Raw genomic sequence first — 205,793 nt, 5'->3', positions numbered from 1 at the left:
TAGCCGGTGCACATCCGATCAAGGCCAAAAAACCCTCCAACCCACAGGGGCAGGCCGGAGAGCAAATCAACCAAACAAAAATTTGGTATCAACAAACTTGGCACACTATTGAGTTCTCAAACAACAGGAGCACTCGGTTTCAGCGGTCTGATTTCTCAGTTCCGTTTCGCTCCGAGGCAACTTCTCTAACTTACTCTCTCGCGTCTTCCCCGTCAAATCGTCCGTTTCCGGTTCGATTTGTCTTTTCGGTTCATCCCGCAAGAGCAACTTTTCAAACTTACCTGCGCCGTCCGTTGGCGTCAAATCCGCGGTTTTCAGCGTCCTCGCGGCGTATGCCGCTGACCTGCACGACCGCCCGGAAGACGGTTTGCCTGAACCCCGCTGACCCAACTTCTTCGACCAGCGCGGGAATAAACTCTACCACTCCTCCGCCCGGGACACAAAGCCGGTTCGGACCCTTTCGGATCCGAACCGGCTCCTGCCTCGGACGAGGATGCCTCAGGCCTTGCGGGGTGCCAGGTATACCGCGCCAAGCGGCGGCAAGGTCAGCACGGCGGATGCCGGCTTTCCGTCCCAGCCTTCAGGCACTGCCTCGACCTCTCCGCCGTTGGTCACCCCTGAGCCGCCGAACTCTTCGTCGTCCGTGTTGAGGACCTCGGTCCACACGCCCTCCCGCGGCATGCCGACGCGGAAGTCGTGGTGCGGGTTGCCCGCGAAGTTGACCACGCAGACCAGCGGGTTGCCGGCGTCGTCCCAGCGGACGAAGGAAAGCACGTTCCGCTCGGCGTCGTTCGCGTTGATCCATTCGAAACCGGCCGGCTCGTTGTCGCGCTTGAAGAGCGCCGGCGTCCGCTGGTAGATCTCGTTGAGCCTGCGGACCATCAGCTGCAGGCCACGGTGCTGCGGCGTCTCGGTCAGCCACCAGTCCAGCCCGTACTGCTCGGACCATTCGGCTTCCTGGCCGAACTCAGTGCCCATGAAGATCAGCTGCTTGCCGGGGTGGGCCCACTGGAACGCCAGGAAGGCACGCAGGTTGGCCAACTGCTGCCAGCGGTCCCCCGGCATCTTGCGCAGCATCGAGCCCTTGCCGTGCACGACCTCGTCGTGGCTGATGGGCAGCAGGAAGTTCTCTGTGAAGGCGTATACCAGCGAGAACGTCGCCTGGTTATGGTGCCAGCCGCGGTTGATCGGGTCCTCGGCAATGTAGCCGAGCGAGTCGTGCATCCAGCCCATGTTCCACTTCAGGCCGAAGCCCAGGCCGCCCGTACTCGTCGGTTTGGTGACACCCGGGAATGCCGTGGATTCCTCGGCGATCGTGACGATGCCGGGATTGCGCTTGTAGGCGGTGGCGCTCATTTCCTGCAGGAAGGAAATTGCCTCAAGGTTTTCCCGGCCGCCGAACCGGTTGGGCGCCCACTGCCCGGCCTCCCGGGAGTAGTCGAGGTAGAGCATCGAGGCGACGGCGTCGACACGCAGCCCGTCGATGTGGAACTCCTCCAGCCAGTACAGGGCGTTCGCAACCAGGAAGTTGCGCACTTCGCGGCGGCCGAAGTCGAAGATCAGCGTTCCCCAGTCGGGGTGCTCCCCCAGTCGCGGATCGGCGTGTTCGTAGAGCGGGTCGCCGTCGAACCGCGCCAGCGCCCAGGAGTCCTTCGGGAAGTGCGCCGGCACCCAGTCCATGATGACGCCGATGCCCGCTTGGTGCAGCGCGTCGACAAGGTGCTTGAACTGGTCCGGGTGCCCGAACCGCGAGGTCGGCGCGTAGTACGAGGTGACCTGGTAGCCCCAGGATCCGCCGAAGGGATGCTCGGCCACGGGCATGAACTCGACGTGGGTGAACCCCATCCACTGCACGTACTCGACGAGTTCCTTGGCCAGCTCCTCGTACCCCAGGCCGAGGCGCCAGGAGCCCAGGTGGACTTCGTAGACGCTCATCGGGCCGTTGTGCGGATCCGAAGCTGCCCGCTTCGCCAGCCAGTCGCCGTCCTTGAAGCTGTAGCTGGACTCGACGACGCGCGAGGCGGTCAGCGGCGGGACCTCGGTCCCGAAGGCCATCGGGTCCGCCTTCTCAATCCAGTTCCCGTGGCGCGTGAGAATCTCGAACTTGTACGCGGAGCCGGCGCCGGCCGCCGGGATGAAAATCTCCCAGACTCCGGAGGAGCCGAGGCTGCGCATCGCGTGGTGCCGACCGTCCCACGAGTTGAAGTCCGCAATCACCCGCACGGCCTTCGCGTTCGGCGCCCACACGGTGAACGAAACACCGTCAATGTCGCCCAGGGCCGAGTGGTAGTGGCGCACATGGGCCCCGAGCACAGTCCAGAGGGTCTCGTGCCGGCCCTCGGCTATCAGGTGCAGGTCCAGCTCGCCCAGCGTCGGCAGGAAGCGGTAGGGCTCGTCCATCGTGTGCACGCTGCCGTCGCCGTACGTGACCTCGAGACGGTAGTCGGGCACGTGCCCTGATTCCTCGGGTTCGACGACGGCGGCCCAGATCCCGCCGTACTCGTGCTCCATCGGGTAGCTGCCGGTCGCGGTGACGACAGACACCTCGGTCGCCAGGTGGCGCAGCGTGCGCACCGTGACCTTGCCATTGTCGTCCAGGTGCGCTCCGAGCACCGCATGCGGGGCGTGGTGCACGCCGTCGGCCACCTGGCGCAGCAGGTCCTCGTCCACGTGAAGGGGCGTCGGCGCCGCGGCCTGTACCGGTTCGGCGGCCTTTCCCGGGAGCTGGGCGGGCACCTGCGCAGGGGCCGTCTCGTCCACCCGGTTCTTCTCGCCCATCATCGAGGCACCTCTTTCTTCAGTCGTCTTGGTCTGCAGCGGCGCAAGTTCGCGGCGGATGCTCTCCACCGGCACTTTCAGCCAGTCGGGCCGGTTGCGCAGCTCGTAAATCACTTCGTACAAGGCCTTGTCCAGCCACAATGCCCGGAACAGCGGCCCGCTGGGATCGGCGGATTGGGGCAGCACCTTGCGGTAACCGGCCAGGAAGGCCTCCTTGCAGGCGTCGGACCACTGGACGGCTGCTTCCTGGCTCAATCCCGCGAGCATCGCCGAGCCGGCGGCGTAGTCGAACGAGCGGATCATGCCGACCACGTCGCGCAGCGCGACATCGTTGGCGTGACGTTCCGCCACCGGGCGCAGGGGCTCTCCCTCGAAGTCGAGGATGCGCCAAGGGTGGTGCTCCGAGTCGGGTACGTACAGCACCTGGCCCAGATGGAAGTCGCCATGGATCCGCTGCAACTCCGGCAGGTCGCCCACCGTGTCGAGGTCCGCCAGGACCTTGTTGATGGCAGTGTCATAGGGGCCAACGGCGGTCCGGACCTCAGCCCACTCCCACGTGATTCGCCGGCTGAGGGCGTCCAGGAAGGTGCGCCGCTGCGCGTCGTCCGGCGCGTTGCTCCCGAACGCCTGGCCCAGGCGCTGATGGACAACGGCGGTCGCCTCGCCCAGCTGGCCGGCTGCTTCCTTGAAGTCCTTCCGGCCGGCAGCGGCGGCGGAAGCGATCCGCCACGCGTCTTCGCTGCGGCTGACGAATTCGTTGGCGACGCCGAGGTGTCCGCTGACTTCCTTGCCGGTGGCGTCCTGCCAGCGGCCGGTGACCCACCCGTGGGTCGCCGGCACTTCGCTGCAGCCGATGTCCGTCAAGGCGGCGCCGACTTCCACCTCCGGGTTGCCGCCGGCGGCGGCGACGCGGAAGAACTTCAGAATCAGGGGGATGTCCCCGTCGGGGACGATGACCGAGGTGTTCGACTGCTCTCCGGTCAGCACCCGGCTGCGGCCCAGACCCCCATGGCCTTTCGCTGCCTTCAGCGCCGCGCTTGCGTGGCCCTCGGCGCCGCCGTCCGCCGTCGTCGTACCCGACCGCATCAAGTCCAGCCATGCGTCGATGAAGACCGGGTCATGCGCGGCGTCGTAGACCCAGCGCGTACCGAGGTCCCCGTAGCCGGTCTGGCCGACAAGGGCCAGTTCGGCGCCGGACAGCTGCTCGGTCCGGAAGCTCAACGGCACGTTCAGGACGACCGTGCGGTCCCCGGCGTCGACGGCGACCAGCTGGATTTCCAGCCCGACGGCGCCCGCAGGATCCTCGAGGCGGATGGCGCCCAAAAGGCGCACGGCTGCCTCCTGTCCCTTGGCCGGGAACCAGCGCTGGGCGGGCAGCCAGGCGCTCAGCAGTTCCGCCAACGGCGGGATCAGGGCAGCCTCCGTGGTCATCCGACTTCGCCTCCTTCTACCGCTTTCGCTCGCGGCAATGGAATTACCGGTATTGCCTGGGTCAGCGGCGACGACGGGTTCGACGCCGCCGAACGCACGCGCAGCCAGTAGAAATCGTGGCTTCCCAGGGTAAGGGTCAGCGTCCCGTCCTCCCCGATCTGCGGGAACGGCACCCCACCAAAGACGTCCCGGAGGCCGCGGCCGGAGAAGTAGGGCATGCGCAGCGTCGCCGCCACGGGGTGCTGGGACAGGTTGAACACGCACAGGATGGACTCCGGCTGCTCCCCCGCCGCGTTCGACTCGGGGAGTTCGCGCAGGTAGGCGAGCACCGACTCGGAGTCCGTCTCCACGTTGCGGTAACCGCCAAGGCCGAAGGCAGGATGCGCGCGCCGGACGTTGAGGATCTGCCGCGTCCAGTGCAGCAGCGACCCGGAGTGCGCGGCCTGGGCCTCCACATTGACGTGGTTGAAGTGGTAGACGAGCGACTGGATCACCGGCAGGTACAGCTTTCCGGGATCGGCGCTGGAGAAGCCGGCGTTGCGGTCCGGGTTCCACTGCATCGGTGTGCGAACCGCGTCGCGGTCCTCGAGCCAGATGTTCTCGCCCATGCCGATCTCGTCCCCGTAGTAGAGGAAGGGGCTGCCCGGCAGCGACAGCAGGAGCGCGTTGATGAGCTCGATTTCGGCCCTCGAGTTGTCCAGCAGCGGCGCCAGGCGGCGGCGGATGCCGATGTTGGCGCGCATCCGCGAGTCGGGTGCGTACCAGCCGAGCATGGCCTCACGCTCGGCGTTGGTGACCATTTCGAGGGTAAGCTCGTCGTGGTTGCGCAGGAAGGTGCCCCACTGGGCGCCCTCGGGGATGTCCGGGGTGTCCTCCATCGTGTCGATGATGGGCGCGGCCTTCTGGTCCCGCAGCGCGTAGTACAGCCGGGGCATGATCGGGAAGTGGAAGGCCATGTGGCATTCCGGCGCTTCCTCCGTGCCGAAGTACTCCACCACCTCGTGCGGGGGCTGGTTGGCCTCCGCGATGATCACGCGGCCCGGGTAGAGCTCGTCCACCATGGCCCGCAGGTTCCGCAGGAATTCGTGCGTGCCGGGCAGGTTCTCGCAGTTCGTTCCCTCTTCCTCGAAGAGGTACGGAATCGCGTCGGCGCGGAAGCCGTCGATGCCCTGGTCGAGCCAGAACTTCACGACGTCGAACACGGCCTCGACGACCTTCGGATTCTCGAAGTTCAGGTCCGGCTGGTGGCTGAAGAACCGGTGCCAGAAAAACTGCCGGCGGACCGGATCGAAGGTCCAGTTGGATTCCTCCGTGTCCACGAAAATGATCCGGGCATCCTGGTACTTCTCGTCGGTGTCGCTCCACACATAGAAGTCCCCGTAGGGACCTTCCGGGTCCTCCCGGGACGCGAGGAACCACGGGTGCTGGTCCGAGGTGTGATTCAGCGGCAGGTCGATGATGACGCGGACGCCGCGGGCGTGGGCCTCGGCGACCAGGCGCTTGAAATCGCTGATGGTGCCGAACTCGTCCAGCACGGAGTAATAGTCGGAGATGTCATAGCCGCCGTCGCGCAGCGGAGACTGGAAGAACGGCGGCAGCCACAGGCAGTCGACGCCGAGCCACTGCAGGTAGTCCAGCCGTTCGATGAGCCCGGAGAAATCGCCGGAGCCGTCCCCGTTGGCATCGGCGAACCCGCGGACCAGCACCTCGTAAAAGACCGCTTTGCGGTACCAGTTCGGGTCGTGCTGCAGGCCGGGGGCACTGAGATTGAATTGTGTTGCCGTGTTTTGCGAACCGAAGCTCACTGAGACCTCCGAATGGAAAGGATGTGCGCCGGCTCAGTGTGTGCATCGAGCCGGACGTAGTTGTATTGCCCCCATTGCCAGCTTTCACCGCTGAGCAGATCATCGACCCGGAACGTGCCGTCCGGGTTGGCTTCGTCCGGATCCAGCTGCAGGGCGGCGAGGTCCAGGTCCACGGCGCCTTCGCGGGCGCTGTGCGGATCGAGGTTCACCACGACGATGACGGTGTCCTTGGCCACGACGTCGCCCTTGGGCCCGCGGATGTTCTTGTGCTTTGAGAACACCAGGGTCGCGTCGTCGGTGCTCGAATGGATGGTCACGTTCTGCAGGTCCATCAGGGCCGGGTGCTCTCGGCGGATCTGGTTCAGGCGGGTCAGGTACGGCGCCAGCGAGCGCCCGGCAGCTTCCGCGCCGGCGAAGTCGCGGGGACGGTACTGGAACTTCTCGTTGTCCAGGTATTCCTCCGCGCCCGGCCGGGCGACGTGCTCGTAGAGCTCGTAACCGGCATAGACCCCCCAGAGCGGGCTGGCCATGGCTGCCAGCACGGCCCGGATCTTGAAGGCGGCCGGACCGCCGTACTGCAGGTATTCGGTCAGGATGTCCGGGGTGTTCACGAAGAAGTTCGGCCGGTAGAACGCCGGGCTCTCGTGGCTGACCTCGGTGAGGTACTCCGCCAGCTCTTCCTTCGTGTTGCGCCAGGTGAAGTAGCTGTAGGACTGCTGGAAGCCGGCGCGGCCCAGCGCATGCATCATCGCCGGACGGGTGAAGGCTTCGGCGAGGAAAACGACGTCGGGGTGGCGGGCGTTGACCTTGCCGATCAGCCACTCCCAGAACCAGACAGGCTTGGTGTGCGGGTTGTCCACACGGAAGATCTTCACGCCGTGCCGGATCCACAGCAGCACGGTGCGCAGGATCTCCTTCGACAGGCCCTGGGGGTCGTTGTCGAAGTTCAGCGGGTAGATGTCCTGGTACTTCTTTGGCGGGTTCTCGGCGTACGCGATGCTGCCGTCCACGCGGGTGGTGAACCATTCCGGGTGTGCCTTCACCCAGGGGTGGTCCGGGGCAGCCTGCAGTGCGAGGTCAAGTGCGACCTCAAGGCCGAGCTCGTTGGCCCTGGCCACGAACGCGTCGAAGTCGCCGAAGCCGCCGAGGTCCGGGTGGATCGCGTCGTGGCCGCCGTCGGCGGAGCCAATCGCCCACGGCGAGCCCGGGTCGTCCGGGCCCGCAACCAGTGAGTTGTTCGGTCCCTTCCGGTGCACGGTGCCGATCGGGTGGATCGGAGGCAGGTAGATAACGTCGAACTCCATGGCTGCGACGGCGTCGAGCCGGTGTGCGGCGGTCGCGAACGTGCCGGAAATCCATTTGCCGGACTCGTGGTCGAAGCGGGCGCCTTCGGAGCGGGGGAAGAACTCGTACCAGGCGCCGCGGCCGGCCCGGTCCCGTTCGACCTTGAGCGGGTAGGCCTCGCTGACGGTGACGAGGTCGCGGATGGGCTGGCGTTCCACGGCCGCGAGGACGTCGGCGCTGATGCCGGCGCGGAGACGCTCGGATACGTCGGTGTCGGGTTCGGCGAGCTTGATGGCGGCCGCGCGCAGGGTCCTGCGGTCGGCGGCACTGCGGAAGGTATCCTGCGCCGCCTTCGCCAGCAGGGCCGAGCCTTCCGCCAGCATGAGTTCGACGTCGACGTCGGCTTCGATCTTCACGACGGCGTTATGGTGCCAGGTGTCGTACAGATCCGACCAGCCCTCGATGACGAAGGACCAGTTGCCCACGGACGTCGGCGTCAGGGTGCCCTTCCACCGGTCCAGGCCCTTGCCGACCTCGCGCAGCCGGACGCGTTCCTTCTCACGCCCGCGCGGGTCAAGCAGGACCGCCGAGACGCCGAGGTGGTCGTGGCCCTCCCGGAAGACCGTCGCGGCCACCTCGATTTCCTCGTTCGGCAGCGCCTTGGCAGCGAAACGGCCGCCCTCGACCACCGGCGACACGGCCGTGATCGGGATCCGGCCGAACCGCAGTCCGTCCGTGAACCCGGGCTTTGCCGTTGCCGCGGATACCGGCGCCGCTTTGTTCTCCATCTTCCCTGCGGAAGCTTCCTCTGCTTGCAACACCTTGGGACTCGTCACACCCTGAACGTTAGCGAGAATCCTGAGGAATTGCTAAGGGTCCTTCCCTTTTAAGGCCCCGCGCCGTGCCGCCGGCTGTCATTTAGCAAAAAGAAATCTGTTGCTGTTCTGGCCGCGAGGTATGTGCGTTAGGGTTGCGCTCGTGAAGGCAATCCGTAGGTTCACCGTCCGCACTGTGCTTCCCGAATCGATCGCGCAATTGGCGAAACTTGCCGTCAATCTGCGCTGGTCCTGGCATCAGCCGACGAGGGAGCTTTTCGCCAGTCTCGATCCGGTTCTCTGGGAGGAGAGCCGGCGGGATCCGGTCACCTTCCTCGGCTCAGTCTCCCGGTCCCAGCTGCAGCGCCTGGCGAATGACAGCAGCGTCGTCGCACGGGTGCAGGAAGCCGCGGCGGACCTCAACGAGTACCTCGACGAACCGCGCTGGTACCAGAGCCTGGGCGAATCCGCTCCCCGGTGCATTGCCTACTTCTCCCCCGAGTTCGGCATCACGGAGGTGCTGCCCCAGTATTCGGGCGGCCTGGGCATCCTCGCCGGCGACCATCTGAAAGCCGCCTCGGACCTCGGGGTGCCGCTGATCGGCGTCGGCCTGCTCTACCAGGCAGGCTATTTCAAGCAGTCACTTTCCAGGGACGCCTGGCAGCAGGAAACCTATCCGGTGGTTGACCCGGACGGCCTGCCGCTGACGCTGCTCCGCGAGCGCGACGGCAGCGCGGCGCAGATCGAGTTGCCGCTGCCTGACGGACGCCGGCTGCTGGCCCACATCTGGCGCGCCGACGTCGGCCGGGTGCCGCTGCTGCTGCTCGACTCGAACGTCCCCGGCAACGACGACGCGGCCCGCGGGGTGACCGACCGGCTCTACGGCGGCGGCGCCCACCACCGCCTTCAGCAGGAACTGCTGCTGGGCATGGGCGGCGTCAAGGCACTGCGGATCTTCCAGCGCATTACCGGAGCACCGGCACCGGAAGTGTTCCACACCAACGAGGGTCACGCAGGATTCCTGGGCATCGAGCGCATTTGCGAGCTGATGGACCCGGAGGTCACCTCCTCCCCGCTGAGCTGGGACGAGGCTCTCGCCGCCGGACGTGCTTCCACTGTGTTCACCACGCACACCCCTGTCCCGGCCGGCATCGACCGTTTCGACGCAGCCCTGATCCGGCATTTCTTCGCGGCGGGCCTGGCACCGGCGGTCCCGCTGGACAACGTCCTGGCGCTCGGCGCCGAGAACTACGACGGCGGCACTCCCGGGGTCTTCAACATGGCGGTCATGGGCCTGCGCCTGGCCCAGCGGGCCAATGGCGTCGCCAAGCTGCACGGCGTCGTCTCCCGGGAAATGTTCGCCGGACTGTGGCCGGGCTTCGACCACCAGGAAGTGCCGATCACCTCGGTCACCAACGGCGTCCACGTCCCCACCTGGGTGGACCCGAAGATCAGCGGACTGGCCCGCGAGCGCTTCGGTGCCGACGCCGAGGCCAACGGCCGCTGGGACCTGGTCTACAACGTGCGTGACGAGGACGTGTGGGCCCTGCGGCGGAAACTGCGGGTGGCCCTGGTCGAGGACGTCCGGCGGCGCCTGCGGGCCTCCTGGAAGAAGCGGGGTGCAGCCGACGCCGAGCTGGCGTGGACGGATTCGGTGCTCGATCCGGACATCCTGACCATCGGCTTCGCGCGTCGCGTGCCCACCTACAAGCGGCTGACCCTGATGCTGCGTGAACCGGAACGGCTGAAGGCGCTGCTGCTGAACGAGGACCACCCCATCCAGCTGGTGGTGGCAGGCAAGTCCCACCCGGCGGACGACTCGGGGAAGCGGATGATCCAGGACCTGGTCCGGTTCACCGACGACCCCGAGGTCCGGCACCGCATCGTGTTCCTGCCCAACTACGACATCGCGATGGCCCGCACCCTCTTCCCGGGTTGCGACGTATGGCTGAACAACCCGCTGCGGCCGCTGGAAGCGTGCGGCACCTCGGGGATGAAGGCTGCCATCAACGGGGCCTTGAACCTCTCCGTGCTCGACGGTTGGTGGGACGAGATGTACGACGGCGACAACGGGTGGGCGATTCCGACCGCCAACAACGGTGCGGACCCGACGTTGCGGGACGACATCGAGGCGTCCGCCCTGTACGAGCTGCTGGAGAACCATGTGGCTCCGCGGTTCTACGGCGACGAGGGCGCAGTCGGAGCCGGCGCCGCCGGTCCGTCGGAGCCCAACCATGAGGGCCTCCCGCATCAGTGGATCGCGATGATCAAGCACACGCTCGCCACCCTCGGCCCCGCCGTCTCCGCGGACCGGATGCTGCGCGACTATGTCTCGCAGCTGTACCAGCCGGCCGCCGTCGCCGGCCGCGCGGCGGGCGCCGAAAGCTTCAAGCAGGCCAAGGAGCTGGCCGCCTGGGTCCAAAAGGTGCGCCGCTCCTGGCCGCAGCTGATGGTCGAGCACGTGGACTCGGTGGGCGTCACCGAGGACCCGCAGATCGGCGACACCCTCACGGTCAACGCTTACGTGGTCCTGCATGATCTCACCCCCGAGGACGTCAGCGTGGAGGTGGCATACGGCCAGGCCCTGGAAAGCGACGAGCTGCAGGACGTGTCGATGATGGAGCTCCCGGCGGCCGAGCATCTGGGGAACGGGCGCTGGTTGTTCAGCGGCAACATCTCCATCGACCGGTCCGGCCCGTTTGGCTACACCGTCCGGGTGCTGCCCAGCCACCCCGCGCTCGCATCAAAGGCGGAGCTGGGGCTCATCGTCAACGCCTGAGGCCGGTGCCGGGCCCCGGACCGGACTCAGTCGTCGACCAGCAGCACCTGCAGCGTCCGGCGCGGCCCTGCGCCGCCTTCAGCTCCGGGTGCTGCTGCCGGGTCCGGACGGCGGGAGTAGTCCTCCGTGTCCGCGAGCAGGCCCTTGATCAGGACGAAGCTGCGCGTGCGCCGGAAGGCCGGGGAGACCCGCCAGACTATCGTCGTGCCGCCCTGCGAGCCGTCCACGACGTCGGCCAGGCAGTCGGCGAGCGCGTCGAGGTTGTGGCCGAAGTGCCTGGGGAAGTCCAGCGACTGCGCGAACTGCTCGAGTACCTGTTCCTTGGTGTCCGCCGGGTCCACCACGAACACCCGGGCGCCGGCGCTGCGGGCCTGCTGCGCGGCGTCGTCGGCCGACGTTCCGGCGCCGTGGAGGTCTTTCACTGGCCCTCCAGGATAAAGAAGAAGCTCACGTAGTGGTCGGCGGTGTAGTACTTGTCGCCGCCAGTGCCGGCGATGATCCTCCGTGCGCCGCGGTCCGGGGAACCCGGAGTGGGGACGGTGTACTCGTGATAGTAGCCGCGGGCTCGGCGGGGCAGCAGCCCCTCGAGGTTCCCGAAGACCACCCCGTCCCTGGCGTACGGGTACGGTCCTCCCTGCCGGATCAGGACCAGCGTCCGCCGTCCCTCCGGCGGCAGCGCGGATTCCTTTACCGGGGGCAACGACGACGGATTCGCCGTCGCCGGCTTTGAGGGGGACGGCGATGGCGCGGCTGTCAGCGACGGGGAGGCCGCCGGAGGCGCCAACGCCGTCCCGCGTGAACCGCCGGGGGCGCCGGGGGCGCCGGGGGCGCCGGGGGCGAAGAAACCCAGCAGCACGGCCAGCAGCGCAACGGCTGCCAGTGCGGCCAGCCCCGCAGCCACTCTTGCTGATTGTCGGCGCACGCCTGCCATTGTGCCAGAGCCCGCCGCGTTGGCTCAGGCGCGGTAGACGTTGATCGAGAACGCCTCGACCAGGTCCCGCTCGCCGGCCGCGACGCGCACGCCCTGGCGCCGCTCGTGAAGCGGGCTTGTGGTGAGCCGCAGCTCGAATTTGGCCGGGCTGGTGCCGGCATCGTTGGTGAAGACCGGGAGCGTCACCTGCAGGTCAGCTCCGCTGCCGTTGACGACCACCAGGCCGTCCAGGTGCCCGTCCTGCGAGCCAAGGACAAGCTGGACCACCCGGTTCCCGGGGTCGTTCCAGCGGTCCATGCCCATCGCTTCGCCGTGTTCGTCGAACCAGAAGAGGTAGGAACTGTCCTTCCGGGCCGGGTAGGAGTACGGCTGCGCAGCCAGGAACTCGCGCCGGACCCGGATCAGCCGTTTTGTGCTGCGCAGCATGTCGTGCGCCCGCTTGTCCAGCGTCCAGTCCATCCAGCTGATCTGGTTGTCCTGGCAGTAGGCGTTGTTGTTGCCGTGCTGAGTCCGGCCGAGCTCGTCGCCCGCGGTGAGCATCGGCACCCCGAGGGAGAGCATCAGCGTGGCCATCATGTTGCGGCTGGTCTGCGCCCGGGCAGCCAGGATCTCCTCGACCTGCGTGGGGCCCTCGACGCCGTGGTTGTAGCTGTGGTTGTCGTTGTGGCCGTCCCGGTTCTCCTCGCCGTTGTCCTCGTTGTGCTTGCGGTCGTAGGACACGAGGTCCGCCAGGGTGAAGCCGTCATGGGCGGTGATCATGTTCAGCGAGGCCAGCTGGCCGCGGCCGGAGGCGGCGAAAAGGGCCGCGGAGCCGGAAAGCCCGTCGGCCAGGCGCGCCACCGATGATCCCAGGCCCCCGCCTTCGAGGGACCCGCGGTCCGAAACCCAGAAGGTGCGCACGTTGTCCCGGAAGTGGTCGTTCCAGTCCACCCATCCGACCGGAAAACGTCCGGTCTGCCACCCGCCGTACCCGACGTCCCACGGCTCGGCGATCAGCTTCGTCCCGGACAGCGCCGGGTCCGCTCCGACGGCGACAAGGAACGGATGATGCGGGTCGAACTCGTTGGCCGCGTTGCGGCACAGCGTCACGGCCAGGTCGAAGCGGAACCCGTCGACGTGGAACTCCTCCACCCAGTAGCGCAGCGAGTCCAGCACCAGCTGGACCACCCGCGGTTCACTGAAATTGAGGCTGTTGCCGCAGCCGGTGGTGTCGATGTACCGGCCGTGCCCGTCCACGCGGTAATAGCGCTGCTCGGCCAGGCCACGCCAGCTCAGCGTCGGCAGGTCCCTGCCCGCCTCGGCCGTGTGGTTGTAGACGACGTCGAGGATCACTTCGAGGCCTGCCTGGTGAAGCAGCTTGATCATGCCCTTGAACTCGTCCTGCACCGCGTGCGGGCCGGCAGCCCGGGCCCTTTCCGTCGCGTAGGACGGGTGCGGGGCGAAGAAGCCGATCGAGTTGTACCCCCAGTAGTTGGTCAGCCCCAGCCCCTTCAGGTGCGGCTCGTCCAGGTGGTAGTGAACAGGGAGCAGCTGGACTGCGGTCACGCCGAGCGAGACCAAGTACTCGATCATGGCCGGATGCGCCATGCCGGCGTAGGTGCCCCGCAGCTCGGCGGGGATGTCCGGGTGCAGCTTGGTCATGCCCTTGACGTGGGCTTCGTAGACGACGGTGTTGCGCCAGGGTGTGCGGGGCGCACGGTCGTTCCCCCAGTCGAAGTCCCTTCCGACCCGCACCGAGGTCAGCTGCCCGGCGCGCTCGTCAATGGCCCGCCCGTAAGGGTCCAGGAGAAGCTGGACCCCTTCGGCGTCGGGGTTGGTGACCTCGGCCCCCGCTGGGAGGAATCCGTACCGCGTGCCCGCGGGCATGATGGGGACCAGTCCGTGGTGCACCCCGTCGCTGTAACCGGGCAGGACCATCTCCCGCCACGGTTCGCCCGGCGCCTGGAACACAACCTTCAGTGCCGCGTGGTCCGGGGCGTAAACGGCGACGTTGGCCGCGTCCGGCAGCCGGAAAGCAGGAACGTGGCGGTGGCCGGCCGGGCTGACCCCCAGCGGATAGGCGAACGAGTGCTCCGCACTGGGCACCTCGCCGTCGCCCGGCTCCAAAGTTTCCGTCATGACCATCTGGTGGAACCTCATTACCACTGCCCCTGGGGCAACCGAGTGTACGGCCGCAGTCTATTGCCGGTAGCTTAGCGCTTCACCGCGACGTTCCTGTAAGCGGTGACCCGCCGGAACGGTCAGTCCTTGCCGGACCTGCGCCGCGAAACCTCGTAGAGGCTGATGCCGACCGCCATGGAGGCGTTGAGCGACTCCATGGCGGAGTCGATCGGGATCGAGACAATCTGGTCGCAGTTCTCGCGCACCAGCCGCGAAAGGCCTTTGCCTTCGGATCCGACGACGATGCAGACCGGCTCCCGGGCCAGCGTCAGGTCCGGCAGCGACACGTCGCCCTCGCCGTCGAGGCCGAGCACGTAGATTCCCATGTCCTTGAAGGTCTTCAGGGTGCTGTTCAGGTTGGCGGCCTTGGCGACCGGGACGCGGACCGCCGCGCCGGCACTGGTCTTCCACGCCGAGGCGGTCATGCCCACAGAGCGGCGTTCCGGCACCACCACGCCGTGCCCGCTGAACGCCGAGGCGGAACGGATGATCGCGCCGAGGTTGCGCGGGTCGGTGATTCCGTCCAGCGCCACGAAGAGGGGCGCGTTGTTGATGTAGCCCTTCTTCCACTTCTCGATGGTCTCCTGGGCCAGGTCCACGGCGTCCGGGTACTCGTAGGGCGGAATCTGCAGGGCCAGGCCCTGGTGCACGGCGTCGCCCGTCAGGCGGTCCAGTTCAGGCTTGTGCACTTCCATGACGGGCACGTTGCGGTCCGCCGCCAGCTGCAGCGACTCCCGGACCCGGTCGTCCATCTCGATCCGGACGGCGACGTACAGCGTCTTCGCGGGCACGTTGGCGCGCAGCGCCTCCACGACGGAGTTGCGCCCGGTGACCATCTCCTCGGTGGGCTTGCCGCGCCGTCCGGCAGCGGCCTGGCGCAGGCCGCGGCTGGGCTGCTTGGCCGCCGAACGCGCCGCCAGTTCCTTGCCGCGGTAGGCCTTGTGGTACGGACGGTCCTCGGCCTTGGGGGTCGGGCCCTTGCCCTCGAGGGCCTTGCGGCCGTGGCCGCCGGTGCCGGTGGTCGGCCCCTTCTTTGCCTTGCGGATTGCTCCCGGACGTTGCTTACCGGCCATCATGTGCTCCCGTTCCAAGGCTCCAGTCGGCCCCGTCTGCTGTGTCTTCGACGCTGATTCCCGCGGCTGCGAGTGCATCGCGGATTCTGTCGGCCCGCGCCCAGTCCTTGTCGGCGCGTGCCTGACGGCGCTCGTCGAGGCGGGACCGCACCAGCGCGTCCAGCGCCCGGTGGGCGGCGCCGTCGCCGCCGGAGTCGCTCCAGTGCTCGTCAAGCGGGTTGATGTTGAGCACCCCGAGCATGGCGGTCAGGTCCGCGAGGGCCTGGCGGACGGCGTCGTCGTCCCCCGCCGCCAACGCGGTGTTGCCGGCGCGCACGCTTTCGTGCACGACGGCGAGCGCGGCCGGGATGTTGAGGTCGTCGTCCATGGCCGCTGCGAAGTATTCGGGGACAGCCCACTCCGCGCGGTCCGGTGCGGTCCAGCCGGAGCCAAGCTTGCGGGTGCCCTTGAGCATGAACCCTTCGATCCGCTCGACGGCGGCGGCCGCCTCGGTGAGCGACTCCGGCCGGTAGTCCAGGACTGAGCGGTACTGCGCCTGGCCGAGGTAGTAGCGGACCACCAGGGGCCGGGCCTGCTCGAAGAGGTCGCGCGGACCCACGGTGTTGCCGATCGACTTGCTCATCTTTTCGCCGGCGTAGGTCACCAGTCCGTTGTGCAGCCAGAAAGTCGCGAAGGCGCGTCCTGATGCCTGCGACTGGGCCATCTCGTTCTCGTGGTGCGGGAAGCGCAGGTCAAGGCCTCCGCCGTGGATGTCGAAGGCGTCGCCGAGGTACTTGCCTGCCATCGCAGAGCACTCCAGGTGCCAGCCGGGCCGGCCCGCTCCCCACGGGCTCGTCCACGCCGCCGACTCTGGTTCGGACTCCTTGTGCCCCTTCCACAGCGCGAAGTCGCGGGGGTCGCGCTTGCCCCGCGGGTCGGCGTCGGGCGCGTCCTGCATTTCCTCCACCGACTGGTGGGTGAGGGATCCGTACCGGCCCCAGGAGCGGACGTCGAAATACACATCCCCCGAGCCGTCCAACGCCGGGTAGGCGTGGCCGCCGTCGATGAGCTCCTGGATCAGGCGGTGCATCTCCGGAATGTGGCCGGTGGCCCGAGGCTCGTAGTCCGGGCGGCCGACGCCGAGCGCGTCGTAGGCGTCCTCGAAGGCCTGCTCGAACCGGTAGGCAAGGGCCCACCAGTTCTCGCCGCCGTCGAGGGCCTTGGCGAGGATCTTGTCGTCAATGTCGGTGACGTTGCGGATCACTGTGGTGCGGTAGCCGCTGTACTCGAGCCAGCGGGTCAGCTGGTCGAAGACCAGGGCCGAGCGGAGGTGCCCGATGTGCGGTTCGCCCTGCACCGTGGCACCGCAGTAGTAGACGGACGCCCTGCCCTCGTGGAGGGGGACGAAGTTACGGACTTCGGCCGTGGCGGTGTCATAGAAGCGCAGGGTCACTGCTCTAGATTAGCCGACTTGGCCTTTCGGCCTCCGAGCGGGGGCGCCGGCACCTTGGCGGAACCTCAGAGCGGAACGACGAGGGCGGTGGCCACCGCGGCGATGCCTTCATCCCGGCCGGCGAAGCCGAGCCGGTCGCTCGTCGTGGCCGAAACACTCACCGGGGCGCCGGCGGCCGCGCTCAACGCCGCTTCCGCCTCGGTGCGCCGGGGAGCGAATTTGGGCCGGTTGCCGACGAACTGCACGGCGATGTTGCCGATGCCGAAACCCGCCTCCCGCACGAGCCGGGCAGCTTCGGCGAGCAGCGTCGCCCCCGAGGCACCCTTGTATTCGGGCCGGTCGGTGCCGAAGTGGGTTCCGAGGTCGCCGATGCCGGCCGCGGAAAAGAGCGCGTCAGCCGCGGCGTGGGCGACGGCGTCCCCGTCCGAGTGCCCGGCCAGGCCGCGCTCACCGTCCCAGAGGAGTCCGGCGAGCCACAACGGCTGCGGGTTCTCTCCGGGGTCAAAGGCGTGGATGTCGAGGCCGATGCCGGTGCGCGGCAGCTTGGTCAGGTCCATTCCGGTACTCCCCTCAGCCTTCGACCCAGCGCGGGGCCCGCGGTCCTGCGAGCAGGGCCTCCGCGATCAGCAGATCGGTGGGCGTGGTGATCTTCAGCGAATGCGCCGAGCCGGGGACGACGTGCACCGGGATGCCGAGCGATTCCACCAGCATGGCGTCATCGGTGACTGCCGCGGCCTGTGCGTCGGTGAACAGCCCGGCGGCGTGATGGGCCTCGCGCAGCGTTGCCAGGTCAAAACCCTGCGGCGTCTGCACGGCGCGCAGCCGCTCCCGCGGGGTGGTCCCGACGACGATTTCCGGAGCGACGGCGGCGTCCGCGCTCTCTGAGCTCGCGACGGTCTTGACCGTGTCCACCACCGGGATAGCCGGGATGACGGCCTTGGCCCCCTGCCGGATGGCGTGGGCGACCCGGTGGAAGACACTGTCGGGAGTGAGGGCACGGGCGGCGTCGTGGACGAGCACGGCGGTGATGCCGGCGTCGAGCTGGCCAAGCACGGAGCGCACCGAGTCCGAGCGGGTGGCGCCGCCGTCGACGCAGCTGACTGTGGGCGAGCCTTCCGGAAGTGCCTCTGCAGCGCCGGCGCAGATCCGGCGCAGTTCCTCGTCCCCGCGCGGTACCGCGACGTAGATCTTGCGGGCCACCCCTGAGGCAGCCGCGACCCGCAGGGCGTGAACGAGCATCGGCTCGCCGCCCAGCGGCACCTTCGCCTTGGGCATGCCGTAGCCCAGCCGCTCGCCCGAGCCGGCTGCGACGATGACGATGGCGAACACGGGACGGGACGAGTCAGGCTCAATGGGCACGTTGCTCATGACCACAGCGTAGCGCCGGGCCGCCCGGACGCGCCTCCCGGACGCTACCCGACCGGCAGCGGGGGCTGCTCCGGACCCCCAAACCGCGGACCGGTGCGCGGACCCTGAACTTCGCGGGAGGAGGACAAAGCTCCGAAAGCGGCAGCTTCGCGCGCGGCACGGGCTTTCCACCTCCCCGCGCCGCGGCCCGGGCGACGACGGCGGCGGGCCCGGCGACGGCGAGGAGGCTCGGGGGACGGCGACCCGTCCCTTAAAACACAATGTCCCAGGCACCTGGGGTGCCCGGGACAGAATGAATAGCTCGGAAACTTAGGACGCGAGAACCTCGTCGAGGACCTCGGCCGCCTTTTCCTCGTCCGTCTTCTCAGCGAGCGCGAGCTCGGAGATCAGAATCTGACGCGCCTTGGCCAGCATGCGCTTTTCGCCTGCTGAAAGCCCGCGGTCGTGGTCGCGGCGCCACAGGTCGCGGACGACCTCCGCAACCTTGATCACATCGCCGGAAGCCAGCTTCTCCAGATTTGCCTTGTACCGGCGCGACCAGTTGGTGGGTTCCTCGGTGAATTCAGCCCGGAGGACGTCGAACACGTGCTCGAGGCCTTCCTTGCCGACCACGTCGCGGACCCCAACCAGGTCAACATTCTCTGCCGGTACTTCGATGGTCAGATCACCTTGGGCCACCTTGAGCTTGAGATACATTTTCTCTTCGCCCTTGATGGTGCGCATCTTGATCTCCTCGATCTTCGCTGCGCCGTGGTGAGGGTAAACAACTGTCTCGCCGACCTCAAATACCATGTGGATTTTCCCCTTTCCCACAGGCAAGTTTATCACGATTCGGATACCTACAGAATGCGTTTGTGCAGGTCAGAGGCCGGGCGGCGGTCCGCCGGACCCAAAATTGACCCTTGACGGGGCGCCGAAAAAGTGCATCGCGCGCGCCTGCACCGGCTCGGATGTGAACGTGCACACCGACACGGAGGCGGGAGTGGACGGCGAATAACGATAGGCTATGCGGTGACAGCCCTGAAGTGTTTTCCCCCTTTTGAGGAGTTACAAACGTGAGATTCGCCGCCATGACCCAAGCCCGGCGAGCCAGCGTGATTGCAGCGATCGGCGTCGGTCTGCTGTCAGTCACCGGCTGCGGCTACATCACGCCCCAGGAAACGACGAAGATCCAGAACGTCACTGACGGCATCAACGCCAACGTCGGGCCGCTGCAGCTGCGCAACATGGTGATCGTCTCCACCGGGGAGAACAAGCCGGGCCGCCTGATCGGCGCCGTGTTCAACTCCTCCTCCCAGAGCGTCACGCTGACGGTCCGCGGCGCGACCGGCTCAGAAACCTCGGTCCCGGTCAAGGCGAACGGCGAGACCCTCCTGACCGAGGCCTCCGATCCCGCGATGCTGAGCACCACCGGCGGCCAGCCCGGTTCCCTGGTGCAGTTGAACTTCTCCGAGAGCGGCACGAACCAGAGCCAGGACGTGAAGATCCCCGTCCTGGACGGGACGCTGAAGGAGTACCAGCAGTACCTGCCCACGCCCTCGCCGTCCGGCTCGGCCAAGCCGTCCAGCACCGAGAAAGCGTCCAGCACCGAGAAGGCAACCCCGGGAGCCTCCGAGTCCGCGACGCCGTCCCCGAGCGCTTCCAGCTAGGCTTCATGGCTTAAACAGGTGAGGGTCCCGCCGGCTGGCGGGACCCTCACCTGTTAAGCGTCAGGCGCGCGGCCGAGGCTTAGGGCTCGAACTTGTAGCCGAGGCCGCGGACCGTCACCAAGTAGCGCGGGTTGGAGGGGTCCGGTTCGATCTTGCTGCGCAGCCGCTTCACGTGCACGTCAAGGGTCTTGGTGTCCCCCACGTAATCCGAGCCCCAGACCCGGTCAATCAGCTGGCCGCGGGTGAGCACCCGGCCCGAGTTGCGCAGGAGCATTTCCAGCAGCTCGAATTCCTTCAGCGGCAGCGAGACCTGTTCGCCGCCCACGGACACCACGTGCCGCTCCACGTCCATTCGGACCGGACCCGCCTGGACGGTCGAGGTCATCAGCTCCTCCGGCTCGCCCTGCCGGCGCAGGACGGCCCGGACCCGCGCCACGAGTTCGCGCGAGGAGTAGGGCTTCGTGACGTAGTCGTCGGCTCCCAGCTCCAGGCCCACCACCTTGTCGATCTCCGAGTCCTTGGCTGTCAGCATGATCACCGGCACGCTGGAGCGCTGCCGCAGCTGACGGCACACCTCGGTGCCCGAGGTGCCCGGAAGCATCAGATCCAGCAGCACCAGGTCGGCGCCGGCCCGGTCGAATTCGAGCAGGGCGTCGGTCCCGTTGTCGACGACGGCGACTTCGAACCCCTCCTTGCCCAACAGGTACGACAGCGGGTCGCTGAAGGACTCTTCGTCCTCCACTATCAAGATCCTGCTCACGCAGTGACTCCTTGTTCGGGGACGCCGGAACCGGCGTCCTGCTTGTTCTCCGTGCCCTGAGCGGCACGCGGCCCGACGGCGGCAGTGGTGCCCGCTTCGCCCCGGTCCATCTCCGGCAGCCGGACGGTGAAAGTGGACCCCTGGCCCGGCTGGGACCAGACGCTCACTTCGCCGCCGTGGTTGGACACCACGTGCTTGACGATGCTCAGGCCGAGTCCGGTGCCGCCGGTGTGCCGGGAACGGGCGGCGTCCACGCGGTAGAACCGTTCGAAGACGCGCTCCTGTTCCTCTTCGGTCATCCCGTCGCCGCGGTCGGTGACGGAGACGGCGACGAGCCCGTCCTTCACCCGCACACCAACCCCCACAGTGGTGTTCTCCGGGGAGTAGCGGATGGCGTTGTCGATCAGGTTCCGGAAGGCAGTGACGAGCAGGTCCGCGTCCCCGAAGACGACGCAGTCGGCTCCGTTGCCGAGCACCACCCGGATGTTCTTTGCCTCCGCGGGGAGCTTGCAGCGGTCCACGGCTTCCGTCAGCACGGCGCCGAGCTGCACCGGATGGCCCTGCTGGACAATGTCGGCGCCCTGCAGCCGGGAGAGTTCGATGATGTCCTGCACCAAGGCCGCCAACCGTGCCGATTCCTTGTGCATCCGCTTCGCGAACCGGCGCACCGCTTCTTCGTCGTCGGGGGAGGCTTCGAGTGCCTCGGCGAGCAGCGAAATGGCGCCCACGGGCGTCTTCAGTTCATGCGAGACGTTGGCGACGAAATCGTTGCGGATCTCCTCGGTGCGCGTGATTTCCGTCCGGTCGTCGGCCAGGAGCAGGATGTACTCCTCCCCCAGCGGCGCCACCCGGACCTGCACAATGATGGCGCCCTGCCCGAAAGGTCCTCGCGGCAACTCCAGCTGGCGTTCCTCGATGACGCCGTCGCGGCGGACCCGGCCGGTCATTTCCAACAGTTGGCGGTGCACCACGGTGTGCCCGCGGACGAGGCCGTAAGCGTATGCGGCGGGGCTGGCCCGGACGACGCCGTCGACCGTGTCCACCACGACGAAGGCCTTGCCGACGACGGAGAGCACCTCCGCCGCGCCGTCCGGCAGGGTCGGCTCGCCGACGTCGACGATTTCCTTGCGCTGCCGCTCGCTGAGGTTGAAGGCGAGTACCCCGAACACGCCGAGCGCCAGGCCGACAATGCCGGCGATGACGCCGATGAGCACAGGATCCACGCCTCTAGCTTATGCTCATGAAAACGCCCGGGATCTGCAGGAATGACAATCCCGGCACGGTTCAACTAACGTTCATTTAACCGTGCCGGTCTGTTCACCTGGCACTGGAATTCTGGCCGGCAGGACTGTGGCAGCTCTGCTGTGGCAGAGGTACATCAGTGAAAGGACTTTTCCGTGCGCAAGGTATTCCAGGCCGAGCTGACCCAGGTTGGCGAAGAGCTGATCGAGATCGGCACCCTCGTCTCCGAGGCAATGGAGAAGGCCGTCACCGCCTTCGAAAGCGCTGACACGGAACTGGCGCAGGATGTGATTGCGGCCGACGCACGGATCGACTTCCTCCAGAACGACCTCGATGAGCGCGCCATCGACATCCTCGCCCTGCAGGGACCCGTCGCCAGCGACCTGCGCATGATCGTCGGCGCGCTGCGAATGAGCGCCTCACTGGAGCGCATGGGAGACCTGGCCCGGCATGTGGCCCAACTCGCCCGCCTGCGCTACCCCGCGAACGTCATTCCTGGCCCGCTGGCCGAGACGTTCCGGGAGCTCGCTCATCTGGACATCGACATCGCCAAGAAGGTCACCCGCCTGCTGGAGACCCGCGAACTGGCCCTGGCCACGGAGATCCAGTCCGCTGACGCCCGCGTGGACGAACTGCACCTGAGCGTGTTCAAAGCCATCGCCGCGGCCGACTGGGCTGAGTCCCCCTCGACGACGGTCGACGTCGCCCTGGCCAGCCGTTACTTCGAACGTTTCGCGGACCACGGGGTCTCGGTCGCCCGCAAGGTCACCTATCTGGTCACCGGCCAGTGGCAGCCCGAGGGCTTCACGCACCAGTAGCCGCAGGACACACCGTGCAGCAACACGAACGGCGGGGCGGATCCGAAAGGATCCGCCCCGCCGTTTGCTCTTACCGCTACTTCTTGCCCTGGTTCTTGACCGCTTCGATCGAGGCTGCGGCTGCTTCCGGGTCCAGGTAGGTCCCGCCGCGCTTGACCGGCTTGAGGTCCTCGTCAAGTTCGTACACCAGCGGGATGCCGGTGGGGATGTTCAGGCCGGCGATGTCCTCGTCGCTGATCCCGTCCAGGTGCTTCACGAGCGCGCGCAGGCTGTTGCCGTGGGCGGCGATCAGCACGGTCTTGCCCGCCTTCACGTCCTTGGAGATGTCCGATTCCCAGTACGGCAGCAGCCGGTTCAGCACGTCCTTGAGGCATTCCGTCCGGGGAATGTCGTTGCCGAGTTCGGCGTACCGCGGGTCCCCTACCTGGGAGAACTCGCTGTCGTCCGGCAGGGGCGGCGGCGGGGTGTCGTAGGACCGGCGCCAGGTCATGAACTGCTCCTCGCCGAATTCGGCCAGGGTCTGCGCCTTGTCCTTGCCCTGCAGCGCACCGTAGTGGCGCTCGTTCAGGCGCCAGCTGCGCTTGACGTCGATCCAGCCGCGGTCGGCGGCCGCGAGGGCCAGATTGGCGGTGTTGATGGCGCGCTTCTGGCGCGAGGTGTAGACAATGTCCGGCAGGAGGTTGTTCTCCACCAGCAGCTCGCCGCCGCGGACGGCCTCGGCGCGGCCCTGGTCGTTGAGGTCCACATCCACCCACCCGGTGAAGAGGTTCTTCGCGTTCCATTCGCTGTGGCCATGTCGCAGCAGAATCAACTTGTAAGTGGTCATGGCATAAGTCTGCCCCATCGGCCGAAGGGCCCGCACATCGCGGCCGAACTGTGAACGGTGGCACACCGTGCAAGGGAGGGGGCTTCCGTCCCGCTACGCTTAACGGCGTGCAGGGAGCGAGAACCAGACGGCCGGGACGGCCCGTCGGCACCGTGACCCGCGGCACCACCAACCCCAACCGCCTGCGCCGGGTGGACCGCTGGCTTGCCGGCCCGCAGGGCTGGCGCCTGAGGCGGCATGGTCGCCCGCTCGTCGTCGATCTTGGCTACGGGGCCTCCCCGACCACCGCCGTCGAACTCCACGAACGCCTCAGCCGCGTCCAGCCCGAGGTGCGGGTGGTCGGCATCGAAATTGAGCCCGAGCGCGTGCGTGCGGCCCTGCCGCTGGAGCGGCCGGGGCTCATGTTCCGGCAGGGCGGTTTCGAGATTCCCACCCGGCGGCAGCCCGTCGTCGTGCGTGCCTTCAACGTGCTGCGCCAGTACGACGAGGCGGAGGTGGCCGAGCACTGGGCGCTGGTGCAATCCAGGCTGGCCCCGGGCGGTCTGTTCGTGGACGGGACGTGCGACGAGATCGGCCGGCGGTCCTCGTGGGCGGCCCTGGATGACCAAGGGCCCGTCTCACTGACGATTTCGCTGCGTTTCGGTGCTTTCGTGCTGCCCTCCGATGTCGCCGAGCGGCTGCCCAAGGCGCTGATCCACCGCAATGTCCCGGGTGAGCGGATCCACGAGTATCTGCAGGCGCTGGACCGCGCGTGGCTGGAAGCTGCCCCGCTGGCATCCTTCGGCAACCGGCAGCGATTCGTCACCGCCTGCCGGACGGTCGCCGACGCCGGGTGGCCGCTGCTGGACGGCCCGGCACGCTGGCGGCTCGGCGAAGTCACCGTGGCCTGGGACGCTGTCGCCCCCGCCTAGAATGTCCTAGCCAGGGCATCCGCCTTGGGCAGCCGCCCTAAGCCGCGCCGGATCACCAGGGGCCGTAGGGACCCTGTGAGCCGCGGCCGCCGCGGCGAGCCTCCTGCACCGCCGGGCGCACGTCCGCGAGATACACGCCGGCCGCCGTCACGGCGGCGAGCTGGAAGAAGAGGGGAAGGACGTCAAGGCCGATCGGCCGCGGGTTGGTGAGGAAACCGGCCACGACGGCGGCTGCGGTCAGGCCGCCCCAGAAGCCCTTGGTCCGCTTGAACGCCCGCTGGAAGTCGAGCGAGCGCGTGCTCAGGCAGTGCACCAGGGCCCACACCTCGATGGCGGAGCACACCAGGGTCAGCAGCAGGTAGACCCAGTACGTCACAAGATTGATGAGCACACCCAAAGCCTAGCGGTTTCTCCCCCGCCGCAGGGCACGTGCCCGACGGCGCTGTCCGGCTACAGCGCGTCCAGCGCCTGGCGCAGGTCCGCCCACAGGTCCTCGACATTCTCGATGCCGACGCTGAGCCGCAGGAAGTTCGCCGGCACGGACGCCGGCTCGTTCGCATGGCGGCGGCGCCGCTCGATCAGCGACTCCACACCGCCGAGGGATGTCGCCGGCACCCAGAGCTGCAGGGCCTCCACGACCTTCTCCGCTGCCACTTGGCCGCCGGCCACCTCGATGCCCAGGATCGAACCGAAGCCGTCCATCTGTGCCTTGGCGCGGTCATGGCCGGGGTCCGTTGCGAGGCCGGGATAGCGCACGCCGTCCACCTGCGGGTGCTGCTGAAGCCGGAGGGCCAGCTCCGCGGCAGATGCCTGAGACCGCTCGATGCGCAGCGCCAGGGTACGCAGCCCACGCAGCGCGAGCCACGCCTCGAACGGCCCGGCGATCCCGCCATGGATGGACCGGTGGTGCAGCAGCTCCGCCCGCAGCTCCGCATTGGAGGTGACAAGGGCGCCGAGCACGACGTCGGAATGCCCGGCCAGGTATTTCGTGACCGAGTGGAGCACGACGTCGGCGCCGGCTTCCAGCGGCCGCTGCACCAGCGGCGTGGAGAAGGTGTTGTCCGCGACGACCAGGGCGCCGGCCGCGCGGGCCGCACCCGCCAAACGCGGCACGTCGGCAATCTCGAGCATCGGGTTGGTCGGACTCTCCAGCCACAGCATGCTGACCTGCCCCTCGGCCAGAACCGCCTCGACCGCCTCGGTGTCGGCGATATCCACGGTCTTCAGAATCAGCGCCCCGCGCTGCGCCAGTTCGGAGGCCATCACCAGCGCACCCTGGTAGCTGTGCCGGGGCATCACCAGCGTCCCGCCGGCCGGCACGAGGGACAGCGCCGAAGAGACGGCGGCCAGGCCGGAGGCGTAGAGCAGCGCCGGCAGTTCGGCGCCCTCGAGCTGGGCCAGGGCCTGCTCAAACGGGTCCCACGACGGGTTGGAGTAGCGCCCGTAGGCCCTGTCACCGTCGACCACGGTGCCCGTGCCGACATAGGTGGAGGACAGGACGATGGGCGGGTTCACCGGCGCGTCATGCTCGCGGGCGGGCCTGCCGGCGGAGACGACGACGGTGTCCGGAGCAAGCAGGAGGCGGGAGTCCTCGGCAGCATTCATGCCCCAAGGCTAGCCGGGGCGCAACGGTCCGGAAAACTAAATGTCGCTAGGCTGTTAACGTGACTCTTCCCAGCCAGCCGTCCGGCCTTCCTTCCGCCGGCTCCGTTCCCCCCAAGGGAGCCTCCGGGCGCGGCCTGTTCATCGCCTTCGAGGGCGGGGACGGGGCCGGAAAGTCCACGCAGACCGGGCTGTTGTGCCAGGAACTGACGCGGCGCGGCCTGACGGTGCTGGCCACCCGGGAGCCGGGCGGGACGCAGATCGGTGAGAAGCTGCGTTCCTTGGTGCTCGACCACGGGCACGGAGCCATTGACGCACGTACCGAGGCGCTGCTCTTCGCGGCCTCCCGCGCCGCCCACGCGGAGCAGGTGATCCGGCCCGCGCTCGAGCGCGGCGAAGTGGTGGTGACCGACCGCTACATCGATTCCTCGGTCGCGTACCAGGGCGCCGGCCGTTCGCTCGGGACCGGCGACGTGAAGGCCCTGAACGGCTGGGCCACCAACGGGCTCTGGCCGGACCTGACGGTGCTCCTTGACGTGCACCCGGCCCACGGACGGCACCGCCGCACCGCCGGCGCTGCGGCGGAGGACCGGCTGGAGTCGGAGCCGGATGAGTTCCACCAGCGGATCCGCAATGCCTTCCTCGACCTCGCTGCGGCCGCTCCCGAAAGCTATCTGGTGCTCGACGCGCACTCCCCCGTCGACCAGCTTGCCGCCGCCATCCTCGAACGGGTGGAGCAGCTGCTTGCCGGCCGCGGAAGCGTCGCGCAATGAGTGTCTGGGAGGACCTCTCAGGCCAGGCGCCCGTCGTCGAACAGCTGCGGGCCGCCGCCGCGGCGCCGGTCCCGAACCACGCCTGGCTCTTCACCGGTCCGCCCGGGTCCGGCCGTTCCAACGCCGCCCGCGCGTTCGCAGCTGGTTTGCTCTGCGAGCAGGACCGGCTTGAGGACCGCGGCTGCGGCCGGTGCCACGCCTGCCACACGGTGATGGCCCGCACGCATGCCGACGTGACCTTCGTGGCCACGGAGAAGTCCATCATCACCATCCAGGAGGCCCGCGAGCTGGTCACCAAGGCCCAGGACAAGCCGTCCTCCGGCCGCTGGCGCGTGGTAATCGTCGAGGACGCAGACCGCATGCCCGAGCGCACCACGAATGTGCTGCTCAAGGCCATCGAAGAGCCTCCAACCCGGACCATCTGGCTGCTCTGCGCCCCCAGCCCCGCCGACGTCCTGGTGACGATCCGCTCGCGGTGCCGGGCCGTGAGCCTGCGGGTCCCGCCGGTGGAGGACGTGGCCGACCTGCTGGTGCGCCGTGACGGCATCGACCCGGAGCTCGCGCGGGCTGCGGCCCGGGCCGCGCAGAGCCACGTGGGCGTGGCCCGAAGGCTGGCCCAGGACGAAGAGTCCCGGCGCCGGCGCGACCGGATCGTCCGCCTCCCGCTCGGACTCGACGGCGTCTCGGCCGCCATGGTGGCCGCCGCCAACCTGGTGGAGCTGGCCACCGCGGAGGCCGCCAGCTCGAACGAACAGCGCGACGCCGAGGAACGGGAAATGCTGCTGCGCTCGCTGGGGGCACCCGAAAAGGGCCCGCTGCCGCCGTCCATGCGCAGCCAGATCCGAGGCCTGGAAGAGGACCAGAAGCGCCGGGCCAAGCGCTCCGTGACCGACTATCTGGACCGGGCCCTGACGGACCTGCTCTCCTTCTACCGCGACGTACTGATGATCCAGCTCGGCAACGCCGTCGAACTGGTCAACGAGCCGCTGCGCGAGGACCTCTCGCGCTACGCGGGCTCCGGAAGGCCGGAAACCACCCTCGCCCGGATGGACGCGGTCAATTCGACCCGCAAACGGGTGACCACGACCAACGTCGCCCCTTTGCTCGCGGTCGAAGCCATGACCGTCAGCCTGTTGTAGACCGGCCGGACCCCAGGAGAACAGTGTGACCCCGCAGCGCCCCCATCGATCCCGCCCCGGACGCCGGTGGCGCGCCCTGGCACTCTCCGCGACCGCGGCAGCGGCCGCCGCCGTGCTCTCGGCCTGCAGCCTGCTCCCGGGCGGCACGCAGGGCGGAGCAACGACGACGCCGCAGGCGACCGCGGTTGCCGGAGCGCCGGAGGACCTCAAGCCGTTCTACTCGCAGTCGGTGGCGTGGAGCCCGTGCGAGAAGACGTTCCAGTGCGCCAAGGTCAAGGTGCCGCTCGACTACGCGAAGCCCGACGGCGGCAGCATCGAGATCGCGGCGATCAAGCTCCCTGCCTCCGGCCAAAAGCTCGGCAGCCTGCTCGTCAACCCGGGCGGCCCCGGCGCCTCCGGCTACGACTTCGTGCTGCAGGGCGCGGCGTCGAAGATCTCGCAGAAGGTGCGCCGGGCCTACGACGTGATCGGCTTCGATCCCCGCGGCGTGAAGCGCTCCGCCCCCGTGCAGTGCCTGGACGACAAGGGCCAGGACGCATACCGCGCGAAGATGTACGACCTGAACTCGGATGCCGACATGGCCCGGGCGAAGGCGGACGCGGACGCCTTCAACGCGCAGTGCAAGGCCAGGACCGGGCCGGTCCTCGGGCAGGTGGACACCATCAGCGCCGCCAAGGACATGGACATCCTGCGCGCCACGGCCAACGACGCGAAGCTGAACTACCTCGGCTTCTCCTACGGAACCTTCCTCGGCGCGACCTACGCGGAGCTGTTCCCGAAGAACACCGGCCGGGTGGTGCTCGACGGTGCGGTGGACCCGGCCCTGGGCAACGAGGAACTCACCCTCGGCCAGGCCGCCGGCTTCGAAAAGGCGCTGCGGAACTGGACCGCCAACTGCCTGAAACAGTCCGGGTGCCCGCTGTCCGGGACGGTCGACAGCAGCATCAAGGATATCCAGAACCTGCTCGACTCAATCCTGAAGCACCCGATGCGCGCCCAGGACGGCCGCGAGGTGACGGCGAACATGTTCGTCAGCGGCCTGATCGTCCCGCTCTACGACACCGCCACCTGGAGCCTGCTGGAACAGGCGCTGGGCGACGCCCTCAAGGGCGACCCCACCGCGATGCTCGCGCTCTCCGACTTCAGCGCCGACCGCGACGAGAACGGCCACTACACCTCGAATTCAAACGAGGCATTCACGGCGATCGGCTGTCTGGACTACCCGAGCGTGAGCGACCTGGCCGTGCTGCGCAAGGACCAAAAGGAGCTGATGAAGGCCTCCCCGACGCTGGGCTACTATCTGGCCGGCAACAACTGCCAGGACTGGCCCTACCCGCCCAAGAGCAAGCCGCACCGGATTACCGCCGCCGGGTCGGCGCCGATCGTCGTGGTCGGGACCAGTGACGATCCGGCCACGCCGTACCCGTGGGCGGTCTCGCTGCGCAACCAGCTCGCCTCGGGCGTGCTGGTCTCGTGGAAGGGCGACGGCCACACAGCCTACGGCCGGTCCAACACCTGCGTGGACAACGCCGTCGACGGCTATCTGGTGGACGGCAAGGTGCCGGCCGACAAGACCCAGTGCTAAGCCGGAGAGCTGGGCTTTCCGCTAGCTGACGGGAGCGGCCGCCCTCACCAAGGCCGGAACTTCGCGGATGGAGGGGACGACGTCGTCGGCGCCGGCCGCGCGCAGGGCATCCTCCCGGTGGGCCCCGGTGAGGACTCCGACGACGGCGCGTGAGCCCGCGCGGCGGCCGGCCAGCATGTCCGCGCTGCTGTCCCCCACGACGAGGACTTCCCGCACGTCCGGCAGGTCGAGGGCAAGGACGGCCGTGAGGATCATGTCCGGGAACGGGCGGCCCCGGCCGGCGTCGTCCGGGCACAGGCTCAGATCCGCCAGGCCCATCCAGCCGAGTGATTCCAGGATCCTGTTCTGAGTGCGACGGGCGAACCCTGTGGTCAGGCAGACCTGCATCCCGGCGTCGCGCAGTTCGCCAATGGCCGTCTCGGCCCCCGCCACGGCAGCAACCCCGGACTCCGCAATGATCCGGTCGTAGGCCGATTCGAACATGCTGTTGGCCCGCGCCGCCTGGTCACGGGGCAGCAGGTCGTTGAAGACGCTGATCCGGGCGGTTCCCATGGTCAGCCGGGCCCGCTCCATCATCGCGTCGTGGGCCGGGCTTCCGGCCGGAACACCCTGGGACGCGAATGCCTCCGCGAAGGCGCGTTCGACCAGACCGTCGTCGGCGATAGTCGTTCCCGCCATGTCCAGTACCGCCAGGCGCAGCGGCTGCTGCCCGCACTTTGTGGCCATTATCGGCGCACCTCCCTCGGCTGCGGCTGCCCTGCTGGCGCCGCGGTTAGGAAGAATGCTCGCCGCCGCCGCGGGCCGGCGGCTGAATCCGGCACGGACGCCGGATGAACAGAACTCAAACGTCCTCGCGGAGAGGGCTGGAGAAATTTCTTCCCGAAACCGCGTCATGGGCCGCGGGAACCGCGCTCTTAACTTCCGGAAGCAGACCAGACCGGGCGTTGACCTGACGCGAGCGGCGTTCCGCGGTGTGACAGTGGTTCTCTAGCCGGCCCCTGAAGGGAACGGATCGAGGACCGCCGCCACGCCGGCACGGGCCGGCCGCCACCGAGCGCAGAGACACTGCCGCGGTCGAACTGCTTCCGCGGGAGCCGCCACCCTGGCACCCGGGGAGGCTTAGCGGGCAGCTGGGGGCCCGCTAATCTTTCATGGTGCAAGCCGTGGCGGAGCCGCCGGGAGCTGTTTTGACCGTGCCCCGCGGCTCTTATACAGTTATCTCTTGCGTGACGGCGCCGGTACACTCCCGGCTCGACCGCAGGCCTCCTTAGCTCAGTCGGTAGAGCGTCTCACTCGTAATGAGAAGGTCGCCGGTTCGATTCCGGCAGGAGGCTCAGTTTTCAGGGGTTTTACATTCTTTGCCCTCACGCACGGCAAGCTTTGACTGCCGTAAGCGCTTGGGGAGGCAACCCGCAGCCCTCACCGCTGCAGTGGCCGGGCCCATTCGAAGTGGTGGTAATCGGGCCGTGCCCAGGACCCGCCCCACTCGAAGCCGAGGCCGGTGAGGAACTTTGTCAGCGGGTGGTCCGCCGTGAAGACCCCGGGGCGGTCTGCGCGCTCGATGTGGGTGGCCTCCGGGTACCAAACCCCGTCATGCGCGAGGTACGGGTTCAGCAACGGGTTGATGTCCACGGCCAGCCCCAGCGAATGCCGGGATACCTGATCGGTGCCGGCAATGGTGCGGTAGTTGAAGCCGGAGGAGTTGTTAGCCGCCATCGAGGCGTTGTCGTCGCCGCGGTAGGCCGGGTCGTCGATCGGCACCGCCTGCTGGATCGGGAAACCCAGCTCCCGCGCGGCGGCCATTCCTTCCAGCAGAGGGGACGCAATTGCCTTGTGGACGATGATCGTGCCCTGGTGGAGTGCTTCATCAAAGCCGAGATGGTCGAAGACAACAGCGCGAAGGTCGGAGACGGCGACGGGGCAGCCTTCGCGGTAGGTGTAAGGCAGCATGTCAGCGGTGATGTGCTGGACGTCGCTCACGTTAAATCCTTCCAGAACATGTTCGTTGACCCGGTCAATGCCCTTAGAGCGTAACCGTTCCGGAGATAGAACAATGTGGCCGGGGCTTTCACCCGTCGGTGCATTACGCCAGGGCCTGCAGCCAGGCCAGAGCGGCAGCGCGGGAGCTGAAGAACCGGTGCGGGTAGCCGGCCTCCTGCTCAACGGCCGCGGCAACGGCCCTGTCGACGTCGTTGGAACCCAGGACCGCGATGGCGCTGACGTGCGTGGCTTGGGCGAAAAGTCGCCGTGCGGCTGCAGTGATCACGACGTCGCTCATCTCCGAAAGCATCGGCATGGGCCGGCCGCCGGCCAATGCAGCGGCGGCATGGATGGCGTCCCGGGCCTCCTCGACGTCGACGGCGGACCCCGGTCGCCATAGCGACTCGATCACCCCGTTCCGCACGATCAAGGTGTTTTTCCCGTTCGCCGCGCGCAGCAGCTGTTCTTCGCCCACCTGTGTCCGATCCTGTCGCTGCTTGGCCCTTCCCCGCCGCGGCGGGTCCTTGCGAATTGTAGCGGCCGCCCACGTCCCCTCATCACTCGGGGAGGGCGCGACCCCGTCCAGGCGGCTCCGGGTTGACCACCTGCCGTGTACCCAGGGAGTGCCAACCTCTGGAATGCTAAGGTTGCTTACCGTTATCTGCAGCGGAGGAGGACAAACGGTGGCCGATCATCAGGATACGGGGCGGAATCCAGGACGCGCTCCGGATGACGGCTCGCGTTCGGGTCGGACGCTGGCCCACCCTGAGGCTCCCAGGCAACGGAGGCCGCGTTTACTGCGGCTGCTGGGTCCCGGACTCATCACCGGAGCGGCCGACGACGACCCCTCGGGCATTGCCACCTACGCCCAAGCCGGGGCCACCTTCTCCAACGGGATGCTCTGGACGGCACCCGTGACCCTGCCGATGATGGCAGTGATCCAGGAAATCTGCGATCGCACGGCCCTGGCCACCGGCGCCAGTCTCGGAACGCTCATACGTCGTAAATTCTCCCGCAAACCCCGGATCCTCATCGGCATCCTCGTCGTGGCCCTCCTGATAGCGAACACCTTCAACATCGCCGCGGACCTTCTGGCGATCGGCCAGGGAATGGAGCTTCTTGGAGCCGGCCCCGACCACATTTGGAGTGCGGTGGCCGGAATTGGCATTGCCATCACCCTGATGACCGGGTCCTTCTCCCTGATCGCCCGACTCTTCAAATGGTTATGCGTGGCCCTTCTGGCCTACGTCGCAGTGCTCTTTGCCGCCCACGTGGACTGGAAAGACGTGGGAGCAGGCCTGCTCGGCCTGCACTTCCAGTGGAGCTGGAAATACCTCGGCCTGTTGGTTGCCGTCCTGGGCACCACGATTTCCCCCTATTTGTTCTTTTGGCAATCCGCCCACCGTGTTGAAGAGATGCGTGCCGAAGACCTCGGCGGCAAAAGCCCCCTTGCTCTGCCGGACCGCGAGGACAGCGAAGCCCGCAGCAAGCTGCGCGCGGCGCGTGCGGACGTGTTCGTGGGCATGTTCTTCTCGGTGCTGGTCATGTTCGCCATCATGACCGCGACAGCGGCCACCCTCGGCAGAAACGGCACGGACATCAACTCCGCCGCCGATGCAGCAAAGGCGCTGGAGCCGGTCGCGGGCCCGGCCGCCAAAATCCTGTTCTCCATCGGCTTCATCGGATCCGGCATCCTGGGGATCCCCGTCCTGGCAGGATCCGCCTCGGTCGGACTCGCCGGACTCACCGGAACCCGGTGGGGCTTCGACCGCAGCCCCCGGAAGGCCAGAACCTTCTACATCCTGCTCGGCGTCGGGACCCTCGGCGGCGTCCTCATCGCGCTGTTCGTTGATAACCCCATCGGACTGTTGGTATTCACCGCAGTCCTCAACGGCATCGCAGCGGCCCCGTTCCTGGTCGTCACCATGCTCATCTCCGGCGACAAGAAGATCATGGGGCGATACGTCAACGGCCGCGTCGCCGCAACAGTCGGCTGGACCACCGCCGCCATCATGGCCGGAGCGGGCGTCGTGGGCATCTGGACAACCCTCAGCGGTTCCTGACGCGAGCAAACCTCACGCCGCCTCTCGCCTACCTTCGCTTACAGGAGGACAGGCGGGAAACTTGAGGCTTTCTTGCCGGTTCCCGGAGTGCCTCCGAAGCTTGGCTTGGAATCATGGCTGGCAGCCGGGACGGGAGGCCCTTTGAGACCGGGCAGTTCGTCCCGCCCCGGTTAGGTGCGGCCGGGACCGAGACTGTCCCGGCCGCACCGCCTGGAGCGAGTTGGCTCAGATCTCAGTGAGCAGTCTCGTGTCCGTGGGCTGTGCCGGTTGCAGCGGCCTCCCCGCGGCTGAAGGGCCCTGCGATGAGGGACTTTCCTAGGCGAACAGCACCGCCCATGCTGCCGCAAGCCCGGCCAGCAGCCACGCGACATAGTCCCCCACGCGACCGGAGTGCACGCCCCTGAGCACGCGGACCACCGGCCGGACCGCCACCTCGACCACGGACGCGGCAAAGCGACGACGGTTGTAGAGGGAGGCCGCGGCGATCCCAGCGGCAGCCGCCGCTGTCAGGAACCCGAGCCCGACGCTCGACGGCTCCCACCACGCGGCCGCCTCAGCGGCCTTGGCCGCGTACGCGCCGGAACCCTCGAGCACCGCAGCCACGTAGCCGCTGCGATCCATGAAGCGGCCGGCTGCTTCCACCGCCGCAGCACCCAGCGCCGGGACAAGCCCGAGCGCCAGGCCTCCGGCGAGCAGCCCGGCTGCCGGAGCCACCATCGACGCCGGGGTACCGTGCTGGCCGATTGGGACCTCGATCTGTTCCTCGTCCCCGCTCATTCCTTCGGCCTCGACGCCGTGGGGCGGGCCGCCGGCGCCGAGGAAGATCCGCGCGCCGACGCGCAGCACGGCGCCTCCGGTCACCGCCGAGACCGCCATCATGAGCACGGGCCCCCATATCCCGCCGTCGCTGGCCAAGGCATGCTCCGCCAGCCCCTTCCCAAGCCCGACGGCGAAGGGCGGAGCTCCGGCGAGCGCGACCCCGGCGGCCAGGAATAAGGTGCCGAGCAGTCGGGCATCCCGCCCCCGCCCGTACAGCGTGTACTCGTCGACACTGCCGTACTTGTTGAGCATGATGCCGCTGAGCAGGAACAGTGCGCCCTTGACCGCGGCGTGGCCCAGGACGTAAACCGCAACGCCGCCGAGCGCTTCGGAGGAGCCGGACCCCAGGACGACCATGAAGACACCCATGTGGCCGATGGTCGAGTAGGCAAGCAACCTCTTGATGTGCCGCTGCAGGAAACACATGATGCTGCCGACGACGGCGGTCGCCACCCCTAGGACGAGGAAGACATGCTGCGCCGAGGACGCGATGCCCGTGCCGCTGAACCCGGCCCAGTACACCCGTGCCACCCCGTACAGTCCGAGCTCGACCATCACCCCCGAAAAGAGGACGCAGACCGGCGACGGCGCGACGGCGTGCGCGTCGTCGAGCCAGAAGTGGAACGGGACGACGGCACCCTTCACCAGGAAGCCCGTGCAGAGCAGGATGAAGGCGACCGCCACCAGCGGGCTGCGGTCCCCGGCCAGCTCCTGCGAGAGCGCGGCCAGGTTCAGGCTTCCGGTCCGGGCATACAGCAGCGCCACGCCCATCAGCGAAATATAGGCGGCCAGCGAATTGATGATGCCGAAGTTGATGGCGCCGTGCACCGCCGAGGGATCCTCGCTCTTGAGGCCGGTGAGGGCATAGGCGGCCACCCCCATCAGCTCGAAGAAGACGAACATGGTGAACACGTCCCCCGCGAGCGCGAAGCCCGTCATCCCGGCCAGGAAGAGCACCATGAGGCCGTGGTAGTGCACAGTGTCGGACTGGAAGTAGCGCCAGGAGAAGACCAGCGAGGCGATCATGAGCACCGCCGCGAGCAGCGCCAGCCCGGTGCCCACCTGGTCACCGACCAGCGCGATCCCCACCGCGCGGCCCCCGTGCGGCTGCCAGCCGCCCATCCAGTACACCAGCCGCTCCGACCCGGACGCCGCGAGCATGACGGCGTCGAGCACGAGCGCCGTGAGCGCAGCGGCCCCGGCGATCACGTCGGCGGCCCGGCGCGGAAGGTAGCGGCCGACGGACAGCAGCGCGCAGGCGGCCAGAATAAGCACGATCACGGCCGTGGGCATGAGCACGGAGGGGGAAACCATCTCTCAACCCTCCAGCCGGCCGAGACGGTCCGGGTCGATATCCCGGTGCCGCTTGGCTATCTGGATCACGAGCGCGAGCAGCATTGACGTCACCGCTGCGGAAACGACGATGTCCGTCAGGGTCAGGGCCTGCACCACCGGGTCAACAACCGGGGTGTTCCGGCCCACCTGGCTGCCGAAAACGGGCGCCAGCCCGCCGTACTGAAAGCCGACGGCCAGCAGCAGGACGTAGGTGCCGGACTGTGCCACCGACAGGCAGACGACGGTGTGGACCAGATTGCGGCTGGTGGCCACGCCAAAGATGCCCAGCAGCATCACCGCCGCGGCGACGGCATATGCGTAGTAAGTCACGTCGCAGCCCCCTCCTCGGGCCCCGGCCCGGTTCGGCCGCCCTGGTCCGCGCGGATGGCGAGCGTCTGGTCAAGGAAACTGGAGAGCAGAATGACGACGCTGCTGCACACGGTCATGCCCACCGCAATGTTGAACAGCGGCACAGTCCCCGCGGACACGAAGTCGGCGAGCTGACCCTGCGGGACGACGTTTGCGAACAGGGCGGACCCGAAGGCCGCACCGGCGATCCCCAAGGCACCGAAGAGCACGACGCCGAGCGCCTCGCCCTGGTGGAACCAGTCGAGCGGCCGCAGCCTGTGCAGGAGCGAGAACCGGCCGCCGACGTAGAGCAGGTGGATGCCGGTGGAGAGCACGACGCCGCCTTGGAACCCGCCGCCGGGGGTGACGGCCCCGTGCGCGACGACGTTCGCCGCGAGCACGATGGTGAGCGGAAACAGGACATAGACCAGCAGGCTCGTCGACTCGAGCACACGCCCGCTGTCCTTGACCTCACGGCGTCGTTCGCCGCGCACCGGCCGCAGCAGCGCCGCGACGCCTACCACTGCGCAGAACAGGATCGTCTCCTCGCCGAAGGTGTCGAAGCCGCGCTGGTCGAAATTGATGCTCGAGACGGCATTCGCCGTGTTGTGCCCGTAGGTCGCAGCAACGGCCGCATCCCGGTAGGGGTGGGTGCTCCCGCCGAACCCGGGCAGGCCGGCGAAGGCCAGGGCCATCATGGCGGCGAACACGGCAAGGCCGGCCCCGAGGACACCGAGGCGCGCGCTGCGCCTCATGGCTGCTCCTCACCGCCCGCGGCCTTCTCGCGCTCACGCCGGATGATGTCGATCTTCCGGATGCTGAGCACCACGATCAGCGGGACCACGGCCGTGCCGATTGCTATCTGGCTGAGCGCGACGTCGGGGGCCTGGAGGACCACGAACATGATGGAGAGCAGAACGCCGTAACAGGAGAGGACGACGGCCTGCCGCGAGGGGATCCGGGTGAAGACGACGGCGGCGGCACCGACGAGCACCAGCGTGAGGCTTACGGCAATCAGTACGTTGCCCAGGACGCCGCCTGTCATTCCGGTGACCGCCCCACGTCCAGGCCCCGCTCCTCGGCGAGCTTGCGCCCGACGGCCACCGTCACCGCCGGCGAACTGAACACCACCACCAACGTGGTCAGGACGATGGTCGCGCTGGCCAGCGAGATTCCAAAGTAGATGACCCCTGCCACTGCCATCAGCGGCACGGCCAAGGTAGTCACCGGGGCGACGAAGTGCAGCCGGGCGAGCGGATCCCTGGCGAATGCGGCACCGAGGCAGCCGAACGCCGCGGCCAGCACCCCCAGCCCGGCGAAAACTGCCTGAAGGACCACCAGGATCACTGCTCACTCACCGCCTGCTCCTCGTCCCGTCCCTCGTCGATTCCGCGCTTGAGGAGCCTCGTGAAGACGAGGGTCCCCGTGGAGGCCAGCACCGCCAGCACCAGGGGCACGATCAAGTAGGAGGACTGGCCGACGGCGGCGGAAAGCCCCGTCAGCACCATGACGCCACAGGCGGAGAGCAACTGCAGTCCGACCAGGCGCTGAATGCTGCTGCCGCGCAGTGCCAGCAGCAGGCCCGGGGCCACGGCCACGACGAGAAGGGCCAGCGTTGCGGCCAGCCAGACGGCGGAGGCTTCCATTCAGCTCTCCCGCCGTGACTCCGCGGCCACCTGGTCATCCAGCCGCGGCCATCCCTCCACCAGCGTGTGCACCTGGACGCGGTGCTGCCGCGGATCGGAATCGAAGACCACCGAGCCCGGCGTCGCGGAAAGCGCGACCATCGCCCCGGCCCGCCAACCGGTGGCGGCGGGGCTGTCACCGGCGGGCATCGGCTTTTCACCAAGGTCCTGCGTCTGAGGCCCCGGCAGCCAGCGGGCGAGCCGAAGCGTGTCCGCGACGGCGGCGGCCGGGACCAGGGCGACCCACCGGAACCAGGCTCCCCTCAGCGCAGCGGTGAAGCCCATCGCGAGCCGGGCCGCCCGGGCCAGCACCGCACCGGCAAGGGCAGCCGCGCCGGCCGTTGCGGCTTCGGGGAGCGTCACCGTGGAGGCAGTCGCCAGCCATGACAAGGTCCCGGCGACCCACCAGAGGGCAAGCTCCGCAAGGGCCCCGGCGACGCCGCGCGCCCCTGGAAGCCCGAAAAACCGCCGTACCGCTCCGGTCCGCTCCATGATGTGCGCCACGCTATGCGCCGCCGCGGCAGAGTTCAAGCCGACGCGACGCTGCCGCACAGTTCAACTGCCGTTAGCCCCTGCGTCGCCGTCGGTTCAGTCCGCATGGTGAGAATCGGGCGGGTGAGTTCACCATGCAAAGCCCATGCGGGCGAAAGTGTTTCCCTGTCCCCCTCGCGCCGCGGTTTCCTGGCCGCCGCGTTGACCGGAGCCGCCCTGACGCTGGCCCCGATGTCCTTCGCCGCGGCTGATACCGGCACCAGCCGGACCAAGACGATCACCGGGCATCTGGACCCCGGCGCCGCGGACTTCGTGTACCTGCCCGTGCAGATCCCGGCCGGCGTCAACAAGATCAGCGTCTCCTACAGCTACAGCAAGCCCGCAGTGGCCTCCGGGCTGCTGACCAACGCCTGCGACATCGGCGTCTTCGACGAAAAGGGCACCGACCTCGCCGGCAAGGGTTTCCGCGGCTGGTCCGGCGGTTTCCGCACCGAATTCTTTATCAGCGCCGCAGAAGCCACCCCCGGCTACCTGCCCGGGCCGGTGGGGAAGGGCACCTGGAACATCGCCCTGGGACCGTACCAGGTGTCCGAGCAGGGAATGGACTACACGGTCAACGTCACCCTCGACTACGGGCCCGACGGCGCAGCGTTCCGCCCGCAGTACCCGGCGCAGCAGATCGCCGGCCGCGGCGCCGGGTGGTACCGCGGGGACGCGCACCTGCACACCGTCTACTCCGACGGCAAGCGCACCCCCGCCGAAGTGGCGGCGGGCGCGCGGGCGGCGAAGCTGGACTTCATGATCAGCACCGACCACAACACTCCTGCCTCCCACGGGGTATGGGGTCCACTCGCCGGCAACGACCTGTTGATCCTCACGGGCGAGGAAGTCACCACCCGCAACGGCCACTACCTGGCGCTCGGCCTCGAACCCGGGGAATGGATCGACTGGCGCTACCGCGCCCGCGACAAGGGCTTCGAGCAGGAAGCCCGGCGCATCCGTTCCTCCGGCGGCATCGTGGTACCGGCCCACCCCTACTGCCCGTACGTCGCCTGCCGCTGGAAGTTCGGCTACGACAACGCCGACGCGGTGGAAGTTTGGACGGGTCCGTGGACCGCCGACGACGAGTACGCCATCAACAGCTGGGACTCCATGCTCGCCCAGTCCGTCCGCACCGGCGACCGCTGGCTGCCGGCCATGGGCAACAGCGATGCCCACAGCGTCCCCCAGGTCATCGGCCTGCCGCACAACGTGGTCAACGCCGCCGCCCTGTCACGGGATGCGCTCCTTGACGGCATCCGCCAGGGCCGCAGCTGGATCGCCGAATCCGCCGACATCTCCCTCGATTTCACCGTCAGCTCAGGCGGCCGCACTGCCGGCGTCGGCGAGCGCCTCAGGGCAGCCGATGACGCCCGGGTGACGGTCACGGCGAAGGTCACCGGCGTCCCGAACGGCGTGGTGCGCTTCATCACCGATGAGGGCCAGACCCAGCAGGTCACCCTCCCGGCAACCGGCGAAGGGACCAGCACCTGGGTCACGACGCCGCAGCTCGCCGCGTACGTGCGCGTCGAAGTCCGCCACCCCATGGCCGATGGCAGCCCCAGCAACGGAACCGCCATGGGCACGACCCTGCTGCTCGGGCCCATGGCCGCCCTGAGCAACCCGATCTTCCTCGGCGTGGCCTAGGAAGACCCGTCGGCGGCTGTGGTTCCGGCACACCCGGAACCACAGCCGCCGTCGACAGTCGCAGGGCACCGGTCTAGGCTGGGAAGACGTTCGAAAACGGAGGAGGAATGATGTCCAGCTCCACCAACGACGGGCCGTCCGAGCTCGACGATGTGATTGAACCTCATGACGACGCGCTGCCCCGCAAGTCCCGCTACGGCCACTCCAAGATGCACGACCACGTCGACGACGACGCGCTGGCACTCGCCACGGAACAGGAGCGGGTGGACGCGGGCCTCGCCGACTATGCCCCCGATGAAGTTCCCGGGGCGACCGACCCGCTGCCGCCTGGCTCATCCGAACGGGCCGACCGGGCCCAGCGCGGGCTGGCAGGCGAGCCGCCGGAGCACGAGGACTAGCCCGGGAGGATCAGTCGTTGCAGGTGCAGCGCTGTTCCTGCGGAACGTCGGCCATCACCAGGTCGACGTGTTCCCCGCACCCGGCCCAGGTGACCTTGCCGCAACGATTGCAGCCAACTGCAGCACACATAATGAACTCCTTCGTCAGATATGTCGTCGGGCGCCTCCGATGCGGCGCCCCTAAAACAATAATACCCCCTAGGGTATGAACGATGGTGTTTGATCGAGTAGCGCCGGCTCAGCGGGAGACAGGAGAAGCGAATGCCGAAGACAGACAAGGGCGGCACGGCACGGCAGAACGAACTGCCCGGTACGCTGCAGCGCTCGGACCGCAAGGCGCAGGAGACATTCGCCAAAGCCCACGATGCCGCGGCTGCGGAGTACTCCGACGAGGAGCGCGCGCACCGGGTGGCGTACAGCGCGCTGAAGCACACGCACGAGAAGGTCGGCGACCGCTGGGAGAAGAAGGACAAACCGGGTCCCTCGGATAGCCGGGCGGCGGGAGGCCGGAACAGCCCGGCTTCGACTGCCGGAGGCGTCGATGCCAACGCCTCGAAGGCCCACCTCTACGAGATCGCCCAGCGCCTCGATGTGCCCGGCCGCTCCTCGATGTCCAAACCCGAACTGGTCGAGGCCATCAGGAAGGCCAACGAGCAGAAGACACGCAAGGCCTCGGAGTAGCGGGCGCGGCGGGGTCAGCGCCGCATCAGGCTTTCGCAGGCGGCGACCTGGTCGAAGACCGCCTGGGCGCGGCGGCGGGGCGTGGACGGATCGGCCACACCCAGCCGAGCCATGGCCGCGGCCTCCGCCGTCGTCGCCAAGGAGTTTCCGGCCCGCGAGAGTTCCCGGTGCACCTCGATCAGGGCCCCGGGTATGTCGAGTTCCTCACTGGGCGCCCGGTAATGCGCCTCGCGGCAGACCGCCCGCACGCGCGGCAGCAAGGCCGCCAGGTCGTTGGCGAGGGCGGCCAGGTCGTTATAGAGGGCGTCGTCGTCCACCCCCTCGAGCACCTGGTGGTAGCGATCCAGGCCGCGGCGGAAGCGGTCGTGGGCGCGCCGCCACACGCCCTTGCCGAGTTCGGCGTCGTCCCGCCGGGCCTGCCGTGCCGCGGCGAAGAAAGCCAACCGCTCCGCCTAGAGGTACTGTCCGGGGCCGGTGGCCTCACCAGGAGGCTGCTTGCCCTCGCGGCCGGGAGCGGCGCGTCGGGGCTGGCCGTTTTCTCCGATGACGATGCCGGGCGCAATCACGGTTCCGGGCGGAAGTTCGCGGAACTGCCGCTGCGCAGCCGCGTGTTGGAGCGAGATTTGCTGGGCCGCCAACGCCGTCTGGATGCCGTGGAACAACCCCTCGAGCCAGCCCACCAGCTGTGCCTGGGCGATCCTCAGCTCGGCGTCGGACGGAATCTGGGCTTCGGTGAACGGCAGGTGGATGCGGTGCAGCTCCTCGACCAGTTCGGGGGCAAGGCCGTCCTCGAGCTCACGGATGGACCGCTCGTGGATTTCGGCCAGCCGGGTGCGGGCGGCCTCGTCGAGCGGGGAATTGCGCACCTCCTCGAGCAGCTGACGGACCATCGTGCCGATGCGCATGACCTTGGCTGGCTGGTCAACGAGCTCCTGGAGCTGCGGGGGTTCACCGCCTTGGTGCTGTTCGATGCGGTGCTCAGGGCCGTCGGCGTGGCCGTCCGTGACACGGCCTTCGGTAACAGTCTCATCCTGTTCACTCATGGGTTCATACTCTCACGTCGGTTCTGCCCCGTCCTTCGGTAGCGCGAAGGCCGCGGCGGGACATTGTGAGTGTCCCGCCGCGGCCTCCATACGGTCGCTGTGCCGTCAGCTGCAGCAGCGCTCCCTAGCAGCAGCGGCCCTGCGGATTGGCGTCCTGGCGGTCCGTCTTGTCGCGCCAGAATTCCTTCGCGGTCATGGCCGGCGCCTCACAGGCGGTGCGTCGGTGGTGGGCGAGGTACTGCTCATACGCGTCCTCGCCCAGTACCGCCTTAAGGTAGGCGCCCAGGCTTTTCAGCCCGCGTCCCAGCCGTGCCGGTGCAGTGCTCAATGCCCGGCTCCGGCAGGCACCGGTTCGCGGCCCGCTTCGGTCCACTCAGCGAGGACCGCCTTCTCCTCCTTTGTGGCCATCATGCCGGCGGGAGCGAAGATGCGGGACGGAACCGCAGGGTCCTCCGTATCCGGGCCCAACGACGCCGGCCCGTTGCGGAATGCGCGCCAGGTGACCCGCAGCGCGGCGAGGATGACGACGATGGACAGGACGACGAAGACGATCGACAGGGTGCCTTGGACGGTGGTGTTGCGCACCACGGCCTCCATGGCGGCGACGGTCTTGGCGGTGCCGAACGATGTCTTGCCCTGCGAGAGGGCGTGCTGGAACGCGTTGTGCTGCGCCCAGTAACCCACGGCGGGAACCGGAGAGAAGATCTTCTGGAACGATGCCGAAATTGTCACCACGGCGGCGAAGGCCAGCGGCAGCGCCACCACCCAGAGGTGCCTGAAACTGCCGCGCTTGGCGACGATCGCGAGGCAGACCGCGAGGGCGATAGCCGCGAGCAGCTGGTTGGCGATGCCGAACAGCGGGAACAGCGTGTTGATGCCGCCGAGCGGGTCGGTCACGCCCATCAGCAGGACGGCGCCCCAGGCGGCGACCATGACCGCCGTCGTCAGCCAGGCACCCGGACGCCAGGAGGTGTCCTTGAAACGGGGCACGAAGTTGCCGATCGAATCCTGCAGCATGAAGCGCGCCACCCTGGTGCCGGCGTCGACCGCCGTGAGGATGAAGAGCGCCTCGAACATGATGGCGAAGTGGTACCAGAAGCTCATCAGGGCCGGCCCGCCGAACAGCTGGTGCATGATGTGGGCCAGGCCGACGGCGAGGGTGGGCGCGCCGCCGGTGCGCGAGACGATGCTCTGCTCGCCCACGTCCTTGGCCGTCTGGGCCAGGGTGCCGGCGTCGAGCTGCACTCCGGTAAGACCCAGCGAGTTCACGAAGGAGACGGCCCCTTCGACGGTCCCGCCGGTCGCAGCCGGGGCGGCGTTCATGGCGAAGTAAATGCCGCGATCAATCGACAGCGCGGCGACCAGCGCCATGATGGCCACGAAGGATTCCATCAGCATGCCGCCGTAGCCGATGAACCGGGTCTGACGCTCCTTCTCGATCAGCTTCGGCGTGGTGCCCGAGGAGATTAGCGCGTGGAAGCCCGAGAGCGCCCCGCAGGCGATGGTCACGAACAGGAACGGGAAGAGCGCTCCGGAGACCACCGGCCCGTTGTCCTTGCCGGCGAACTCGCTGAACGCGGGGACGTTGATCTCGGGGCGGACGACGACGACGGCCACCGCGAGCATGACGATGGTGCCGATCTTCATGAAGGTCGAAAGGTAGTCCCGGGGAGCGAGCAGCAGCCAGACCGGCAGGACCGCGGCGATGAAGCCGTAAATGATGATGCCCCACGCGATGGTGGTGCGGTCCAGGTGGAAGAAGGCGGCGCCCCATTCGGTCTTGGAGACGATGCCGCCGCCGATGATCGCGGCCATCAGCAGGACGAAGCCGATGATGGAGACCTCGGTGACCTTGCCCGGGCGCCAGAAGCGCAGGTACAGACCCATCAGGAGGGCGATCGGGATGGTCATGGAGACAGAGAAGACGCCCCACGGGCTCTCACCCAGGGCGTTGACGACGACCAGCGCCAAGATGGCGACGATGATGATCATGATGAGCAAGGTGGCCACCAGGGCCGCGGTGCCCCCGATGAGCCCGAGCTCCTCGCGCGCCATCTGGCCGAGCGAGCGGCCGCCGCGGCGCATGGAGAAGAACATCACAAGGTAGTCCTGGACGGCGCCGGCGAGGACGACCCCGACGATGATCCAGATGGTCCCCGGCAGGTAGCCCATCTGGGCTGCGAGCACGGGTCCCACCAGGGGGCCGGCTCCGGCGATGGCGGCGAAATGGTGGCCGAAGAGGACGTTGCGGTCCGTGGCGACGAAGTCCTTGCCGTCCGCCTTGTACTCCGCCGGGGTGGCGCGCCGGTCATCCGGCTTGAGCAGGTACTTCTCGATGTACTTCGAATAGAAGCGGTAGCCGATGAGGTAGGTGCAGACGGCGGCGAACACGAACCAGATCGCGTTGACGCTTTCACCGCGGACGACGGCGAGCACCACCCAGGCGACGCCGCCCAGGAGGGAGATCGCAGCCCAGAGGGCGATCCTCGCCGGCGTCCATTTGGCAGTCTTGCGTTCCGCTTCGGGGTCCAGGACCACCGGCGGGAGCGCCGGGTCCTGGGTCAGCACAGCGTGGTCCCCCGCGCCGCCGCGTGCTGAAGTGCGCTGATCGCGCTCAGACATGGATTTCCCCTCGTGATGTTGTGGAGTGGTCTACATCACGAGGCTAACAGTCCCCCTGGGGGTATCCGGGCCCGCGGGCGGGGCGCCACCGCGCCTGATCGGTGAGCGGCGCATCCGGTGCGACGATCGGTCCAGCCGGGTCCCCTTGCCGGCGCTCCCCGGCACGTGCTGCGTTGCGCTCAGGCCAGCAGCAGGACCTTGCCCACATGCTCCCCGGAGTCGAAATACTCATGCGCGGCGGCAGCCTGCGCGAGCGGGAAGGTCCGGCTGACCTGCGGCTGGACGGACCCGTCCTCGATGAGGGGCCACACGTGCTCGCGCACGGCGGCCATGATCGCACCCTTTTCCGCCGCCGGGCGCGCGCGCAGGGTCGTGCCGATGACGGCAGCACGCTTGGCCATGAGCTTGCCAAGGTCCAGCTCCGCCTTGGCGCCGCCCTGCAGCCCGATCACCACAAGCCTTCCGTAGAGTGCCAGCGCATCGAGGTTGCGGTCCAGGTACTTCGCACCGATCACGTCGAGAATGACGTCGGCCCCGCGCCCGTCGGTGTGCTCGCGCACCTCCGCCACGAAGTCGTCCTCGTTGTAGTTGATGCTGACATCGGCCCCGAGGAATCTCGTGGTGCCGAACTTCTCGGCACTTCCCACCGTGGTGATCACCGTCGAGCCGAAGGCCTTGGCCATCTGGATCGCCATCGTGCCAATGCCGCCCGCACCGCCGTGGATGAGCACCGTCTCCCCGGGCTGCAGCTGCGCGGTCATATAGAGATTGGAGTACACAGTGGCGGCCACCTCCGGCAGCGCCGCCGCGCTGACCAGGTCCAGTCCTTTGGGCACCCGCAGGACCTGCTCGGCCGGGACCGCCACCTGCTGGGCGTACCCGCCGCCCGAGAGAAGTGCGACGACGGGGTCCCCTTTGGTGAACGGTTTGGTCACCTCCGGCCCGAAGGCGGCGATGCGCCCGGACACTTCCAGGCCGGGAATCTCGGATGCGCCGGGCGGCGGCGGGTAGAACCCCCGGCGCTGCTGCACGTCGGCGCGGTTGATTCCGGCAGCGACGACGTCGATCAGCACTTCCCCGGGGCCGGGCACAGGGGCGTCGACCTCCTGGACCTGGAGCACCTCGGGACCGCCGGGCTTCGCGATGACAACCGCTTTCATGCCTATCCTCCGCTAGTCTTTCGCGCCCGGCTGCGTTTGTTTCTGCTTTTGTCTGAGCCGAGCCCGCTATGAAACACTACTAGCTAAGGAAGGTTGTCCGAGCGGCCGATGGAGCTGGTCTTGAAAACCAGTGTGCGGTAACCCCGTACCAAGGGTTCGAATCCCTTACCTTCCGCTCCTTCTTTCCCGGAAAAGTTCCCGGACGCGAAGCAATCCGGCCAAGGGGGCAGCCTGGCCGGATTGCCCGGAAAGCCCTCCCCATACGGTTGAGACCGGAGGGACTTCCCATGCTGGGGCCCCAGCGCTCTCGATTTTGTCACCAAAATCCGGCACCGGCTAGGGCGTTCGCGGCTTTCGTCTATTCGGTGTAGGAAGCGTCCGTGACACGCTCAGGGTCACTGTTCTCGCACGCCGGGTTGCTGCAGTGGTGCGGAACGTCGTCCTGGGCGCTCTTTTCGCCGTACTCCATCTCAACGATCCGGTGCATGACGAACGGATGTCCGCACAGCTTGCATTTGAGTTCGCTCATGGAATCTGCTCCCGTCTGCGGTGGTCTGCCTAGCGTGCCACCGCTGCACCTCTCCCGGCTAGGGTGCCAGCATGCCTCCGTCGACGGCAAGTGAAACCGCGGCTGTTGATCCGCTCAGCGGGCTGGCCAGGTATCTTATGGCCGCTCGTGGCCGGCGTCGCCGATCCGCATGAATTTCACTGATCCGCCCCTGCCTTCGTTCCTGTCGTTTCCATTGGTGTTAGGCCCTCCAGCTCCGCCTCCGATTCGGCAATGAGTCCGCGCTGGTGGAGCTCCGCCCAGAGGGAGTCGGGAACGCCTTGCTGCACCAAGGCGAGATTCTGTTCCACCTGGGCTGCGTTCCGCATGCCCACGACGACGCTGAGCACCGACGGCTGCCGGAAGGAGAAGGCGAGCGCCGCTGCGGGAAGGGTTGTGCCGTGCCTTTCGCAGATGTCGGCCAGGAGATTGGTACGCGCGAGCACCCGCTCCGGCGCAGGAGCGTAATTGTAGGTAGCGTCGCTGGCCGGCCGGTTCTTTGAGAGCAGCCCGGAGTTGAAGACCCCCACATTGACGATGCCTACGTTCCTTTGAGCGCAGGCCGGGATAAGGTCACGCAACGCCCCCTGTTCCAGCAGGGTGTAGCGCCCTGCCAGCATGATGACGTTGACGTCGGCTTCGGTGACGAAGCGGTGCAGCATCTCGGACTGGTTCATTCCAACCCCGTACGCGCCGATCACTCCCTGGGACCTGAGCTCCGCGAGCGCGGGCACGGCGCCGTTGATCGCTTCCGTCCAGTAGTCATCAGGGTCATGGATGTAGACGATGTCGATGCGGTCGGTGCCGAGCCTCTCGAGGCTTTCCTCGATCGACCGCTTCACGCCGTCCGCGGAGTAGTCACGCACCCGCATCAGGTCATCCGGAACGTCAAATTCTTCAGTGTCACGGCCGCCCCGCGTCGGGTTGGCCCGCAACAGCCGGCCGATCTTGGTCGAGAGCACGTACTCGTTGCGGGGTCGGTCCCGCAATGCTTGACCGAAGCGGCGCTCCGACAGGCCAAGACCATAGTGGGGTGCCGTGTCGAAGTACCGTATGCCTGCCTCCCAGGAGGCATCGAGGGCGGCGTACGCATCCTCATCTTCAACGCTGCGGTAGAGATTGCCGATGGGCGCCCCTCCGAAACCGAGCGTGGTGAGAGCGAGCGCCGTTCCGGGGATGGTCCGGGTTTGCATTGCTGTCTGCACGTTTAGTCCTTGTCGTCGGATAGATGTTCGTCGAGCCCATAGAAGCGTGCGGCGGTCCGCCAGGCTACCGCCTTCCGGTCTTCGTCCCCGGCGCCCCTGAGCGCCGTGTTGAGCACGAGGTCCACCCATTCGGAGTATCCGGAACGGCCGGCGAAGGAGACCGGCCAGTCGCTGCCGACCATGCACCGTTCCGGACCAAAGATCAGCAGGGTCTCCTCGAGGAAGGGCAGCGCCTGGCCTCGCAAAGGGATGTCGGGCGCAGCCTCGGCGCCCGCTCCGGAAAGCTTCACGCTGACATTCGGCAGGACGGCAAGCCGCCGAAGGTCCGCCGCCCAGGCAGTAGAAGCGGCGGCACCCCACCCGTCCGCTATCGGAGGCTTGCCCATATGGTCCAGCACAATGCTGAGTCCGGGCAGTCGGCTGGCGAATTCGGCCAGCACCGGCAACTGCGAGTGCCGGACACAGGCGTCGAACGTCAATCCGGACCTCGCAACTCTTGCTGCACCAGCAACGGTGTCGGCCGCCAGGATGAAGGAATCATCCTGATCCTGGAAGAGCCGCCGGACTCCCCGGACCAGCGGCCGCTGCAGCAGTTGCTCGACGTTCGCGCTCACCGCGTCGCCGCGCTCGATCGGAGCTAAGGCGACGATGGCGGACAGCTGCGGCCACGTCGGGCCGAGGCTCGTCACCCAATCGACCTCAGCAAGCCACTGCCGATCCGAGCAGGCCGCCTGCACGAAGACGCTCCCCCGCGTGTCGCCGTCCGAATACGGGACATCCGACGGAAGGAACGGACGGTTCAGCCGGGGTTCGTTGTCCAACCAGCCATAGTCGAGCCGTGCCGGGTCCCAGACATGAACATGAGCGTCAAGAACCTTCATCGGCGCCCCGCCGGTCCGTGCCATCGGCCACCACGCCGATGGTGAGCAGAAGGTTCGCATAAGGACGAGTGTCTCCGCTCGCGATAACGACGGCGACGTCCGGGCTGCGGGCGGCGTTGTAGAAATCGAAGCGCTCGTGGGACGTGAACGGCACTTCCGCTCCGAGCGCCCGTTGGTACCCGCGGACCGCCTCGGTCCATCGACCGTCAGGCGGAGCCATGACCGCTGCCGCCTCGATCGGTACGGCGTCGATCAGTACTTCGAGGATGTGGTCCACGGTGAGCAGTCCAGGCCTCAGATTGAGCGCGATGCGCGCGGCCGAAGCCGGGGCCCCGGTGTTGTGCGGGTAGTTGCCGTCGGCGATGAGGATCTGCGACCCATGCCCGGACTCGGCGAGAGCGCGAATCAGGCCGGGATGAGTCAGGCCGTAATTGATCATGCCTGGTCTTCAATCCGTCCGGTGGCGAACGCTGTTCCCAGGGAAGTCTGGGTCGCCCTCCGAGCCTGCTCGGCACGGCCAACGGCCGAGGCTTTCCAGTAGTCGCCGAGGGGAAACGCATACTTCTGCAGTGTGCCTTCGCGGATCTCCGCCGAATATCCCGGCGCATCGGGAAGCACATAGGCCCCCTCGTTGACGATGCACGGCTGGACGAAGTGCTCGTGAAGATGGTCCACGAACTCAGTCACCCGCCCGGTGAGGTCGCCGGAAACCGCCAGGTAATCGAAGATCGACAAATGCTGCACGAGTTCGCACAGGCCCACGCCTCCGGCGTGCGGGCAGACCGGCACCCCGAATTTCGCTGCCATCAACTGGACGGCAAGGACCTCGTTCACGCTCCCCAAGCGGCATGCATCCAGCTGGCAGAAGTCGATGGCGCCCGCCTGGAAGAGTTGTTTGAAGAGCACTCGGTTCATACCGTGCTCCCCGGTTGCAACGCCCACGGGTTGAACCGCCTTGCGGATCTCGGCGTGGCCGAGGATGTCGTCCGGACTGGTGGGTTCCTCAATCCACAGCGGACGGAACTCCGACAGTTGCTTGACCCACTCGATCGCCTCCGGAACGTCCCAGACCTGATTCGCATCGATCATCAGGTTGCCCTCCGGGCCGATCACCTCGCGCGCGATGCCCAGCCGGCGGATGTCGTCCTCCAGCGAGGCACCCACTTTGAGCTTGATGTGCCGGTACCCCTCGTCCACGGCTTCCTGGCAAAGCCGGCGGAGTTTCTCGTCGGAATAGCCGAGCCATCCGGCAGAGGTGGTGTAGCAGGGATAGCCCCGCTGCTGCAGTTCCGCCAGCCGCGCGTCACGGGACGGGACCAGAGCCCTCAGAATGCCGACGGCTTCTTCCTTTGTCAGGACGTCGGAGAGATAGCTCAGGTCGGCCGCCTCAACAACCTGTTCCGGAGTCATGTCCGCCAGCAACTGCCAAAGAGGCTTCCCGGCCCGGCGGGCAGCGAGATCCCACACAGCGTTCATGACCGCGCCCAGGGCGAGATGCTCAACACCTTTGTCCGGCCCAAGCCAACGCAACTGCGAATCGGACTTCAGCCCGCGGTAGGTGGTCCCTAGGGCCTCGCAAATCTCACCCACGTCGCGCCCCAGCAACGGCCGGCTCCTCACCTCGATCCCTGCGGCACAAAGGTCGTTCCCTCGACCGATCGTGAATGTAAAACCGCAGCCGTATAGGGACGGGTCGTCAGTTTTCAGCACGACATAGGCCGCGGAATAGTCCCCGTCCTTGTTCATCGCGTCGGAGCCGTCGGCTGAGAGCGAAGTTGGGAAACGCACGTCGTACACGTCGTATCCGATGATCTGTGTCAAGGGACTACCTCCAGCGGGAGTCTTGGTCCGGGGCATTGCCAACAATAAAAGATCGGATGACTTTGCCGACCTGCGGCTTAGGCTAGCCCAGATACCCCAGAGAGCCAAGAGATACATCTGATGAAAACGGTAGACTGACCAAAGACTTGCCGCCGCGCGATCGAGAAAAGGACCCCTACGATGCCTGAGCCGACCATGTCCCAGACAGACGTCGTCATCTCCGGCGTCAAGAAGATGCTCTCAACCCGAAGGCTGTCTCCCGGGGACCGGCTGCCGGTGGAGAGGGATCTGGCGGCGGAGCTGGGCGTCTCACGCGGGTCGCTTCGCGAAGGCATCCGGGCCTTATCCACGGTGGGGATCCTGGAGACCCGCCAGGGAGCCGGCACCTTCGTCACGAAGCTCGAGCCGGCCGCGCTCCTCTCGGCTATGGAATTCTGGGTGGGCCTGCAGGACGGCGAAAGGGCCAGCCAGGTTCATACGGTACGTCGGGCTCTGGAAACCGAGGCCGCAGCCGCTGCGGCGTCCTGCATCACGGAGGATCAACTCAAAGCGGCCGCCGCCATCCTCGACCGCGCCGGGAAAGCAATCCATGGGCAGCCGACCGACCACAATGCAGCACTTCAATCCGACATGGACTTCCATCACCTCATAGCCAGTGCCTCGGGAAATCACGTGTTGGCAGCCTTGATCGACACCGTATCCACGCGGACCCTTCGCGACCGGCTTTGGCGCTCGCTGCATGACAGCGATGGCCTTCTTGCCACCCACCGGGAGCACTTAGGGATCCTGGAAGCTCTGGAACGACACGATGTCGACCGGGCCCGCACGCGCATGGCCAACCACCTCTACGCCGTGGAGGATTACGTGGGGCTGATCCCCACCGAGGCCCTTGGAGACGAGGCGCCGGAGCACAACGGCCCCACCACACTCACCTGATGTGAAACCCAAACAGGGTCAGCTCGACGAGTCCGGCGCCCAGGAGCGCCAGGGTCCAGGAGCCCCGGGGGTTCAGGACAGGATGTCGCGGGCGACGGCGTCGGCATCCCGGAGCGTCCTGTCCCCGCTGCGGAAACGCGGGTTCGCTTCCGCTGCGATCGCGGTGCCCCACTGCGCGGAGGAAAGCTGCAGCCCCAGGACATAGAGCCCGTCGACGGGATGGCCGTGCGCATCCAGCGGCCGGTACGGGGGCCGGGTGACGTCCAGTCCCGGCGTCTGCACCGGGGTTCCTTCGGCGAGCATCATCAGCCGGGGACGCACCAGCCCGTCCTGCAGGAGCTGTTCCAGCAACGGGGATTCGTTGACCGCCACGCGGTTCGCGGGTGCCAGCGCCTCGATCATGCTGCGGGCCGTGAAGGCGGGAGCGTCCACCCACGCCGATTCCGCGCTGAAACAGCCGGTCTCCGGATCCATGCTGAAGACCGGGTCCGGCCCGACGAAACTGACGATGCCGGCACGGACCAGCGCCGCCAGCTGCTCGGCGCGCAGCGCCGGCGGCCCGCTGGCCAGGCCCTCGACGAAGGGTTCGAACCAGCCGCGGAGCTCCCCCGCCCAAGACTCGTCGGTGATGCCGCCGTCTGCGACGATGTCCTTGATCACGGCGCGCCCCGCATTCAGGGCACCGACCGCCATCTTTACCGGGTCGGCCTCCCCCTCCGCGGAGCGTCGGGCGTCCTGCTCCAGGTAGGACAGCACGGCGTCGTCGAAAGCCGCGTGCGACGGGAAGGACTGGCCGCGGAAGGGCGCCGCCAGCGCTTCCAGGTCGAGGCGCTCGCCGGGAGCAATCCCGCTGTGGACCAGTTCGGAGACGGCCTGCTCCCAGCCGTGGGCGGGGGCCGCTCCGGCGGGACCGAGCAGTTCGTCCAGCCGGCCCAGGAACCCGTCCGGGTCGGAGGTGAAGGCATCCGGCGCTGCCTTGGCGAGGGTGCTGTAGTACGCCCACAGGGCATCCTTGTGCAGCAGCGGCCACAGGTCATGGTTGAATCCGGGCGTGATGTTCGCGGCGGCGAAGCGCCGCACGGCCTGCTCGGTGCAATGGCGCAGCCGGAGCGAGCGCGGGTAGTAGCTCTGCAGCCGCGCCTTGGCACTGTACGGCGCACCCCGGCGGCTCGCCGCGATGATCTTCGGTTCGCGGCCGGACGGCTCGTACCGCAACGCAGCTCCGGGGCCGGCGCCCGTGCCAACGAACCTGCCCCCGCGGCCTTCGGTGAGCTGGCCCATGACGTCGAAGAAATTCAGCCCCATCCCCCGGACGAGGACGGGCTCGGTCCCGGGCACTTCCGCCCAGTCGACGTCGGCGGGGACGGCGGGCGGCCAGTAGCGCAGCCCGGCGGCGCGGGCGCCCTCTGCGAGCCGGCGCTGGTCCGGCCGAAGCCGGGACGGAAGATGCCCGAGCGAGAGCACCACGGCGTCGGCAGCCACGCTGCCCCCGCCGTCGAGCTCGACGGTGAAGCTTGTCCCGGCGCGGCGGACGGCGAGCGCGGACGTGCGGTGGATCTCCACCGACACGGTCTCCGGCGCCGCTGCCCTAAGCTGCTCGAAGGTCCAGCGCAGGTAGCTGCCATACAGTGTCCGGCTGGGGAAGTCCGTGGACTCGAGCTTCCACAGCTCGTCCAGGTCGCCATCCGCCCGCAGCCCGTGATCCGCGCCGTCCGCTCGCATCAGGGTCCGCCATTCGTCGAAGCTGTGCCCCGCAACCGGCCGCGGCCGCATCCCGTGGCCGGGAACCACCGTGGGGAAGAACGACTGCGTGTTCATCAGGAACAGCCGCGACTGGCCCTGGCGCCAGACGTGGCCGGGCCCCGGCGGGAAGGGGTCGATGACGTGGATCCGCAGCCGAGCGCCGTCCGCTGTGCGCGCCGCTGCCCAGTGCGAGATCAGACGTTCGAGCACGGACGTGCCTCGAGGGCCGGCGCCCACCAGGGCCACCGTCGTCGTTCCGTCCGTTGCCATGCTCCGAGCTTATCGGCTGCGCCGCTGCCGGCAGGTGCCCGGAGGCCGCATCCGGCGGGCGCCACATCCGGGTGCCTAGGATGGTCGGATGACCCTTCCTGAACCGAATGCTTCCGTCCCGCAGGACGGCCTCACCCCGCAGGCCAGCCCCACCCCGCAGGCCGGCGAGGAGGACGAGTTCCTCTGGCTGGAAGACATCCACGGCGCCGAGCAGCTCGCGTGGGTGCGGGAACAGAACTCGCGCACGGAAGCGCTGCTGGTGTCCGCCAAGTACCGGCGAATGGAGGCTTCCGTGCTTGAGGTGCTCGATTCCTCGGACCGCATTCCGATGGCGACCAAGCGCGGTGACTGGTACTACAACTTCTGGCGCGACGAGGCCAACCCGCGCGGGCTGTGGCGGCGCACCGGCTGGGACAGCTACCGGCAGGAGACTCCCGAGTGGGATGTGCTGCTTGACCTGGACGAGCTGGGGCGGTCCGAGGGCCGGGACTGGGTGTTCGCGGGGGCGCAGCTGCTGCGGCCCGCCGACGGCGGCCGGGAGTACCGGCGCGCGCTGCTGAGCCTGTCCCCGGACGGCGGCGACGCGAAGGAGGTGCGCGAGTTCGACCTTGATACCCGCAGCTTCGTCGACGGCGGCTTCAGGCTTCCGGCCGCCAAGACCAACGTCTCCTGGCTCGACGAGGACACGCTGCTCGTCGCGACCGACTTCGGCCCCGGATCGATGACCGCCTCGTCCTACCCGCGCACCGTGCGCGTCCTCCGCCGAGGCGGCACGACAGCGGACGCCGAGCCGTTCTTCGAGGTTCCCGCCGAGCATGTGATGGCCTTCGCCGTGCACGATTCCACACCCGGGTTCGAGCGGACCGTCGCCGTGGACATGATCGATTTCTACAACCGCCGCGTCCACCTGCGCCGCGACGGGGGCTGGGACCTGATCGAGGTTCCCACGGACGTGAACGTTGACCTGCACCGGCAGTGGCTGGTGTTGCGGCCGCGGCAGGACTGGGAATGCGGGGGAACGCTGCATCCGGCGGGTTCCCTGCTGGTCGTGGAACTCGAACGGTTCTTGGCCGGCGAGCGCGCCCTGACCACGCTCTTCACCCCCGATGAGCACACCGCCCTGGAGGCGTGGAGCTGGACGAAGGACCACCTGCTGCTGAACCTGCTCCAGGACGTCAGCTCCCGCATTGAGGTGCTCACCCCGCGCGAGGGGTCTTGGGCCAGGTCCGTCGTGACCGGGATGCCGGCGCTGGAATCGGTCAGTGTGTCCGCCGTCGACGACGAGGACGAGAGCTGCGGCAATGACTACTGGCTGGTGGCGACGGGCTTCACGACACCGACGTCGCTGCTCCGCGGCACCGCCGCAGCAGCCGGGGGCGCCGCTGCGGAACCGGTGAAACGGTCGCCGTCGTACTTCAATGACGGTGGCTACCGCGTGGAGCAGCACTTTGCGGTTTCCCGGGACGGGACCCGGGTGCCGTACTTCCAGGTTGCCTCCGCGGACCTGGTGCTCGACGGCGGCAACCCGACCCTGCTGTCCGGGTACGGCGGCTTCGAGATCTCCCGGACCCCGGCCTACAGCGGAGCGGTCGGCCGGAGCTGGCTGGAACGGCGGACGCCCGACGGCCGCGGGGGCGTCTACGTGGTGGCCAACATCCGCGGCGGAGGCGAATACGGTCCGTCCTGGCACCGGGCGGCGCTGCGGGAAAACCGCCACCGCGCCTATGAGGACTTCGCCGCCGTCGCGCAGGACCTGACCCGGCGCGGGGTCACCTCGCGCGGGCATCTGGGTTGCGAGGGGCGGAGCAACGGCGGCCTGCTGGTCGGGAACATGCTCACCCTGTACCCGGAGCTCTTCGGTGCCGTCTCCTGCGGCGTGCCGTTGCTGGATATGCGCCGCTACACCCGTCTTTCCGCAGGCCACTCCTGGATCGCCGAGTACGGGGACCCGGACGATCCGGCGCAGTGGGAGTTCATCCGGACCTTCTCGCCGTACCACAACGTCCGCGCCGGTGCCGAGTACCCGCCGTCGTTCATTTGGACGGCAACGAGCGACGACCGGGTTGGTCCGGTGCAGGCCCGGAAGATGGCCGCCCGGCTGCAGCGCCTCGGCCACGCGAACGCCTGGTTCTACGAGTCGTTGGAGGGCGGCCACACGGGCGCGGCGGACAACAAGCAGGCTGCCCGGCTGCACTGCTACAGCCACGAGTTCCTCTGGCAGCAGCTCGCGTGACCGTTTTTGCTATCGGCGGCCGCTTCCGGCTAATCTTGGGGGGCTAGTAATAGCACTGGAGACGTGCCAGAGCGGCCGAATGGACTTCACTGCTAATGAAGGGTCGGGGTTAAACTCGACCGGGGGTTCAAATCCCCCCGTCTCCGCCACGAAAACCCCCGGATTTTTCCGGGGGTTTTTTGGTGTCCGCGGCAGCCTTCCCGCGCCCGGTCCTGCGCGCGAACGGCCAGTTGTGGCGGGCTCCGGCGCGCGGAAGCCGCCACAACTGGCCGTTCGCGCGCTTAAACCGGGGCGGATCCGGGTGGGTCTGGCAGGGCCACGCTGGGCCGCCCTGGATGTCTGATGTCCGCATAGGCTGGGTCACTGACCAACTGTTCAAGGAAGACCGGAAGGACCACCCTATGGAATACCGCAAGCTTGGCAACAGCGGCGCCGTCGTCTCCTCCTACGCCCTCGGCACGATGACGTTCGGCGCCGAGTCGGACGAGGCCACCTCCCACGCGCTGCTCGACGACTACGTGGCCGCCGGCGGCAACTTCATTGACACCGCCGACGTCTACTCCTCCGGCACCTCCGAGGAGATCATCGGCCGCTGGCTCGCCGCCAACCCGGACAAGCACGACCAGCTCGTCATCGCCACCAAGGGCCGCTTCCCGATGGGCAAGGGGCCGAACGACCTCGGCACCTCCCGGCGCCACCTGCGCAAGGCGCTCGACGACTCGCTGCGCCGCCTCGGCGTGGACCACATTGACCTGTACCAGATGCACGCCTGGGACCCGTACACGCCGCTGGAGGAAACGCTGCACTTCCTCAACGACGCCGTCGCCTCCGGCAAGATCGGTTACTACGGCTTCTCCAACTTCCTCGGCTGGCAGCTGACCAAGGCCGTCTACGAGGCCAAGGCGCACCACTGGAACCCGCCGGTGACGCTGCAGCCGCAGTACTCGCTGCTGGTGCGCGGCATTGAATCCGAGGTCGTGCCCGCGGCGCTCGACGCCGGCATCGGCCTGCTGCCCTGGTCACCGCTGGGCGGCGGCTGGCTCACCGGCAAGTACGAGCGGGACTCCGTTCCCACCGGCGCCACCCGGTTGGGCGAGAACCCCAATCGCGGAATGGAAGCCTACGAGGGCCGCAACGAGAAGAGCACCACCTGGGAGATCATCGACGCCGTCGGAGAGGTTGCCGCCGAGCACGGCGTCTCCTCGTCCCAGATCGCCCTGAGCTGGCTGGCGCACCGGCCGGCGGTCACCTCGGTGATCCTCGGAGCACGGAACCAGGAGCAGCTCGCGGACAACCTCAAGGCCGCCGACCTGCACCTGACCCCCGAGCAAACCGAGAAGCTCGACGCCGTCAGCGCACCGCAGCTGGCAGAGTACCCGTACGGAACCCCGGCGATCGAGCAGCGCAGCCGCAAGATCGAGGGCGGCCGCTAGAACCGGACCTGCCGAACCCGGGAAGTCCGGGGAAGTTCCGGTGCCGCCGCTGACCGCGGCGGCACCGGGGATTCCTCAGCCGCGCAGGGCCAGCGCGAAGGGCAGCACGGCTGAGGCGCCGGCCCGGCGCAGCACGCGGCCGGCTTCGGTCAGTGTCCAGCGGCTGTCCACCAGGTCATCGACGAGCAGGACCGGACCGGGCGTCCCCTGCAGGGCTTCGGTCACGGCGGCTCCTGCGGCGAACTGCTCCCACACTCCGGCGAGCCGGTACGCGCTGTTGCCGCCTGCTCCCCCGGTCGGCCCGTCCCCGGCGAACTGAAGTGACCCCAGATAGGGCAGCCGCCCCACGCCGGCCAGGCCCGCCGCCACGGACTCGACCAGCTGCGGCCGGGAGCGCGACGGGACGCTGACCACCGCGGCGGGGCGCTCGTCCCAGCCCCAGCCGGCGAGGACCTGCACGCAGGCCTTGATGAGCGCCTCGTCGGCAGGGGCGTCGGAAGCGCCGGGACCGAAGAGTTCCCGCAGCCTGCCTCCCCAGCCCAGGTCGGTCAACCGCGCCAGGGCCCTTCCCGGCTGGTTGACTTCGTCGCCGGAGAACCGTCCCTTCACCGGCACGCCCAGCCGGGCCATGCCCGAGGGCCAGGTGCTGCGCGGCTCAATCTCCACTCCCACGCGCTGCAGGCTCGCGCCCGCAGCCGAGGCGGCGGCGTCGTCGACGGCCGCCGGGTACCAGCGCTCGCCTCCCGCGGCCCGCACACAGTTGTCGCAGCGGCCGCAGGCACTGGCAGTGCCGTCGTCGAGCATCCGGGCGAGGAACTCCATCCGGCAACCGTCCGTGCGCTCATATTCGAGCATCGCTTCCTGCTCGGCGTCGCGGCTCTCCGCGATCCGGCGGTACCGCTCCTCGTCGTACCGCCATGGCACCCCGGTCGAGCGCCAGCCCGCCGGAACCCGTTCGACGGCGCCATCCACCGCGAGCACCTTGAGCATGAGTTCCAGCGCGGACCGGCGCAGGTCCACCTGCACCTCGAGGGCCGGCACGGACAGCGGGCTGCCCGCCTCCGCCAGGGCGCTGATCACCTGCAGCGCCTTGTCTTCCGTCGGCATCGAGGCCGTCGCGAAATAGGCCCAAATGTCCTTGTCCTCGCGGCCCGGCAGCAGCAGCACGTCCGCGTTGTCCGTCGCGCGGCCCGCCCGGCCCACCTGCTGGTAGTAGGCGACCGGCGACGACGGCGCCCCCAAGTGGAGCACGAAGCCCAGGTCCGGCTTGTCGAAGCCCATCCCGAGCGCACTCGTGGCGACGAGGGCCTTGACCTCGTTGTCCTTGAGCCGCTGCTCCGCCACCTCGCGGTCCGCCGGGTCCGTCCGGCCCGTGTAAGCCAGCACGTTGTGCCCTGCCTCGCGGAGCAGCCGCGCCGTGTCCTCCGCCGCCGAGACGGTGAGGGTGTAGATGATGCCGCTTCCCGGCAGCTGGCCAAGGTGCGAGAGGAGCCATGCGAGCCGGGTGCGGGCGTCCGGCAGCCGCAGCACGCCCAGCCGCAGCGACCGGCGCGCCAGCGGCCCGCGGATGGTCAGCACCTCCGCCCCAGCCCCGAGCTGCTCCTCGATGTCCGCGACCACCCGGGTGTTCGCCGTCGCCGTCGTCGCGAGCACCGGCACGGAGGCCGGCAGCGCGGCCACCAGCTCCCGGATCCGCCGGTAGTCCGGGCGGAAGTCATGGCCCCAGTCGGAGATGCAGTGCGCTTCGTCAATCACCAGCAGCCCGGTGCGCCGGATCAGTTCGGGCAGCTGCTCCTCGCGGAACCGGGGGTTGTTCAGCCGTTCGGGCGAGACCAGCAGCACGTCGACGTCGTCGTCCGCGAGCCGCTGGCGCACGTCGTCCCACTCCAACTGGTTGGCCGAGTTGACGGCGGCGGCCCGCACGCCGGCGCGCTCAGCGGCGGCGATCTGGTCCCGCATGAGGGCCAGCAGCGGGGAGACGATCAGGGTGGGTCCGGCGCCTCGGCCGCGCAACAGCAGGCTCGAGACGAAGTACACGGCGCTCTTGCCCCAGCCGGTGCGCTGCACCACCAGCGCGCGCCGGCCGCCGTCGACAAGGGCCTCCACCGCCTCGTACTGGCCGTCATGGAACTGCGCGTCGCCCCTCCCCACCAGCGTGCGGAGCACGGCAAGGGCCTGGGCGTGCGTGGACTGAGCGGGTGCTGCTGTCTGCATTCCCCCAGTATCCCAGCCGCCCCCGACAGGCCGGTTCGCGGCCGGATTCCCCTTGCCTTCACCGCTGGCGCGCGGGGGCTGTCGGCTAGGATGTTCGGGTGACCAGCACAGAAAACGCAGAGAACACCTCCGGCTCCGTGGACCTTTCGCCTTCCTTTAAGGCCTATGACGTCCGGGGCATCGTCGGCGAGACGATCACCAACGACATCGTCGAGGCGGTTGGCGCGGCATTTGTCGACGTGCTGGGGCTCGCCGGCCAGACGGTGCTCGCCGGCGGGGACATGCGCCCGTCCTCCCCAGACTTCATCAAGGCCTTCGCGAACGGGGCCGCGGCCCGTGGCGCCGACGTCAAGCTGCTGGACCTGATTTCCACTGACGAGCTCTACTACGCCTGCGGCACGCTCAACGCCGCCGGAGCCACCTTCACGGCGAGCCACAACCCCGCCGAATACAACGGCATCAAAATGGCCAAGGCCGGGGCGGTTCCCGTTTCCTCCGAGACCGGCCTGAAGGAAATCCAGGCCCTGGCCGAACGCTACCTCGCGGAGGGCATCCCGGAGACCGGGACGCGCGGCCGCATCTCGGTCAAGGACGTGCTGAAGGACTACGCCGTCTACCTGCGCAGCCTCGTGGACCTGAGCGGCTCGCGGCCGCTGAAGATCGTCGTCGACGCCGGCAACGGCATGGCGGGCCTGACGACGCCGGCCGTGCTGGGCGACAAGCTGCTGGCCGCCCTGCCGTTCGAGATCATTCCGCTTTACTTCGAGCTCGACGGTTCCTTCCCGAACCACCCGGCCAACCCGCTGGAACCTGAGAACCTGCGCGACCTGCAGAAGGCCGTCGTCCAGCATGGCGCGGACATCGGACTGGCCTTCGACGGCGACGCGGACCGCTGCTTTGTGATCGACGAGAAGGGCGAGCCGGTCTCGCCGTCGGCCGTGACCGGGCTGGTCGCGATGCGCGAGATCGCCCGCGCCAAGGCCGAGGGCATCACCGAACCGGTGGTCATCCACAACCTGATCACGTCCCGCGCCGTGCCGGAACTGGTGCACGCCGCCGGCGGCCGGGCCGTCCGCACCCGCGTGGGCCACTCCTTCATCAAGGACGTGATGGCCAAGGAAGGCGCAGTCTTCGGCGGCGAGCATTCGGCGCACTACTACTTCCGCGACTTCTACAACGCGGACACCGGCATGCTCGCCGCCATGCACGTCCTCGCCGCGCTCGGCGAGCAGGACGGACCGCTCTCGGAGCTGGGCCGCGAGTACGAGCCGTACATGTCCAGCGGCGAGATCAATTCCAAGCTGGAGGACGTCCCTTCGGCCGTGGCCCGCGTGCGCGGCGAGTTCGAACGGCCGGGCGTGAGCATTGACGAGCTTGACGGGCTGACCTTCACCGACGACGCCGGCGACTGGTGGTTCAACCTGCGCGCCTCCAACACCGAACCGTTCCTGCGCCTGAACGCCGAAGCCCGGGACGAGGCGACCATGGCACGCGTCCGGGACCGCGTCCTGGAGCTCGTGCGCCAGTAGCGCCGCAGCCGGCAACGCAAGAGGGAGGGAACGGTACGCCGTGCCCTCCCTCTTTTTCTTGCTGCCGGTCGCGGCGGCTGCCGGACGCTAGGCCCGCTGCCCCAGCCGGGCCTTGAGCCCGTCCAGCTCCGCGGCGAGCTCCTGCGGCAGCGACTCCCCGAAGTTCGCGAACCACTCTTCGATGCTCTCCAGCTCGACAGCCCATTCCTCGGGGTCAACCTTGACCGCCTCGGCCACGTGCTCCGGGGTCAGCTCCAGGCCCTCCAAGTCGAGCGCGTCGGCAGCCGGCACGAATCCGATGGGGGTTTCCACGGCGTCGGCGGCACCCTCGAGGCGCTCGATGGCCCACTTGAGCACGCGGGCGTTGTCCCCGAACCCCGGCCAGGCGAATCCGCCGTCGGCCCGGCGCCGGAACCAGTTGACCAGGAAGATCTGCGGAAGCTTTTCCGGGTCCGCGTTCTTGCTCAGGTTCACCCAGTGGTTGAGGTAGTCCCCGGCGTCGTAGCCGATGAACGGGAGCATCGCCATCGGGTCGCGGCGGACGACGCCGACCTGGCCCGCCGCTGCCGCCGTCGTCTCCGAGGAGAGCGTCGAGCCCATGAAGATGCCGTTGTTCCAGTCACGCGCCTGCGTCACCAAGGGGATGGTGGTCTTGCGCCGGCCGCCGAACAGGATGGCCGAGAGCGGGACGCCGTTGGGCGTGTAGTACTCCTCGGCCAGCATGTCGATCTGGTCGATCGGCGTGCAGAACCGGGAGTTCGGGTGCGCTGCGGGAGTGCCGGACTCGGCGGTCCACCGCTGGCCGGTCCAGTCCGTCAGCTGTTCGGGGACCTCCTCGGTCATGCCCTCCCACCAGACCCCGCCGTCGTCGGTGAGGGCCACGTTGGTGAAGATGCTGTTGCCCTTGGCGATGGCACGCATGGCGTTGGGGTTGGTGCCCCAGCCGGTGCCGGGCGCGACGCCGAAGAGGCCCGCCTCGGGGTTGACCGCCCGCAGTTCGCCGTCCTTGCCGAAGCGCATCCAGGTGATGTCATCGCCCAGGGTCTCGACCTTCCACCCGCTGATGGTCGGATCCAGCAGGGCGAGGTTGGTCTTGCCGCAAGCGGACGGGAAGGCCGCGGAGAGGTAGTAGGTCTTCTCCTGCGGGCTGGTGAGTTTGAGGATGAGCATGTGCTCGGCCAGCCAGCCCTCATCGTGCGCCATCACCGAGGCGATGCGCAGCGCGAAGCACTTCTTGCCCAGCAGCGCGTTGCCGCCGTAGCCGGAGCCGAACGACCAGATGGAACGCTCCTCGGGGAAGTGCACAATCCACTTCTCGTCATTGCACGGCCAGGCGACGTCGGCCTGTCCCTCTTCCAGGGGTGCGCCAAGGGAGTGCAGTGCCGGGACGAAGAACGCGTCGAGCTCGGTGAGCTTGTCCAGCACCTCGGTGCCGATCCGGGCCATGATGCGCATCGAGGCCACCACGTAGGCGCTGTCCGTGATCTCGACGCCGAACTTCGGATCGTCGTCGTCGAGGTGTCCCATGACGAAAGGAATCACGTACATGGTGCGGCCCCGCATAGACCCGCGGAACAGGCCGCGCAGCTTCTGCTTCATCTGCTCCGGGTCCATCCAGTTGTTGGTGAATCCGGCGTCGTGCTCGTTCTGCGAGCAGATGAAGGTCTGCTCCTCGACGCGGGCGACATCCTTCGGGTCCGAAAAGGCCGCGAAAGAGTTGGGGAACTTCTCCTCGTTCAGCCGCACCAGCGTGCCGGCGTCGACGAGCTCATCGGTCAGCCGCTTGTTTTCCTCCGCCGAGCCGTCGACCCAGTGGATGCGGGCAGGTTCGGTCAGCTCCGCGACCTCGTTCACCCAGGACAGCAGTGCTGCGTGGGTGGTCGGAACTTTCTCCAGTACCTGCAGACGCGGTTGATCGCCCATGACTCTTCCCTTCGTTGGGCCAGTGGTGTGTAAAAAGGCTAGGGGCGGCCGGCCGCGCGGAGGAGGGGGTACATGTCTGATGTCCTCGGGCGAAAATCCGCCTTTCCGCGGAATTTCAAGGAGTTACGATTGAGCAACTGAGAGGGTTTGTGATGAATGTCACGTAGACCGGTCTAGTCCATGTGTCGCAACACTGGTCGATTTGGCGTCCCCCGCGCTACACGCTAAAGTTGTATCTGGCCTTGAAGCCAAGCGTGCGTAGCTCAACGGATAGAGCATCTGACTACGGATCAGAAGGTTGGGGGTTCGAATCCCTTCGCGCGCACAGCAGCCCCGAACCGGCAACCCCGGTTCGGGGCTTTTGTGTTTCCTGGGGTTGGGGGCGGGCTAGGGGTCGCTCGCCGGGCGACGTCGTCAGCCTGGCCACCCGCGCCGCCAAGCGCCGGGGTCTCCCACTGCCCGCCCAGCTAATGACGCCTCAGCACCGATTGAGGCGTCATTGCCTCCAAAGTCACGGAGCCCCGGACGCCGGAGCGACTCCGCAGGTGCCGTCCCGCGGTCTAGACCGCCCACCCCGGGGAGGGTTCGCCGGCAGGACCGCGCGTGCAGCCCCGGGCGCGTCGGGTTTCCTTGCCCGGGGGACGGCGGGATGGCAGGCTCAGGTCATGGTTGAGGAGCATGCAACGGATGTGGTGGTGATCGGCGGCGGTGCCGTCGGCGAAAATGTGGCCGAGCGGGTCGTCAAGGGCGGCCTGAAGGTGATCATGGTCGAAGCTGCCCTGGTGGGCGGCGAATGCTCCTACTGGGCCTGCATGCCCTCGAAGGCCCTGCTTCGGCCCGGAACGGCCCTGCTCGGCGCGCAGTCGGTAGCCGGAGCCCGCGAGGCCGTCACCGGCACCCTGGCCGCAGACCCGGTCTTCAAGCGCCGCGACTCGTTCACCTCGCACTGGCAGGACGACAGCCAGATCGAATGGGCGGACAACACCGGCATCGACGTGCTGCGCGGCCGGGCTACGGTCTCCGGTGCCCGCGAGGTGCAGGTGGCCGGCCGCGACGGCAGCCAGCACCTGTTGCGGGCCCGGCAGGCCGTGGTGCTCGCCACCGGTTCCAAACCCGTCGCTCCACCGGTGCCCGGCTTGTCCGACGTGCCGCATTGGGGCACCCGGGAAGCGACCTCCTCCTCCACGGTCCCCGATCACCTCCTCGTCATGGGCGGCGGCGTCGCCGGTGCTGAGCTGGCGCAGGCCTACGCCCGGCTCGGCGCCAACGTGACCCTCGTCGCCCGCGGGGAGCTGCTGGGCAAGTTTCCCGAACCGGCCCGCAAGCTTGTCGCGGCGGGTCTGCGGGCCGACGGCGTTGACCTGCGCACGCACACCGACGTCTCCCGGGTCGGCCGCGCCGCTGACGGGAAGATCGAGCTTGAGCTCGCCGGCGGCCGCCGCGTGAGCGGGGACCAGCTGCTCGTGGCGCTCGGGCGCAAACCGTCCCTGGCGGGCCTTGGCCTGGAGGAACTCGGCCTTGACGTCGCGGCCCTGCACGCGGACCCCACCGGACGGGTCGCCGGCGTCGACGGCGGCTGGCTGTACGCCGTCGGCGACGCGGCCGGCAAGGTGATGCTGACCCACCAGGGCAAGTACGAGGCGCGCGCCACCGGGGACGCCATCAGTGCCCGGGCTGCCGGGAACCTCGACGGCGAGGCACCCGACTGGAGCAAGTACGCCGCCACGGCGGATGTTGCCGCGGTGCCGCAGGTGGTCTTCACCGACCCCGAGGTCGCGATGGTTGGCCGCACGCTGGAACAGGCCCGGGACGCGGGGATCAACGCGAACGAGCTCTCCCTGGAGATCGCCGTCGCCGGCTCCTCGCTGCACGCGGACAACTACAAGGGCTGGGCGCAGCTGGTGGTGGACGAGGACCGGCGCGTGATCGTCGGAGCGACCTTCGCCGGCCCGGATGTCGCCGAGCTGCTGCACGCGGCGACCATCGCCGTCGTCGGGGAGGTCCCGCTGGACCGGCTTTGGCACGCGGTGCCCTCCTATCCGACGATCAGCGAGGTCTGGCTCCGCCTGCTGGAGGCCTGCGGACTCTAGCGATCGCCCCCGCCGGACCAGTCGAGCAGCCGCTCCAGCGGCCAGGTCGTCACAACGCGGTCCGCCGGGACGCCGTTGCGTTCCGCGCGCTCGGCCCCGTAGGGCAGGAAGTCGAGCTGGCCCGGGGCGTGGGCGTCGCTGTCGATGCTGAACAGGCAGCCCGCATCGAGGGCCAGCTGGATCAGCTCGTCCGGCGGGTCCTGGCGCTCCGGACGCGAATTGATCTCGACGGCGACATCGTGCTCCGCGCACGCCGCGAAGACCCGTTTCGCGTCGAAGTCCGACGGCGGGCGGGTGCCGCGGCCGCCCTGGACCAGGCGGCCGGTGCAGTGTCCCAGCACGTTGGTGTGGGGGTCCTCAATTGCGCCGAGCATGCGGCGGGTCATGGTGCGGGAGTCCGAGCGCAGCTTCGAGTGGACGCTGGCGACGACGACGTCGAGCCGGTCCAGGAGCTCCGCCGTCTGGTCCAGCGTCCCGTCTTCGAGGATGTCCACCTCGATCCCGGTCAGCACGCGCACTCCGGGCCGTGCTTTGTTGATGCGGGCCACCAGGTCCAGCTGGTCGCCGAGCCGTTCGGCGCTGAGCCCGTTGGCCACCTTGAGGTTGGGGGAATGGTCGGTCAGGGCGAGGTAATCCCGGCCCAGGGCTGCGGCGGCTGCGACCATCAGCTCCACGGGCGACCCGCCGTCGGACCAGTCACTGTGGCTGTGCAGGTCCCCGCGCAGCTTGCCGAGCAGCGCGCCGCCGTCGGCCAAAGGCGCCGCGCCGCGCTCGCGCAGGTTCTCAAGGTAGTCCGGGACAACTCCGGTGAGGGCCTGGCTGATCACCTCGAAGGTCCTTCCGCCGATGCCCTTCATCCGCTGCAGCCTGCCGTCGGCCGCCCGGGCCGCGAGCTCCTGGCTGTCCAGGTCCCGGATGAGCACGGCGGCCTTGCGGAAGGCCTGCACCTTGAAAGACGGTGCGAGTTCCCGCTCCAGCCAGAAAGCAATCTCGTTGAGTGCGTCGACGGCGTCCATGGCACCATCTTCCACCACGCCCCGCAAGGTCAGCCCGCGGATTCCCGGGCGGGAGGGGTTGACAGGCTTCCTGCTGCGGCCCACGCTGGATCGTATACAATTTCGTACTTCGACGAGGAGGTCGGGTGGGCGACGTCGACGAGGCGGTCCTGGGCCGCGCACGCAAGGTGGTCGCGGTGCACCTCAACTACCCGAGCCGCGCCGCCCAGCGCGGACGCATCCCCGAGCAGCCCTCCTACTTCCTCAAGCCGCCTTCGTCCCTCGCCGTGAGCGGCTCCGACGTGGAGCGTCCCGCAGGCTGCGAGCTGCTCGGCTTTGAAGGCGAGATAGCCCTGGTCATCGGAACCGCAGCCCGGCGGGTCAGTCCCGAAGAGGCATGGACGCACGTCGCCGGGGTGACCGCGGGCAATGACCTCGGCGTCTACGACCTGCGCTACGCGGACAAGGGCTCCAACCTGCGGTCCAAGGGCGGCGACGGTTTCACCCCTGTCGGCCCCGGCCTCATTCCCGCAACCCAGGTGGACCCTGCCGGCCTGCGCATCCGCACCTGGCACAACGGGGAACTGGTCCAGGAGGACTCCAGCGGGGACCTGCTGTTCCCGTTCGCCCGGCTGGTCGCGGACCTGTCCCAGCTGCTGACTCTGGAGGCAGGCGACATCATCCTGACCGGGACTCCGGCCGGGGCGTCGGTGGCCCAGCCCGGGGACCTGCTTGAGGTGGAAGTGGATGCGCCCGGCACCGGCCTGAGCAGCGGGCGGCTGGCGACGAGGGTCCGGGAGGGCAGCATCCCGTTCGCCCCCTACGGCGCCCTGCCGCGGGCCGATGACGTCCAGCGCGAGGAAGCCTACGGCTCCCGGGACGCTGCCGGGCTCCCTTCCGCCGAACCCGTCCTCGCCCCGGCCCTGAAGAAAAAGCTCGAGAGCGTCGCCACTGCCACGCTCTCGTCCCAGCTGCGCAAACGCGGCTTGAACAACGTCAGCATCGACGGGCTGCGGGCCACGCGGCCGGACCGCCGCGTCGTCGGCGTCGCCCGCACGCTGCGCTACGTGCCCAACCGCGAGGACCTGTTCGCCGCGCACGGGGGCGGCTTCAACGCGCAGAAGCGCGCCATCGACTCCGTCAACGAGGGCGAGATCCTCGTCATGGAGGCCCGCGGCGAAACCGGCACCGGCACCATCGGGGACATCCTGGCCCTGCGCGCCCAGGTCCGCGGCGCCGCAGCGATCATCACCGACGGCGGCGTGCGCGACTACACGGCCGTCGCCGGCCTGGACATCCCCACCTACTTCGCCGGCACGCACCCCGCGGTGCTCGGCCGCCGGCACATTCCGTGGGACACCGACATCACCATCGCCTGCGGCGGCACCACCGTGCAGCCCGGGGACATCATCGTCGCCGACGCGGACGGGATCCTGGTGATCCCGCCGGCGCTGGCCGAGGAGGTCGCCGAGGACAGTCTCGCCCAGGAGCGGGAGGAAACGTTCATCGCCGAAATGGTCCGCGAGGGCCACAGCGTCGAGGGACTGTACCCGCTGAACGCCGCCTGGCGGGCCCGCTTCCAGGAGTGGACGGCGCAGCGTGGCAGCTAAGACAACGCTCAGCAAATCGGAGCGGGCCTACGGCACGGTCAAGGCCAGGATCGTCGACGGCGTGTACACCCCCGGCTACCGGCTGGTGCTGGGCCGGATCGCCGAGGAGCTCGGCGTCAGCCCGGTGCCGGTGCGCGAGGCGATCCGCCGGCTCGAAGCCGAGGGCCTGGTGACCTTCGAACGCAACGTCGGAGCCACCGTCTCGGGAATCGATCCCACCGAGTACCTGTACACGATGCAGACGCTGAGCATCATCGAGGGAGCGGCCACCGCTCTCTCGGCGCCGCTGGTGGACGCCGTGGACATCGCCCGCGCCCGCGGCGTGAACGAGCAGATGCGGCGCTGCCTTGAGCATTTCGACCCGGAGCGCTTCACCCAGCTGAACCTGGACTTCCACAGCATCCTCTTCGAGCGCTGCCCCAACCCGCACATCCTGGACCTGGTGCACCGCGGCTGGAACCGGCTGGCCTCGCTGCGCTCCTCCACGTTCCGTTTCGTCCCGGGACGGGCGCACGAATCCGTGGACGAACACGAAGCGCTGCTGAAGCTCATCGAAGACCGCGCCGCCGCCGAGGAGATTGAGCGCGCCGCCCGCCGGCACCGCAGCGCCACCCTCGACGCCTATCTCGCCCACACCCAAGCACCCTGAGTCCGACCACCCCGCCCCCGAGCAGCAAGGACAGACAATGACGTTCACCGCCGCCGCTTCCGCCCACCGCCCCGCGGACCTTCCCACCCACCTGCAGCACTTCATCAACGGCACATTCGTCGACTCGGCCGGCGGCAAGACCTTCGATGTCCTGGATCCGGTGTCCAACGCCAATTACGCCACCGCTGCCGCCGGGCAGGCCGAGGACGTCGACCGCGCCGTCGCCGCAGCACGGGAAGCGTTCCTGCACGGACCGTGGCCGAAGCTGAAGGCCCGCGAGCGCGCCCGCGTGCTGAACCGGATTGCCGACGCCGTCGAGGCCCAGGAAACCCGGCTCGCCGAGCTGGAGACCTTCGACACCGGCCTGCCGATCACCCAGGCCCGGGGGCAGGCTCTGCGGGCGGCGGAGAACTTCCGCTTCTTCGCGGACCTGATCGTGGCCCAGTTCGACGACGCGATGAAGGTCCCCGGGTCCCAGATCAACTACGTGAACCGCAAGCCGATCGGCGTCGCCGGGCTGATCACCCCGTGGAACACGCCTTTCATGCTCGAGTCGTGGAAGCTGGCCCCGGCGCTGGCCACCGGCAACACGGTGGTGCTCAAGCCGGCCGAGTTCACCCCGCTCTCCGCCTCGCTCTGGGCACGGATCTTCCAGGACGCCGGGCTGCCCGACGGCGTGTTCAACCTGGTCAACGGTCTCGGCGAGGAAGCCGGCGACGCGCTGGTGAAGCACCCGGACGTGCCGCTGATCTCCTTCACCGGCGAGACGACCACCGGGCAGACAATCTTCCGCAACGCCGCGGCGAACCTCAAGGGCCTGTCCATGGAGCTCGGCGGCAAATCCCCCTGCGTCGTGTTCGCCGACGCCGACCTCGACGCCGCGATCGATTCGGCCCTCTTCGGCGTGTTCTCGCTCAACGGCGAGCGCTGCACCGCCGGGTCCCGGATCCTGGTCGACCGGGCCATCTACGACGAGTTCTGCGCGAAGTACGCGGCCCGCGCGAAGACCATCGTCGTCGGCGACCCGCACGACCCGAAGACGGAGGTCGGGGCCCTGGTCCACCCGGAGCACTACGCCAAGGTGGCCTCCTACGTCGAGATCGGCAAGTCCGAGGGCCGGCTGCTGGCCGGCGGCGGCCGCCCGGAGCATCTCCCGGAAGGCAACTACATCGCCCCGACCGTCTTCGCCGACGTCGCCCCCGACGCGCGGATCTTCCAGGAGGAAATCTTCGGCCCCGTCGTCGCCATCACCCCGTTCGAGAGCGACGAGGAGGCCCTGGCACTGGCCAACGGCGTGAAGTACGGGCTGGCCGCGTATCTCTGGACCACCGACCTGGCCCGCGCGCACACCTTCGCGGACGGCGTGGAAGCCGGGATGGTCTGGCTGAACAGCCACAACGTGCGGGACCTGCGCACCCCCTTCGGCGGCGTCAAGGCCTCCGGGCTCGGCCACGAGGGCGGCTACCGCTCGATTGATTTCTATACCCACCAGCAGGCCGTGCACATCACGCTCGGAATGGTGCACACGCCCGCATTCGGCCGCATCGACAAGGGAGAACAACGATGAGCACCGAAATCCCCAAGCCCTCCGCCCCCGCGCCGGACATCGTGCGCTGCGCCTACATGGACATCGTGGTCACCGACCTGGCCGCCTCGCGGGCGTTCTACGTGGACGTGCTGGGGCTGCACGTGACGGAGGAGGACGACGACGTCATCTATCTGCGCTCGCTGGAGGAGTTCATCCACCACAACCTCGTCCTGCGGAAGGGCCCGGTGGCCGCGGCGGCCGCGTTCGCCTACCGGGTGCGCACCCCCGGCGACGTCGACGCCGCCGAGGCGTACTACCGGGAACTGGGCTGCCGGACCGAGCGCCGCAGGAGCGGCTTCACCAGGGGCATCGGCGACGCGGTCCGGGTCGAGGACCCGCTGGGCTTCCCGTACGAATTCTTCTACGAGACCGAGCATGTGGAGCGGCTGACCCAGCGCTACGACCTGTACTCCGCCGGGGAGCTGGTCCGGCTGGACCACTTTAACCAGGTCACGCCGGACGTCCCCCGCGGCCGCAAGTACCTGGAGGACCTGGGCTTCCGGGTCTCCGAAGACATCAAGGACTCCGACGGCGTCACCTACGCCGCATGGCTGCACCGCAAGCAGACCGTCCACGACACCGCCCTCACCGGCGGCGACGGGCCCAGGATGCACCACATCGCATTCGCCACCCACGAAAAGCACAACATCATCCAGATCTGCGACAAGATGGGCGCCCTGCGCATCTCCGACCGCATCGAGCGCGGCCCCGGCCGGCACGGGGTCTCGAACGCCTTCTACCTGTACATCCTCGACCCGGACGGCCACCGGGTGGAGATCTACACGCAGGACTACTACACCGGCGACCCGGACAATCCGACGGTCACCTGGGACGTGCATGACAACCAGCGCCGCGACTGGTGGGGCAACCCGGTCGTTCCCTCCTGGTACACCGACGCCTCCCTCGTGCTGGACCTCGACGGCAACCCCCAGCCCGTCGTGCAGCGCACCGACGCGTCGGAGATGGCCGTCACCGTGGGCGCCGACGGGTTCTCCTACACCCGGGAACCGGGCGAGGAACGCGGCTTCAAAATGGGCGCGCAGGTCTGACGCCGTGCTTGGGAGAGCAACGATCGAACAGATCGCCGACGAACTGCTCGAGGCGGCCCTGACGCGCACCCCGGTTCCGCGGCTGAGCCTGCGGCACCCGGAGATGACCGTGGAGGACTCCTACGCGGTGCAGCAGCTGTGGCGGCGGCGCAACGAGGCTGCGGGCCGGCGCCTGGTGGGGCGCAAAATCGGCCTGACCTCCAAGGCGATGCAGACCGCGACCGGCATCACCGAACCGGACTACGGCGCGATCTTCGACGACATGGTGCTGGAGACCGGATGCACGGTGCCGTGGGACCGGTACACCCATCCCCGGGTTGAGGTGGAGCTGGCCTTCGTGCTCGACAGGGACCTCTCCGGACCCGGCTGCACCCTGCTCGACGTGCTGGACGCGACCCGCTACGTCGTTCCCGCCCTGGAGATCCTCGACTCGCGGATCGAAATGGAGGGCCGAACCATCGTGGATACCATCGCCGACAACGCCGCGATGGGCGCAATGGTGACCGGCGGCCGCCCCGCCCGGCCCGACGCCGTTGACCTGCGCTGGGTCGCCGCGATCCTGTACAGGAACCAGACCGTGGAGGAAACCGGGGTCGCCGCCGGGGTCCTGGATCATCCGGCCGCCGGCGTGCACTGGCTGGCCAACAAGCTCGCCGCCCACGGCGACGGCCTGAAGGCAGGCGACACGATCCTCGCCGGCTCCTTCACCCGCCCGCTCTGGGTTTACAAAGGGGACACCGTCCACGCCGACTACGGACCACTGGGAGCCGTCACATGCCGATTCGAATAGCAGCCCGCCCGAGTTTCCGCCAGGCCCTGGCCGCGGCCGACCGTCCGCTCACCGGCATGTGGGTGTGCTCGGCCAGCCCGCTCGTGGCCGAGATCTGCGCCGGGGCGGGGCTGGACTTGATCCTCATCGACGCCGAGCACAGCCCCAACGGCCTGGAATCGGTGCTCGCCCAGCTCCAGGCCGTGCACGGCTTCCCGGTCGACGTCATGGTCCGGCCGCCCGTCAACGACACGGCCCTGATCAAGCAGTACCTGGACCTGGGGGCACAGAACCTGCTGGTGCCCATGGTGGACTCCCGCGCCGAGGCGGAGGCCGCGGCCGCCGCTGTGCGCTACCCGCCGCACGGGGTCCGCGGCGTCGGTTCGGCCCTGGCCCGCGCGTCGCAGTGGAACCGCATCCCGGATTACCTGGCCAGTGCGGGTGACACCGTGAGCCTGACCGTGCAGATCGAGTCCGAGGCGGCGGTCAACGCGGTGGAGGAGATCCTCGCGGTCGACGGCGTCGACGGCATCTTCCTCGGCCCGGCGGACCTCGCCGCCTCGATGGGGCTGCTGGGGCAGCAGGAGCACCCCGACGTGCGCGCCGCCGTCGAACGCTGCCTGGCTGCTGCGAAGACGGCCGGCAAACCGGCCGGAGTGAACGCGTTCAACGAGGACATTGCCCGGGCCTACCTGGCTGCCGGCGCCTCGTTCATCCTGGTCGGTGCCGACGTCCTGCTGCTGGCCCGGGCGAGCGAGTCCCTCGCCGCGAAGTTCATCCCGGGGGGTGCGAGCGGCCGCTAACGGCGGCTTCGCGCCGACGGACCCCGCCGTTGGTGGCCGTTCGGGTGGGCATGGAGCTTATTTGAACTGACTGGTCAGTTTAGTTAGCATGGTGGGTGTTGCCAAGGAAAGGACCCCCGTGCTCAACGCCCGCAGCCTGCACTTCGCCGGCCGCCACGGAGACCTCGTGCCGCCCACCGACCTGGAGGCCGCCGGAGGCGAGGTCCTCCTTGTCGCCGGGGACGGCCAGGAAAGCCGCACTGCGCTGTCCCTGCTGCTCAGCGGCAGAATGAAGCCGACCTCGGGAAGCGCCGGCTGGGGCAACGGGCCGCAGCCGCGGGGCCCGCGCCGGCACAGCGCCCTGATCGACTCGCCCGCGGTGAACGCACCGGAGCGCCATCTGCGCGTCCGGGACCTCGCCGCGGAGGACCTCTCGCTCATTCCGGCCGGCAGCGGGCGGCGTCCGCGCCCCGGCGCCTGGCTAAAGGATGCCGGTTTTGCCGGCCTGGCCAACAGCTGGACGGATGAGCTCGACGGCGGCGACCGTTTCCGCCTGCTCACCGCGCTGGCGCTGGCCGACCCGCGCGTGGACCTGCTCGTGCTGGACAGTCCTGACCGCCACGGAGCCGGCACCGGCTGGCTGGCCCAGGCCCGGGACCTTGCCGCCGCCGAGCGCGCCCTCTGCGTGGTCGCCGTCGTCGCCTCCATCCCCGCCGGCTGGGACGGTCCTTCCGCGCGCCTTGGCAACGGCCCCGCTCCCACCGAGGAAATGACTGCCTGATGACCGTTCTCCGACTCGCCCAATCCGAACTGAAACGGATGACCGGCGGCCTGCTTCCCAAGCTCACAGTGCTGGCCCTGGTCATGGTGCCGCTGCTCTACGGCGCCGTCTATCTCTATGCCAACTGGGACCCGTACGGGCACCTGGACCAGATCAAGGCCGCCCTCGTGAACGAGGACACCGGTGCCGCCGCCGGCGGCAAGCAGCTCGACGTCGGCGGCAGGGTCACCTCCAGCCTCGTCGACGCGAAGACCTTCGATTGGCAGCGGGTCCCCAGCGCCGCGGCGGCCGATGAAGGCGTGCGCAGCGGCAAGTACGCGTTCGCCTTGAAGATCCCCAAGGACTTCTCCCGCAACCTCGCGTCCCCGTCCAGCTTCGACTCGGCGCGCCAGGCCATGCTGAACGTCACCACGAACGACGCCAACAACTACCTGCTTTCCACGATCGTGGACAAGCTCACCGGCTCGGTCCACAACACTGTGGCCAAAGAGGTGGGCCAGGAAACGGCCAACCAGCTGCTCACCGGCCTGGGCACTATCCACACGCAGCTGGTCTCAGCGGCGGACGGCGCCGGCAGGCTCGCCGACGGCGCGGGGCAGCTCAAGGACGGCAGCGCCAAGCTCGCGGACGGCACCGGACGCCTGCTGACCGGCGCCCGGTCCCTGCACAGCGGGCAGCAGCAGCTCACGGCCGGCGCGGACCAGCTCTCCTCGGGCGCCGCCCGGCTCAGCTCGGGCCTGTCGCAGCTGCACGCGAATACCTCCACGCTTCCCGCGGACGCCGCAGCCCTCGCCGACGGCGCCGCCAAGGTGGCCGCCGGCAACGCCAAGCTGAACGCCCAGGTGCAGTCCCTTGGCGGGACGGTGGACGAACTCGAAGCAGCGAACCATGCCCGTGTTGCCGGGACGACTTCGCGCCTTGTGGCTGCCGGCGCCCTCACCCAGGCCCAGGCGGACCAGGTGCTGGCCGGCTTCGACTCGACCGCCGCCGCGGCAACGGCCGGCACGAAGGCGAAGCTCGCCGCGGACACGGCCGGCCTGCAGCAACTGGCGGCCGGCTCGGCAGCGGTCGCAGACGGTGCGGCGAAGCTCTCCGCCGCGGCGCCCGCACTCGACTCGGCCGTCACCCAGGCCAACGCTGGTGCCGCCAGCCTCGCCTCCGGGGCGCAGGACCTCACTGCCGGGCAGCGGTCCGCCCTGGACGGGTCAGCGAAACTGGCCGACGGCGCGGCACAGGTCAACGACGGTGCCGCGTCCGCCCGGACCGGAGCCGCCAAGCTGGCGGACGGTTCCGGGAAACTGGCTGCGGAGCTGGACAAGGGAGCCGGCAAGGTCCCCAACCCGGACGCCGGCCAGAAGCAGAACGTCTCGAATGTCATCGCCGACCCGGTCTCCGTCAACACCCTCTCGCAGGCGAAGGCCGGCACCTACGGGGCCGGACTCGCTCCGTTCTTCCTGACCCTGGCCATGTGGATCGGCATCTTCATGCTCGTGCAGGCAATGCGCCCGGTCACCCAGCGCGCCCTCGCCTCGAATGCGCGGTCATGGAAGATCGCCATGGGCGGCTGGCTGCCGTTCTTCGCGGTCTCGGCCGTCCAGGCGTCGCTGCTCATGCTCGTCGTCCGCTTCGGCCTCGGCCTGGACCCCGCGCACCCGGTGCTCACGTGGCTGTTCCTGCTGCTCGGGGCGATGACCTTCAGCGCGATCATCCAGGGCATCGTCGCCCTGCTGGGCACCCCGGGCAAGTTCGTGGTGCTGATCCTGCTGGTGCTCCAGCTGGTCTCCTCCGGCGGCACGTTCCCGTGGGAGACGACGCCGGGGCCGCTGCACCTGATGCACGATATCCTTCCCATGGGCTACGTCGTCTCCGGCATGCGCCATCTGATCTACGGGTCCGACGTCGCCGCCGTCGCACCGATAGCCGTCGGGCTGCTGCTCTACACGGCGTTCGGCGCAGCCCTGTCCACGCTGGCGGTGCACCGGCACAAGTTCTGGACACTCAAGCGGCTGCAGCCGGAGATCGAGGTTTAGGAAATGAGCATGGCCACGCACGGCGAACCGGCCAAAGCCGCGCCGTCGCGCCGGCCGGCCCGCACCGAGTCCACCCGCCAGAAGCTCTTTGACGCGTCCATGCGCCTGATCGGCGAGCGCGGGCCGGGGAATGTCACCGTGGACGAAATTGCCGCCGCGGCCGGAGTCTCCAAAGGGACCGTGTACTACAACTTCGGCAGCAAATCCGACCTGATCGCCCAGCTCCTCGAACACGGGGTGGAGCTGCTGGAGGAACGGATGCGGACCGAGGACGGGGATCCCCTGCAGGCCCTGGAGCTCACCGTCGCCGCGGCCCTGGACTTCTTCGCCGACTACCCTTCGTTCGCGCAGCTGCTCGTGAGCGAAATGTGGCGGACGCCGAGCGAATGGCGGGGCACGCTGACGCTGCTGCGCGAACGGCTGGTCAGCATCGTCGCGGACGCGGTCCGGCGGGTTGCGGCCGATCAGCCGGTGGACCCGGATGTGCCGGTCGAAGGTGTGGTCGGTGCCGTCTTCGGTGCCACCTTCATCCTTGGCCTGGACCGGCAGGTTTTCCACCCCGAACGCACCCGCTCCGAGGCGGTGGCTGCGGTCATGACCATCATGCGCGGCTACCTAAGGCAGAATTAAGGGCATGCGCCGCCTCTCCCCCCTTGCCTGGTTCACCCTCGTGGCGGCCGTCGTGGGCGTGCTGTTCGCGGCGGCGTTCCTGTTCCTGCCGTACGACGACGCCTGGGGCCTGGGCATGCTGATGGCACTGGGTGCGGTGTTCCTGGCGGCCCTGGTGGCCACGGTGCACGCGCGCCGCCACGTCCTGCTGCTGCTGGCGGGCGTCGCAGCGACGGCGTTCGTCGCCTGCGGGCTCGCCTTCCTTCAGTTGTGGGGCCTGGCCTTCGCACCCATGGAGGCATCCCTGACCTCGGCAGTGGACAGCCACAAGTCCAACCTCTACTTCTACATCGCCGCCGGGTCCTTCGTGGCAATGATGGGGCTGCTGTTCCTCGGCGCCTTCTGGCCTCAGGGACGGCGTCCCGTGTCACGGCCCGCACCGCGCGCAACGGCGCAGCGGACGGCTGCACGTCCGGCTCCGCGGACAGCGGCGCGGCCGGCTGCACCGCGCACGGCGGCCCAGCGCCAGCCGGCTCCCCGCACCTCCGCTCCCCGCCAGACAACCCCGCGTCCCGCGCCTCGTTCGGGGGCGCCCCGCCAGGTTTCGGGCACCCGCCAGGGTGTCTCCGGTACGAGGCCAGTCGATCCGCAGGGCCGGAGCCCGCGCCGCTAGCCGGCCGGGCCCCTACCGTTTGTGGCCGTGGTGGTGCTTGGCCCGCGGCACCGCGAAATGCGTCAGCCGCGCGTCCTGGCCGTCCAGTTCAGCCCAAGGCAGGTCGTGCTCCAGGACGGCGAGGCCCGTCGTCGGGAAGTGTGAGGCGGCGTCCATGTAGGATTCCTCGTCCGAATCCCGGGATGCCAGGCGCAGCACCAGGTCCTGCACGCCGGGCATATGGGCCACCAGCAGCAGAGTCCGGACCGTGTCCGGCACATGGTTGACGACCGAGAGCATCCGCGCGGCGGAGGCGGCATAGAGCCGGCTTTCCAGTTTGGGCGTGGGGGCTTTCTCCCCCAGCTGGTCGCAGACCCAGATGGTGGTCTGCCGGGTGCGCAGCGCCGAGGAGCAGAGGATGAAGTCGGGAATCAGCCCGTGCTTCACCATCCACCGCCCGGCTTCGGGCGCGTCCTGGTGACCCCGCTCCTCCAGCGGCCTCTCGTGGTCGTCGACCCCCATGGGCCAGGCCGCCTTCGAATGGCGCAGAATCAGCAGCCGTTTGAGATGGGAGTTGCTCACAGCCCCATCCTAGCGGCGGCCCCTGCAGGCTAAATCGAGTATTCGGGGGCGGCCCAGACGACAACCTCGGGGTGCTCGTAGAAGCGGTAACCCTGGCCGCGGACCGTCCGCACGGTGTTCGCGAGGCGTCCGAGCTTCGAGCGCAGCCGCCGAATGTGGACGTCGATTGTGCGCTCGTTGGGAACCTCGTCGGCATTCTTCCAGAGGCCGCCGAGCAGCTCATCGCGGCTGACCGTGCGCGAGCCGTTCTCCACGAGGTAGTTCAGCAGTTCGAACTCCTTGAACGTCAGATTCAGAGACTCGCCATCCAGGTGCACTTCACGGCGCGCCAGGTCGATCAGCACACCGGTGGGCCGCGAATCCTGCACGGTCTGCGCCCGGGCGGCATCGGTGCGCTGGCGGGACGCGACCGTCGGGTCCCCGAAGGTGGAACGGACGACGTCGAGCGAGCTGCCCGGGGCGTTGGCGGGAGCAATGGCGACAGCGGCATAGCTCTGCGCGCCGGGGACCAGGGACTGCGCGTACGCCCGGATGTCCTGCGCCAGCTTGGCCAGCGAGGTGCCCGCCGCGGCCGCTGTGTCCTCGTCGACGCCGACGTACAGCACGAAGCCGCGGGCCGCGGTGTCCCCCGAGGCAACCCGCGGTTCGACCGCTTCCGGCTGCGCCGCGGCAGGCAGCGGGCCGGTCGCCGCAGGCTCGGATTCGGGGACCACCGAGCGGAGCGGGGTCGGATTCACCGCGCCGACCGGCTGCGGGTTGTACTGCTGGGGCGCGTACCCCTGGCCCGTGTAGGGCTGCTGGACAGCAGCGAACGGCTGCCGGGCGGACCGGGAAGGGTTCCGGAGGGAGATGTGGACGTATCCGGATGCAACAGACATGGGAGTACCTCAATGTGAATGGCCGTCATCGCGGCTCGAATGCTTGGAACGAGGACCCCGCAATGAAAAGGGGTCGGCCCGGCGCTGGGCGGGAAGAGTGGCTGAGTCTCGGGGGTGTTGAGTCAGGCCTGCATTCGATAACAGCACATGTCCGGACCAGCAGATGTGCTGGCAAGGATCGCTGCGGCTGCAGATGCTGTTGAGATGATGTTCACAGTTGCAGTCTGCAACGTAACATTCTGAACTTGCAAGTAACATTGGGCGCTTTTGTCCGAATGCTGAGATGGAACGTCCCATTGTGATGCAGGACACGCATACGGCGAGGGCCGGCCGATCCCCGCGGTCCCCCTATACATCCCGCCGGCCAGCAGCGACCATTGGAGGGTGAACAGGCAGCCGGAAGCGCTGACAGTGCTGCTGGAGGATGTGGGCTCCACCTCATGGTGGGCGAGGATCCTGACCATTCTGGGATCCCAGTACGGCAGCACCCAGCGGCGCTTCATCGGCCAGGTGGAGGGGAAGACCCGGTACAGGAGTTCGACGTTCCCTGTTGCCGGATCGCTGGGCGAGACCGCGCCGCAAGAGCCGTGGGCGCCGGGCATGACGGCGGCCCTGGAAGAACTGCAGCGGGATTTGGCCCGGGACGGCTGGCAGCAGACGTTCCGCGGCGCACAGCCGTGGTCGCTGAGGTATGAGCGGCCGGGATCCGGCTCCGGCTCGGGCTCCGGCTAGAGGAGGCCTGAATGTGACTGTCCTCGTCGCCTATGCGAGTGCTCTCGGGTCAACCCGGGAGATAGCTCAACGCGTGGCCTCCCGTCTTCGACCGGCACTCGGTGAGGTGCAGTGCCGGTCGGTTGAGGAGATCGGCCCGGTCTCCGGCTATGACGCCGTCATTATCGGAAGCGCCATCCACAACCAGGCGTGGCTGCCGCCGGCCCGGCTCTTCCTCGCCCGCCACGCGTCCGAGCTCGCCGGGCGCCCCGTCTGGGCGTTCAGCGTCGGGATGGCGGAGGCGCTGCCCAAGCCGTTTCGCCGCCGCGGGGCCGCAATCCAGGAGAACCGTCTGGCAAGGACGCTGGTCCGGGAAGTCCCGCTGCGCGGGCACCGGCTCTTCTCCGGTGTCTACCACGCTGCCCAGATGCCGCGACCTTTGCGGCTCCTGTTCCGGCTCACCGGCGGACGCTTCGGGGACTTGCGGGACTGGGCCGCCATCGAAGCCTGGGCGGATCAAATCGCGGCCCGTCTCGGCAAAGGCGGCGCGGCCTAGGCCCCGTATTCCTCGTCAGTGACGTGGCTGAGCCAGGTCACCACTTCCCCGTTCCCATCCGCTTCCTGCATGGCGACATGCGCCATGAATCGGTCCGGCGTAGCCCCGTGCCAGTGCTCTTCTCCGGGTTCGATGTAGACCACGTCGCCGGGACGGATTTCCTGGACTTCTCCTCCTCGACGGGCCACCAGTCCGATGCCGTCGGTGACGTACAGCGTCTGGCCCTTGGGGTGGTGGTGCCATGCGGTGCGGGCACCGGGCGCGAACCGGACCTGTGCGCAGCCGATGGCTGACTGCTCGTCCGGGTTGCGGATGCCGTCGATCTGCACGGTGCCGGTGAACCATTCCTTGGGGCCCGCCCCTGTCCGGCCGCCGCTCTTCGTGTACTTCATGTTGGTGTCCCTCCTGTTTTTTCGTGGAGGTATTTAGTTTGCCCCTCTCCTGGATGAGCACCGTTGGCGGCGAACTTTCCTAATTGGCCGTGGCCGCGGTGGACGTCACCAGGTCCACCGCGGTGGCGGCCGGCGTGCTCCCGCTCTTGGTGGCAGTCACGCGCACCTTGCTGCCCTTGGTGACGTCGCTGATGGAGGCCGAACCGCTCCGGGCGCCCATGCGGCCTCCCATGGCCGGCCGGTTGCTGACCGTGGTCGAGGAGTTGACGGTAAACGTCCGGGTCACGCCGTCGGCGCTCCTGACCGTCAGCGACGTCGCCGACACGGCCGTCACTTCGCCGGTCTGGGTCAGCATGGTGACGTAGGAGCCGTTGCTCTCGACCACGTATTCGCCGTGGACGGCGGACTGCAGGCCTGCCCCCAGCCCGCCCGGGCCCAGGTCGCCGTCGCCGGACCCGCCGGGACCGCCGTCGCCATCCGGACCGCCGATGCTGTTCTGGCCGTCGCCCGCGCTCCCGCTGGTGCCGGCGGCCTGGGCACTGGCTGCGTTGGTGCCCGCGTACACGGCCGCGCCGCCGCCGGCAGCGACCACGACGGCGATGGCGACCGCGGCGACCATCTTCCGGGTGGACCAGCCCTGGGCCGTCCGCGGCTGCGCAGGAGCGCCCCATCCGGCGGACTCCTGGTACGGCACGTCGCGGGCGGGCGCTGCCTCGTCGCTGTCGTTGCCGGCAGCCCCGGGGTCGTACACGGGTTCCGGTCGCGGTGCGGGGCGGCTCTCATCGGCGGACATGGTGATCTCTTTCCTGCGAGGTGTCGGGTCGATACCGAACAGTCTGGAAACGGAATCTGTGCCGGTGCTGTGCGGGCTGAGAGCCGCCGCTGTGACCCTGCAGCCCGTTAAGCTTGAGCTCACAGGGCACACACAGTTTTCCCATAGAGCGCACCAACCTCGTCCACGGAGAGTTGCATCATGGCCGTTTCCGGATCCTCCGCATCCAACAATTTCACCGACAACCTTCCGCGCCTGTCCCATCCGGATGGGAGCCCGATCCGCGCGCTCGTCGTCGACGACGAGCCCAGCCTCGCGGACCTAATGAGCATCGGGCTGCGGATGGCCGGCTGGAGCGTGGAGGTCGCTGGGGACGGGCAGTCCGCCGTGCGCCAGGCCCGGGAGTTCCGGCCGGACGTGCTGGTCCTGGACGTCATGCTGCCCGGCTTCGACGGCGTCGAAGTGCTGGGCAAGATCAGGGCCTTCGACCCCGGGGTGCCCGCGCTGTTCCTGACCGCGAAGGACGCCATCGAGGACCGCATCACCGGTCTCGCTGCCGGCGGGGACGACTATGTCACCAAGCCTTTCAGCATGGAGGAGGTGCTGCTGCGCCTGCACCGGCTGGTGCAGCGTTCCGGCGTCGCGGCGGCGGACTCGGCCGAACTGGTCGTCGGGGACCTGGTGCTGAACCAGGACACCCGCGAGGTGACCCGCGGCGGCGATCCGATCCAGCTCACCGCCACCCAGTTCGAATTGCTGCGCTACCTGATGGAGAATCCGCGACGGGTGGTGAGCAAGGCCCAGATTCTGGACAACGTGTGGAACTACGACTTCGGCGGCCAGGCGAACATCGTGGAACTGTACATTTCCTACCTGCGCAAGAAGGTCGACGCCGAGCGGGAACCAATGATCCACACGGTGCGCGGCGCCGGCTATGTCCTCAAGCCGGCAGGCTAGGCGCTCCGCCGTGTCCACTCTCGCCGGAGCGGCTCCCGGTTCCGGCCGGCGCTGGGCGCAGCCGGAGTCCTGGCATCTGCGCACCAAGCTCGTCCTCGCCACCATGGCGCTGCTCACCGCGATCTGCTGCATCGTCGGCATCGTCAGCTATGCGGTGATGAACGTCTTCCTGACCTCCCAGCTCGACACGCAGCTGGCGCAGGCCGCCCACCGCGCCGTCGAATTCAGCAACCGGTCCGCGCAAGGTTCCCCGACAGAGCGCCAGGACCCGCTGGACGCACCGGGCCAGGGCGCGGGCGTGCTCAATGCCCGCATCGCGAACGGCGTGGTCAGCAGCGCCGGCCTGCTCGCCCTGGACGGTACCCGTGCCGCCCTGAACAGCACCGACGCCGGTCGGCTGGCCGCGCTGCCGCACAACAGCCAACCCAGCGACGTGTCCCTCTCCACCGGCGACTACCGTCTGGTTTCCGTGCAGGAATCCGACGGGGACGTCATCCTCACGGGCCTTCCGCTGGCCGCGAAGGAAAGCACCCTCGCCTCGCTGGTCTGGACGATCGTGCTGGTCTCGCTGGCCGCGCTCGGCCTGACGGGCATCGCCGGAACAGTGATCATCCGCCGCACCATGCGCCCGCTCGAGACGCTCTCCGCCGTCGCTACCAAGGTGGCCCGGCTGCCCCTCGACGCCGGCGAGGTGGCTCTCGCCGTCCGGGTCCCGGCGAACGCCTCCAACCCGCATACCGAAGTGGGCAACGTGGGCCATGCACTGAACCAGATGCTCGAGAATGTGGCGAATGCCCTGCAGGCGAGGCAGAAGAGCGAAACCAAGGTCCGCCAGTTCGTCGCCGACGCCTCACACGAGCTGCGCACCCCGCTGACGGCGATCCGCGGCTACACAGAACTGCTGAAAATGACCGAGAACTTCTCTGCCGGCGGCCAGCAGTCGCTGTCCCGGGTGGAGTCCCAGTCGCGGCGCATGGGAGCGCTGGTGGAGGACCTGCTGCTGTTGGCCCGGCTGGACGAAGGCCATGCGCTCAAGCTGGAGGACGTGGACCTGAGCCAGCTCGTGATCGAGACGGTGACCGACGCGAAGGTGACCGGCCCCGCGCACCGCTGGCAGCTGGAGCTGCCGGACGAGCCGGTTACCGTCCGCGCCGACGCCGGGCAGCTGCGCCAGGTGCTGATGAACCTGCTCAGCAACGCCCGCAAGCACACGGACCCGGGCACCACGGTGGTCACCTCGGTGCAGCGTTCCGGCAACGGCGGCGTGGTGCTCAGCGTGACGGACAACGGCCCCGGCATCGACCCGGCCTTCCAGGAACAGATCTTCTCCCGCTTCGCGCGGGCGGACGCCGCACGCTCCGGCACGGACGGCACCACCGGCCTGGGGCTGGCCATCGTGGAGGCCATTGTGGAGGCGCACGGCGGGACCATCGAGGTGAACAGCCGGCCGGGGCGCACTGAGTTCGCCATCCGGCTGCCCGCCGCGCAGGCGTAACCGGATCCTGGCCCTGGGCGTCCGCGCCGGGAGGTGAAACCGCCTCCAGCGGCGGCCTCGCGCGCAGCCCGGCGGGTTCACCTCCCGGGCCGGAGACAACCGTCCAGGACGCGCGCGGGGCGCGCCGGCCAAGCACGATGTTGAGACCTCTCCGAGACCTTGCCGTTATCCAAATGTGACATTGCCCCGCACCTAGGGTAGATTGGGCTCCGCGCCACGGCTTCTTCATGGCGCGCCGGGGCGGATCGCCGAACTCTGCCACCGCCCGGGCTCCGTTCGCAGCGGGCAGAGGCGGGGGAACCAACGCCGGATTTCGTTTTCGAAATCCTTGGGGTGAAGTCGTGTGTGTGGCAGCGGATCCGTTCCGTTTCGAGCAGGCGACCGGGTGACTCTCATCCGAATCCGACAGCTAACTTCGCAGGCGTGGAGAGGTAATTGTCGTGCGCAAAAACATCGCCCGCCACCGGGCCCCTGTAGTCAAGAAGAAATCGGCGCTGTCCAAGCTCGCCCGCACCGGCACCCGTGTGCAGCGTGTCGCCGCGGTCACCGCCGTGTGCGGCGTGGCCGTCAGCATCGGCGTCGCCGGCCAAAGTTCCGCGATCGACGTGTCGAGCGCCGCGATGACGACTCCGACCGAGAGCCCCTCGGCAGCTCCGTCGGCCGCCGCCACTCCGACGGCGAAGGCTTCGGCTGCAGCCCCGGCGTCCGCGACGCCGACGGCGTCCAAGCCGGCCCCCGCCAAGACCGAGGCACCCGCTGCGGACACCCGTGCGGCGTCGTCGTCGGTGAAGGAGATCCCCGCCCCGGCACCCGCCGTCGCCGTGGACAACCCGGACGCGGCGAAGGCCTACGCCGCCAGCATCCTCGGCAACTACGGCTGGTCCTCGGACCAGATGACCTGCCTCACCCAGCTGTGGACCAAGGAATCGGACTGGCGCACCAGCGCCACCAACCCGTCCAGCCTGGCCTACGGCATCGCCCAGTCGCTGCCCGCGGAGAAAATGGCGAGCACCGGCTCGGACTGGAAGACCAACGCGCAGACCCAGATCAAGTGGGGCCTGCAGTACGTCAAGGACCGCTACGGCTCGCCGTGCGGCGCCTGGGACCACGAAACCTCCTACAACTGGTACTGAGTTCCAGCCACCCTTTGCGCCCGTCGGACCCCGGATTTTCCGGGGTCCGACGCCGTTAACGGCTTAGTGCCGGCCCACCGCCCCGGCTCCACAGCACCGGCACAGGCACAGGACCGGCACGCACCGGCACGCGGCGGGCTAATCCGCACGAGCGGCCAGTTGCGGCGGCTTCCCACGCCTGGAGGCCGCCGCAACTGGCCGTTCGCGGGGTTTGCAGCAGCGATCAGCCCTTGCAGGCGGCGAGCACGCGCGCCATTGCGTCGTGTTCGGCCTGGGTCACCCACAGCCGGTAGGCAGCCTTGACGGAGATCTGCGTGGCCACGTAGGTGCAGCGGAAGGCCTTGTTCGGCGGCAGCCAGGTGGCGGCGTCGCCGTCGCTCTTTTGCTGGTTGGTGGGCCCGTCCGTCGCCTGCAGGTTCCGCGGATCGTTCGCCAGCGCGAGCCGCTGCTGGGCGCTCAGCTGCTGGGCCCCGGTCTGCCACGCGTCGCTGAGCGCCACCACGTGGTCAATCTGCACCTTCTCGCTTGTGCCCTGGCCACGCACGAACGCGATCGAGGTTCCCGTGTAGGGGTCCGCCAGGGTGCCGCGGGCCACCTTGCAGCGGCTGGTGCCAACGAAGGCGACGCCGGTCAGCTGGCTCTTGAGGATGTCGTTGCGGGTGTCGCAGCCGTTGTGGTCGACGTCGGCCCAGGCGGCGCCGAACTGCGCCCGGCTGTACCCGGTCTTCGGTGCGCGGCCCTTCACCGGCAGCCCGGCCAGGGCGGCGAGAGCCTTGCCGGCGGTGGCGGGAGCCGCCTGCCGGGGCAAGGGTGCGGATGACGACGCCGGCGTCGCGCTCCGTCCGGGCGCACCGGGAAGCAGCGAACCCTGGCCGCCGGCCCCGTAGCCGCAGCCCGCCAGCAGCAGGGCCACTGCCGCGGCGGCGGCAGCTCTCCGGCCGGAGGCGGCGGCTCGACGGACGGTACGGAAAAGTGGGGACACGGCTGGCTCCTCCAACGGTCGGGGCAGGACGCCGGGCGCGGCGCCGTCCCACTTTACCGGCGGCCCCTGCTCCGCCCGCGCAGACACGCGTGCAGGCACGCGCCCGGCCGTCCGCCGTACCCCTGCTCAGCTGGCGAGGGCGGCGGCGGGCCGTTCGGGGTGGTTGTAGCGCACCAGGATGTCCGGCTCCTCGTCGAGCTCGGCCTCGTGCTCAAGGACGCCGTCCACCGTGAAGCCCAGCTCCGCCGGGGTGCGTTCGCGCAGCACGCGCTCGTCCACCTGCAGGGCGACGGACAGGTCGAAGTCCAGCCAGCGGCCGAGCAGCATCGGGCCGGCAACCAGCAGCACCAGGTTCTCGGGAGCCGGCTGGCGCTGCGCACGGATCGAGCGGTCGGTCGCCGGGTCCCGCAGCCGCGGCAGCCACTGCGCCGGCCCGGGCCCGGAGAGCGGATCCAGCACCTCCCGGGCCAGCGCGGCGTAGTCGAACCAGCGGTCCCGGTAACTGTCCGGATCCTCGCGTCCCAACTCCAGCCGCTGGGAGGCCGGCAGCAGGAAATCCGCCAGCTCCACCACTTCCGCAGGGCGGCCTACCGAGCGCAGCCGCGCGGCCACCCGTGTTGCGAACTCGCCGGGTGCGGCCGCCTCGGCACCGTCGACCGCTACCCTGGTCCGGCCGGCGCGGGCCAGGCAGCGGTCAGCGACCAGGGACACCAGCGCATCGGGTGTCAGCGGGGCGAAGGAGGGCACCCGTCGATTATCGCCTCAGGAGCCTCAGTCGCGGTGCTGGTGGTGCGGCGCGACGGCGTTCAACAGGTGCTGCGCGGACCGAACCCAGCGTACGGACCGCGCGGACAGGGGTTTGAGCTCGGGCGTCCTGCGGTAGGGAATGAGCGGGCGGGGTGCTGATGCTGGCTGCGGGGCCATCCGGATCATCGCCTTCCTGGACGAAGGTCAACCAAGTGCTGACTGATAATCCAAGTGTGCGCCGCGAGACTGTGCGGCGAATAGGTAGCCGCTGAAACCGAGCTGTGGCCGGTAGACCCTGGGTTGCGAGGCTTAGTTGACGACGCCGTACAGCCGGTCGCCCGCGTCCCCGAGGCCGGGAACGATATAGGCGTTCTCGTTGAGCCGCTCGTCGATCGAGGCCAGCACCACCGTCACGTCGGCGTCGTGCAGTTCTTCCTTCAGCGCCTCCAGGCCTTCAGGGGCCGCCAGCAGGCAGATGCAGGTGATATCGGAGGCGCCGCGCTTGAACAGGAACTTGATCGCCTCGCGCAGAGTGCCGCCGGTGGCAAGCATCGGGTCGAGCACGTAGACCTGGCGGCCGGTCAGATCATCGGGCAGCCGCTCGGCGTACGTGACGGCCTCAAGGGTTTCCTCGTTGCGGGCCATGCCCAGGAAGCCCACCTCGGCGGTCGGCAGCAGCCGGGTCATCCCCTCGAGCATGCCCAGTCCGGCGCGCAGGATGGGCACCACCAGCGGGGTCGGACGCACCAGACCGGTGCCCACCGCCGTCGTCACAGGGGTCTGGATCTGCACCGGCTCGACGCGGACGCCGCGGGTTGCCTCGTACGCCAGCAGCGTCACCAGTTCCTCCGTCAGCTGCCGGAAGACCGGCGACGGGGTGTCCTTGTCCCTCAGCACCGTGAGTTTGTGGGCGACGAGAGGGTGGTCGGCAACTAGAACGCGCATGGGTCCAAGTTATCAGGACCGGACCCTGCCGATAGGGCACGATGGAGTCATGAGCCCCGCGGACCCGCAGCACGAAGCGTGGATGGGCCTTGCCCTGGACGAGGCCCGGGAAGCCCTGGCCACCGAGGACGTGCCGATCGGCGCCGTCGTCGTCGGGCCGGACGGCACCGTGCTGGGCCGCGGCCGGAACGAACGCGAGGCCACGCACGACCCGACGGCGCATGCCGAGGTGGTCGCGATCCGGCAGGCGGCTGCGGCGCTCGGCTCCTGGCGGCTGGACGGCTGCACCCTGGTGGTGACGCTTGAGCCGTGCGCGATGTGCGCCGGCGCCACGGTGCTGGCGCGGATCCCGAGGGTGGTGTTCGGCGCCTGGGACGAGAAGGCGGGCGCGGCCGGCTCCGTGTTCGACATCCTGCGCGAGCGGCGGCTCAACCACTGGGTGGAGGTGTACCCGGAGGTGCGGACCGGCGAATGCTCTGCCCTGCTGCGCAGCTTCTTCGCCGCCCACCGGGAGGAACGGCCGGACAGCGGGCCGCCTGCAGGACCGCCTAGCTGAGCAGTTCGAGCACGGTCCGCGCGGTCGCGTCCCAGCCCGGCAGCCGTGTCCGCGCGGCGAGGGCCGCTTCGCGCCAGGACCGGCGCAGCTCTTCCTCTTCCAACCAGCGGCGGAGGACGGCGGCCAGCGGCGCCGGATGCTCGTCCAGCTCGACGGCGGCGCCCGGCAGGGCGGGTCCGCCGCCCGACCCGAGGGCCTCCACCGCGCCGGTGCCCCCGCGCACCAGCACCGGGATGCCGCGCGCCAAGGATTCGGTTACTGCCAGCCCGAAGGTTTCCGTGCCGGAGACCAGCACGCTCAGGTCTGCTGCCGCCCAGTGGCGCTCCAACTCCTCCCCCGCGAGCTCGCCGGTCAGCCGGACCCGCCCCTCGAGACCGTGGTCCGCGAGCGTGGCGCGGACGGTCCGCACGTAGCCGGGATCCGCCGTCGTCGATCCGACCAGTTCGGCGGTCCACTCCGCGTCCCGCACCGAGGAAAGGGCACGCACCAGCAGGTCCTGGTTCTTGTTGGGCAGCAGTGCAGCCACCGACACGATCCTCGGCGGCCGGGACCCGGTGGCCACGGCGGCGGCCGCCGTGCCGGGAAGCGCCACGCCGATCCGTTCCAGCCCGTACAGGGTGCGCAGCCGTTCGGCCGAGTCCGAGCTGGTGCAGACAACGCCGGTCGCCGCTTCGAGGGCCCGGCGTTCCAAGCCCTCCCCGTCAAGGACGGGCATGTGCACGAGCACCCAGATGCGGCGGCCGGCGAGGACGGCGGCCCGGATTTCGTCCGGTGCGCCGGAGGCGATCAAGCCGTCCACCAGCACCGGTCCGGACCCCTGCAGCAGGATGGTCAGGCGTTCCCTGGCCCTGCTCCCCGCGTCCGGCCAGTCGCCGTCGGCCCGGCGGATCTCGACGTCGGCGCCGGCGCCGCCCAGCGCGTCGGCGAGCCGGGAGTTGTAAAGGTTGCCGCCGGAACGGTGGATCACGTTGCCGGGAACGACCAGCCGAAGGGCCGCCACGGGACTGTTAGGCGTTCTCGAAGTCCAGCGAATACCCCGCCCACGCGTCGGGGTTTTCCCGCAGGACGACGTCGATGCCGGCCAGCTCGACCCCGGTCAACCGGGACGCCACGGCTTCGGCAATGTACCGGGCAAGCACCTCGGTCGTGGTGAGCTGGCCCGTGAAGTCGGGATGTTCGTCCAGGTTGCGGTAGTTCAGGCCGGCGAGGACGGCGTCGAGCACCTCGCTTGCCACGCCGATGTCCATCACGGTCGCGTTCCGGTCGAGGTCCTCTCTGCGGAAGGTCACCTCGGCGACGAAGGTCGCTCCGTGCATGCCCTGCGCAGGGCCGAAGGCTTCCGCCGGCAGGCTGTGGGCGATCATGAAATGGCTTCGGACTGTCAGGCTGAACAAACTCTCTACCTCTGTTCCTCGGGCTGCGGATATTCGATGACGTGGCACAGGGCCGCCAGTTCGCCCTCCGACAGCCGGTGCACGGCGTCGGGAAGCTGCGCAAACGGGCTGCAGCCCGTGATGAAGGTGTCAAAGACCGGGTCCTTCAGCAGCGACACCGCCAGCTCGAGCCGTTGCGCCGCGGTCCTGCGGTGCCGGCGCGCCCTGGCGACGACGCCGACCTGGCTGGCCCGCACGGACAACCGGCGGGCGTGGAAATCCTCGCCCAGCGGGATGGTGACTCGCCGGTTCCCGTACCAGGACATCTCGATGATGTCCCCCTCGTCGCCGACCAGTTCCAGGCAGCGCTCGAGCCCCTCCTGGGAGGCCGAGCAGTGGAAGACAATGTCGCAGTCACCGGCGGCATCCGCGGAGAGCGCGAAGTCCACACCAAGGGCTTCAGCCAGCGCGCCCCGGGAGGGATCGACGTCGATCAACTGGAGCCGCTGCAGCGGGAACGAGCGCAACAGCGCGGCGACCATGCCGCCCACCAGGCCGGCCCCGACGACGGCGATCCTGTCCCCCAGCCGCGGTCCGGCTTCCCACAGGGCGTTGACGGCTGTCTCCACGGTTCCGGTGAGGACCGCCCGGCGTGCCGGGACCTCCGGCGGGACGACGGTGAGGTCGCTGAGCGGAACGACGTAGCGGTCCTGGTGCGGGTAGAGGCAGAACACGGTGCGTCCCAGCCACTCCTCCGGGCCTTGCTCGACCACTCCGACGGAGAGGTAGCCGTACTTCACCGGCGCCGGGAAGCTGCCCTCCTGGTGCGGCGAACGCATTCTCTCGGCGATGCTCGCCGGAACGCTGCCCTCGTGGACCATCAGCTCGGTCCCCTTGCTGATGCCCGAGTAGAGGGTACGCACCAACGCTTCGCCGGGGCCGACGGCGGGGAGGTCTTCGCGGCGCAGCTCGCCGCTGCATGCCGCCGTTGTCCAGTAGGCGGTTGCCTCGTTGTCATGTTCTGTATTGATCATCCTGCTGATGAATCTAGCCGGAGGAATGCCGCTGGCAAAGCGTGAAGCGTAGCAATCGCCCGCAACCCGCAGCAAATAGGAAGCAGGCTTATGATGGGGCCGAGACAATGACGTTCACACCTCAGGAGGCAGCACCGATGAGCAACAACCCCGCACCGCACGGCCCGACCGACCAGAACCAGGAACACAACCAGGAACAGGGCCGCGAAGAGGTCGGGAAACTCCTCGCCTCCGCAAATGTCGCCGTGCTCACCACGGTCAACGGCGAGGGGCAGCTGGTGAGCCGCCCGTTGGCACTGCAGGCGGCGGAGTTCGACGGAGACCTGTGGTTCTTCACCGAAGACCCCTCACCCAAGGTGGCGGATATCCGGGCCAACCCGCAGGTGAACGTGGCGGTGAACACCGGCAAGGGGTACCTGTCGGTGTCCGGCAAGGCCACGGTAAGCCATGACAAGGCCAAGATCGACGAACTCTGGAACGCCTGGGTGGAGCCGTGGTTCGAGGACAAGGACGACCCCAAGGTGGCCCTCATCCACGTGGAAGCGGACAGCGCGGAATACTGGAGCAACGACAAGCCGCGGGTGGCCGCGGCCTTCAAGATGGCAGCCGCTTTGGTCACCGGCAAGCGCCCGGACCCGGGCAAGAACGACGTCGTCGAGCTCTAGCCCGGCTCTGCGGTGCCCGTTTTGGGCTAAGCCGCGTGCACCCGGTAAAGTAGGCGCGTTGGTGACGTGTCCGAGCGGCCGAAGGTGCAACACTCGAAATGTTGTTTGGTGTAAAAGCCAACGTGGGTTCAAATCCCACCGTCACCGCCATCGAAAACCCCCGGGAAACCGGGGGTTTTCGCATATCCGAGATCTTCGTGGTGCATCTCTGTGGCTCTTTTGAAAAGTGTGTCGAGGAGAAACGGACGCGCTTAGGAGAGAGACGGCCCCGCCGCGCAAATCCGCGCGGGCTGACAGCTGCAGTCCGTCGTCACCAAGTAGCCCGCAAACCCCGGCTACTCCCCCGCTTTGAACAGGGCCGTGGTCTCGGTGACGGGTTTGATGAGTTCGGGCCCGTTGTTCCGAACCGACCCGACTTTCTTATCCACCTCGCGCGGGACCAGGTGCGGTTCAGGGACGTTGAGCAGCAGCTTCTGGACCCCTTCTTTGTCTTTCAGGTCAGGATCGAGCCAGAAGTCGATGAACCGTCCGGGCAGGATGACCGGGCACCGGTCATGGACATGGCCCAGGGCGTCGGTGGCCTCCCGGGTGAGGATAGTGGCGGTCATCAGCCACTTCCCCGGGTCATCTTCCGCTTTGGTGGGATCGGGCCAGAACTCGTACAGCGCAGCGAAGCCAAGCAGCTCGTCCTCGTTCTCGGGGTGCAGGTAGATCGGAGTCTTGGACCCGTCCGGGTTCTTCATCCACTCGTAATACCCCGACGCCGGGACGATCCCGCGCCGTTTGAGTGCAGCGTGCCGGAACATCGGCTTCTCCGTGATGGTCTCCATCCGTGCGTTGATGGTCCTGGCCCCGATTTTGGGGTCCTTGGCCCACGCGGGAACGAGCCCCCATTTCGGGGCGTCCAGCTCCCGGGCCTTTTCCTTCCCGTCGCGGGCCGGGCGTTCGCGCACCAGGTCGATGCTCTGGGTCGGGGCCACGTTGTACGAGGGACCCAGCTCGGGTGCCTCGTCAACGGAGATCTGGAACGCCTTCCTGATCTCGGCCTTGGACTGTTTCCTCACGAATCGTCCGCACATGGGCACATTCTGCCACCACCCCTGCCCGGCACCCTTTCCGCTGTTCACGTCCCGTCCCCCGGAACGAAAAAGCCAGACGGATGTGTCCGTCTGGCTTTCCCGAATTGACCAGCTCGTCAGCAGCTGAGCTTGATGCCCACGCTGTACGGGATCCTGACTCGGACCCGCCCCGTGGCCAAAGGGCTCCTGGCCTTCTTCGCCGCCAAACGCGCTCGAATCGCTCGACCGGCAGCGAACGGAGGCGCGAACGGCGGCGGCCCGGTTGGTAGCCGCACTTCACCTTGGGACTAGGCGTTAACCCGAACCCCCAGAGTGGCCGCGATAGCGGGGATGCGGTCCATGTAGCCGTCCAGCAGTTGCTTGCCAACGTTGACGGAGTTGACGAGCGGGTGCAGTGAGAAGGCCTTCAGGGCTTCCGAGGGGTCACTGTTCACTGCTGCAGAGATGGTGTGTCGTTCGACGGCTTTCACTTGCTGCATCAGACCTATTTGGTCGAGTCTGGGTGCTTCGGTGCTGAGGGGATGAACACCGTTGGCGTCTACCATCGTGGGTACTTCGACGACGGCATCATCCGGGAGACCGCTGATGGTTCCGCGGTTGCGGACGTTAAGGATGAACGTTTCGGGCTCGTTGCGGCTGATCGCACGCATGACGCCGAGAGCGACGCCGGCGTAACCCTGATGGGATGGATCAGTTTCGGTCTGTGCCGGGTGGCTTGGGTTGTCCTGCGTCCCGCCTTTGGCTTCTGCCATGTAGCTCGCGCTGCGCGCATTCACGGTTGAGCGCCACAGCTCGATCGTGTTGGTGTGACGCCCGGCCAGTTCCATGAAGAATTCGCCCTGCGTCTTTTCGAGGAAGTCCCCACGGGTGGATGGAGACGCCAGGACGTTCCGGACAGCTTCCCGGTTGAAGTAGTAGTAGTAGAGGTACTCGTTAGGGATGACTCCGAGCGTCCTAATCCAGTCGAGGCCAAAGATCTGGCCCTCTTCCATCGCTCCCAGCTTGCGGTCGTCATCCAGGATCGACGGGAGGATGTCCCGGCCGTCATAGAGCACGCGCCTCATCCAGCCGAGGTGGTTCAGGCCGACGTAATCCATCTGGACCCGCTCGTGGTCAAGACCGAGCAGGGCCGCGACCCGGCGTCCGAGGCCTGAGGGTGTGTCGCAGATGCCGAGTACGCGGTCACCGAGGATCTCCTGCAGCGATTCGGTGATGATGCCTGCCGGGTTGGTGAAGTTGAGCAGATACGCGTTCGGTGCGAGCTCCTTGATGAGCTTGGCGTACTCGCGCATGACCGGGATAGTCCTGAGCGCATAGGCAAGACCGCCGGGCCCGGTGGTCTCCTGCCCAAGGACGTCCAGATCCAGGGCAACGTGTTCGTCGCATCGGCGCTCGGCCAGGCCCCCGACCCGGATCGCGGCGAACACGAAGTCGGCGCCTTCAATGGCGGAGCGGGGTTCGGTGGAGGGGATGAGCCGGGGTGCGTCAGGGAAGTCCGCAGCCATTTCTTTTAGGACGCGGGTCATGCCTTCGAGCTTGTCGGCGTCGATGTCGAAGAGCGCCACTTCCGTGATCCGCGGGGATCCTGTGTCACGGAGAAGTGCCTGGTACACGTAGGGCGTCCGGAAGCCGCCGCCCCCCAAAATGGTCAGCTTCATGCGAGCACGACCTTCCCGCCGGCATCCCGGCACAGTTGTGTTGTTAGAGGATTTGCGCCCTCGGTGGTGATGAGGACGTCGATGTCGCTAATCGAACAGAGTCGCAGCGACCCTGTTCCGGGAAACTTACGCGCCGACGCGAGCAACACCGACCGGTCGGAGACTTCGATCATTTTTTGCTTGATCGGGGCCTCGACTGCCATGTTGTCGACCACGGCGCCGTTTTCACGCACGCCTGTGCAGGAGAGAAAGACAATGTCCGCGCTAATCTGCTCCAAGGCACTCTGGGTCAGGGACCCTACGAGACTTCGGTAGTTGCGTCGAAGTACCCCTCCGAGCATCACCAGACGAACCGTGTCATCGTTTCGGAGGACATCGAACACACCGATGTTGCTGGTGATGACGGTTACGGGCCGACCCCGCAGGGCCCGCGCAACGAACGGTGTGGTCGTCCCTATGTCCAGCAGGACGACCTGCTCGTCCTTGACCAGGGCCGCTGCCTGCAGACCCATGGCTTCTTTCAACGCAGTCTCCACCTCGTTGTCGACCGCCCAGGGAAGTTCAACGGATTCCGGATCATCCGGTGTAGTGGTTGTCGCCCGCGGAGGGACAACCGCGCCCCCGTATGTCCGGACGAGCTCGCCATTTCTGTCCAGCGTCTGCAGATCCCGGCGAATCGTCGACTCACTGACGTCGAGGCGCTCGGCAAGCTCCCGGACGGACGCAGCGCCGTCCTGGGCAAGGGCGTCAAGGATGCGGGACCGCCGCGCGTTCGAGATCACGTGCTCACCATAGCAGGCAAAATGACCAAGTTTGCTCGTCTTGCGCAAAATATTCACGTAACTTCATCGCATGCGCCGTCTTTCAGTCAGACGATGAAAAATGCCGCCTTGACGTGATCAAAGTCATGCATGAGAATGATCGAAACCCGCAGGGTCAGTCATTGATGTACCAGAGTCCGGTCATTCGGACGGCAGCCGCACGGCATGTACGTGCGGCCCGAGAAGTTTGGAAGAGCTGTTGATTCAACAACTTACGCAGAGTGGTCCTGCTGTGCGACAGGAAGCGCCGGCTGCGGCGCTCGATGCACTATTCGGCGGGGTTCTTTTCTGCGACCTTGTCTTCGCCGGAGCGGGGGTGCCGGGGCCGGGCGAGGAAGTCTACGCCTCCGATTTTGCTCTCACGGTCGGCGGTACCGCGAACCGTTGCGTTGCCGCAGCTCGTCTGGGCATGCGGACCGGGGTGGTCGCGGTGCTCGGCGATGACCCCCTGAGCAGCTACGTCCGGTCCTTTCTCGCGGCCGAGCCTGGACTGAGCCTCGATTGGGTTGAAACCCGCGGAGAGGCCATGGTTCCGGTCTCCGTTGCGCTCGCCAGCGCTGATGACCGCAGCTTCATCACCTACGAAAAGGAGGGCACGGGCATGCCCGACCGGCTTTCCTCGACACTGCCGAAGGTCGGCAGCTGCCAGGTTGCCCTCTCCGAAGCGAACACACCGTGGGTAAGAGATCTGCGGGCGGCCGGCACTGTCATCTACGGAGGTGTCGGCTGGGACTCGAGCGGCCACTGGGCAGCATCCACACTGGATCTCCTCGACCAAGTTGACGTGTTCATACCCAATGCAGTGGAGGCGATGAGCTACACGAGGACGGACTCCCCGATCCTGGCGGCCAAGGCTTTGGTCCAACGCGTCCCTCTCGTCGTCGTCACCACCGGCCGCGAAGGGGCCTTGGCCATCGACGGCGCCACGGGCGAGTACGTTGAGGTGCCGACCGTGCCCGTCGACGCCGTCGACCCGACCGGGGCCGGCGACGTCTTCAGTTCCGCGTTCATGGCTGCCTCATCAATAGGCTGGGGCCTTCGAACACGGCTGCAGTTCGCGTCGCTGAGCGCTTCCCTCTCGGTGCGCAGCCTCGGCGGGGCAGCCAGCGCTCCCCGGCCAGCCGAACTTCGTGACTTCCTCCTCCGCGCCAAGCCTGAGGGAGACTGGCAAGACATCCTGGAATGGACCGGACGAGTCACCGAAGACGCCTAACCAGCCGCCGGAACAAGGCCGGCACGACGACCACCCAGCGGATACAAAACAACCACTTCGGAGGGATACAAGCATGAAAATCAGTCGAAAGAACAGCGCCGTTGCTTTCGCAGTCGGGGCGATGGTCATTGCCTCGGCTACCGGATGCGCTCCGGGCAGCGGAAACGCCTCAGCGCCCGTCAGCGCCAGCCACAGCGCAGTCTCAAAGGATGTCGCGGCGGCAGGAAAAGTAACCCTGACGGTCTGGGACCAGAACACCGACGGGGGCATCAATGCAGCACAGAAGAAGCTCAACAGCGAGTTTGAAGCAAAATACCCCAATGTCACCATCAACCGTGTCAGCCGCACCTTCTCGGATCTGAAGACCACTCTGAAGCTTGCGCTGTCCTCCAACACACCCCCGGACGTCATCCAGGCCAACCAGGGCTACCCGGACATGGGAACGTTCGTTCAGGCGGGCATGCTGCAGGACGTCAACCGCTACGCCGACGCCTACGGCTGGAACAGCCGTTACCCGTCAGCGCTCCTGGATCTCAACCGGTTCACCCCGGATGGCAAGACCTGGCACACCGGAAACCTTTTCGGAGTCTCCCAGACCGGCGAAATGGTCGGCGTCTATTACAACAAGACCCTCCTCTCCAAGCTCGGCCTGAAAGCGCCGACCACCTTGGACGAACTCCAGTCCGACATGGCTGCGGCCAAGGCCGCAGGCGTCCAGGCACTCTCATTCGGCAACGCCGAGAAAACTCCCGGCATCCACATTTTCGGGACCATCCAGGACGCCACAGCGGGCAAGAAGGCTGTGCGTGATCTGGTCTTCAACACCGGAGGCAAGTGGACCGATCCTTCCACCGTCTCGGCCGCCAAAACTCTGGCCGATTGGACCGCAAAGGGCTACGTCTCATCCGGATCCAGCGGGGTCTCGCAGGACGCAGCCGCGGCAGCGTTCGGAAAGGGCCAGAGCCTCTTCCTCGTCCAGGGGACCTGGGAGCTCGCAACTCTGGATCAGGCTCTGGGCAAGCAGGTCGGTTTCACCGTGCTCAATGACCCGACCTCCGGTCAGCCGGCAACCATGGGCGGCGAAGGCCTTGCCTGGGCAGTCACTGGCAAGGCAAAGCAGCCCGACGTCGCGGCCGCCTACATCGACTTCATCACCAATGCCAACGCCAGCCAGGTCCTCGTCGACACCGGCAACCTGCCCGCTGTCCCTCCCGCGGACTGGGCGCCGAAGACCGGCAGCCTGGAAGCCGACATCGCCGCCCAATGGAAGAAGCTCAACGCAGCCGACGGTCTCACCCCCTACCTGGACTACACCACGCCCACCTTCTTTGACACGCTGACCGCAAGGGCTCAGAACCTCATCGCAGGCCAGGACAGCCCGGACGCTTTCACCCAGGCCCTGCAGACTGACTACGCGGCCTTCCAAGCCAAGAAGTAGCCGGACGGAAGCCGAGACAGGACCATGACGACAACAGCGACACGGCCAAAGACCAACCGCGCCTCTAAGACGCCCGGATGGCGAAATCACCGGGAACACAAGAGCCGGATTCAATGGAAGGGCTATCTCTACGTCCTTCCCGCGCTGATCGTCTTCATGGCCTTTCTCGGCGTCCCGCTTCTGCAAACCGCCTGGTACTCCCTGTGGGACTGGAATGGCTTGTCCGCGGCAACGTGGGCAGGGGTGGCAAACTACGCAGAAATCTTCACCGACCCCGGTCTCCTCGGCGGCTTCGCACACGTCGGCATCCTGATCATCTTCTACGCCCTGATTCCCGTCAGCCTGGCACTCGTGCTGACCGTGTTGATGAGCCGTGCAGCCCGGATGCGCGGAGCCTCACTATTCCGTTCCTTGCTGTTCCTTCCGCAGGTGGTGCCCACGGTCGTCATCGCATCCGTGTGGGTGTCGATCTACGCGCCGAACGGACTCCTGAACCAGGTCATAGCAGTCTTTGGCGTCCATGACCCGGCGACGGCATGGCTGGGGACAATCTCCACGGCCCTGCCCGCCGTGGGCATGATCGGCACCTGGCTGGGCATCGGGCTATGTCTCGTCCTTTTTGTCAGCGGCGTCTCCAGCATCCCGACCGAGCTCTACGAATCGGCCAGGCTCGACGGAGCGGGTGCCGTACGGGAATTCTTTTCCATCACCCTCCCGGGGCTGCGCGGACACATCGCCGTCGCCCTCACCCTCACCGCCACCACAGCACTCAAGAGTTTCGATATCGTCTACGTCACCACGCGCGGAGGTCCCGGAACAGCCACAACCGTTCCGGCCTACGAAATTTACAACCGCGCCTTCGGCACGAACCAGGTCGGTTCCGCAGCTGCGATAGCCATCGTCCTGACTGCCTTCATTCTGGTGATTACGGTCGCCATCTCAAAGATCCAGCCCAAGGAGCCCCAGGAATGAGAATCACCCGCCGGGAGAAACTCCTTAACTACCTTGTGCTGTGCCTCTTTACGGCCGTCACCCTCGTACCGCTCATCGGTGTTCTGCTGTCGGCTCTCACGCCCAGGGACCAGTCGGGGCCCGGCTTCACTGTCCCGGACAGACTGGACTTCGGGAACTTCGTAACGGCGTGGAACGAGGGGAACTTCTCGTCATATCTGACCTCCAGCGTCATCGTCACGACGGCCACCGTCGCCATAACCATGGTCCTGGCGGTGCCCGCCGCCTTCGCCTTCGCCAGGTTCAAGTTCCCTGGATCGAAGGTCATCTTCTTCGTCATTCTGATCGGGCTCATGATCCCGGAAGAAGCTTTCATCATCCCGCTCTACTACAACCTCCGTGGCGCGGGCCTGACCGACAGTTACTGGTCGCTCATTCTGCCCCAGGCGGCCTGGTCATTGGGCTTCACAATCTTTTGGATGCGGAACTATTTCCTTTCCTTCCCCGGGACGATCATTGAAGCTGCCCGTCTCGACGGAGCCGCCGACCGGAAAATCCTTTGGCATGTGCTCCTCCCTTCCGCCCGTCCAGCCATCACCACCGCATGCCTGCTGGTGGCCATGTGGACCTGGAACGAATTCCTGATGCCGCTGGTAATGATCAACAGCGAATCCATGCGCACTGCCCCTCTCGCACTTGCATTCTTCAAAGGCCAGCACATCACCGACTACTCGCTTCTCGCCGCTGCCGGCACACTCATCGCACTGCCAATCGTGCTGCTGTATCTCGTCATGCAGCGCCACTTCATCGCCGGTATGCTCTCAGGCGCGGTCAAGGGATAGCACGATGCAGCTCCGGATAGTCGAAAATCAGCGGCAACTCGGCGAAACAGCGGCCGACATGATCGAGTCCGTCATACGCGCGAACCCCCGTGCAGTCCTCGGGATCGCAACCGGATCATCCCCGCTTCCCGTGTACGCCGCCCTCGCACGACGGGTTAGAAACGGACTGGACCTTTCCGGGGTCCAAGCGTTCGCACTCGATGAATACGTCGGTCTCAGCGCCGAGCACCAGCAGAGCTACCGAAACGTGATTCGCTGTGAAGTCGTCGAGCCGCTAAGAATGAACCCCGCCCTGGTCCACGTCCCGGACGGCTGCGCATACGACCTGAACGCTGAATGCCTAGGCTACGAGCGCGCGATCAAAGACGCTGGCGGAGTGGACCTTCAGATCCTTGGCATCGGCAGCAACGGCCATATCGGCTTCAACGAGCCCGGCTCCGACCCGGCATCGGAAACCAGAGTCGTCGACCTGACCGAACAGACCAGACAGGACAACGCTCGCTTCTTCAACAGCCTTCAGGACGTCCCGAAGCACAGCATCACGCAAGGTATCGGAACCATCCTGCGGGCCCGGCAGATCCTCCTCGTGGCCTCCGGGTATCCCAAAGCGGCAGCACTCAAAGCAGCCATGCACGAGCCAACGGATCCAGCCACGCCTGCTTCACACCTCCGAGCACATTCATCAGCAACTGTCATCGCGGATAGTGGCGCCGCGAGCCAACTGACCAAAGGTTCCCTCAGCCCCGCTCTCGCCAACTGACCCTCACTGCACGGCCTCGATGAGCAGGCGGGCGGTGATGCAGGGCCAGAGGCTGCGTCCCTCACCCGGTACAGAAGGCCCATCACAGAAGCGTAGCGACGGCCTTAGTGGTTTACCGCTGTGGTTCGTCGGTATGTTGGCGGGCAACTCGGCCCCCGGCGGGGCTGGCACGGCTCTTGCGTATCCGCCAAGTGATGAACACAATCAGTGCGAGAATGACCACGCCTGCCGTTACGTCCCGTCCTGCAGCTTTCGCCACCGTCTCGTAGGAGTTGCCGGCCAGGAAACCCAGCAGCACGAACCCTGCACCCCACACCAGTCCGCCTGCCGCGTTGAAGGCCAGGAACCTCGGGTAATGCATCCGGGACGTACCGGCCAGCGCGGGCATGACGGCGCGGAAGAACGCCACGAACCGGCCCAGGAACACCGCTGAGCCGCCGCGGCGGCGCAGGAACTCCTGCGCGTTCTCCAGTTTCGCCCGGCGCTTGTCCATGACTTTCAGGTTCAGCACCCGGGCCCCGAAGCGCTTGCCGATCTCGTAGCCGACGGTATCCCCGACCACTGCGGCAACCACGACGAGTGCCATCATCGACCACACTGGGACGTGCCCCCGGCTGGCCACGACGCCGCCCAGGACCGCTGCGGTCTCACCCGGGATCACAAACCCGACAAACAGGGCGTCCTCGGCGAAGACCAGCAAACCTACCAGCGTCAGTGCCAGGACCGGGCTGACGTTGAGGATCCTGTCAACGAAGCCGCCCATCAGGACAACCGCTCAGAGCGGCCCCGGTCCGGGAGACGGCCGGAAGGTCCTTCGTTTGGATAATGCTTGTTCAAGAGGGCGCTCCTCCGGTGTGTTTTGCCCGGGCCCCCTGCACGGCCGGCCCTGGCGGCAAAGCCTGTCCTTCACCGGCCACCTGTCCTTCGACAATACGCCCACCCCCGACACGCGGTCGTTTATCCGCTGCCGGCACCGGCCAGCGAAGCCGTTGCGGGAGGCTGCCGGCCACGCTCAGGGCACGGGCCGCTTCCGGTGAAGCGAAGGAGATGTTTCGCCCGCCCGGGTGCCCGGGGCGCCCCGGCCGCAACGGCGACCAGGACGGCGAGGGCGGCAAGGCCCCAGCCTGTCCCGGCGAGGGCAGCGGCGGAGCCGACCAGCAGCGGACCTCCGGCGTCCCCGAGCTCCGCGCTGCCCATGGTGGCTCTGCCGCCCGTGCCCAGACAATCGGCCAGCAGCCACGGCGGACCTTTTGGCTTCAGAACACGGCCCCCATGGCCCTGCGGTGGGGCCGCATGGGAGCAGATCCACCGACGACCACGCTCGACGGATTGTGATCGTCTGCAACGAGGGCTACAGCTCAAGCCTTGCCGCCCACACACCCTCCAACGGCTCGGGCTGACCCAAGCGGCCGATCTCGTCAGCGGCTTCCAGGCATGGGTGGAACTTCAGAAGCAGGCTCAAGACTGATCAGAGCTGCCGCCCGGCCACCATGCCTGTCAGGACGAGGGCAACGGGTGTCTTGATGCCCTTGACAGTGCCAACGATCGGGCGAACCATATCGCCTACTTGGGGCGCTCGATCCTCCGTCCCGCGTTTGGCAGCTCGCCGGAGGGATCGGGAATGCTCTTCAGAGCGGGGATTCTGTAGGGGGCTTTGCCATGACTACTTTCACTCGGATTGGCGACAGCGGAGCGCTGGCTGGCGAGGCCACCGATATCACTGTTGAAGACCTCGGCTTTTACTCACTGACGGCAGTGAGGACAGGATCCGGTGATCTGAAACTGATCAATTGGAGCACCGGCAGTCCCGGGCCGGTCACCCGGGATTCCGACAGCGACAACCAGGCGGGAGCGGTAAGCGCAATTTCCGTCACGAGGAACCGGAACCGCACCGTGACAGCCGTCCGGGATGGCAGCGGAGACTTGCTCCTCATTTCCTGGGACGACGGGAACGGTTCGGGACCCATCACCCGCCTCAAGGACACGCACGGTCATGCCGGTGCGGCCAGCATTGTTACCATCGTCCCCGGCCCGGCGAAGACAGCAGCGGACCTGGTCACGGCAGTTCGGGCCGGCAACGGCTCGCTGAAGCTGATTAGCTGGGCGCTCGACGGCGCCACAGGAGTCATCACCCGCCTCGGCGACAGCGACGACCAAGCCGGAGAAGTGGCCTCATCGCAGTATCGGTCCCGACGCCGAACATTGTGCTGACAGCGGTTCGGGCGGGTAACGGCAACCTCAAACTCATCAGCTGGGGCATCTCCGAAGACGGCCGAAATATCTCGCGGCTAGGTGACAGCGACGACCAAGCCGGAGAAGTGAGCGAAATCGCGATGGCCGGACTCCTCACAGCGGTCCGGGCGGGCAACGGCTCGTTGAAGCTCATCAGCTGGTCGATGTCGGCCGACGGTACACAGATCAAGCGTCTCCACGACAGCGGCAGTCAAGCCGGCGAGGCCACCTGTATTTGCATTTCCCGTTTCGGCGAAGCCCGATACGTGACGGCGGTGCGTGCAGGCAACGGCTCCCTGAAGCTCATCAGCTGGGACGTCGACCCGAATAGCGGCACCATCCAACGAACGGGCGACAGTGACGACAAGGCTGGCGCGGTCAGTGAAATTGCTTTGGCCGTGCCCACTTCGAACAACCTCACAACCGCCGTGCGCGCTGGCAACGGGACCTTGAAACTCATCACCTGGCGGATGGAGGGCTAGCCGGTCCAGGCCCGCGGCCGACCGGCCGGTCGGCCGGATCGCCTTAAGGTGGCGTCGGCATTGCGGGAAGCACCGCGATTTGCGAGGATGACAAACGTTGGGCTTTTCGGACAGGGGGAATGAGCATGCACGCCGCATCGGCAAGTGCAGCCATGGTGAGCGAGGTGGCCGCTGTGGCCTGCATCGCGTCCTCGTCATCAGCCCGGTCCGGCACCCCGGTGCGGCGCTAGCCGCCGGCACCCGCGTGCGTTCCTCGCTGTACCCGTCGTGAGGCATCGCCCTCTTACACGGGTCCGGAGCGGCTGGATCGGCTGATTCGCAGAACAAGGCCCCCTCCCTCAGTGATTCGGGGCACCAGCGAACCTTCCTGAAAGAGCTCTACCATGCAAAAAATCAGTGCCCAGCAGATCCGGTCATCATTCATCAACGCGAGCCGTTCCGAAGCGGCCAGGCTCAACCTGCCCAAAAACTTCGACACCCTCGACTGGGAGGCGCTGGACTTCCTGGGCTGGCGTGACGAAAAAATGCCGCTGCGCGGCTATCTCATCATCCCCGACGGCGGTGCACTCACCGGCATCATGCTCCGCGCCCCCGAGGGCGGGGCCAAGAAGAACCGCTCAGTGCTGTGCGAAATCTGTCGCGACGTGTTCTCCAAGGAGGACGTGCTCCTGTGGGTCGCCCGGCGGGCCGGCAAGCCCGGACGCGACGGCAACACCGTCGGGACGCTGATCTGCGCCGGCTTTGAATGCTCCGCGAACGCCCGCGTTGAACCGCCCGCCAACGGCATCCACCCGGACCCGGCAGAAGTCGTGAAGCGACAGATCCTCGGCGTTCAGTCCCGCAGCCAGCTGTTCCTGAACCGGGTCCGCGGCCGCTGAGCCGGTATTCGTGCGCGTCACACGGCGTTCCACGCGGGCGCACACCCACGGCGGCGGGACCCTTCCACCGACGACGGGGCCGCAGTTCCTCCGAGCTCGCCCGTGAGGAAGAACACATGAGGCCTCGGCGTGTACTTTTCCGGCATTCAATATGCTGGATTTAGTGGTGGCGGTCCGCTGCGTTCGTACGGACCGTCATCATCCTCAACTCCGTGGACGTACCGGACAGCAACGATTGCGGCCAGCGCCCCGGCCGAGGGGTTTGTGTGGTGTCGGCTTAAGAAGAAGGCTGGCGCCACCTTCTTTTCCCCACCGCACCGCAGGCCTTTCGAGCCTCGCCGCGTTGCAGTGCAAGCCCTAAACTCCGCGTGTGTCGGCATTCATACGCGGCGCGTTGCCGCAGGGCCGGCCGCCAGGGAGGCCCCGTGCCCGTTCCTGCCAGCGTCGAGATTTCGAACAGCGTCTAAACCCCGTTTGTCCCTTGAGGGACAAACGGGAATGCCCCCGGTTTCCACCGGGGGCATTCCCGTTTCTCCGGTCATACTCTCCAGCGCTCACTTGGCGTTGGCGACCTCCTGGGCCCAGAGGAAGAACTTGTTGGTCCCGAGGTCCTTGACCGTGGTGATGCCGAATGCTGCCTTCAGATGTTCTGCGTCCGCGTCCGTCACGCCCTTGAGCGCACTGACGGGCGAGGAGGCCAGCTCCTCACCGGACTTGCCGTGGTACGCCATGTCGAAATGGTCTTCGATTCCTGCCATAATCCTTTGCTCCTTTGCAAAGCAGACCGCCCCCGGGGGAGGCGGCTGCAATCGGCAGTGCGTTGACGCACTGGAGCACATTCAACTCCTCGCCGCTCCGGCTGTCCCGGGCCCAACGGCCGTTGCGTTCAGCATCGGACCGCCCCAAAACACACCGTCAAGCCAGGCCGTCACGGGAGTTCACACGCGTTCACGCGGCGCAATACAGCTTTACCGCCCTGCTGCGGGAGGCCTAGCGTACTGAAGCTGCGAGCATTCTGCCGCGCGACCTAAAGGGGGCCCACATGCTTATTTCCGGCTTATTCGTTGGCATCGCACTTGGTTTTGCGATGCAACGTGGACGATTCTGCGTCACGGGCGCGTTCCGTGACGTGTGGGTGAACAGGAACACCCGCTGGCTGAGTGCCTTCCTGCTGGTCGTCGCCGTCCAGAGCGTGGGGGTCTTTGCCCTCGACGCCCTCGGCGTCATCCACCTGCAGACACCGGCGTTCCCGTGGCTGGCGACCATCGTCGGCGGCTTCATCTTCGGTTTCGCGATCGTGCTCGCCGGCGGCTGTGCAACCGGCACCTACTACCGCTCGGGTGAAGGCCTGGTCGGCAGCTGGCTCGCGCTGATCACGTACGCGCTGTTCAGCGCAATCATGAAGACCGGCGCGCTCTCCGGCTTCAACACCGCGGTGCGCTCAGTGACGATCAAGGAGAACAACTTCTACCAGGTCCTCGGGGTCTCCCCCTGGGTTTTGGTAGCACTGCTCGCGGTCGGCGTCGGGCTGGCCGTCCGGCACCACCTCAGCAAGCCCAAACTCAAGTTCGCCGCCCTTCCGGCGTCGCGTACGGGGCTTGCGCACCTGCTGTTCGAGAAGCGGTGGGGCGCTTTCGGCACGGCCGTCGTGATCGGCCTGATCGCGATCGCCGCTTGGCCGCTAAGCTGGGCCAGCGGTCGCAAGGACGGACTTGGCATCACCACTCCCTCCTCGAACCTGGTCAACTATCTCGTGAGCGGCAAGACCAGCCTCATTGACTGGGGCGTTTTCCTCGTGGTCGGCATTCTGCTCGGCTCCTTCATTGCGGCGAAGGGCAGCGGAGAGTTCCGCGTCCGGGTCCCTGACGCGACGACGGTCCTCAAGAGCCTCGGCGGCGGAGCCCTGATGGGCATCGGCGCGGCGCTCGGCGGCGGCTGCACCATCGGCAACGCCATGGTCCAGACCGCGGAGTTCAGCTTCCAAGGCTGGACGGCGCTGGTCTTCATGCTCCTGGGCACCGGAGTGGCCGCGAAGCTGACCATCCCGAAGCGGCGGAGCGCCCCCGCCTCCACCGGAGCACCTGCCCGCGTGCTGAGCAACGCCTAGTTCTCCTCGCATTCGGATCACTCTCAAAGCGGGCCGGACCCGGCCCCGAAAGGTCACACATAATGGCAAAGGTAACCCTCGAAACCAACGGCGAAGTCTGCCCGTTCCCCCTCATTGAAGCGCAGGACGCCATGGCGACCCTCACTGGCGGCGACGAGCTGGTGATCAACTTCGACTGCACGCAGGCCACGGACGCGATTCCGCGCTGGGCGGCCGAGAACGGGTACCCGGTGACGGATTTCAGCAAGACCGGCGACGCGGAATGGTCCATCACGGTCCAGAAGGCCTGACCCGCGCCCGCGGGCACACCGCGACACATTTCGGTTTCCCCTTGCCGGCACGTCTGGCAAGGGGAAACCTGTTTAAACGGCCCTGCGGCCGGGGAGGCTGGGCGGCGCCGTCGTGGCGCGGGGAATGAGCCTTGTGGGCATCTTGATCTGGGTCGTTTCAGGGGTCTCGCCGTTCATCAGGGCGACGACGAGGGCGGCTGCGGCGGCGCCGATGCGGCCCATGGGCTGGCGCACCGTCGTGAGCGGCAGGGCGTGCCGAGCGGCCTCCGGAATGTCGTCGAAGCCCACCACGGAGAGGTCGCGCGGCACCTCCAGACCGAGCTCCCGGGCGACTTCGACGACGACGATCGCGGAGAGGTCATTGGCGGCGAAGACAGCGGTCGGCCGGTCCGGCCTACTGAGCAGGCGGTGCGCTGCTTCCCGGGCAGATTCCGTCTCATAGTTGCCGACCACGACCAGCGAGGGGTCGAACGGGATCCCCGCCTCAGAGAGGGCATGGCGGTAACCGGCCTCCCTGGCGGCGGCTGAGCGCAGGTCTGGCCGGCCCGCGACGAAACCGATCCTTCGGTGGCCCAGTTCCATCAGGAACCTGGTGGCGCTCCGGGCGCCGCCCAGGCTGTCGGACTCGACGGTCGGCAGATCCACGCGGCCAGTGTGCGGGTCGATGGCGACGATGGGTACCTCGGCGCTCACGTTCACGACGGTGGGCGTGACCATGATGGCACCGTCGATGAGGGTGCCGCTCAGGCGGCTGAGCGATCGCCGTTCCCAGCCCTCGGAGGAGGACTGGCGCGACCCGCTGTAGGCCAAAAGGTCGTACCCGGAACCGCTCAGGGCGGACCCGACACCCTTCAGGATTTCCGCGCTGAACGGCTCAAAACCGGCCACGAGGACGCCAATAACCCCTGTCTTCCGGGAGCGCATGCTGCTGGCGACGAGGCTCGACTCGTAGCCGAGCTCCCGCGCGATCCGCAGGATCCGTTCGGTCATTTCCACTGCCACCCCGTAGCGGCCGTTGACCGCCTTGGACACGGTGGAGACCGAAACGCCGGCTGCCTCGGCCACGTCACGGATAGTTGCGCGCCTTCTCATAGGGCCCGAGCGTACTTCATGGAAAAGGTTTTCGAAAACGTTTGACGGGCCCTTCGGCCCTTGCGAAGCTTCAGGGGTCCGGAGTGATCCGGGACACTTTTAGGTCGGACCCGGCTGAAGCTGAAGGACTCATCCTCTCTCATTCCCGGGCACGATCCTGCCTCCTAAGCGCGCCCAGACGGGGCGCCGCTCAACGAAGAGAACAGGGTGGAATTAGATGAAAGCCAAAAAGCTCCTGACAGGGGCAGCGGTTCTGGTGTTGGGCTCGCTGGCCCTCAGCGGCTGCGGCGGCCCTTCCGGCGGCTCCTCTGACGGCAAGGTGACCATGTCGCTCTGGGAGAACTCCACAACCGGCCCTGGGCTGCAGTTCTGGAAGACCGCTGTCGCGGACTTCGAGAAGGCACACCCCAATGTCACGATCAACATCCAAGCGATCCAGAACGAGGATCTGGACGGCAAGCTCCAGACAGCCCTCAACTCCGGGGATGCTCCCGACATCTTCATGCAGCGCGGCGGCGGCAAGATGGCCGCCATGGTCCAGGCAGGACAGCTGATGGACCTCACCGGCAAGGCATCCGAGGACACCAAGAAGGTGATCTCGGACGGCTCCTTCAAGGCGGAAACGTACCAGGACAAAGTCTGGGCAATGCCGCTCGCGGTGCTTCCGGGCGGTCTGTTCTACAGCCAGGACCTTTTCAAGTCGGCCAAGATCACCTCGGCACCCGCCACCATCAGCGACCTGGAAGCCGACGTCGCCAAGCTGAAGTCGACGGGTGCGGCGCCCGTCGCACTGGGCGCAAAGGATGCCTGGCCGGCCGCCATGTGGTTCTACTGGTTCTCGATGCGCGAGTGCGACGCCGCGACGATGCAGAAGACGGCCGACTCGAAGGACTTCTCCGACCCGTGCTGGCTCAAGGCAGCACAGGATGTGCAGAGCTTCGCAGCCACCAAGCCCTTCAACGACGGCTTCCTGACGACGTCGGCACAGCAGGGTGCCGGCAGCTCCGCCGGCCTGCTCGCGAACCACAAGGCGGCGATGGAACTCATGGGCGCCTGGGATCCCGGAGTGATCGCTTCGCTTACGCCGAACCAGAAGCCGTTGCCTGACCTCTCGTGGTACCCCTTCCCCGGAGTTTCCGGCGGAAAGGGCGACCCGGCCGCGATCATGGGCGGTGTTGACGGGTTCTCGTGCTCCGTGAAGGCCCCGAAGGAATGCGTTGACTTCCTCAACTTCATTGCAAGCACACCGCAGCAGGTTGCCTACTACAAGGCCTTCAACGCTCCCCCGGTGAACTCCGAGGCACAGAAGTCGGTCACCGAGCCGTACCTGAAGGAGATCCTCAAGGCCTACAACGCGGCGCCCTACGTCTCCCAGTGGCTCGACACGGTGCTCGGCCAGAACATCGGCAACGCGCTGAACGTCGCCGTCGTCGACATGCTCGCCGGCAAAAGCGACCCGCAGAAGTTCATCCAGACGGCGAATGACGCCGCCAAGAAGGGCTAAGAGGAACTTCCGTGAGCAACACCCGCGAGACAACCTCGGCCGGCCCCGTGTCGACAGCGGATCTCGCGCGGCGTGATGGGAGCGGCGCAGTCGCGCCGCTCCCATCGAAGCCGCGCCGCCGCGGCATCGACTGGTCCGGCCGGCTGGAGATCGCAATCCTGGCGGGACCGGCGGTCGTCGTCTTTGTCGCCTTCGTGATCTTCCCCGTCGTGATGGCGGCCTACTACGGCTTCTTCCGCTGGGCCGGGTACGGACCGCCGACCAACTTCGTCGGCCTGCAGAACTACCTGGTGATCCTGCAGGACCCGGCCTTCCTGCAGGCCCTGGGCCACAACGCCGTAATCGTCGTGATGTCCCTCGTGCTCCAGGGCCCGGCGGCCATCCTCCTGGCACTGCTGCTGAACCGCAAGATGCGCGGCCAGTCAATCATCCGCGTGCTGATCTTCGTGCCGTACGTCATCTCCGAGGTCGTGGTCGGCACCGGCTGGAGCCTCATCCTGCAGACCAACGGCGGCCTCAACGGTTTCCTGAGGAACGCCGGACTCGGCTGGGTGGCCCACGACTGGCTCGCTGATCCAAGCGTCGCGGTCTGGACGCTGATGGGCATCCTCACCTGGAAGTACATCGGCTTTGCGGTCATCCTGTTCCTCGCCGGCCTGCAGAGCATCCCGGAGGAGCTCTACGAGGCAGCCGCGCTCGACGGCGCTTCTTACTGGCAGATCCAGCGGCGCATCACCCTCCCGCTGCTCGGGCCGACGCTGCGGATCTGGGTGTTCCTGTCGATCATCGGGGCGCTGCAGCTGTTCGACCTCGTCTACATCATCTGGGGCCAGTACGTTTCGTCGACCGCCGGCACCTCGACCATGGCAACCTACATGGTCACCAACGGCCGCAACGCCGGCAACTACGGGTACGGCAATGCCGTCGCCGTGGTGATCTTCCTCATTTCCCTCGTGGTGGCGCTGCTGTACCAGCGCTTCGTGCTCCGCCGCGACACCGAGGGTGCCCTAACAGAAAGGAAGGCGCGATGACCGCCGTCGCCTCCGCCCGGGCGCACCGCCGGGCCCAGCAGAAGGGCCTGCCATGGGGCTCCCCCGTCGTCTACTTCGTGGCGCTCGTCGTCATCGCCCTGATGCTCGCTCCGATCGCGTACATCATCCTCGGCGGCTTCCGCACCAACGCGCAGATCACGACCGACCCGGCCGGCTTCCCGAACCCGTGGAACGTCGGCAACTACCTCTCCGTCATCGGCGGGGGTGTGTTTTGGCGCCAGGTGCTGAACTCGACAATCGTCGGCGCGGCGACCACCGTGGGAGCCGTCGGCCTGGGCCTGATGGCCAGCTACGTCCTCGCCCGGTACCGGTTCCGGGGACGCGGTGCCCTGTACTCGCTCTTCGCAGCGGGGCTGATGTTCCCGATCACGGTCGCGATCACGCCGCTCTACATCGTGGTCCGCAACCTGGGCCTGATGAACTCGCTGGTGGGCATCATCGTGCCGCAGATCGCTTTCGCGCTGCCGACGACGATCATCATCCTCGTGCCGTTCCTGCGCGCCATCCCGGACGAGATCCAGGAATCCGCGTTCATTGACGGCTGCAGCCGGCTCGGGTTCTTCTTCCGCATGGTGCTGCGACTTTCGCTGCCGGGTGTGATCACAACCGGGATCCTGGTCTTCATCGGCAGCTGGAACAGCTACCTGCTGCCGCTGTTCATCCTGAACCACGAGGCCTCCTTCACCCTCCCGCTCGGGGTGCAGGCGTTCTCGTCGCAATACTCCACGGACACCGCACAAGTGCTCGCGTTCACATCCCTGTCCATGATCCCCGCGCTGGTGTTCTTCAGCCTGTTCGAACGCCGGATCGTCGGAGGACTCACCGGGGCCGTCAAGGGCTGACGGCGCCACACCCTAGGAAAGAAGCATGAGCATCCCAGAGAACCTCCCCGCCCACCCTGCCGTCTCCGAGCGGGTCCAGCGGCTGCACGCCCGGATGACCCTCGAGGAGAAGCTGGCCCAACTGGTCGGCTATTGGGTGGACAAGGGCGAGGACACCGTGGCGCCGCTCGACGGCGAGTTCACCACTACCACCAGCTACGCCGACGCGACTGCCAACGGCATCGGACACCTCACGAGGGTGTACGGCACCCGTCCCGTCGATCCCCTCGAACGGGCGCAGTGGCTGTGGTCCGAGCAGCGCCGGCTGCGCGAGCAGACCAGGCTTGGCATCCCTGCCCTCGTCCACGAGGAGTGCCTGACCGGCCTGGCCGCCTGGAAGGCAGCCACATTCCCCACCCCGCTGGCCTGGGGAGCCGCGTTCGACCCGGAGCTGGTCGAGCAGGTCGGAGCCGCCATCGGCGCTTCAATGCGCGAACTGGGCATCCAGCAGGGGCTGGCCCCGGTCCTGGACGTGGTCCGCGACCCGCGCTGGGGCCGCGTGGACGAATGCATCGCCGAGGACCCCTACGTGGTCGGCACGATCGGCACGGCCTATGTGCGCGGCCTGCAGTCCGCCGGGGTGCACGCAACGCTCAAGCACTTCGTCGGCTACTCGGCGTCGCAGGCCGGCCGCAACCACGCCCCGGTGCACGCCGGGACACGGGAGATCCGGGACGTCCTGCTCCAGCCGTTCGAGATGGCAGTGCGCGACGGGCACGTGCGGTCAGTGATGAACTCCTATTCGGAGATCGACGGCGTCCCGGTCGCCGCAAACCCTGAGTACCTGACCGAAATCCTGCGCAACGAATGGGGTTTCGACGGCACCGTCGTTTCCGACTACTTTGCGGTCGCCTTCCTGCACACGATGCACCGGGTCGCCGCCGGACGCGGCGAGGCCGCCGAACTGGCTCTGTTCGCCGGCATCGACGTGGAGCTGCCGACCGGTGACACGTTCCTGGCCCCGCTCGCCGAACGCGTCCGCGCCGGCCTGACCGAAGAGTCGCTGGTGGACCGCGCGGTGCTGCGCGTGCTGGCGCAGAAGGAGGAGCTGGGCCTGCTCGACGCGACCTTCGAGACGCCGCCGGCCGAGATCGACCTCGACACGCCGCGGCACCGCGAGCTGGCGCTGCGCCTCGCGGAGGAATCCCTGGTGCTGCTGACCAACGACGGCGTCCTGCCGCTCGCTGCGACCGCCGGCAGGATCGCGGTGCTGGGCCCGAACGCCGATGCCGTCGAAGCCCTCATGGGCTGCTACTCGTTCGCCAACCACGTGCTGGCGCACCACCCCGATGTGCCCATCGGCTTCGCAATCACGCCGGTGCTGGAGGCACTGCGGGAGGAGTTCAGCGGGGCCACGGTGTCAACCGCCCAAGGCTGCCGGGTGGACGGCGAGGACCGGTCCGGCATCGCGGAAGCAGCGGCAGCCGCCGCCGACGCCGAGGTGGCCGTCGTCGTCGTCGGCGACCGCGCCGGTCTCTTCGGCCGCGGGACGGTGGGCGAGGGCAACGACGTCCAGAGCCTGGAATTGCCCGGCGTCCAGCGGGAGCTGGTGGAGGCAGTGGTCCGGACAGGGACCCCGACCATCATGGTGGTCCTGTCTGGCCGGCCGTACGCGATCGGCTGGGCCATCGAAGGAACCGACGCGCCGGCCGCCGTCCTGCAGGCCTTCTTCCCGGGAGAGGAGGGCAGCCGGGCCATCGCCTCCGTACTCTCCGGACGGGTGGCACCCTCCGGGCATCTGCCGGTCTCGCTGCCCCGGTCCGCCGGCGCACAGCCGTTCTCCTACCTGCACCCCGTGCTCGGCGGCCCGTCCGAGATCACGAGCGCCGACAGCACGCCGGTGCTCCCCTTCGGCCACGGCCTCGGATACACGACCTTCGAGCGCACTGACCTTTATGCGGATGCCTCCGTGGCCGCCGGGGAGTCTTTCCGCGCAGCCGTCACGGTGCGAAACAAGGGCGAACGCGCCGGCACGGACCTGGTGCAGCTCTACGCCCGCGACGTCCACGCCAGCGTCACGCGGCCCGTCGCCCAACTGCTTGCCTACACGCGGGTTCCGCTCGAGCCGGGCGGGAGCGCACTGGTCACGTTCGACGTGCCGACTGCCCGGCTGGCCTTCACCGGTAGCAGCGGTGCCCGCATCGTCGAACCAGGCGACGTCGAACTCTGGGTCGGTCCGTCCTGCGACGTCCGCGACGCCGCGGCGACGCTCACGATCACCGGACCCGAGCATGCCGTGACAGCGGAGGACCGCCGGGTGGCGGGCCACACCGTCCAGGTTCACGAGACCCTCCACTCCGACCGCTGAAGGAACCCGATGCACAACGATCTGCCCGAACCGGAACTCCGCACCTACAAGAGCGCCCAGACCTGCCCGGAGGATTTCGACTCGTTCTGGGAGCAGACTCTTGCCGACGCCCGCCGGGCCGGCGGCGACGTCACGGTCGAACCAGTCCACACCGGCCTGGAAACCGTCGACGTGTACGACGTCACCTTCCCGGGATTCGGGGGCCATCCCGTTAAGGCATGGCTGCGGACACCGAAGAACCCGGCGGCCCCGCTGCCGGCGGTCGTCCAATATGTCGGCTACGGCGGAGGCCGCGGACGCCCGTGGGAGAACCTCTTCTGGGCCTCGGCGGGCTTCGCGCATCTCCAAATGGACACCCGGGGACAGGGGTCCGGATGGTCGGTCGGCGACACACCGGACACGGGCGCCCCCTCGGGCCCCCAAGTGCCCGGCGTGATGACAAAGGGCATCAGCAGCAAGGAAAGCTACTATTACCGCCGGCTCTTCACCGACGGGGTCCGCGCCGTCGACGCCGCACGGACCCTCCGGTTGGTCGACCCGGCCCGCGTTGCCGTCACGGGCGGGAGCCAGGGCGGAGCCATCGCGCTGGCCGTCGGCGCGCTTGTGCCCGATCTGTCCGCCGTCGCAGTGAGCGTCCCCTTCCTCTGCGACTTCCCCCGCGCGACGGTGATCACCGACGCCTACCCCTTCCGCGAGATCGCGGACTACCTCTCCACCCACCGCACCGAGCACGACGCCGTCCACGAGACCTTGACCTACTTCGACGGAGTCAACTTCGCCACCCGGTCCAGGCATCCGGCCTTCTTCTCGGTCGGACTCATGGATCCGATCACGCCGCCGTCCACCGTCTTCGCTGCCTTTAATGCCTACGACGGCGAGAAGGAGATCCAGGTGTGGCCGTACAACGGCCACGAGGCCGGCGGCCCGGAGGATGAGCAGCTGATGCGCCAGTTCCTCTCCCGGACGGTCCGGAAGAACCCCTGAGCCCGCGAGGCCGGGGGCGTGAAAGGAGAACCCAAGCCCCTCCCGTGCAGTACTCAACCAATTTAGGAGTATCCATGGCTATACATCGTCCCCTGCTCATCGGCGCCCTCGGACTGTGCGCCGTCCTCGCCGCCCCGGCCGCGGCCATGGCCGCGCCTGGCCCCTCGGAGGCCGGCGGCGCTTCGCACCACTCCGACTCGCTTCGCTCGCTGGCCGCCAACATCGGCCTGCGCATCGGCACAGCAGTGAACACGGATCAGCTCGCGAGCAACGAGGCCTACCGGGACATCACTGCGGCCGAGTTCTCGACGGTAACGGCGGAGAACGTCATGAAGTGGCAGCTGGTGGAGCCTACGCAGGGCAACTATGACTGGAGCGCTGCCGACCGGCTTGTGGCGTTTGCCGAAGCGAACCACCAGCTTGTGCGCGGCCACACCCTTGTCTGGCACAACCAGCTGCCCGACTGGCTCAACGCCGCAGCTGCACAGATGAGCCCGGACCAGCTGCGGGCAATCCTGCACAAGCACATCACCGACGAAGTGACGCACTTCAAGGGCAAAATCTGGCAGTGGGACGTAGTCAACGAAGCATTCAACGACGACGGAACCCTCCGGAACAGCATCTGGCTGCAGAAACTGGGCCCAGGGTACATCGCCGATGCCTTCCGCTGGGCGCACGAAGCGGACCCCAAGGCCAAGCTCTTCTACAACGACTACAACATCGAGTTCACCGGGCCGAAGAGCAATGCCGTCTACTCCTTGGTCAAGGACCTTCAGGCTCAGGGTGTGCCCATTGACGGGGTCGGGTTCCAGACGCACCTGGACACGCAGTACCCGCTGCCGGACCTGCAGAACAACCTGCAGCGGTTCGCCGACCTCGGGCTCGAAGTAGCCGAAACCGAAGTCGACGTGCGCACCTCGCTGCCGGTCACCCCCACCGCGCAGTCTGCCCAGGTCGCCGCATACTCCCAGACGCTGCAGGCCTGCATGGCCGTGAGGCAGTGCATCTCCTACACCGTCTGGGGCTTCAGCGACGCTGACTCATGGGTCCCGGGGGTCTTCCGGGGCGAGGGAGCGGCTGACATCTACGACGAGAACCTCCAGCCGAAGCCGCAGTATTTCGCTCTTAAGCAGGACCTCGCTCTCGGAAAGGGCGCACCGCACCGCACGGGGCAGGGTGTCGGCAGGAACTGACGGCCGCCGCCAAGGGTAGTTAGGGACGGTGTTCCGGAGGGGAGCCGGCGAGGGTGGGATCACCGTCACCTGCTCCCCTTTCAGCGGGCTGGTCTTAGCGACCTGCACCGTTAAGGGTGCCGTGGATGAAGCGGACCAGGCCGTCCCACACGACGGCCGACGACGACGGCGTCAGCGTGACGGCGCCGGTTTCATCCGCCTGGACGGCGTAGTGGCCGGCGGCGCCGGCGTTGAGCCAGCTCTGGCTGGCCGGGGCGCCCGGGTACATGAGATTCCACCCGGTCCAGGGCTGCTCCCACATCCGCCGGACGCCGTCGCCCACGCCGGCAGGGACCGGCTCGGCCGCCGACGCCATCCGCGCCTCGAACACAGGCCCCGGGATGGTCAATCCGCTGTCCGGGAGGGACCAAGCGGGTGCCAGGGCGCACCAGGACGCCAGGAGCATGGGCAGCTGCGCGGCATCGACGAGGTCCAGTTGCTGATTTCCCGGAGCGATGGCGGACTGCTCGGGCTGGAAGGGGCTGGGCCCTGCTGAGAGGATCGCGAGCCCGTCGCCGGTCCACACCTGGATCCCGGTGCTGAGCTCTCCGTGCCGGGCCGCCAGGATGAACCCGGCACCGGGGGTTCGCCACGGCGTCGTGAAGGTCTCTCCAGCGTCGGTGAGGCGGCCGTTCTTCCCGGCAAGTCCCGCCTGGACCAGCTCTGCCAGTGCGGCCTTGTCCGCGGCCGAGGCGAAGCGCCCCACGCGGCCGCCGTCGGCCAGAGCCATAAGCAGGTGAAGGGCGACGCTCGTCAGGACCGGCCCCTGGCAGCGGTAGGGCTGCGCGGCCTGGATCGCGGCAAGGTCCTCCCTCGCTTCCCCGGCCGCCGCTGAGGCGAGCTCGTCCAGCCGGGGCTCCTGCGGGGCAACGCTGCCGATTCCGCCGGATTCCGCCGCACCAGCCGCAACACCGTTCCCTTCCGCCCGGCTGCCCGCGTACCCGAGCCCCGAAATCATATGCGCGAAGAGGCCCTCCATGCCCACGTAGTCCGGGACGGCGTAGCTCGCGGAGGCCTCGATTGCCTCTTCCCCGGCAACCAGCAGCCAGCGGTCAACGCAAACGGTCTGCCCCGCCGCGTGGTACACAAACTTCTGCTTCCGCGCCGGGAGCGGGCCGACGTGCACTGCCTCGTTGGAGAGGACGTGCACGCCCTCGCCGAGCGCCATCGTTGAGGCGATGGCCGCCGTGGCGAGCCTGGTCAGCGTCGCACCCTCGTCCGGTTGGACGCGGATGACGAGGTTGGGGCGGAAGCGGCCCTCCGGGACCGGAGGATGCGCCAATACGAGCACCGACCGCGGGTCCTGCAGCCGCTCCCATGTTCGCAGCCGCGGCACGGACACGCCGGCCGCCGGCTCCCGGACCCACTCACCGCTCACGGCTTCGCTGCCGGTCACGGCGCCGTGTCCCGGCCGCCGTCGGGCGCTTGCGTTGGCTGGTTCGTTTGACCCGCAGCCGGCCTGGAGGCGCCCCGGCCGTATTTGAGCGTGTACAGGTCTTCCCCGCGCTTAATTGCATCATTGGTCTCCCTCAGCCACCGCGGCTGCATGAACCGCGGCATCCAGAAGCACCCGACGATGCCGATCACCAGGCAGGCGAGATTCGCAAACGACAGCAGGGCGGGCAGCACCGGAATGTGCCATGACAGCCACCAGTTGCCGAACGGCAACGTCGCCAGCCAGGCACCGATATAGGTGGCAGCCAGCCCCGGCTGCCCGGGAGCCACGCTGTTGAGCGCCAGCAGTCCCAGCCAGATTTTGCGGTACAGCAGAATGCCGCACACGAAAAGAAAGAGACCCCAAGGGACGACAAACAGGGCGAAATAGGGGTTGATCACAAGCGCCTTTCGGGTCGGGTGCTCAGGCGTCAGGCGGCGGGCAACTGCTCAAAGCCTAATCGAGGGCGGGAACGGGGGTCAGCCGAAGAGCGAATGCCAGGCCCCCACGGCCGCATCCTTGGCTCCGTCGTAGAGGTGCACCGCACCGTCGGCGGCGGCATCCTTGACGCTCTTTCCACCCAACAGATCCAGATGCTGGTCGCTCAGGTAGGAGATGCCCATGCCGACACCGAAGCCGACGACGGTTCCCACCGGGCCGCCGATGGCCGTGCCGACGGCGGCGCCGGCCATCCCGGCTCCGATGTCCATGCCGGTCTTGGTCACTGTCTTCACCGCGCCCACCTCATCGGCCCTGGCATTACGGGCCGACTCGCTCATGGAGGGATCGTCCTTGAGCAGTTCGTTGTATTCAAGGTCGCGCTCGTCGACGAAAGTCACTCCAGCCATTGCAGCGGACACGGCCCAGCCGCCAACTTTGAGGCCCTTCAACCCGGTCGGCAGTTCGGCGAAGCTCGGTGTTTCCGCAGCAGGAACCTCCGGGCGCCAGTTCACCGGGTTGGCGTCGACCCGCGTGCGGTACCAAGCGACGTTTCCATACATCGCCTTGTTGACCTCGGGACGCCAGTCCATCTTGGTCGCGAACCCGTCACGCCAGTACTGCTCCATCCGGGTGCGTCCAAAATCCGGGTGCTCGGAACTGTGGATGCTGATTTCCCGGCCCGCCACCGTGAGGTACCGGTCCCCTGTCGCTTCCGCCGCCGTCAGCGAGCCGGGCTGGAGCGGGGTGAAGGCAAACTCCTGCCACGGCACGGGGACCTCGTGGTACGCGGCTATCCGCACCGACTTGAAGGTGTAGAGGTCCGAATACCCGTCGGCGGCTCCCACGAATGCGGCAAAGTTGCGGCCCGCCCAGAGCCCCATGCCCGGCTTAGGGACGCCGTCGATGCGGCCGATGCTTTCCGCGCAGTCGGACTCGGCTTGCCGGTATCTTCCGGCCAGGTCACTGATCCGCGCCCGCAGCACATTCTCAGCCCCGATCAGGGGGTTGCTTCCGCCCCCGAGGGGATCACCGAGGCCGCCCAGTGGATCGGAGAGCGCGGGCCGCGCGAGGAAATCCGCGACGTCGGCGAGCAGGTTCCGGCGTTCCTGCTGCAGCGTTTGGATCTCAGCCGCAAAGTCTTCCAGCGCTGCGGCTGCCTGGTGCGACGCCGTCCGGACCGCGTCCCCGTGCGGGTTGATGTTGCGGAACACCGAGAGCACCTCATTTTGCTCCGGTGCCCGGTAGTTTCCATTCAGCCTTGTCCAGGTATCGGCAGCCCCTGCTACCGCCGAGGAAACCGCCTCACCCTCCTTGCGGATCCGGGCCGCGGCGGCATCCAAGGCTGCCGGGGACGCCCATCCGTCGAGCGTGCTCGTGTCCAATCCCACGGCTACTTCTTCGCGTCCTCGAGCACGATGGCGGGTGCCTGGCTCATCTGGTTGCGGCCGTTCTGCGCCATCCGGGCATCACCAAGTTCATAGGCAGCGACCGCCTCGCGGACTCCCCCGGTGGCATTTTCGATCCGTGTGGCAGCCGCCTCGCACTGGATGGCCAACACGTCATTCCACAGCGTAATCAGGGCGCCAGCCACCGGACCGCCCGCGGAGGCCCCGATCGCTTCGTCGACGGCGCTGCTGAGCTTTGCCCGCTGGCCCGCCAGCTGCTCGTTCTCGGCGTCGACCGCCCCCAGGATCGAGCGGCAGGTTGCCGCATTGATGTCATACCCGTCCAACGCCACGTCTCATGCCCCCTCATGCCCATGTATCCCTCACGAGACTAAGCGCAGATGGCGTTTGCCGCGATGGGGAGTGGTACCCATGCCTCGGCTCCCGCTAAAAGGAAGCCGGCCGGCCCTCACCGGAAGTCGGGGCACGCCTCGTTGCTGCAGCCGGCATCGCGCGGGAGCCAGTGCGCACCGCCCTCCGGCTTTTCCGCCTCGGTCCAGCGGATGTGCCGGTGCTGGCCGCACAGTTCGCAGCTCGGCGCGACGTAGCTGGCCTTCTCCTCATCCGTGTACAGCCTGAACTCACCCATGGGACGAACCTCCTGCGACACCTGACCCGGGACGAAGCGCCCGGAAACCGGAACAGTTCCGATGCTACGCCGCAGCGCCGCCGGGCGGCACCGCTGCTTAGAGGCTGCTGAAGCGTTATCCCCGCGGTTTGAGAAGTCCGCGGACCTGGTCTCCGATACGGAGCCCGTCGCGGTCCATCCAGTACCGACGCAGCACACTCATTCCCACGCAGATGTCCATGGAATGAACGCCCGCCAGGGCGCCGATATCCTCGGTGATGAAATCCGCCAGCTCAGAGGGCCCTGCGAAGACACCGTTGTGAATCACCGAGGTGCTGCCGGCAACCATGGAGACCATGCGCGCGGACGGGTGCTGGCTCAGGTCCGTCAACACTGCGGGGATCGCTGAGGGGTCGACTTGCAGGGAGATGATTGCGTTCAGCGGGAACCCGACCGCGCCTGGTTCCACTTCGACCCGGGGAGAAATAGCGCCGGAACCCAGGATCGTCTGCATGCTGCGGTAAGCAGTGGAGCTGCTTACCGACAACTTACGGGCAAGTTCAGCTGCTGAGATGCGCGCGTTGTGCCCCAATTCCAGCAACGTGCGGAAGTCGATGTCGTTAAGGTCATCGATCCGCGAGATCGCGGGAAGCACTACCTGGTCGGCGTAGCCTTCCAACGCATTGTGCTGCTGCTCCGTAAGCCGGTTGAGCCGCCAGGACTGGCCAACGCGCGGGCTCTTCAGCACGAGTTGGCTCTGCGCGGAGGCGATGCCTGGTATGGAAGGAATTCTGCGGCTGATCAAGTCGTTGGCGTCCGAGCCGACAAGCGGAAACAGATCCGCGTAAATGTCCGCGCTTCCCGAGGTGACAAGCAGGAACTGGATCTCAGGGAATTCCTTCATCCGCTCGGCCACTTCGTAGGAGCGCCCGGGCTGGCAGCGGATCCACATCTGGAGCGGGTTGCCCGACGTGATAAGCGGCCAGGCAAAACGACCGATCACCTTGACAACACGATCCCGCTGCAGCCTTTTAAGCTTCCGCGTCACCGTCGTTGTCGGTTGCTCCAGAATCTCCGCAAGCGTAGTCGCGGGCACCCGAGGAGCAACCTGCAGCGCGGCGACGATATCCAGATCAACGGGGTCCGTGATGACTGATGCATCCTCGGCCTCCAGCGCGGGCTCAGCGGTCATGAAGGAACAGTAACACTTTGCGGCCACCTTCTGGTCGAATAATTCACATTCAGTCTGAGTCTTGAAAGAAAAAACCAAAAACTCTTGTCACGGGGAAGACTTTCTCCTAGCCTTTTCCGAGAGCGAGGTCACACTATTTCCCATCCGGGGGTCCACGGGATTGCCGAGCCCCACCCGAGCACGAAACGAGGTTTAAGCGTGAGTACCGAACAACCGTGGCAGTGGCCAGAAACAACCTGGAGAGGACATGTCGAGCGTGTCCGAGCCGGGCGCCCCCTCATGGACACCGACGCCGCCAAGCGCTGGCCGCAAGGCGCAAAGAGCGCCGTGTTGCTCTCCTTCGATTCCGACCACGAAACCCCTTCGCTGCGCGACGGTGAAACCAGCCCAGGAAAGATGGCGGCCGGCGAATACGGCATCCGGGTGGCCGTGCCACGCATCCTCGGACTGTTGCAGCGCTATCAGGCGCCGGCATCCTTCTACATTCCCGCGGTCTGCGCCCTGCTTCGGCCCCATGAAGTCCCCGCCTACGCCGAAGCCGGACACGAGGTGGCCGTACATGGCTGGATCCACGAACGGAACACCCAGTTGAACTACGAGCAGGAACTGGACCTGCTCGGTCGCGCCGTCGACGTGCTCCACAAACAGGCGGGCGTCCGACCTACCGGTATCCGCACACCGTCTTGGGACTTCTCCGACTCCACTCTGGACGTGATCCGTGAACTCGGCCTCATGTACGACTCATCTCTCATGGCTGACGACGAGCCCTACGAACTCCTCGCCCAGGGCGAGGCGACCGGCATTGTCGAAATACCGGTTGAGTGGATCCGCGACGACGCCCCCTACCTGATGATGGACCGGTTCGCTTCCCTGCGGCCCTATACGCCACCGCGCGAGTTGCTGCAGATCTGGAAGGACGAGTTCGACGGCGCTTACGCCGCCGGCGGCGTCTTCCAGCTGACCATGCATCCACACATCATTGGCCACCGGTCCCGGCTGGTGGTGCTCGAAGAACTTCTGCAACACATCCGCACTTTCGACGACGTCTGGGTCACGACGCACGCCGAATTGGCCAACCATGTCTCCGCCAACCTCACTCCTAGGGACACCACATCATGAGCGAACTGACCGTGAATGAAGCAAGCGTTCACCAGACCAAACTGTCCAGCCGCGGCCGCAAAGCCATCATCGCTGGCTCCATCGGCAACACCGTGGAGTGGGTGGACTGGTCCGTCTACACCACCTTTTCCTCCGTCTTCGCGCACCACTTCTTCCCGGCAGGCAACGCCATCGCCGCCCTGCTCGGCACCTTGGCCATCTTCGCTGTCGGTTTCATCATGCGCCCAGTGGGCGCGGCGGTGCTCGGCGCCTACGCTGACAGGCACGGCCGTAAGAAGGGCCTGGTGCTCACTATCGGCCTCATGGCATGCGCATCGTTGGTCATCGGCCTGATCCCGACGTTTGACGCCATCGGGGTCGCAGCACCTCTGCTGCTCCTACTGGCGCGGATGGCACAGGGCTTCTCAGCCGGCGGCGAGTTCGGCTCCTCCTCGGCGTTCCTGATTGAATCTGCGGCGCCGCAACGCCGCGCCTTCGCCGGGTCCTGGCAGCAGGTGTCCGTGGGCGCCGGCATCCTGATTGCCTCGGGACTTGGCACCATCATTACCTCTACTTTGTCCAAGAACGACATTGATGCATGGGGCTGGCGCGCGGCCTTCATTATCTGTGCCCTCCTCGGCGTGGTTGGGCTCTGGCTGCGCTCGTCCGTAGAGGAGACCGAATCCTTCACCAAGGCGAAGGCAGCGACCGAATCAGCCGCCCTCCAAAGCATCGGACAGCGCCGCGGGATCGTGGCCAGCATGTTCGTCGACCACCCGCGGGCCACCCTCCGCGTCTTCGGTGTCACCATCGCCGGCACGTTGCTTTATTACATGTGGGCCTCCTACATGCCGACCTACGCGGCCGTCTCCACCCACATTCCGCTCAACCAGGCCCTCTTTGCCAACTTCATCGCCATCCTGATCTTCCTGGTGCTGCTGCCCTTCGCTGGGCTTCTCTCGGACAAGATCGGCCGCAAACCCACCATGACGGCGTTCGCCGGTGGCTTCCTTATCTTCGCGTGGCCGGCATTCCACTTCCTCAATGGATCCTTCGTCAGCCTGCTCATCATCGAGATCATCGGAATCGTGCTGTTGCTCGGCTACTCGGCCAACTGCGCAGTCATCATGGCCGAACAATTCCCCGCCGCCCTGCGCGCCACCGGCATCGGACTGCCCTACGCCCTGGCTGTGGCAATCTTCGGCGGCACCGCGCCTTACATCACCACCTGGCTCAATGCGAGCGGGCTGGGCGGCTGGGTCTGGCTCTACTGCGCCATCGCCGCAGCCATCGGCGTCGCCGTGTACCTGACTATGCCTGAAACCAAGGGAAAGAAGCTGGATTGAACCGCCATATCGTCATCACCGGTGCCGGCAGCGGCATCGGACGCCAGATCGCCCTCCGTTTCGCCGAACACGGCGGGACACTGACCCTAGTGGACTTCCGCGGGGACGCGGCAGCCACCGTCGCAGCGGAAGCCAAGGAACTCGGTGCGTCGGCGGTGCACGTGCACACGACCGACCTGCGGGATCCCGAAGCGCCGGCGGAGGCGATCGCCGAGGCTTGGGCCACTGCGCCGGTGGACGTGTTGGTTAACTCGGCTGGCGTCTACCCGGCCACCCCATTCCTTGAGTTGAATGCAGCCACCTGGGACGCAGTGCAGCACCTGAATGTCCGTGCTCCGTTGCTCACCACGGTCGCCTTGGCCCGGTTGGCGTGCGAGAGCGGCTGCAAACCGGTCGTCGTAAACATCTCCTCCGGAGCGGCCCTGCGTGCCCGCCCCGGGGCTGCCCCGTACGCCACATCCAAGGCGGCCCTGGAAATGGTTACCCGTGCCTCGGCGCTGGAACTGGGGCGGCTGGGCATCCGAGTGAATGCCGTCGCCCCTGGCTTCGTCACCGTGGACAGCGAGGCCAATCCGGTCACGGAGGAATACGCTTCAGCAGTCTCCGCCAACCCACTTGGCCGCCGCGGGCGCCCGGATGACATCGCCAAGGCGGTGCTCTGGCTCTGCAGCGACGAAGCCGAATGGGTCACCGGCGAGGTGCTGCGGGTGGACGGCGGCGCATCCACGGGTGCCATGAACTTGCCGCTGCATTGGACCCCAACCATCTTGAAGGAAGTTGACGCATGAGCCAGCCAGTTACTGAGATGCCCTATACCGTCGTCGGCGCTGGCGCCATCGGCGGCACGCTTGCCGTCCATCTGGACGCACAGGGTGTACCTGTCCAGCTCGTGGACGCCGACGCTGCCCATGTGGAGGCGATCCGCCGCAGGGGCCTGCAACTGCAGACCCCGGAAGGCACCCGCACGGCACATCTGCCCGTCTTCGGCCTCGACGACGCCCCGGCCCGGCTGGGACGGGTGCTCCTGGCCGTGAAGGCCCAGGCGACAGATGCCGCCGCGGCGTGGGTGGCGCACAGGCTCGAACCCGACGGCTATGTGGCCTCCCTACAGAACGGGCTAAACGAGGCGACGATTGCTGCCCATGTCGGTCCCGAGCGCACCGTCATCGCCTTCGTGGACTTGTTCGCCGACGTTATGGAGCCGGGCGTTATCAAGGACGGGGGTGCCGGCGGCATGGCGCTGGGCGAATACGCCGGCGGCGTGAGCGAGCGGGTACACCAGCTCGCCCACGACCTGCGACACTGGGGCTCCCCCGTGGTTACGGACAATGTGGCGGGGTTCCTGTGGTCGAAACTCGGCTTCGGCGCCATGCTCACCGCCACCGCGCTGGCCGATGCAGACATGAGCGAGCTAATTGACCGGCACCGGCCGGGGATGGCTGAACTCGCCGCAGAGGTCTTCGACGTTGCCGGCGCGGAAGGCGTCGTTCTGGAAGGTTTCGACGCGTTCGATCCGGCCGTCTACCGCCGCGGGGCCGACGACGACGCACGCGAACGTGCAACCGACGCCCTCGTGGCGTGGCTGGCGACCCAATCCAAAACCCGCTCGGGCATCTGGCGCGACATCGCCGTGCGCAAGCGCCCCACGGAGGTCCCCACTCAGTACGGGCCGGTGATCGCCACGGCACGCGAACACGGCATCAGCGTTCCACTGCTGGAGGAGATGGTCGCGCTCATCGGGCAACTGGAAACCGCCACCATCGAGATGGGCGAGGAGCACCTCGCTGCCCTCGACGCAAAGGTAGCGGTGCGCTCGTGAGCGCGGTTCCTTCAAGAACATCCTCGGCCCTACCCTCATGGATGGCAGCCCACCGGAACGAGATGGTCCTGGACCTCACGGACTACGTGAGCCAGGAAACGCCGTCGGATGACAAGGACCTGCTCATCAAAGGCCTCGACTGGGTGGAACGGTGGCTGGGTGCGCGCCTGGGCGAGCCCGCGGCCCGGCGGATCTTTGACGGCGGTGAACACGGCGACACCGTCGTCCTCGACTACCCTTCGACGTCGTCCCCCGACGGTACGTGGGTAACCACGCTCTGTCATTACGACACCGTATGGCCCGCAGGGACACTTGCCGACTGGGCCGCCACAATCGACGGCGACTGCTTCACGGGGCCCGGCGCTTTTGACATGAAGGCTGGCCTCGTCCAGCTTGTCTGGGCGCTGAAGGGGTGCGAGGCGCTGGAACTTCCACGCCCGCATGTTCGCTTGGTGCTCAACGGTGACGAGGAGACCGGCAGCCCGGCATCCCGTCCGGTGATCGAGCAGGAAGTAGTCCGCAGTGCGGCAGTGCTGGTATTCGAGGCCAGCGAGAACGGCGCTCTCAAAACCGCGCGCAAGGGGGTCGGCATCTTTCGGGTGGAAGCCCGGGGCGAAGAAGTCCACGCCGGCCTCAACCCGGAAGCGGGAGCCAGTGCCGTGGACGAAATCTCCCGGGTGGTGCTCGCGCTGCATGCCGCAACGGATCTCGACAAAGGAACCAGCGTCAACGTCGGCGTCCTCAACGGCGGAACACGAACCAACGTCAAGGCCGGCCGCGCCACGGCCCAAGTGGACGTCCGGGTCAGCTCTGACGAGGAGGCTCGGCGAATCGATGCTCTCTTCGCTTCGCTTCGCCCACACAATCCGCAGGCCGAGCTCACAGTCAGTGGGGGATGGAATCGCCCGGTTATGCCCCGCAGTTCCGACACGGTACGCATGTTTGAGACCGCAAACGAAGTAGCCGCGGCACAGGGCTTCGAGCTGGACGAGATTTCCGTGGGGGGCGCTAGCGACGGCAACTTCGCCGCAGCCCTCGGCCTGCCAGTGCTGGACGGACTGGGAGCTGTCGGAGCCGGCGCCCATGCCCGCAGCGAGTGGGTCAGCATCTCCGGGATGCTCGAACGGGCGGCCCTCGCGGCCGGGCTTCTCACCCGCTTGGCCTAAACCGCCGGCGCGGCCGCCGGCCAACGGCAACTGCGTGGAGGGCCTCCGGCACCAATTGCCGGAGGCCCTCAGGTCTCCACCCCTGTCCATGCCCCTTCAGGGGCCCGCGGCCCCCGCCTTCGGTCTATCCTCGGTACCAAGCGGCCGCGCGGGGCCGCACCCTGCAGAGGCAAAGAAGGCAGCATGAGCCTGAAGACGCGGCCCGGGCGGTCCGGTTGAGCTTCGTCTGGCTGGCCCTCATCGCCGTCGTCGGCATCGCCGGCCCGCTCCTGGCCGTCCCGGTCAGATGGCACCTGCCCGTAGTGCTCGGCGAACTGCTGGCCGGCCTTGCTGTCGGCCGGAGCGGCCTGCAGTGGGTGGACTCCGGTGACCCCGCCTTCACGCTGATGGCTCAGATCGGCTTCGCTTTGCTGATGTTCGTCGCCGGAACCCATGTGCCGGTGCGGGACGCCGCCCTGCGCGGCGCCGTCACCCGCGGAGCGCTGCGCGCCCTTGCTGTCACCGTGCCCGCGGTGCTGGCCGGAATCGCCGTCGCAACCGCTTTCGGCGTCGCTCATGCGCCGCTGTACGTCGTCCTGCTCGCTTCCTCGTCGGCAGCCATGGTGCTGCCCGTCATCGACTCCCTGCGCCTGACCGGCCAGAGCGTGCTCGAGCTGACCACACAGGTCGCTGTCGCGGACGTCGCCGCGATCCTCGCGCTGCCTCTCGTCGTTGATCCTCCTAATGCAGGGCGGGCCGCCGTCGGATCGGTCGTCGTGTCCGCGTGCGCGGCGCTGCTGTTCTTTGGGCTCAGGGCGGCCGAGAGGGCCGGGCGGCGCAGGCGGGTGCACAACCTGTCCGAGACCCGCAAATTCGCCCTCGAACTGCGGATCCAGCTGGCCCTGCTGTTCGCCCTCGCCGCCCTGGCCACATTCACGCACGTGTCGATCATGCTGGCGGGGTTCTCCTTCGGTCTGGCGGTGGCCGGCGTCGGTGAGCCGCGGCGGCTCGCCCGGCAGCTGTTCGCGCTCAACGACGGGTTCCTCGGCCCGCTCTTCTTCGTCTGGCTCGGCGCGTCCCTTAATTTGCGGGACCTCGTCGAGCACCCGCAGCTAATCCTGCTCGGCCTGGCGCTAGGAGTCGGGGCCGTCCTGGTGCACGCGGCGAGCGTGCCGCTGGGCCTGCCGGCCCCTTTCAGCATGATGGCGGCGGCACAGCTGGGCGTCCCGGTGGCCGCAGCCACGATCGGTTCGCAGCTCGGCCTGCTGGTGCCGGGCGAGGCTGCCGCCGTGATCCTGGGCGCCCTGGTCACCGTTCTGCTGGCCGTGCTCGGGGCCGCGTGGTCCGCACGGCGGGCAGCGGCAGCGAACCCGCCCGCCTGAGCCCGGCTTGATTACGATCCGGGTGTCATTCCGGGCCCGTTGCGGCACGGCCGATTGACCGTCGGGTTGCTCCGGTAGAGTCTGGTGCCATGAGTGTCTGGGTGGGCAAAAAGGGTCTCGTTCTTGCAGCTGCGCTGCTCTCCGTAACGGCGCTGAGCAGCTGCGCCAATCAGGCTGGTCCGGCTGCGGTTTCCTCCGCCGGGTCATCCGCGCCGGCGTCCGCGGCGGACACAGCAACCGCCTCTGATTCCTCGACGGCGTCCGAGTCGCCGACGACGGAATCCGCCACCGCTTCGGCAACCCCGGCGGTGACTCCCGCGGCCCCGGCCGGCCTGTGCGCCGCCTCCATGCTCAAGGGCTCGCTGGACGCCACCGGCGGAGGTGCCGCGGGCAGCGTATACATGAAGCTGATCGTGACGAACACCTCCGGCGCGGCCTGCACCATCAAGGGCTTCCCCGGCGTGTCCCTCGTGGCCAAGGACCACACCACGCAGCTCGGTGCCGCCGCCGTTCGCGACAACAGCACCACCGCCGTCGCCGTCAAACTCGCCCCGGGCGCCAAGTCCTTCGCCGTCCTGCGGTACACGAACGCGCAGAACTACGGAACCCGCTGCCAGCAGGTCCAGGCCGACGCCTTCCGGGTCTACCCGCCGAGCGCGACCGACAAGCTCTTCGTTACCTCCCCGCAGATCGCCTGCAGCAACACCGACATCAACCTGCTGACCATCGGGGCCTTCCAGCCGATGTAGGCTCCGGCGGAGGCTCGGCCTCCCGGCAGGGCGCGGGCCGCCGAAGCCGCTTGGTCAGGAGCCCTCAGCGCAGCTTCAGGCTGGCTAGGTCGACACCGCGGGGTGGTTCGCGCCGGCCGTGCTTCATCACGTACAGCCGCCAGGCCAGCACGCCGAAGACCGTCGCCGTCAGCCCTTGCAGGACGCCGGAAAGCACCGGGACGTCAATCAGCACCGCCAGCAGTCCCGCGCAGGCTGTGACGACGCCGGCGGTCACGATGGCCCGCGCACGTTCAAGCCGGCCGAACCAGGCCGTCCCCAGCCCGAGGATCAGCCAAGGCATGCAGCCCCGAAGGCCGCCGCCGGCCCCGCCGAACAGCACACCCGCCTCAATCAGGACGGCGACCAGCCCGTAGGCACCTCTGGTGCCGCGCAGGGCGGGAGGATGGCGCAGGAACCAAAGCGCGGTGAGCAATGTCAGGAGCAAGGTGCCGACGACGTAATGCGGCGCCACCGCGCCGTCGCCCTCCGGATCCATCAGGTCGGCCGCGGCACCCGTAAGAAAAAGAACCCCCAGCCCGAGCACGGGCACCCAGCTGTTACCTACCTGCCGCGCGTCCACGGCGCCCCCATCCTAAGAAAACCCACTGCTAAGACCCACTGCGGGCGCACGCAGCGTCCCGCACCGGGCGGCGAGACCAGCGCGCCCGGCTTCAGACAGATTACAACCAGCCGGACCCCGGACAGTGGATGCCGGGCCCGGGTCCGGAATGTCGGTAGCGTAGGGGATGATGATGCTGTGGTAAGCAACCCTGCCGGAGCCGGCCATGCCTGACGTGCTGGACCGATTCACCCCTGCCACCAGCGAGTGGTTCAGGGGCGCTTTCACTGCGCCCACACCGGCGCAGGAAGGGGCATGGAACGCGATCTCCGCCGGCTCGCACGCTCTGGTCGTAGCACCGACCGGGTCGGGCAAGACGCTCGCCGCCTTCCTGTGGGCGCTGGACCGGCTGCTCGCCTCCGGCGCCCAGGTACCCGTCCCCGCGCAACCGGTTCCGGCCAAAGGACGCCGGCCCAAGGAGCCGCGGCGGGGAACCCGCGTACTCTACATTTCGCCGCTGAAGGCGCTCGGCGTCGACGTCGAGCGGAACCTGCGCGCGCCCCTGATCGGCATCAGCCAGACCGCCAAGCGGCTGGAACTTCCGGCGCCGTCGATCACCGTTGGTGTCCGGTCCGGGGACACGACGGCAGCGGACCGCCGCTCCCTGCTGAGCAACCCGCCGGACATCCTGATCACCACTCCCGAATCCTTGTTCCTGATGCTGACCTCGCGCGCCCGCGAGACGCTCACCGACGTCGAAACCATCATCATCGACGAGGTGCACGCCGTCGCAGGCACCAAACGCGGCGCCCATCTGGCGGTGTCGCTCGAGCGGCTGGACGCGCTGCTGCCCAAGCCTGCCCAACGGATCGGCCTCTCGGCCACCGTCGAGCCGCGCGAGACCGTCGCCCGGTTCCTCGCCGGGAACGCCCCCGTGGAGATTGTTGCTCCCGCCTCGAAGAAGAGCTGGGAGCTGACCGTCTCCGTTCCGGTGGAGGACATGACGCAGCTGGGTGCGGCCCCTGCCGTGGAAGGTGTCACGGCCGACGGCGGGGATTCCGGTGCCGCCGCGCAGTCGATCTGGCCGCACGTCGAGGAGAAGATCGTCGATCTGATCCTGCAGAACCAGTCGACCATCGTCTTCGCCAACTCGCGCCGGCTCGCGGAGCGGCTGACGGCGCGGCTGAACGAGATCCACGAGCAGCGCCTCGAAATGGACTCCAGCCCTTGGATGGATGTGCCGGCGCAGGAGCCGGAAACGGTGGCGGCCGGAGGACGTGCCGGCGGCCCGCCCGCCCAACTGATGGCCCAGGCCGGCGCCACCAAGGGTGCGGACCCGCTGCTGGCCAAGGCACACCACGGGTCCGTGTCCAAGGAACAGCGCGCGCTGATCGAGGATGACCTCAAGTCGGGCCGGCTGCGCTGCGTGGTGGCCACCTCGAGCCTCGAGCTCGGCATCGACATGGGCTCGGTGGACCTGGTGATCCAGGTCGAATCCCCGCCGTCGGTGGCCAGCGGGTTGCAGCGGGTGGGCCGCGCCGGCCACCAGGTCGGCGAGGTCTCCAAGGGCGTGCTGTTCCCCAAGCACCGCGCGGACCTGGTGCATGCGGCCGTCACAGTCGAACGGATGCTCGCCGGGAAGATCGAGGCGCTGGCCATCCCGGCCAACCCGCTGGACATCCTGGCCCAGCAGACCGTCGCGGCGGCGGCCCTCGGCAGCATCGACGTCGAGGAATGGTTCGACATGGTCCGCCGGTCCGCGCCGTTCGCCACGCTCCCCCGCTCCGCCTTCGACGCGACGCTGGACCTGCTTGCCGGCCGCTACCCCTCCGACGAATTTGCCGAGCTGCGTCCGCGCATCGTCTGGGATCGCACCGAAGGTTCAATCACCGGCCGGCCGGGGGCCCAGCGTCTCGCGGTCACCTCCGGCGGAACCATCCCGGACCGGGGTTTGTTCGGTGTGTACATCGTGGGCTCCGAGGCTGAGGGCAGCGGCGCCAAGGGCGGCCGTCGGGTGGGCGAGCTGGATGAGGAGATGGTCTACGAGTCGCGCGTGGGTGACGTGTTCGCGCTCGGTGCCACCAGCTGGCGGATCGAGGAGATCACCCACGACCGGGTCCTGGTCTCCCCCGCGTTCGGCCAGCCGGGCAAGCTCCCGTTCTGGCGGGGGGACTCGCTCGGCCGGCCGGTCGAGCTGGGCCGGGCGCTGGGCGGCTTCATCCGGGAACTCGCCCAGACCGAGGAGGCCGCGGGCCTGGCCCGGCTGGAGGCAACGGGCCTGGACGAGTTCGCCGCGAAGAACCTGCTGGCCTACCTCCTCGAGCAGCAGCAGTCCACCGACGTCGTCCCAAACGACCGCGTGCTGCTCGTCGAGCGCTTCCACGATGAACTCGGCGACTGGCGGGTGGTGCTGCACAGCCCGTTCGGCATGCCGGTGCACGCGCCGTGGGCCCTCGCCGTCGGCGCCCGGCTGCACCAGCGGTACGGCATCGACGGGTCGGCGGTAGCGGCCGACGACGGGATCGTGCTGCGGGTGCCGATGATGGAGGACGAGCCGCCCGGGGCCGAGCTGTTCCTGTTCGATCCCGAGGAGCTGGACTCGATCGTCACTGCCGAGGTGGGCGGTTCTGCGCTGTTCGCGTCCAGGTTCCGGGAGTGCGCCGCCCGGGCCCTGCTGCTGCCGCGGCAGAATCCGGGCAAGCGCAGCCCGCTGTGGCAGCAGCGCCAGCGCTCCGCCCAACTGCTCGACGTCGCCCGGAAGTACCCGAGCTTCCCGATCGTGCTCGAAACCGTCCGCGAATGCCTTCAGGACGTGTACGACCTGCCGGCTTTGAAGCAGATTGCCTCCAGCATCGAGCGGCGCGAGCTCCGGGTCGTGGAGACCACCACCAAGCAGCCCTCCCCGTTCGCGCGCACCCTGCTGTTCGGGTACGTGGCGTCCTTCCTCTACGAGGGCGATTCCCCGCTGGCCGAGCGCCGCGCCGCAGCTCTGTCCCTTGACGCGACCCTGCTGAACGAGCTGCTCGGCCGGGCTGAGCTGCGCGAGCTGCTGGATCCGAAGGTGATTGAGCGGACGGAGGCCGAGCTGCAGCGGCTGCAGGAGGACCGGAAGGTGCGCGGCCTCGAAGGCGTGGCGGACCTGCTGCGCCTGCTCGGCCCCCTGACCGAAGCCGAGGCCGCCGAACGCACCGAGGAGTTCGACGCGGCGTGGCTCACCGACCTCGTACGGACCAACCGCGCCCTGCAGGTCTCCATCGCGGGCGAGGCCCGGTTCGCCGCCATCGAGGACGCCGCCCGGCTGCGGGACGCGATCGGGGTGCCGCTGCCGATGGGCGTTCCGCTGGCGTTCATCGAACCGGTGGCGGACCCGCTGGGGGACCTGGTCGGCCGCTACGCCCGCACGCACGGACCGTTCACCGCAGCCGAGGCCGCCGCCAGGCTCGGGCTTGGCGTGGCCGTGGTCTCCACCGCCCTGCAGCGCCTGGCCGCGGACGGCCGGGTGGTCGAGGGCGAGTTCCGTCCCACTCCGACCGCGCCACCGGCCGAAGAGACGGCGGGGACCGAGGCGGCGTCCGACGCGGTGCCGCGTCCGCCGGCCTCGGAATGGTGCGACGCCGAAGTGCTGCGCAAACTGCGGCGCCGGTCCCTCGCCGCGCTCCGCTCGGAAGTCGAGCCGGTGGATCCCGCCGTCTACGGCCGCTTCCTGCCGGTCTGGCAGAACGTGGGGTCCCGGCTGCGCGGGCTCGACGGCGTGGCGACGGTGATCGACCAGCTCTCCGGCGTGCCCGTGCCCGCCTCGGCGTGGGAGCCTCTGGTGCTGGGCACCCGCGTTGCTAACTACACGCCGGCCCTGCTCGACGAGCTGATGGCCACGGGGGAAGTGCTCTGGTCCGGCGCCGGCGCGCTGCCGGGCAATGACGGCTGGATCTGCCTGCATCTGGCCGAATCGGCTCCGCTGACCCTCACGCGGACGCCGGATTTCGAGCCCACCGAGCCGCAGCAGCGCATCCTCGACTATCTCGGCGGCGGGGCGTTCTTCTTCCGGCAGCTCGCCGAGGCGGCAGGCGGCATGGACGCGGTGCTCAGTGACGACGCCGTCGTGACCGCCCTCTGGGACCTGGTCTGGGCCGGGCGGGTCAGCAACGACACCTTCAACCCGGTCCGCGCACTGCTGGCCGGCGGGACCACCGCCCACCGCCAGCGGCAGCGGCCGCCGCGGCTGCGGTCCGCCGGCCGCTACGGCCGGCTGGGCGGCTCGCTCGGCGGCAGCTTCGGGGCAGGCCTGGCCGGCGGGCCGGTCCGGCAGGCGCCGGCCAAGGCCGCCGGGCGCTGGTCGGTGCTGCCGGAACCGGAGCTGGATCCGACGGTGCAGGCGCATGCCACCGCCGAGCTGCTGCTGGACCGCTACGGCGTGGTCACCCGCGGCTCAGTGGTCTCCGAAAACATTCCGGGCGGCTTCAGCCTGATGTACAAGATGATGTCCCGGCTGGAGGAAAGCGGCCGGTGCCGCCGCGGCTACTTCATCGAACAGCTCGGCGCGGCGCAGTTCGCGGTCCCCGCCACCGTGGACCGGCTGCGCTCCTTCACCGAAGACGCGGCCCTGAAGAAGCCTGAGCCGAAGGCCGTGATCCTCGCCGCCACGGACCCGGCCAACCCCTACGGTGCCGCGCTGGCGTGGCCCGCGCTCGACGTCGGCCACCGGCCGGGCCGGAAGGCCGGCGCTTTGGTCGTGCTCGTCGACGGCGCGCTCACCCTGTACGTTGAACGCGGCGGCAAGACCCTGCTGACCTTCACGGACGACGAGGAGGCGATCCGGCTCGCGGCGGGCGAGCTGGCCGGCGTCGTCAAGCGCGGCGCGGTGGACAAACTCGCCGTCGAGAAGGCCAACGGCGCCGAAATCCTCGGCACCGCGCTGGCCGCGGCCCTCGAAGGGGCCGGTTTCTATTCGACGCCGCGGGGGGTGCGGATCCGTGCCTGAGGGCGACACCGTCTGGCAGGCTGCCCAGCGCCTCAACGCCGCCCTCGCCGGGCAGGTGCTCACCAAGACGGACTTCCGGGTGCCCAAGTTCGCGACCGCCGACCTCGCCGGGCGCACCGTGCAGGAGGTCGTCGCGCGCGGCAAGCACCTGCTGATCCGCGCCGACGGGATGACCATCCACTCGCACCTGAAGATGGAGGGCCAGTGGCAGGTGTACCCGCGCGGGGACCGGTGGCGCCGCCCGGCGTTCCAGGCCCGCGCGGTGCTGGAAAACGCTGCCTCCACCGCTGTCGGATTCGAGCTCGGCCTGCTGGAAATCATCCCGACGGACGATGAGGAGCAGACCGTGGGCTATCTGGGCCCGGACCTGCTGGGCCCGGACTGGGACGCCGCCGAGGCCGAGCGCCGGCTCGCTGCCGCACCGGACCGCGCCCTCGGGGTGGCGCTGCTGGACCAGCGCAACCTGGCCGGGATCGGCAACGTCTTCTGCAACGAACTCTGTTTCCTCGTCGGCGTGCACCCGCTCTCCCCCGTCTCCGCAGTGCCGGACCTGCGCCGGCTAGTCGCGCTCTCCAAACAGGTGCTGGAGTTCAACCGGAACCGCCAACGCCGCTCCACCGCCGGCAGCGCTGGTGCCGCCCGGGGCCGCGGCAGCCTGGTCTGGGTGTACGGGCGGGACGGCAAGCCATGCCTGCGCTGCGGAACCACGATCCGCCAGGCCGAACTGGGCGCCAGCGACCTGGAGCTGCGGGTGACGTACTTCTGTCCGCACTGCCAGCCGCCCCCGGCGCCGGGCGCGGAGGGCACCGGCAGCTACGCGGGTGACTGAGCCCGCGGGGTTCCCGGCGACCGGGGCTGCGGGCGGCCCCGGTACGCTGGAGGGGTGATGAAATCCCCGCTTCCGGTGCGCGACGGCGTCAACGCGACCCGCCTGCGCCTGCCGGAGACGGGGCCGTGGGCGACAGCGATGGACTATGTGTTGGAGCGCTTCGGCCATGTGGACCCGGACGGCATCGTGGACCGGTTCGAGCGCGGCGAGGTGGCGGCCTTCGACGGCAGCCGGCTGACGCCGTCGACCCCGCTCAACGCGCACACGTTCATCTGGTACTATCGTGAGCTGCCCCAGGAAACCCGGCTGCCGGTGGAACTGGACATTCTGCACCAGGACGAGCACCTGGTAGTGGCGGACAAGCCGCATTTCCTGCCCACCACGCCCGGGGGCATGTACGTCGCAGAGTCGGCGCTGGTGCGGCTGCGGAACCTGCTGGGGCTGCCCGATCTGGTCCCCATCCACCGGCTGGACCGCATGACGGCCGGGGTGCTGCTGTTCGCGGTCAACCCGGAAACCCGGGGCAAGTACCAGGTGCTCTTCGAACGCCGGCAGGTTCGCAAGGAATACGAGGCGGTGGCCCCGGTCCGCGCGGACCTCGAGCTTCCGCTCACCGTCCGCAGCCGGATGATCAAGTCCCGCACCTACCTGCTGGCCCAGGAGGTCCCGGGCGAGCCCAATGCCGAGACGCGGATCGAGTTGCTGCGCGCGGACGGTGCCAGCGGCCTGTACCGGCTGGAGCCGCACACCGGCAAGACGCACCAGCTGCGCGTGCACATGGCCTCGCTCGGGCTGGGCATCCGCAACGACCCGTTCTACCCCGAGCTGCTCCCCCAGGCACCGGACGATTACGCCAAGCCGCTGCAGCTGCTCGCCCGGGCCATCCGGTTCAAGGACCCGCTCACCCGCGAACCCGTCGAGTACCGCAGCCAACTGCAGCTCGCCGAGGCGCCCGCCTGACATATGCAGCTCCGGCGGACGGTGTCTAACTCCGGCGCGCGGCGGCTTCTTCGAAGATCCTCGTCATCGGGGCGCTGAACAGCACAAACTCGACGAGCTCGACGTCGCCCTGGTGCCGGAGCACGGCGTCGAGCGCGATCTCGGCAACCTCCTCCGCAGCCCAGCCGTAGATGCCGGCACTGACGGCGGGGAACGCCACGGACGCGGCGCCCAGGTCCTCCGCGACGGCGAGACTGTTGCTGAAACAGGCCGCCAGCACTGCCGGGTCCGTCTGCCCGGCATGCCGGTTCGGCCCGACGGTGTGGATCACCCAGCGGGCCGGCAGGTCGAAACCCTCGGTCGCTATCGCCTGGCCGACGGGCAGCCCGTTGGGCAGACCGGCGCGCAGCTCGCGGCAGGCACGCAGCAGGCCCGGACCCGCCGCCGCGTGAATCGCGCCGTCCACCCCGCCCCCGCCGAGCAGTGAAGAGTTGGCCGCGTTCACGACGGCGTCGACGGCCCGGGTGGTGATGTCACCGGTCAGAATAGAGACGTCCATACTGTTATTCTGCTCCCTCCCAGGCCCTACTCTGGGACCATGGATCCGGCAAGCTTCCAAGGATGGGGCCCGGCGCTGTACCTGCTGATGGCGCTCATGGTGGTGGGCGACGCCGCCGTGCCCCCGATCCCCTCGGAAGTCATGGTCGTGACCTCGGGTGCGATGAGCGTCACCGGGCACCTGAATCTCGCCCTGTCCCTCACCGCGACCATCGCCGGTTCGCTCACCGGGGACGCGATGGTCTTCCTGCTCTTCAAGCGCCGCCTGAACCACCTGCTGGACCGTTGGGCCTGGGGCCGGAAGGTGCACCGCGGCCTGCACGCCGCGGTGCTGAAGGCCGGCCCGGGGTCCCGGTACGCGGCCCTGGTGGCGGGCCGGTTCCTCCCGGCCGGCCGCACGGCGACCCTGGCGGCCGCGGGAATGGCGGACGCGCCCACGCGCCCGGTCCTGCTGTGCTGCGCGGCCGGGTCCGTGCTGTGGGCCCTGTGGCTGACAGGCCTGGGGTACGTCACCGGCGCGGCCACCAACCTGCCGTTCTGGGCCAGCTCCCTGATCGGGATCGGCGTCGGCCTCGTCGCCGGCGCGGCGGTGACCTTGACGCTGGCTCTACGACGACGGGCGGCGCGCCGGTAGCCACTTCCCGCGGCGCCGGCGGAGCACCTGCGGGCTCGCCGTGACCGCCACCTGTTCGACCCCCGCCCGCATGCGCGCTGCCGCCTGCCACGCTGCGGCGTCCTCCTCCGGATCCGTGCTGGTGTCCACCAGGAAGCGCAGCGTGATCCGCGGGACGCCGGCGACGACGTCGAGCTGGTTGGCCTCGACGAGGTGCCGTTCGGCAAGCGTGCGGATGGCCGTGTCCATCACCTCTTCGGGCTCGTGGCCGGGCCGGAGGCCGTGGATCTGCAGGGTCGCGCGGAAGGACGGCATCCTTCCAGTCTGCCAGCCGCCGCGCCCGTGAAACTCTCAGCACACTTACAGCCGGCGGGGTTAGCGTTAAGCGTGGACGTTTCCGGCCTCGCTGGCCTGTCGGGGGCCGTGTACCTGCTCACGGTGCTCTTTGTCGCCGTCGATGCCTTGGTCCCGCCCGTGCCGGCGGAAGTCGTCGTCATCACCTCCGCGGCCCTCGCCGCCCGGGGCCAGCTCAATCCCGTGCTGGCCTGCGCCGCCGCGGCGCTCGGGTCCTGGCTGGGCGATCTGCTCGTCTACTACCTCTTCAAGCGCCGCCTCGCCGGCGTGCTCGACCGCTGGCGCTGGGGGCGCGCCGCCCACCGCGGAGCCCGGGACGCGGCCCTGCGCGCCGGAGACTCCTCGACGTTCGCAGCCCTCGTCTCCGTCCGGTTCCTGCCCGCCGGGCGGACCGCGTCGATGGCGGCAGCCGGCCTCGCCGGGGTCGAAACCCGGCGCCTCGCGTCTGCCAGTGCCATCGGATCCACACTGTGGGCGCTGTGGATGTTCTGCCTCGGCTGGGCCACCGGCAGCGTAAAGGAACTGCCCTGGTGGGTAGGGTCGCTGGTCGGCATCGCACTCGGCCTGCTCTGCGGCGCAGCCGCAGCGGGCGTCCTGCGTCTGCGGGCGAGGCGTGCTCGGCTGGCGGCTGGACTCGCAGCCCGCGAGGCCGAACCCGCCGACACCCCGCGCTGACGCCCTCCCTGAAAGCCCGCCCCCGGTGCGCGAACGGCCAGTTGCGGCGGCCTCGCGGGTGCGGAGGTCGCCGTAACTGGCCGTTCGCCGGAGTGATCCGGAGGGCTCCGGGGCGCCGGGGTATTCGGAGCGATTCGGGGTCTAGCCGGTGTTGCGCAGGCCGGCGGCGACGCCGTTGATCGTGATCAGCATGGCCCGCTGCAGGCGCTCGTCGATCTGCGCCTCCGAGCCGTCAACGGCGGCTTCCCGGATGCGTCGGAGCAGTTCCACCTGCAGGTATGAGATTGGGTCCAGGTACTGGTCGCGGACTTCCAGGGAGCGCCGCAGGGTCGGCTGCGCGTCCAGCAACTGCGTCTCGCCGGTGAGCCGCTGCACTTCCGCGACGGTGAGCTCGTATTCGGCGCGGATGTCCTCGAACAGGTGGCGCAGCTCCTCCGGCACCAGCGACGTGACGTAGTGCGAGGCAATGTCCATGTCCGTCTTCGCCAGCGTCATCTCCACGTTGGAGAGCACCGAGCGGAAGAAGTTCCAGGACTCGAGCATCTCGCGCAGCTCGGTCTCGTGTCCGGCCTCGCGGGCGGCCTTGAGCCCGGAGCCGACGCCGTACCAGCCCGGCACGATCTGCCGCGACTGGGTCCAGCCGAACACCCAGGGGATGGCCCGCAGTCCGCCAAGGCCCGCGCCGGAGTCCGGACGCTTGGAGGGGCGCGAGCCGATGTTGAGCGAGCCGAGCTGCTCCACCGGCGTGGACGCCACGAAGTAGGCGGGCAGGTCGTCGTCGTCAATCAGCGCGCGGTACCGGGCGAAGGCGGCGTCGGAAATGGTCTCCATGACCTCCCCGTACCGTTCGCGCTGGTCCTCGGAGGTGCGCGGCGTGCGGTGCAGCGCCGAACCCTGCAGCACCGCAGCCAGGCTCAGCTCCAGGTTCTCGCGGGCGAGGCTGGGCAGCGAGTACTTGTCCGAGATGACCTCACCCTGCTCGGTGAACTTGATCTCGCCCTCGAGCACGCCGTTGGGCTGGGCCAGGATCGCGTCGTAGGTCGGCCCGCCGCCGCGCCCCACGGATCCGCCGCGGCCGTGGAAAAGGCGCAGCCGTACGCCGTGCTTGGCGGCAATGTCACGCAGCTTGCGCTGGCTTTTGTGGATTTCCCACAGGCTGGTCATCACGCCGGACTCCTTGTTGGAGTCGGAGTATCCCAGCATCACTTCCTGCACGTCTCCGCGCAGCCGCACGATCTCCCGGTAGGTCGGGTCGCTGAGCAACTCGTCGACAATCCGCTCGGACGCGCGCAGTTCCTCGACGGTCTCCAGCAGGGGTGCGAAGCCGATCTTCGCGAAGCCCGGCGAACCGTTGCCGTACACGTCCAGCAGGCCTGCCTCGCGGGCGAGGACGGCCGGGGCGAGCACGTCGTCGGCCCCGCGGGTCATCGAGACGATGTAGGTCTCGACGACGTCCGGCCCGTAGGTTTCCAGCGCGGACCGGATCTCGCCGAACACGTCGAACGTCTTGTGCCCGGCAGCGTCCAGCGGGGCCGGGTTCGGCGCGAGCGGCCGACGCGAGGCGAGTTCGCCGGACAGGACCTTGAGCCGTTCCTGGCGGTCCAGCTCCGCGTACGGCTTCTCCAGTTCCCCGAGCCGGTCCATGAGCTGGCCGACGACGGCGTGGTGCGCGTCCGCGTGTTCCCGGATGTCCAGCGTGGCCAGGTGCAGGCCGAAGGAGGAGATGGCGCGGCGGGTCACCGCGAGGACGCCGTCGGCCGCCAGCGCGGCGGAGTGCTTGCGCAGCGAGTTCTCCACCAGCGCCAAATCAGCCAGCACCTCGGCCGTGGAGGTGTAGTCGCGGCCGTCCTCGTGCGCGGTCCCGTTCTGCACCCGTGCGGCGGTGTTGAGCAGCTTGGCCTTGATGCAGGTCAGTTTCAGCCGGTACGGCTCCTGCGCGTTCAGCTCCAGCACCCGCCGGTCCAGCCGCGGCAGGTTCTTCAGGTCCGTCTCGATGGAGGCGAGCAGGTCCTCCTCCACCTGGATGATGGCGGTGGAGGTGGACAGGGCCGAGATCAGCTCGTCGAGGAAGTGGATGGCGATGCGCACGGCGCTCTGGTTCTGGATCTGCAGGATCTCGCGGGTGACGGCGGCGGTCACGTTCGGGTTGCCGTCCCGGTCCCCGCCGATCCACGAACCGAACCGCACCGGGGCATCGGCGCCGGCGAGGCTGACCCCGTGTTCCCCGAGCAGCTCCGAGAGGTCCGAGAGCAGCTCCGGCATCGTCCGGGTGAGGATGTTGGCCAGATAGTAGATGGCGTTGCGGGCCTCGTCGATAGGCGTCGGCCGGACCTGGCGCAGCTCATCGGTCTGCCAGATCAGGTCGATGATCTCCGCGAGCTTGCGGTCCTGCCGGCGTCGGGCCGCAGTGCCTTCCTCGGTCGGTTCGGCGAGCAGGTCCGAAATCCCGCGCAGCTTGTCCAGCACCGACCGGCGCGACGCCTCGGTGGGGTGGGCGGTGAAGATGGGCCGCACATCGAGCTCGCCCACCACCTCGCGCAGCACCTCAGGCCCTGCCTGCTCGGCGATGCCATTGACCGCCTGGGCCAGCCAGCCCTCTTCTTCGGGACGGGTGCGCAGCCCGCGGACCCGGTGCACCTGCTCGGCGGCGTTGGCCAGATGGAAGTAGGACGCGAAGGCACGGACCAGCTCGGTGGCCTTGTCCAGCGGCAGGGAGGCGAGCAGTTCGCGGACCTGCGCCGCGACGTCGTGCGCGGTCCACGGGCCGGTGGCGTGCAGTCCGCCGCGGGCCGCTTCCTTGGACTCCTTGGTCAGCAGGCGGACCTGCTCCACCAGGTCCAGCAACTCCTGCCCGTGCTGGCGGACGAGGGACTCGCCCAGCAGGGTGCTGACGCGGCGGACGTCCTTGCGCAGGCCGGCGTCGATGTCGTTTTCGGGCGTCGCAGCAGAGCTCATGGAACCAATCCTTGTCGATGATGCTCGTATGCTGCGCTGGATACGTTGAGCACGGTCATTGCCCTTGGGATACTACCGAGTGACCTGCGTCATGCCGCAATCCGTCTCAGATAGTGTCGCCTGCGCGGGGTCCGACGCTCCCCGGAAAGGACCCGCGCGAACGGCCAGTTGCGGCGGCTTCGCGCGCGCCGAGGCCGCCGCAACTGGCCGTTCGGCCGGGGAAGACGGCAGGTCCGGGACCGGTCCTTGCGGCCCTGTTCCGGCTCGGCGGCCGGGAATAGACTTTCCGCGCCGGCCGTTGCCGGCAGTGAGCATCCCAGCGTCAAAGGACGGCCATGACCGAGACCGCACCCCCCGCTTCACTTCCCGCTGCCGACCCGGCCGCCGTGGAACGTTGGCGGCGCTTCCGCAAGCACCGGGACGCGGCGCTGGCCAGCGACTTCGGGTGGCTGACCCTCACCTCGCTGCAATGGCTGCCGGAGCAGCCCGGGCCGCTTGAACTGGTCCCCGGCCTGTGGAGCACGGACCGGAAGACGGCCACGCTCACGGCGAGCGCCGAGGACGGGTTCGTCTTCGTCGAATCGGGCGAGCAGGTCGACGGGACCTACTCCGCCGAGCTGGCCGACGAGGAGTCACTGAACTGGGTGCGGTACCGTTCCATCGTCGTCGAGTTGGCCGTCCGCGGGGGCAGGTACGCGATCCGCACGCGTGATGCCCAGTCCCCCACCTTCACCGACTTCGAGCACGTGCCGACCTACGAGTACGACCCGTCCTTCGTGGTCCAGGCGTCCTTCGAGCGCTACCCGGAACCGCGGGACATTCCCATCGGCACCGCGAACCCGCTGGTCGAGGGGGTGCACCGGGCCGCCGGGGAGCTGGTGTTCGAGCTGAAGGGACACCACTACCGGCTCACTGCCGAGGAGGACAAGCTGGGCGGCCTGACGGTGACCTTCCACGACGAGACCAACGGCGACACCACGGACGAGTGGCGGAAGGTCAGCACCGCCAAGCCGAGGCCCGACGGGACCGTGGAGCTGGATTTCAATCGGGCCATCAACTATCCCAGCGCGTTCAGCCCCTACGGCACCTGCCCGATGCCCACCCGCAACAACAGCCTGGGTGTGCGGATCGAGGCCGGGGAAAAAACGCCCTAGACGATCGCCGACAGGCCTGTGATCGCGCGGCCGACGATGAGCGAATTGATCTCATGGCTGCCCTCGTAGGTGTAAATCGCCTCGGCGTCCGCGAAAATCTTCGCCATGCGGTATTCCGGCAGGATGCCGTTGCCGCCAAGGATGCCGCGGCCCAGCGAGACGGTGCGCCGCATCAGCGCGGTGGTCTGGGCCTTGGCCAGTGCCACCTGGGCCATCCCCGCGCCGCCCTGTTCCTGCAGCTGGGCCACCCGCACCATCATCGCCATGCTGGCTGTCGCGTTGCCGAGCATTTCCGTCAGCTGGGTCTGGATCAGCTGGAAAGACGCCAGCGGCTTGCCGAACTGGCGGCGTTCGACGGCGTAGTCCCGTGCCGCTTCGAAGGCCGCCAGCTGTTGCCCCACTGCCTGCCACGCCACCATCAGCCGGGAGCCGAGCAGCAGCTGGTTGGTGTCCTGGAAGCTGTTGATTCCGGCGAACCGGTCCCGTTCGGGCACCCGCACCCCGTCGAGCACGATGTCCGCATTCTGCACCGTGCGCAGCGCGATCTTGTTCTCGATCCGGGTCCGCCGCACGCCCGGCAGGGAGGCGTCGAGGATGAACCCGCGGACGGCGCCGTCGGCGGTGTCCCGCGCCCAGAGCAGCATGTAGTCGCAAAAGGTGCCGTTGCCGATCCAGCGCTTGGCACCGTTGAGGATCCAGCCGTCGCCGGCGCGGGTGGCCGTGGTCGCCATGCCGCCGGCGACGTCGGACCCGTGGTCGGGCTCGGTGAGGGCGAAGGCGCCGGTGATGCGGAGCTTCAATGCGTCGTCGAGCAGCCGCTCCTGCTGCTCCTGGGAGCCGAACTGGTGCAGGGATTCGACGAACAGGTCGTGGTGGACCAGGAAGAACGTCGCCAGGGACGTGTCCACCTTGGTCATTTCGGCGATCACCAGTCCCGCGAAAAGGTGGCTGTAGCCCTGCTGGGCCATCGAGCTCAGCCCCAGTTCGGCCAGGGCGGGCAGGATCTGCGCCGGGAAGGACGCATTGTTCCACCAGTCGACGGCGTACGGAGCCACCTCCGCGGCCAGGAATCCGCGCAGCGCGGCGAGTTTGGCCCGCTCTGAGGGCACAAGCAGCTGCTCGACGGCGAAGAAGTCCGCCCCGGGCAGCGGCGGAGGGGTTGGCACGCCGGCTCCTATTTGGGCGCCATGCGGATGGCGCCATCGAGCCGGATCGTCTCGCCGTTGAGCATCGCGTTCTCCACGATGTGCGCGGCGAGCGCGGCGTACTCGGCGGGGCGGCCGAGCCGGGACGGGTGGGGCACCTGCCGGCCCAGCGAATCCTGCGCTTCCTGCGGCAGGCCCGCCATCATCGGGGTCTCGAAGATGCCCGGCGCGACCGTCACGACGCGGATCAGCGAGCGAGCCAGCTCCCGGGCGATCGGCAGGGTCATGGCATGCACGCCGCCCTTGGACGCGGAGTAGGCGGCTTGCCCGATCTGGCCGTCGAACGCGGCGACGGACGCCGTGTTGATGATGACGCCGCGTTCCGGGCCGCCAAGCTCGGTGGATACCGGCTCGGTCCCGGCCATCGCCTCAGCCGCCAGCCGGATCACGTTGAAAGTGCCGACGAGGTTGATCTGGATGACCCGGTTGAAGGTCTCCAGCGGCAGCACGCCGTCCCGCCCGAGCACGCGGCCCGGAGTGGCGACGCCGGCACAGTTGACGACGATGCGCAGCGGGCCCAGGCTCATGGCGGCGTCGACGGCGTCGCGGACTTCGGCCTCGTTCGTCACGTCGGCGGGGGCGAAGACCGTTTGCCCGCCCAGCCGCGCGGCCACGTCCGCTCCCGGGGAGGACGGCAGGTCCACCAGCACGACGTCGGCCCCGGCGCGCACGAGGCGCTCCGCCGTGGCAGCCCCCAGGCCGGAGGCACCCCCCGTGACCAGCGCCACGGCACCCTTGATGTCCATTCATCCTCCTTGACGAGCAAACCGTTAATGAAGCCTAACTGAGGAAGGCGCCCCCTGTATGCCGGGAACGGCACCGTTAGCCTAGGTTGATGAGTTCTGACGCGCCTTCACTCTCGCCGGAAGTCCTCTCGGACCGCGCCCGGGCCGCTGCGGAAGCCGTGGACCGGCGGTTCGGCCACCGGCTGCTGGGCCTGCCCGGCACGTGGATCGCGGCGGTCAAGCGCCCCGGGGCCGCCCTGCCGTGGACCCCGTGGCACTACTGGTGGCAGGCGCACTATCTGGACTGCCTGGTCGACGCCGCGGAGCGCGAGCTCGCGGCCCGCGGGGACAGCGGAGGAGCCGCGGGCGGCTGGCCGCCGTCGCTCACGAAGGCATCGCAGCTGCTGCGCAGCATTCGGCTGCGGAACTTCTTCTTCCTGGTGAACAGCTATTTCGACGACATGGCCTGGCTCGCGCTCTCGGCGTCCCGGGCCGCGGCACTGGCGGGAACGCTTCCCGGGCCCGGCCTGCCGCGGGCCGCGCGTGCTGTCCGCACCCTCGAAGCCCGGCTCGACGCAGCGAACACGCCGGAGCTCGGGGGCGGCCTGTTCTGGAACACGAAGCGCAAGTTCAAGAACACCGCCGCCACGGCCCCTGCGGCCCTGCATTTCGCCCGCAGCGGCAGGCGGGACACCGCGCAGGCGCTGGTGGACTGGCTCGTGGAGAACCTGCTGGACAGGGACCAGGGCCTGTTCCTTGACGGGCTGCGCATCACTGGGGCGGGTGTGATGCTGGAACCGGCGGTCTTCACGTACAACCAGGGTCCGGTGCTCGGCGCCCTGCTCGAACTCGGCGGGGCCGGGAACCTGGCCGCGGCATCCGCCCTGGTGTCCGCGGTCGCGGACCGGCTCACGGTCCCGGTGCCGTCCGGGGTGGCTTTGCGCACCCACGGCGGCGGCGACGGCGGCCTGTTCACAGGCATACTCGTCCGCAACCTCGCAGACGCCGCACTGCATCCCGGCCTGCCGGCGCAGACCCGTGCGACAGCACGGGACCTCGTGCTGGGAACCGCCGAGGCCCTCTGGTCCGGGCGGAGCGGCGTGGATCCGGAGGTGTTCCCGGCCGGCACCGGGGAACATGCGGAAGCGGCCGGCGCCGCCGTCGAACTGTCCACCCAGCTGCAGGCCTGGATGACGTTCGAGGCCGCGGCCAGGGTAGCCGCCCGCATCCCTCGCTGACCCCTGGGCAATTACGTCACATCGGGTTTGCGTAATAGGCATGATCCTTGTCACAATCGAGTCTCCAGGCTTGGTTACTTAGGATTGGCTAACCTACAGTCAATCGAGGAACAGGGCCTCCCCGGCGGCTCTGCCGCCAAGCAAATCCGAGAAGAATTTCCGCGAAAGGCCCTTGATGAAGAACCGCCTGAACGCCCTGGCCGGCGTCACCATTGTCTGCGCGGCCGCGCTCGGCCTGACCGCCTGCGGCGGAGCCGGAGGCTCCTCGAGTGCAGGCAGCATCACGGTCTACAACGCGCAGCACGAGAGCCTCACCAAGGAATGGGTGGACGAGTTCACCAAGGAAACGGGCATCAAGGTCACCGTCCGCAACGGCGACGACACGGAGATGAGCAACCAGATCATCCAGGAGGGCCAGGCGTCCCCGGCCGACGTCTTCCTCACCGAGAACTCCCCCGCAATGACGCAGGTCGAGAATGCCGGGCTGTTCGCCGACGTCGACCCCGCCACCGTGGCTCAGGTGCCCGCGGAGTATCGCCCGTCCACCAACAAGTGGACCGGAATCGCGGCGCGCTCGACGGTGTTCGCTTACAACAAGACCAAGCTCAAGGACAGCGACCTGCCCAAGTCGCTCACCGACCTGGCCGACCCGAAGTGGAAGGGCCGCTGGGCCGCGTCCCCTTCCGGTGCGGACTTCCAGGCCATCGTCTCGGCGGTCCTGGACCTTAAGGGCGAGGACGCCACTCTGGCCTGGCTGCAGGGCATGAAGCAGAACGCGAAGCAGTACAAGGGCAACAGCACCGCCATGAAGGCTGTCAATGCGGGCGAGGTCGACGGTGCGGTGATCTACCACTACTACTACTTCGGCGACCAGGCGAAGACCGGCGAGAACAGCAACAACGTCGCGCTGCACTATTTCAAGAACCAGGATCCGGGCGCGTTCGTCTCCGTCTCAGGCGGCGGAGTGCTGGCCTCGAGCAAGCACTCCGCGGACGCCCAGGCGTTCCTGAAGTTCATCACCGGCAAGAAGGGCCAGGAAGTGCTGCAGAACGGCACTTCGTTCGAGTACCCGGTGGGCAGCAAGGTCCCGGCCAACAGCAAGCTGACTCCGCTGCAGGACCTGGACGCGCCTAAGGTTAACCCAGCGAAGCTGAACAGCAAGAAGGTTGTTGAGCTGATGACCAAGGCAGGACTCCTGTAAACGTTGTGACTTCCACCCGATCGATTCAACGGCCCGGCGGCGCCGCGGCTGTGACGGCGGGGGGCAGGGGCAAGCGCTCCCGCCCCCCTTTCGTCGTCGTCCTGCTGGCGTGCCTCATTGCGCTGTTCTCCCTGCTTCCGCTCGGCTATGTCGCGGCGATGACCGTGGCCACCGGCTGGGACACGGCCGCGGCCCTGATTTTCCGTCCCCGGGTGGGCCAGCTGCTGGGCAACACGCTGTTGTTGATCGTCATCACCGTCCCGCTGTGCGTGGTGCTCGGCGTCGGCGGGGCCTGGCTCGTGGAGCGGACCAACCTTGCCGGGCACAAGATCTGGGCCATCGCCCTTGCTGCTCCCTTGGCCGTGCCCGCTTTCGTCAACAGCTACGCCTGGGTCAGCGCCATCCCCCAGCTGAGCGGCATCTTCTCCGGCGTGCTCATTGCGACCCTTTCCTATTTCCCGCTGGTCTACATTCCGGCCGCGGCCACGCTCAGCCGGCTGGATCCGGGACTGGAGCAATCCGCCGCTTCCCTTGGCCTCGGTCCGTGGCGGGTGTTCTTCCGGGTGGTCCTGCCGCAGCTGCGCCTGGCGATGGCCGGCGGCGCACTGCTGGTGTCACTGCACCTGCTTTCCGAGTACGGCGCCTTCGCGATGATCCGCTTCGACACCTTCACGACGGCGATCATGGAACAGTACCGCTCCACCTTTAATGGCACGGCCGGGAACATGCTGGCGAGCGTGCTCGTCTTCTTCTGCCTGGTGCTGCTGCTCGCCGAGACCCGGACCCGCGGCAACGCCCGCTACGCCCGGATCGGGTCCGGCACCCAGGGCCGGGCCACGCGGCTGCCGTTGGGCGGCTACCACGTGCCGGGCCAGCTGGCCCTGGCGGGGCTGACGGTGCTCGCCTTCGGCATCCCGCTCTTCTACGTGTTGCGCTGGACCATCGCCGGCGGCGCCGCCATCTGGGCCCCGGACGAACTGCTCCCGGCGCTGCTGCAGACGCTCGGCTACGGGGTTGCCGGCGCGCTCGCCACCACGCTCGTCGCCTTCCCGATGGCCTACCTGGCCGTCCGGCACCGCGGCCTCTTCAGCCGGGTCCTGGAGGCCTCGAACTACGTCACGAGCTCGATGCCGGGCATCGTCGTCGCCCTGGCCTTCGTCACGATCGCCATCAAGGCAGCGCCGGACCTGTACCAGACAACGTTCCTGCTGGTGGCCGCGTACGTCCTGCTCTACCTGCCGCGGTCGCTGGTGAACCTGCGGGCTGGCCTCGCGCAGGCCCCGAAGGAGCTCGACGAGGCCGCCCAGGCCTTGGGGAAGCCGCCGCTCGCGGCCTTCCTGCGCGTGACCCTGCGGCTGACGGCGCCGGCGGCGGCGGGCGGTGCCGCGCTGGTGTTCCTTGGCATTGTCAACGAGCTCACCGCCACCTTGCTGCTGTCCCCGAACGGCACCAACACCCTGGCCACGCAGTTCTGGAGCCTGAGCAGCGAGATCGATTACGCGGGCGCCGCACCCTACGCCCTGCTGATGATCGTGCTCTCGGCCCCGATGACCTACCTTCTTTTCCAGCAGTCGAAGAAAGCAGCCGGACAATGACCCTCCCCCGCTTGCCGGAACCGCGCGTCGCAGCCTCGGTGGCACCCACCACCAACAACCACCTGGAGATTGACGAGGTCACCAAGGCCTTTGACGGCACCCAGGTGCTGCGGGGTGTGAACCTCGGCGTCGCGGCGGGGCGGACGACGGCGATCGTCGGTCCTTCCGGCAGCGGCAAGACCACGCTGCTGCGGCTGATTGCCGGCTTCGAGGCGCCGGACTCCGGCACGATTACCCTCGATGGCAACGTCGTCGCGGGCCCGGGCCAGTGGGTCCCGGCCCACCGCCGGAACATCGGCTATGTTGCTCAGGACGGTGCGCTGTTCCCGCACCTGACGGTGGCCCAGAATGTGGCCTTCGGCCTCGACGTCCGCGGCGCGGGGGCACGCAAACGGGTGCGGGAACTGCTGGAGATGGTGTCCCTGGATCCGGATTACGCCCGGCGCAGGCCGCACGAACTCTCCGGCGGCCAGCAGCAGCGCGTGGCGCTGGCCCGTGCCCTGGCCCGCGAGCCGGAGCTGATGCTGCTGGACGAACCGTTCAGTGCCCTCGACGCCGGCCTGCGGCTCGCGACGCGCCGGGCCGTCGCCAAGACCCTCGCGGACGAAGGCGTCACCACCATCCTGGTGACCCACGACCAGGCCGAGGCACTCTCCTTCGCGGACCAGGTCGCCGTCATGCGCGCCGGCCGGCTGGCGCAGATCGGCAACCCCTTCATCGTGTATACGCGGCCTGCGGACCGCGCCACGGCGGAGTTCCTCGGCGACGCCGTCATCCTCGAAGCGTGGCTGGAAGGCTCACTGGCCGTCTGCTCACTCGGCGGCATCCCGGTGCGCCGACCGCCGGCCCAGGGCCGGGTCCAGCTGATGCTCCGGCCCGAGCAGATCCGCATCGCCGAGGACGGGCCGATCCGCGGCCGCGTCGTCGACACGGACTACTTCGGGCCCGAAACGACTGTCCGCATCCAGTTGCTGCCGCTGCCGGCGGCGCTGAGCACGGACCCGCACCAGCCCAAGGGCGGGGAGATCATCACGATCCGGCACTGGAACGCCATGCTGGCCCGGCCGGGCAGCGAACTGAGCCTACGCGTCGTCGGCGAGGGCGTCGCCTTCCCGATGGACTCCGGCAACGGGGGCGCCCCCAGCTGAGCGCGCCGGTGGGCCGGAGGGCGCTACGGACGGGTCGGCTGCCGCCGTTGCGGGTAGGGGGCTTCGTGGCGCGCCAGCATCTGCACGAACTGTTCGATCCTGCGGTCCCGCGCTGCGCCCGGGCGGAGCTGGCTGAGCCGGAAGATCAGCGCGTAGCGGTTCTGCGAGGTCAGGACCTCGAGCATCTGTGCGGCGGAGGGGACGACGGCGATCGCTGCCGCCAGGTCCGGCGGCAGTTCGGCTGTGGCTTGGCCGGCGTACGCAAGCTCCCACCGCCCGTCCGCCTTTGCCGCCTCCACCGCCGCGAGCCCCGCCGGCCGCATCAGCCCCTGCTCCTGGAGCCGCTCAATGTTGGCGACGTTCGCCAGCGACCAACTGCTGCGCGCGGCGCGCGGGGTGAACCGTGTGAGGTAGCTGCCCTCGTCCCGGCGCCGGATGAGTCCGTCGATCCAGCCGAAGCACAGCGCCTCGTCCAGCGCCGCCTTCTGCGTCAATGCCGTGACCGCGCCGCCCTTCTTATGCATCACCAGGAACACCCCCGGGTGGACGTGGTGGTTCTCCTCCAGCCAGGCGCGCCAGGCGGCCGCGTCGGCCAGCAGCAGTTCCGGCAGGTCGATGGGCATGCCGCTACTGTATTAGCCACCGGACCGGCACAGGAAGGGACTCCCTTGGGTTTCAGTGAACAGTTTGATGCCATCACCATTGAGCAGCTTCGCCGCGCCGGCGGACTGAAGTGGACCGCTTTTCCGGACCGGATCGGGTCCTTCGTGGCCGAGATGGATTTCGGCACCGCCCCCGCCGTTACCCGGGCGCTGGAGTCCGCCGTCGGGCGCGGACTGTTCGGCTACCTTCCCCGCTGGTTGCTGGACACGATGACGGCCGCCTGCGCCGGATGGCAGCGGGACGCGTACGGCTGGGACGTTCCGGCCGAGCGGATCAGGCCGCTGGCGGATGTGCTGGCAGGTTTCACGGCCGCCGTGGAGCATTTCAGCGCGCCCGGGAGCAAGATCATCCTCCCGACTCCCGCTTACATGCCGTTCCTCAAGGTTCCGGCCACCCTCAGCCGGGAGATCATCGAGCTGCCCATGCTCCCGTCCGCAGAGGGCTGGGCCTTCGACTACGACGGGCTGGACCGCGCCTTCGCTGCCGGCGGCGGGCTGCTGGTGATGTGCAACCCGCACAACCCGATCGGCAAGGTCTACACGGCCGACGAAATGGTCCGCATCAGCGCGGTCGTGGAGCAGCACGGCGGCAGGGTTTTTGCCGACGAGATCCACGCCCCGCTGGTGTACCCCGGGGCCCGGCACGTGCCGTACGCCTCGGTGTCCCCCGCCACCGCCGGGCACACCGTCACCGCGACCTCCGCCTCCAAGGCCTGGAACCTGCCCGGGCTGAAGACGGCGCAGCTGATCCTCTCCAACGACGCCGATGCCCGGCACTGGGCGGAGGTCGGGACGTTCGCCGAGCACGGCGCGAGCACCCTGGGCGTCGCCGCCAACGCGGCGGCCTTCGCCGACGGCGGACCCTGGCTGCAGGAGGTTATCAACTACCTCGACGGCAACCGCGGGTACCTCGCCGAGGCGCTCTCGGAGGTGCCGGGGATCGGGTACACCGCCCCCAGCGGAACCTACCTCGCGTGGCTTGACTGCCGGGCGCTTGACCTGGAACAGCCGCCGGCGGAGTTTTTCGCCGAGCGCGCCGGCGTCACCCTCACCGACGGTGCCGAATGCGGCCAAGCCGGCCGCGGTTTCGTGCGGCTGAACTTCGGCACGCCCAGGCCCGTCCTCGCGCAGACCCTGGACCGGATGCTGGAGGCGCTCACTGCGCGCTGACTTCGGCGCCGCCGCACGCATCCTAGGCCTACCCCTGCGGGGCCTCACGTTCGGCGGACTCGAGCTGCGCGACGAGCCGGCCAAGGGCGGGAAGGGCACGTTGGATGGAGGCCTGGTCCGGTGCGGCCAGGACGGCGAGCGCCGCCTCGAGCCGGGTTTCGTTGGCCTGGCGCCACCCCGCGAGGCTGCTGCGCCCGGCGTCGGTGATGGTGAGGACAACGGCGCGCCGGTCCTGCGCATCCGCCCCGCGCTCGACCAGCCCGGCAGATGTCATCTGCTGCACGAGCGTGCTGACGGTGTTGGTAGCCAACCGATGGCGCCTTGCCAGCTCGCTGATCCTGATCCCGGGCTCGTCGGTGAGCCGCTGCAGGATCTCCACCTGCGCCATCGGCAGCGACTCCCACGGGTAGTCGGAGCGCACGCTGGAACGGAGGACCCGGCGCAGGCGCGTGATGACGTCGGTGAGCTGCCATGCGGCCGAGGATGCGGGGGCGGGGTCTGCGGGGGTTGAGCCGGGCACCGTCCCAGTCTATGCAGCAGGAGCGGTAAAATAGTTCTGTGTCAGAACAACATGGCTGGAGACGCCTGCTCGCCGAGCCCGCCCGGCCCGAACGCATCCGCACCCACCCCGCAGCACCGTGGCTGGTGGTGGCCACGGTTTCCGTCGGCGCATTCATGGGCCAGCTCGACGCCAGCATAGTGACCCTGGCCGTTCCGGACATCCAGCGCGAATTGCACTCCGCGCTCGCCGCGGTGGAGTGGGTGGCCCTGGTCTACCTGCTGGTCCTCGTCGGCAGCCTGCCGGCAATCGGCCGGCTCGCGGACATGGCGGGACGCAAACTCTTCTACACCTACGGGTTCGGGCTGTTCACGGCCGCTTCCCTGGCCTGCGCGCTCGCCCCGGACCTGCGCTGGCTCCTTGCCGCCCGCGGCGTCCAGGCGCTCGGCGCCGCCATGCTGCAGGCCAACAGCGTGGCCCTGATCCGCACCAGTGTTCCGCGGCACCTGCTCGGACGCGCGATCGGGATCCAAGGCGCCGCCCAGGCAATCGGGCTGGCCCTCGGCCCGTCCGCCGGAGGCCTGCTGATCAGCCTCGGGGGCTGGCGCTGGGTGTTCCTCGTCAACCTGCCGGCGGGCATCCTGGGGCTTGCCCTGGGCTGGTTCCTGCTCCCGCGCACCCGGGTCTTCGCTCCGCGCACCCGGTTCGACTTTCCCGGTCTCGCTTTGCTGCTGCCCGCCCTGGCCGGGCTGCTGCTCGCCTTCTCGGAGGCCAGCCGGTCCGGCTTCGGATCGCCGCTTGTGCTGGGCCTGCTGGCCTTCGCCGTCGCCGCCCTCGCCGCTTTCATCGCGAGGCAGCGGCGCACGCCGTCGCCCCTTGTGGACCTCTCCCTGTTCCGCGCCCCCGGCTTCGGGCTGGGCCTGTCCTCCGGACTGCTGAGCTACCTCGTGCTCTTCGGCGTGCTTTTCGTGACCCCGCTGTACCTGCAGTCCGCCGCCGTCCTGCCGCCTGCTGCGGCTGGCATCCTGCTGACTGTCCTCCCTGTCGGCCTCGGCATCGCCGCCCCCTTCGGCGGCTTGCTTGCCGACCGGCACGGCCGACGGCTCCCCACGACGGCGGGGATGGCCCTCACCGCCGCCGGCCTCGCGCTGCACCTTGCGGCCGCAGGCAACCCCGTCGGAATGGCCGGCGCCCTTGCCGTTATTGGCGCCGGGCTGGGACTGTTCACGCCGGCGAACAACGCCTCGATCGCCTCCGCGGGCCACTCACACCAGGCCGGCATGGTCAGCGGCATCCTGAACATGACGCGGGGCATCGGCACCTCTCTCGGCGTGGCCGTGCCCGCTGCCGTCTACGCCCTCGCGGCGGGCGGCCGCGGGCACGGATTGTTCGACGCCGGGAGTGCCACAGCGGGCTTCAACGCCGCCGTCCTCCTCCTGGTGTTCCTCGCCCTCGCGGCCGGCGCCCTGGCTTATGCGGGCACCGGGCGGCACCGGAGCTGACCGTCAGTTGTCGGTGCCCAGGTCCGCCCCCATCGAAGCGGGCGGCTGCGGGAACTCCGCGGTGGAATACAGGGGCGCCACTTTGTTCATGTAGTGCTGCCACTGCGGGCCGGCGATGTACGCACCGTCCACCTGGCTGTAGAACTTCCCGTTGATCACGATGTCGCGCATCGGCCCGTTGTCCTGGTAGCCGCCGACCCACGACGCCGTCGCGAGGCCCGAGGTGTAACCCACCGTCCAGGTCTGGCTGGAGTAGTCGCTCGTGCCGGTCTTCGCACCCGCCGGCACGTCCAACGGAATCTGGTAGCCCGAGCCCTTCTTCAGCACGTCCTGCAGCGCCACGTCGACGCCGGCCGCGACGCCGGGGCTCATCGTCTGCTTGCAGCCGGCCGACGGCACCGGGTACTGCTTCTTGCGCGAATCCGTGATGCTTGTGATGGCCACGGGGGTGCAGTAGGTGCCCCCGCTGGCGAAAGTAGCATAGGCCGCGGCCATGGTCAGCGGGGATACGGCGTCCGAGCCGATGAAGTTGGCGGGGTTGAGCATGTCGACCGGCTTTCCGTTTTCGGCCAGATGCAGTCCGGCGGCGTCGGCCATCTTCTGGATGTCACACAGATCCAGCTGGGCGGCGGAGGCGAAAGTGGCCGTGTTGATCGACTGGTAGAGGCCGTAGAGGACGCTCATCGGGCGGTAGTAGCCGGGGACGTCGTTCTGCAGCGCGTCGTAGGGCGCGAAGTAGGCGCTGTCCGGGGCGCAGCTGGCCTTCCAGGGGTAGCCGGCCGGATAGTCGCGCCTGGACGCGTCGACGATCTCGTTCATCGAGTGACCGTCAGCGAGCCAGGCGGCAAAGGTGAACGGCTTCATGGTGGACCCCGGGGCGAAGCCGACGCCGCCTCCCATGTTCTGGTCCGCGGAGAGATTCAGCACGGTGCTGCCCTGCCCCGTGCCGTAGACGGTGTTCTGCGCCATCGCCAGGATCTTCCCTGTCCCCGGCTGCACTGTCACAAGCGCTGCACCCTTGCCGGAGGGATCGGTGGCGGGCACCGCGGCCTGGACCTGCTGTTGCGCGACGCGCTGCAGGCGCGGATCCAGCGTGGTGCGGATGGTCAGGCCCCCGCGCTGGAGGAGCTTCTCCCGCTCGGTCACATCAGTTCCGAAGGCGCTGCTGCCGGTGATGACGTGCTCGACATAGCTGCAGAAGTACGGGGCCATCGTCGAGGAAGCGCAGCCCTGTTTGGCCGGGGTGATGTGCAGGCTGATTTTGGAGGCGGCCGCCTTGTCGTGCTCGGCCTTGGTGATTTTGCCCTGTGCGAGCATCAGGCCCAGCACGGTGTTCCGGCGTGCCTTGGCTTCCGCGGGGTGGGTCACCGGGTCGAACAGTGCCGGGTTCTGCACCATGCCGGCCAGCAGCGCCGACTCGGGAAGGGTCAGGTCCTTGGCTTCGGTGCCGAAGTAGTAGCGGGCCGCGGCCTGGACGCCGTAAGCGTTGGCGTTGAAGAACACGATGTTCAGGTAGCGGTCGAGGATTTCATCCTTGCTGTACTTCTTCTCGACGCCGACGGCGAGGCGCGCCTCCTTGATCTTGTCGCTGAGGCCCCGGTCCGCGCCCAGGTTGATGTTGCCGGTGGTCCCGCTGGCGACGGCGGACTCAATCAGCACGTTCTTCACGTACTGCTGGGTCAGCGTCGAGGCGCCCTGCCGGTCCGGGTTGACCAGGTTGTTGAACCCGGCGCGGAGGATGCCTTGCATGTCCAGGGCGCCGTGCTCGTAGAAGCGGGCGTCCTCCGTGGCCACGATGGCCTTCTGCATGGACCGGGAAATCTTGTCCAGGGTCACCGGGACGCGGTTCTCGGTGTAGAACCGGGCCAGCACCGTTGTCCCGTCCGCCGCCAGCACCTTGGAGGACTGATCCAGCGGGGGCCCGGTCAGTTCGTCCGGGAGGCTGTTGAAAAGGTCCTGCGAATCCGACGCGAAGGCGCTGGTCAGGGCCGCTGCAGGCGTCAGCGCGCCGGCGAGGAGCGCGCCGCACAGGATGCTCGCGCTGATGAACGCAACCCACCGGTTTCCCCAGATCTTCCGCCCGGGGAGCACCAGCTTCCGTGCCTTCGGCTCCTCCGTCTTGGCGCGCGGCTCCGCCCCGTCCGTCCCGGTCACGTGTGCATCCCTTTCCCGCCGCCCATAGTCGGCTGTCTTCCATCCTTGCGGACGTCTCTGAGAATTTTCCAAGATCCAGCCGCCCCGGTCCTGCGGACCGTCCGCTTGACCCCCGTTCGCACCGAGCTTGGAGGCTAGCCTGATAATCTGCCGCTGATGACCACTGTCCCAGCCTCGGATCCGTTCCTGCCCTCCCCCACCGTGAGCGGGTTCCACCTCGGGCCCTTAACAATCCATTTCTACGCACTGTGCATCCTTGCGGGAATCGCGGCCGCCATTTGGCTGGCGGGCAGGCGCTGGAAGGAAAGAGGAGGGGCGGACGGGCTGGTCCTCGACGTCGCCGTGTGGGCGGTGCCGTTCGGCATCATCGGCGGTCGGATCTATCACGTTATCACCGACCCGGAGCTGTATTTTTTCCCCGGCAAGAACCCGTGGGACGCCTTCAAGATCTGGGACGGCGGTCTCGGCATCTGGGGCGCGGTCGCCCTCGGCGCGCTGGGCGCCTGGATAGGCTGCCGCCGGGCCGGAGTCTCCTTCATCGCCTTCGCTGACGCCATCGCTCCGGGTGTGCTGCTGGCCCAGGGCATTGGCCGCTGGGGCAACTGGTTCAACAACGAGCTTTACGGTGACCCGACGGACCTGCCCTGGAAGCTGCAGATCCACCAGATGGACCAGCAGGCGGCCCAAGCGGTCACCGACAGCGCCGGAAACCCGGTGGTGCTCGGCTACTTCCAGCCAACCTTCCTGTACGAGTCCCTGTGGTGCTTCGCCGCCACTGCGTTCATCCTGTGGCTGGACCGCAAGTACCGCCTGGGAGCCGGCAGCGTCTTCGCGCTCTACGCCGCGGCGTACACCGCTGGCCGCTTCGCCTTCGAACTGATGCGCTCGGACTACGCGAACCTCATCCTCGGCCTGCGCGTGAACACCTGGGTGTCCGGCCTGCTCTTCCTCGTGTCGGCAGCGCTCTTCGTCTGGCGGGTCCGCAAGCCCCGTTCCACGGCGGCAGGCGCTGGCGAAACCGAACCGATCCTTCCCGTGCAGGACGCCGGGGAACCGCATCAACCGACCAAGAAGGAATCTGCATGACCATCAACGGCATTCCGGTCCACCCGCTCATCGTGCACGGCGCGGTCGTGTTCGTCCCGCTGATGCTGCTCTTTGCCGCGCTGATCTTCGTCAAGCGGATCCGCAGGACGATGACGGTCCTCGCCGGCATCACCGGTGTCATCGCCTTCATCTTCGTGGTGCTGGCCCGGCAGAGCGGCGAGGGCCTGCAGGAATCGCTGCCGAGCAACCCGGCGATCACTGAGCACGCGGAGCTGGCCGGACCCATCGCTCCGCTGGTCTTCGCCGCCGGCGGCGTGCTTGCCGTGCTGGCGCTGCTGGAACTGCCCCGGCCGGCCTTCGTCGCGGACCTGAGGACCCGGCTGTTCGCCGCCCGGTGGGTGCAGCCGGCCGCCGTGGCCCTCGGCCTCGTGCTCGCCATCGCTGCGACGGTTCAGATCGTCCTGGTCGGGGACAGCGGCGCGATGGCGGTCTGGTCCACCCGCAGGTAGGGGCCGACCTGCCCTACCGGCAGGGCCGCCGCGTTCGTAGCATGAGGCATGGAAACCAAAGTGCTCAAAATCGTCTACACCTTCTTCCTCGGGGTGATGCTGGCCCTGTTCGTCGGCCTGGGCACTGACACGTTCTACCCGCCACCTGCGCAGCCATCGAATGTCTCCGTGTCCTCCAAGCCGACCGCCGAGGAGGAAGCAACGATGCAGCGGGCCTGGGAGGACTACCAGAAGGCCATGGAACCCTACAACCGCAACGTCTCGATCATTGCCGCCTCCTCCGCCGTCCTGCTGCTCGGCGCCAGTCTTCTCCTCGAGCGGCGGACCAATGTGCTGGCGAACGGGCTGATGCTCGGCGGCTTGTTCACCCTGGTGTACGGCGTCGGGCGCGGCTTCGCCTCCGGCGACTCGCGGACCACATTCATCACGGTGGCGGTGGGCCTCGCCGTCGTCATCTTCCTCGGCTACCGCCGCTTCGCGGGCCGTGGGGCCAAGCCCGGTGCCGCTCCGCCCGCCGCCGTCGCCTGAGGCCGGAGTGGCTGGCTGTCCCCTGCCGCCGGCATGGGATAAAACAAGAGCATGAGCGTACGCACTCCCGACCCCTACCCCGGCTGGCTTTCCGACGAGGACCTGTATGAAGCCCGGAACCGGCTGCCCATGATCTATGTGGAGGCCGTGCCGGTGCGCCTCGATCCGCTGGGATACGTCAACGAGGTGGGCCTGCTCCTGCAGGCGGATGAGGAAGGCTCAATGGTCCGCTCGCTGGTGTCCGGGCGCGTGCTCTACCGCGAGACCATCAGGGCGGCCCTGATCCGCCACCTCGAAAAGGACCTGGGTCCCTTCGCACTTCCGCAGCTGCCGGTAAGCCCTGTGCCCTTCACGGTGGCCGAGTACTTCCCCTCCCCTTCGCAGACGGGCTACACCGACGACCGGCAACACGCCGTCGCGCTGGCGTACATCATCCCCGTGACCGGCGACTGCAATCCCCGCCAGGACGCGCTGGAGCTGACGTGGATGAGCCCGGAGGAAGTGCTCAGTCCCGCGGTGCAAAGCGAATTTTCGGGCGGCCGCGGGGACCTGGTGCGCCAGGCACTCGCCTTCGCCGGGCTCTGCCGGTAGGCCCGCGCACGACGGCGGTCCCGGCAGCCCCCGCGGGCCGGCAGCGGCGCCCTCCTATACTGGATGGGTTAGGCAACAGGATGTAGAGGTTCCCACGTGACCGAAAATGCTGTGGACGCGGCGAGCAAGACCATCAGGGCCGACGAAATAAAGCCGGGCATCCGGGTGATGACCCCTGGGGGTGCTTCTTCGGCTCCGGTGCGGGAGATCCAGGTCCAGGACGACGACTTCGGCACCCCGGCCTTGGTGCTGGCCACGTTCGAGGACGATTCCAGCCTGCGCATCGCCGCAGGATCCATGATCCGGGTGGCAACCGGCGCCGGCCGGCCCGCAGATGTGCTCTTCAGCGTGCCCGAGCCCCCGGCCAACCCGCCGACAGCGGCTTCCCCGGCCCCCGTGGTTTCCCCTGAGGCAGGAGCCGGGGCGGAGCAGCAGCCTCCTGCCGAACTGGCGCTCATTCCCGCGCCCGAAGGCAACCCGGAGGACATCGTCGCGGAGGTGGCCGCGCGGCACCCCGCGGAGCGCTCGATCGAGGAGCTGGCGGACCGCCTCGCCAAGAGCGTCAACCTCAAGTCCGGCGCCTGCCTGAAGGACCTGCGCGACCTCGCCTACGCCCTCTACATCGACCTTGAGGACCCGGAAGGTGCACTCACGGTCGCCGACCTCCTGACGGTGCTGCCGTATGACGGCAACCCCGGCCGCTGGGCGTCCATCGAGGGCGCACTGGCCCTGGCGAGCTACATCACCGCCGAACAGGGCGAGCCCGAACGCTCGGCCGCCTACGACGCGTTGCTGCACGCCTCCGAGGAGCCCGAAGAGGACGCCTTCAAGGCCCGGATCAGCGCCCGGGTCCGGCAGCGCGCCCTGAACGAACCGAATCTGTATGACAAGGAAGTGTTCCGCTCCATCGACAACGGCGACCACGCCGCGGAACGGGACTGGCGGCTGCTCCGCCTCGGGCAGCTGCTGTTCCTGCGCGCGCACGGGGGGTCCCGGTCCTACACAGCCGAGGACCTGGCACGGCGGATCGGCAACGAACTGGCGGCCGTCCGGCGCTGAACGGGCAACGCTTGCTTCCTTCGGCCCACAGGACGGACGCGGGCCCGGTTAGTCGAAGCGGACGGCGTTCCACTCGAGGATTCGCGGGTCAGCGAGCCCCTCGGTAGTGAAGGGGTCGCCGGCGATGAATCGCTCGTCCCCGCGGGAAGCGCCTTCCCTCACGCGGGAGACCCCTGGAGCGCGGCGGGGCTCTCCGTGTCTGTCCGGTGGGTCTGCAGCCAGGACTCCGCCGCGGCCCGCGAGGTGAAGAACCGGTGCGGATATTCGGTGTGCCGGTTCATGGCAGCGGCAAGGACTTGATCAACGACGTTGGAACCGAGGACGGCGATCGCGCTGACAACTTTGGCCTGGGCGAACACGTAGCGCGCGGCCGGGCTGATCTCCACGTCGGTCATTTCGGACAGCATGGGCATGGGGCGTCCCTCGCTCGCCTGTGCGGCGGCACGGATGGCATCGCGTGCGTCCTCGACGTCAACCGCGCAGCCGGGGCGCCAGCGCGACTCAATGACCCCGTTTCGCACAATCAGGGTGTTCTTCCCGTTCGCGGCCCTCATCAGCGGTATCTCGCGCTCGCGGTCCTGAACCATGTCTCCCCCGGCTGGATGTTTGGGCGGCCCTTCCGGCGGCGCAACTCTCTTCGTAGTGTAGCGGCGCGTCTCACATGCTGGGCGGTTACCGGTAGCCGCCACGGTCCCTGCCGCGGCCTTGGGATGTCGTATTGCGCGTGGAAGCAACTATCATCCAGTCATGGTCAGAGCAGCAGTTCCCCAACGGGGCCAGTGAAGAACGTGGGTCCTGACCACGGCTTCCGACGGCTCTACGACGTTCCGGCGCGGCTGAGCCCGTCGCAACGGTTCGAGCATTGGCGGCACTGGTACGGCCAGGCGGTCGACACCCCCGTGCGGCTTGAAGCAACCGGGCCGGTTTCCCTCCGCTTCTCGCCCTCCGCCGCAAGCCTCACCGGGCCCGGCTTCAGCCTGATCGAGCTCCGCAACGGGCCCGCGGCCGGTTTCTGGGGCGCGAACCCGGACCTGAACGATCTGCGCCTGGCGTACTTCGTGAAGGCCCCGTCAGCGACTTACGACTTTTCCGGCGAACCGGCCCCGATCAGCGCGCCGCGGATCCGGTTCCTGGACCTCTCCCGTGACGGCGCGTTCCGTGCTCCGGCAGGGATGCACATCATTCAGCTCAACGTCGACAGGACCGGCATCGGAGTGGACGGCAAGGCCATGAAACGCTTGGCCGAGGTGGAGAACCTTATCCAACATCCCGTTCTGCGGTCCCTGCTGATGCCTGTCCTTCTGAACTGCAGAGCAGCAGGCATGGAAGCGCACGCGGCAGCTTCAGGTGCCGTCCTGCGCTCTGCCGTCACCGCGCTGGCATCCTCGTTACTCGCTGTTGCTGCGGAACCGGCGTCGCTTGAACCGGCGCGACGCCTCGCGGTCAGGGCCTATCTCGATCGAAGCTATGCCTCCGCGGACTTAAGCGCCGAGGCGATCGCCGAGCATTTCCACATCTCCCGGCGCACGCTGTTCAGCCTCTTCGAAGGCGAGGAGCTGGGCATAGGTGCGCGTCTGCGCGTCCTGCGGGCGGCACGGGCCCTGGAACTGCTCCTTGGACAGGAGTGGCGGCATCAGCCCGTTGACTGGATCGCCGCGCGCGCCGGCTTCTCCAACACCCAGGCTCTGCGCAGGGCGCTGAAGGAGACAACGGGCCTGGGGGTGCGGGAGCTGAGGGAAAACGCCTCCGTAATGGAGGGTCATCTGGGCCGCCTTCGCCAAACACTCCGGGCCTGAACGCCCAGTGCCTCCCCTGCGCCCGGGACTCTTGCTCGCTGAACAGCTCTCCGCCGCCGCCCGGTGGCCAAGACCTCCAGACCGGCTCACCGCGTTACAGGAGAGACCTCGGTCCCCCAATGATGACCGAGGTCCCTCCCGGCCCCAGGCATTCGCACTTTAGTTGCGGCAGAACGTTTCCGGTCCGGGAGAGCCCGCAGATCCGCGCGGAATGACCGAAGGAGCGGGAAGTCCTGCATCATCTGAACCTCGGCCGCCTACCGGGACCGCCGGGCCCGCCGGGGCCCATCGCCTCTGTTGGCGCCCCGCCGCGGATCCGTAACCTACGGTCATCGCGGCCGCCCTCAGACCGGACAGGGCGGCGTTCGGAAAGCTGGGGAGACCATGCGTGCTCATCGGATCCATGCCCGGAAGGTTCTCGTCTGCTTCTGCGTTCTCGCCGTTCCCCTGAGCGCATGCGGGCAAGGCGGCAGCCCGCCGTCGTCGTCCCGGCCGCCGACGGCCCCCGGCGGCAATCCGGCCTGTGATCTCATCACGCCGCAGATCGCCGCCACGGTGGACCCTGCCTTCAAGGACACGGGCCAGATCCAGACGGGCAAGCCGCCGGGCAGCCCCGCGTACCTTTGCGGCTACATGAGCAAATCCAAGGGCCTCAGCAACATATCCGTTGCGTTGATCTCGCCCGCGTCGTCCGCGCAGCTCGCCGAAACGAGGAGGACCCCTGACTGCTCGCCTGTGGCGGGCATAGGCGACTTCGCGTGCTTCCAATGGTCGGGATGGTTCCGCGGCGAGGGCGGCGGGGCATCGGCCAACACCATCCTCAAAGCGGTCCGCGGCACCGAATCCCTCGACCTGCGCTACCTGGTCCCTCCGCCCACGATCCCCGGGTCCACGACAACCGGGCCGCTCCCCGACGGCAACGCCGCCGCCCGCGCCCTGGCCCGGGCGGCGGTCGAGGCCGGGTGGGGCAACGGCAGTGCGCTCAGCGTCCCGTCGGCGCCCCCTGCGGGACCGCAGGCCGCCACAAACAACCCCGTGTGCAATTTCCTCAGCGCCGACGCGGTCAAACAGGCGTTCGGCGCGAAGACGCGGGCTCAGGTCCTTCCGGGCGAGGGCAGCTGCCGGTACACCTTCGGCGCGCCCGGCACGCCGGGGCCCGACTCGCTCATCTTCTCCATCGAATCCCACCCCGGCGGTGCCTCGCTGGTGTCCGGGCCAGTGCCGCCCGACGGCCGGAGGATCGAAGGCGTCGGAGACAGCGCGATCCTCGTCGTCCGGTCCGAGCCCGGCGGCCCGAAGTCCCTCCGGCCGCCCAGTGCCGTACCGCTCACGTACCTGTCCCTGATGGTGGCCCGCGGCCGGAACATGGCGATCTTCACCGCGCAAATCCTGATCTCCCCGACCGGTCCCACCGCCAGCCAGACCAGCGACCAGCTCATCGCCCTCGTCAAGGGAGCCGCATTCTGATCGAATGCGGCTCAGGTGGAGGGGACGCGGTTAAGCCGCGCGGCGCCGGTCGGGCAGGGCGAGGACGACGGCGATGCCGACGGCGGCACCGATGAGCGTCTCCAGGCCCCTGTCGAGCATGAGCGGTCCGGGGGCGGACGGGTGCGCCAGCTCGGTCATCAGCAGGGCCAGCGGGGTGATGAACAGCAGCGCCAGGCCATAGTGCCTGATCACGAACATTTCTGCTCCGAACTGCAGCAGCACCACGATCAGGATCAGCTGCCAGCCGCCGAAGTGCGGAACGAGCAGCAGCGCGGTCACCCCGATGCCCGCGAAGGTGCCCACGACGCGGCTGATGCCCCGGCTGATCCGGCTGCCCATGCTCGCGCCCGCCAACGGAATCGCCGCCGCGAGCATCGCCCAGTAGGTGTGGCCCAGCCCCGTGAGCAGCGCGAGCACCCCCGCCCCCAGCACGGCGAGCAGATAGCGCAGCGCATGGATCAGCTGAGCCCGGGTGCGCGCGTTGCCGCCCGCCGGCGGAAGCGGGCGACGCGCCGCCCAGACCCGGTGGCGGAGCCAGCCGGCGAAACCGATCACGACGGAGAGCAGCAGGGACGCCAGGCAGGCGGCCGCGGCCTGCCACGCCGGGGCCGAGAGCGGGATGGAGGCGCAGGCGGCGAGCGCGAACAGGGCAAAGAACGGACCCGACGGCCGCAGCCGCAGCGCGTCCGCCAGGAGCGAGTCAGCGGCCGTGGCGACGGCGATCACGCAGACCAACGCCCATGGGCCCGGGTGCGCCAGAGAGAGGCCGATTCCAGCCAGGACGTTGGCCAGCAGCAGCGACCCGGCCCGCAGTTGGTGTCCGAGCCTGCGCTGATGGGTTTCACCCCGGCCGTAGATCCCGGTGAAGGCGCCGAAGATCGCGTAGATCGCCAAGTCCGTGCGGTCAATCGCCAGCAGCGTCAGCAGCGGAACAGCCACGCCGATCGCCACGCGCAGGGCGGGCAGATGGTCACGGTTCGCCGGCCCCACCCGGAAGTACTCCCGGATATGCCCTGCTGCTGCGCTCATGCTTCCACCGCTGTTCTCTCTGGTGCTTCGACGGCGCTGTCCCTTCGTTCCCAGCTTAGGGCGGCCCGGCCGGCAGCAGGCGCGCGGGCGGCCCCGGTGTTGCCGGAATCACGCGGTCACCGGCCCACACACAGCGAAGCGGGCGGCGAGGGACGCCGCCCGCTTCACTGTCTGCGCCTCCGGTTCAGAGCGTGGCGCCTCCGGCTTCGCTCAGCGGGTACTCGCGCTCCAGCTGGGCCACCTTCGGATCGTTTTCGTCCGCGCCGTAGTCCGAGATGCGGGTGATGTCGCGCCCGTCGGCCAGTTTCATCGCCCGGAACACCAGCGTCAGCACGGCGGCCACCAGCAGGTTGATCACGAACGCGACGATCGCGATGTACACCTGGATGTTGGTCCCCGGGATGGCCGCCACCGAACCGCCGAAGTGGGCTTTGGTGGCCGGGTTCACCACGTTGTACGCGGCGATGGTGCCGTAGAGGATGCCGGCGGCCCACCCGGCGAACAGGGCCCAGCGGTGGAACCAGCGGGTGTACAGACCGGCGACGATTGCGGGGAAGGTCTGCAGGATCCAGATGCCGCCCAGCAGCTGCATGTTGATGGCCGCCGACTGGTCCATTCCGATGACGAAGACCAGGGCGCCGAACTTGACCACCAGGGAAGCGATCTTGGAGACCTTCGCCTCCTGCCGCGGGTCGGCGTCCGGCCGGATCAGGTCCCGGTAGATGTTGCGGGTGAAGAGGTTGGCGGCGGCAATCGACATGATGGCTGCGGGGACGAGGGCGCCGATGGCAATGGCGGCGAGCGCGACCCCGGCGAACCAGGCCGGGAAATGGTCGAGGAAGAGCTGCGGCACCACCAGCTGCGGATTGACCGTTCCGTTCAGGTCAATGGGCTTGGTGCCGGCCGAGATGGCGACGTAGCCCAGCAGCGCCAGGAAGCCGAGCATCAGCGAGTACAGCGGCAGCACCGCCGCATTCTTGCGGATGGTGTTCCGGCTCTTGGTCGCCAGCACGCCCGTGATCGAGTGCGGGTACATGAACAGTGCCAGGGCCGAGCCCAGCGCCAGCGTCCAGTACGCAGAGTAGCTGGTGGCACCGGGGATGAACACGCCCGCCGGCTTGCCCGTCGCCTGGCTCACGGTACCGAGCTTCGCCTGGGCCGCACCGAAGATGTTGTCCCATCCGCCGAACTTGATCGGCAGGTAGATGACGGCCACGATCACCGCCAGATAGATCAGCAGGTCCTTGACGACGGCGATCAGCGCCGGCGCGCGCAGACCGGAGGTGTAGGTGTAGGCCGCCAGCACCACGAAGGCGATGATGAGCGGAAGGTCCGTCAGCAGCGCGTTCTGGGCGCTTCCCAGGCCGAGCACGGTCAGGACCGACTTGATGCCCACCAGCTGCAGCGCGATGTACGGCATCGTGGCGACGATGCCCGTGACCGCGACGGCGACGGTGAGCACCCGGCTGCCGTAGCGGCCGCCGACGAAGTCTGCCGGTGTCACGAAACCGTGCCGGTGCGAGACGGACCAGAGCCGGCTCATCAGCAGGAAGACGATCGGGTAGAGCACGATGGTGTAAGGAACAGCGAAGAACCCGCTGACGGCGCCGGTGGCCCACATGGCGGCTGGGACGGCGACGAAGGTGTAGGCAGTGTAGAGGTCCCCGCCGAGCAGGAACCACGTCACCCAGGTGCCGAAGCCACGGCCACCCAGGCCCCACTCGTCAAGGCTGTGCAGGCCGGTCTTCTCCCCGGCCCGCCACCTGGCTGCCAGGAAGCCCATCGCGGCCACCACGAGGAAAAGAATGATCACGACCGTGAGCGCGACCCCGTTGACGGGCCGGTCAGGTGCTGCCATCGGCAGGAGAACAGCGCTCATCGGTCCTGCTCCTCGGTCCGTACGCCCCGCACGGCTTCCCGGCGGCGGCGGTCTTCCTTCGTGACCAGGCGGTAGGAGATGCCCACCAGCGCCGCAGTGATGGGAACCCACAGCATCTGGTACCAGTAGAAGAACGGGATGCCCGCCAGCCGCGGGTTGTCGCTCGCGTAGGCGGGGACGAACAACGGCACCAGGATGGAGATGGCCAGCAGCACGCCGGCAATCACATACGGGCCGGACCTCGCCGGGCCCCTGGTGGGTACATCAGGACTGGACATGGACGCCTCCTCGCTGAGACGGCCCCCCGGACCGGGGAGGGTTCCCAGGAGCTGCCGGGCGGCCTGACGGACCGCGCACCGCTCCGGCCCATGATCAGAATAAACACTTGACATACTCTCCGGTAGGGCATTTCCATCCGGGCTGGGCGGCGTGTCTTTTGCTGGCAGACTGTAACGGTGCCGCAGTCAGACTTTTCCTTCACCGTGGGCAAGCGCCTCAGCGAGACCGCCAGCCCCTCGCCGTCGGCCGTGGACGCGAACGGCGGCGCGTTCCTCGGCCGCACCGGAACCATCACCACCCCCCACGGGCAGATCCAAACACCGGCATTCATCGCGGTCGGCACCAAGGCCACGGTCAAGGCCGTGCTGGTCGATTCGATGAAGGAACTCGGCGCACAAGCCCTGCTGGCCAACGCGTACCACCTGTACCTGCAGCCGGGCGCGGACATTGTGGACGAGGCGGGCGGCCTGGGCCGATTCATGAACTGGCAGGGGCCCACCTTCACCGATTCCGGCGGGTTCCAGGTGATGTCGCTCGGGTCCGGGTTCAAGAAAGTCATTGACATGGGCTCGGTGGCGCAGGGCGGGGCCGATGACGACGTCGCGGCCGGCAAGGAGCGCCTGGCCCACGTTGACGACGACGGCGTTTGGTTCAAGTCCCATCTCAACGGCGACCGGCACCGCTTCACTCCGGAGATCTCGATGCAGGTCCAGCACCAGTTGGGCGCCGACATCATGTTCGCCTTCGATGAGCTGACCACGCTGCACAACTCGCGGGCCTATCAGGTCGAGTCGCTCGAGCGCACCCGGCGCTGGGCCGAGCGCTGCCTCGCCGAGCACCGCAGGCTCACCGCCGAGCGCTCGCACCGGCCGTACCAGGCGCTGTTCGGCGTCATCCAGGGCGCACAGTACGAGGACCTGCGGCGCACTGCCTGCCGGGACCTGGGCGCGATGGACTTCGACGGATACGGCATCGGCGGGGCGCTGGAGAAGGAGAACCTCGGCACCATCGTGCGCTGGTGCAATGAGGAGCTGCCCGAGGACCGGCCCCGGCATCTGCTGGGGATCTCCGAGCCGGACGACATCTTCACCGCGCTGGAGAACGGCGCGGACACCTTCGACTGCGTCTCCCCCACCCGCGTGGCCCGCAACACCGCCGTCTACTCCCCGGACGGCCGGTTCAACCTCGCCGGCTCGCGGTTCAAACGGGACTTTTCGCCCATCTTCGAGGGCTGCGACTGCTACGCCTGCGCCAACTACACCCGCGCCTACCTGCACCACCTGTTCAAGGCAAAAGAGATGGTCGCTGCCACTCTGGCCTCGATCCACAACGAGCGTTTCATCGTCAAGCTGGTGGACGACGCGCGGCTGGCGATCGAGGACGGCACCTTCTTCGAGTTCAAGGCCGAGTTCCTGGGCCGCTACTACTCCGGCAACACCCCCTGAGTGCCGCCGGAGCAGCAGCCTAACTGGCGCCGGCGTCCCGCGCGCTTCCAATGTCCGGTTCGCCGGGCGCCTCGGTTTCCAGTCCGCTCGGATCATTGAGCGAGTTGGCGAAGGCGCTGGTCGGCCGCTCGCCGTCGAGGCCGGAGGACAGGTCCGCCCCGCTGCCGCCGTCGGCTGTTCCTGCCTCGCGCGTCCGGCCGGTGTTCCCATCCCCGTCGGGCTGCTGGTCTTCCCCGGCACGCCGAAGCTGCTCTTCCGCGGCCCGGGGCCGGCCCAGTTCCTCCGACCGCTCCTGCTCCTCGCCGGGGACCACCTCGCCCTGGTCGGCCCGGCCGTGCGTGTCGTAGTGCTCCGAGTTGCGCGCCTCGCTGCTGCTCGCCGCCAGATCTTCCACGGCCGCTTCCGCAGCCCGCTTGATGCCGTCACCAATAGCCATGACCTTGACCTCCTGGGATCTTTCGAAGTTCCTGGAGCACTAAATCCTAAGCCTGCTTACCTTATTTGGAAAGCGCCGGCTCGGCTTCCGGCTCCTGCGGCCGGCCGTACGCATGGCCCTGTTCGGCGTCGAGGTAGGTGGCGCTCTTGTTGGAGAAGGCCCAGATGTAGACGGCCAGCGACACCGCAATGCAGACGATCACGTAGACATAGAAGCCTTCGTTGTTGTGGGCGTCCTTGAACGCCTGGCCGACATAGGGCGCAGTGCCGCCGAACAGCGCGTTGGCCAGCCCGTAGCCCAGGCCGACACCAAGGGCCCGGATGCTGCTGGGAAACAGCTCGGCCTTCACGAGGGCGTTGATCGACGTATAACCGAGCACGATCAGCAGGGCCGCCATCATCAGGAGGAAGGCGACGAAGGGGTTGCTGTTGGTGTAGATGGCGGCCAGGATCGGCCAGGTGAAGACGGCGCCGGCAATGCCGAACCAGATCAGCAGCGGCTTGCGGCCGATCCGGTCCGAGAGCGCGCCGTAGACCGGCTGCAGGATCATGAACAGGAACAACGCACAGAAGTTGATGAGCGTGACGACCTTCTTGTCCGGGATCCCGTGGCTCATCCACGACTGCATGAACGTTGTGTAGGTGTAGAACGACACCGTTCCGCCCAGGGTCAGGCCGAACACCACCAGGAAGGGCTTCCAGTGCCGGGCGAGCAGCCGGAAGGTGCCCGGGGCGGCCTCCCCCTTGGCGGCGCTGCGCGCGGCGTGCATCTGCTCCGCGGGGACGGTCTCCGCCATGCTGCGGCGCAGCCAAAGCACCGTGAGCGCGGCAGCCGCCCCGATCGCGAACGGAATGCGCCAACCCCAGCTCTTCAGGTCCCCTTCCGAGAGGGTGTTCTGCAGCAGGATCTGCACCAGCAGCGCAAGGACCTGGCCCGACACGAGGGTCACGTACTGGAAGCTGGAGTAGAAGCCGCGGCGTCCCCGGGTGGCGGCCTCGGACATGTAGGTCGCGCTGGTTCCGTACTCGCCGCCGACCGAGAAGCCCTGCACGGCGCGGGCCAGGAAAACCAGCGCCGGGGAGCCAAGGCCGACGACGGCGTAGGAGGGCACCAGCGCCATCAGCAATGAGCCTGCGGCCATCAGCAGGATGCTCAGGGTCAGCGCCGCGCGCCGGCCGCGCCGATCGGCGTAGCGCCCGAAGAACCAGCTGCCCACGGGACGGAACAGGAAGCCGGCAGCGAAGACGCTGTAGGCGTCGAGCAGGCTGGAGGCTTCATCGTGCTTGTTGAAGACCGCGGCGCCGAAGTAGGCGGCGAATACGGTGAAGCTGTAGAAGTCGAACCATTCCACCAGGTTGCCAAGCGAACCCTTCAGGATGTTCCCGACAACCGTCCTGCTGCGGGCTTCTTCGGTCAGTGCGCTCATCGTCCCATCCCCCTCCGGGCGTCCTTGGCCGGCTCGGAACGCCGCCGCTGGACAGGCTATGCCTGCCGGATGACCCATGACAAATCTTGTCAACTTCAAGCAACAAGGTTTGAAAACGTCCCCCGAATAAACCTTTGACATGTGCGGGCGCAGACCGCAGGGTATAAACCATGAACCCCGGCAGGGGTTTAATGAGCGCTGCCGCCCACCGTGTCGGCGTCTTTGGGAATTCATCGCATTGAGGGCAACAACGGTTTGAGGGCCGCTTCCGGGCGGACGTTGCGCCGCAATCAGTTTGAGGGGATCGATGAGAAGGAAACTCCAGCCACACGCAGGCTTCCGGGTTTTGGCCGTCGCCACGGGGGTTGCCCTTGCAGCCAGTGTGTGCAGCGTGGCGTCAGCCGCCGACAGCACGGCGACAGCCGCCGCGGGCGTCCCCGCGCAACGGATCAGCCAGCCGCTGACGGCCGCCCAGAAGATTTCCGGCACCCTGGCCACCGCCAGCGGGCCGGTTTCTGTTTATGTCCAGTTCGCCGGCCAGGGCGCGTTCGACGCCACCCAGCCGGCCGCGGTCAAGCAGGGACGGGCCAAGCCCGTCAACGCGTCGGTGAAGGTCAAGCAGCTGCGCCGCGACATCGAGGCCACGGCCTCGCAGGTGGCCAGGGCCGCCTCCGCCACGCAGCTGTACGCCACCACGAACACGATCCCGGGCGTCGCCGTCCGTGGCGACGCAGCAGCTATCCGTGCGCTCGCCGCCCGGTCCGACGTCGTGAAGCTGACCCCCATCGTTCCGAAGACCTACAGCAACAAGGGCACGGACATCGACACCAAGGCGCTCAACACCTGGGTCCAGAAGAAGGAAACCGGCGAAGGCGCCACGATCGCCGTCATTGACACCGGTCTGGACTACACGCACGCCGACTTTGGCGGACCGGGGACCGCAGCGGCCTACGCCAAGGCCAAGGCCTCCACGTCCCTGCCCGCCCCCGACTCGGGCCTGTACGACCCGAAGAAGTTCATCGGCGGCTATGACCTGGTCGGCGACGACTACAACGCCAACCCGGCCGCCGGCGCCGCCTACCAGCCCGTCCCGCACCCGGATTCGAACCCGCTCGACTGCGCGGCCGCAGGACACGGCACGCACGTGGCCGGAACGGCGGCCGGCTACGGCGTGGGCGCCGACGGCAAGACCTTCACGGGCGACTACTCGACGCTGACCAGCGGCGACGTGAACGGCATGCGGATCGGCCCGGGCTCGGCCCCGAACGCCAGGCTCGTCTCGCTGCGGGTCTTCGGTTGCTCCGGCTCCAGCGACGTCGTCGGCCAGGCGCTGGACGACGTGCTGGACCCGAACGGGGACGGCAACTTCGATGACCGCGCGAACATCGTCAACATGTCCCTCGGGTCCGATTACTCCCCGACAGACGACCCCGAAAACGACATCGTGGAGAACCTCACCGCGCAGGGCATCCTTTCCGTGGTCGCCTCCGGCAACGCCGGGGATACCTACGACGTCGGCGGCTCGCCGGGCAATGCCCGCTCCGCTCTGACCGTGGCCAACAGCGTCGGTTCCACGGCTGCCGTGGACCGCGTCGACGTGCTTGCTCCGGCGGACCAGGCCGGCCAGGCTGCCGGCCAGTACTCGGTGAACTTCGACTACTCCAAGGCCACCGATGCCCAGCTCACCGGCACGGTGGTGATGGGCCCGGCCGCCAACAAGTTCGGCTGCCAGCCGTTCGCCCCCGGCTCGCTCAAGGGCAAATGGGTCTGGCTGCAGTGGGAAGAGAACGGCGCGTTCCCCTGCGGGTCCGGGGTTCGTTTCAACAACGCCCAAGCCGCCGGCGCGACCGGCGTCGTCCTGGACTCCCCGCGGGCCGTGTTCGAGTCCGGGATCGCCGGCAACACCGGCATTCCCGGCGTCCAGCTGACCAAGTCCTCCAGCGACGCACTGCGCCCTGCCGCCGTCGCCGGAACCCTGCAGCTGAAGCTTGACCCCTCCTACCGCGGCACGGCCACGGCGCAGACCGGCCTGCTGGACACTTTGAACTCCAGTTCCTCCCGCGGCGTGCACGGCTCGAACGGCATCGTCAAGCCCGACGTCGCGGCCCCTGGCACATCGATCGGCTCTGCCGGCGTCGCCTCCGGAAACGGCGTGGAGGTCATGAGCGGCACCTCGATGGCCACCCCGCATGTGGCAGGCATCGCGGCGCTGGTGTACAGCGCGACGCAGTTCACCCCGTACGAGGTGAAGAGCCTGATCATGAACACGGCCAACATCGACGTGCTTGCCTCCAACGGGTCCGCCTACGGCCCGAACCGGGTCGGCTCCGGCCGCGTAGTGGCCGTTGACGCGCTGAGCAGCCCGGTGCTGGCGTTCGCCGCCGATGACCCGAAGCTGACCACGGTCAACTTCGGCGTGATCGAGGTGGCGGACAAGCCTGTCACGGTCACAAAGAAGATCACCGTGGTGAACAAGTCGGACCAGCCCCGCACCTACGCGGTCAGCTACCTGCCGGCCACCGCGGAACCGGGCGTGAGCTACAGCACCAGCGGCAGCGTCACCGTCCCGGCCGACGGTTCCGCGTCGGTCAAGGTGACGCTCTCGATCGCCGATCCGAAGGCGCTGGCGAAGTCGCTCGACCCGACCACCCCCGCGACCCAGTCCGGCATCCCGCGCCAGTTCATTGCTGATGCGTCCGGCCGGGTGCAGCTCGCGTCCCCCGGCTTGCCCAACCTGCGCGTTCCGGTGTACGCCGCAGCGAAGCCGGTCTCCGCGATGACCGCCGGCGATCAGATCACTTTCAAGAACGCCAACGCCACCGACGCCACCGTCACGCTGGCCGGGCGCGGACTGGACCAAGGCACTGGAGCATCCCGCTACCGTTCACTGGTGGCGCCGTTCCAGCTCGGGGCCGCCAGCGCACGGAACCCGGAGTCGAAGGTCGCCGCGACGACCAACCGCTCGATGGACCTGCAGTATGTCGGGGCGTCGTCGACCATCCCGGCGCTGGCCAAGAGCAAGGGCAACCTCGCCAACGGCACGGTGAACTTCGGAATCAGCACCTGGGGCAACTGGGCGACGCTGATCCCGAACTCCGAGATCGACGTCGAGATTGACACCAACGGCGACGGCAAGACGGACTTCGTGGCCTACACGACGGCCGCGCCCGGCCTGGACCTGGTGCTGGTGAACGTCCTGCAGGTCAACGCGGACGGAACCTCGCGCCTGGTGGACCAGGAGCCCGCCAACGGGCTGCTCGGGGACACGGACTCGAACACGATGGACACCAACACGGTGATGCTGCCGGTGCCCGCCTCGGTGCTCGGTATCGACCCCGCGAAGTCCTCGCCGCTGAAGTACAAGGTGACGACCTACACCTCGTACAGCGTGGACGCAAACGGACGGCAGGCCCCGGTGGACAGCACCGCGTGGATCGGCTTCGATCCGGTGAAGCCGGCCCTCTGGTTCGAAGGCGCCGGCTCGGACGCGCTGTTCGTCGACGCACCGGGCGCCAAGCTCACCGCGCACCGTATGGCGAAGGACACGGCCACCCGTGCCCTGTTCCTGCACCTGCACAATGCGAGCGGCAACCTCGCCGGCACCACGGAGCACAACGACCGCGGCTGGCACGGCGAGAGCAGCCACGAGCGCGGACCCGTGGCCGGCGCCAAGGCCGAGGTGCTCAGCCTGAAGGTGGGTGCGACAAACCGGCCGTAGCCGGCCCGGCTGAACCGCAGCGGGAGGCCGGCGCGAACGGCCAGCTGCGGCGGGATGTTCGCGCCGGAGCCCGCCGCAGCTGGCCGTTCGCCGGGGTGCAGCCGGGACTACTGTCCGGAGTGGGCCGCCAGGAACGAGTAGACCTCGGTTTCGTCGACGCCGGGGAAGGCGCCCGGCGGAAGCGCCGCCAGCAGGTGCGAATGGGCCCGCGCACTGGGCCAGGCGAAGCCGGCCCAGTCGTCCGCCAGGCTGCGCGGAGGACGCCGGCAGCAGTTCTCGTCAGGGCACAGGGACTTCGACCGTTCGGTGGTCTCCCTGCCCCGGAACCACTTCACCTGCGCGTACGGCACCCCGATGCTCAGCGAGAACTCACCGCCGGAGCTCCGCTCGGTCCGGGCCGTGCACCAGAAGGTCCCTGCCGGCGTGTCGGTGTACTGGTTGTACGCGCTGAACTTGTCCGCGACGTCGAACACCTCCCGGGAGGTCCAGAACCGGCAGATGGGCTGGCCCTCGATGGCGCCGGTGTGGTCGCTGGGGAAGGTGACGCCGTCGTTCTCGTAGGCCTTGTAGATGATGCCGCTTTCGTGCACCTTCTGGAAGTGCACCTGGATCCCCAGATGCTCGGTGGCGAGGTTCGTGAACCGGTGCGCGGCCGTCTCGTAGGAAACGGCGAACGCGTCCCGGATGTCCTCGACGGCGATTTCCTTGGCCGCCTTGGCGCGCTGGAGGAACTCCACGGTGGCCTTCTCGGGCAGCAGCAGGGCCGCCGCGAAGTAGTTCGTCGCCACGCGCTGCTGCAGGAACTCCCCGTAGCTGCTCGGAGTTTCGTGGCCGAGCACGTAGTGGCCCAGCGCCTGCAGCAGCACCGAGCGCGGGTCATGCTCGCTGCGTTGGCTCTGCGTGAGATAAATTCGGTGATTCTTCAAATCCGTCACCGACCGGGTCGAATGCGGCAGATCCGAGACGTGGTGGAGGCTGAAACCGAGGTGCGCGGCGATGTCCGCGATGACATGCTGCGAGAGCGGGCCGGAGCTATGGCCGACCGAGCTGAGCACCTTCTGCGCCTCGGCTTCGTACTCGGCGAAGTAGTTGTTGCGTTCGCGCATTTTCCGGCGCAGCTCGGTGTTGGCCCGGCGGGCTTCCTCCGGCGTGGCCACCTGCTCGTTGAGGCGGCGCTCGAGCTCGTGCTGCAGGCCTACCAGGGACTCGAGCACATCCATCGGAAGCCGCGAGCTGACGCGAACTTTGGGCAGCCCAAGGGACTCGTAGAGAGGTCCCCGTTGGGCCCTCTCGAGCTCGATCTCCAAGGCCGCGCGGCGGGTCGGCGGCTCGGCTCCAAGGAGCTGGTCGATCGAGACGCCTAAGGCGCGCGCGAGGGACTGCAGCAGGCCCAGCTTGGGTTCCCGCTTGCCGTTCTCGATCAGGCTCAGCTGCGACGGCGCACTCCCGACGGCGGCGCCGAGGTCCTCCAGTGTGAGGCCCTTGTTCTTCCTGAGGTGGCGCACGCGCCGGCCCAAGCTGATCGGGTCCAGCTGTTCATCCGCGGTATCCGGTACGGAGGCGATCGCGGGGGTGTTCCAAGTTCCAGAAGCCATTTCTGAACAATATGGGAAGAACTGCAAATCTTTCCACCCTTTTGGTCTGGAAACCCTGTTGCGTTTGCCGAAAAGTTGATTCCACGAGGAACACCGTTGCAAAGGAGCACCATCATGACGCAGTCCCCCAACCCCCAGAACCCGGGCCGGTCCGCCGCGGACGGAGCCGAAGCACTTGAGCTGGAGTGGGCCGCCAACCCGCGCTGGGAAGGAATCCGCCGCGACTACTCGGCGGCCGACGTCGTCAAGCTGCGCGGCCGTGTCACCGAGGAGCACACGCTGGCACGCCGGGGCGCCGAGAAGCTCTGGGAACAGCTGCGCGGCGAGGGCTACATCAACGCGCTCGGGGCGCTGACCGGCAACCAGGCCGTCCAGCAGGTCAAGGCCGGCCTGAAGGCCATCTACCTCTCCGGCTGGCAGGTCGCCGCGGACGCGAACACCTCCGGGAACACCTACCCGGACCAGTCGCTCTACCCGGTGAACTCGGTGCCGACAGTGGTCCGCCGGATCAACAACGCGCTGCTGCGCGCGGACCAGATCGAGTTCTCCGAAGGCAAGCAGACCGTCATCGACGGCCAGGAAATCGACTGGCTGGTGCCCATCGTGGCCGACGCCGAAGCTGGCTTCGGCGGCCCGCTGAACGCCTTCGAGCTGATGAAGTCGATGATCGCCGCCGGCGCCGCGGGCGTGCACTGGGAGGACCAGCTCGCCTCGGAGAAGAAGTGCGGCCACCTGGGCGGCAAGGTCCTGATCCCGACCCAGCAGCACGTGCGCACGCTCAACGCGGCCCGGCTCGCCGCCGACGTCGCCGGCGTTCCGTCTGTTATCGTGGCCCGTACCGACGCCGAGGCGGCAACCCTCATCACGTCCGACGTCGACGAGCGTGACCAGCCGTTCATCACCGGCGAGCGCACCTCCGAAGGCTTCTACAAGGTCCAGAACGGACTGGAGCCCTGCATCGCCCGCGGCCTGGCCTACGCGCCGTACGCGGACCTGATCTGGATGGAGACCGGCACACCGGACCTCGCCCTCGCCCGCAAGTTCGCCGAAGCCATCAAGGCCGAGTACCCGGACCAGATGCTCGCGTACAACTGCTCGCCGTCGTTCAACTGGAAGAAGCACCTGGACGACGACACCATCGCCAAGTTCCAGCGGGAACTGGGCGCCATGGGCTTCAAGTTCCAGTTCATCACCCTGGCTGGCTTCCACGCCCTGAACTACTCGATGTTCGACCTTGCCCACGGCTACGCCCGGAACGGCATGAGCGCCTACGTCGAACTGCAGGAGCGCGAATTCGGCTCCGAAGAGCGCGGCTACACCGCCACCAAGCACCAGCGAGAAGTCGGAACAGGCTACTTCGATCTGGTCTCCACGGCTCTGAACCCGAACAGCGGCACCCTCGCGCTGGCCGGTTCAACCGAAGCCCAGCAGTTCCACTAAACCCAGGAGACCTCCCATGAACACCTTCACCGATACCTTCACCATCAACGGCATCACTCTGTCCGCGCAGCCGATCCACCGCCAGGACGAGATCCTCACCCCCGACGCCTTGGAGTTCCTGGGCCGCCTGCACCGGGCGACGGCGGGACGGCGGCAGGAGCTGCTGCAGCTGCGCCAGGCCCGGCGAACCCGGATCTCCAACGGCGCGGATCCGTCCTTCCTCGCCGAGACCCGGCACATCCGCGAGGATGACAGCTGGCGGGTCGCTCCGCCGGCACCGGGCCTGGAGGACCGGCGCGTCGAAATCACGGGACCGGTGGACCGCAAGATGACGATCAACGCGCTGAACTCCGGCGCGAAGGTCTGGCTCGCCGACATGGAGGACTCCTCCACGCCCAGCTGGGGCAACGTGATCCGCGGCCAGATCAACCTGATCGACGCGCTGGAACGCCGGATCGACTTCACCTCGCCGGAAGGCAAGGAATACCGGCTCGGGGAGTCGCTTCCCACCATCGTGGTCCGGCCGCGCGGCTGGCACCTGCCGGAGAAGCACCTGCTGATCGACAACAAGCCGATTGCCGGCGGCCTCGTCGACTTCGGCCTGCACTTCTTCCACAACGCCCGGCGGCTGATCGCCCAGGGCAGCGGGCCCTACTTCTACCTGCCGAAGATCGAGAACCACCTCGAGGCGCGGTTGTGGAACGACATTTTCGTCCTCGCCCAGGACCTGCTCGGCATCCCGCAGGGCACCATCCGGGCGACCGTGCTGATCGAGACCATCACGGCCGCGTTCGAGATGGAGGAGATCCTCTACGAACTGCGCGACCATGCGGCAGGCCTGAACGCCGGCCGCTGGGACTACATCTTCAGCATCATCAAGAACTTCCGGACCCGCGGCCCGCGCTTCGTCCTGCCGGACCGCAGCCAGGTGACGATGACGGCGCCGTTCATGCGCTCCTACACGGAGCAGCTCGTCCGGGCGTGCCACCGGCGCGGAGCGATGGCCATCGGCGGCATGGCGGCCTTCATTCCCAACCGCCGGGACGAGGAAGCCAACCAGGCGGCGTTCGAAAAGGTGCGCGCGGACAAGACCCGGGAGGCGAACGACGGCTTCGACGGCTCGTGGGTGGCCCACCCCGACCTCGTGCCTGTCTGCCGGGAGGTGTTTGACGGCGTCCTCGGCGACCGCCCGAACCAGGTGGACCGCCTGCGGGAGGACGTCCGGCCCGACGACAAGGCGCTGCTGGACATCTCCGGCCTGCACGGCACGATCACGGAGGGCGGCATCCGCACCAACATCGAGGTCGGCATCCGGTACATCGAGTCCTGGCTGCGCGGCAACGGTGCGGCAGCGATCCACAACCTGATGGAGGACGCAGCGACGGCGGAGATCTCCCGGTCGCAGCTGTGGCAGTGGATCTACGCCAGCGCCGTGACCGACGAGGGTGAGATCGTGACCCGGCCGTGGCTCCAGGAGCTCACCGACGAGGAGTTCGGCACGCTGGACCGCTTCGAGGGCGACCGGTTCGACGACGCCCGGGAGATCTTCGAAGAGGTTGCCCTCGGCGAGGAGTTCCCGACGTTCCTGACAGTGCCGGCGTACGCCCGGTTCCTGGCCGAGCAGCCCGAAAAGGCCTCGGAGCGCGCGAAGGAACCGGTCGCCGCCTGAGTCCGAAGCCCGGCCACTTATGACGCGGTTTCCCGCCTATGACACCGAAAAAAGCGTGTCATAAGCGGGGAGCCGCGTCATTGCTGCCCAGCGGGGGTTGAACGTATGCGGCCCGGGTCTTTGCGCCCTGTTCCCGGCCGCGCACCTGGGGGAGAATACCGACGTGGGTATTTCTCCGACGTCGCACCCTTCCGGGCCGCGCCTCCCGCGGACGGCGCTGGGCTGGTGGGCCGCCGCCGTCGGGATTGTGGCCGCCGCCGGCGTCGTCGTCAGCGCCGCTACCGGCAACGCCGCCGTCTATACACTGGCCTTCCTGTTCGCCCTGGTGTCGGGAGTCCTTGGCTTCCTGGCCATGTTCCGGTCCCGTTCAGAGGCAACGTACTTCCTGCCGCGGACGCCTGTCGGCCGGTGGACCGTGGGTCTCTTCGCCGCGGGGTTCGTGCTGCTGTTCCTGCGGCTTGCACCCACCGCCTTTGCCGCCGCCTTCGCGGCCGTCGCCACCGGGCTGCTCTCAATGCTCCGTTACGGCGAGCGTTCCCTCCTGGTGCTCGTGCTGATGCTGCTGCCGGCCGTGTTCCTGCTGTACTTCTTCCTCGGCGAATTCGTCTTCCCGCATTAGGACGCCATGACCGGTTCCGTTCTGCCCCGTTCCCCCATCGGCCGCTGGACCTCGGTCTTCGGCCTCGTCCTCGTTGCGGCCCTCGTGCTGGGCCTCGCGCTCGGCCTGGCCCGCAGAGCCCCGGACGGACCCCCGTTCATGCTGCCGGGAGCCGGGGTGATCGAAATGATGCCCGCTGCGGCGGCCTTCTTCCTGGGCCTGATCGGCATCCTGCACTACCGGGAACGGTCGTTCGCCGTCTGGACCGCGACCGTGCTGGGTGGTCTCGTGCTGGCTGCGGGGACCGCCCAGGACCTCCTCTCGCTGATCCAGTTCGGGACCGGCGGCTGACGGCGGCGGACCGGAGCCGGGCGCGGCCGGAATACTCCGGCGATGCTCAGGGTTGTCAGGATCGTGAAGATTGAGATCTGGTCGGATATTGCCTGCCCGTGGTGCTACATCGGCAAGCGCCGTTTCGAAGCAGCCCTGGAAGGGTTCGCCCACAAGGACGACGTCGAGGTCCGGTGGCGCAGCTACCAGCTGGACCCGTCCCTTCCTGCGCACTATGAGGGCACCGAGCTGCAGTACCTGAGCGAGCGCAAGGGCCTGCCGGCCGAACGGGTCGCGGGCATGTTCGGCCAGGTCGCGGAGCAGGCGGCCGGCGTCGGGCTGCGGTATGACTTCGATGCACTCGTCGTGGCGAACAGCTTCGCCGCCCATCAGCTGCTGCACCTGGCCAGTGCGCACGGCAAGGCCGACGGAATGAAAGAGTACCTGCTGTCCGCGCATTTCGAAAAGGGCGAGGATATCGGCAGCCGGGAGTTCCTGCTGCGGGCCGCCTCCGCGCTCGGCCTGGACGAAGCCGAGACTGTGGCAGCCCTGGAAGAGGAGCGCTATGCCGAGGACGTCCGCGCGGACATTGCCGAGGCGCAGGAGCTGGGCATCACCGGGGTCCCCTTCTTCGTGATCGACCGCAAGTACGGCGTTTCCGGGGCCCAGCCGTCCGAGCTCTTCCGTCAGGTGCTCGAGGAGGCATGGCAGGAAGCGCACCCGCTGGTCATGGTGCCGTCCGAGGGCGGCGAGGCCTGTGGCCCGGACGGCTGCGCGATCTAGCCTGCCCCTTTCCGGGGACCAAGCCCTTAGCTGCCTGCCGGCTCCGGCACACCAGCACGTTCGCGCCCGGCGCGCCGGGCAATGCTCCGCACCGAGAAGGTCGTGCAGCCCGCGAAGGCGAGGACGGCGGCGAGAATCACCAGCAGCGGAGCGGGCCAGGACCCGGCCGCGGTGTGCACGAAGCCGACCACTGTGGCTGAGAGCGCTCCAAAACCGTACCCCACTCCCTGGACCACAGCGGATATCCGACCGGCAGCGGCATTGTCGTGCGCGAACTCGATGATACCGATGAAGATCGTGGTGATGCCGCCGCCCTGGGCGATGCCGCCGGCCACGGTCCAGAGCCACCACAGACCCGGCGCGAACAGCAGGCCGAGCGGAACGGCCGCCCACAGGATGCCCAGCACGACCGCGATGGTCGCCGTGCGAAGCCGTCGCGCGGCCAAGGGAACGCCGAGCCCGCCGACGATGGCCAGGACCTGGAACAAGGACGACCCGGCTCCCGCCTGGACCGCCGTCATGTCGGTGACCTCCGAGAGGTAGGTGGGCAGCCACGCCGTCACGCCGTAGTAGGCGAAGGCCTGCCCCGCAAAGCCGGCCGTCAGCCCCGCGACGATCCAGCGTCCGCCCGGCAGCCGCGGTCGGCCGGGTTCCTTCGACTGCTCGGGCGCGGAGGCCCGCAGGGCCAGCCGTGGTCCGATGGCGGCGACCCAGCTCACGGCCCCCGCGACGATGAACACGGCGCTGGCGGCGAGCGCGAGCCGCCAGCCCAAAGCGTCCGCCAGCGGGGCGGTGAGCAGCGACGTGAGCATGGACCCGATGTTTAGGGCCGCGGTGTAGACCCCGGTGGCAGTCGCATGCCGGTGCTGCGGGAAGTCGCGGCGGATGATCAGCGGCACCGTGATGTTGCCCAGCGTGATGGCCAGGCCGATCAGCACCGTCCCCACCATCGCAACGCCTGCGCCGCCTGCCGAGCGCACGCAGACGCCTACCAGGACTCCCAGCAGTGTCAGGGTGATCGCCAGTTCGGCGCCGAAACGCTTGATGACGAGCGCCGCGAGGGGCGCCGCAAGCGCGAAGCAGAGCACGGGGATGCTGGTGAGCAGGCCCGCCTCCGCCGAGGACATCCCCAGTTCCCGGCGCAGGACGCCGACCGCCGGCGCAATCGCTACGATGGGGCCGCGCAGGCTCAGGGCGACGAGTCCGATGCAGGCGAGCAGCACCCATCCCGGCCGGCGCCGGAGCAGCGCCTTCACGACGGCCGGGTTTCGCTGAGCATGGAGATCCCCTCGGAAGCGGTCCTATAGGATTTCTCCATTCTGCCAGCAGGCGGGCGGAGGTTTCCTCTCCGCCCGCCTGCTGGACCGCGGCCTATCCGGCTCCGCCCGGGTCAGCCCTGGAGTACCGCCACCCCGTAGGGTGCGAGCGCGACGCTGGCGGCCTCCGCGCCGTCGAGCGTTCGGAGGGCGCGCTCAGCCTTGAGCGGCACCTCGACCGGCTCGCTGTGCTGGCTGACCAGCACGATGAACCTGCGTCCGTCTTCGTGTATCAGGGAGTCCACGAACACCAGTGGGTCCGGGACCTCGACCGGCGGCCGGATGCCAGCCACGTCCGCGAGCGCCTCGTACAGCCGGTAGCTTTCCTCCGGGTTGACGGCGCCCTGGACGGAAGCCATGTACTCCAGCGGATAGGTGCACAGCACGGCCCGGCCCTCGCCGTGGCGCTTCACCACCACCGCCGGGTTGCCATGCTGGTCGCGGGCGACCACGGTGCCGTCCGTTTCCTTCACCGGCAGGAAGGCGCGCGAGTGTTCGTTCCCGGCGGCGCGGAAGCGCAGCGTCCCGCCGGCCCTGATGCCCCCGAAGTCCTCGGTGAAGGTGAATTCGACGACGTCGTCCCGGATGGGGTTGTTCAGCCCGTACACCAGCTGCCGCTCCACGCCGAAAAGTTCCTCGGTGCGGATCCACCACGGCCCGCGCTGGGTCCCGGTCTCGCCGACGCAGTAGGAGGCGTAGACGGTGGCGCCCCCGGCGGCCAGCCCCGGAAGCTGCGCCCAGGACGGGCCGGTGAGCGCCTTGATCGAGGGCAGCAGGTACAGCCCGTAGCCCTCCGGCAGTGGCCCGTCCTCGGCCTCGCGGACGACGGCGACAGGCAGGTGCGCCTCGTGTGCGGCCACGTAGGCCTGCTCGGCTGTCTTGACCACCAGCTCGCGTTCGGCCTCCTCCGTGAAGGGGTAGTCCGCGGCAAGGTAGGACGTGAGCACCAGCGCCGCGGAGACCTCGGACCGCTTCAGCCGCGGCAGGTCGATGGCCGCAAGCGTCCCGCCGAAGGCCTTCAGCTCCCGCAGCGCCGGTTTGGGTGCACCCTCGGCGTCGGTGATGCCGAAATGCAGCTCGAACGGGTGGTGGCTGTAGGGCCGCTGGGTGATGATGTGGTCGTAGTCGGTGTTGTTCCACGCGATCCAGCCCGTCGCACCGGCGAGCAGCGTGTTGTGCAGCAGTTGACGGTAGTAGTGGCCGGCATTCTCGGCGGAGACGAAGTCGCTGGAGAGCCCGAATTCCTCCATCACCACGGGCTGGCCGCTGATGGCGGACATCTCGCAGACGAACGCGGCCTTCAGGTGCTGGCGGACGACGTCGGATTCCATCCGGTAGACGTGCGGGCCGACGAAGTCGACGAACGGGGCCAGATCCCGGATGGTGAACCCGTTGTCATGGCCGGTGGTCTCGATGCCCCACGCGCCGTCGCCCACGGACACCGGCTGACTGCCGCCTCCTGCCCGGACCGCATTGACCATCAGCTCCGCCCAGGCGGCGACCTCGGGCCGGCTCGCTTCGCCGCCGTAGATCGGCATCTCGTTGGTGATGAGCCACCCGGCAACCGCCTGATGAGCGGCGTATCGCGCGGTCAGCGTCTTGATGTACCAGGCCTGGCGGTTCACGAACCAAACATCGGTGTAGAGGTTGCGGCCGGCCCGCCACGCCGGGTCCCAGTTCTCCCCGGACATGTGCCCGACGATGAAGGTCGGAATCGTCGTCATCCCGGCCTCGATGTGCGCGTCGAGGAAGTCCTCGAAGTGCGAACACGATTCCTCGTCCACCGTGTCCGGGGCGGGCTGGAAGTCCGGCCAGTAGAAGAAGGAACGCGTCAGGTTGAGCCCGTTGTCGGCGAGGACCTTCAGCTCCTCGCGCACCACGGCGCCGTCGTAGTTGCGCCACATGAGCGGACCGCCGGTGCGGGACCAGAAGTTGGCGCCGAGCCAGACGGCGGTTCCGTCCGGGCCCTGGACCATTTCGAAATGTCGTTGCATGAAGGTGCCCTTTCCTTCGGTCACTTCACCGCGCCGGCGGTGAGGCCGGCGACAAAGTTTCGCTGCAGCAGCAGGAACCCGACCACCACCGGGACACTGACCACCAGCGACGCCGCCATGATCTGGTTCCAGTAGACGTTGGTCTGGGTCGAGTAGAGCTGCAGGCCGACGGCCAGCGTGCGGTTGGCATCAGTGGTCATCACCGAGGCGAAGAGCACTTCACCCCAGGAGGTCATGAAGCTGTAAATGGCCACCGCAATCAGGCCCGGACGCGCCGCCGGCAGGACCACGCGGATGAGCGCCCCCATCGGCCCGCACCCGTCCACCTTCGCGGCCTCGTCCAGGTCGTGCGGGATCCCGTCGAAGTAGCCGGCCAGCATCCAGATGGAGAACGGGAGCGAGAACGTGAGGTAGGTGATGATCAGGCCGCCGCGGGTGCCCACGAGCTGGATCCCGGTGGCCGTGTTGATGTTCACGAAGATCAGGAACAGCGGCAGCAGGAACAGCACGCCCGGGAACATCTGGGTCGAGAGCACGGTGGTGGAGAAGATCGACCGGCCGAGGAACCGGTAGCGGGAAATGGCGAAGGAGGCGAAGACGGCGATGATGAGGCTGATCACCGTCGCCGCTCCTGCCACGATCAGGCTGTTGACGAAGTAGCTGGCCAGCGGCACCGTTTTCCACATCTCGACGAACGGCGTGAAGGTGATCGAAGACGGCCACCAGCTGAACGGGCCCTGAACATCGCTGAGAGGCTTCAGTGCAGAGGTCACCATGACGTAGATGGGCACCACGGTGAAGACCACCAGGATGGCGACCACCACGATGCGGAAGATTCTGGCTCCCTGTGTTTCACGCACGGTGCGACCTCCGGTTCAGCACAATCAGGTAGATGCCCGAGACGAGCAGCAGGAAAAGCAGGAGCAGCACCGACATGGCCGCTCCCGAGCCGAAGTTCCAGGTCAGGAACGAGGCGTTGTAGATGTGGAACGAGATCAGGTCCCCGGCCGGCGGCTGGCCGTTGCCGAACAGCACGAACGGGGTGTTGAAGTCGTTGAAGGTCCACAGGAACATGACCAGGATCAGCACCATGTTCACGGGCCTGAGCATCGGCAGCGTGATGGAACGCCACTGCCGGAACGGCTTCGCGCCGTCGACGGCGGATGCCTCGTAGACGTCGGAAGGGATGGACTGCAGGCCGGCCATCAGCATCAGGAAGGCGAAGGGCCAGAGCCGCCAGATGGCCACGATGACCACGGAGATGAACGCGTTGTCGCCGATCAGCCAGAACGGCTTGTCGCCGCCGAGGTGGAGGTTGTCGTAGAAGAAGTGGTTGATCGCCCCGGTGTCCTTTTGGAGCATGAATTTCCACGCGATGATGCCGGCGTACATCGGCAGGGCGTACGGGACGAGGAACAGGGTGCGGATGAACCCGCGGCCCCAGAAGTTCTTCTGCAGGGCCACGGCTGCCGCCATGCCCAGCACCCAGGAGATTGCCACCACCAGGAGGGTGAAGGCGCAGGTGACGAGGAAGGACCGCAGCAGGCCGGCGCCCACCGCGCCGTTGAAGTCGAGCGCCACGTTGTAGTTGGCGACACCCGTGACGGGGGCATTGCCCCAGTTGGCGATGAAGGCCTTGGTGAGTTTGATGAAGCTCATCCAGATGCCGGTGAACATCGGGATGACGTGGATCAGGAGTTCGAAGATGACGGCGGGGGCCAGGAGCGCGTACGGCAGCCACCAGCCGGCGGGCCGTGGCCTGCGCGGCTTGCCGGCCCGGTGTCCTGCAGCCTTGGGTGTTGTTGGAGCAGCAGTCGCAGCGGACATACGAGGCACTCCCCTTTCTGTGATTGTCCGGACGTGCACGGAAGGGCGGGCCACCAGGGGGCGGCCCGCCCTTCTGCGGAAGCTATCCGGCCGCCGCGACCTGCTGCTGGGCGGTGTCGAGGGCCGAGCGGATGTCGCTCGTGCTGACGGTGCCGCCCGAGGCGATCTTGGCGAACATCTGGTTCATGGCCTTGCCGACGGTGCTTTCGAACTGGTCCTCGGAGGCGACCAGCGGCAGCGGCTTGGACTTGGTGGCGTAGATGTCCGCGAAGGTCTTGGCCTCTTCAGCGTTGTCGGTGAAGTTCGGGGTGGCGTCCTTGAGCACCGGCAGCGCGGTGAACTTCTTGTCCAGCGCCGTCTGCGTCTCCGGGCTGGTCATGAACTTCACGAACTGCAGTGCCGCATCCTTGTTCTTCGTGTTCTTGAAGATCGAGAGGTTGATGCCGGCGACGTGGCTGGCAACCTTGGTGGCGCTGCCTTCCGGAGCCGGGAAGGGAACCACTCCGTACTCGCTGGACTTCATACCGTTGGCCTGGATGCTGTTGTCGGCGTTGTTCTGGTTCAGGATCATGGCGACCTTGCGGGTGGCGAAGTCGTTCACGGCCTTGGTGCCGTTGTCGTACTGGACGTTGGAAACGTTGACAACCTTGTCCGTCTGCATCAGGTCCAGGTAGCGCTTGATGCCGTTGACCACGCCATCGGAGGTGAAGGTGGGCTTTCCGCTGGAGTCAAAGAGGTCGGCGCCGTTCTGCGCCGCGTTGATGAAGGCGAAGTGCGAGTTCTCGGTGTAGCTGCCGGCCGCAAGGGCGAAGCCGTACTTGTCGCCGCTGGTGAGCTTCTTGGCGTCCGTGACGAGCTCTTCCCAGGTCGTCGGCGGTTTCAGCCCGGCGGAGGAGAACATGGCCTTGTTGTAGTAGAGGCCGTAGGCCAGGCCGTAAAGAGGCACGGATGTCGGGTCCTGGCCGGGCGCACCACCCGTGTCGAGCGCGGTCTTAACGAACTTGTCCTTGCCGCCGATGGCGTCGAGGGCACTGCTGTCGAAGGGCATGAACGCCCCGGTCGACTGCAGCGACGCGGCCCATGTGTTGCCGATGTTGACGACGTCGGGGGCCTGGCCGGAGGTCACCGCCGTCTGGATGCGGGTCTGCAGGTCGTTCCAGCCGATGACCTCGAGGTTTACCTTGATGCCGGTCTGCTGCTGGAACTTCTGCAGCTGCGGCGTCAGCACCTCCTTGTCGTTGTCCAAGCTGGTGCCCTGGTTGCTGGCCCAGTAGGTGAGGGTCTTCCCCCCGGAGCTGTCGGAGGAGCTGGAGCTGCTGCTGTTGCTGCCGCCGCCGCATGCTGCGGTGGTCAGCGCCAGGGCCGCGATCGCCGCAGTCGCGGCGAGGGTACGAATTTTCACTTCATGACTTCCTTGTCTGTTCAAAGTGCGCCTGTTTGAGCCAGGGAGCCGGCATGTCTTCAAGCTAAAGGAACTTCTGCCGGGCGTCAATCAAAAGATGCCAACTCTTTGTCTTCTTTTAGCGTCCGAAAAATGAAAGATGGGCGTGCAGTATCCACACGACGCCGTTGCCGGCGTCCCGGGGCGGATTCTGGGCCTTTCGGACGCGGCCGGGGTGGTCTCCGGCAATGTGACGAGTGTAACCTAACCGGTTCAGTTAACCAACGGATCCCGGCCCGGATCCGTTGTCACGGACGGGGCCCGGGTGCGGCAGGAGGCGCCGTGCTCTCGCGCGGAACCAGCGCACTGGGGGCCGCCTGGATGTTGCGGCGCTGATGGCCGTCGATCACTTCCAGCAGGAGGCGCGCCGACTGCCGGCCCTGCTCCACCGGGTCGCGCTGCAGCGCGGTCACCGACGGCGACGCGATCCAACAGAGCATGGAGTCGTCCCAGCTGACCAGTGAAACCTCACCGGGCACCGCCGTCCGGTTCCGGCGCCCGGCCATGATCCCGCCCATCGCCATCAGGTCGTTGCCGAAGATGATCGCCGTCGGCCTGTCCGGGCCGCCGAGCAGCTCCTCTGCGGCGCGCGAGCCGCCGTCGACGGTGTAGTCGGACTCGACGTCGAGCACCTCCATCCCCGCACGCTGCGCATGGAGCCGCACGGCCGACTGCCGCGCCTGTTCGTGCAGCAGCCGCAGCGGCCCGGTCACGTGGGCGATCCGCCGGTGGCCCAACGCCTGCAGATGCCCGACGATGGTCGCCGCGTCCGCGGCCTGGTCCGCCGTCGTCGATGCGAACCGCGCATCCGGAGCTGAGGTGCCGTGCAGCACGAACGGCAGGCCGAGACGGTCCAGCAGGGCCGGGCGCGGATCCTGGATGAGATGGTCAAAAAGGATCACCCCGTCAACCCTGCGCTCCCCCGCCCACCTCCGGTACACGGCGAGGTCCTTGCCTTCTTCGGCACCGGCCACGCGAAGCAGGAGGCTGATCTCGGTCGTGATCAGGACCGATTCAATGCCGGCGATCAAGCTCATGTAGTAGGGCTCGGCGCCGATCAGTTCGGGCTCGCGGGAGAGAACGATGCCCACCACGCCCGCACGGGACTTCGAAAGGGCCCTGGCACTGGAACTGGGATACCACCCGAGCTCGGCAGCAAGATCGAGGACCTTCTGCCGGGTCTGCTCACTGACGCCCGGCTGTCCGTTCAGGGCGTAGGAGACGGAAGCCTTGGAGATCCCCAGCTGCTCGGCCAGGCCCGCGATCGTGACTCGGCCCACGGCCGCCCTCCCCTGTGACTGCACCCTACCTGTTCGGGCGCCCGAATACCAAGAGTACGGCCAGAAGACCGGAGGTTAGGAAGCCAGCAGGGATTCGACGCTGTCGGCGGAAAGGACATGGTCGATCACCATGCGGCTCGCGCCCAGGACGCCCGCCTGGTCCGCCGCCATCGACTGCACAATGCGCAGCCTCGAGGTCGCCAGCGGCAGTGAGCGCTGGTAGACGACCTCGCGCACACCGGCAATGAGGTGTTCCCCCGCCGCAGCCAGCCGGCCTCCGATGACGATTACCGAGGGATTGAGCAGGTTCACGCACATGGCCAGCACTTCGCCGACGTCGCGGCCGGCCTGGCGCAGGGCCTGGATGGCCTGCAGGTTTCCCTGCCGTGCGAGCAGCAGGACATCGTCCGAGGTGGCTGCGGCAAGTCCCGTCCGGGCCAGCGCCGCGGCAATCGCGGGGCCGGACGCGAGCGCCTCCAGGCAGCCGTAGTTGCCGCACCGGCACAGCACAGTGTCCCCGCGCGGGACCCGCACATGCCCCAGGTCCCCCGCCGTGCCGACAGCGCCGCGCTGCAGCACCCCGCTGCTGACGATCCCGGCGCCGATGCCGGTGGCCACCTTGATGAACAGCAGATTGTCATCCTCCGGCCAGTAGGCCGCACGTTCCCCCAGCGCCATGATGTTGACGTCGTTGTCCACCAGCACGTCCACCGGAAAGGTCCGCTGCACATAGCCGGGCACATCGAACCCGTCCCAGCCGGGCATGATGGGCGGGTTGGTGGGACGGCCGCTGGAGTGTTCCACCGGGCCCGGCAGGCCGATGCCGATGCCGGCGAGCTCCCGGGCCTGGCGGCCGCCCTCGCGCAGGACCTGCGTGCAGAGCCCGCACACCAGGTCCAGCACCGCCTGCGGTCCCGCCGCGACGTCGATCGCGGCGCTCGCCTCGGCCAGCACCCGGGCACCAAGGTCGGTCAGCGCCACCAGGGCGTGCGTGGCACCGATATCGACGGCCAGCACCACCTTTGCCGCGGGCTGGAAGGCAAACCGGGAGGGCGGCCGGCCGCCGGAGGACACAGCCTCCCCGGCCGGTCCGATCAGCCCCGAAGCCGTGAGCGCGTCCACTTTGGCCGCCACGGTCGAGCGGGCCAGCCCGGTCATCGCGGCCAGTTCTGCCCGCGTCCGGGCCCGTCCGTCGCGCAGGATCTGGAAGAGATCGCCTGCGCGCGAAAGGCCCGCAGCCGGGGCTTCGGCCCCGGACGGCGCGGATAAACGGGGTGTGGACATGGAGTAAGGAATAGCATGCCGCCCTTCTCCCTGTCACAATTCCGAAAGTTCAACAAATGACGGCGGACTTTTGCTTGACCGCTGACAAAAGCTGCCCTAGGTTGAGGAACGACGTCGGAAATCCTTCAAAGCTCCGGCAGTCCCCATCCCTCGGGTCCCGCAGCCCGCAGGTCAATGACGATCCCAAGGAGAGCCCGTGCTCTATTCCCTCCAGCTGTACACCGTCCGCGGCCCGCTCGAAACCGACCTGCCCGGCACCATCGCACGGGTGGCCGGCCTGGGCTACGCCGCCGTCGAGCCCTACAACTTCGTGGCCACCGCCGACGCCCTCGCGGAGGCCCTGCGGGCCAACGGGCTGAGCGCTCCGAGCGGCCACGCGCCGCTGCTGCGCGCGGACCAGGACGAGATTTTCGAAGCCGCCCGCAAGCTCGGCATCGGCACGGTGATCGACCCGCACGTGGACCGCGCCCGGTGGACCACAGAAGAGGACATCAAGGCCACGGCCGAGGCGCTGAACGCCGCCGCCCGGAAGGGCGCCGAATACGGCATCCGCGTCGGCTACCACAACCACGAGTTTGAGCTGGAGACCCGGGTCGGCGGCCGCGCCGCCCTTGAAGTCCTCGCCGGGCACCTCGATCCCGAGGTCGTGCTGGAAGTGGACACCTACTGGGCAGCTGTCGGCGGCGAGGACGCCGCCGCGCTGCTGCGCCGGCTCGGCGACAGGGTCAGGTTCATCCACATCAAGGACGGTCCGCTGACCAAGGAAGACAAGGACCAGGTCGCCGTCGGCGCCGGCAAGATGCCGGTCTGGGACGTCATCGAAGCGGCAGCGTCCGTGGAAGTCGGAGTGGTGGAACTCGACGATTTCAGCGGGGACATCTTCGACGCCGTCGCCGACAGCCTCACCTACCTGAAGGCAGGAAAGAACGCATGAGCCAGCAGCCAACCGGCAGGACCGGACCCGTCGGCGTCGGCATCATCGGCGCCGGCGTCATCAGCAAGGAATACCTGAAGAACCTCACCAGCTTCCCGGACGTCAAGGTCCACGTGGTGGCCGACATGTTCGAGAATGTCGCAGCGGAGCGCGCGGCGGAGTTCGGAATTGAGCAGTCCGGCGGGGTGGAGGCGGCGCTGTCGCACCCCGACGTCGAAATCATCGTGAATCTGACGATTCCGACTGCGCACGTGGAAATCGCCACGGCGGCAGTCAACGCGGGCAAGCACGTATGGAGCGAGAAGCCGTTCTCGCTGGACCGCGAGAGCGGGCTCGGCCTGCTCAAGGCAGCCGAAGCCGCCGGGGTGCGGCTGGGCTGTGCGCCGGACACCTTCCTCGGGGCCGGCCTGCAGACCGCGCTGCGGATGATCAAGCGCGGCGACATCGGCATCCCGCTCACCGCGCTGACGCTCATGCAGTCCCCCGGCCCGGAGTCCTGGCACCCGAACCCGGCGTTCCTGTTCCAGGAAGGCGCCGGCCCCCTCTTCGACATCGGGCCCTACTACCTCACCACGCTGGTTCAGACCTTCGGCCCGATTGCCCGCGTTGCCGCCTTCGGTTCCAAGTCCCGCGAAACCCGCGTGATCGGATCCGGCCCGCGGGCGGGCGAGGAATTCGAAGTCACGGTGCCCACGCATGTGAGCGCCCTGGCACAGTTCGCCAGCGGCGAGTCCTCGCAGAGCATCTTCAGCTTCGATTCGCCGCTGAAGCGCCACGGATTCGTGGAGGTCACCGGCACCGAGGCCACCATCGCGTTCCCGGACCCGAACATGTTCGACGGCGACATCACGATCACCCGGCGTGATTCGGACGAGCCCGAAACCTTCCACTCCGTCGGCGCCACCAGCTCGCGCGGCTCCGGCGTCCTGGAGATGGCGCGGGCCCTGCGGGCCGGCCGGCCGCACCGGGCGCAGGGCGAAATGGCGTACCACGTGCTCGACGCCATGGTGTCCATCTCCGAGTCCGTGCAGTCCGGGGAAGTCGTGGGCCTGCAGAGCAGCGCTTCCGCCGCCGAGCCGCTGCCCGAGGACTGGGACCCCTACGCGGCGACGCTGTAGGCACGGCATGGGCACGGACACCACTCCGGGCCGCCCCCTGGGTGTGGCGGCGGTCGGTTATGCGTTCATGGGCAAGGCCCACTCGAACGCGTGGCGCAACGTGGGCGCGTTCTTCGACGTGCCCACCTTCAGCCAGCAGGTCCTCGTCGGCCGGGACGGCGCGGCGGTCAAGGCCGCCGCGCACCGGTACGGCTGGGCGGAAGCGGCGACCGACTGGCAGGAGGTGATCCGGCGCGACGATATCGACATTGTCGACATCTGCGCGCCGGGGTGGCTCCACGCGGAAATCGCCGTCGCCGCCCTCGAGGCCGGCAAGCACGTGCTGGTGGAGAAGCCGCTGGCCAACACGCTGGCCGAATCCGAGGCGATGGTGGCAGCCGCGGCAGCCGCCCGCGCCCGCGGGGTCCAGTCCATGGTCGGGTTCAACTACCGGCGGGTGCCCGCCCTGGCCCTGGCCCGGGAGCTCATCGCTGAGGGCCGGCTCGGCACGATCCGTCAGGTGCGTGCCTCCTACCTGCAGGACTGGCTGGCCGACGCGGAAGCGCCGATGAGCTGGCGGCTGCGCAAGGAGACCGCAGGCTCGGGCGCGCTGGGCGACATCGCCTCGCACGCCATCGACCAGATCCAGCACCTCACCGGTGCGGCCGCCACCGCGGTGTCCGGGCGGCTGCACACCTTCGTCACCGAGCGGACCGGCCCGGACGGTCCGGAAGCCGTCACGGTCGACGACGCCGCCTGGGCCACGCTGAGCCTGGGCTCCGGCGCCGTCGGCTCGGTGGAAGTGTCCCGGATCGCCTCCGGCCGGAAGAACGCGCTGCGCCTGGAGGTGTACGGCTCGCACGGGTCGCTCGCCTTCGACCTGGAGAACCCGAACGAACTGCAGTTCTACGACGGCAGCGTCCCGGGCCGGACCGCCGGCAGCACCCGGATCCTCACCACGGAAGCCGACCACCCGTATGCGGCCGCGTGGTGGCCGCCGGGACACGTCATCGGATGGGAGCACACGTTCACCCATCAGATCCGCGACTTCCTCAACCACATTGCGGCCGGAACCGCGCCGTCGCCGTCGTTCGAGGAGGGCCTCCAGGTGCAGCGGGTCCTCGCCGCCATTGAGGAATCCGCAGCCAGCAACAGCGTCACCGTACCGTTGGGCTAGAGGCCCTTCCGCCGCCCGTCCGTTCCCGAACCTCAGCCGAACGGCCAGTTGTGGCGGGCTTCCGAGCCGGAAGCCCGCCACAACTGACCCCTCGCCCGCCGACCACCCCAAGGAGCCGTACATGCCCCGCCCCTACACCCTCTTCACCGGCCAGTGGGCCGACCTGCCGTTCGAAGAAGTCGCCCGGCTCGCCTCCGGCTGGGGCTACGACGGCCTCGAAATTGCCGTCTCCGGGGACCATCTTGACGCCTGGCGCTGGGACGACAAGGACTACATCCAGTCCAAGCTCGACGTGCTGGACAAGTACAACCTCAAGGTCTGGGCCATCTCCAACCACCTCAAGGGCCAGGCGGTCTGCGACAACCCGATCGACTTCCGGCACCAGGGCATCGTCGGCTCCAAGGTCTGGGGCGACGGCGACCCCGAGGGTGTGCGCACCCGGGCAGCCGAGGAGCTGAAGAACACCGCCAAGCTCGCCCGTGCCCTCGGGGTGGACACGGTGGTCGGCTTCACCGGCTCCTCCATCTGGCAGTACGTCGCCATGTTCCCGCCAGTGCCGGAATCCGTCATCGACGCCGGCTACCAGGACTTCGCCGACCGCTGGAACCCGATCCTGGACGTCTTCGACGACCACGGAGTGCGCTTTGCCCATGAGGTGCACCCCGGTGAAATCGCCTACGACTACTGGACCACTGTCCGCGCCCTCGAAGCTGTCGGCCACCGGCCCGCGTTCGGCCTGAACTGGGACCCGTCGCACTTCATGTGGCAGCAGATCGACCCGGTCTCCTTCATCTGGGACTTCAAGGACCGGATCTACCACGTCGACTGCAAGGACATCAAGGTCCGCATCACCGGCCGAAACACCCGTCTCGGCTCGCACCTGCCTTGGGGTGACCCGCGCCGCGGATGGGACTTTGTCTCCGCCGGCCGCGGAGACGTGCCGTGGGAAGCGTCGTTCCGGGCCCTGAACGCCGTCGGCTACGACGGCCCGATCAGCGTGGAGTGGGAAGACGCTGGCATGGACCGCCTGCACGGGGCTCCCGAGGCCCTGGCCAACCTGCGGAAGTTCGACTATCCGCAGCCGACGGCGTCCTTCGACTCGGCCTTCAGCAACCAGGACTAAGGCCCCGCGAACGGCCAGTTGTGGTGAGCTCCGCGCGCGGAATGCCGCCGCAACTGGCCGTTCGGGCCGAAGAATCGGCACCTTTTGGTGACAGTCTGGGCTAAAGTGTCTGTATGCCCCGGATCACCGCCAGCACGAATGCCGCCCAGCGGCAGCACACGCAGCAGCGGATCCTCGCGGCCTTCGGCGACCTGCTTTTCAGCCGCGGCCTGCCCGGTCTGACCATGACCGACGTCGCCCGGCACGCCGGCGTCGGGCGCACCGCGGTCTACAACTACTACGCGGACATGGAGCAGCTGCTCGTCGCCTACGCCCTGGACGAGACCGAGCGTTTCCTCGCGGACCTCAAGGCCGACCTCGGCCGCCTGGACAATCCGGTGGACCGGCTCGCACTGTACGTCCGTGCCCAGATTGAGGACCTGACCCGGCGCCACCTCCCGCCCGGGCCCGCGATGCGCTCAGTGCTCTCCCCGGAATCCTTCGGCAAGCTCGCTGTGCATGTCGGGGACCTGAACACCCTGTTGCAGGACATCCTGCGCGACGGCGTCCGCGAGGGCTACCTGCCGCCGTCGGACATCGGGGCGCTGGCCCAGCTGGTGCACGGCTCGCTGACGGCGACGGCGGCCCGCGGCCAGGCGGATGAGGACACGGACGCCCAGGAAAAGCACATTGCTTCCACCGTCCGCTTCATCCAGTCCGGCGTGGGCGCCCGGTTCGACGCGGCGGGCAAGCCGATCCGAACGGTTCCCGCGCAGAGCGCCTAGCGCGTCACTTGCCCTTGGGGGAAGCCTTCGACGTGGCCGCAGGCGACGGCGAGAGCTGCGGGCAGGAGAGCCGGCCCTGGCTTTGGTCCACCCGTTCGGCCTTGACCAGCCCGGAATAGCCGGGAGCAAGCACCACATCCACGGAGGCGTCGGAGCGCCGGTCGGCCACGTACTCGGTGCCAGCGATGTTGCGCTGCAGGTTGTAGGCGGCCGCCTGCCCGGCCGGCCCGGACACGATCACGGCGGCGCGCTGGGAACCGGTCGGCTTGTTGCCGACCTTGCCGATCTTGTATCCGCGGGCCTTCAACTGGGCCGCGACGGAGGCGGCGCGGCCCTCCTGGAATGTGCCGTTGAAAACGTTGACGGTCACATTCTTGTTGGGCAGGTACCGGAACGTGGCCGTAGGGCAGGTCTGCGCGGGCGCCGGCGCCGCGGAAGGCTCCAGGAACGGCAGCTTCAGGTCCCCGCGGGACACGGCGAGCGCGGTGAGCCCGGCGGAGACCAGCAGCACCACCAGGAAGGTCAGGACGATGGCGTGGGTGAGCCGGTGCCGGAACCGGACCGGGTTCCGGGTTTGTCCGGGGTCCTCGGCGAACACCTCACGCAGGTAGTCGCCGTTGACCACATGGTGTCCGTGGTAGTAGTCCGGGTCGCGCCGCTCCGCTTTACGCCGCGCCCTCTCGTCCGCCGGGCCTTCAGTCATCTATCACCAGCACCCTGGCGTGCAGGACCGTGCGCTGATGCAGCGCCGTCCTGACCGCCCGGTGCAGGCCGTCCTCCAGGTACAGCGTGCCTTTCCACTGCACGACGTGCGGGAACAGGTCGCCGAAGAAGGTGGAGTCTTCCGCGAGCAGAGCTTCCAGGTCCAGGGTCCGCTTCGTGGTAACCAGCTCGTCGAGCCTCACCTGGCGCGGAGGGACCGCCGCCCAGTCCTTGGGGGTCTGGTATCCATGGTCGGGATAGGGCCTGCCGTCGCCCACAGCTTTGAAGATCACCAGCCCAGCTTATGGAAGAACGTTCGGCAGGCGAAAGAAAAACGCCCGCGTGGCCGCCGGTTGTGTCCAAACGGTTACGACAGCGACCCGCCGCCGACCTCGGTCCACCGCCCTGATGCGGCGGAGGCGAGCACCGCCTCAACGATGCGGGCCGAGCGCACCCCGTCCTGGAAGGTGGGCAGGCCTTCGGGCTTGCCCCCGGCGACGGCGTCGTATGTATCCGCGACGAACGCCTCAAAACACTGCGCGTAGCCCTGTGCGTGCCCGCCCGGCAGCACGGACAGCCGGCGCTGCTCCGCCGAGCCGTGCGCCGGATCGCGCACCAGCAGCCGGCTGCCTTCCTCGCCGCCGAGCCAGATCTGCTCGGGATTTTCCTGGTCGAAGACGGCGCTGCCGAGCGCTCCGTCCAGTTCGAACCAGAGCCTGTTCTTACGCCCGGCGGAGACCTGCGACACGGTCGCGGAGGCCAGGACTCCCGTGCCGGTGCGCAGGAGCAGGGCGGCAGCGTCCTCGGTCTGCACGGGCACGCGGTCGCCGGAGGACTCGCCGCCGAAGGAGGCTCCGGAACCTGCGGGACGCTCCGGCACGGTGATCGAGGTCTGCGCGGTCAGCGACGTGAACCGTTCACCGCTGACCCATTCCACCAGGTCGCACCAGTGCGAGCCGATGTCGCCGAAGGCGCGGGAGGCGCCGCCCGCCGCCGGATCAACCCGCCAGCTGGACGCATCCGGGGAGAGCAGCCAGTCCTGCAGATAGGAACCATGCAGCAGGTTCCACGGCCCGAACTCCCCGGCCTGCCGCCGCGCCCTGATCTCGCGCACCAGCGGGTGGTAGCGGTACACGAAGGGGACGGCCGCGACGACGCCGGCTTCGGCGGCGGCAACTGCCATGCGTTCGGCGTCGGCCGTGCTGGTCGCCAGCGGCTTCTCGCAGATGACGTGCTTGCCGGCCTCGAGCAGCCGCAGCACGTACGGCGTGTGGGTGCTGTTGGGCGTACAGATGTGGACGACGTCGACGTCGGAGGCCGCCACGGCGTCAATGTCGCCAAAGGCCTGGGTGCGCCAGGCGGCGGCCGCCTCGCGGGAACGTTCCGGGCTGGAGGCCATGACGCCGGCGAGCTCGGCGCCGGCCAGCACGGCGGCGCGGCGGTGGACCTCGCCGATCATGCCGGCCCCCACGACGGCGACGCGCAGCCGGGCTGCTCCCCCGGGACCGCTCATGCGCCGAACCAGCCGCGCTGCGCGTTGCCCACCTGCGGCGCAACCCGCTCGATACCGGGCTGCGCAGCCCACTTCACACCGTTGGCCAGGATCTGCCGGATCTGGGCCTGGTGGTAGACCGGGTACTCCTGGTCCCCGGGGCTGAAGTAGAAGATGCGCCCCTTGCCGCGGCTGAAGGTGACCCCGGAGCGGAAGACTTCGCCGCCGTCGAAGGAGCTGATGAAGACGAGCTCGTCCGGGGCGGGAATGTCGAAGAACTCACCGTACATCTCCTGCTCGGGGATGATGACCGGACTCTCGATGCCCTCGGCGATCGGGTGGGTGGGGTTCACGCTCCAGACGAGCTCCCGCTCCGCTTCGTTGCGCCACAGCAGGGAGCAGGTGGTGCCCAGCAGCCGGGTAAAGATTTTGGAGAAGTGCCCCGAGTGAAGCACCAGGAGCCCCATGCCGCCCAGCACATGCCGCTGCACGCGCTCGACGACGGCGTCGCTCACCTGGTCGTGGGCAATGTGGCCCCACCAGAGCAGCACATCGGTCTCAGCGAGCACCTCCTCGCTGAGACCGTGCTCCTCGTCGGCCAGCACCGCGGTGCGGATGCTGGCCTCCGGAAAGTGCCCGGCCAGCCCCTGCGCAATCGCGCCGTGGATGCCGTCGGGATAGTTCACGGCCATGCTCGCCGGCTCGTTGCGGGCCTCGTGCACGCCCTCGTTCCAGACGGTGATGGACAGGTTCGCGGCTGACATGGCTCAGAGCTCCACTTCTCGGTGTTCGGCGGCGGACTGGTAGCAGGCGTCGATGACCCGGGCGCGGCTGAGCGCGAGCGACCCGTCATGGGCACCCCAGACACTCTCCCCCGCGCGCACGGTGGCAACGAAGTCCTCGACCACGGCCTGGTGGGCCCTGCCCGGCTCGGCCGCCGGCGTGTAGTCGGCGTTCACGCCGTCTTTCTCGGTGAAGACCCGCAGGTCCGCCACAGGCGTGTTGGAGGCGCCGACGGCGCGCAGGTCCGCTCCGCCGTCGGTCCCGAAGACGGAGAAGTCCATCAGGTCCGCCTCGTCGCGGTAGCTCGCCCAGCCGGACTCCAGGACCAGGGTGGTCCCGCCCTCGAGCCGGATGAAGGCCGACGCGAAGTCCTCCACCTCATAGGCAAAGTTCGTGCTCAGAGCGGTGTAGCGGTCGTTGCCGCCCCGTCCCCGCGGCCCGAGTTCGGCATAGGTGGCGGCGGAGACGCTCAGGACCTTCGGTTCCCCGAGGAGATAGAGCGCGTAGTCCAGGACGTGCACGCCGATGTCCGCCAACGGGCCGCCGCCGGCCATTTCCTTGTTCGTAAACCAGCTGCCCAGCTTCGGGATGCCCGAGCGGCGGACCCAGGAGGCCTTGGCGTAATAGGGCCGGCCAAGCTCGCCCCGGTCGATGATGCCCTTGAGGACCTGGATGTCGCCGCGGCGGCGGTGGTTGAAGGCGACATCGAGCACCCGTCCGGCACGGCGCGCGGCGTCGACCATGCGCTGGCCCTCGTCGCCGTTGCGCGCGATCGGCTTCTCACTGAGCACATGCAGCCCGCGCTCGAGCGCGGCGATGGCAATGGGGGCATGCAGGAAGGTCGGGACCGCCACGCTGACGGCGTCGAGGTCCGGCAGTGCAAGCAGCTCTTCCCACGTGCGCACAGCATGCGGCACCGCGTACTGCTCCTGCAGCTGAGCCAGCAGATCCTCCTCCATCCCGGCCAGGGCCACGATTTGGACGCCGTCGATCTTGCTGTACGCCTCAAGGTGCTGCTGCCCGGCCCAGCCGAGGCCGACCACGCCGACCCGGAGGGTGGCTGCTTGCTGCTTCATGCTCTTGTCCTTCTGCTTGTCGTCTCCCGGGTTGTTCCGACCCGGGGCAAACGTTTCCACTGCCTGCACCCCCAGGTCGCAACGGTCCCGGCGTGTCGAAGGTAAACGTTTGCACTTCTGTTCAGCGTATCAGTAGCATGACGCACATCACACTCACCGAAGAACGATGAACTCAACGAGGAGGCATCATGGAGGCTGGCAGGAAAATCAGCGCCGCGGCACTGGGGGTTGCGGCACTGCTGCTGTCGGGTTGCGCAGGCGGCACGACGGCGGGCGCAAACGCCGATGCGGCGAACGGGACCGATTCACGCGGCCCGATCACCTATGTCCAGGGCAAGGACAACAACAATGTCATCCGGCCGCTGATCGACAAGTGGAACGCGGCGCACCCGAATGAGAAGGTCACCTTCAAGGAGCAGTCCGACAAGGCCGACCAGCAGCACGACGACTTGGTGCAGAACTTCCAGGCCAAGAACGCCGACTACGACGTCGTCAGCGTCGACGTCGTCTGGACCGCCGAGTTCGCGGCCAAGGGATGGCTGCAGCCGCTGACCGGCAAGTTCGCCGTGGACACCGCCGGCTATCTGCCGGCGACAGTGAAGACCGGCACCTACAACAAGACGCTCTTCACCCTCCCGCAGACCAGCGACGGCGCCCTGCTCTACTACCGCAAGGACCTGGTCCCGTCCCCGCCGAAGACCTGGGACGCGCTGGTGTCGGCATGCTCCGTGGCGAAGCAGCATGACATGGGCTGCTATGCCGGCCAGTACGCCCAGTACGAGGGCCTGACCGTCAACGCCTCCGAGGCAATCAACACCGCCGGCGGGGCGATCGTCGGCGAGGACGGCAAAACCCCCGCGGTCAACACGCCGGCAGCGAAGGCGGGCCTGCAGAACCTGGTGGACGCCTACAAGTCCGGCGTCATTCCGAAGGAAGCCATCACCTACCAGGAGGAGCAGGGCCGCCAGGCGTTCGAGGACGGCAAGCTGCTCTTCATGCGCAACTGGCCCTACGCCTACAGCCTCGCCAAGACGGACGGCAGTTCCAAGGTCAAGGACAGCGTCGGCATTGCCCCGCTGCCGGGCAAGGACGGACCCGGCGCCTCCACGCTGGGCGGCCACAACTCCGGCATCAGCGTGTACTCCAAGCACAAGGCCACAGCCTTGGATTTCATCAAGTACATGACCTCCGAAGAGTCGCAGCGGTTCTTCGTCACCCAGGGCTCGAAGGCACCTGTGCTGACCGCCCTCTACGACGACAAGGAGCTCAACGCGAAGCTCCCGTTCCTGAGCACCTTGAAGACGTCGATCGAGAACGCCGTCCCGCGGCCCGTTACCCCGTTCTACCCGGCGGTGACCAAGGCGGTCCAGGACAACGCGTACGCCGCCATCAAGGGTGAGAAGAGTGTCGACCAGGCGCTGACGGACATGGGCAACGCCATCGCGTCGGCCGGCTCAAAGTAGGCTTTGCCGCCGCTATGAGGGCGGGCAGGACGTCCGGGAACGGGCGCCCTGCCCGCCTTTATCATGAGAGTGGGCGCCCGACCCGGGGCTGCCGCAGCCCGCAAGCCGGAGGACATCCATGAGCGTGAGCATCCACGATGTGGCCCGCCTCAGCGGCGTGTCCACGGCCACGGTATCCCGGGCCCTGCGCGGGCTGCCGAAAGTCTCCGAGAAGACCCGGCAGAAGGTCGTGCAGGCAGCGGACTCGCTCGGCTACGTCATCTCCTCCACTGCTTCCGGGCTGTCCACGGGGCGCACCAACGCTGTCGGCGTCGTGGTCCCGTCGATCAACAAGTGGTTCTTCTCCTCCGTGCTCGAGGGGGCGGACCAGGTCCTCCGCGCCGCGGGTTACGACCTGGTCGTTTACAACCTGGGCGGCTCGGACGAGAACCGCGAGCGGGTGTTCAGCCGGGCCATGCTGCGGGAACGGATTGACGCCGTCATGATCCTCTGCCGCGCCCTGCTCGCCTCCGAGCAGAAGGTCATTGCGGAGCTGAACTACCCGTCGGTGGTGGTCGGCGGACGGCTCGACGGCTGCGTCAGCGTGAGCATCGACGACGCCCAGGCCTGCCGCAAAGCCGTCGACTACCTCGCGTCGCTGGGACACCGGCGGATCGCGTTCATCGGAGGCGACGTCGAGGACGAGACGTCGTTCTCGGTCGCCAGCGCGCGCAACAGCGGCTTTGCGGCGGCCATGGCGGCCGCGGGCCTGGCGGTGGACCCCGCGCTCACGGCGCGCACGAGCTTCACCATCGCCGGGGGCAGCCGCGCCATGGAGCGCATCCTTTCCGCCGGCGTCCCCCGGCCGACAGCTGTCTTCGCGGCCTGCGACGAGATGGCGTTCGGCGCCATCACGGCTGCGCGCCGCAACGGGCTGCGGGTGCCGGAGGACCTCTCCGTCGTCGGGCTGGACAACCATGAGGCCGCCGAAGCCCTCGGCCTGACCACCGTCTCCCAGGATCCCGCCGGACAGGGTGCCACCGCGGCGCGGATCCTGCTCAGCGCCCTCGACGGCAGCGCCCCGGACGCCGGCTGGATCGTGGCGCCGAACGAGCTGATCGTCCGCAGCTCCGCGTCACCTGTGCGCACGGACTGAGCCGACCGGCCGCCAGGAAGGATAATGGCTGCATGACCGCCTTCCCCGAGACGTCCCGCCCACCCTTCGGCCTGCTACTCGACGTCGACGGCCCGATCGCAAGCCCGGTGACCCGACGGGTCCGTCCCGCCATCATCGCCGACCTGGTCACCCTGGCCGCCCGCGGCATCCCCGTGGTCTTCAACACCGGACGCTCGGACACCTTCATCCGCGAGCAGGTCATGCAGCCGATGCTGGCCGCCGGGCTCCCTGACCACGTGCGCCTGCACGCCATCTGCGAAAAGGGCGCCGTCTGGTTCACCTTCGGCTCCGCCGGCGCCGGCCCGGTGCACGTGGACCAGGATCTGAAGATCCCGGCCAGCTTCGCCGACGCCGTGCGCGAGCTGGTCAAGCGCAGCTACGCGGGCCATATGTTCTTCGACGAAACCAAGCGCGCCATGGTGTCCGTGGAGCAGCACGTGGACGTGCCCAATGCCGACTATCTCCAGGAACAGCAGCGCTTCGACGCCGAGGCCCTGGCCCTGATGGCCGAGCACAACCTCGGGGTGAGCCGGCTGGACCACCATGCTCCCGACAGCGACGATGCCATTGACTACCGGGTTGACCCCACGATCATCTCCACCGACATCGAGTCCATCCGGCTCGGCAAGGACCTCGGCGCCTGCCGGGCCCTGGAAATGCTGGCCGCCGACGGCATCGTGCCGCAGTCCTGGCGCACGGTCGGCGACTCCCGCAGCGACTACACCATGGCGGACTGGCTGCACCACAACGACCACGCGGTGGCGCACGTGGATGTCCGCCCTGCCGACGGCGTGCCCGCGAAGCCCTACCCGGTCCTCACGGCCGGCACCCTCATCCACGACGACGCAGGGGCGGCTTTCCTGCGCCGCTGGATCGCCATGCTGGACGGCACCGAGGAGAACGACAGCGGCGTCCAGTAGCCTCCTGGCGCCCCCCTCCGGCCCTTGCAGGGGCGCGGCCGTGGCGGCCACACTAGGAGCATCATCTGTGGGGGGCTCGGACCGGTCCGGAAGAAGGGCACTGATGGTGCTGAGGAAAGTTGCTGCAATCTGCGTCCTGGCCTTCACAACCGCCGCCGGCTCCCTCTGGCAGGTCCCCTTGCTGCCGGCGGCCGCCGCAGCCCGGGAGACCGTGGTGCGGACGGTCTACACGACCGGCTACTCCTGGTACAGCAACACTCCTCCCGGGTCCGCCACCATCGCGTACGGCGTGCTGCACGCCACCGCGGGCGGGACAGGGACCTATGCGGATCCGGTCACGCTCGCTGTGGGGCACTCCGTGGTCAACGGGAAGGACGTGCTGGACTTTCCGCGCGGAATGCGTGTCTACCTGCCCGACGTGCGCCGCTACTTCATCGTCGAAGACACTTGCGGCGACGGGCCGGCCCCGCAGAACGGACCGTGCCACCAGGGCCGCAATGTCGACGGTTCCGGCTCGACGATCTGGCTCGACTTGTGGATCGGCGGTCGTGACGGCACCGCGGCGGCCGCGGCGGCGTGTGCCAGCAGGATCACGGATGCCAGCGGCAGGCTGCACACCGCCGTCTTTAACCCGGCACCGAACTACATCGTTGCCCCTGGGGGACTGCTCAGCAACGGACGGTGCACCGCAGGTTTCGGCAACACGCTGATCAGGCGGTAAGCGATTCCTCGATGGCGCGCACGACTTCCGGAGCTTCCGGGTCCACCGTCGGAGCAAACCGGGCCGCCACCTTACCGTCCCGGCCAACCAGGAATTTTTCGAAGTTCCATCTGATCGCCCCGGGCAGGATGCCCGTCTTGAACTTCACGAGTTCCGCATAGAGCGGATGCCGCCGCCGCCCGCGGACGTCCGCCTTCCGCGTCAACGGGAAGGTTACGGAGAAAGTACGGGAGCAAAACTCCTGGATCTGTTCCTCATTCCCGGGCTCCTGGCCCAGGAACTGGTTGCACGGTACCCCCAGGATTTCGAACCCGCGGTCCCGGTAGCGCTGGTAGAGGGCTTCCAGCCCGGCGTACTGGCCGGTGAACCCGCACTCCGAGGCGACGTTGACCACCAGCACGCTCTTGCCTGCAAAGCGGCCGAAGTCAGTTTCGGTGCCGTCGATCAGGGTCAACGGGATGCCGTAGAGCGGTTCCTGCACGGGCTGTGTCCTTACTGTCGAAGTGCGTTCTGTCCGTTGCGGTTCGTCGCCGCCGCCATCCCGGATGGGTTCCGTTAACCACAATGCTTTACTATTGCCCCATCATCACCAGCTTTTGTGGGGAGAATGCTGGCCGGGTAGCTGGAACCACCGGGCAGGACCCCGCACCCGAGGAACGGTCTCCCTCCCATGCGCCTGTCCAAGCCAGCCGCCGCGGTCCTCACCGCGATGCTCCTCCCGGCGGCAAGCCTTTTCTTTGCCGCAACACCCGCTTCCGCTGCCCCTGCGTCCGTCATCGTGCCCGTCAGCACCACCGCGGGCCTGGCCCGTTCCGGGGACATGAAGTTTACCCTCGTCACTGTCAAGACGGCCGACAAGAGTACCCTCGACGTCAACCTGATCGATGTCGCGGCCGCACAAAACTCGATCGCCGCGGCCAGCACCTACTGGAAGGCGATGTCGAACAACCGGCTGTCCATGTCGGTGTCCTCCGTGATCAAGGGGTTCGTCTCCAAGGCATATTCCTGGCAGAACTACGACACAATCCTGGAAACAGTCACCAAGGAACTGAATTGGACGGCCGGCCCCAACAAGGGCCTGGCCGTGTTCATCCCCCGGTCGGACATCGTCGTCGGCGGGATCGGCGGCTACTACGGGGCCGGGTGGTCCTCGGGTCCGACGTCGGGCCGGATCCTCATGCCCTTCACGAACACGGTGACCAACACGGTCGTCACGCATGAAATCGGGCACACGCTGGGCGTGGACCACAGCAACTCCCTGCAGTGCTCCGATGGAACGCCGGACGCGGCCGAGACCGGCGGCGGCTACTTCGCCGACGGCTCCTGCAGCAGCCGCGAATACGGCAATACGCTCTCGGTCATGGGCGCCACGCAGACGCCTCGACCGGCGATCGATTCCTACATGTGGGATTACGGTTCGTTCGGCCGGGGCGACGAGATCCTCGATGCCGGAACCCCAACCGGCGACGAAAGCTTCACGCTGAAACCGTGGGCCGGAACGGACCCGCAACGGGCCGTGAAGTTCGCCGACCCGATGACCGGCGTGGAGTACTACCTCGAACTGCGGCAGCCCGTGGGCTTCGATGCCGACAAGGCCGTGGGAGGCAACGAGGGAGTGCAGATGCTGCGGGCGGACAGCAATCCCGCCGCCTCGCTGGCCCTGAACCCGGACACCGAGCCCTTCGCCGGCTGGTACAACTCCTACATGGCGTGGCCGGCCGGCAGGTCCTTCACGACCTACAGCGGCACACGGGTCTCCGTCGATTCGATGAGCACCGGCTCAGCCGTCATCACAATCCACCCGAGCCCGCTGGCCGGCATCTTTGGCCCCGTCTTCCGCAGCCACGCGAACCTGGGCGCCCCCATGGGCAGCATTGTCACCGGTCTGCGGAACGGCGGCGCCTACCAGGCCTACCAGGCCGGAGCCATCGTCTACTCGCCCGGCACCGGCGCCCGCATCTCGGTAGGCGCCATCCGCACGGTATACGGACAATCGGGCTACGAGAACGGTCCCCTTGGGTATCCGACCTCCGACGAGGTGGGCGGCCAAAAGGACGGCGGCGTCTACCAGACCTACCAGGGCGGAGCCATCAACTGGACCTCCACCCTCGGCGCCCACATCACCAAGGGCGCCATCCGCTCCGCATGGGCAGCACAGGACTACGAGCGCGGCTCCCTCGGGTACCCCACCTCCAACGAGGTGGGGTACCAAAAGGACGGCGGCGTCTACCAGACCTACCAGGGCGGAGCCATCAACTGGACCTCCACCCTCGGCGCCCACATCACCAAGGGCGCCATCCGCTCCGCATGGGCAGCACAGGACTACGAGCGCGGTTCCCTCGGGTATCCGACCACGGACGAGATGCCTGGGCCTTCGTCCGGGGTTCGGCAGAATTACCAGGGCGGCGCGATTCTGTGGTCCCCGCTGACCGGCGCATACGCCGTCCGTGGGGGGATCGGCGGAGCTTACCTCGCCGCAGGTGCGCAGAGCTCCAACCTCGGTTACCCGACCGGAAACGAGTTCTGCGGGCTGGCCGGTTCGGGCTGCCGCCAGAACTTCCAGGGCGGTGCCATTCTCTGGTCCTCGACCACGGGGGCGCACCGGGTCGCCGGGGGAATCGGAGGCAAGTATCTGGCGGCCGGCGCGGAAGACAGCGTGTTGGGCTACCCGACCGGGGAGGAAGTTTGCGGCCTCAAGGACAGCGGCTGCAGCCAGGCGTTCCAAAACGGCGCTATCGTATGGTCTTCGTCGACGGGAGCAGCCATCTCAACTGGCGCCATCCGCACGGCATGGCAGCAGGCCGGCTCCGAGTCCGGCGTGATGGGCTACCCCATCGGGGACACCGGAACGGGACTGATCCGCGGCGGCGCCTACCAGAGCTACCAAGGCGGCGCAATCGTCAGCTCAACCTCCGGGACGTTCATTTCCACCGGCGCGATCCGTCAGGCTTGGGCCGCGCAGGACTTCGAGCGGGGCCCGCTCGGGTACCCGACGTCGAACCCGTACCTCAGCGGCGGCCAGACGGTCCAGACCTATGAGGGTGGCAGCATCAGCATGACCTCCGCCGGGAGGGTTACGGTCACGTACACCGCCGCAACGCCGTCGCTGGCGAAGGCAGCCCCTTCGCCAGCGCCGTCACCGGCACCCACGCCGACGCCGGCACCCACCGCGACCGCGACACCTGCGCCGTCGCCGACGGCGACGCCGTCCGCCGTTGCGTCGGCCAGCACGTCGCCCAGTCCCTGACGCGAGGAGGGCGGCAAGCCCCGGAAACACGAAGGACCCCCGGCGAGTAGCCGGGGGTCCTTCGTGTTGTGCCGGGTTTCGGCAGCTGCGGAGGATGGGGGATTTGAACCCCCGAGGGCGTTAACCCAACACGCGTTCCAGGCGTGCGCCATAGGCCGCTAGGCGAATCCTCCTGATGGCGCTCGAATCGAGCAGACTCCAGAATACCCGAAGCGCATCGATGTGCCGAATCGGCCGCTGCCGGCGTGCCAGACTGGGCCGATGGAGGACTTTGACTGCCTGGTGGTCTATGTTCCGCGCACGCATGCCGAGGCCGTGCGCCGGGCGATCGGCGATGCCGGGGCGGGCCGTCTGGGTAACTATTCGCACTGCTCCTTCACGGCGGAGGGCACGGGACGGTTCACCCCGCTGCCCGGTGCGGCGCCCGCCGTCGGAAAGGTCGGCGTGCCCGAGGAGGTCGCGGAGGTGCGGATCGAGGCGATCTACCCGCGCGGCAGTCGGGACGAGGTGCTGGCTGCCCTGCTCGGCGCCCACCCGTACGAGGTACCCGCGTTCATGACCTTCCCGGTAGACACCTCTCGCCCGAAGCCGGGCTGACGCTCCACGGTCGACCCGCGGCAAAATGTTCCCGCCCCGAACCGGCCGGCGTCGGAGCCGCGTCCGCAAATCGGGTACACTGGTCTGCGGCCCCTCGTGTGGCGTCATCCTGTGAACTCCCCCAGGACCGGAAGGTAGCAAGGGTAAGCGGGCTCTGGCGGGTGCATGAGGGGTCTTCATCGTTAACCGGGGTACGCCCTGTCCCCCGGGCGCCTTTCCAAGATGCAATCCGCCGATGCCAGCCGATAGGGTTCTTCTGTGAGTACTGCCCTTTACCGCCGCTACCGTCCCGACACTTTCGCGGACGTCATCGGGCAGGAACACGTCACCGATCCGCTGATGGCTGCGCTGAAGAAGAACCGCGTCAACCACGCTTACCTGTTCTCCGGTCCGCGCGGCTGCGGCAAGACGACCTCCGCCCGGATCCTGGCCCGCTGCCTGAACTGCGCCAAGGGCCCGACACCCACTCCCTGCGGGACCTGCGAGAGCTGCGTCGAGCTCGCCCGCGGCGGCAGCGGCAGCCTGGATGTCATCGAGATTGACGCTGCGAGCCACGGCGGCGTCGACGACGCCCGCGACCTGCGCGAGCGAGCGACTTTCGCCCCCGTGCGGGACCGGTACAAGATCTTCATCATCGATGAGGCCCACATGGTCACTTCCGCCGGGTTCAATGCCCTGCTGAAGATCGTGGAGGAGCCGCCGGAACACATCAAGTTCATCTTCGCCACCACCGAGCCTGACAAGGTCATCGGCACCATCCGCTCGCGCACGCACCACTACCCGTTCCGGCTGGTTCCCCCGGAACCCCTGATGGCCTACCTCGAGCAGCTCTGCAGCCGCGAGAACGTGCCGGTCTCCCCCGGCGTGCTCTCCCTCGTGGTCCGCGCCGGCGGCGGCTCCGTCCGCGACTCGCTCTCCGTGCTGGACCAGCTAATGGCCGGTGCCGGCGCCTCCGGCCTCGACTACGAGCTCGCCGTCTCCCTGCTCGGCTACACCCACGCCTCCCTGCTCGACGACGTCGTCGACGCCGTGGCCGCCGCTGACGCGGGCACGGTCTTCCGCGCAGTGGACCGGGTGATCCAGACCGGCCACGACCCGCGCCGGTTTGTCGAGGACCTGCTCGAACGGTTCCGTGACCTGATCATCATCAACGCCATGCCCGAGAGCCCCTCCGCGATCCTGCGGGGCGTTCCAGAGGACCAGATCACCCGTATGCGCAGCCAGGCGACACAGCTTGGCGCCGCCGAGCTTAGCCGCGCCGCCGACGTGACGAACACGGCATTGACCGAGATGACGGGGGCGACCTCGCCGCGGCTGCACCTGGAACTGCTCTGCGCGCGTATCCTGCTGCCTGGCGCCGACCAGTCCGAACGCGGCATGGCAGCGCGCATCGACAGGATCGAACGCAGGCTGAGCTACGCCGGCACCCCTGCCGCCGCACCCTCCGTACCGGCGCCGGCGACACCCGCAGCCGCCGCCGCGGCACCGGCACCGGCACCAGCACCGGTGGAGCAGGCCGCAGCTCCCGCACCGGAACCCGCTGCCCCCGGCCTGTCCGCTCGCGACCTGTCCGCTCGCGACCTGTCCGCTCCGGGCGGCGCATCCACCCCCGCGCCTTCCGGGGCGCCGGAACGTGAAAAAGAGCCGGTCCCGGACGCGGAGACGCCCAGCCCAGACTGGGGCGGCGGCTGGGGCGTACCGGACGCTCGCCCCGAGCCGAAACAAAGCGAACCGCACCAAACCGGGCCTCAGCAAGCCCCACCGCAGCAAGCGGGGCCTCAGCAGCGCGCTCGCCAACAGCCGGAACCCCAGCAGCCCGCCTCGAAGCAGCCCGAACGCCCGCAGCCGGAGCCCCAGCAGCCGGAGCCCCAGCAACCGGCACCTGCCGCGCCCGCGGGCAGCGGTACCGCCACGGGGAACGGCAGCGGAGGGGAAGGCGTCGAAGTCCTTCGCCGATCCTGGCCCGACGTCGTCGCCGCCCTGACCTCGATCAAGCGGAGCACCTGGGCCTTGGTCAGCCAGAACGGAACGGTGAAGGCATTCGACGGGAGTACCGTCGAGCTGGGCTTCACGACGAACGGCCTGGCGGAAACCTTCGGCAGGGGCGACCACGCGGACAACGTCCGGCGGGCCATCCACAACGTCCTCGGCCTCGACTGCCGGGTCCGTGCAGTCCTCGACGGCGGTCCGGCGGCAGGTGAGTCCGGCCCAAAAGCACCTAGCCGGGCCACCCCGGCAGCGGACGCGGACTGGGGGCTCGCCCCTGCCGTTGCCGCCCCGGCGGCAGTGACGGCTACAGCAACGCCGGCCGCCGCTCCCGCCGCTCCCGCCGGCCCCGCCGGCCCCGCCGGCCCCGCCGCGCGCTTCCGGGTTGCCCAACCCGGGGCCCACGAGCAGCCGCGCACCGAGGACGAACCGCCCTACCCGGACGAGCCGCCGCGGGATGACGAACCTCCGGCGGACTGGGGCGAACCGCCCGCGGACTGGACGGACCCAGGTGCCGGCTGGGGCGACGGCGGCCGCAGCCCGGTTCCCCCGCAGGACGAGGAAGCCGAGGACATCCCCACCTCCGACCTCGGACAGGATGGGGCCGGAACGGCTTCGGAGCGGCTGAGCATGTACCAGCGGCTGAGCCAGAGCCCGGAAGCCCAGGCCGGGCGCGTCCTCGCGCCGCGCCGGGCCGCCGCGACGGCGTATGTTGAGGATGTACCCAGCGCCGATGACGAGACCATTGAGGAATCCGGTCTGTTCGGCCGCGCTGCCGTGGAACGCATCCTCGGCGGCCGGCTGATCGAGGAACGAAGCCTGGACGGAAACTAAGCAGCAGCCCAACAGATCGAGGCAAGCGTGTACGAAGGTGCGGTCCAGGAGCTGATCGACGAGCTGGGCCGGCTGCCCGGCATAGGACCTAAATCAGCCCAGCGTTTGGCGTTCCACATCCTGGAGGCCGACGCCGAGGACATGAAGAAGCTCGTCACCGCCATCACGACGGTGAAGGAGCGGGTG

At 68.2% G+C, this 205,793-nt stretch carries 187 protein-coding genes, 6 tRNA genes, 1 other RNA gene and 1 riboswitch (1 of these 195 running past the window's edge); of the genes, 101 read left to right on the top strand and 93 right to left on the bottom strand.

From position 1 onward, the window contains the following. Nucleotides 1-498: 498 nt before the first annotated feature. From glgB to KIH31_RS13585, 3 genes are read right to left on the bottom strand one after another with little or no spacing between them, the layout of a single operon-like run. Nucleotides 499-4,209: a 1,4-alpha-glucan branching protein GlgB gene (gene glgB, locus KIH31_RS13595; RefSeq protein ID WP_214427660.1), complete on the bottom strand. Its 3,711-nt coding sequence runs from the start codon at nucleotides 4,207-4,209 to the stop codon at nucleotides 499-501. Continuing rightward, nucleotides 4,206-6,014 carry a maltose alpha-D-glucosyltransferase gene (treS, locus tag KIH31_RS13590; RefSeq protein WP_214427659.1) on the bottom strand — a complete coding sequence of 603 codons (1,809 nt, stop codon included), beginning with the start codon at nucleotides 6,012-6,014 and terminating at the stop codon, nucleotides 4,206-4,208. Before treS ends, glgB begins: the two co-directional genes overlap by 4 nt. Next, nucleotides 6,011-8,086: an alpha-1,4-glucan--maltose-1-phosphate maltosyltransferase gene (locus tag KIH31_RS13585; RefSeq protein ID WP_214427658.1), complete on the bottom strand. Its 2,076-nt coding sequence runs from the start codon at nucleotides 8,084-8,086 to the stop codon at nucleotides 6,011-6,013. Before KIH31_RS13585 ends, treS begins: the two co-directional genes overlap by 4 nt. A gap of 190 nt (nucleotides 8,087-8,276) precedes the next feature. On the opposite strand from KIH31_RS13585, the gene glgP reads away from it, so the two are divergent. After that, entirely contained in the window at nucleotides 8,277-10,892 is a 2,616-nt protein-coding gene (glgP, locus tag KIH31_RS13580; protein ID WP_214427657.1) for an alpha-glucan family phosphorylase, read from the top strand. 26 nt (nucleotides 10,893-10,918) lie between these two features. On the opposite strand, the gene KIH31_RS13575 is transcribed toward glgP, so the two are convergent. From KIH31_RS13575 to KIH31_RS13540, 8 genes are all read right to left on the bottom strand, one after another. After that, complete coding sequence (locus KIH31_RS13575; protein ID WP_214427656.1) at nucleotides 10,919-11,314, bottom strand: barstar family protein; 396 nt, start codon at nucleotides 11,312-11,314, stop codon at nucleotides 10,919-10,921. After that, nucleotides 11,311-11,814, bottom strand: coding sequence for a ribonuclease domain-containing protein (locus KIH31_RS13570; protein ID WP_307857649.1), 504 nt, complete (start codon nucleotides 11,812-11,814; stop codon nucleotides 11,311-11,313). The genes KIH31_RS13575 and KIH31_RS13570 overlap by 4 nt, the downstream gene beginning before the upstream one ends. Before the next feature lie 33 nt (nucleotides 11,815-11,847). Beyond that, nucleotides 11,848-13,941 carry a glycogen debranching protein GlgX gene (gene glgX, locus KIH31_RS13565; protein ID WP_214427654.1) on the bottom strand — a complete coding sequence of 698 codons (2,094 nt, stop codon included), beginning with the start codon at nucleotides 13,939-13,941 and terminating at the stop codon, nucleotides 11,848-11,850. 122 nt (nucleotides 13,942-14,063) lie between these two features. Then, a complete protein-coding gene (gene rlmB / locus KIH31_RS13560; protein ID WP_214427653.1) occupies nucleotides 14,064-15,056 on the bottom strand; it encodes a 23S rRNA (guanosine(2251)-2'-O)-methyltransferase RlmB in 993 nt (330 codons plus the stop codon). Next, nucleotides 15,046-16,488 (bottom strand): cysteine--tRNA ligase, encoded by a 1,443-nt coding sequence (cysS, locus tag KIH31_RS13555; RefSeq protein WP_214427652.1) that lies wholly within the window; start codon nucleotides 16,486-16,488, stop codon nucleotides 15,046-15,048. Before cysS ends, rlmB begins: the two co-directional genes overlap by 11 nt. A gap of 65 nt (nucleotides 16,489-16,553) precedes the next feature. Further along, nucleotides 16,554-17,045: a 2-C-methyl-D-erythritol 2,4-cyclodiphosphate synthase gene (gene ispF / locus KIH31_RS13550; protein ID WP_214427651.1), complete on the bottom strand. Its 492-nt coding sequence runs from the start codon at nucleotides 17,043-17,045 to the stop codon at nucleotides 16,554-16,556. Nucleotides 17,046-17,058: 13 nt separating this feature from the next. Beyond that, complete coding sequence (gene ispD / locus KIH31_RS13545) at nucleotides 17,059-17,856, bottom strand: 2-C-methyl-D-erythritol 4-phosphate cytidylyltransferase (protein WP_214427650.1); 798 nt, start codon at nucleotides 17,854-17,856, stop codon at nucleotides 17,059-17,061. 309 nt (nucleotides 17,857-18,165) lie between these two features. Continuing rightward, nucleotides 18,166-18,648 carry a CarD family transcriptional regulator gene (locus tag KIH31_RS13540; protein ID WP_214427649.1) on the bottom strand — a complete coding sequence of 161 codons (483 nt, stop codon included), beginning with the start codon at nucleotides 18,646-18,648 and terminating at the stop codon, nucleotides 18,166-18,168. Nucleotides 18,649-18,911: 263 nt separating this feature from the next. Here KIH31_RS13540 and KIH31_RS13535 point away from each other — a divergent pair, with 263 nt between their 5' ends. Next, a complete protein-coding gene (locus KIH31_RS13535) occupies nucleotides 18,912-19,505 on the top strand; it encodes a hypothetical protein (RefSeq protein ID WP_307857648.1) in 594 nt (197 codons plus the stop codon). 79 nt (nucleotides 19,506-19,584) lie between these two features. Here the strand turns inward: KIH31_RS13535 and KIH31_RS13530 are convergent, their stop codons facing one another. Both KIH31_RS13530 and KIH31_RS13525 read right to left on the bottom strand, forming a co-directional pair. Further along, entirely contained in the window at nucleotides 19,585-20,265 is a 681-nt protein-coding gene (locus KIH31_RS13530; RefSeq protein ID WP_214427648.1) for a response regulator transcription factor, read from the bottom strand. Then, nucleotides 20,262-21,488, bottom strand: a complete 1,227-nt coding sequence (locus KIH31_RS13525) for a sensor histidine kinase (RefSeq protein WP_374224878.1) — start codon at nucleotides 21,486-21,488, stop codon at nucleotides 20,262-20,264. Before KIH31_RS13525 ends, KIH31_RS13530 begins: the two co-directional genes overlap by 4 nt. A 174-nt stretch (nucleotides 21,489-21,662) precedes the next feature. Here KIH31_RS13525 and phoU point away from each other — a divergent pair, with 174 nt between their 5' ends. Continuing rightward, on the top strand, nucleotides 21,663-22,325 hold the full coding sequence (gene phoU / locus KIH31_RS13520; RefSeq protein ID WP_214427647.1) for a phosphate signaling complex protein PhoU: 663 nt from the start codon (nucleotides 21,663-21,665) through the stop codon (nucleotides 22,323-22,325). Between the two features lie 76 nt (nucleotides 22,326-22,401). Here the strand turns inward: phoU and KIH31_RS13515 are convergent, their stop codons facing one another. After that, nucleotides 22,402-23,151 (bottom strand): phosphoglyceromutase, encoded by a 750-nt coding sequence (locus KIH31_RS13515; RefSeq protein WP_214427646.1) that lies wholly within the window; start codon nucleotides 23,149-23,151, stop codon nucleotides 22,402-22,404. A gap of 107 nt (nucleotides 23,152-23,258) precedes the next feature. On the opposite strand from KIH31_RS13515, the gene KIH31_RS13510 reads away from it, so the two are divergent. Continuing rightward, complete coding sequence (locus KIH31_RS13510) at nucleotides 23,259-24,062, top strand: class I SAM-dependent methyltransferase (RefSeq protein ID WP_214427645.1); 804 nt, start codon at nucleotides 23,259-23,261, stop codon at nucleotides 24,060-24,062. Nucleotides 24,063-24,114: 52 nt separating this feature from the next. Here KIH31_RS13510 and KIH31_RS13505 read toward each other — a convergent pair whose 3' ends face one another. Both KIH31_RS13505 and KIH31_RS13500 read right to left on the bottom strand, forming a co-directional pair. Next, nucleotides 24,115-24,453: a DUF2516 family protein gene (locus KIH31_RS13505; protein WP_307857647.1), complete on the bottom strand. Its 339-nt coding sequence runs from the start codon at nucleotides 24,451-24,453 to the stop codon at nucleotides 24,115-24,117. Between the two features lie 59 nt (nucleotides 24,454-24,512). Then, nucleotides 24,513-25,667: a PLP-dependent aspartate aminotransferase family protein gene (locus tag KIH31_RS13500; RefSeq protein WP_214427643.1), complete on the bottom strand. Its 1,155-nt coding sequence runs from the start codon at nucleotides 25,665-25,667 to the stop codon at nucleotides 24,513-24,515. Between the two features lie 134 nt (nucleotides 25,668-25,801). Here KIH31_RS13500 and tmk point away from each other — a divergent pair, with 134 nt between their 5' ends. From tmk to KIH31_RS13485, 3 genes are read left to right on the top strand one after another with little or no spacing between them, the layout of a single operon-like run. Beyond that, complete coding sequence (tmk, locus tag KIH31_RS13495) at nucleotides 25,802-26,437, top strand: dTMP kinase (protein ID WP_250546000.1); 636 nt, start codon at nucleotides 25,802-25,804, stop codon at nucleotides 26,435-26,437. Continuing rightward, nucleotides 26,434-27,576 carry a DNA polymerase III subunit delta' gene (locus tag KIH31_RS13490; RefSeq protein ID WP_214427641.1) on the top strand — a complete coding sequence of 381 codons (1,143 nt, stop codon included), beginning with the start codon at nucleotides 26,434-26,436 and terminating at the stop codon, nucleotides 27,574-27,576. Before tmk ends, KIH31_RS13490 begins: the two co-directional genes overlap by 4 nt. A gap of 25 nt (nucleotides 27,577-27,601) precedes the next feature. Continuing rightward, nucleotides 27,602-29,161: an alpha/beta hydrolase gene (locus tag KIH31_RS13485; protein WP_214427640.1), complete on the top strand. Its 1,560-nt coding sequence runs from the start codon at nucleotides 27,602-27,604 to the stop codon at nucleotides 29,159-29,161. Nucleotides 29,162-29,182: 21 nt separating this feature from the next. Here the strand turns inward: KIH31_RS13485 and KIH31_RS13480 are convergent, their stop codons facing one another. After that, nucleotides 29,183-29,887: an HAD-IA family hydrolase gene (locus KIH31_RS13480; RefSeq protein WP_214427639.1), complete on the bottom strand. Its 705-nt coding sequence runs from the start codon at nucleotides 29,885-29,887 to the stop codon at nucleotides 29,183-29,185. 535 nt (nucleotides 29,888-30,422) lie between these two features. Between KIH31_RS13480 and KIH31_RS13475 the strand changes: the two genes are divergently transcribed. Further along, nucleotides 30,423-30,495 (top strand) — tRNA-Thr (locus KIH31_RS13475). 85 nt (nucleotides 30,496-30,580) lie between these two features. Here KIH31_RS13475 and KIH31_RS18415 read toward each other — a convergent pair. Both KIH31_RS18415 and KIH31_RS13465 read right to left on the bottom strand, forming a co-directional pair. Next, complete coding sequence (locus KIH31_RS18415) at nucleotides 30,581-31,141, bottom strand: M15 family metallopeptidase (RefSeq protein WP_214427638.1); 561 nt, start codon at nucleotides 31,139-31,141, stop codon at nucleotides 30,581-30,583. A gap of 103 nt (nucleotides 31,142-31,244) precedes the next feature. Further along, a complete protein-coding gene (locus KIH31_RS13465) occupies nucleotides 31,245-31,616 on the bottom strand; it encodes an STAS/SEC14 domain-containing protein (protein ID WP_307857646.1) in 372 nt (123 codons plus the stop codon). Nucleotides 31,617-31,824: 208 nt separating this feature from the next. Between KIH31_RS13465 and KIH31_RS13460 the strand changes: the two genes are divergently transcribed. Further along, nucleotides 31,825-33,204 carry an Nramp family divalent metal transporter gene (locus tag KIH31_RS13460; protein ID WP_214427637.1) on the top strand — a complete coding sequence of 460 codons (1,380 nt, stop codon included), beginning with the start codon at nucleotides 31,825-31,827 and terminating at the stop codon, nucleotides 33,202-33,204. A gap of 315 nt (nucleotides 33,205-33,519) precedes the next feature. On the opposite strand, the gene KIH31_RS13455 is transcribed toward KIH31_RS13460, so the two are convergent. Genes KIH31_RS13455 through KIH31_RS13425 form a run of 7 tightly spaced genes read right to left on the bottom strand, consistent with a single transcriptional unit; the run spans nucleotide 33,520 to nucleotide 37,895 of the window. Continuing rightward, on the bottom strand, nucleotides 33,520-35,337 hold the full coding sequence (locus KIH31_RS13455) for a complex I subunit 5 family protein (RefSeq protein ID WP_214427636.1): 1,818 nt from the start codon (nucleotides 35,335-35,337) through the stop codon (nucleotides 33,520-33,522). 3 nt (nucleotides 35,338-35,340) lie between these two features. Further along, a complete protein-coding gene (locus KIH31_RS13450) occupies nucleotides 35,341-35,688 on the bottom strand; it encodes a sodium:proton antiporter (RefSeq protein ID WP_214427635.1) in 348 nt (115 codons plus the stop codon). Beyond that, nucleotides 35,685-36,461: an MnhB domain-containing protein gene (locus KIH31_RS13445; protein WP_214427634.1), complete on the bottom strand. Its 777-nt coding sequence runs from the start codon at nucleotides 36,459-36,461 to the stop codon at nucleotides 35,685-35,687. Before KIH31_RS13445 ends, KIH31_RS13450 begins: the two co-directional genes overlap by 4 nt. Beyond that, nucleotides 36,458-36,751: a DUF4040 domain-containing protein gene (locus KIH31_RS13440; protein ID WP_214427633.1), complete on the bottom strand. Its 294-nt coding sequence runs from the start codon at nucleotides 36,749-36,751 to the stop codon at nucleotides 36,458-36,460. The genes KIH31_RS13445 and KIH31_RS13440 overlap by 4 nt, the downstream gene beginning before the upstream one ends. Continuing rightward, a complete protein-coding gene (locus KIH31_RS13435; RefSeq protein ID WP_214427632.1) occupies nucleotides 36,748-37,053 on the bottom strand; it encodes a monovalent cation/H(+) antiporter subunit G in 306 nt (101 codons plus the stop codon). Before KIH31_RS13435 ends, KIH31_RS13440 begins: the two co-directional genes overlap by 4 nt. Continuing rightward, entirely contained in the window at nucleotides 37,050-37,352 is a 303-nt protein-coding gene (locus tag KIH31_RS13430) for a monovalent cation/H+ antiporter complex subunit F (RefSeq protein WP_214427631.1), read from the bottom strand. Before KIH31_RS13430 ends, KIH31_RS13435 begins: the two co-directional genes overlap by 4 nt. Then, nucleotides 37,353-37,895, bottom strand: coding sequence for a hypothetical protein (locus KIH31_RS13425; RefSeq protein WP_214427630.1), 543 nt, complete (start codon nucleotides 37,893-37,895; stop codon nucleotides 37,353-37,355). 111 nt (nucleotides 37,896-38,006) lie between these two features. On the opposite strand from KIH31_RS13425, the gene KIH31_RS13420 reads away from it, so the two are divergent. From KIH31_RS13420 to KIH31_RS13410, 3 genes are all read left to right on the top strand, one after another. Further along, the gene (locus KIH31_RS13420) at nucleotides 38,007-39,569 is read left to right on the top strand and encodes a CehA/McbA family metallohydrolase (RefSeq protein WP_214427629.1); all 1,563 of its coding nucleotides are present in this window, start codon (nucleotides 38,007-38,009) and stop codon (nucleotides 39,567-39,569) included. A 110-nt stretch (nucleotides 39,570-39,679) separates the two neighbouring features. Next, nucleotides 39,680-39,967: a hypothetical protein gene (locus KIH31_RS13415; protein ID WP_214427628.1), complete on the top strand. Its 288-nt coding sequence runs from the start codon at nucleotides 39,680-39,682 to the stop codon at nucleotides 39,965-39,967. A gap of 261 nt (nucleotides 39,968-40,228) precedes the next feature. Further along, complete coding sequence (locus tag KIH31_RS13410) at nucleotides 40,229-40,648, top strand: ChaB family protein (protein ID WP_214427627.1); 420 nt, start codon at nucleotides 40,229-40,231, stop codon at nucleotides 40,646-40,648. A gap of 14 nt (nucleotides 40,649-40,662) precedes the next feature. Here the strand turns inward: KIH31_RS13410 and KIH31_RS13405 are convergent, their stop codons facing one another. From KIH31_RS13405 to KIH31_RS13385, 5 genes are all read right to left on the bottom strand, one after another. Continuing rightward, complete coding sequence (locus KIH31_RS13405) at nucleotides 40,663-41,091, bottom strand: hypothetical protein (RefSeq protein ID WP_214427626.1); 429 nt, start codon at nucleotides 41,089-41,091, stop codon at nucleotides 40,663-40,665. Between the two features lie 9 nt (nucleotides 41,092-41,100). After that, on the bottom strand, nucleotides 41,101-41,691 hold the full coding sequence (locus KIH31_RS13400; protein ID WP_214427625.1) for a bacterial proteasome activator family protein: 591 nt from the start codon (nucleotides 41,689-41,691) through the stop codon (nucleotides 41,101-41,103). Between the two features lie 124 nt (nucleotides 41,692-41,815). Continuing rightward, a complete protein-coding gene (locus KIH31_RS13395) occupies nucleotides 41,816-42,019 on the bottom strand; it encodes a YbdD/YjiX family protein (protein WP_214427624.1) in 204 nt (67 codons plus the stop codon). Beyond that, on the bottom strand, nucleotides 42,016-44,313 hold the full coding sequence (locus KIH31_RS13390; protein ID WP_214427623.1) for a carbon starvation CstA family protein: 2,298 nt from the start codon (nucleotides 44,311-44,313) through the stop codon (nucleotides 42,016-42,018). The genes KIH31_RS13395 and KIH31_RS13390 overlap by 4 nt, the downstream gene beginning before the upstream one ends. A 179-nt stretch (nucleotides 44,314-44,492) precedes the next feature. Beyond that, complete coding sequence (locus KIH31_RS13385; RefSeq protein ID WP_214427622.1) at nucleotides 44,493-45,473, bottom strand: NAD(P)H-quinone oxidoreductase; 981 nt, start codon at nucleotides 45,471-45,473, stop codon at nucleotides 44,493-44,495. An 87-nt stretch (nucleotides 45,474-45,560) separates the two neighbouring features. Here KIH31_RS13385 and KIH31_RS13380 point away from each other — a divergent pair. Beyond that, nucleotides 45,561-45,648, top strand: a tRNA-Ser gene (locus tag KIH31_RS13380). A 183-nt stretch (nucleotides 45,649-45,831) separates the two neighbouring features. Here the strand turns inward: KIH31_RS13380 and KIH31_RS13375 are convergent. The 5 genes from KIH31_RS13375 to KIH31_RS13355 form a co-directional block, all read right to left on the bottom strand. Then, a complete protein-coding gene (locus KIH31_RS13375) occupies nucleotides 45,832-46,002 on the bottom strand; it encodes a hypothetical protein (protein ID WP_214427621.1) in 171 nt (56 codons plus the stop codon). A 176-nt stretch (nucleotides 46,003-46,178) separates the two neighbouring features. Further along, nucleotides 46,179-47,225: an aldo/keto reductase gene (locus KIH31_RS13370; RefSeq protein ID WP_307857645.1), complete on the bottom strand. Its 1,047-nt coding sequence runs from the start codon at nucleotides 47,223-47,225 to the stop codon at nucleotides 46,179-46,181. Nucleotides 47,226-47,227: 2 nt separating this feature from the next. Continuing rightward, nucleotides 47,228-48,106, bottom strand: a complete 879-nt coding sequence (locus KIH31_RS13365; RefSeq protein WP_214427620.1) for an amidohydrolase — start codon at nucleotides 48,104-48,106, stop codon at nucleotides 47,228-47,230. After that, complete coding sequence (locus KIH31_RS13360) at nucleotides 48,093-48,545, bottom strand: RbsD/FucU family protein (RefSeq protein WP_214427619.1); 453 nt, start codon at nucleotides 48,543-48,545, stop codon at nucleotides 48,093-48,095. Before KIH31_RS13360 ends, KIH31_RS13365 begins: the two co-directional genes overlap by 14 nt. Further along, nucleotides 48,542-49,927 (bottom strand): L-fuconate dehydratase, encoded by a 1,386-nt coding sequence (locus tag KIH31_RS13355; RefSeq protein ID WP_214427618.1) that lies wholly within the window; start codon nucleotides 49,925-49,927, stop codon nucleotides 48,542-48,544. Before KIH31_RS13355 ends, KIH31_RS13360 begins: the two co-directional genes overlap by 4 nt. Before the next feature lie 180 nt (nucleotides 49,928-50,107). Between KIH31_RS13355 and KIH31_RS13350 the strand changes: the two genes are divergently transcribed. Next, nucleotides 50,108-50,863: a FadR/GntR family transcriptional regulator gene (locus KIH31_RS13350; protein WP_250545940.1), complete on the top strand. Its 756-nt coding sequence runs from the start codon at nucleotides 50,108-50,110 to the stop codon at nucleotides 50,861-50,863. Between the two features lie 72 nt (nucleotides 50,864-50,935). Here KIH31_RS13350 and KIH31_RS13345 read toward each other — a convergent pair whose 3' ends face one another. Then, nucleotides 50,936-52,876 carry an FAD/NAD(P)-binding domain-containing protein gene (locus KIH31_RS13345; protein WP_214427617.1) on the bottom strand — a complete coding sequence of 647 codons (1,941 nt, stop codon included), beginning with the start codon at nucleotides 52,874-52,876 and terminating at the stop codon, nucleotides 50,936-50,938. An 88-nt stretch (nucleotides 52,877-52,964) separates the two neighbouring features. Between KIH31_RS13345 and KIH31_RS13340 the strand changes: the two genes are divergently transcribed. The 3 genes from KIH31_RS13340 (at nucleotide 52,965) to KIH31_RS13330 (ending at nucleotide 56,542) form a co-directional block, all read left to right on the top strand. Then, on the top strand, nucleotides 52,965-55,109 hold the full coding sequence (locus KIH31_RS13340; protein ID WP_214427616.1) for a prolyl oligopeptidase family protein: 2,145 nt from the start codon (nucleotides 52,965-52,967) through the stop codon (nucleotides 55,107-55,109). Between the two features lie 57 nt (nucleotides 55,110-55,166). Continuing rightward, nucleotides 55,167-55,258, top strand: a tRNA-Ser gene (locus KIH31_RS13335). Nucleotides 55,259-55,510: 252 nt separating this feature from the next. Further along, nucleotides 55,511-56,542 (top strand): aldo/keto reductase, encoded by a 1,032-nt coding sequence (locus KIH31_RS13330; protein WP_214427615.1) that lies wholly within the window; start codon nucleotides 55,511-55,513, stop codon nucleotides 56,540-56,542. A 75-nt stretch (nucleotides 56,543-56,617) separates the two neighbouring features. Here KIH31_RS13330 and KIH31_RS13325 read toward each other — a convergent pair whose 3' ends face one another. Beyond that, entirely contained in the window at nucleotides 56,618-58,756 is a 2,139-nt protein-coding gene (locus KIH31_RS13325; RefSeq protein ID WP_214427614.1) for a RecQ family ATP-dependent DNA helicase, read from the bottom strand. A 98-nt stretch (nucleotides 58,757-58,854) separates the two neighbouring features. Between KIH31_RS13325 and KIH31_RS13320 the strand changes: the two genes are divergently transcribed. Further along, nucleotides 58,855-60,285 (top strand): phosphomannomutase/phosphoglucomutase, encoded by a 1,431-nt coding sequence (locus KIH31_RS13320; protein ID WP_214427613.1) that lies wholly within the window; start codon nucleotides 58,855-58,857, stop codon nucleotides 60,283-60,285. Nucleotides 60,286-60,372: 87 nt separating this feature from the next. On the opposite strand, the gene KIH31_RS13315 is transcribed toward KIH31_RS13320, so the two are convergent. Beyond that, complete coding sequence (locus KIH31_RS13315) at nucleotides 60,373-62,208, bottom strand: phosphoenolpyruvate carboxykinase (GTP) (protein ID WP_214427612.1); 1,836 nt, start codon at nucleotides 62,206-62,208, stop codon at nucleotides 60,373-60,375. A gap of 252 nt (nucleotides 62,209-62,460) precedes the next feature. Here KIH31_RS13315 and KIH31_RS13310 point away from each other — a divergent pair. Further along, nucleotides 62,461-62,533, top strand: a tRNA-Arg gene (locus KIH31_RS13310). Between the two features lie 340 nt (nucleotides 62,534-62,873). Beyond that, the gene (locus tag KIH31_RS13305) at nucleotides 62,874-64,298 is read left to right on the top strand and encodes an NAD(P)/FAD-dependent oxidoreductase (RefSeq protein ID WP_214427611.1); all 1,425 of its coding nucleotides are present in this window, start codon (nucleotides 62,874-62,876) and stop codon (nucleotides 64,296-64,298) included. Here the strand turns inward: KIH31_RS13305 and KIH31_RS13300 are convergent. Further along, nucleotides 64,295-65,314, bottom strand: a complete 1,020-nt coding sequence (locus KIH31_RS13300; RefSeq protein WP_214427687.1) for a PHP domain-containing protein — start codon at nucleotides 65,312-65,314, stop codon at nucleotides 64,295-64,297. The genes KIH31_RS13305 and KIH31_RS13300 overlap by 4 nt on opposite strands. Before the next feature lie 125 nt (nucleotides 65,315-65,439). On the opposite strand from KIH31_RS13300, the gene KIH31_RS13295 reads away from it, so the two are divergent. The 10 genes from KIH31_RS13295 (at nucleotide 65,440) to KIH31_RS13250 (ending at nucleotide 75,833) form a co-directional block, all read left to right on the top strand. Beyond that, the gene (locus tag KIH31_RS13295; protein WP_214427610.1) at nucleotides 65,440-66,903 is read left to right on the top strand and encodes a fumarylacetoacetate hydrolase family protein; all 1,464 of its coding nucleotides are present in this window, start codon (nucleotides 65,440-65,442) and stop codon (nucleotides 66,901-66,903) included. After that, nucleotides 66,893-67,552, top strand: a complete 660-nt coding sequence (locus KIH31_RS13290) for a GntR family transcriptional regulator (RefSeq protein ID WP_214427609.1) — start codon at nucleotides 66,893-66,895, stop codon at nucleotides 67,550-67,552. The genes KIH31_RS13295 and KIH31_RS13290 overlap by 11 nt, the downstream gene beginning before the upstream one ends. A 37-nt stretch (nucleotides 67,553-67,589) precedes the next feature. Then, nucleotides 67,590-69,119, top strand: coding sequence for a 5-carboxymethyl-2-hydroxymuconate semialdehyde dehydrogenase (gene hpaE / locus KIH31_RS13285; protein WP_214427608.1), 1,530 nt, complete (start codon nucleotides 67,590-67,592; stop codon nucleotides 69,117-69,119). Further along, a complete protein-coding gene (hpaD, locus tag KIH31_RS13280; RefSeq protein WP_214427607.1) occupies nucleotides 69,116-70,189 on the top strand; it encodes a 3,4-dihydroxyphenylacetate 2,3-dioxygenase in 1,074 nt (357 codons plus the stop codon). The genes hpaE and hpaD overlap by 4 nt, the downstream gene beginning before the upstream one ends. Nucleotides 70,190-70,193: 4 nt before the next feature. Continuing rightward, nucleotides 70,194-70,979, top strand: a complete 786-nt coding sequence (gene hpaH, locus KIH31_RS13275; RefSeq protein WP_214427606.1) for a 2-oxo-hept-4-ene-1,7-dioate hydratase — start codon at nucleotides 70,194-70,196, stop codon at nucleotides 70,977-70,979. Continuing rightward, the gene (locus KIH31_RS13270; RefSeq protein WP_214427605.1) at nucleotides 70,964-71,761 is read left to right on the top strand and encodes an HpcH/HpaI aldolase/citrate lyase family protein; all 798 of its coding nucleotides are present in this window, start codon (nucleotides 70,964-70,966) and stop codon (nucleotides 71,759-71,761) included. The genes hpaH and KIH31_RS13270 overlap by 16 nt, the downstream gene beginning before the upstream one ends. A 118-nt stretch (nucleotides 71,762-71,879) precedes the next feature. After that, nucleotides 71,880-72,521, top strand: a complete 642-nt coding sequence (locus KIH31_RS13265) for an ABC transporter ATP-binding protein (protein ID WP_214427604.1) — start codon at nucleotides 71,880-71,882, stop codon at nucleotides 72,519-72,521. Continuing rightward, nucleotides 72,521-74,551, top strand: coding sequence for a YhgE/Pip domain-containing protein (locus KIH31_RS13260; RefSeq protein ID WP_214427603.1), 2,031 nt, complete (start codon nucleotides 72,521-72,523; stop codon nucleotides 74,549-74,551). The genes KIH31_RS13265 and KIH31_RS13260 overlap by 1 nt, the downstream gene beginning before the upstream one ends. A 3-nt stretch (nucleotides 74,552-74,554) precedes the next feature. Next, nucleotides 74,555-75,181 (top strand): TetR/AcrR family transcriptional regulator, encoded by a 627-nt coding sequence (locus KIH31_RS13255; protein ID WP_374224877.1) that lies wholly within the window; start codon nucleotides 74,555-74,557, stop codon nucleotides 75,179-75,181. 4 nt (nucleotides 75,182-75,185) lie between these two features. Beyond that, a complete protein-coding gene (locus tag KIH31_RS13250; protein ID WP_214427601.1) occupies nucleotides 75,186-75,833 on the top strand; it encodes a hypothetical protein in 648 nt (215 codons plus the stop codon). A gap of 12 nt (nucleotides 75,834-75,845) precedes the next feature. On the opposite strand, the gene KIH31_RS13245 is transcribed toward KIH31_RS13250, so the two are convergent. Then, on the bottom strand, nucleotides 75,846-76,394 hold the full coding sequence (locus tag KIH31_RS13245) for a histidine phosphatase family protein (protein WP_214427600.1): 549 nt from the start codon (nucleotides 76,392-76,394) through the stop codon (nucleotides 75,846-75,848). A 29-nt stretch (nucleotides 76,395-76,423) separates the two neighbouring features. Continuing rightward, on the bottom strand, nucleotides 76,424-77,272 hold the full coding sequence (locus KIH31_RS13240) for a winged helix-turn-helix domain-containing protein (protein WP_214427599.1): 849 nt from the start codon (nucleotides 77,270-77,272) through the stop codon (nucleotides 76,424-76,426). A gap of 384 nt (nucleotides 77,273-77,656) precedes the next feature. On the opposite strand from KIH31_RS13240, the gene KIH31_RS13235 reads away from it, so the two are divergent. Continuing rightward, the gene (locus KIH31_RS13235; RefSeq protein ID WP_214427598.1) at nucleotides 77,657-78,004 is read left to right on the top strand and encodes a hypothetical protein; all 348 of its coding nucleotides are present in this window, start codon (nucleotides 77,657-77,659) and stop codon (nucleotides 78,002-78,004) included. Between the two features lie 13 nt (nucleotides 78,005-78,017). Next, complete coding sequence (locus KIH31_RS13230; RefSeq protein ID WP_307857644.1) at nucleotides 78,018-78,539, top strand: flavodoxin domain-containing protein; 522 nt, start codon at nucleotides 78,018-78,020, stop codon at nucleotides 78,537-78,539. On the opposite strand, the gene KIH31_RS13225 is transcribed toward KIH31_RS13230, so the two are convergent. Next, entirely contained in the window at nucleotides 78,536-78,931 is a 396-nt protein-coding gene (locus KIH31_RS13225; RefSeq protein ID WP_214427596.1) for a cupin domain-containing protein, read from the bottom strand. The two genes, KIH31_RS13230 and KIH31_RS13225, sit on opposite strands and share 4 nt — an antisense overlap. Before the next feature lie 79 nt (nucleotides 78,932-79,010). Continuing rightward, a complete protein-coding gene (locus KIH31_RS13220; protein WP_214427595.1) occupies nucleotides 79,011-79,724 on the bottom strand; it encodes a hypothetical protein in 714 nt (237 codons plus the stop codon). Nucleotides 79,725-79,904: 180 nt separating this feature from the next. Here KIH31_RS13220 and KIH31_RS13215 point away from each other — a divergent pair, with 180 nt between their 5' ends. The 3 genes from KIH31_RS13215 to KIH31_RS13205 all read left to right on the top strand — a co-directional run bounded on the left by KIH31_RS13215 (nucleotide 79,905) and on the right by KIH31_RS13205 (nucleotide 83,288). Continuing rightward, on the top strand, nucleotides 79,905-80,660 hold the full coding sequence (locus KIH31_RS13215) for a response regulator transcription factor (RefSeq protein ID WP_214427594.1): 756 nt from the start codon (nucleotides 79,905-79,907) through the stop codon (nucleotides 80,658-80,660). Between the two features lie 10 nt (nucleotides 80,661-80,670). Then, nucleotides 80,671-82,155 carry a HAMP domain-containing sensor histidine kinase gene (locus KIH31_RS13210; RefSeq protein ID WP_307857643.1) on the top strand — a complete coding sequence of 495 codons (1,485 nt, stop codon included), beginning with the start codon at nucleotides 80,671-80,673 and terminating at the stop codon, nucleotides 82,153-82,155. Nucleotides 82,156-82,391: 236 nt separating this feature from the next. Further along, nucleotides 82,392-82,593, top strand: a riboswitch (cyclic di-AMP (ydaO/yuaA leader). 2 nt (nucleotides 82,594-82,595) lie between these two features. Continuing rightward, entirely contained in the window at nucleotides 82,596-83,288 is a 693-nt protein-coding gene (locus KIH31_RS13205; protein WP_214427592.1) for a hypothetical protein, read from the top strand. Nucleotides 83,289-83,511: 223 nt separating this feature from the next. Here KIH31_RS13205 and KIH31_RS13200 read toward each other — a convergent pair whose 3' ends face one another. The 3 genes from KIH31_RS13200 to upp form a co-directional block, all read right to left on the bottom strand. Next, nucleotides 83,512-84,270: an HNH endonuclease family protein gene (locus KIH31_RS13200; RefSeq protein ID WP_374224875.1), complete on the bottom strand. Its 759-nt coding sequence runs from the start codon at nucleotides 84,268-84,270 to the stop codon at nucleotides 83,512-83,514. 126 nt (nucleotides 84,271-84,396) lie between these two features. Beyond that, the gene (locus KIH31_RS13195; protein WP_214427591.1) at nucleotides 84,397-85,017 is read right to left on the bottom strand and encodes a uridine kinase; all 621 of its coding nucleotides are present in this window, start codon (nucleotides 85,015-85,017) and stop codon (nucleotides 84,397-84,399) included. Nucleotides 85,018-85,326: 309 nt separating this feature from the next. Continuing rightward, nucleotides 85,327-85,962 carry a uracil phosphoribosyltransferase gene (gene upp, locus KIH31_RS13190; protein WP_214427590.1) on the bottom strand — a complete coding sequence of 212 codons (636 nt, stop codon included), beginning with the start codon at nucleotides 85,960-85,962 and terminating at the stop codon, nucleotides 85,327-85,329. A 49-nt stretch (nucleotides 85,963-86,011) separates the two neighbouring features. Between upp and tadA the strand changes: the two genes are divergently transcribed. Beyond that, a complete protein-coding gene (gene tadA / locus KIH31_RS13185) occupies nucleotides 86,012-86,518 on the top strand; it encodes a tRNA adenosine(34) deaminase TadA (protein WP_214427589.1) in 507 nt (168 codons plus the stop codon). Here tadA and KIH31_RS13180 read toward each other — a convergent pair. From KIH31_RS13180 to KIH31_RS13170, 3 genes are read right to left on the bottom strand one after another with little or no spacing between them, the layout of a single operon-like run. Further along, entirely contained in the window at nucleotides 86,511-87,518 is a 1,008-nt protein-coding gene (locus tag KIH31_RS13180) for a glycosyltransferase family 4 protein (protein ID WP_214427588.1), read from the bottom strand. The two genes, tadA and KIH31_RS13180, sit on opposite strands and share 8 nt — an antisense overlap. Before the next feature lie 7 nt (nucleotides 87,519-87,525). Continuing rightward, a complete protein-coding gene (locus tag KIH31_RS13175; RefSeq protein ID WP_214427587.1) occupies nucleotides 87,526-87,912 on the bottom strand; it encodes a 6-carboxytetrahydropterin synthase in 387 nt (128 codons plus the stop codon). Between the two features lie 5 nt (nucleotides 87,913-87,917). Beyond that, nucleotides 87,918-88,925 (bottom strand): zinc-binding alcohol dehydrogenase, encoded by a 1,008-nt coding sequence (locus tag KIH31_RS13170; protein WP_214427586.1) that lies wholly within the window; start codon nucleotides 88,923-88,925, stop codon nucleotides 87,918-87,920. A 107-nt stretch (nucleotides 88,926-89,032) separates the two neighbouring features. Here KIH31_RS13170 and KIH31_RS13165 point away from each other — a divergent pair, with 107 nt between their 5' ends. After that, the gene (locus KIH31_RS13165) at nucleotides 89,033-89,590 is read left to right on the top strand and encodes a pyridoxamine 5'-phosphate oxidase family protein (protein WP_250545939.1); all 558 of its coding nucleotides are present in this window, start codon (nucleotides 89,033-89,035) and stop codon (nucleotides 89,588-89,590) included. A gap of 60 nt (nucleotides 89,591-89,650) precedes the next feature. Further along, nucleotides 89,651-89,740: transfer RNA gene (locus KIH31_RS13160), tRNA-Ser, on the top strand. A gap of 185 nt (nucleotides 89,741-89,925) precedes the next feature. On the opposite strand, the gene KIH31_RS13155 is transcribed toward KIH31_RS13160, so the two are convergent. The 3 genes from KIH31_RS13155 to KIH31_RS13145 all read right to left on the bottom strand — a co-directional run bounded on the left by KIH31_RS13155 (nucleotide 89,926) and on the right by KIH31_RS13145 (nucleotide 93,166). Then, nucleotides 89,926-90,669 (bottom strand): SOS response-associated peptidase, encoded by a 744-nt coding sequence (locus KIH31_RS13155; protein WP_214427585.1) that lies wholly within the window; start codon nucleotides 90,667-90,669, stop codon nucleotides 89,926-89,928. Nucleotides 90,670-90,956: 287 nt separating this feature from the next. Next, entirely contained in the window at nucleotides 90,957-92,327 is a 1,371-nt protein-coding gene (locus KIH31_RS13150; RefSeq protein WP_214427584.1) for a 6-phospho-beta-glucosidase, read from the bottom strand. Then, complete coding sequence (locus tag KIH31_RS13145) at nucleotides 92,324-93,166, bottom strand: DeoR/GlpR family DNA-binding transcription regulator (protein ID WP_214427583.1); 843 nt, start codon at nucleotides 93,164-93,166, stop codon at nucleotides 92,324-92,326. Before KIH31_RS13145 ends, KIH31_RS13150 begins: the two co-directional genes overlap by 4 nt. Nucleotides 93,167-93,380: 214 nt before the next feature. On the opposite strand from KIH31_RS13145, the gene KIH31_RS13140 reads away from it, so the two are divergent. From KIH31_RS13140 to KIH31_RS13120, 5 genes are all read left to right on the top strand, one after another. After that, nucleotides 93,381-94,361, top strand: a complete 981-nt coding sequence (locus tag KIH31_RS13140) for a PfkB family carbohydrate kinase (RefSeq protein WP_214427582.1) — start codon at nucleotides 93,381-93,383, stop codon at nucleotides 94,359-94,361. Between the two features lie 73 nt (nucleotides 94,362-94,434). Beyond that, the gene (locus tag KIH31_RS13135) at nucleotides 94,435-95,799 is read left to right on the top strand and encodes an extracellular solute-binding protein (RefSeq protein WP_214427581.1); all 1,365 of its coding nucleotides are present in this window, start codon (nucleotides 94,435-94,437) and stop codon (nucleotides 95,797-95,799) included. Nucleotides 95,800-95,823: 24 nt separating this feature from the next. Continuing rightward, complete coding sequence (locus tag KIH31_RS13130; protein WP_214427580.1) at nucleotides 95,824-96,771, top strand: carbohydrate ABC transporter permease; 948 nt, start codon at nucleotides 95,824-95,826, stop codon at nucleotides 96,769-96,771. Next, nucleotides 96,768-97,592, top strand: coding sequence for a carbohydrate ABC transporter permease (locus tag KIH31_RS13125; protein WP_214427579.1), 825 nt, complete (start codon nucleotides 96,768-96,770; stop codon nucleotides 97,590-97,592). Before KIH31_RS13130 ends, KIH31_RS13125 begins: the two co-directional genes overlap by 4 nt. 4 nt (nucleotides 97,593-97,596) lie before the next feature. Further along, nucleotides 97,597-98,352: a glucosamine-6-phosphate deaminase gene (locus KIH31_RS13120; RefSeq protein WP_214427578.1), complete on the top strand. Its 756-nt coding sequence runs from the start codon at nucleotides 97,597-97,599 to the stop codon at nucleotides 98,350-98,352. Between the two features lie 112 nt (nucleotides 98,353-98,464). On the opposite strand, the gene KIH31_RS13115 is transcribed toward KIH31_RS13120, so the two are convergent. Then, nucleotides 98,465-99,115 (bottom strand): DedA family protein, encoded by a 651-nt coding sequence (locus tag KIH31_RS13115; protein ID WP_214427577.1) that lies wholly within the window; start codon nucleotides 99,113-99,115, stop codon nucleotides 98,465-98,467. 194 nt (nucleotides 99,116-99,309) lie between these two features. Then, nucleotides 99,310-99,549, bottom strand: a complete 240-nt coding sequence (locus tag KIH31_RS13110) for a hypothetical protein (protein ID WP_214427576.1) — start codon at nucleotides 99,547-99,549, stop codon at nucleotides 99,310-99,312. 462 nt (nucleotides 99,550-100,011) lie between these two features. On the opposite strand from KIH31_RS13110, the gene KIH31_RS13105 reads away from it, so the two are divergent. The 3 genes from KIH31_RS13105 (at nucleotide 100,012) to KIH31_RS13095 (ending at nucleotide 101,944) form a co-directional block, all read left to right on the top strand. Further along, entirely contained in the window at nucleotides 100,012-100,563 is a 552-nt protein-coding gene (locus KIH31_RS13105; RefSeq protein WP_214427575.1) for a hypothetical protein, read from the top strand. After that, nucleotides 100,557-101,066 carry a hypothetical protein gene (locus tag KIH31_RS13100; RefSeq protein ID WP_214427574.1) on the top strand — a complete coding sequence of 170 codons (510 nt, stop codon included), beginning with the start codon at nucleotides 100,557-100,559 and terminating at the stop codon, nucleotides 101,064-101,066. Before KIH31_RS13105 ends, KIH31_RS13100 begins: the two co-directional genes overlap by 7 nt. 383 nt (nucleotides 101,067-101,449) lie before the next feature. Continuing rightward, nucleotides 101,450-101,944 carry an FBP domain-containing protein gene (locus KIH31_RS13095; protein ID WP_214427573.1) on the top strand — a complete coding sequence of 165 codons (495 nt, stop codon included), beginning with the start codon at nucleotides 101,450-101,452 and terminating at the stop codon, nucleotides 101,942-101,944. A 554-nt stretch (nucleotides 101,945-102,498) separates the two neighbouring features. On the opposite strand, the gene KIH31_RS13090 is transcribed toward KIH31_RS13095, so the two are convergent. Beyond that, nucleotides 102,499-102,702: a hypothetical protein gene (locus tag KIH31_RS13090; RefSeq protein ID WP_214427572.1), complete on the bottom strand. Its 204-nt coding sequence runs from the start codon at nucleotides 102,700-102,702 to the stop codon at nucleotides 102,499-102,501. Between the two features lie 284 nt (nucleotides 102,703-102,986). Here KIH31_RS13090 and KIH31_RS13085 point away from each other — a divergent pair, with 284 nt between their 5' ends. Together KIH31_RS13085 and KIH31_RS13080 are read left to right on the top strand one after the other, a co-directional pair. Then, nucleotides 102,987-104,051 carry a YeeE/YedE family protein gene (locus KIH31_RS13085; protein WP_214427571.1) on the top strand — a complete coding sequence of 355 codons (1,065 nt, stop codon included), beginning with the start codon at nucleotides 102,987-102,989 and terminating at the stop codon, nucleotides 104,049-104,051. A 62-nt stretch (nucleotides 104,052-104,113) separates the two neighbouring features. Beyond that, nucleotides 104,114-104,341 (top strand): sulfurtransferase TusA family protein, encoded by a 228-nt coding sequence (locus KIH31_RS13080; RefSeq protein WP_214427570.1) that lies wholly within the window; start codon nucleotides 104,114-104,116, stop codon nucleotides 104,339-104,341. Nucleotides 104,342-104,413: 72 nt separating this feature from the next. Here KIH31_RS13080 and KIH31_RS13075 read toward each other — a convergent pair whose 3' ends face one another. Further along, nucleotides 104,414-105,433 (bottom strand): LacI family DNA-binding transcriptional regulator, encoded by a 1,020-nt coding sequence (locus tag KIH31_RS13075; RefSeq protein WP_214427569.1) that lies wholly within the window; start codon nucleotides 105,431-105,433, stop codon nucleotides 104,414-104,416. Nucleotides 105,434-105,650: 217 nt separating this feature from the next. Between KIH31_RS13075 and KIH31_RS13070 the strand changes: the two genes are divergently transcribed. The 6 genes from KIH31_RS13070 to KIH31_RS13045 all read left to right on the top strand — a co-directional run bounded on the left by KIH31_RS13070 (nucleotide 105,651) and on the right by KIH31_RS13045 (nucleotide 113,355). After that, nucleotides 105,651-106,937 (top strand): ABC transporter substrate-binding protein, encoded by a 1,287-nt coding sequence (locus tag KIH31_RS13070; protein ID WP_214427568.1) that lies wholly within the window; start codon nucleotides 105,651-105,653, stop codon nucleotides 106,935-106,937. A gap of 11 nt (nucleotides 106,938-106,948) precedes the next feature. After that, the gene (locus KIH31_RS13065; protein ID WP_214427567.1) at nucleotides 106,949-107,968 is read left to right on the top strand and encodes a carbohydrate ABC transporter permease; all 1,020 of its coding nucleotides are present in this window, start codon (nucleotides 106,949-106,951) and stop codon (nucleotides 107,966-107,968) included. Continuing rightward, complete coding sequence (locus KIH31_RS13060; protein ID WP_214427566.1) at nucleotides 107,965-108,831, top strand: carbohydrate ABC transporter permease; 867 nt, start codon at nucleotides 107,965-107,967, stop codon at nucleotides 108,829-108,831. The genes KIH31_RS13065 and KIH31_RS13060 overlap by 4 nt, the downstream gene beginning before the upstream one ends. Before the next feature lie 25 nt (nucleotides 108,832-108,856). Next, nucleotides 108,857-111,178: a beta-glucosidase gene (locus KIH31_RS13055; RefSeq protein WP_214427565.1), complete on the top strand. Its 2,322-nt coding sequence runs from the start codon at nucleotides 108,857-108,859 to the stop codon at nucleotides 111,176-111,178. A 9-nt stretch (nucleotides 111,179-111,187) separates the two neighbouring features. After that, nucleotides 111,188-112,162, top strand: a complete 975-nt coding sequence (locus KIH31_RS13050) for an acetylxylan esterase (RefSeq protein WP_214427564.1) — start codon at nucleotides 111,188-111,190, stop codon at nucleotides 112,160-112,162. A 74-nt stretch (nucleotides 112,163-112,236) separates the two neighbouring features. After that, entirely contained in the window at nucleotides 112,237-113,355 is a 1,119-nt protein-coding gene (locus tag KIH31_RS13045) for an endo-1,4-beta-xylanase (protein WP_214427563.1), read from the top strand. Between the two features lie 94 nt (nucleotides 113,356-113,449). Here KIH31_RS13045 and KIH31_RS13040 read toward each other — a convergent pair whose 3' ends face one another. From KIH31_RS13040 to KIH31_RS13015, 6 genes are all read right to left on the bottom strand, one after another. After that, the gene (locus tag KIH31_RS13040) at nucleotides 113,450-114,790 is read right to left on the bottom strand and encodes a hypothetical protein (RefSeq protein ID WP_214427562.1); all 1,341 of its coding nucleotides are present in this window, start codon (nucleotides 114,788-114,790) and stop codon (nucleotides 113,450-113,452) included. Further along, nucleotides 114,787-115,230 (bottom strand): hypothetical protein, encoded by a 444-nt coding sequence (locus tag KIH31_RS13035; RefSeq protein ID WP_214427561.1) that lies wholly within the window; start codon nucleotides 115,228-115,230, stop codon nucleotides 114,787-114,789. The genes KIH31_RS13040 and KIH31_RS13035 overlap by 4 nt, the downstream gene beginning before the upstream one ends. 78 nt (nucleotides 115,231-115,308) lie before the next feature. Then, a complete protein-coding gene (locus KIH31_RS13030) occupies nucleotides 115,309-116,658 on the bottom strand; it encodes a hypothetical protein (RefSeq protein WP_214427560.1) in 1,350 nt (449 codons plus the stop codon). A gap of 2 nt (nucleotides 116,659-116,660) precedes the next feature. After that, the gene (locus KIH31_RS13025; protein ID WP_214427559.1) at nucleotides 116,661-117,008 is read right to left on the bottom strand and encodes a DUF6507 family protein; all 348 of its coding nucleotides are present in this window, start codon (nucleotides 117,006-117,008) and stop codon (nucleotides 116,661-116,663) included. A 116-nt stretch (nucleotides 117,009-117,124) separates the two neighbouring features. Continuing rightward, nucleotides 117,125-117,304, bottom strand: a complete 180-nt coding sequence (locus KIH31_RS13020; RefSeq protein ID WP_214427558.1) for a hypothetical protein — start codon at nucleotides 117,302-117,304, stop codon at nucleotides 117,125-117,127. A 115-nt stretch (nucleotides 117,305-117,419) separates the two neighbouring features. Next, nucleotides 117,420-118,475, bottom strand: a complete 1,056-nt coding sequence (locus tag KIH31_RS13015; RefSeq protein ID WP_214427557.1) for an Lrp/AsnC family transcriptional regulator — start codon at nucleotides 118,473-118,475, stop codon at nucleotides 117,420-117,422. Nucleotides 118,476-118,754: 279 nt separating this feature from the next. Here KIH31_RS13015 and KIH31_RS13010 point away from each other — a divergent pair, with 279 nt between their 5' ends. From KIH31_RS13010 to KIH31_RS12980, 7 genes are all read left to right on the top strand, one after another. Continuing rightward, the gene (locus tag KIH31_RS13010; RefSeq protein ID WP_214427556.1) at nucleotides 118,755-119,594 is read left to right on the top strand and encodes a polysaccharide deacetylase; all 840 of its coding nucleotides are present in this window, start codon (nucleotides 118,755-118,757) and stop codon (nucleotides 119,592-119,594) included. Continuing rightward, nucleotides 119,591-120,919: an MFS transporter gene (locus KIH31_RS13005; RefSeq protein ID WP_214427555.1), complete on the top strand. Its 1,329-nt coding sequence runs from the start codon at nucleotides 119,591-119,593 to the stop codon at nucleotides 120,917-120,919. Before KIH31_RS13010 ends, KIH31_RS13005 begins: the two co-directional genes overlap by 4 nt. Beyond that, entirely contained in the window at nucleotides 120,916-121,707 is a 792-nt protein-coding gene (locus KIH31_RS13000) for an SDR family NAD(P)-dependent oxidoreductase (protein ID WP_214427554.1), read from the top strand. Before KIH31_RS13005 ends, KIH31_RS13000 begins: the two co-directional genes overlap by 4 nt. Then, the gene (locus KIH31_RS12995; protein ID WP_214427553.1) at nucleotides 121,704-122,738 is read left to right on the top strand and encodes a ketopantoate reductase family protein; all 1,035 of its coding nucleotides are present in this window, start codon (nucleotides 121,704-121,706) and stop codon (nucleotides 122,736-122,738) included. Before KIH31_RS13000 ends, KIH31_RS12995 begins: the two co-directional genes overlap by 4 nt. A 41-nt stretch (nucleotides 122,739-122,779) precedes the next feature. Next, the gene (locus KIH31_RS12990; RefSeq protein WP_214427552.1) at nucleotides 122,780-123,904 is read left to right on the top strand and encodes a M20 family metallopeptidase; all 1,125 of its coding nucleotides are present in this window, start codon (nucleotides 122,780-122,782) and stop codon (nucleotides 123,902-123,904) included. Between the two features lie 215 nt (nucleotides 123,905-124,119). Then, entirely contained in the window at nucleotides 124,120-125,265 is a 1,146-nt protein-coding gene (locus KIH31_RS12985; RefSeq protein ID WP_214427551.1) for a cation:proton antiporter, read from the top strand. Nucleotides 125,266-125,354: 89 nt separating this feature from the next. Continuing rightward, nucleotides 125,355-126,014: a DUF4232 domain-containing protein gene (locus KIH31_RS12980; protein WP_214427550.1), complete on the top strand. Its 660-nt coding sequence runs from the start codon at nucleotides 125,355-125,357 to the stop codon at nucleotides 126,012-126,014. Nucleotides 126,015-126,078: 64 nt separating this feature from the next. Here the strand turns inward: KIH31_RS12980 and KIH31_RS12975 are convergent, their stop codons facing one another. Next, nucleotides 126,079-126,615 carry a hypothetical protein gene (locus tag KIH31_RS12975; protein WP_214427549.1) on the bottom strand — a complete coding sequence of 179 codons (537 nt, stop codon included), beginning with the start codon at nucleotides 126,613-126,615 and terminating at the stop codon, nucleotides 126,079-126,081. A gap of 205 nt (nucleotides 126,616-126,820) precedes the next feature. On the opposite strand from KIH31_RS12975, the gene KIH31_RS12970 reads away from it, so the two are divergent. The 3 genes from KIH31_RS12970 to KIH31_RS12960 are packed head-to-tail and all read left to right on the top strand — an operon-like array spanning nucleotide 126,821 to nucleotide 133,361. Further along, nucleotides 126,821-131,572 (top strand): ATP-dependent helicase, encoded by a 4,752-nt coding sequence (locus KIH31_RS12970; RefSeq protein ID WP_214427548.1) that lies wholly within the window; start codon nucleotides 126,821-126,823, stop codon nucleotides 131,570-131,572. After that, nucleotides 131,565-132,401 carry an Fpg/Nei family DNA glycosylase gene (locus KIH31_RS12965; RefSeq protein ID WP_214427547.1) on the top strand — a complete coding sequence of 279 codons (837 nt, stop codon included), beginning with the start codon at nucleotides 131,565-131,567 and terminating at the stop codon, nucleotides 132,399-132,401. The genes KIH31_RS12970 and KIH31_RS12965 overlap by 8 nt, the downstream gene beginning before the upstream one ends. Before the next feature lie 57 nt (nucleotides 132,402-132,458). After that, nucleotides 132,459-133,361, top strand: coding sequence for an RluA family pseudouridine synthase (locus KIH31_RS12960; protein WP_214427546.1), 903 nt, complete (start codon nucleotides 132,459-132,461; stop codon nucleotides 133,359-133,361). A 25-nt stretch (nucleotides 133,362-133,386) separates the two neighbouring features. On the opposite strand, the gene KIH31_RS12955 is transcribed toward KIH31_RS12960, so the two are convergent. Continuing rightward, nucleotides 133,387-133,899 (bottom strand): O-acetyl-ADP-ribose deacetylase, encoded by a 513-nt coding sequence (locus tag KIH31_RS12955; RefSeq protein ID WP_214427545.1) that lies wholly within the window; start codon nucleotides 133,897-133,899, stop codon nucleotides 133,387-133,389. 39 nt (nucleotides 133,900-133,938) lie between these two features. Between KIH31_RS12955 and KIH31_RS12950 the strand changes: the two genes are divergently transcribed. After that, entirely contained in the window at nucleotides 133,939-134,532 is a 594-nt protein-coding gene (locus KIH31_RS12950) for a DedA family protein (protein WP_214427544.1), read from the top strand. Here the strand turns inward: KIH31_RS12950 and KIH31_RS12945 are convergent. Continuing rightward, nucleotides 134,506-134,826 carry a hypothetical protein gene (locus KIH31_RS12945; RefSeq protein ID WP_214427543.1) on the bottom strand — a complete coding sequence of 107 codons (321 nt, stop codon included), beginning with the start codon at nucleotides 134,824-134,826 and terminating at the stop codon, nucleotides 134,506-134,508. The genes KIH31_RS12950 and KIH31_RS12945 overlap by 27 nt on opposite strands. 72 nt (nucleotides 134,827-134,898) lie before the next feature. Between KIH31_RS12945 and KIH31_RS12940 the strand changes: the two genes are divergently transcribed. After that, the gene (locus KIH31_RS12940) at nucleotides 134,899-135,540 is read left to right on the top strand and encodes a DedA family protein (RefSeq protein WP_214427542.1); all 642 of its coding nucleotides are present in this window, start codon (nucleotides 134,899-134,901) and stop codon (nucleotides 135,538-135,540) included. 141 nt (nucleotides 135,541-135,681) lie between these two features. Here the strand turns inward: KIH31_RS12940 and ppc are convergent, their stop codons facing one another. Beyond that, entirely contained in the window at nucleotides 135,682-138,495 is a 2,814-nt protein-coding gene (gene ppc / locus KIH31_RS12935) for a phosphoenolpyruvate carboxylase (protein WP_214427541.1), read from the bottom strand. A 335-nt stretch (nucleotides 138,496-138,830) separates the two neighbouring features. On the opposite strand from ppc, the gene KIH31_RS12930 reads away from it, so the two are divergent. Then, complete coding sequence (locus KIH31_RS12930) at nucleotides 138,831-139,649, top strand: DUF1684 domain-containing protein (protein ID WP_214427540.1); 819 nt, start codon at nucleotides 138,831-138,833, stop codon at nucleotides 139,647-139,649. Here KIH31_RS12930 and KIH31_RS12925 read toward each other — a convergent pair. Then, on the bottom strand, nucleotides 139,646-140,815 hold the full coding sequence (locus KIH31_RS12925) for an acyl-CoA dehydrogenase family protein (RefSeq protein ID WP_307857642.1): 1,170 nt from the start codon (nucleotides 140,813-140,815) through the stop codon (nucleotides 139,646-139,648). The genes KIH31_RS12930 and KIH31_RS12925 overlap by 4 nt on opposite strands. An 8-nt stretch (nucleotides 140,816-140,823) precedes the next feature. Further along, nucleotides 140,824-141,600 carry a 3-hydroxyacyl-CoA dehydrogenase gene (locus KIH31_RS12920; protein ID WP_214427539.1) on the bottom strand — a complete coding sequence of 259 codons (777 nt, stop codon included), beginning with the start codon at nucleotides 141,598-141,600 and terminating at the stop codon, nucleotides 140,824-140,826. An 89-nt stretch (nucleotides 141,601-141,689) separates the two neighbouring features. Between KIH31_RS12920 and KIH31_RS12915 the strand changes: the two genes are divergently transcribed. From KIH31_RS12915 to KIH31_RS12900, 4 genes are all read left to right on the top strand, one after another. After that, nucleotides 141,690-142,817 carry a glycoside hydrolase family 76 protein gene (locus KIH31_RS12915; RefSeq protein ID WP_214427538.1) on the top strand — a complete coding sequence of 376 codons (1,128 nt, stop codon included), beginning with the start codon at nucleotides 141,690-141,692 and terminating at the stop codon, nucleotides 142,815-142,817. Between the two features lie 175 nt (nucleotides 142,818-142,992). Beyond that, entirely contained in the window at nucleotides 142,993-144,018 is a 1,026-nt protein-coding gene (locus KIH31_RS12910) for an iron ABC transporter substrate-binding protein (protein ID WP_214427537.1), read from the top strand. 50 nt (nucleotides 144,019-144,068) lie between these two features. After that, nucleotides 144,069-145,613, top strand: a complete 1,545-nt coding sequence (locus tag KIH31_RS12905) for an iron ABC transporter permease (protein ID WP_307857652.1) — start codon at nucleotides 144,069-144,071, stop codon at nucleotides 145,611-145,613. Continuing rightward, nucleotides 145,610-146,761 (top strand): ABC transporter ATP-binding protein, encoded by a 1,152-nt coding sequence (locus KIH31_RS12900; protein WP_214427536.1) that lies wholly within the window; start codon nucleotides 145,610-145,612, stop codon nucleotides 146,759-146,761. The genes KIH31_RS12905 and KIH31_RS12900 overlap by 4 nt, the downstream gene beginning before the upstream one ends. 23 nt (nucleotides 146,762-146,784) lie before the next feature. On the opposite strand, the gene KIH31_RS12895 is transcribed toward KIH31_RS12900, so the two are convergent. Beyond that, nucleotides 146,785-147,384 carry a YdeI family protein gene (locus KIH31_RS12895; protein WP_214427535.1) on the bottom strand — a complete coding sequence of 200 codons (600 nt, stop codon included), beginning with the start codon at nucleotides 147,382-147,384 and terminating at the stop codon, nucleotides 146,785-146,787. Nucleotides 147,385-147,429: 45 nt separating this feature from the next. Between KIH31_RS12895 and KIH31_RS12890 the strand changes: the two genes are divergently transcribed. Further along, a complete protein-coding gene (locus KIH31_RS12890) occupies nucleotides 147,430-148,593 on the top strand; it encodes a MalY/PatB family protein (RefSeq protein WP_250545937.1) in 1,164 nt (387 codons plus the stop codon). A 28-nt stretch (nucleotides 148,594-148,621) separates the two neighbouring features. Here the strand turns inward: KIH31_RS12890 and KIH31_RS12885 are convergent, their stop codons facing one another. Next, complete coding sequence (locus tag KIH31_RS12885) at nucleotides 148,622-149,113, bottom strand: MarR family transcriptional regulator (protein WP_214427533.1); 492 nt, start codon at nucleotides 149,111-149,113, stop codon at nucleotides 148,622-148,624. Between the two features lie 38 nt (nucleotides 149,114-149,151). Here KIH31_RS12885 and KIH31_RS12880 point away from each other — a divergent pair, with 38 nt between their 5' ends. Further along, on the top strand, nucleotides 149,152-150,594 hold the full coding sequence (locus KIH31_RS12880) for an MFS transporter (protein ID WP_214427532.1): 1,443 nt from the start codon (nucleotides 149,152-149,154) through the stop codon (nucleotides 150,592-150,594). Nucleotides 150,595-150,597: 3 nt separating this feature from the next. Here KIH31_RS12880 and KIH31_RS12875 read toward each other — a convergent pair whose 3' ends face one another. Further along, nucleotides 150,598-152,748: a transglycosylase domain-containing protein gene (locus KIH31_RS12875; protein WP_307857641.1), complete on the bottom strand. Its 2,151-nt coding sequence runs from the start codon at nucleotides 152,746-152,748 to the stop codon at nucleotides 150,598-150,600. A 156-nt stretch (nucleotides 152,749-152,904) separates the two neighbouring features. On the opposite strand from KIH31_RS12875, the gene lgt reads away from it, so the two are divergent. The 5 genes from lgt to KIH31_RS12850 all read left to right on the top strand — a co-directional run bounded on the left by lgt (nucleotide 152,905) and on the right by KIH31_RS12850 (nucleotide 156,482). Beyond that, on the top strand, nucleotides 152,905-153,834 hold the full coding sequence (gene lgt / locus KIH31_RS12870) for a prolipoprotein diacylglyceryl transferase (RefSeq protein ID WP_214427531.1): 930 nt from the start codon (nucleotides 152,905-152,907) through the stop codon (nucleotides 153,832-153,834). After that, on the top strand, nucleotides 153,831-154,304 hold the full coding sequence (locus KIH31_RS12865; protein ID WP_214427530.1) for a DUF2231 domain-containing protein: 474 nt from the start codon (nucleotides 153,831-153,833) through the stop codon (nucleotides 154,302-154,304). The genes lgt and KIH31_RS12865 overlap by 4 nt, the downstream gene beginning before the upstream one ends. Before the next feature lie 48 nt (nucleotides 154,305-154,352). After that, nucleotides 154,353-154,832: a hypothetical protein gene (locus tag KIH31_RS12860; protein ID WP_214427529.1), complete on the top strand. Its 480-nt coding sequence runs from the start codon at nucleotides 154,353-154,355 to the stop codon at nucleotides 154,830-154,832. A gap of 51 nt (nucleotides 154,833-154,883) precedes the next feature. Then, complete coding sequence (locus KIH31_RS12855; protein ID WP_214427528.1) at nucleotides 154,884-155,423, top strand: NUDIX hydrolase family protein; 540 nt, start codon at nucleotides 154,884-154,886, stop codon at nucleotides 155,421-155,423. Between the two features lie 96 nt (nucleotides 155,424-155,519). Then, nucleotides 155,520-156,482 (top strand): DUF6707 family protein, encoded by a 963-nt coding sequence (locus tag KIH31_RS12850; protein WP_214427527.1) that lies wholly within the window; start codon nucleotides 155,520-155,522, stop codon nucleotides 156,480-156,482. Between the two features lie 158 nt (nucleotides 156,483-156,640). Here the strand turns inward: KIH31_RS12850 and KIH31_RS12845 are convergent, their stop codons facing one another. Beyond that, entirely contained in the window at nucleotides 156,641-157,069 is a 429-nt protein-coding gene (locus tag KIH31_RS12845) for an STAS/SEC14 domain-containing protein (RefSeq protein WP_250545936.1), read from the bottom strand. A gap of 201 nt (nucleotides 157,070-157,270) precedes the next feature. Between KIH31_RS12845 and KIH31_RS18410 the strand changes: the two genes are divergently transcribed. Together KIH31_RS18410 and KIH31_RS12835 are read left to right on the top strand one after the other, a co-directional pair. Next, nucleotides 157,271-158,278: a helix-turn-helix domain-containing protein gene (locus KIH31_RS18410; RefSeq protein ID WP_214427526.1), complete on the top strand. Its 1,008-nt coding sequence runs from the start codon at nucleotides 157,271-157,273 to the stop codon at nucleotides 158,276-158,278. Between the two features lie 384 nt (nucleotides 158,279-158,662). After that, nucleotides 158,663-159,745, top strand: coding sequence for a hypothetical protein (locus KIH31_RS12835; RefSeq protein WP_250545935.1), 1,083 nt, complete (start codon nucleotides 158,663-158,665; stop codon nucleotides 159,743-159,745). A 30-nt stretch (nucleotides 159,746-159,775) separates the two neighbouring features. Here KIH31_RS12835 and KIH31_RS12830 read toward each other — a convergent pair whose 3' ends face one another. From KIH31_RS12830 to KIH31_RS12820, 3 genes are all read right to left on the bottom strand, one after another. After that, a complete protein-coding gene (locus KIH31_RS12830; RefSeq protein WP_214427525.1) occupies nucleotides 159,776-160,795 on the bottom strand; it encodes an FUSC family protein in 1,020 nt (339 codons plus the stop codon). A gap of 184 nt (nucleotides 160,796-160,979) precedes the next feature. Next, nucleotides 160,980-162,674 carry a monocarboxylate uptake permease MctP gene (gene mctP / locus KIH31_RS12825; protein ID WP_214427524.1) on the bottom strand — a complete coding sequence of 565 codons (1,695 nt, stop codon included), beginning with the start codon at nucleotides 162,672-162,674 and terminating at the stop codon, nucleotides 160,980-160,982. Then, a complete protein-coding gene (locus KIH31_RS12820) occupies nucleotides 162,671-162,952 on the bottom strand; it encodes a DUF3311 domain-containing protein (RefSeq protein WP_214427523.1) in 282 nt (93 codons plus the stop codon). Before KIH31_RS12820 ends, mctP begins: the two co-directional genes overlap by 4 nt. A gap of 177 nt (nucleotides 162,953-163,129) precedes the next feature. Between KIH31_RS12820 and tgt the strand changes: the two genes are divergently transcribed. After that, nucleotides 163,130-164,398, top strand: coding sequence for a tRNA guanosine(34) transglycosylase Tgt (gene tgt / locus KIH31_RS12815; protein ID WP_307857640.1), 1,269 nt, complete (start codon nucleotides 163,130-163,132; stop codon nucleotides 164,396-164,398). A gap of 19 nt (nucleotides 164,399-164,417) precedes the next feature. Here the strand turns inward: tgt and KIH31_RS12810 are convergent, their stop codons facing one another. Next, the gene (locus tag KIH31_RS12810; RefSeq protein WP_214427522.1) at nucleotides 164,418-164,834 is read right to left on the bottom strand and encodes a hypothetical protein; all 417 of its coding nucleotides are present in this window, start codon (nucleotides 164,832-164,834) and stop codon (nucleotides 164,418-164,420) included. Nucleotides 164,835-164,895: 61 nt separating this feature from the next. Continuing rightward, nucleotides 164,896-166,260 (bottom strand): MFS transporter, encoded by a 1,365-nt coding sequence (locus tag KIH31_RS12805; protein ID WP_214427521.1) that lies wholly within the window; start codon nucleotides 166,258-166,260, stop codon nucleotides 164,896-164,898. Between the two features lie 391 nt (nucleotides 166,261-166,651). Here KIH31_RS12805 and KIH31_RS12800 point away from each other — a divergent pair, with 391 nt between their 5' ends. After that, the gene (locus KIH31_RS12800; protein ID WP_307857639.1) at nucleotides 166,652-169,978 is read left to right on the top strand and encodes a S8 family serine peptidase; all 3,327 of its coding nucleotides are present in this window, start codon (nucleotides 166,652-166,654) and stop codon (nucleotides 169,976-169,978) included. Nucleotides 169,979-170,085: 107 nt separating this feature from the next. On the opposite strand, the gene KIH31_RS12795 is transcribed toward KIH31_RS12800, so the two are convergent. Next, nucleotides 170,086-171,600, bottom strand: coding sequence for a helix-turn-helix domain-containing protein (locus tag KIH31_RS12795; protein WP_214427519.1), 1,515 nt, complete (start codon nucleotides 171,598-171,600; stop codon nucleotides 170,086-170,088). Nucleotides 171,601-171,687: 87 nt separating this feature from the next. Here KIH31_RS12795 and aceA point away from each other — a divergent pair, with 87 nt between their 5' ends. From aceA to KIH31_RS12770, 5 genes are all read left to right on the top strand, one after another. Further along, nucleotides 171,688-173,013: an isocitrate lyase gene (aceA, locus tag KIH31_RS12790; RefSeq protein WP_214427518.1), complete on the top strand. Its 1,326-nt coding sequence runs from the start codon at nucleotides 171,688-171,690 to the stop codon at nucleotides 173,011-173,013. Nucleotides 173,014-173,029: 16 nt separating this feature from the next. After that, nucleotides 173,030-174,682 carry a malate synthase A gene (gene aceB / locus KIH31_RS12785; RefSeq protein ID WP_214427517.1) on the top strand — a complete coding sequence of 551 codons (1,653 nt, stop codon included), beginning with the start codon at nucleotides 173,030-173,032 and terminating at the stop codon, nucleotides 174,680-174,682. 163 nt (nucleotides 174,683-174,845) lie between these two features. Continuing rightward, on the top strand, nucleotides 174,846-175,301 hold the full coding sequence (locus KIH31_RS12780; protein WP_214427516.1) for a hypothetical protein: 456 nt from the start codon (nucleotides 174,846-174,848) through the stop codon (nucleotides 175,299-175,301). A 6-nt stretch (nucleotides 175,302-175,307) separates the two neighbouring features. Continuing rightward, the gene (locus KIH31_RS12775) at nucleotides 175,308-175,631 is read left to right on the top strand and encodes a hypothetical protein (RefSeq protein WP_214427515.1); all 324 of its coding nucleotides are present in this window, start codon (nucleotides 175,308-175,310) and stop codon (nucleotides 175,629-175,631) included. A gap of 42 nt (nucleotides 175,632-175,673) precedes the next feature. Further along, nucleotides 175,674-176,393, top strand: a complete 720-nt coding sequence (locus tag KIH31_RS12770) for a DsbA family protein (RefSeq protein WP_250545934.1) — start codon at nucleotides 175,674-175,676, stop codon at nucleotides 176,391-176,393. A 26-nt stretch (nucleotides 176,394-176,419) separates the two neighbouring features. Here the strand turns inward: KIH31_RS12770 and KIH31_RS12765 are convergent, their stop codons facing one another. The 7 genes from KIH31_RS12765 to KIH31_RS12735 form a co-directional block, all read right to left on the bottom strand. Further along, complete coding sequence (locus KIH31_RS12765) at nucleotides 176,420-177,649, bottom strand: CynX/NimT family MFS transporter (RefSeq protein WP_214427514.1); 1,230 nt, start codon at nucleotides 177,647-177,649, stop codon at nucleotides 176,420-176,422. A 134-nt stretch (nucleotides 177,650-177,783) separates the two neighbouring features. After that, a complete protein-coding gene (locus KIH31_RS12760; protein WP_214427513.1) occupies nucleotides 177,784-179,703 on the bottom strand; it encodes a cellulase family glycosylhydrolase in 1,920 nt (639 codons plus the stop codon). A 20-nt stretch (nucleotides 179,704-179,723) separates the two neighbouring features. Continuing rightward, nucleotides 179,724-180,563 (bottom strand): carbohydrate ABC transporter permease, encoded by an 840-nt coding sequence (locus KIH31_RS12755; RefSeq protein ID WP_214427512.1) that lies wholly within the window; start codon nucleotides 180,561-180,563, stop codon nucleotides 179,724-179,726. Further along, the gene (locus KIH31_RS12750) at nucleotides 180,556-181,530 is read right to left on the bottom strand and encodes a carbohydrate ABC transporter permease (RefSeq protein ID WP_214427511.1); all 975 of its coding nucleotides are present in this window, start codon (nucleotides 181,528-181,530) and stop codon (nucleotides 180,556-180,558) included. The genes KIH31_RS12755 and KIH31_RS12750 overlap by 8 nt, the downstream gene beginning before the upstream one ends. A gap of 82 nt (nucleotides 181,531-181,612) precedes the next feature. Further along, nucleotides 181,613-182,932 (bottom strand): ABC transporter substrate-binding protein, encoded by a 1,320-nt coding sequence (locus KIH31_RS12745; RefSeq protein WP_214427510.1) that lies wholly within the window; start codon nucleotides 182,930-182,932, stop codon nucleotides 181,613-181,615. A gap of 287 nt (nucleotides 182,933-183,219) precedes the next feature. Next, nucleotides 183,220-184,251, bottom strand: a complete 1,032-nt coding sequence (locus tag KIH31_RS12740) for a LacI family DNA-binding transcriptional regulator (protein WP_214427509.1) — start codon at nucleotides 184,249-184,251, stop codon at nucleotides 183,220-183,222. Between the two features lie 75 nt (nucleotides 184,252-184,326). After that, nucleotides 184,327-185,535 carry an ROK family transcriptional regulator gene (locus tag KIH31_RS12735; protein WP_214427508.1) on the bottom strand — a complete coding sequence of 403 codons (1,209 nt, stop codon included), beginning with the start codon at nucleotides 185,533-185,535 and terminating at the stop codon, nucleotides 184,327-184,329. A 196-nt stretch (nucleotides 185,536-185,731) separates the two neighbouring features. Between KIH31_RS12735 and KIH31_RS12730 the strand changes: the two genes are divergently transcribed. The 5 genes from KIH31_RS12730 to KIH31_RS12710 all read left to right on the top strand — a co-directional run bounded on the left by KIH31_RS12730 (nucleotide 185,732) and on the right by KIH31_RS12710 (nucleotide 190,630). Continuing rightward, on the top strand, nucleotides 185,732-186,469 hold the full coding sequence (locus KIH31_RS12730; protein WP_214427507.1) for a sugar phosphate isomerase/epimerase: 738 nt from the start codon (nucleotides 185,732-185,734) through the stop codon (nucleotides 186,467-186,469). Further along, entirely contained in the window at nucleotides 186,466-187,587 is a 1,122-nt protein-coding gene (locus tag KIH31_RS12725) for a Gfo/Idh/MocA family protein (protein WP_214427506.1), read from the top strand. Before KIH31_RS12730 ends, KIH31_RS12725 begins: the two co-directional genes overlap by 4 nt. A 7-nt stretch (nucleotides 187,588-187,594) precedes the next feature. Continuing rightward, nucleotides 187,595-188,743, top strand: a complete 1,149-nt coding sequence (locus KIH31_RS12720; protein ID WP_214427505.1) for a Gfo/Idh/MocA family protein — start codon at nucleotides 187,595-187,597, stop codon at nucleotides 188,741-188,743. A gap of 121 nt (nucleotides 188,744-188,864) precedes the next feature. Continuing rightward, the gene (locus tag KIH31_RS12715; RefSeq protein WP_214427504.1) at nucleotides 188,865-189,866 is read left to right on the top strand and encodes a sugar phosphate isomerase/epimerase; all 1,002 of its coding nucleotides are present in this window, start codon (nucleotides 188,865-188,867) and stop codon (nucleotides 189,864-189,866) included. Nucleotides 189,867-189,979: 113 nt separating this feature from the next. After that, the gene (locus KIH31_RS12710; RefSeq protein WP_214427503.1) at nucleotides 189,980-190,630 is read left to right on the top strand and encodes a TetR/AcrR family transcriptional regulator; all 651 of its coding nucleotides are present in this window, start codon (nucleotides 189,980-189,982) and stop codon (nucleotides 190,628-190,630) included. Between the two features lie 4 nt (nucleotides 190,631-190,634). Here KIH31_RS12710 and KIH31_RS12705 read toward each other — a convergent pair whose 3' ends face one another. The 5 genes from KIH31_RS12705 to KIH31_RS12685 form a co-directional block, all read right to left on the bottom strand. Then, on the bottom strand, nucleotides 190,635-191,333 hold the full coding sequence (locus tag KIH31_RS12705) for a LytR C-terminal domain-containing protein (protein ID WP_214427502.1): 699 nt from the start codon (nucleotides 191,331-191,333) through the stop codon (nucleotides 190,635-190,637). Then, nucleotides 191,326-191,625, bottom strand: coding sequence for a type II toxin-antitoxin system VapB family antitoxin (locus KIH31_RS12700; RefSeq protein WP_214427501.1), 300 nt, complete (start codon nucleotides 191,623-191,625; stop codon nucleotides 191,326-191,328). Before KIH31_RS12700 ends, KIH31_RS12705 begins: the two co-directional genes overlap by 8 nt. A gap of 74 nt (nucleotides 191,626-191,699) precedes the next feature. Beyond that, entirely contained in the window at nucleotides 191,700-192,845 is a 1,146-nt protein-coding gene (locus KIH31_RS12695) for a Gfo/Idh/MocA family protein (protein WP_214427500.1), read from the bottom strand. Next, entirely contained in the window at nucleotides 192,842-193,588 is a 747-nt protein-coding gene (locus KIH31_RS12690) for a ThuA domain-containing protein (RefSeq protein WP_214427499.1), read from the bottom strand. Before KIH31_RS12690 ends, KIH31_RS12695 begins: the two co-directional genes overlap by 4 nt. Before the next feature lie 3 nt (nucleotides 193,589-193,591). After that, nucleotides 193,592-194,683, bottom strand: coding sequence for a Gfo/Idh/MocA family protein (locus KIH31_RS12685; RefSeq protein ID WP_214427498.1), 1,092 nt, complete (start codon nucleotides 194,681-194,683; stop codon nucleotides 193,592-193,594). Between the two features lie 188 nt (nucleotides 194,684-194,871). Between KIH31_RS12685 and KIH31_RS12680 the strand changes: the two genes are divergently transcribed. From KIH31_RS12680 to KIH31_RS12665, 4 genes are all read left to right on the top strand, one after another. Next, nucleotides 194,872-196,146 (top strand): ABC transporter substrate-binding protein, encoded by a 1,275-nt coding sequence (locus KIH31_RS12680; RefSeq protein WP_214427497.1) that lies wholly within the window; start codon nucleotides 194,872-194,874, stop codon nucleotides 196,144-196,146. A gap of 118 nt (nucleotides 196,147-196,264) precedes the next feature. Continuing rightward, a complete protein-coding gene (locus KIH31_RS12675) occupies nucleotides 196,265-197,281 on the top strand; it encodes a LacI family DNA-binding transcriptional regulator (protein WP_214427496.1) in 1,017 nt (338 codons plus the stop codon). A 32-nt stretch (nucleotides 197,282-197,313) separates the two neighbouring features. Next, nucleotides 197,314-198,222, top strand: a complete 909-nt coding sequence (locus KIH31_RS12670) for a hypothetical protein (RefSeq protein ID WP_214427495.1) — start codon at nucleotides 197,314-197,316, stop codon at nucleotides 198,220-198,222. Nucleotides 198,223-198,325: 103 nt separating this feature from the next. Next, a complete protein-coding gene (locus tag KIH31_RS12665) occupies nucleotides 198,326-198,943 on the top strand; it encodes a hypothetical protein (RefSeq protein WP_214427494.1) in 618 nt (205 codons plus the stop codon). Here KIH31_RS12665 and KIH31_RS12660 read toward each other — a convergent pair. Next, the gene (locus KIH31_RS12660; protein WP_307857638.1) at nucleotides 198,933-199,424 is read right to left on the bottom strand and encodes a glutathione peroxidase; all 492 of its coding nucleotides are present in this window, start codon (nucleotides 199,422-199,424) and stop codon (nucleotides 198,933-198,935) included. The genes KIH31_RS12665 and KIH31_RS12660 overlap by 11 nt on opposite strands. A gap of 189 nt (nucleotides 199,425-199,613) precedes the next feature. Here KIH31_RS12660 and KIH31_RS12655 point away from each other — a divergent pair, with 189 nt between their 5' ends. Continuing rightward, nucleotides 199,614-202,190 carry a hypothetical protein gene (locus KIH31_RS12655; RefSeq protein WP_214427493.1) on the top strand — a complete coding sequence of 859 codons (2,577 nt, stop codon included), beginning with the start codon at nucleotides 199,614-199,616 and terminating at the stop codon, nucleotides 202,188-202,190. Between the two features lie 88 nt (nucleotides 202,191-202,278). Here the strand turns inward: KIH31_RS12655 and KIH31_RS12650 are convergent. Beyond that, a tRNA-Ser gene (locus KIH31_RS12650) sits at nucleotides 202,279-202,363 on the bottom strand. 88 nt (nucleotides 202,364-202,451) lie between these two features. Here KIH31_RS12650 and KIH31_RS12645 point away from each other — a divergent pair. From KIH31_RS12645 to recR, 4 genes are all read left to right on the top strand, one after another. Beyond that, on the top strand, nucleotides 202,452-202,787 hold the full coding sequence (locus KIH31_RS12645) for a hypothetical protein (protein ID WP_214427492.1): 336 nt from the start codon (nucleotides 202,452-202,454) through the stop codon (nucleotides 202,785-202,787). Between the two features lie 85 nt (nucleotides 202,788-202,872). After that, nucleotides 202,873-202,968, top strand: an RNA gene (gene ffs / locus KIH31_RS12640) — signal recognition particle sRNA small type. Nucleotides 202,969-203,045: 77 nt separating this feature from the next. Continuing rightward, entirely contained in the window at nucleotides 203,046-205,607 is a 2,562-nt protein-coding gene (locus KIH31_RS12635; RefSeq protein WP_214427491.1) for a DNA polymerase III subunit gamma and tau, read from the top strand. Between the two features lie 27 nt (nucleotides 205,608-205,634). Beyond that, nucleotides 205,635-205,793 carry the 5' portion of a recombination mediator RecR gene (recR, locus tag KIH31_RS12630; RefSeq protein WP_214427490.1) on the top strand. It continues 438 nt past the right edge of the window, so 159 of the gene's 597 nt are visible here — the first part of the coding sequence; its start codon is at nucleotides 205,635-205,637; the stop codon falls past the right edge of the window.

Source organism: Paenarthrobacter sp. DKR-5 (assembly GCF_018531425.1).
Lineage (GTDB): Bacteria > Actinomycetota > Actinomycetes > Actinomycetales > Micrococcaceae > DKR-5.
Note: the sequence above shows the minus strand (reverse complement) of the source record. Positions and strands in the feature narration are given on the sequence as shown.

Coding starts and splice junctions, on each gene's coding strand:
- KIH31_RS12670 (WP_214427495.1), top strand. CDS start 197,314: ATGACCGCCTTCCCCGAGACGTCCCGCCCACCCTTCGGCCTGCTACTC.
- KIH31_RS12995 (WP_214427553.1), top strand. CDS start 121,704: ATGAGCCAGCCAGTTACTGAGATGCCCTATACCGTCGTCGGCGCTGGC.
- KIH31_RS13500 (WP_214427643.1), bottom strand. CDS start 25,667: ATGAATGCTGCCGAGGACTCCCGCCTCCTGCTTGCTCCGGACACCGTC.
- KIH31_RS13105 (WP_214427575.1), top strand. CDS start 100,012: ATGACTACTTTCACTCGGATTGGCGACAGCGGAGCGCTGGCTGGCGAG.
- KIH31_RS13060 (WP_214427566.1), top strand. CDS start 107,965: ATGACCGCCGTCGCCTCCGCCCGGGCGCACCGCCGGGCCCAGCAGAAG.
- KIH31_RS13045 (WP_214427563.1), top strand. CDS start 112,237: ATGGCTATACATCGTCCCCTGCTCATCGGCGCCCTCGGACTGTGCGCC.
- KIH31_RS12805 (WP_214427521.1), bottom strand. CDS start 166,260: ATGAGCGCACTGACCGAAGAAGCCCGCAGCAGGACGGTTGTCGGGAAC.
- KIH31_RS13270 (WP_214427605.1), top strand. CDS start 70,964: ATGCCGATTCGAATAGCAGCCCGCCCGAGTTTCCGCCAGGCCCTGGCC.
- KIH31_RS13325 (WP_214427614.1), bottom strand. CDS start 58,756: ATGCAGACAGCAGCACCCGCTCAGTCCACGCACGCCCAGGCCCTTGCC.
- KIH31_RS13165 (WP_250545939.1), top strand. CDS start 89,033: ATGACGTTCACACCTCAGGAGGCAGCACCGATGAGCAACAACCCCGCA.
- aceB (WP_214427517.1), top strand. CDS start 173,030: ATGAACACCTTCACCGATACCTTCACCATCAACGGCATCACTCTGTCC.
- lgt (WP_214427531.1), top strand. CDS start 152,905: ATGACCACTGTCCCAGCCTCGGATCCGTTCCTGCCCTCCCCCACCGTG.
- KIH31_RS12900 (WP_214427536.1), top strand. CDS start 145,610: ATGACCCTCCCCCGCTTGCCGGAACCGCGCGTCGCAGCCTCGGTGGCA.
- KIH31_RS12810 (WP_214427522.1), bottom strand. CDS start 164,834: ATGGCTATTGGTGACGGCATCAAGCGGGCTGCGGAAGCGGCCGTGGAA.
- KIH31_RS12860 (WP_214427529.1), top strand. CDS start 154,353: ATGGAAACCAAAGTGCTCAAAATCGTCTACACCTTCTTCCTCGGGGTG.
- KIH31_RS13015 (WP_214427557.1), bottom strand. CDS start 118,475: ATGACCGCTGAGCCCGCGCTGGAGGCCGAGGATGCATCAGTCATCACG.
- KIH31_RS12915 (WP_214427538.1), top strand. CDS start 141,690: ATGAGTTCTGACGCGCCTTCACTCTCGCCGGAAGTCCTCTCGGACCGC.
- KIH31_RS12945 (WP_214427543.1), bottom strand. CDS start 134,826: ATGCCGTCCTTCCGCGCGACCCTGCAGATCCACGGCCTCCGGCCCGGC.
- KIH31_RS13430 (WP_214427631.1), bottom strand. CDS start 37,352: ATGGAAGCCTCCGCCGTCTGGCTGGCCGCAACGCTGGCCCTTCTCGTC.
- KIH31_RS13095 (WP_214427573.1), top strand. CDS start 101,450: ATGCAAAAAATCAGTGCCCAGCAGATCCGGTCATCATTCATCAACGCG.
- KIH31_RS12695 (WP_214427500.1), bottom strand. CDS start 192,845: ATGAGCGGTCCCGGGGGAGCAGCCCGGCTGCGCGTCGCCGTCGTGGGG.
- KIH31_RS13400 (WP_214427625.1), bottom strand. CDS start 41,691: ATGAGTGAACAGGATGAGACTGTTACCGAAGGCCGTGTCACGGACGGC.
- KIH31_RS12750 (WP_214427511.1), bottom strand. CDS start 181,530: ATGTCCGCTGCGACTGCTGCTCCAACAACACCCAAGGCTGCAGGACAC.
- KIH31_RS12680 (WP_214427497.1), top strand. CDS start 194,872: ATGGAGGCTGGCAGGAAAATCAGCGCCGCGGCACTGGGGGTTGCGGCA.
- hpaE (WP_214427608.1), top strand. CDS start 67,590: ATGACGTTCACCGCCGCCGCTTCCGCCCACCGCCCCGCGGACCTTCCC.
- KIH31_RS13250 (WP_214427601.1), top strand. CDS start 75,186: ATGCGCCGCCTCTCCCCCCTTGCCTGGTTCACCCTCGTGGCGGCCGTC.
- KIH31_RS12665 (WP_214427494.1), top strand. CDS start 198,326: ATGGTGCTGAGGAAAGTTGCTGCAATCTGCGTCCTGGCCTTCACAACC.
- KIH31_RS12920 (WP_214427539.1), bottom strand. CDS start 141,600: ATGGACATCAAGGGTGCCGTGGCGCTGGTCACGGGGGGTGCCTCCGGC.
- KIH31_RS13260 (WP_214427603.1), top strand. CDS start 72,521: ATGACCGTTCTCCGACTCGCCCAATCCGAACTGAAACGGATGACCGGC.
- ppc (WP_214427541.1), bottom strand. CDS start 138,495: ATGAGCTCTGCTGCGACGCCCGAAAACGACATCGACGCCGGCCTGCGC.
- KIH31_RS12955 (WP_214427545.1), bottom strand. CDS start 133,899: ATGGACGTCTCTATTCTGACCGGTGACATCACCACCCGGGCCGTCGAC.
- KIH31_RS13050 (WP_214427564.1), top strand. CDS start 111,188: ATGCACAACGATCTGCCCGAACCGGAACTCCGCACCTACAAGAGCGCC.
- KIH31_RS13070 (WP_214427568.1), top strand. CDS start 105,651: ATGAAAGCCAAAAAGCTCCTGACAGGGGCAGCGGTTCTGGTGTTGGGC.
- KIH31_RS13150 (WP_214427584.1), bottom strand. CDS start 92,327: ATGAAGCTGACCATTTTGGGGGGCGGCGGCTTCCGGACGCCCTACGTG.
- KIH31_RS12645 (WP_214427492.1), top strand. CDS start 202,452: ATGGAGGACTTTGACTGCCTGGTGGTCTATGTTCCGCGCACGCATGCC.
- glgX (WP_214427654.1), bottom strand. CDS start 13,941: ATGACGGAAACTTTGGAGCCGGGCGACGGCGAGGTGCCCAGTGCGGAG.
- KIH31_RS13225 (WP_214427596.1), bottom strand. CDS start 78,931: ATGAAGTACACGAAGAGCGGCGGCCGGACAGGGGCGGGCCCCAAGGAA.
- KIH31_RS13350 (WP_250545940.1), top strand. CDS start 50,108: ATGCCTGAGCCGACCATGTCCCAGACAGACGTCGTCATCTCCGGCGTC.
- KIH31_RS13330 (WP_214427615.1), top strand. CDS start 55,511: ATGGAATACCGCAAGCTTGGCAACAGCGGCGCCGTCGTCTCCTCCTAC.
- KIH31_RS13515 (WP_214427646.1), bottom strand. CDS start 23,151: ATGACCACTTACAAGTTGATTCTGCTGCGACATGGCCACAGCGAATGG.
- KIH31_RS12830 (WP_214427525.1), bottom strand. CDS start 160,795: ATGAGCGCAGCAGCAGGGCATATCCGGGAGTACTTCCGGGTGGGGCCG.
- KIH31_RS13375 (WP_214427621.1), bottom strand. CDS start 46,002: ATGAGCGAACTCAAATGCAAGCTGTGCGGACATCCGTTCGTCATGCAC.
- KIH31_RS13540 (WP_214427649.1), bottom strand. CDS start 18,648: ATGGTATTTGAGGTCGGCGAGACAGTTGTTTACCCTCACCACGGCGCA.
- KIH31_RS12720 (WP_214427505.1), top strand. CDS start 187,595: ATGGGCACGGACACCACTCCGGGCCGCCCCCTGGGTGTGGCGGCGGTC.
- KIH31_RS12770 (WP_250545934.1), top strand. CDS start 175,674: ATGCTCAGGGTTGTCAGGATCGTGAAGATTGAGATCTGGTCGGATATT.
- KIH31_RS13440 (WP_214427633.1), bottom strand. CDS start 36,751: ATGACAGGCGGCGTCCTGGGCAACGTACTGATTGCCGTAAGCCTCACG.
- KIH31_RS12760 (WP_214427513.1), bottom strand. CDS start 179,703: ATGCAACGACATTTCGAAATGGTCCAGGGCCCGGACGGAACCGCCGTC.
- KIH31_RS13390 (WP_214427623.1), bottom strand. CDS start 44,313: ATGTCTGAGCGCGATCAGCGCACTTCAGCACGCGGCGGCGCGGGGGAC.
- KIH31_RS12820 (WP_214427523.1), bottom strand. CDS start 162,952: ATGTCCAGTCCTGATGTACCCACCAGGGGCCCGGCGAGGTCCGGCCCG.
- KIH31_RS13445 (WP_214427634.1), bottom strand. CDS start 36,461: ATGAGGCGCAGCGCGCGCCTCGGTGTCCTCGGGGCCGGCCTTGCCGTG.
- KIH31_RS13130 (WP_214427580.1), top strand. CDS start 95,824: ATGACGACAACAGCGACACGGCCAAAGACCAACCGCGCCTCTAAGACG.
- KIH31_RS13090 (WP_214427572.1), bottom strand. CDS start 102,702: ATGGCAGGAATCGAAGACCATTTCGACATGGCGTACCACGGCAAGTCC.
- KIH31_RS12855 (WP_214427528.1), top strand. CDS start 154,884: ATGAGCGTACGCACTCCCGACCCCTACCCCGGCTGGCTTTCCGACGAG.
- KIH31_RS13085 (WP_214427571.1), top strand. CDS start 102,987: ATGCTTATTTCCGGCTTATTCGTTGGCATCGCACTTGGTTTTGCGATG.
- KIH31_RS12690 (WP_214427499.1), bottom strand. CDS start 193,588: ATGTCAGCCGCGAACCTGTCCATCACCGTCTGGAACGAGGGCGTGCAC.
- KIH31_RS12980 (WP_214427550.1), top strand. CDS start 125,355: ATGAGTGTCTGGGTGGGCAAAAAGGGTCTCGTTCTTGCAGCTGCGCTG.
- KIH31_RS13490 (WP_214427641.1), top strand. CDS start 26,434: ATGAGTGTCTGGGAGGACCTCTCAGGCCAGGCGCCCGTCGTCGAACAG.
- KIH31_RS13115 (WP_214427577.1), bottom strand. CDS start 99,115: ATGGGCGGCTTCGTTGACAGGATCCTCAACGTCAGCCCGGTCCTGGCA.
- KIH31_RS12710 (WP_214427503.1), top strand. CDS start 189,980: ATGCCCCGGATCACCGCCAGCACGAATGCCGCCCAGCGGCAGCACACG.
- KIH31_RS13365 (WP_214427620.1), bottom strand. CDS start 48,106: ATGAAGGTTCTTGACGCTCATGTTCATGTCTGGGACCCGGCACGGCTC.
- KIH31_RS13255 (WP_374224877.1), top strand. CDS start 74,555: ATGAGCATGGCCACGCACGGCGAACCGGCCAAAGCCGCGCCGTCGCGC.
- KIH31_RS13360 (WP_214427619.1), bottom strand. CDS start 48,545: ATGATCAATTACGGCCTGACTCATCCCGGCCTGATTCGCGCTCTCGCC.
- KIH31_RS13315 (WP_214427612.1), bottom strand. CDS start 62,208: ATGGGCGATCAACCGCGTCTGCAGGTACTGGAGAAAGTTCCGACCACC.
- rlmB (WP_214427653.1), bottom strand. CDS start 15,056: ATGGCCGGTAAGCAACGTCCGGGAGCAATCCGCAAGGCAAAGAAGGGG.
- KIH31_RS13585 (WP_214427658.1), bottom strand. CDS start 8,086: ATGGAGAACAAAGCGGCGCCGGTATCCGCGGCAACGGCAAAGCCCGGG.
- KIH31_RS13345 (WP_214427617.1), bottom strand. CDS start 52,876: ATGGCAACGGACGGAACGACGACGGTGGCCCTGGTGGGCGCCGGCCCT.
- KIH31_RS13300 (WP_214427687.1), bottom strand. CDS start 65,314: ATGGACGCCGTCGACGCACTCAACGAGATTGCTTTCTGGCTGGAGCGG.
- KIH31_RS12735 (WP_214427508.1), bottom strand. CDS start 185,535: ATGTCCACACCCCGTTTATCCGCGCCGTCCGGGGCCGAAGCCCCGGCT.
- KIH31_RS12655 (WP_214427493.1), top strand. CDS start 199,614: ATGCGCCTGTCCAAGCCAGCCGCCGCGGTCCTCACCGCGATGCTCCTC.
- KIH31_RS13215 (WP_214427594.1), top strand. CDS start 79,905: ATGGCCGTTTCCGGATCCTCCGCATCCAACAATTTCACCGACAACCTT.
- KIH31_RS12865 (WP_214427530.1), top strand. CDS start 153,831: ATGACCATCAACGGCATTCCGGTCCACCCGCTCATCGTGCACGGCGCG.
- glgB (WP_214427660.1), bottom strand. CDS start 4,209: ATGACCACGGAGGCTGCCCTGATCCCGCCGTTGGCGGAACTGCTGAGC.
- KIH31_RS13110 (WP_214427576.1), bottom strand. CDS start 99,549: ATGGGCAGCGCGGAGCTCGGGGACGCCGGAGGTCCGCTGCTGGTCGGC.
- KIH31_RS12835 (WP_250545935.1), top strand. CDS start 158,663: ATGCGTGCTCATCGGATCCATGCCCGGAAGGTTCTCGTCTGCTTCTGC.
- KIH31_RS13455 (WP_214427636.1), bottom strand. CDS start 35,337: ATGGTTTCCCCCTCCGTGCTCATGCCCACGGCCGTGATCGTGCTTATT.
- upp (WP_214427590.1), bottom strand. CDS start 85,962: ATGCGCGTTCTAGTTGCCGACCACCCTCTCGTCGCCCACAAACTCACG.
- KIH31_RS12910 (WP_214427537.1), top strand. CDS start 142,993: ATGAAGAACCGCCTGAACGCCCTGGCCGGCGTCACCATTGTCTGCGCG.
- KIH31_RS12970 (WP_214427548.1), top strand. CDS start 126,821: ATGCCTGACGTGCTGGACCGATTCACCCCTGCCACCAGCGAGTGGTTC.
- ispF (WP_214427651.1), bottom strand. CDS start 17,045: ATGGACCTGACCAAGCTGCCGCGCACCGGCATCGGCCTCGACATCCAC.
- KIH31_RS13020 (WP_214427558.1), bottom strand. CDS start 117,304: ATGGGTGAGTTCAGGCTGTACACGGATGAGGAGAAGGCCAGCTACGTC.
- KIH31_RS13010 (WP_214427556.1), top strand. CDS start 118,755: ATGGACACCGACGCCGCCAAGCGCTGGCCGCAAGGCGCAAAGAGCGCC.
- KIH31_RS12715 (WP_214427504.1), top strand. CDS start 188,865: ATGCCCCGCCCCTACACCCTCTTCACCGGCCAGTGGGCCGACCTGCCG.
- KIH31_RS12705 (WP_214427502.1), bottom strand. CDS start 191,333: ATGACTGAAGGCCCGGCGGACGAGAGGGCGCGGCGTAAAGCGGAGCGG.
- KIH31_RS13120 (WP_214427578.1), top strand. CDS start 97,597: ATGCAGCTCCGGATAGTCGAAAATCAGCGGCAACTCGGCGAAACAGCG.
- KIH31_RS12950 (WP_214427544.1), top strand. CDS start 133,939: ATGGATCCGGCAAGCTTCCAAGGATGGGGCCCGGCGCTGTACCTGCTG.
- KIH31_RS13080 (WP_214427570.1), top strand. CDS start 104,114: ATGGCAAAGGTAACCCTCGAAACCAACGGCGAAGTCTGCCCGTTCCCC.
- KIH31_RS13135 (WP_214427581.1), top strand. CDS start 94,435: ATGAAAATCAGTCGAAAGAACAGCGCCGTTGCTTTCGCAGTCGGGGCG.
- KIH31_RS13480 (WP_214427639.1), bottom strand. CDS start 29,887: ATGGCCACAAAGTGCGGGCAGCAGCCGCTGCGCCTGGCGGTACTGGAC.
- KIH31_RS12725 (WP_214427506.1), top strand. CDS start 186,466: ATGAGCCAGCAGCCAACCGGCAGGACCGGACCCGTCGGCGTCGGCATC.
- KIH31_RS12685 (WP_214427498.1), bottom strand. CDS start 194,683: ATGAAGCAGCAAGCAGCCACCCTCCGGGTCGGCGTGGTCGGCCTCGGC.
- KIH31_RS13415 (WP_214427628.1), top strand. CDS start 39,680: ATGTCCAGCTCCACCAACGACGGGCCGTCCGAGCTCGACGATGTGATT.
- KIH31_RS13385 (WP_214427622.1), bottom strand. CDS start 45,473: ATGAAAGCGGTTGTCATCGCGAAGCCCGGCGGTCCCGAGGTGCTCCAG.
- KIH31_RS13220 (WP_214427595.1), bottom strand. CDS start 79,724: ATGTCCGCCGATGAGAGCCGCCCCGCACCGCGACCGGAACCCGTGTAC.
- KIH31_RS13125 (WP_214427579.1), top strand. CDS start 96,768: ATGAGAATCACCCGCCGGGAGAAACTCCTTAACTACCTTGTGCTGTGC.
- hpaD (WP_214427607.1), top strand. CDS start 69,116: ATGAGCACCGAAATCCCCAAGCCCTCCGCCCCCGCGCCGGACATCGTG.
- KIH31_RS13170 (WP_214427586.1), bottom strand. CDS start 88,925: ATGATCAATACAGAACATGACAACGAGGCAACCGCCTACTGGACAACG.
- aceA (WP_214427518.1), top strand. CDS start 171,688: ATGACGCAGTCCCCCAACCCCCAGAACCCGGGCCGGTCCGCCGCGGAC.
- KIH31_RS13340 (WP_214427616.1), top strand. CDS start 52,965: ATGACCCTTCCTGAACCGAATGCTTCCGTCCCGCAGGACGGCCTCACC.
- KIH31_RS13240 (WP_214427599.1), bottom strand. CDS start 77,272: ATGTCTGTTGCATCCGGATACGTCCACATCTCCCTCCGGAACCCTTCC.
- KIH31_RS12990 (WP_214427552.1), top strand. CDS start 122,780: ATGGCAGCCCACCGGAACGAGATGGTCCTGGACCTCACGGACTACGTG.
- KIH31_RS13410 (WP_214427627.1), top strand. CDS start 40,229: ATGCCGAAGACAGACAAGGGCGGCACGGCACGGCAGAACGAACTGCCC.
- KIH31_RS13075 (WP_214427569.1), bottom strand. CDS start 105,433: ATGAGAAGGCGCGCAACTATCCGTGACGTGGCCGAGGCAGCCGGCGTT.
- ispD (WP_214427650.1), bottom strand. CDS start 17,856: ATGAGCAACGTGCCCATTGAGCCTGACTCGTCCCGTCCCGTGTTCGCC.
- KIH31_RS13305 (WP_214427611.1), top strand. CDS start 62,874: ATGGTTGAGGAGCATGCAACGGATGTGGTGGTGATCGGCGGCGGTGCC.
- KIH31_RS13005 (WP_214427555.1), top strand. CDS start 119,591: ATGAGCGAACTGACCGTGAATGAAGCAAGCGTTCACCAGACCAAACTG.
- mctP (WP_214427524.1), bottom strand. CDS start 162,674: ATGAGCGCTGTTCTCCTGCCGATGGCAGCACCTGACCGGCCCGTCAAC.
- tadA (WP_214427589.1), top strand. CDS start 86,012: ATGAGCCCCGCGGACCCGCAGCACGAAGCGTGGATGGGCCTTGCCCTG.
- KIH31_RS12775 (WP_214427515.1), top strand. CDS start 175,308: ATGACCGGTTCCGTTCTGCCCCGTTCCCCCATCGGCCGCTGGACCTCG.
- KIH31_RS12930 (WP_214427540.1), top strand. CDS start 138,831: ATGACCGAGACCGCACCCCCCGCTTCACTTCCCGCTGCCGACCCGGCC.
- KIH31_RS12895 (WP_214427535.1), bottom strand. CDS start 147,384: ATGCCCATCGACCTGCCGGAACTGCTGCTGGCCGACGCGGCCGCCTGG.
- KIH31_RS12960 (WP_214427546.1), top strand. CDS start 132,459: ATGAAATCCCCGCTTCCGGTGCGCGACGGCGTCAACGCGACCCGCCTG.
- KIH31_RS13155 (WP_214427585.1), bottom strand. CDS start 90,669: ATGTGCGGACGATTCGTGAGGAAACAGTCCAAGGCCGAGATCAGGAAG.
- KIH31_RS12845 (WP_250545936.1), bottom strand. CDS start 157,069: ATGGTTCAGGACCGCGAGCGCGAGATACCGCTGATGAGGGCCGCGAAC.
- KIH31_RS13055 (WP_214427565.1), top strand. CDS start 108,857: ATGAGCATCCCAGAGAACCTCCCCGCCCACCCTGCCGTCTCCGAGCGG.
- KIH31_RS12675 (WP_214427496.1), top strand. CDS start 196,265: ATGAGCGTGAGCATCCACGATGTGGCCCGCCTCAGCGGCGTGTCCACG.